The following is a 230,686-nucleotide window of genomic DNA, read 5'->3' on the forward strand; positions in this document are numbered from 1 at the left end:
ATACCCCTGCGGGAATCACATAGGAATGAAGACGACGTCTGGCAACATGTTGTAGCATCTAAAAAATGACTACGAAGACGACAAAGACCCCATCTGATCCAGATATTGACTGATTAGACGACAAACGTGTCTACCGGATTTACTGTCTTCTCAAACTGAATTTTCGTCGTAAGGGTAAACAACGCCTGCCGGTGCGCAATCCGGCTCCGCTGGCAACGCCGGAAGCACTCAACCAAAGTTGGTCAATTGATTTTATGCACGACGCGCTGACATGTGGCCGACGTTTTCGGACTTTCAATGTTGTCGATGATTTTAACCGTGAAGCTCTGGCGATAGAAATTGACCTGAATATCCCAGCGCAGCGTGTCGTCCGGGTGCTGGACAGAATAGTAGCAAACCGTGGATATCCGCTGAAGATGCGGATGGATAATGGGCCGGAACTAATATCACTGGCGCTGGCGCAATGGGCTGAAGACCATGGAGTGATGCTGGAATTTATCAAGCCGGGTAAGCCAACACAGAACGCGTTTATAGAACGGTTTAACCGAACATACCGGACAGAAATACTGGATTTTTACCTGTTCAGAACACTGAATGAAGTACGAGAAATAACGGAGCGCTGGCTGAATGAGTACAACAGTGAGCGTCCTCATGAATCCCTTAAAAACCTGACGCCGGAAGAGTACCGGCTGATGGCTGAGAAACCGGAAATCTCAAAAAGTGCCTGGAACTAAAGCTGGGATACTTACAATAACATCTGCAGCTCTCTCTCAACTCCACGCTGCTTATCTTCATTTATTTCGGTCGCGACCAGATAGCCAAAATGGGCCCAACTTGAATTACTCACCGCCTGGAAGAAACATTCTCGAACATTGCTACGGTTAAGCTGGCGTTTTACTTCAAACGACCACAGACGGGTTAAACGCCCTTCGCTATACCGTACACAGTTTTGCACGACGCTATCCCAGCCTTTATCGAGAGGCTGCAATGCAACAATATCAGGATAAAGCCAATGGTTTGCCCCAAGACCTTTATTGTTGCTTGAACGCTTTTCATCGATACGGCGACAAAGCAATTCTTCTTCTTCAGAAAGGTACTCAATCAAAAGCGGGTAAAGAGCATGCTCAGAAAAACTTACCGTCTCAGCAGATGGAGTCGGAGCGAAATCAAAAGATGACTCTTGTTGCACACCATTATCAATTTCCTTACCCCAGTAAAATAGTCTAGGCCGAGGCTTGTCACGCGTCATAACCTGGGGGCACATTGCTTTTGCCTGAACGGTTCTGCTCCCACCGACTTCAGCTGCTATTTGACTCAAGAAATCTTCATCGCTGGCAAAACGAGGGTTTTGACGCTTGTCGGCAAGCTCTGCACCATAGTGATCAATGATCTTTTGAGCAAGCTGGCGAGCTGTGAATTGTTCATCAGGATTAGCCTGAAGAACATTAATAATCATCTGCGGGCGACTAGTCATGGTTCCTGCCTTCGATATAACAGTAAGAACGCTTCTTTCTCACAGGCTACATTTTTGGATGCTGCTTTTAAGATGACACATTGTAAAACTCCCTCTCGCTAGAACCAAGCTCACAATACGAGTTTTTTGGCATTGAACAACAGATGATATTTTATTGTCTGTCAGGGTTTCGGTTCGGTAGAAGCCAGAATTTAAAAAAAAGGTATGTCAGATACATACCTTATATATTTTTTATATCAGCCCGTCTTTAATTTGGCAAAATCAAACGGGCTAACCCCCTTCTCCCGATTTGCATCCAGAAAATCAGCCCACCACTGCAGCATCAATTTGCGCTCATCCAGATGCTCGGCCTTATGAATATACGCCGCACGCACAGAGTTACGCTCCATATGGCTCATCTGCCGTTCCACCGCATCCCTCGACCACAATCCCGATTCAATCAGCGAACTACAAGCCATTGTCCTGAAACCATGGCCGCAGACTTCAACCTGTGTGTCATATCCCATAACTCGCAAAGATTTGTTCACCGTGTTCTCACTCATCGGTTTGCGAGGATTGTGATCGCCAATAAAGATCAGTTCATGATCGCCACTGAAAGTCTTAATCTGCTCGAGAATAGCCAGAGCCTGTCGGGAAAGCGGCACCAGATGAGGCGTACGCATTTTTGAGCCACGCTGCGAGTGCTTTACTCCTTCGATAGCTTCTCGCTCGGCTGGAATCGTCCACATAGCTGTTTCAAAATCGATCTCGGACCAACGAGCAAAACGCAGTTCACTTGAGCGGATAAAGACCAAGAGAGTTAGCTCAACGGCAAGGCGAGTCAGTAGCCTGCCTGTATAACTGCCAATGCGCTGAAGCAGTTCGGGAGTACGCTTCAACTCTAGCGCCGGTCGATGCTGTCGGTTACCTGAAGCAACGGCACCGACCATCTCCTGCGCAGGATTGTAGTCAAGCAAACCGCTCTGAACGGCATAGCGCATAATTGCGGTGGTTCGCTGTTGTAATCGTGAAGCAACCTCAAGCCGTCCCGATAGTTCAACAGCTTTGATAGGCGCTAACAGGTCCCGAGTTTTAAGCTCAGTAATATTTCGCTTACCAATGGCAGGAAAGAGGTTGTCTTCCAGGCTTTTCAGCACTCGTCGACTATGTTCTTCCGACCACTTTTTATTTGTGGCATGCCACTCAACGGCGAGCTGTTCAAAAGTGCGCGCTTCTTCCAGCTCAACTTTATCATTTTTCTTTTTGTCTCCCGGAGCGATACTGTTTGCCAAAAGCTTACGTGCTTCATCGCGACGAGCTCTGGCATCTGCAAGAGACACTTCAGGATAAACACCTAAAGCCAGCATCTTTTGCTTTCCGCCAAAGCGGTACTGCAGACGCCAGTATCTTGAACCATTTGGGTGGACGAGAAGATGCATACCGTTGCCATCGGTCAGCTTATATTGCTTATCCGTTGACTTGGCTGTTCTGACTTTGATATCTGTTAACGCCATGCTTATCCCCTCCCTGTTGGTACAAGCATTATCGAACCGGAAATACCATCATCTATACCAACAAGTGTTGGTAGATGTACGTTGATGTCGGTTGACCTTGAGAGAATAAAATAGCGAGAAAGGTAGTTAAATGCTGAATTTCACCCATAAAAAAAGCCACCCGCAGGTGACTTAATTTACATACTAATGGTGCCGAAGGCCGGACTCGAACCGGCACACCTTGCGGCGGTTGATTTTGAATCAACTGCGTCTACCGATTTCGCCACTTCGGCACTGTAAGTAGTATGCGGAAAACGTGGGCATTATACCCAGACCAGCCGGGCACGCAATAGTTATCCCGCCTTGTTCGGTTTAAGTGTTGAAAAAACAGACATACTCCGCAACACAGGGAGGATTTGCTGACAAAAATCTTCTGTCTGGCCACGTTTTTCCAATGCCGTTTCTCAAACTTCGCATTAGTATACAAATCACGAATAGATCTTGCCCTGTTGATGGATACCAGCTTGTTGAAAAAACTCTCACTTTCGCTCCTCGCGCTGGCCTTCGCCAGTACGCCTTTATGGAGCCACGCGCAGCAGAATGCGCGTCTGGCGTCGCAGGTCGTGGATGACCATGCAGAACACATCTTTTACGGCAGCGGCGCGATGGGAATGGCGCTGGTGGTGGTCGATAATAATCAGCAGGTCTTCCGCAGTTTCGGGGAAACCCGTCCCGGCTCCGATTTGCGCCCTCGTGAAGACTCCGTGGTGCGTATCGCCTCGCTGACCAAGCTGATTACCAGTGAAGTGCTGGTGAAAATGGCGCAGCAGGGCAAAGTCAGTATTAATGATCCGCTGCGTAAATATGCCCCGGCCGGTGCCCGCGTTCCTGCTTACAGCGGTACAAATCCGATCACATTGCTCAATCTCGCTACGCACACCAGCGGCCTGCCGCGTGAGCAGCCGGGTGGTGCGGCGAACCGGGCAGTCTTTACCTGGCCGACCAAGAGTGATCGCTGGAGCTGGCTGAGTGTCGCTAAACTCACCGTGCCGCCGGGTGCGCGTGCCTCTTATTCAAATCTGGCGTTTGACCTGCTTTCCGATGCGTTATCGAAGGCCGCGAATCAGCCTTATACCCAGTTGCTGCGCGATCAAATCACTCAGCCGCTGGGCATGGTGGATACCACGCTGACGCCAAACGCCAGCCAGTGTTCACGCCTGATGGAAGGTCTGCGTCCGAGCCCGTGTATTAACACGATAGCAGCAGCGGGCAGCGGTGGTCTTTATTCCACGCCTGCCGATATGGGCCGCTGGATGCGTCAGTTCCTCGGCCAGCGCACCGCGACCGCCGACATGGCGCAGAAGATGTATTACAAGCGCACGGACCTGGTCTCGCTCAAAGGGATGGATGTGCCGGGAATGGCGGACTCGCTGGGAATGGGTTGGGTAACCATGGCGCCGACGCCGTTGCTGCCACGCATCATTCAGAAAACCGGCGGCGGCGGTGGCTTTATCACCTATGTCGCGATGGTGCCGCAGCGCGGTGTGGGCGTGTTCGTGGTGGTGACCCGCAGCGAACTGACCAAGTTTAAGAATATGAGTGATGGCGTGAACGATCTGGTGGCTGATCTGGTGCGCAATAACGAGATCTGATTGCTCATCTCTGCAGACAGACGTAAAAAAAGCAGGCCCCGGTAAAGGGCCTGCTTTTTGTTTACCGGTATCCGTGCACTGCCGGATTTAGCGTTTTTTCAGCAGCAGGAACATACTGATGACGAAGAACAGTCCGCTCGGCAGCAAGGCGCCCAGAATCGGCGGAATGTTATAAACCAGGCTTAACGGACCGAAGATCTGGTCAAGCACGTAGAACAGAAAACCGAAGCAAATACCGGTCACCACACGTACGCCCATCGGGACGCTGCGCAAAGGCCCGAAGATGAATGACAGCGCCATCAGCATCATCACTGCAACCGAAAGTGGCGAGAAGATTTTACTCCACATATTCAGCTGGTAACGTTTTGCTTCCTGTCCGCTCTGCTTCAGGTATTTCACGTAGTTGTGCAGGCCACTGATCGACAACGCATCAGGGTCGAGTGCCACAACACCCAGTTTGTCCGGCGTCAGGTTGGTTTTCCATACCCCGGTCAGTGTCTGGGAACCGGTGATTTGCAGCTTATCCGTCAGGTCAGACTCATCCACCTGCGAGAGTTTCCACTCGCCATTATCAAAGGTCGCGGAGGACGCATAACGGACCGACTGCAGTTTATTCTCTTCATCGAAATGGTAGATGTTGACGCCGGTCAGCTCTTTTTCACCGGCCACGCGTTCGATATAGATAAAATCGTGACCATCTTTTGCCCACAATCCGTTCTGGGTAGAAAGCAGTGAACCGCCGTACATGGCCTGTGCACGGTAGTTACGGGCCATCTGTTCGCCCTGCGGCGCCACCCATTCACCAATCGCCATGGTCAGCAGCACCAGCGGGATAGCGGTTTTCATCACAGAAGCCGCAATCTGCATACGGGTGAAGCCGGAAGCCTGCATCACCACCAGCTCGCTGCGTGTTGCCAGCGTGCCGAGGCCCAGCAATGCGCCCAGCAATGCCGCCATCGGGAAGAAGATTTCGATATCCTTCGGTACGCTCAGCAGAGTATATAAACCTGCCCCTGCGGCAGAATATCCGCCCTGCCCGACTTTACGCAGCTGATCGACAAACTTGATGATGCCGGAGAGTGACACCAGCATGAACAGCGTCATCATGATGGTGTTGAAAATAGTGCGACCAATGTAACGGTCTAATACGCCAAACATCAGGCAGCTCCTCTCAGACGCGCACGGATTTTGCGAACCGGCAAGGTATCCCATGCATTAAGCACCAGCGCCAGTGCCAGATAGAGCAGGTTGGTTCCCCACATCCAGAGCATCGGATCCAGCTTACCTTTGGCTCCGTTGGAGCGCAGCGAGGTTTGCAGCAGGAAGAAAATCAGATACAGCAGGATAGCCGGCAGCATGCTGAGTACACGCCCCTGACGGGGGTTCACCACACTGAGCGGAACCACCAGCAAAGCCATGATAAACACTGAAACGATCAGCGTTAAACGCCAGTTCATCTCTGCACGCGCTTCCGGCTCAGAAGAGTGCCAGAGCTGCGTCATGGTCATCTGATCAGACTGATTAGGGTCAAGCTGCACTGTCTGATGGCCGATGACCGCCAGATAATCGGTGAAGTCTGTCACGCGGAAATCACGCAGCAGCGCCGTGCCTTCATAACGGGTGCCTTTATCCAGCATCACCTGCTGGGAACCGTCCGCACGCTGCAGCATATGGCCTTTATCAGCCACCACGACGGAAGGCCGCTGGTTGCCGTTCGGTCGCAGCTGTGCCAGGAACACATTATGGAACTCTTTCCCTTTAACACTGCCAACGAACAGAACCGCATTGCCGTTCTGGGCTTGCTGGAACTGACCTTCCACCATTGCGGCCATGCTCGGGTTGGCTTTCGCCTCCGCCAGCACTTCGTCCTGATGTTTGGACGACCACGGGCTGAGCCAGATCGCGTTCACACCGGCAAAGAATGAGGTAAACAGCGCCAGAATGAGTGCGGCGATGACCAGTGAGCGTTTTCCCAGGCCACAGGCATGCATGACCGTGATTTCACTGTCGGTATAAAGTTTACCGAGCGTCATCAGCAGGCCGAGGAACAGACTGAGCGGCAGAATAAGCTGCGCCATTTCCGGAACGCCAAGGCCCAGAAGTGAGAGAACTAAATTTGTTGGGATATCGCCATCGACCGCTGCTCCGAGCACTCTGACCAGCTTCTGACAGAAGAAGATGAGAAGCAAAATGAACAGAATGGCAAATTGGCTCTTGAAGGTTTCCCTAACCAGATATCTAATGATGATCACGCTTAATACGCCTGTGAAAACTTGTCTTTTTGAAGGAAAATCGCTAGTTTCATCGCTAATCCGTCATTTATTCTCATCATATGGCAACCTTCGCAGCTAAAATAGTATTACAACACCGAGAATTGGGGTGTCCTATAGGAACTTGCTTATAGCCGCCAAAATAAAAACTAACGCCGTTTAAGGTTAACACAGGTCGTTAACACAATGACGGGAGAGTGTCTCCGGCGACTCATTCTAGCCGTACCTCCCGCCCTTGTCTTTAAGATTCAGGAGAGTGCATGGAGTTCAGCGTAAAAAGCGGTAGCCCGGAAAAACAACGCAGTGCCTGTATTGTAGTCGGCGTTTTCGAACCTCGCCGTCTGTCACCGATTGCCGAACAACTCGACAAAATCAGTGATGGCTACATCAGCGCCCTGCTTCGCCGTGGCGAACTTGAAGGCAAAGTGGGCCAGACCCTCTTACTGCATCATGTACCGAATATTCTTTCAGAACGCATTTTGCTGATTGGTTGCGGCAAAGAACGCGAACTGGATGAGCGCCAGTACAAGCAGGTGATCCAGAAAACCATTAACACCCTGAACGACACCGGTTCTATGGAAGCCGTTTGCTTCCTCACCGAGCTGCACGTTAAAGGGCGTAATACTTACTGGAAAGTGCGTCAGGCGGTCGAAACCTCCAAAGAATCGCTTTACACCTTCGATCAACTGAAAAGCAATAAAACCGAACCCCGCCGTCCGCTGCGTAAAATGGTATTCAACGTGCCGACCCGCCGTGAACTGACCAGTGGTGAGCGCGCTATTCAACACGGTCTGGCGGTGGCTGCCGGTATTAAAGCCGCGAAAGATCTCGGCAACATGCCACCCAACATCTGTAACGCCGCTTACCTGGCGTCACAGGCCCGTCAGCTGGCAGATGCGTTCAGCACCAACATCACAACCCGCGTTATCGGCGAGCAGCAGATGAAAGAGCTGGGTATGAATGCGTATCTGGCGGTGGGTCAGGGTTCGAAAAACGAATCACTGATGTCGGTGATGGAATATAAAGGAAATCCTAATCCGGACGCTAAGCCTATCGTGCTTGTCGGTAAAGGTCTGACCTTCGATTCCGGCGGTATTTCCATTAAGCCCGCCGCGGATATGGACGAAATGAAGTACGACATGTGTGGCGCCGCAGCGGTTTATGGCGCGATGCGTGTGGTGGCTGAACTGAATCTGCCGCTGAACGTCATTGGCGTGCTGGCTGGCTGTGAAAACATGCCAGGCGGTCAGGCATTCCGTCCGGGCGATATTCTGACCACCATGTCCGGCCAGACTGTCGAAGTGCTGAATACCGATGCCGAAGGCCGTCTGGTGCTGTGCGATGCGCTGACTTATGTTGAGCGTTTCGATCCTGAGCTGGTGATTGACGTCGCCACGCTGACCGGTGCCTGCGTGATTGCCCTTGGCCATCACATCACCGGTTTGCTGTCGAATCACAATCCGCTGGCTCATGAACTGATCGGTGCATCCGAACAGTCGGGTGACCGCGCATGGCGTCTGCCGCTGGCTGATGAATATCAGGAACAGCTGGATTCTAATTTTGCGGATATGGCAAACATCGGCGGCCGTCCGGGCGGGGCTATCACCGCCGGATGTTTCCTGTCACGGTTCACCCGTAAATACAGTTGGGCGCACCTGGATATCGCCGGTACCGCATGGCGTTCAGGTAAGAACAAAGGTGCGACCGGTCGTCCGGTGGCACTGCTGTCACAGTTCCTGCTCAACCGTGCAGGCCTGGATGGCGATGAGTGATTCCTACGCTAAATAAGATATAATCTTCACTATCAGGGTCTGGTTCGCCAGACCTGTCACAGGCGGGCGCACCAGTTGCGCCCCTGTTTTTTTCTCAGCAGCACAGTGAACTCATCATGAAACAGGCAACCTTCTTTCTTCTCGATGCGCCGGACGCCAGTGGCGAGCTCAGCTCACACGAAGCCCTGGCCTGCGTGGTCGCCGCTGAACGTTACCGGATGGGCAAACGTGTTCTGCTGGCCTGTGAAGACCAAAAACAGGCTGAACGCCTGGATGAGGCGCTTTGGCAACGCGAACCGGGCCATTTTGTCCCGCATAACCTGGCTGGCGAAGGGCCGCGTTTTGGCGCGCCGGTTGAATTATGCTGGCCGGGAAAACGCGGTAATGCCCCGCGCGACTTGCTCATCAGCCTGATGCCTGAGTTTGCAGATTTTGCTACTGCTTTCCATGAAGTGGTAGACTTCGTTCCTTACGAAGATTCCCTTAAACAACTTGCGCGCGAACGCTACAAAGCCTATCGCAGCGTGGGTTTCTCTTTGACGACGGCCCCGACGCCCTCAGTCACCACATCGACCGACGAAAATACGAAGCGAAATGGATAAGACATATAACCCGCAAGACATCGAGCAGCCGCTTTACGAGCACTGGGAACAACAGGGCTATTTCAAGCCACATGGTGACACCAGTAAAGAAAGCTTTGCCATCATGATCCCGCCGCCGAATGTTACCGGCAGCTTGCACATGGGTCATGCTTTCCAGCAAACCATCATGGACGCCATGATCCGCTATCAGCGCATGCAAGGGAAAAACACCTTGTGGCAGGCGGGGACTGACCATGCGGGTATCGCAACGCAAATGGTGGTTGAGCGTAAAATCGCCGCAGAAGAAGGCAAAACCCGTCACGACTATGGCCGCGAAGCCTTCATCAACAAAATCTGGGACTGGAAAGCAGAATCCGGCGGCACCATTACCCGCCAGATGCGCCGTCTGGGCGATTCCGTAGACTGGGAGCGCGAGCGCTTCACGATGGATGAAGGCCTGTCTGACGCCGTGCGCGAAGTGTTTGTTCGCCTGTATAAAGAAGATCTGATTTATCGTGGCAAACGCCTGGTGAACTGGGATCCGAAACTGCGCACCGCGATTTCCGATCTGGAAGTGGAAAACCGCGAATCAAAAGGTTCCATGTGGCACCTGCGTTATCCGCTGGCTGACGGCGCGAAAACCGCTGAAGGCAAAGATTACCTGGTGGTCGCGACGACGCGCCCGGAAACCGTGCTCGGTGATACCGGCGTGGCCGTTAACCCGGAAGATCCGCGTTACCGGGATCTGATCGGCAAAGAGATCATTTTGCCGCTGGTAGGTCGTCGTATCCCGATTGTTGCCGATGAACACGCCGATATGCAAAAAGGCACCGGCTGCGTGAAGATCACCCCGGCGCATGACTTTAACGACTATGAAGTCGGTAAACGTCACGGCCTGCCAATGATCAACATTCTGACTTTTGATGGCGATATCCGCCAGGCCGCTGAAATTTTCGATACCAACGGCGAAGAAACGGATGCCTGCAGCAATGAGATCCCTGAACAGTTCCGTGGGCTTGAGCGTTTTGCTGCGCGTAAAGCCGTGGTCGCTGCCTTCGACGAAGCCGGTCTGCTGGAAGAAATCAAACCTCATGATCTGACTGTGCCTTACGGTGACCGTGGCGGCGTCGTTATCGAGCCCATGCTGACTGACCAGTGGTATGTGCGGACTGCGCCGCTGGCGAAAGTGGCGGTGGAAGCCGTTGAGCAAGGCGACATTCAGTTCGTGCCAAAGCAATACGAGAATATGTATTTCAGCTGGATGCGTGACATTCAGGACTGGTGTATTTCCCGTCAGCTGTGGTGGGGACACCGTATCCCGGCGTGGTATGACGCCGAAGGCAACGTATTTGTTGGCCGCGACGAAGCGGAAGTACGCAGCGAAAATAACCTGGGCGCAGACGTTGTACTGACTCAGGACGAAGACGTGCTCGATACCTGGTTCTCTTCCGGTCTGTGGACTTTCTCCACGCTGGGCTGGCCAGAACAGACACCTGACCTCAAAGCCTTCCACCCTTCAAGCGTGGTCGTCAGCGGCTTCGACATCATCTTCTTCTGGATCGCGCGCATGATCATGATGACCATGCACTTTGTGAAAGACGAGAACGGCAAGCCGCAGGTTCCGTTCCACACTGTTTATATGACGGGGCTTATCCGCGACGATGAAGGGCAGAAAATGTCCAAGTCCAAAGGTAACGTTATCGATCCGCTGGATATGATCGACGGTATCTCGCTGGAAGATCTGCTGGAAAAACGTACCGGCAACATGATGCAGCCGCAGCTGGCAGAGAAAATCCGCAAGCGCACCGAGAAGCAATTCCCGAACGGTATCGAACCGCACGGTACTGATGCCCTGCGCTTCACGCTGGCGGCACTGGCGTCTACCGGTCGTGACATCAACTGGGACATGAAGCGTCTTGAAGGCTACCGTAACTTCTGTAATAAGCTGTGGAATGCCAGCCGCTTTGTACTGATGAACACCGAAGATCAGGATTGCGGCCTGAACGGCGGCAAACTTGAGCTGTCACTGGCTGACCGCTGGATCCTCGCGGAATATAACCGCACGGTAAAAACTTACCGTGAAGCGATGGATAACTATCGCTTCGATCTGGCTGCCAGCATTCTGTATGAATTCACCTGGAACCAGTTCTGTGACTGGTATCTGGAACTGACCAAGCCGGTGATGAACGGGGGCAACGAAGCCCAGCTACGCGGCACCCGTCATACACTGGTAGAAGTGCTGGAAGGTTTGCTGCGTCTTGCGCATCCGATCATCCCGTTCATCACAGAAACCATCTGGCAGCGCGTGAAATCGCTGAAAGGCATCACGGCAGAAACTATTATGCTGCAGCCTTTCCCTGAGTTTGACGTAGCAAAAGCAGACGAACTGGCGCTGGCTGATCTGGAGTGGATTAAGCAGGCGATCATTGCTATCCGTAACGTGCGTGCTGAAATGAACCTGTCCCCGGCTAAACCGCTGGAACTGCTGCTGCGCGGCGCAAGTGCAGATGCACAACGTCGTGTGGAACAGAACCTGAGCTTTATTAAATCGCTGGCACGTCTGGAATCCATCACCATTCTGCCTGCTGGCGACAAAGGCCCGGTCTCTGTCACCAAACTGGTGGAAGGTGCGGAACTGCTGATCCCAATGGCCGGTCTGATTGATAAAGATGCCGAACTGGCGCGTCTGGACAAAGAGATGGCAAAACTGGATGGCGAGATTGCCTCCATCGAAGGCAAGTTGTCTAACGAAGGGTTCGTGGCGCGTGCGCCGGAAGCCGTCGTCGCCAAAGAACGTGAACGTCTGACGGCCTGTGGCGAAGCAAAAGTGAAACTGGCAGAACAGAAAGCCACGATTGCCGCGCTGTAACTCCGGTTATCCGTAAGCGTTAAAACACAATAAAAACGAAGGCCAGTCAGCGTAATCTGACTGGCCTTTTTTATTTAATCTGCTTCAGGGCTGAGAATCGTTGTTATGCGCGTCCACAAAAAGCTCGGTCATTTTTTTTACCAGCGTGGCAAAAAATTGGTTATTAAGAGCCGCTTTGTTATAAATCATATATATCGGCTGAGAAGGTAAATCGAACTCCATTTCCAGCTTCTGGACATCGAACGAATTTTTTACTTTTTCATAGAAACGTTCGGCAACAAACGCCAGCAGGTCAGAAACCTCAACCATTGAAATAATAGAGAGTAATGAAGGGCTGATGTATCTGACTTTTCTTTCGTGCTGCAGCATCTTATTCACGTTCAGCCGGTTAGATAAAGCGCTGGCACTTTCCGAATCCACAAAAATATACTCTTCAGCAATTGCCTGTTCGCGTGTCACCGTTCCTTTGATGCGCGGATGTGAACCGCGGCAAATCAGGACCGGCATTTCGTCGGCAATATGCTGGCTTACCCGGGAGTGACTAATGTGCGGATGAATATCAAAAACAATGTCTGCTTTACGGAAAATCAGCGACTCTTCGATATCAGTCAGGGAGTTATTGCTGACGTGATGAATTATCTCGCAATCAGGTGCCACTTCATCCAGCACCTTGCGCATCACATTCATGGTAAACATAGATAAGTAAGGTGAACAGTTAACAACAAGGCGGGTGGGTACAGAATCAAATGAGATATTCTGCAATTTCGCAATCAGATTGTCATAAGCCTCTGCCAGCCCTTCATGTATACCCACTGCAACGGTTGTGGGTGCCAGCGCCTTACCATCCCTGATGAACAACGCATCATTATAATGAACCCGCAAACGCCCAAGAGCCTGACTGACAGCGGAAGGTGTGATGCCAAGAGCATCCGCCGCTTTGGTTCCGCTACGATGAATGAAAACAGCCTCAAACGTAGTTAATAAATTGAGATCAAAATTTTTCACCATTTTAAAACGATCGGTGAGTATGTTCTCTTTCATGCTTTCCAGCCCTCTGATCTCAGGTGTGTTACGAAAATTCGTATTCTCACCCTCAATCATAGTCAAGTTACTCATTGTTGGTCTCCTTACCTGTAAGTAAATTTGATGTATTTTATTAATACAAATGATCTGATTTTATTCATTAAAATCAATTTAAAAGAAAAGCAGACAGTGATATAAAACGCCAGCTTTACACATTCTGTCTATGAGGAAATAAACTTTACTGAACTATACCTTTAACAAATTAGAATGAAAATCTGTCCGTTTTTTAGAAAAATAGAAAATTCATATAAATTTCCGATCATTCATACAGATACACCAGCATTTAAGATTACTAAATAGTACATTCAGCGTTCGAAAAGTTGTTTACCCGATAACGAGGAATAATACGCGTCAGCGATAAGTGATAGCGATTCTTAAACACTCTCCGCCTTTGCGCTGAACCTGAACCTGAACCTGAACCTGGCGCAGGTTAACGTGGTATTAATTATTAACTGATATTTTATCTGGCCTTCTGAAAGGCTGGCAGAATGCCTTTCTTAAAAGAAGAAAGGGGCATCGCAACGGGTGTAACGAGGAAGGTTTGATCATGTCCCTGTACTGGAGGCAAAGAATAGTTGCCTTCAGTACAGGGGAAAAATGCTCATCTGAGATAAGTAAAACCACCGGGAAACGCCTGCGGCGTTGCATCAGCAGGCCCTAAGGTGGTATTAAAACGGTCTGTTTGATTACCTGTTATTGAAACTGAGTGAGTAACATGACGACCTCCCTTCCTGTCAGCGTGCGGGTGCGACCGATACGCCATGAAGATAATGCAGCCATCGCCAACGTGATCCGCCACGTTTCTGCCGAATTTGGCCTGACCGCCGATAAAGGCTATACCGTCGCGGATCCGAATCTGGATCATTTGTTTGAAACCTACAGTCAGCCGCGCTGCGCCTACTGGGTCGTAGAACTTGACGGGGTGGTTGCGGGCGGCGGCGGCGTCGCGCCATTATCCGGTGCAGAGAGTGATCTGTGTGAATTGCAGAAGATGTATTTTATGCCGGCACTGCGCGGTCAGGGGCTGGCAAAACGACTGGCCTTACAGGCTATTGAACATGCGCGCCAGCAGGGTTTTGCCCGCTGCTATCTGGAAACCACCGCCAGTCTGACCCAGGCCATTGCACTGTATGAGCGTCTGGGTTTTCACCACATTGATTGCGCACTTGGCAATACCGGCCATGTTGATTGTGAAGTGACGATGTTAAAATATCTCTGACACCGTGTTCATCCTTTATCCGCTCTTTGCAAACAGGCATCTGAATGTTCACACATAAAGCCATTTCCGCGTTAAATGAACTGGAGCTGACGGTCTACAACTACATCGTCAAAAACGGCGATAAGGCGATGTACATGACCATTCGTGAACTGGCAGATGCCGCAGGCGTCTCGACCACGACCGTTTTGCGTTTCTGCAAGAAAATGGACTGCGAGGGGTATTCTGAATTCCGCATCCGCTTTAAGCTGTTTTTAGAACATGAAGAAAAGCCACCGGTATCATTTGGTATCAGTGAGATCATCAGTTATTTCAAAAGCATTAATAACAGTGAGTTTGATGAATTATTAGAAAACGCAGCCCGCCAGATTGCCAATGCGCAACGTATTATATTTGTGGGCGTGGGAACATCAGGTTCATTAGGCAAGTATAGCGCACGCTTTTTCTCTAATGTCGGAAAATTCAGTACCTTTATTGACGACCCTTATTTCCCGATCAACAGCGATATGTATAAAGATGCCATCGCCATTATTCTTTCTGTCTCGGGTGAAACGGAAGAAGTGCTGCGTTTCGCTACGCAGTTCAGCCAGCATAATTGCCAGATCATCAGCCTGACTAACAGCGAGAATTCAACACTGGCGCGGATGGCAGACCTCAACATCTCTTACCACATGCCGCAAATAGTCCTCGAAGGGCAATATAATATTACCACGCAGATCCCGGTACTTTATATTATCGAGACTATCGGGAAGAAATTACCTTTAATAAAACGTGACTCAGCGCAATGAAAAAACAGGGTGTTTTAAAGAAGTAACAAATCACCCGATTCGATTTTTGTTATATCGTGACAATATACTTTCTTTTGCTACACTCCTGCCAACGAGTAAAAAAACAAAAAAGCTCACCTCTGTATACCCGCAGGAGAATAATAAATAATGGCTATTGATTACGCTCAGACAGCTCAGGAGATCGTTAAATATATTGGCGGCGATAATAATGTGATTAGTATCACACATTGCGCCACACGTTTACGCTTTGTTCTGAAAGATAATAAAGCGGTCGATAAAGAAGAATTAAAACGTGTGAAAGGCGTTATCACCGTTATCGAAGCCGGCGGACAAATGCAGGTGGTGATCGGCAACCACGTGAGCGATGCTTACAAACAGGTGCTGAAACTGATCCGGATTGATGAAAACGCGCCGGTTTCAGCGCCAAATGTCGGTATTGTCAGCCGTGTCATGGACGTTATTTCCAGCATCTTTACGCCTTTCCTTTATCAGCTTGCCGCCTGCGGTATCTTACAGGGGATTATCTCCTTCCTGGCCGCCGTCGGGATTATGGACGCCAGCAGCGGCACTTACCGTATCCTGAATTTTGTCTCCTGGACGGCCTTTACCTTCCTGCCGGTGATGATTGCATTCACCGCCGCGAAAAAATTCAACGTCAACCCTTTCACCGCCGTCATTACCGCCTGTGCACTGATCAGCCCCGATTACATGAATATGCTGACGGCGTTCAAAATCACGTCGGTCAACTCCGCTGACCCGGCCATGCAACAACTGATGCGCGAAGCAGTCAGTAATCCTGATATCGCCAACATTTTACAGAATGTTGTCGGCATTCCGGTTTCGGCACCCACTCTGGATTTCCTGGGGATTCCGGTGAAATACCTGAGCTATACCGCGTCCGTTATCCCGATCATTCTGATGGTCTGGGCGATGTCTTATATCGAGCATTTCTTTAATAAATTCCTGCCGGTGGTGATCCGTAACCTGTTCACGCCAATGTTCTGTATCGCGATTATGGTGCCCATGACGCTGCTGGTGTTCGGGCCGGTGGGTAATCTGATTGGCGGTGCTATTGGCGGCGTTTACAACACGCTCTATCACCTCAGCCCGACGATTGCCGGTTTTGTGGTGGGAGCTTTCTGGCAGCCACTGGTCACCCTGGGGGTTCACTGGGGCATTACACCCGTCACCGTCGGCAACTACGCCACGCTGGGTTATGACACCTTTACCGGTCTGCAGGCGTCTGCCGTCTTCGCCATGACCGGCAGCATGTTTGGCGTATACCTGAAAACCCGCAGTCGCGAAATGAAAGGTATCTCACTGTCTGCTGGCGTCACCGGTCTGTTCGGTATCACGGAACCGGCAATTTACGGTGTGGCGCTGCGCCTGAAAAAACCGTTCCTGTGCAGTTGCGTAGCAGGTGGTATCGGCGGCGCGATTGCCGGTTCCTTTAATGCGGTGTCGTGGAGCTATTGCCTGCCGGGTATCGCCGTACTGCCGGTGTTCTTCAAAGAAGGCCATATGCCGCAGTTCCTCGGTTTCCTGTTGTCGATTACTGTCGCGTTTGTCCTCGGCGCGCTGTTCACCTGGCTGGTCGGCTTCAAAGATGAGCCGGATGTCGCCGCAACCCAAAAACCGCAGGCAGAAACACCACGCGCCACCCAGGCTGAAATGAATTAAGTCACAGATTACGTTCTACAGGGCAGAAGCACTCTGCCCTCACCTGGTATCGAGGAGAAACAAATGAGCCATCAGTTACAAAAGGATTTCTTATGGGGCGGCGCGGTTGCGGCGCATCAGGTTGAAGGCGGCTGGAACAAAGGCGGTAAAGGCATCAGTATCTGCGATGTGCTTTCCGGCGGCGCACACGGCGTTGACCGCGTGATGACCGACGGCGTGCTTGAAGGTTACAGCTATCCAAACCATGAAGCCGTCGATTTCTACTCGCATTACAAAGAAGACATCGCTTTATTCGCTGAAATGGGTTTCAAATGCTTCCGCACTTCGATTGCCTGGACGCGTATATTTCCGAACGGTGACGAATTACAGCCAAACGAAGCCGGACTGCAATTCTATGATGATATGTTCGATGAGTTGCTCAAATACAATATCGAGCCGGTCATCACCCTTTCCCACTTCGAAATGCCGTGGCATCTGGTGAAAGAATACGGCGGATGGAAAAACCGTCAGGTGGTGGATTTCTTTGTACGCTTCAGCCAGGTGGTGATGGAACGCTACAAAGGCAAAGTGAAATACTGGATGACCTTCAACGAGATCAATAACCAGCGTAACTGGAAATATCCGCTGTTCGGTTATTGCTGCTCCGGTGTGGTATTCACCGAACAGGAAAATCCGGAAGAAACAATGTATCAGGTGCTGCATCATCAGTTTGTGGCCAGCGCCAAAGTGGTCAAACTCGGCCATGACATCAACCCGGATTTCCAGATTGGCTGCATGATCGCCATGGTGCCGCTGTATCCGTTTTCCTGCCACCCGGACGATGTGATGTATGCCGTCGAAGCGATGCACGAACGCTTCCTGTTCAGCGACGTTCATATGCGCGGTTATTACCCGGCCTATACGCTGAAAGAATGGGAACGACGCGGCTTTAACATCAACATGGAAGACGGCGATTTACAGGCGCTGCGCGACGGCTGCGCAGATTATATCGGCCTGAGCTATTACATGAGTAACGCCATATCGGCACACAATCCCAGTGATGATAACGGCTTGTCCGGTTTTGCGGGCAGCGTACCGAATCCGCACGTGAAAGCTTCTGACTGGGGCTGGCAGATTGATCCGGTGGGTCTGCGCTACACACTGAATATCTTGTACGAACGTTATCAGAAGCCGCTGTTTATTGTCGAAAATGGCTTTGGCGCTATCGACAAAGCGGGGGAGGACGGCATCATTCATGATGATTACCGCATCGCCTACCTGAAAGCCCATATTGAGCAGATGAAAAAAGCCGTACTGGAAGATGGTGTGGATCTGATGGGCTACACGCCGTGGGGCTGCATCGACTGCGTGTCGTTTACCACGGGCCAGTACAGCAAACGTTACGGCTTTATTCACGTCGATAAGAACGATGACGGCACCGGCACCATGGCGCGCTCTAAAAAAGAGAGCTTCGGCTGGTATCAGAAAGTGATTGAGAGTAACGGAGAGGTGCTTTAAATCGCAGACAGCCAGCTCCTGACGGAGCTGGCTTTTATGACTAGTGACGTTTTACCTCGAAATACGAGAACTCGCTGTATCCTGCATCTGAGTCCAGTCCGGACGCGGCAGAGTAAATACCGATTTTTGCCCCTACCCATTTCCCCGCTGAAATTGCTAGTTGTGGCTCAACGGTTTTCCACTCTTCGGTTTCGATCTGTCTGAAAGAGAAATGACAGACACCACGTTGCAATATCTCCGCTCTGATGAACACCGCTTCGTTGCGGATGAGCGTCGACAGCACGGTTCTTTTCTGACTCAGAACACCTTTATCGCTCATCCAGCCGAAATCAAACACCAGCGCCCATCCGCCTTCCTGCCGGCACACCGAAACCGCTCCATATCTCTCGCCATAGACAATCAAGCCGCTCTGTTCCCCGTCGTGGTTAAAATGCGGAGTCAGACGCGTAGTTACCGTAAATTGAGGTGCGGATAATTTCTGCAAAAGGAGTTGGGGTGTGTCGTACAAAGACCGCGCACCAAAAGGCCGGCAGACCAGTTTCAGCCCCTCCGGTGACGGAATAATCCAGTCACGTTGCGGATTCGCCTGCCACTGCCATTGCAGGCCAAAACGGCCGTCAGCAAAGCGGTCAGTTGTTTGCGGTTTGCAGGATTTACCCTCTTTGCCTGTCATGGGTTTTGGGTAAACCGACACGGGTTGCCCGGGCCCTGCGTCATCAACCTTCTCACCGATTTCCGGCCAGTCATCATGCTTCCAGCGCATGGGCTGTAAGTGCACTATCCGGCCATTATGTGCAGCATCCTGAAAATGCATAAACCAGCATTCCCCGTTTTTCAGCTCGACCCATCCGCCCTGATGCGGGCCATTCACTTTCGAGGTGCCCTGATGCAACACATCCCGGGACTCAAACGGGCCGTTAATCTGTCGCGAACGTAATACAGTTTGCCAGCCACTTTCGACGCCCCCGGCAGGAGCGAAGATGTAATACCAGCCATTACGCCAATACATTTTTGGCCCTTCAATGGTCGGATGGGAAACCGCGCCATCAAAAATGATGCTTCCCTCATCAAGAAGAGATGTCGCATCGGGCGCCATTTCACAAAGCTGTAGCTGATGTTTAATCCCGGAACGGCTGTAAGCAAACGCATGAACCAGCCATGCGCGCCCGTCGTCATCCCAGAACGGGCAAGGATCGATCCAGCCCTTCACCGCTTTAATACAATGCGGCTCGCTCCAGTCTTTGGCCGGGTCTGCGGTGTAAGACATAAAAATGCCTTCATCAGGCATGCTGTAAAACACCCAGAACAGCCCGTTGTGATAACGAATACTCGGTGCCCAGATCCCTTTGCCGGGCTGCATATTGTCGTAGGCGGGATAGTTAATCCGCTGCACAACATGGTTAATAATTTTCCAGTTCACCAGATCTGTTGAGTGAAGAACAGGCAGGCCCGGAATATGGTTAAAACTTGAAGCCACCATGTAAATATTGTCGCCCACACAGACAATATCCGGGTCTGAATAATCCGCATACAAGACAGGGTTCTGATAATGCCCGTCACCCAAATCGGGTTGCCAGCCTGAATTTAATACATCATCCATTGAGGTTATCTCCATTATTTCGCCACCAGACCCGCCGGGATCAGGTCAGGTTTATTTTCCTGCCTGTCGGCGATCTCAGTGCTGCGTTTTGCCAGATCATTCTGGATTTTGTTCATGGTGGCATCGTCGAGTTTGTAGAAACGGGCAAGGAAATAAAGAATGAGATAGGACACCGACGGCCCCACGGTCAGGAGACCAATAATACCCGTGGTCGCCAGAGCGGTTTGTGTTTCTGCTCCCGCATGATAACCAAACCAGCCAAGTGAGAACCCGACGAAAGCGCCCGCAAAGGCCATTCCCAGTTTTAACGCGAACAGATTGCCGGAGAAAGAAAGGCCCGTAATACGACGTCCTGTTTTCCATTCTCCATAATCCGCCGCATTGGCCATCATGTTCCATTTAAACGGCTGATACATCTGGTGTAAAAAACCGATAATGAAATAAAGCGGAAAAATTACTGGCAGGAGTTTCGGCGGTACAAAAAACATCACGACGCCCGCCAGAACCAACAGCAAATTGATATTTTTAAACATCGTCAGTGTACTAAAACGCCGGGCAAAATATCCCGCTGCTATTGCCCCAAATATCGTGCCGACCACGCTGGTCGTGATAAACGTACTTTTCATCGCCGTGCCACTGATCAGACTCTGTCCCTTATCCAGCATCAGATACGTCGCGTAATACAACGTTGCGGAACTGCGCATCACCCCGGCCATACTGGAGAAAAAGGTAATGATGGCGACAATACGCCACTGATCATTGGACAGCAGCTTTTTCAAATCACTGAGAACCGACACCTCACGGGTATCCTCCGCCGTGATCCGTTCTTTAGTGAAACAAAAACAAAACACCAGCATACAAATAGCAATTGCGCCCATTACCGCCATCGTCGCCTGATATCCTGCCTGCAGATTTTCTTTACCGAAATAATCCACCAGCCACAGGGTGCCGACAGAAACCAGTAAACCGGCCAGAGAGGAGATGGTAAAACGATAAGATTGTGCAGAGAGCCGGTCTTTATCATCCGTCGTAATTACGCCTCCCAGGGCGCAGTAAGGAATATTGATAAAGGTGTAACACAGCATCAGCAATGAGTAAGTGATGTAGGCGTAAAGCAGTTTGCCTGAATGACCGAAATCAGGCGTTGTGAAGGTCATTACGGCCAGCACTGCATAAGGAATGGCAAACCATATCAGCCACGGGCGAAAATGCCCCCAGCGGGTTTTTACACGGTCAGCGATAATGCCGGTAAGCGGATCACTCACGGCATCCAGAATGCGCGTAACCAGAAACATCACCCCGACAGCGGCGGCGGAGAGCCCGTAAATATCAGTATAAAAGTAGGTCAGAAACATCGTGACCGAGGAATAAACGATCCCGCAAGCGGCGTCACCCATACCAAAACCGAGTTTTTCTATAACAGACAATTTCTTTACGGCTGCCATAATCTGACTCCAAACCATGAGGTAGAATATCTTTCAGAATTGGTATGTTAACTTTTGGCAGCTGTGTTGAATTTAACCATATTTTGCTTATGGTTTATGAAATTTACCAAACGAGAGGCGTCTCACAAAGAGAAGGGGGTTATGCAGAAATAAAAAAAGCTGCTTAATTCAGCAGCCTTTTGTTTCAAATTCAGAAAAAATCAATGACGCTTTCCGTCATCATCTTCGTCGACAAAATCTTCATCTTCGCCGTCTTCACCTTCTTCGTCGTCATCGCCTTCGAAGTAAGTGCCCCAGCCGTCATAACTGACGCCGTTGGCTTCGGCCAGATTCATCAGTTGCTCAACCTGGGTGTCGATCAGCTCCGCTTTCAGCGCGATTTCGCTGATTACATCACAGCACATCACGACTGAACCGTCTTCCACTTCCAGCTCTTCAGCATCAGTAACTTCATAACCCAGTTTGAAAGCTTCAACGGCCGCTTTCTCCAGAACGTCAAATTTCTCTGAAGATAAGTGGTGTTCGATAGTGTAAAGCGCGTCAGGATCACTGCCATCATCCAGCAGTTCTTCGATGATTAAGCGAGTCTCTTCACGTTGTTCTTCCAGCAATTCACGGTTTGCCATATCTCTGTCCTCAATCAATGTGACGTTTGTACGCTATTTTCACACACCGCAGGGCGCGTCTCCACTATAAACGACAAAGTTTTTACTGCGGGGTTGTATTTGCATATTCATACAGTTAAATTGAATTTAAATTCAATCCGAAATGCTTACGCGCTATGGAGCGACATCATGAGTTTGTTGAGTAAACGTCATTTTCTCAGGTTACTGGATTTTACCCCGTCAGAGATTTCGTCACTGCTGAAACTCTCCGCAGAATTAAAGGCCGCTAAGAAGAACGGCACCGAAAAAGCCAGTCTGCAAGGCAAAAACATCGCGCTCATCTTCGAAAAAGACTCAACCCGCACCCGGTGCTCTTTCGAAGTTGCCGCATACGATCAGGGCGCAAAAGTCACCTATCTCGGCCCAAGTGGCAGCCAGATCGGCCATAAAGAATCGATGAAAGATACCGCCCGCGTCCTCGGGCGCATGTACGACGGTATTCAGTATCGCGGTTACGGGCAGGATAAAGTGGAAATTCTGGCCCACTATGCCGGTGTACCGGTATGGAATGGCCTGACCAACGAATTTCACCCGACACAACTGCTGGCTGATCTGCTGACCATGCAGGAACATCTGCCGGGCCAGCCGCTGAAAGGCATGCGTCTGGCCTATCTGGGAGATACCCGTAACAACATGGGCAATTCCCTGCTGGAGGCTGCGGCGTTATGCGGACTGGATTTGCGCCTTGTTGCGCCTTCGGCCTGCTGGCCGGAAGCCGAACTGGTCGCCACCTGTGAACATCTGGCGAAAGAAAACGGCGGCAGCATCACCCTGACCGAAGATATCGCAACCGGCGTGAAAGATGCTGATTTCCTTTACACCGACGTCTGGGTTTCCATGGGGGAGCCGAAAGAAGTGTGGAAAGAACGCATTAATCTGCTGCGTCCTTATCAGGTGAACAGCGCGATGCTGGCGCTGACCGGCAATCCGCAGGTGAAATTCCTGCACTGCCTGCCGGCATTTCATGACGACCAGACCACACTTGGCAAACAAATGGCAGAAGAGTATGGCCTGCACGGGGGGATGGAAGTCACCGATGACGTCTTTGAATCCCGCCACAGCGTAGTGTTTGATCAGGCGGAAAATCGTCTGCACACGATCAAAGCGGTAATGGTTGCCACGCTCGCTAACCACTGATTTTTCCCGGCGTGCAGCAAGGCTAACTTTCCTGCACGCCGTAATCTTTACATCATTTTGCACTTTATCCCGCCCGTTCCCGTCAGAAGACCGCATTTTCAACTAACCTTTTTAAAGCGTTTCATCAAAAAAACAAAAATGCAGAAGAAGGAACCGATATGAGCTCAGTGAATCTTGAGTATGTTCTGCGGCTGGAAAGCCTGCTAAGCAGGATTTACCCCCGGGAACACATCGCCGACCTGCTGAAAAAAATCCTGCATCTCGCCGACAAATGGAATTACGGCAAACACCGCACCACCGGCTGGGTGGATGGCACCAACGTTTATCTGATTACTTATGGCGATAATATCCGTCACGGCGAGCAACCACCGCTGGCGACGCTCAATCACTTCGCCAACACCTATCTGCGCGACATCATCAGTGATATCCATATACTGCCGATGTATCCCTACAGTTCGGACGATGGATTCAGCGTCATTGACTACCGGCGGATCGATGAACATCTCGGCGGCTGGTCAGATATTCATCACCTTTCGGCCAATTTCAACCTGATGTTTGACTGCGTGATCAATCATATTTCACGCTCAAGCGAGTGGATGAAAGGCTATCTGCATGACGATCCGTATTACAAAGATTACTTTATTGCCGCTAATCCTGAGCTGGATTACAGCCGCGTCGTACGCCCGCGCGCTTCACCGCTGCTCTCACCATTTATCAAAACCGACGGCACCGAGTTATATCTGTGGACGACGTTCAGTGAAGATCAGGTGGATATTAATTTCAAAAATCCTCAGGTTTTACTGGAAAGTATTGATGTGCTGTTGCAGTACGCCGCCAGCGGCGGGCAGTCGATCCGCCTTGATGCGATTGGCTATATCTGGAAGGAAGCCGGGACGCGCTGCATTCATATGCCTCAGGCGCACAATATTATTAAAGTCTGGCGCACCATTCTCGATGAAGTGATCCCCGGCACGCGGATCATTACGGAAACCAACGTCCCGCATCACGAAAATATCAGTTATTTCGGCGAAGGTGACGAGGCACATATGGTGTATCAGTTCCCGCTGCCGCCGCTGACCTTGTACGCTTTTCTGCGTCAGGACACCACCACACTGACCCAGTGGGCGAAGAGCCTGAATGCAGAAGCGCGTTACCCGGACACCACCTATTTCAACTTCCTTGCCAGCCACGACGGCATCGGTTTACGCCCGACCGAAACCTTCCTGACCGATGACGAACGTAAATACATGGCGCAGGAGACACTGCGTAAGGAAGGCCGCGTATCCTATAAAGACAACGGTGACGGCACGCATTCCCCTTACGAACTGAACATTAATTACCTGAGCGCGCTGACCGAGCCGGAAGACAGTACCGAAATGAAAGCCCGCAAGTTTCTGGCAGCCCAGGCGCTGTTGCTGTCGTTTATCGGCGTCCCGGCGATTTATATTCACAGCCTGCTGGGCAGTGAGAACGATCTCGACGGCATGCACCAGTCCGGGATCAACCGCCGTATCAACCGTAAAAAGTTGGATCTGACGACCCTTGAAGCTGAACTGGAAAAAAAAGACGGCTTGCGTGCCCGCATTTTTTACGGGTTACAGACACTCATCAGGCACCGCCGCGAACATCCAGCGTTTTCACCACAGGCTGGCCAGCGCGTGTTTGATCTGGGCAAATCCCTGTTTGCAATGGAACGCTATGATCCAAAAACTGAAGACCGGATCAGCTGCATATTCAATATCAGCGATCATTCTCAGATGTTGAAGCTGGCAGTCGAGGGGAAGGATCTGATTGGCGGAGAAGTCTTTAACGGCCAGATGCGTCTCCGGCCGTGGCAGGTAGTATGGATCAAACACAAACTCAAAGCGCCGGAACGTCTCGGCAGGCTGCGTCGCTGGCGGATGAAGCTGATCAAGCGCACAAAGCGCTACACAATAGGCATTAAGCGGACAATGCGCTGACGTTCATTTTCACCACGGCTTTACGTACGTTGGCCGGTTCGCCGACGGCGCACAGGGGTTTATGCACTTCGCCCGGATAAAACACCACGAAGTCACCGGTCTGCATGATCATGGTTTTTTCCTGCTCGCCAGCAGCCAGGAACGCAATGTCTTTATCTTCCAGCCAGTCGGTATCGACATACCCTGCCGGTAAATTGCTGAATGTCATGCCTTCGGTGCCGTTCAGCACAATCTGAATATCCAGATTACGCGCGTGGAATTCAGCACGGCGTTCAGCCTGCGGTGCCGTCGAATCATTGGAAATCAGCACAAAGACGTCGTCACCACGGATATCGTGTTTGCCCAGCGGCGTCTGTGGTGTGATGTGTTGTTTAACGTATTCAATGGCCTCGCGCAGTTCAGCGGGCAGATAAGGGACAAGATGCAGTTGGTTAATATTGCCGGTTATCATGGTATTCCCTTCGCTAATGTGAAAATGAAATAGTGTTTCAATGCCTGCACATGATAATGCACGCAAAGGCTACACCCTTTGATCCAGTTAACAGTTTTTGTCTCCGTTTTCCGTCATACCAATCGATTGCCTGCAAGGTATTTTTCTGCTTGATGTCGTCAATGACCCGCGTATAATGCGCCACAATTTGTCGGGAGAACCCATGAAAAATCGCCATGTTTTGTGCTCAGATCATCGACCAAACACTGTGCCGTCAGGCAGTCCGCTGCCGTTGTTCTCCCGTGGTATTACCGTTTTACTGAAAGCCCCTCATTGAGGGGCTTTTTTTTGTCCGGAATTTGAGCGCCATACTTTTATACGTAAAGCACAGGAGAATGACTATGGCTAATCCGCTGTATCAGAAAGACATCATTTCTATCAACGATCTCAGCCGCGAAGAGCTGGAACTGGTACTCGATACCGCTGCCAGCCTGAAAGCCAACCCGCAGCCTGAATTGCTGAAACACAAAGTGATCGCCAGTTGTTTCTTCGAAGCCTCAACCCGTACGCGCCTGTCATTTGAAACCTCAATGCATCGTCTGGGGGCCTCAGTGGTCGGTTTCTCCGACAGCAGCAACACATCGCTCGGTAAAAAAGGTGAAACACTGGCCGATACCATTTCGGTTATCAGCACCTACGTCGATGCGATTGTGATGCGTCATCCGCAGGAAGGCGCGGCACGTCTGGCAACCGAATTCTCCGGCGGTATTCCGGTACTCAACGCCGGTGACGGTGCGAACCAGCATCCGACACAAACCCTGCTGGATTTGTTCACCATCCAGGAAACGCAGGGGCGTCTCGATAACATCAAGATCGCCATGGTCGGTGACCTGAAATATGGCCGCACGGTGCATTCACTGGCGCAGGCGCTGGCAAAATTTAACGGCAACCGATTCTACTTTATCGCGCCGGATGCGCTGGCGATGCCGGGGTATATCCTGACGTTACTGGAAGAGAAAGGCATCGAATACAGCCTGCACAGCAGCATTGATGAAGTGGTCTCTGAAATCGACATTCTGTACATGACCCGCGTGCAAAAAGAGCGTCTTGATCCGTCGGAATACGCCAACGTGAAAGCGCAGTTTGTCCTGCGGGCGGCTGACCTGACGGATGCTCAGCCGCACCTGAAAGTGCTTCACCCGCTGCCGCGTATCGACGAAATCACGCCGGATGTCGATAAAACGCCGTATGCCTGGTATTTCCAGCAGGCCGGTAACGGAATTTTTGCGCGTCAGGCTTTGCTGGCGCTGGTTCTGAACGCAGACACTGCACAGTAAACTTGAGGAGAAAACGATTATGACACACGACAATAAACTTCAGGTTGAAGCGATCAAATGCGGTACGGTCATCGACCATATTCCGGCGCAGGTCGGATTTAAGCTCCTGTCTCTGTTCAAGTTTACCCAAACGGAGCAGCGTGTCACCGTTGGCCTGAATCTGCCTTCCGGTGAGCTGGGCCGTAAAGACATCATTAAAATCGAAAACACCTTCCTGACCGATGAACAGGTCAATCAGCTGGCGGTGTATGCGCCGCGTGCGACGGTGAACCGCATCGATAATTACGACGTGGTGAAAAAGCTGATGCCAACGCTGCCGGACCGTATCGTTGGTGTTCTGCGCTGCCCGAACGGCAACTGTATCAGCCGTTTTGAACCGGTGGATTCCAGCTTTGCGGTGAAACAACGTGCAGACGGCGTGCACCTGAAATGCAAATACTGCGAGAAAGAGTTTGAGCATCAGGTGGTGCTCAATAACGACTGAGCCTTTATACTGGGGGATAACTTCCCGTTCCCCTTAACTCAAATCAGGAGACATTATGTCCCGCGAAATCAGCACTGAAAACGCCCCGGCCGCTATCGGTCCTTATGTTCAGGGTGTGGATCTGGGCAGCATGATCATCACTTCCGGTCAGATCCCTGTGGATCCTAAAACCGGTGCAGTCGCTGACGACATTGCTGCACAGGCGCGTCAGTCACTGGAAAACGTTCAGGCGATCGTTGAAGCCGCTGGCCTGAAAGTGTCAGATATCGTGAAAACGACCGTTTTCGTAAAAGATCTGAACGACTTTGCCACCGTTAACGCCACTTACGAAGCCTTCTTCACTGAGCATAATGCGCCATTCCCGGCCCGTTCTTGCGTAGAGGTGGCCCGTCTGCCAAAAGATGTGAAAATCGAAATCGAAGCCATCGCCGTCCGCCGTTAAACCGCGTCAGTGATGCACCAGACCAGCCTGCGGGCTGGTTTTTTTTGCCCTGTTTTCAGGCAAACAAACTTCACCTCGCCCTATAATTAAGCAGACCGGCCTCATTTCCCCCATTTTTCAGCCCGTTTTGCACGCTGGCACACTTTATGCCTGATCTTCATTGTTATTGAACGATTCAATTGCAGCCTGTCCAGTTTGTGAGGTGATGATGATCAAGATTGACCTTTCCGATTCACCCTTTTTTGATGAGATGTTAATGGCTGAAGGCAAACACCGCAGCCATTATCAGGCCTACTGGCAATGGTTGCAGCAAGCCGATCAACAGGCAGTCCAGCGCAAAAAAGAGGAAGCCGCGCTGTTGTTTCACCGGGTGGGGATTACCTTTAATGTTTATGGCGAAGATGATGGCGCGGAACGGCTGATCCCGTTCGACAGCGTGCCGCGCATTATTCCGGCCAGTGAATGGCAAATGCTCGATCGCGGGATCCGTCAGCGGGTTCAGGCGCTGAATGCCTTTTTGCATGATATTTATCATGACCAGAAGATCCTCAAAGCGGGGATCGTGCCCGCTGAACAGGTACTGGCCAACGATCAGTATCAGCCGTGCATGCAGGGTATTGATCTTCACCGGGACACTTACGCGCACATTGCCGGCACCGACATGGTACGTGGAGGCGATGGCGAATACTACGTGCTGGAAGACAACCTGCGTACGCCGTCCGGCGTGTCTTACATGATGGAAAACCGCAAAATGATGATGCGGCTATATCCTGAATTGTTTGCCGAGCAGCGTATCGCACCGGTTTCCCGCTACCCTTCCCATTTACTGCAAACCCTGCGCGAAAGCACGACCGTCAACGATCCGACCGTCGTGGTGCTCACGCCGGGGCGTTTTAACAGTGCGTATTTTGAGCACAGCTTCCTCGCCCAGCAAATGGGCGTTGAGTTGGTGGAAAGCGTCGATCTGTTCGTGAAAGACGGCGCGGTGTTTATGCGTACCACCGCCGGACCGTGCAAAATTGACGTGATTTACCGGCGTATCGATGACGCGTTCCTTGATCCGCTGGCGTTCCGCGCCGACTCGATGCTCGGCGTACCCGGTTTGCTTTCCGTGTATCGCTCTGGCGGCGTGGTGCTGGCCAATGCGATCGGCACCGGCGTGGCGGACGACAAATCGATCTACCCGTATGTACCGGATATGATCCGCTACTATCTGGCCGAAGATCCGATCCTCAATAATGTGCCGACCTGGCAATGCCGCAAGGAAAGCGATCTGTCTTTCGTGCTGGCGAATCTGGAAAAAATGGTGGTGAAGGAGGTTCATGGTGCAGGCGGTTACGGCATGCTGATTGGCCCGACGGCCAGTAAAGCGGAAATTGAACGCTTCCGCGAATTACTGCGCACCCGCCCGGAAAACTACATCGCACAGGAAACGCTGGCGCTTTCCACCTGCCCGACTTTCGTGGGTGACGGGCTGGCTCCGCGTCATATCGACCTGCGGCCTTTTGCCCTGAGCGGTGCGGAAATCCGGCTGGTACCGGGCGGATTAACCCGCGTGGCGCTGGCTGAAGGCTCGCTGGTCGTGAACTCATCTCAGGGCGGCGGCACCAAAGACACCTGGGTACTGGAAGAGAATCCGACGGAGGATGACGCATGCTAAGCAGAACAGCCAGCGAACTGTACTGGATGGCGCGTTATCTGGAACGCGCCGAGAATATTGCACGCCTGCTGGACGTGACCAATAAGCTGTCGCTGATGTCGATTCGTGACGTCAACGCACGCGATGAAAACAATGATTTGCTGGTGCCGCTGACCATGACCGGCACACGGACATTATTCAACGAACATTATCCGCAAGAATCCATGGGCAATCTGCTCAACTTCTTCGCGCTGGACAGTTCCAACCACAGCAGCATTTTCAGTTGTCTGCAAATGGCCTGGAACAATGCACATGCGGTGCGCGGCAGCCTCTCTTCTGAAGTCTGGGAAAGCATTAATGCCACCTGGATCGAGATGAAACTGATCCGCCGTCAGGGCGTGGGTTCTGCCGGTGCGGACGCTTTCTTCGACTGGGTTAAAGAGCGCTCACACCTGTTCCGCGGTGCCATGTTCGGTACATTACTGCGCAGTGATGCCCTGAACTTTATCCGTCTCGGCACCATGCTTGAGCGTGCAGACAGTACCGCCCGTTTGCTGGATGCCAAAAATCAGTTGCTGAATGCTGATGAAGATCCGGTGCGCGAATATTACCGGATGGATACCCTGCTGCGTGCGGTCAGCGCCCGCGAGGCATTCCACACACTTTACAAGCAGCAACTCAGCCAGAAACATATTGCAGAGCTGCTGATACTGCGCCGCGAATTACCGCGATCCTTACTTTCCTGTGTCGAAATCATGGCTGAACAACTTGAAGAAATCGGGGGTAGCGCAGGCAATCTGCCACGCCGCCGTGTCCACACCCTGCACGCTCAGCTTCGTTTCACTGAAATGGACGAGATCGTTGAAATGGGTCTCAGCCCGTGGTTAATGCAGTTTCTGGATCAGACCAATGCCATCGCTGAGAGCATTCATCAAACCTATCTGGAGGCTCAATAATGAAACTGAATGTCACGCATCAGACGCATTACAGCTATGCACAACAAGTTAAACACAGCACGCAATATCTGCGCCTCACGCCGCAGGATTCCAGCCATCAGAAGATTTTGTCATGGGATCTGACTTTGCCGGAATACGCTACCCGCACGCTGGATGCCTACGGCAACGTATTGCATGTCCTGACGCTCGATCAGCCTCATCAGGCGATCACCATTGAAGCCAACGGTGTGGTCGAGATAGAAGACAATACCGAGGACGACCATTGCGGACATCTCTCGCCACTGGTGTTTTTGCGCACCAGCCCGCTGACATTGGCCGACGGCGCAATCCGCGATTTCGCCAGCCGTTATTACCGGCCACAGGCGCAGCACGAAAGTCTGTGCAACCTGATGGGCGAGTTATTGCTGAAAATGCCTTACAACCCCGGCAGCACCACGGTAAAAGACAGCGCCTCACAAGCCTTTTCCGCACAAACGGGCGTATGTCAGGATCACACGCACGTTTTCCTCGCCTGTTGCCGCAGCCTGGGCATTCCGGCGCGCTACGTCAGCGGCTATCTTTACTCGGAAGATTCAACGCATGTGGCGATGCACGCCTGGGCGGAAGCCTGGCTGGATGACCGCTGGCAGAGCTTTGATGTCACCAACAACACCTGCAAACCGAATCAGCATTTGAAACTGGCTATCGGCATAGATTATCTTGATGCATGCCCGGTCCGCGGTATCCGGTTGGGCGGAGGAAGCGAAGATATGCGTACTGTCGCGGCCGTTGCTATGCTTGACGTTCCGCAATGACCCTGAATCCCTGAGGAAACATTTTTATGACTTACTGTGTGGCCATGCGCTTGTCCTCTGGCCTGGTGTTTGTTTCAGATTCACGCACCAATGCCGGAGTGGACCATATTTCCACCTTCCGTAAGCTGCATGTTTTTCATCAAAGCGATGAACGCGTGCTGGTGATTCAGAGCGCCGGAAATCTGGCGACCACACAGAGTATTATTAGTCTGCTGCATCGCCGCTGTGTAGATGATGAGCGGGAAAACCTGCTGAACGTGAAATCGCTCTACGATGCCGCCAGCCTGCTGGGTGAAACGGTGCGTGAAGTGATTGCGCGTGACAGCGGCGCAAATCAGGGCGGCAACACGGATTTCAGCTGCAACCTGTTGCTCGGTGGCCAGATTAAGGGGGAGGGCCAGCGGCTGTTCCACATTTATCCGCAGGGGAATTTCATCGAAGCCACGCACGACACGCCGTATTTCCAGATTGGTGAAAGTAAGTACGGCAAACCGATTATCGATCGCGTACTGAGTTACGACACCGCGCTGGATCAGGCCATGCAATGTGCGCTGATTTCGATGGATTCCACATTACGCAGCAATCTTTCCGTCGGCCTGCCACTGGATGTGATGACCTATCCGACAGACAGTTTCAACGCTGCGCAACAGCACCGGATCACCGAAACACATCCGTATTTCGACATGATCCGCAAAGGCTGGGGCGAAGGCCTGCTGAGTATTTTTGCGCAGTTGCCGCCGCTGAAATTAGACGAGTAACAAACCGCCACATCGGGTCTGGGGAAAATGGACAACCTCAGACCTGCCCCGTATTATCCCTATCCCGTCCTTAATACGGATATTTGAGGTGCATATATTGTGGCAGTCACTATTTATGATATTGCCCGTCTGGCAAAAGTGTCCAAGTCTACCGTTTCCAGAGTTATCACCAACCAGACCAATATTTCGCCAGATGCCCGGGAGCGCGTGCTGGATGCCATCCGCACACTGAATTATCAGCCAAGTAAACTTGCGCGGGCGCTGACGTCCAAAGGTTTTGATGCGATTCTGGTGATTTCCACCCGTTCGACCAAAACCACCGCCGGTAACCCTTTCTTCTCCGAAATATTGCAATCCATTGCCCTGAGAGCTGAAGAAGAGGGTTTTGATGTTATTTTGCAAACATCCAAAAATAGCGAAGAAGATTTGCAAAAGTGTGTCGCGAAAATAACTGAAAAAATGGTGAAAGGCGTGATAATGCTCAGTTCGCCTGCCGATGAATATATCCTGGAGCAACTGGATAATTGTCAGGTGCCGGTGATGGTGATTGGCAATATTGAAGGAACGTATCAGCACGTTTTCTCCGTCGATACCGATAATTTTCAGGACAGCTACCGGCTGACAGAACATCTTATTTCGCTCGGTCACCAGGATATTGCCTGCCTGCACGCGCCGCTGGATTACCACGTATCCATTGATCGTCTTGCGGGATATAAGCGCGCCATGCAGGATGCCGGTCTGCCCGTGCAACCCGACCTGATGATTGACGGCGGTTATACCACAGAAAGTGCCTATCTGGCGGCGACAACATTATTGCAATGTGCCCGTCCGCCGACAGCCGTTTTCGCCACCGATGCCGTGAAAGTCATGAGCATTTACCGTGCGGCCCATGAACAGAAAAAGATCATCCCCGACGAAATTTCCATCACCGGTTACAGCAGTGACAATATTTCCCCCCTCCTTTCCCCGGGGCTGACTGGCATTGAAATTCCTATCCGCGAGTTAGGCTGTCAGGGTTGCGGTTTATTATTCGATAAAATTTTTAACCGCCCCGGCACTCACTCCCGCACGCTGGTGCCGACCCAATTGGTGGTGAATCATTCCGCCATACCGCTCGCGGCCAGAAAATAAAAAAACCGACCGGAAAAACAGCTTCCGGTCGGGTGATGAGGTGCATCAGAAAGAATAGGTGATCCCGACACCAGTATAATGGAATTTGGTCTTCGCATTGGCGCTGGCATCGGTATTATCGTGCAGCTGCAATTCGTAGGCATATTCCAGTGAGATGGCAAAACCGTTAGGTAAAGGCTGATTGATTAACAGCCCGAATCGCGTATCAGTTTCTCCTTCCCGCTCTGCGCGTTCATCATTGTAATAATAGGTATCCAGCGTCCGGCGGACATAAGGTGTGAGCACGGTTTTTCCGCCGGAGAACAGATCGACACTCACCGGCAAATAGATACGCGCTTCCTGTTTGGCGAATTCCCCGCGCTGGCTGTCACCGGTATTCCATCCGCGATCTAAATAATAACTGACCTGCATTGCGATATCGTCGGTGAAGCTGTATTTCAGGCCAGTTTCACCTTCAAACTCTTTATTCAGATAGCCGTTATCATCCATACTATTATAATAATTATACAACGCCATCCAGCCGTTATATTTCAACGCAGGACTGAGTGAAACCGACCAGTCTGGCTGAATGGTATAACGCTGGGTATTATAAGAACTGCCCTCTTTCTTCTTATCTTCATTATATTGCCACTGGTAGTTCCTGAAACCGAGCATCAGCCCCAGTGCATAATCTGCATTATCGGCAAACTGATAATGCGCATCGAATTCAACCTGATTAAACCAGTCGCTGCGCGTGTTTTGCGAATAATCAACATTATGATCTTCCTGATAAAACGCGCCGTATAAGTTCCACTTTCCTTTGCTGAAGTTAACAAATACCGTGGGTTCATAAGCGCCGTCTTTATCGCCCTGACCTTCTGTGTTCTCAGTTTCCTGCATGGCACCGATCTGCACCTGCCAGGGTTCGGCAGGTAACGCTGCGTTGCCGATCGGTACCGGTGTCAGCATTTCCGGTGAGTTATGATCTTCATTTTTATTCACGCTTTCGCTCTCAGCGGAAAAAGCCGACGAGCAGACCGCGCCGCATAATAATGCGGCAGCCACTTTTATTTTCATTATAATAATTCCTTTTACAGTAGGGACGGATGGATATTAAAAAACAGCTAACCTCTTTTAAAATTCGTATTATTTATACATGTTAGTGAAATGGATTATTAATCTGCGGTAATCACTTGCTCTGTTTCACCATCAAAGAAATGACATTTATTTATATCAAAGCGCAGGGGTAATAATTGCCCGGCCTGATAATCGGTATTCGCGTTTGAACGGCAAACAAACTCATGACCGCCAACCGAGCAATACAACATAAATTCTGCACCGGTCAGTTCAGCCACTGTAATTCGCGCATCAAAATGTGCACTCTGCTGCTCCGCACCGGCAATATTCTCAGGTCGGATACCGAGTACCAGCGGTTTACGCTGATAACCCTGCGTATTCAGTATCGCCAGTTTGTCTTCAGACACCGGAATACGCAGGCTTTCCGTTACGAAAAAGTCACCATCCAGCGCGCCGCGGATAAAGTTCATCGCCGGAGAACCAATAAAACCGGCCACAAACATATTTTGCGGATGGTTATAGACCGTCTTAGGCGCGCCAACCTGCTGGATAACGCCGTCTTTTATGACCACAATCCGCGTTGCCATGGTCATGGCTTCGGTCTGATCATGAGTGACATAAATCATTGTCGTATTGAGTTTATGATGCAGCTTGCTGATTTCAGCACGCATCTGTACCCGCAGCTTGGCATCAAGATTCGACAGCGGTTCGTCCATTAAAAAGACTTTGGCATCCCGCACAATGGCACGCCCGAGCGCAACCCGCTGACGCTGGCCGCCGGATAATGCCCCCGGACGTCGCGCCAGGTACTCATTCAGCCCGAGGATCTGCGCCGCATATTTCACCCGCTGGCTGATTTCCTCCGGCGCAATTTTTCTCAGCTTCAGGCCAAACGCCATGTTGTCGTACACCGACATATGCGGATACAGCGCATAGTTCTGAAATACCATGGCGATCTCGCGATCTTTCGGTGCGACGTCGTTCATCCGCACGCCGTCGATCAGCAGATCGCCGGAAGATATTTCCTCCAGCCCGGCGATCATGCGCAGGGTCGTGGATTTTCCGCAGCCGGAGGGGCCGACAAACACGATAAATTCTTTATCCGCGATCTCCAGATTAAAATCCTTCACCACGTGAACCTGCTTGTCGTAAATTTTCTGAATGTGTTGCAGTGTAATCTGAGCCATAATTTTCCCTTAAATGTCAGCGTGATGACGCAACCATTGCTGCCGGATAACTGCCCAAGACAGCCCCTCAGTAGAAGCCAGACGGTAATTTGCCCCTTCCAGCGTCGCACCAATGCCTATGGCGAAAATACCGCCGGCACGCAGGGCATCAATGCCCGCCTGCGCATCCTCAATCCCAACGGCATGTTGCGGCGAGATATTCAGCGCCTCGCAAACGTTGAGAAAAATTTCCGGATGGGGTTTGGAATGCGTGATACGGCGGGTGTCCGCGACATAATCGAAAGCCTGCTCCAGTCCCAGCGCCCTCAGCACCCGCGGGGCATTTTGTGAAACGGAAGCCAGACCGGTAAGCACACCCTGCTCGTGCAGCGTATGCAGCAATTCCCCCATCCCCGGCAAAATATCCGTCGTGGTCAGTCCGGCAAGTAAGCCGACATAATCAGCATTTTTCTCAGCAGCCATTGCGTCACATTCGGCCTGCGTAAAACTCCCGGTTTTTCCGCCCGAGGCGAGGATCCTCAGCAGTGATCCCTGACGACTGACGCCTTTGAGCTGCTCATTAAACCCAGTATCAATGTGGATCCCGATGCGCTGCGCCAGCCGTTGCCAGGCCATAAAGTGCAGATGGGCGGTATCCACCACCACACCGTCGAGGTCAAAAATGACGGCACGCGGCAGCAGGGGTTTAGTTTTCATCATGAGATCCTTCCAGAACGAGGCTTTCCGTAAACATATGAGAGATGCCGTTGATCCAGACCTTCAGCGGCCGGGCATCCGTTTTGCTGAGAGTAAGTTGCTGTGGTTCGAGGGTGACCATCAGGCGCGTTCCGCGCCAGTTCAGGGGGAACTGCAACCGCGTCCAGCCCTGCGGCAGTGAGGGCCAAAAATGCAGTTCACCCGACTGATAATCCAGCCCCGCAAACCCCATCAGTGCCCCTGTCCAGATAGCCGCAGCGGCTGCCGCATGAATGCCGTCATCCGAAGAATGAGGTTCCTCGCCCAGATCGATGCGGCACGCCTCGCGGTAAAACTGCAATGCCAGCGCTGTTTGCCCGGTCCGGGCGGCAACAATCGCATGCACCGATTTGCTCAGCGAAGAATCATGAATCGTACGCGGTTCATAAAAACGGAGATTGGCAGCCTGGCATTGTGGCGTGAACTGCGCGGGCAGCAGTTGCATGAGCATGACCACATCGGCCTGTTTGAGGATCTGCATCTCGTTGATTTCTGCACGGGAATAGTCCAGCAAAATGGCCTGTGTACCCTGCCGGGATTTATAGGGAGTCAGGTCGCACTGAGGTTTGCTGAGAAAGGAATCATCCTGCGCGATCACGCCCTGCGCATCGGGCTGCGGCAGGTACAGGTGCGTCAGGAAATCTTCCGCCTGTGTGAAAAATGCAGCATCCTGGTGATTAAATGCCTGCAAATACCGGCAGGCTTCCCGGACGTTGTACTGCGCCATATAATTGGTAAACGCATTATTATCAATATGTTCAGTATATTCATCCGGCCCGATGACGTTGAGAATTACCCACCGGTCCCCACGCCGTTCAGTGCGGCTCATCCAGAACAGGGCTGTCTCTTTCAGCAACGCCAGCCCCATTTGTTGCATAAATTCAGCGTCGCGCGTGGCCTGAAAATAGCCCACCGTGGCATAGGCGATATCCGCCACCAGATGATGCTCAGCTAACGCTGATGCCACCCGTTGCCGCTGACCGGTACGGATATTGATCGCCGCGAATTCCGGCGTTTCCTCTTTCCCGCTGAACGCACTTTCCCACGGGAACAGCGCCCCCTGATAGCCGTTACACCTGGCTTTCTCCTGCGCCTGCACCAGATTCCGATAGCGGTATTCCAGCAGTTTTCGCGCCTGTCCGGGCGCATTCAGCAGCGCAAAAGGCAGGATAAATATTTCGGTATCCCAGAATACATGCCCTTTATAGCCTTCGCCGGTCAGTCCTTTCGCCGCCACACTGGCACGCGCATCATGCGCCGGGATCATCAGCTTCAGGTGATAAAGCGCAAAATCCAGTGCACGCTGATCCTGTGGATGATCTGACGCCACGCAGACCCGCGATGCCTGCCAGTAATGCTGCCAGTGACGGGTATTTTCCATCAGCAGTTGTCCGTAACCTTGCTGTGCATGCACCGTTAAGGCTTCCAGGCAGCGTGCAGCGAAGGTGTTTTCAGGCAGGAAGTCCGCATCGAGCGATGTGGCAATCCAGCTGAATTTCTCCAGCGTGACCGCTTCACCGGCAGATAACGGCAGGCCGATATGTTGTAATAACTGACGGTTTTTCGCCGAAAAACTGCTGCTGGCGCGGGCGGGAAACAGGCACTGGCTGGTGATGACCGCCTGCTGCTGGCCGTCTGTGGTCTCATACCAACCCTGTAAAACGTTTTGATCGAAAACCCGCACTGAGCGCTCGTTCAGATGCTGTCTGCCGCTGTTGGTCTGCGTGGCATCCATGCCGGTACTGACGCACAGATGCGCGTCAGTATCCAGTGCGGTGACCGTTAAACGGCTCGCCACCAGCATCAGCGGAGAAAGCGCCACAAAACGACGGGTTTCGATTTTGAACCGCTGCCCGGCGGGCGACTGCCACACCAGTTCGCGGTAAAGCTCGCCGTTCATGGTGCGCAGTTCGCGCTGACAGGCAATCAGGGTGCCGGAAAGCAACGATAAACTTTCGCCGTTCAGCTCAATACGCATGCCGGTAATATCCGGCAGATTGACCAGTTCGGTGACTTCCGTCGCATTCGCGCGGTGATAAAAACCCGCGACAAACATGCCCCGCTGCTGGTCGGTATAGGCTTCCTCGTGACAGCCACGGATGCCAATCCGGCCATTGCCACAGGCATGCAGGCTCGCGTACTTATTCAGGCGATGGGGTGAAAACGGTGCTTCGGGCAGGATCTGAGGCTGGATCATAAATACACACTCTCCCCCGACTCTGCCGACGCATAGATTGCCGCCACCAGTTGCTGGACCCGGTATCCCTGTTCAGCATTTGCAACATCTGCCCTGTCTCCGCGCACTGCCCCGACAAATGCCTGAACGCTGCGTGCATGGCGTTGATCGTCAGCAACGTCCCGGTGGAATAACCTCACCAGTTCGCCCTTTTCATCGGTATATACCTGTGCAGGAAACAGCGTGGCACCGGCTTTATCACCGCAAAACTCAACGTTCATGACCGATTGCGGCTGTATGTTCAGTGCAAACGCCGTTTCCAGACGCAGCAACCCGCCGTTGCAGAACTCAATAGCGGCAAACACCGAATCTTCCACGCTGTATTTCTGCGGATCCCAGCGTCCGAACTGTCCTTCACTTTTACGGTTGCCGATTTTCTGAAACATCTGTGCGGTCACCTTGCGTACCGCCGGAAAACCGAGCACGTACAGGGCGGCATCCAGCATATGAATGCCGATGTCGATCAGCGGTCCGCCGCCGGACTGCGTTTTATCCGTAAAATTTCCCCAGCCGGGCACACCGCAGCGGCGTAGTGCCCGTGCGGTGGTGACATAGACCTCACCCAGTTCACCGGCTGTGACTTTTGCGCGTAAAATGCGTGCATCTTCGGCGAAACGGTGGTGAAAATCATAGGACAGTAACCGTCCGGCCTGTTCTGCTGCCTGCCACATTTCCAGCGCCTGTGCGGCGCTCATAGCCGGCGGTTTTTCACAGAACACATGACAGCCGTGCCGCAATGCCGTGATCACCTGCTGATGATGGAAAAGGTTGGGCGTACAAATGCTGACGATATCGGGATGTTCAGCCTCCAGCATTTCTTCCAGCGAGGTACAGGCGCGGGCGATACCGTTACGCTCTGCAAATGCCTGGGCGCGCGCCCTATCGCAGTCCACGACAGCCACCAGCTCAAGCCCCGGAAGCTGGCGGTAACAGGCCGCATGGACCTTTTCCGCCACCTGACCGGCACCGACCAGCGCCACTTTCAGCGTTCCTGCCGTACTCGTTATAAATTCCATTTTGCGGCCTGTCCGTCAGAGTAAATTGCGAAGATAGGTCAGGGAATCCTGATAAGCCTGTGCCGGATTTTCTGCCCGCACACGGCATTCGTAGACGATATAGCCGTCGTAACCATCTTCTTTCAGTTGCTGAAATGCGCGACCAAAATCAATACTGCCGCTGCCAGGCTGGTAACGGTGATTGTCAGCAATGTGGACGTGGCCGAGCAGATCACGTTGCTGATGGAATGCAGCGCTGAGGCAGTCCTCCTCAATGTTCATATGGTAAAAGTCGCCGATGATTTTGACGTGCTCAAGCGCGCCTTCTTCGATATAACGGCGTGCCTCTGCCAGCGTGTTTATCATGTGATCCTGATAGCGGTTCAGCGGCTCCAGATACACCGTAGTGCCGGTGCGTCTGGCCACATTTTCCAGCTCCCGCAGGGATGAGCTGACTGCCAGACGGTCGCCCGCCTGACTGCGCGGCGAGGTCATCGGCGGCAGGCGGTAGGTAAACATGCCCCAGGCGGCGGGCACGATGATCCCTTTACCGCCGACCTGCGAAAGCGCTTCCAGAATCGCCGTGATTTGCTGCACCCCGTTCAGACGACGCTCTTCAATGAAATCTCCGATCCAACCCTCATAGCCGCCGCAGGCAGTGATCACCGGCAGGCCGGTTTCGGCAATGGCGGCTTTCACGTCGTCAAGATGGTTCACCAGCAATTTGCCGTCGATTTCAAAGCCGTCGAAACCCATTGCCTTGATAAATTTGAATTTCTCCAGAATGTTTTCCGGGAAAAACGCCTGATTTTGTGTACCGATTTTCATGTCTAAGTCCTTTTAGAAAGTGATGCCGAGTTTGATGCTCTGATCAGGATGTTGATCGACGTATTTCATGTAGCTTTCCGCGCTGTTGCTGAACGTGACCACCGGGTCGATCAGATCATCGCAGTTCAGGTAGCCGTTCATCAGCAGTTCCCAGCAGGCGTCTTCGATGCGTTTACGGCTCCAGCGGGGATAGTCAGGATTGGGTTCGCTACATGCGCGGGAAAAGATGATTTTGGCGTTATTGAAGTGGGCTTCCCGCCCGAGGTTAAAGCCTTCGGCGAAAGGTTTGGCAAAGGCGACATAAGATATAGTGCCGCCGTAAGCGATGCCGCGCAGCGCCGCCTGCAACGCCTGGGCGTTGCCGCTGGTTTCGATAATGACGTCAGCACCCAGCTTGCCGGTGAGCTTTTTAATCTCCAGTCCGATGTCAGTGCCGATCGGATTAAACACCGCATCCGCGCCGTTTTTCAGTGCAATCTCCCCGCGTTTTTCCAGCGGATCAACGCCAATCACGATGCTCGCACCGGCCTTTTTCGCCAGTTGCACCGCAATTTGCCCGATGGCACCCAGCCCGACAATCACCACGAAATCCCCTACGCGGACATTGCCGTCGCGCACACCGCTCATGGCAAACTGTGCCGGGTCATAACAGACAGCGTTTTTCCATGAGGCACCGGCGGGCATTTTGCGTAATTTGTAATTGTTCACGGCGTTGACGATCACCGTTTCGCTCAGCGGTCCGTAGGTACAGACATCATCACCCAACGCGTAATCCGTCACCTCGTCGCCCCTTTCGCAGACGGTGCCCACCACCATGTTGCCGAGCTGGAAGTCGCCGAACACAATACCCCGCGGCGCATCTGCCGGACGCGGCACAAACATGCCCCATTCAGCAGAAAATTCTTCGTCGATAAACGGGCTGACGCCGCGAAAATCTACCACTTCGGTGCCGTGTTTCGGTGCGCCAAATTTCACGCGAATTTTGACTTCATGCGCCGCGACCGGGCGGTCCGCATAATCCATCAGTTCAGCCACGCGCGGCTGGGTTGCGACCAGTTTTTTCATCGGATATTCCTTCATCTTTCATCAGTCAATTTAAGGGGTTACGTCAGCCTTTTACGCCGCCATCGGTAAGATTGCCTTTGATAAAGCGCTCAGACAGTGCATACATCAGCACCACCGGCAGCGCGGTCACCAGCGAGGCGGCCATCATTCTTCCCCAGACATAATCCGGTGTACTGAACAGCGTGTTCAGTCCAACAGGCAGGGTGAAATTGGCCGAGCTGGAGAGGAAAATCGAGGCAAAGAGATAGTCATTCCACGCCACCATAAAGCAGTACACAAATACCGAAATGATGCCCGAGATCGCCAGCGGCACGGTGATGTAGAAAATGATTTGCAGCCGGTTGAGGCCGTCCATCATTGCCGCTTCTTCAATATCGTGAGGAATGGTGTCGAAGTAACTTTTCAGCATAAACACCGCAGTCGGTAACGTCTGGACCACCATGGTGATCACCAGTGCAGTCGTGGTGTCGTAGAGTCCCAGTGCCGATATGATTTTAAACAGCGGTACCACCAGCAAAATGCCGGAAAACATGTAGACGGTATAAAAGCTGGCATTGATGGTGACGCGCCCTTTAAAACGCAGCCGCGACAACGCATAAGCGCCAAGGATGCCGAAAAACACGGCGATCACAGAGGCCAGCACCGACACGGTCAGGCTGTTTTTAAAATAACTGAGGAACGGGAAAATTTGCGGGTTGAAAATATCCACGTAATGGTGGAAATCCCACACCTGCGGGAACAGCGTCGGATGGCGGGAAATCGCCTCTTTGCTGCTTTTGAACGAGGTCATCAGCATGATGAAAAACGGAAATAACATCACACCCAGAAAAATCAGCAGGCTGACATAAAAGCCCGCTTTGCGCAGGATCTTGCGGTTAGTTGCTGCCATTGATATTCACCCGTTTTCTGGCAAGAAGAATCACGATAAAGATCAGGGCAAACAGCACCATGGATATGGCAGCGGCTTTGCCTAAATCATTAAAAGCAAAGGCGGTTTTATAGAGATACACACCCAGAATATTGACCTTGTTGGTCAGCAGATAGACGTCAGCAAACATGTAGAACATCCAGATCGCGCGCAGCGTGACCACCGTTGCCAGTACCGGCATGATGGCGGGCAGCGTGACGATGCGGAATTTCTGCCAGGCATTGGCACCGTCCATACCTGCGGCTTCGTACAAGGATTTATCGACGGTCTGCAAAATCGCCAGAAATGAGATAAAGGCATAGGGGAAGTAGCGCCAGATGGCGAACAACACCACCAGAATAAAACTACTGACCGGGTTGTCGAACCACAGCGGGGCATCTCTGAACAGGTGCAACATGTCAGCCCCGATCACATTCACAATGCCGTAGCCATTGTTGAACATGTATTTCCAGGCGAATACCAGCGAAATGGAAGGCGTGACGTAGGACAATATCACCAGCGAACGCGCCGTTTTGCGAAAGCGGAACTGACGGTTAAAAAACAGCGCGACGCCCAGCCCCAGCCCGGTGCTGCCCGCGACGACCAGCGCGGTGTACCAGAATGTCACCCACAGCGAATGATAAAAGCCCGGGTCACTGAGAATGCTGAGGTAGTTATCCAGCCCGACAAACCGGTTATCGAGACGCGGATTCAGCGGGATTTGCAGAAAACTGATCTGAATATTCGACAGCATCGGATACGCCACCAGCAGCCCCAGCAAAAGGATGCTGGGGGCGAGCAGGAGCAGCGCAAACCGACCGTCAGAATGGTTAAATTTACGTAATTTCATCAACTTCCCTGAGAGTTCAGGCTCCTGCGTTTAGCGTTTTTGCATCAGTGTTTCGATACGCTTTTGCCCTTCCGCCAGCGACTGCTGCGGATCCTTCTTCCCGACGGTCACGCTATTGAGCATTTCGCTGAGTACTGCGGAGCCTGTGATATCGCCCATTGCCGCGAAGTTTTTCTCCCCAACGGAACCGAAGACCTGCACGTTAGCAAACTCGTTCACCAGCATTTGTGGCAGCGTGCCAAATGCCTTAATCACCGGGTTGTTTTGCCAGGTGGCGTTACCGGTCACGCCTTTGGTCACCGGTAACGCGGCACCCGGCGACATCAGCACCCACGCCGTGGCGTTATCCGGTTTTTCGAGGAAGCTCACCCACTGTTTGGCAGCTTCACGCTCAGGCGTATCCAGCCCGTTAGAAATGGTCAGTGAGGTGATGGTGCCGTAAACAGCTTTGGATTTTTCGGTCGGCACGGCAAAGCCGAGATCGTCAGCTTTACCTTCGCTGTACACCGCCGGAAGAATATAAGTGGAGTAAATTGCCATTGGCACCGTGCCGTTCATAAAGGCATCTTTGATTTCCATGACATCATTGGAGCCGGGCATGGAGAAGGTGGCAAGCTGACGGTAATAGGCCAGCGCCTGTTGCATTTCCGGCGTATTCACCGTGATTTGCCCCTGAGCATCAAAGACGTTGGCATTATTGGAAAGCGCAAACTGCGAGAAAGCCTGTTCGGTCAGGACACTTTCAGCAGTCGGTAACGCGATGCCGTATTTTTTCCGGGCGGGCTGATTAAATGCCGTGGCAATGCGGGTGATATCCTGCCAGTTTTGCGGCGCGGAAAATCCGGCCTCGGACAGTTGTGATTTGTTGTACCAGATCCCCTGTATCCAGCCGTGGATCGGAACGCCGGTATAGTGCTGGCCCTCTTCCGTGCGCACGATGCGTAATACGCCGGGATAAAACTGGTCTGCACCGATGCCGTCGATCACCTGCCTGATGGCATCACGGTCAATCAGTTGTTCCTGATCCATCACTTTGGCGTAATCGTGACTGACTTCGATAACGGCCGGCAGTGCGCCGGTACGGGCCAGCGTAATCACTTTAGTGTTGTAGGCGTCTTCTTCTACCGGCACCGGTTTAATGGTGATCTGCGGATTTTCCTGTTCAAATTGCGCGATCAGCTGATTAATCACCACCTGACGTTCCTGCTCGACCGAAGAATGCATAAACTCAATGGTAACTTGTTGCTCTTTAACATCCTCACAGGCCGATAAACATAATACGGATAAGACTAACGGGGCTATAAGGATATATTTTCTTTTCATTTTTATATTCATGAAGATTTCCTTTTCTAATTTATAGCCAGCCGAAATCACTGGCCTGTGGAATATCAAACCCTTACGCTATTAAGCATTTAAATAACGACTTCTTTAATGACACAACCAGATATATTGGTAAGCCTTTAATGTTATTTCTCCGTGGCATTCCAAAGAGAGATGGCCAGGTAAAACCTGATAACTCCCCGAAGGGAAATTTATCTGAACAGGTGTTGCGGAAAGGTTGAACAGGCAAACTATTTCTTCCTTACCCTGCCCCCGGGTAAAAGCAAACACACTTTCATGGCATTCAATGACACGCATCGGCGCGCAAGGATGAAATGCCGTTTGTTCAGTCCGGCAGGCGATTAATTTTTTCAGTTCGCAAAATACCCGTGCACGTAATGAATCAGGTTTCGACAATATCTTTTCAATTTCCGTGACACCATATTTTTGCCGGTTAATTGCCCGGTTATGCCCCGCGATTTTTGTGCCCTGAATATCGTTACGTGAACCGAGAATACTTTGAATATACACCGCAGGAACACCGGGGAACGCCAGCAAAATGGCGTGCGCCAGCATGAAGCGCTGCAAACGGATATCATCACCGTCCGCCTGCCGGTTCAGCGCATCCATATAGGTGACGTTGATTTCATACGGACTGGTGCTGCCATCCGGATTATTTTTATACGACACCCGTGCGCCTTCCTGTTGCAGCGCCTCCACCAGCCTGAGGATTTCCGGTTCCGGCAGTAATCCCCGCAACGGATTGAGGCCAATGCCATCATGTGAAGCAAGAAAATTAAAGAAGGTAGTGGCGGGAGTACAGGCATCCAGACCGGCGGCCCAGCGTTTCAGCGTTTCGCCATTTTCACAGTGTATGGCATGCAGAACCAGTGGTGGCAGCGGGAACTGATAGACCATCTGCGCTTCATCACACCCGTTACCGAAGTAACTGATGTTGTCCTGATGCGGCACGTTAGTTTCGGTAATAATCACGGTGCCGGGGGAAACATAATCCACCACAGCGCGGAATAACTTCACCAGTAAGTGCGTTTTGTGCAGATGAATACAGGAGGTGCCGGGTTCTTTCCACATGTAGCCGACCGCATCGAGACGCACATACTCAGCGCCTTCTGCGAGGTATTTCAGCAACACGTCCAGCATATCGCGCAACACGTCAGGATGCGCAAAATTCAGGTCGATCTGATCCGCGCTGAAGGTGGTCCAGACATGGCGGGTTTCGCCATTTTCACAACGGAACGCGGTTAACAGCGGCGACTGTCGGGGGCGGGTCACGCCAGATAAATCACTATCCCCGTTCAGGCTAATAAAATAGTTTTCGTATTTCGGATTACCCGCCAGAAATTGTCTAAACCATTCACTGCTGGCGGAAATATGATTGCACACATAATCAAACATCAGCCGTGAAGATAATCCAAGCTTGCGAACATCTTGCCAGTCCCCCGCCACCGGACTGACTTGCTGATAATCAATTACGGAGAAACCATCATCCGACGAATAAGGATAAAATGGCAGAAGATGCACAATATTAAAAATATCCGCCAGATGACGCTGATAAAAATAATCAAATACGGAGAGTGTTTTTTCTTGTTTGTTTGTGAACTGATCTGCGTAGGTGATCAATACCACATCTTTTTCATCCCATCCCTGTTTGGCAGTATAGGCCATTTCATTTCTGGCAACTTCAATACGTGTAAACAGATCATCTAAAAATACCGGTGACAGTTTCCCGGCATATATGTCTTTCAGTAATCCCTTAATAGCGTCCATGATTCTTCCTTTTCCGTGGGACCGCTCCCACGGAAAAGGAAACTACTCCTGCGTCCGGAAGTTGTCAACGAGGCAAACAGGCCGGAAGAATCAATACAGGGAGAAAAAGAGAATTATTATTGCAATCTGTGAGCAGATTCAAAATAAAGAGGATAAACAAATAAAGGATAAAAAAGCAGGGATTATCCCTGCTTATCCATCTTCTCAACAATCTTCTTCTCGACCTCAAACGGGTCGATACCACGCAGTTGCAGGCGACGGAAACGGATGATGTTAAATCCGTTCATCAACAGAAAACTGCCTTCAATCAGTGAGCCACCAATCGAGCCAAGCCAGATGTTATGCGCTACCCAGCAACACGTAGAGCACCACATAATGCAGCGGGTTGTCAGTCCGCTGGTGCGGAACAGTGCCCAGGTACTGACCACGGTCGCGCCGACGGGCAAGAGTTCCACCCAGTGGTGGGCACGGCTTAGCCCGAGCACCAGCGTCAAAACGATGAAAATCACCATAATCCACTGATTACGGGTACGCAGGGAAATCAGTGTGCGCAGGGAATTGAGTAAGGCGCTCATGCCTGCAGGGGCAGCCCCCATCATCAGAAAATGCACGCCAATAATCGCGCTGTAGGCAGAAAGTTGTTGTTTAAAGCGGCGGTCGCTGCGGTTGAAAAACATTGTGATGCCAACCATAAAGGCCACAACACCCACTGACTGGGCAAACCAGTAATACGTCATTTGTCAGGCGTCTCATACGTGAAATGCTTACGCTGCAAAAGCAAACGGCGCTTCATAATTGAAACGCCGTTTCATTCTAACGAGAAAACTGAACTGTTACAATGTGACACCGCTTTTAAAGATGGCTAATTCGCGGAAATCATTAAGTTCGTTTTTGGCTTTGCGGCCATCAGCGATCGCAACGATCAGATCCACAAATTCACCCAGCAACTGATCCATACTGACATCGTGGATCAGGCGTCCGGCATCAAAATCGATCCAGTGCGGTTTTTTTGCTGCCAGTTCACTGTTGGTGGCCAGTTTCACTGTCGGCACAAAGCCGCCGTAAGGCGTGCCGCGTCCGGTACTGAACAGCACCATATGACAGCCTGCACCGGCCAGCGCACTGGTGGCGACGGCGTCGTTGCCCGGCGCACTTAGCAGATTCAGCCCAGGCATAGTCAGGCGTTCGCCGTATTTGAGTACGTCCACCACCGGGCTTTGGCCCGCTTTTTGGGTACAACCCAGCGATTTTTCTTCCAGCGTGGTGATACCCCCGGCTTTGTTACCCGGAGACGGGTTCTCATAAATCGGCTGATTATGTTCGATGAAGTATTGTTTGAAATCGTTCACCATGTGAACGGTTTTCTCAAACGTACTTTCATCGCGGCAACGGCTCATCAGGATCCGTTCTGCGCCAAACATTTCAGGCACTTCTGTCAGCACGGAAGTACCACCGTTGGCGATCACATAATCAGAGAAACGCCCCAGCAGCGGGTTAGCCGTGATACCCGACAAGCCATCAGAGCCGCCACATTCCAGCCCGAATTTCAGTTCGCTGAGTTTACCGGGCACACGTTTGTCGTCACGCATTACGGCATACAGTTCGCGCAGACGTTCCAGACCCGCTTCCACTTCGTCGTCAAATTTTTGCAGCGTCATGAAACGCACGCGCTCTTCATCGACTTCGCCCAGCGTTTCACGGAATACGTCCACCTGATTGTTTTCACAACCGAGGCCGATCACCAGCACCGCACCGGCGTTCGGATGGCGTACCATGTTTTGCAGCATCGTACGGGTGTTCACATGGTCATCGCCCAGTTGCGAACAACCAAACGGATGCGTGAACAGGTAAACACCATCGGTGCCTTCCGCATCATTGGTCTCTTTAAGGAAACGTGACTGGATCTGACGCGCGATACCGTTGACGCAACCGACGGTCGGGATCAGCCACAGTTCGTTACGGATCCCCACCTGTCCGTTTTTGCGGCGAAAGATCTGCACATCGCGATCCGCCATTTGTTCCGGCAGGCTGGCGAAGTCCGGCTGATACTGATATTCGTCCAGATCGCTCAGGTTAGTTTTGCCGTTTTGCGAATGGATATGCACACCTGGCTCAATCGCCGTCAGCGCATGCCCGATCGGCAGACCGTATTTCACGATGTTTTCCCCCGCCGCAATCGGGCGCAGAGCAAACTTATGACCACGTGCAACAGGCTGAGGCAACACCACGGTGTAACCGCCTGCTTCGACCTGCTCACCCGCGTCGATATCGCGCAAAGCAACGGCGACGTTATCAGCGGTATGGATTTGAATGATACTTTGCATAGTTGCTCTCTTAGCTGTAAGCCGCCAACGCATCGCGCATGCCACGGTCTTCAATTGACTGCAATTGTTCGGTCACTTTTGCCGTCAGACCCGGCACGGTATTCAGATCACGTCCCCAGTGTTCTTCATCCGCCAGCACGGTCTCGACCAGCCCGGCCAGCGGCAGGCTGCCGTTGCGCACGTTGCCCCAAAGTTCGGAGAAACGGCTCAGCCAGTGTGCATCGTCCTGCAGCGGATAAATTTCACCGTTACGTTCGCCACGATAAAACGCCAGCAATGCTGCCAGCGCAAACGTCAGGCGCGGCGGCAGGAGCTGATTCTTTTCCTGGCTCGCCAGCAGTTGCGGCAGAATGCGGGTGCGGTATTTGGTCATACCGTTCAGGGCAATCGACAGCAACTGATGCTGGATGAACGGGTTGCGGAAACGGCTGAGTACCGCCTGGGCAAAGGACGTCAGTTCATCCTGCGGCAAATCCAGCACCGGAGAGATTTCCTCGGCGATCGCCAGTTCGACAAAGCGGCTGATTTGCGCATCATTCATCGATTCGCCCACGGTATTCAGCCCTGACAGGAAGGCCACAGGCACCAGTGCGGTGTGCGCGCCGTTAAGGATCGCCACTTTGCGTTCTTTATACGGTTTGATGTCGTCAACCAGGCGGATATTCAGCGGCAGTTTGTCCAGACGCAGTTCCTGAGCGAGACTTTTTGGCCCCTGGATCACGAACAGATAGAAGTGTTCGGCGCTGTCGAAGAAACTGTCCTGATAGCCCAGTTCTTCCTGCAGGCTGTCAACTTCACTGCGCGGATAACCGGTGACGATGCGGTCAACCAGCGTTGAACAGAAGGTGTTGCTGCTTTCCAGCCACTGAGTAAATGCCGCTGGCAACGCCCACTGTTGTGCGTAACGCAGCACCAGTTCCTGCAATGCTTCACCGTTGTAGTCGATCAGTTCACAGGGCAGCAGAACCCAGCCTTTATCAGCCGCACCGGAGAAATGTGTGAAACGTTCGAACAGTAACCGGGTCAGTTTGGCCGGGAAGCTGGCCGGAGGCGTATCGTCCAGACGGTCACTTTCCACATAGCTGATACCCGCTTCAGTGGTGTTAGAGAACACGAAGCGGATATTCGGATCGTGGGCCAGCGCCAGATACTCATCAAACTGATGGTAGATATTAATTTCACGGTTAACGGAGCGGATGATCCGGGTATCACGCACCGTTTGCCCTTGTTCGTTCAGGCCGCTGATGATGGTGGTATACAGGCCATCCTGCGTGCTGAGTGAAGGCGGGAAGTCGGTGTCAATCGGACGAACCACTACGATCCCGGCATCCAGATCGGTATGTTCGTTCAGCAGGTCGATTTGCCAGTCGACAAACGCCCGCAGGAAATTACCTTCACCGAACTGAATAATTTTGTCCGGATGTTGACGGCCAGGGAAGTCACGGCGATTTAACCTTTGCATCTCACATTCACCTTAATTTGCTCAGACTCCGGTCTTTGAGGGCGGGAAAATTGCCCCGTGGCCGTCGTTGTCTATTGGGATAGTTGTTTGTTATTTAAGTATTTATTTTCAGGAGCGCAGGAACCTGCGCTCCGTCGTACTGCTCAGTTCCTGCAGATCAATTCAGTTCAATCTGGAAATACTGTTTCGCATTATCGAAGCAGATGTTTTTTACCATGCTGCCCAGCAGTTCGATGTCTGCCGGTGCTTCGCCATCTTCCACCCAGCGACCGATCATCTGGCACAGAATGCGGCGGAAGTACTCATGACGCGTATAAGACAGAAAACTGCGGCTATCGGTCAGCATGCCAACGAAACGGCTGAGTAAGCCCAGGTTAGCAAGCTGCGTCATCTGACGTTGCATACCGTCTTTCTGGTCGTTAAACCACCAGCCGGAACCGAACTGCATTTTGCCCGGCATCCCTTCCCCCTGGAAGTTACCGACCATGGTGCCGATCACTTCGTTATCACGCGGGTTCAGGCAATACAGGATAGTTTTTGGCAGGCCACCGGCCAGACCTTGTGCGCCCAGTAATTTAGACAACGGTTCAGCCAGCGGCTGGTCGTTAATCGAGTCAAAACCGACGTCTGCGCCAATCAGCTGGAACATACGGGTATTGTTATTACGCAGCGCGCCAATGTGATATTGCTGTACCCATTCACGACGTTGATATTCAGACGCCAGGTACAGAAGAACGCCGGTTTTGAACTGAGCAATTTCTTGTGCAGTTGGCGTTTCACCACTCAGACGACGGGCCAGAATGCCATCCAGCGTTGCGTCATCCGCTTCACCATAAACCACCACATCCAGCGCATGGTCTGACACTTTGCAACCGTGGGCCGCGAAGTGATCCATACGTTTTTTCAGGGCATCGCGGAGATCGCTGAAACGGGTAATGGACACATCTGCGGCAGCTTCCAGTTTCTTCATGTAATCCACAAAGGTTGCCGCTTCGATGTTGAAAGCTTTGTCCGGGCGCCAGCTTGGCAGCACTTTGATATCAAAAGCGGAATCCAGGGCGACAGCTTTATGATGTTCCAGTGAATCGATAGGATCATCCGTGGTACCGACCATTTTCACGTTCATCTGTTTCATAATGCCGCGGGCAGAAAATGCATCCTGCGCCAGCAATTCATTACCACGTTCCCAGATTTCGCCTGCGGTAGACGGCGAAAGCAGTTTACCGGTGATACCAAACGGACGGCGCAGCTCAAGGTGAGTCCAGTGATAAAGCGGGTTACCGATAGTGTGAGGAACGGTTGCCGCCCAGGCGTCAAATTTTTCGCGGTCGCTGGCATCACCCGTACACATACGTTCAGGCACACCGTTGGTACGCATTGCGCGCCATTTGTAGTGATCGCCTTTCAGCCAAATGTCATACAGGTTTTTGAATTTGTAGTCCTGCGCAATCAGCTCAGGCGGCAAATGGCAGTGGTAGTCAAAAATGGGCTCATCTTTCGCGTAGTCATGATACAGGCGACGTGCGAATTCAGTGTCGAGAAGGAAGTCTTCCGTTAAAAACTGCGCCATCTTAAGTTCCTCATCATCAATTCTGTAGAGTTATCACTCAATGGTGCGAAGTTATCACACCAATTTAAGCTATCGTCCAGTACTTTTTAACGGACAAAAGCCGCTAAACCGCCTGATTTCATTCCAAAAAAACAAACTAATTCTCTGTAAAACAATGGCTTTATCGCCATCAGGTACTGGTGCTTATTATCCTCACAATCAGAGTGTCATTTTGTGATGTCACTCAAACTTTAAATCTGTATGACAAGTTAATTGATGCCCAATGTAATAAAAGTTCGGTGATTCTTTAATTACACCTTTCCCTTCAGCCTGCCCCCGCCCGTGCCACAGCGGAGCACCATCACGTAAGGCTCCGGCGACCGGATGCTCATTTGTCGTACGGATTATCTCTCATAAATGAACAAATAAGGTCGTTCATTAACTGTGCGTTTTAAATGTGATCGTTTCGTAAAGTTGTTACACCAATTACGTTTCGATAATCAGATTGTCATTGTTACTGATGGTTCTAAAAGTGTGAAGCTGATCATGCCAAAGGCCACTTTCATTGTAAAATCAAGTAAATAAGTCTGTAGTTAAAAAACTTACGTAACCACACAATATAAATGTGGTTTTGTGATGTCATTCAAATTTTAAATCTGTATGACAAGTTATCTTTGCATCGCCCGGACAAGAGCGTCAGAGATTACCTGCCACGTCCCTTCGCTGTTGCCCGGGCAAAACACTTCCCGGGTGCAGTCATCCCTGGCGAAGCAGTAATTCTGGTGTTCAGGACGTTCATCGGACACTTACGCACAGATAACAATAACGCAGTGCGTAATAACACGGGCAGCTCCCAGTGAAATCATCTGGCGGCCACGTTCCCGAAAATACTTTAAGGAAGCCAGAACCCCACGCTTGTTCAGGTGGTGCGAAATGCGCCCTGACAGCCTGATGTTGTCATCGCCGGATTATTTACTGGGAGAGAGTTAAATGGGTAAGATTAAAGGGTTACGCTGGTACATGATCGCCCTGGTGACATGCGGCACTGTATTAGGTTATTTGACACGTAACGCCATTGCAGCCGCAGCGCCAACGCTGATGAGCCAGTTAAACATCACCACACAGCAATATTCATACATCATCGCCGCCTATTCTGCCTGCTATACCCTGATGCAGCCGGTCGCCGGTTACGTTCTCGACGTCATGGGCACCAAAGTAGGCTATGCCATGTTCGCCATCATGTGGGCAGTCTTCTGTATGGCGACCGCGCTGGCGAGCAGTTGGGGTGGCCTGGCTATCGCCCGCGGTGCCGTCGGTATGGCTGAAGCCGCGATGATCCCTGCCGGCCTGAAAGCCAGCAGTGAATGGTTCCCGGCCAAAGAGCGTTCTATCGCCGTAGGTTACTTCAACGTCGGTTCATCAATCGGCGGGATGATTGCGCCGCCACTGGTCGTCTGGTGTATCGTGATGCACAGCTGGCAACTGGCCTTCATCATTACCGGTGCACTGAGCCTGATCTGGGCGCTGAGCTGGCTGGTCTTCTACAAGCATCCTAAAGATCAGAAGAAACTCAGCACTGAGGAACGTAATTACATTCTGGAAGGTCAGGAAGCACAGCATCAGACCAACAACGGCAAGAAAATGTCTGCCTGGCAGATCCTGCGTAACCGCCAGTTCTGGGGCATCGCGCTGCCACGTTTCCTGGCGGAACCTGCCTGGGGGACGTTCAATGCCTGGATCCCGCTGTTTATGTTCAAAGTGTATGGCTTTAACCTGAAAGAAATCGCGATGTTTGCCTGGATGCCGATGCTGTTTGCAGACCTCGGTTGTATCCTGGGCGGCTATCTGCCACCGTTATTCCAGAAGTACTTCAAAGTTAACCTGATCGTTTCCCGTAAGCTGGTCGTGACCATGGGGGCGGTTCTGATGATTGGCCCTGGCATGATTGGCCTATTCACCAGCCCTTACGCCGCTATCGCTTTATTGTGTGTAGGTGGTTTTGCTCACCAGTCACTGTCCGGTGCGCTGATCACTCTGTCTTCTGACGTGTTCGGTCGTAACGAAGTGGCTACCGCCAACGGTCTGACCGGGATGGCAGCCTGGATGGCAAGCACCATGTTTGCTCTGGTGGTCGGTGCGCTGGCCGATACCATCGGTTTCAGCCCGCTGTTTGCGGCCCTTGCTGTCTTCGACCTGCTTGGTGCCATCATCATCTGGACAGTCTTGCAGAACCGTTCTGCTGTAGAACCTGTCCCGGCTCCGCTGAAAACCGCGAAAGCCTGAGTTCTTGTTTGTCGGCCCGGTAAGTATCTTTACCGGGCTTTGCTTTTTCTGCCCTTTCTGCGGTGCCTTTCTGTCCAATGTACGGTGCATCAACCTTTCGTAAAACGTATACTGGCACTGGTATAATAAATTTACAGGTCTGTCCGACACTCACTTCTTACAGGTTTCACTACTTTAAAGAGCACTCATATGGAATCCACAGACACCAGACGCCTCTATCAACAACTGGCTGCCACGCTCAAGGAACGCATCGAAACAGGCTTATATCCGGTTGGCGAGAAGCTGCCCGCCGAACGTCTGATTTCCGATGAAATGGATGTCAGCCGCACGGTCGTGCGTGAAGCGATTATCATGCTGGAAGTTGAAGGTTATGTAGAAGTCCGTAAAGGGTCGGGAATTCATGTGATGTCCAATCAACAGCGCCACCTTGTGGTGACCGATTGTGGCAGCGAGTTTGGTACCGCCGGTCCGTTTGAGCTGTTACAGGCACGTCAGTTGATTGAAAGTAACATCGCTGAATTCGCCGCCACGCAGGTCACAAAGCAAGACATCATGCGTTTGATGGAGATTCAGGAGCATGCGCGCCAGGAAGACCGCTTCCGCGATTCCGAATGGGATTTAAAATTCCACGTGCAGGTGGCACAGGCCACGCAGAATAATGCCCTGGCGACTATCGTGGAAAAGATGTGGAGCCAGCGTTTGCATAACCCGTACTGGCGCAAACTGCATGAGCACATCGATGAGAAGTCTATTGAGAGCTGGTGTGAAGAACATGATCTGATTTTGAAAGCCTTGATCCGCCGTGATCCGCACGCCGCCAAACTGGCGATGTGGCAGCATCTGGAAAATACCAAACAAATGCTTTTCCGCGCCACCAGCGATGATTTCGAGTTCAACGTAGACCGTTATCTTTATTCAGAAAACCCGGTTGTTCATCTCGATCCGCCGCTACTGAATACTAAATAAATTCCCCTTAAGGCAGGTTAATTCCCCCAACCTGCCTTTTTCCAGCTTCTGCTTTCTCCCCGTCAATCCTGTCAGGCACTGTCGAGTAGTGTCAGTCAATGTAAAACCCTTTTCCATAATGTGCTTCAGACTTAAATGATCGGTCTCAACACGCTATATTTACCTGTCTGAGTTATTGTTATTTTGTTACAGTTAGACCACTTTTTTTACCCGTTCAGGCCCGGTTAAACAGGCGCCGGGACGCGTAAATCCCCGAAGAACTCATGACCAGAAGCCCGCCAGGGAAAAGGCGACCTTATCAGTAAAACAGGCAGCGTCGAGACGAATTCTCCGCTGATGTCTTTCGCTGACCCACTGAAAATGATGGAGTTTTACTACACCGATGGAAATTATCAGTTCACTTATCGATGCCCTCTGGCAGCAAGATTATAAAACTCTGGCTAATCCGCAATTAGTCTGGGCGTTGTACCTGATTTTATTCATGATTATTTTTCTGGAAAACGGTTTGTTGCCTGCGGCTTTTTTGCCGGGCGACAGCCTGCTGATCCTGGTGGGCGTGTTGATCGCCAAAGATGCCATGAATTTCCCCCTCACCATTTTCCTGCTGACCAGTGCGGCCAGCCTCGGTTGCTGGCTGAGTTACGCTCAGGGAAAATGGCTGGGCAACACCCGAATAGTACAAAGCTGGCTGGCCCATTTACCTGTGCATTATCATGAACGTGCGCACGCACTTTTCCATAAACACGGTCTTTCCGCCTTGTTAGTCGGGCGTTTTCTGGCCTTTGTACGTACACTGCTGCCAACCATTGCCGGGCTGTCAGGCCTGAGCAACAGCCGTTTCCAGTTTTTCAACTGGGCCAGCGGGTTGTTGTGGATCCTGATCCTGACCTCGCTGGGGTATTTCCTCGGTAAAACCCCGCTGTTCCTGAAGTACGAAGATCAGGTGATGAACTGCCTGATGCTGCTCCCTGTCCTGCTGCTGGTCGGTGGCCTGGTCGGTTCGATTGTCGTGTTGTGGCGCAAAAAACACGCAGACCGACAGAACAAAGGCAAGAACGCATAATGAAGCGCAGATTGCTCAAACGTTCATTTATCTGGCCTGTGCTGCTCATACTGCTGGCCGCCGCCGCTATGATCGGGCTGGCAGTATCACGTCTGCCGGCACCGGCCGGCGCGCTGCAAATCCGCCCCGCCAGAGCGGGCATCTCCTTACCTGATGGTTTTTATGTATACCAGGGGCTGAGCCAGCACGGTATCCATATTAAAAGCATTACGCCACTGGATGATGCTTTGGTGGTGCAACTGGACACCGCCTCACAACGCAAAATGGCCGAAACCGTATTACAGGACATTTTGCCAGCCGGATTCATCATCCGGTACTACGAACCTCCGCATGATAAAACCTGGATGGCTAAACGGGATCTTGACCGCATCAAATTTGGATAAGAAAACGCGCAGGATTTGTCTCATATCACCGCCTGTTCAGCGGTGATATGATTTAGACGCTACACATTCAGAAAAAAATCATTAATGGAATTAAGTGCCACACTCACTTAAACGTCAAAAGGAAACCTGACGATGAAAATCACGCTATCTGCCCTCACGCTTGTTCCTGCATTGCTGTTCACCACAGCCGCTTTTGCCGCACCTCAGCCGGAAAGTTGTGTAACCAAACAACAGGAAATCCAGAAACAAATCGGCGAAGCCCGTGCGCATAACAACCAGAACCGCATTGACGGTCTGGAGAAAGCATTACGTGAAAATAAAGCGCATTGCACCGATGCAGGTCTGAAAGCTGAAAACCAAAAACGTGTTGATGAAAAACGTGAAAAAGTTGCCGAACGTGAGCAGGAGCTGAAAGAGGCTCTGGCCAAAGGCGATCACGAAAAAATCCTCAGGAAACAGCAAAAACTGGAAGAAGCGACGTCAGAACTCAAAGAAGCGGAAGGCCATTAATCGCTTTTCAGCCTGACAGATTTTATCTCATGCCACAGCGGATTTTCAGTGATCTTGCCTTTTGAAACAGATGATTCGCATTTGCGATCACCCGAATATCCGCTATGTTAAAAGTTCGAATCAGTTAACGTATGGAGTGACTTACACATGGCTAGTAATACATCAGAACAACTGCGCGCTGAACTCAAGTCATTGGCGGACACCCTGGAAGAAGTTCTCCAGACCTCTACCGACAAGCCGAAAGCTGAACTCGATAAACTGCGTGGTAAAGCAGAATCCCTGCTCAAAGATACCCGTGAGCGTCTGAGTGACACAGGTGATAAAATTGCCTATCAGACCAAAGAAATTGCCGGCAAAGCTGACGATTATGTGCGTGAAAAACCCTGGACGGGCGTCGGTATTGGTGCCGCGGTCGGTGTTGTGATTGGCGTTCTGTTAGCCCGCCGCTGATTATGGCTGAACCAATCAAACCTGCGCCACAAGGGCCGGGAAAAGGGTTATTTGACATCGTTTCACGCATTGCTACCGTGGTGGTAAGCATTGTTGAAACACGTGTCCGGCTGGCCGTGGTTGAGCTGGAAGAGGAAAAGGCCAATATTTTCCAATTGCTGCTCATGGCTGGCATTACCCTGATATTTACCGCCTTTGGTCTGATGAGTTTGCTGGTGGTTTTATTCTGGGCCATTGACCCGGCCTATCGTCTTACGGCGATAGCAACGACGACCGGCGTGTTGCTGCTTCTGGCGGTGATCCTGGGTGCGATGACGCTGGCGAAAGCCAAACGTTCAACCCTGCTTAGCCTCACCCGTAAACAACTGGACATCGATCGTGCACTGCTGGAAAAGGATGACGAGCTATGAGTATCCCGAACCGTGCTATCGAAAAAGTCAGGTTGATGCGCAAAATTGAGCGTCAGCGCAGCGAGCTTTCTCAGGCCGGTTCAGACTGGCTGGATGCCACCGCGAAAGTGGATCACTATTGGGTAAAACTCGTGGATATGCGTAAATATCTGGTTGTCGGCTCCAGTCTGCTGGCCGTTTACGGTATTCGCCATCCCAGCGCAGTGGTTCGCTGGTCACGGCGCGCTTTCGGCATCTGGGGCACCGTAAAATTGTTCCGTAAAACCCTCGGCAACAAATAGTCTCAACCTCCGCAATCAAAAAGGGCTGATGGGCAAACCATCAGCCCTTTTCTTTTTGAATAACAACCCCGTGGCTGTTCAATTTATTTGAATCATTCAGACAGATTTACTTGCTAACATAACTTATTCATCCGACTTATTATCTCGTCATCAACTGATGCGGTAACGGCAGGAAACATTTTCCGACCGGGCCGGTAACACTTTTAACCCAATTTGGGTATATCACTCTCGGAGTCGAAGATGAACAAGTTACAAGACACTGCTTTGCTGGTTGCGCGTATTTTGATGCCAGTGCTTTTTATCGTTGCAGGCTGGGGCAAAATTAACGGTTACACCGCGACTGCGGGCTATATGACGTCTATGGGCGTGCCAAGCTTCTTCCTGCCACTGACTATCTTGTTAGAGTTTGGCGGTGGTCTGGCTATCTTGTTCGGCTTCTTTACCCGCACCACAGCGCTGATCACGGCAATTTTCACTATCCTGACGGCTCTGATCTTCCACACTGATTTTGCACAGGGCGTGAACCAGATGATGTTTATGAAAAACCTGTCTATCGCTGGAGGATTCTTCGTCCTGTTTGCTTCCGGTCCTGGTGCATTCAGCATCGACCGTCTGATCAAGAAAAACTGGTAATTGCTCCGACACCAGGGAGTGACAGCTCAGCTATAATTAAATAAGACACTATGTCAGACCTGCAGGGCGATGTGATTTATCACCTCGCCCTTTTTTATTACTTATCGGTAAATCTCCCCTAAATCATTCGAGTTGCATCAAGGCGGCAACTGAGTAAATCCCCGGGAGCATACAATAGTATGTGACTGGAGTTTGAGAAGACAGCCAACGCAGAGGCAGCTCGAAGGATGATGGGGAAGGAGGAAAAATGGGGCAACTAGTCAATGGCGTTTGGCAGGACACCTGGTACGACACCAAGTCAACCGGCGGTCATTTCAAACGTTCAGCAGCGCAGTTTCGCAACTGGATAACGCCTGACGGTGAACCGGGCGAGCATGGCGTTGGCGGCTTTACCGCAGAACGTGACCGTTATCATCTGTATGTTTCACTGGCCTGCCCGTGGGCGCACCGCACCTTACTGATGCGAACCCTCAAAGGACTGGAGGAGATTATTCCGGTATCTGTGGTACATCCGCTGATGCTGGAACACGGCTGGACGTTCGGCACCGATTTTCCGGCAGCCACCGGCGACGATTTGTATCATCTCAATTATGCCTATGAAATCTATCTGCGGGCGCAGAATGATTACACCGGCCGCGTCACCGTGCCGATCCTGTGGGATAAAAAGCAGCAAACCATCGTCAGCAATGAATCCGCTGATATCATCCGCATGTTCAACAGCGCATTTGATGCCGTGGGTGCCAAAGCCGGAGATTACTATCCGCAGGCATTACGCTCAGAGATTGATGAGATCAATGAGTGGGTGTATCCGCAAATTAACAATGGTGTCTATAAGGCGGGTTTTGCAACGTCTCAGGATGCCTACGACGAAGCGGTTGAGGGTGTGTTTAACGCGCTGTCCCGTGCTGAGGAATTGCTGAGCAAGCACCGCTATCTGACCGGCAATCAGCTGACCGAAGCGGATTTGCGTTTGTGGACCACGCTGGTGCGTTTTGATCCGGTGTATGTCACTCATTTCAAATGTGACCGCTACCGCATCAGTGATTACCCGAATCTGTATGGTTTTCTGCGTGATATCTACCAGATGCCGGGCATTCGTGAAACGGTGGACTTCGCGCACATTCGTAATCACTACTTCCGCAGCCATGCAACCATCAACCCGTATGGCATTATTTCCACCGGACCGGCGCAGGATTTAGACTCTGAGCACGGCCGCGATACCCGTTTTTGATTTCGTTCTGCTCCTTCCCCTTTCACCAGGGGAAGGTTGGCATCGGGTATGGGTTTACTGAATAAAAACGCTATGACTTCACTTCCCGCGTAGCCAGTAGCTTTGGAATTTCACGCAGGAACCAGGCTTTCGCCTCACCCATGCTGTCGCGACGCCACGCCATGATAATATCGATTTCACGGTTATATTCCGCACTCACCACCCGCAAACGCCCTTCCTCGATATCTTTCTCGACCATCGGATAAGGCATTGTCGCCACCCCTAATCCCGCCAGTAACGCTTTACGCTTCTCTTCAATGGTGCTGACCGTCAGACGCTGCTGTTTATCCAACAACTGAACGGTTAATACCGGACGCTCACGGGCAGTATCCGCCACGGCGATCCCGCGATATTTAACCCGGCTGACTTCCGACAGCGGCTCGGCTTCAAGGTGGATCGGGTGATCCGGCGCGGCCACATAGATACTGGCCAGCTTATACAGTTTACGGCTGTTAATTTCGGTAGAAGATCGGAAATGCATATCCGGCGCGATCACGATATCCGCGCGGCCTTGCTCAAGACGTTCCCACGCGCCGGCCAGCACTTCGGTGATCAGAGAAACCTGCGTATTGGCTTTCAGCGCCAGCTTTTCAATCAGCGGGAACAGTTGCGCGGCCGGCGATAAGGCTTCACAGACAATGGTGATATGGGTTTCCCAACCGCGGGCCAGCGCTTCGGCATCCACCGTTAGCTTGTCTGCAGCTTCCAGCAACACCCGTCCGCGCTCAAGCAACATCCGGCCAACATTGGTGAATTTTGTCCGATGACCTGAACGGTCAAATAACACCACATCCAGTTCTTCTTCCAGTTTCTGCATGGTGTAGCTCAGTGCAGACGGGACGCGGCCCAGCTCATCAGCAGCTGCGGCGAAACTCCCCCTGCGGTCAATCGCATCCATGACCCGTAATGCTTCCAGTGTGAGTGCGCGATCCTTAGCCATTCTTTTCTCTTTCAGGAAATTTGAATATAGCGACCAGATTAACTGGCTAACAATCACACGTCCAGACGCTTACCATTTATACATCGAAATTTTTAAGAGAGGCGACCGCCATGATTACCAGCAGAACGGCAAAAGAGTGCGGTACCGCTGACTTTGGCTGGCTCCAGGCACGGTATACATTCTCCTTTGGCCATTACTTTGACCCCAAACTGATGGGATATGCGTCTCTGCGCGTCCTGAATCAGGAAGTGCTGGCACCCGGCGCCAGTTTCCAGCCACGCACCTATCCTCGCGTGGATGTGCTGAATCTGGTGTTACAGGGTTCAGCGGAATACCGTGACAGTGAAGGCAACAGTACCGGGGTCAGTGCCGGTGAAGCCGCATTGCTGTCGACGCAGGCGAATGTCAGTTACAGCGAACTGAATACCAGCACCACCCGGCCACTGACACGGATGCAACTGTGGCTGGATGCCTGCCCTGAGCATGAGAATCCGCTGACGCAGAAAATGACGCTGCCGGAGGTCACGCATTTCCTGCTGGCCTCACCGGACGGTGAAAACGGGAGCCTGCAACTGCGGCAAAAGGTGTGGATCCATCATCTGGATTTAGCGGCAGGTGAAAAAATTACGCTGCCGGTACGCGGGCCACGCGCATATTTGCAATCGATTCATGGCCAGGTGGATGCTCTGGGATCAGCCAGCCGTGAACTGCAAAAACTGGCCTGCGGTGATGGCGCATTTATCCATCAGGAAAACAGCCTGACGGTTTGTGCCTGCACCCCGTTACGGGCGCTACTGATTGATATGCCACTCTGATTCTCCGGCCCTTGTTATAAAAACCACACCGCACAAATTCTTTTGTGCGGTTTTTTGTACACCTGTTTATCAGTTTCCCTCAGGGAAATGCTATCCGGTCCTGCTTTTTTCGTCCTGTCATCGTGCAATTTGCGGGACAGACTAACCTTTTACCGTGATTCGATGGGACAGACCCCATATCCTTTCAACTGTCTGAAAAACAAATAAATAACCTCAAAACAGTCAGTTATTAAAAGTCATGAATGATCATTAATATTGATACTTAAATCTTTATATTGATGTTTGTATTTATAATATTCATTTAAATGATCTTACAGGTTGTATTTTGATAATTAAATTATAATTTATTTTTTGTCTTCTTTATTGCCCCATTATCTATACGAACGCTTTATTTTGATTTATGCTTTTCAACGCTGGTCAGGAAAATGGGGGTTTATAATAAGGAGTGAGATGCACTAATAGCTTTAAAACGTTAGACATAACATTAAGACTTTAGTCTTACATTCTATTTTTATATTACTCCCACTGTATTTCAGCGGGATCGTATTACTATGTCATTTTATAAATATATTTCAAGCCTAAGGATTAAGGTATGAAAAACGCAATTAATGCGCTAAAGCGCAAAGCAAATCAATATCAGGAACTTAAGAAACAACGCGGTGTGACCTTACTGGAAATCATCATCGTGCTGGGCATTATCGGTATTATTGCTGCAGGTGTTGTAATCCTGGCAAACCGTGCCTTTACTGCGCAGGATATCAGTGATTTAGCCGATAATACCAACTCAGTGCGGGTAGGGACGACTGAAGCTTATAAAGACAGTGCAGAATACCCTGCGATGGTGAGTGCTGTTGATCTAACTAAGTCGACAATTGGTACTGCAACCGACACGACTGGCTCAATAATTTCTACGTTAGTTAAAATGGGGAAAATTTCTGCGGCTGAAGCCTTTAATGGCATGTCAAATGATGCGTTTGAAATTGGTGGGGTTAAATACGTCTCTGAAGATGCAAAAGCGAAAGGCTTCTATCTGGTGATAAACGGGCTGGAAACAGAAGACTGCCGTAACATTGCTTCCCAGCTGGGCGGACAATGGGATTATGTGGCTTCTGGTACTGCCGCAGCCGGCGCACTCGTAACACCACAACCCGCAGAGTTATCCGGCGAACCTACCACGTCTATTCTCAAAACCCTGACTGCCGATACCCTGAGTCCGACAACCATCGTGGCTGCAGGATTCTGCGATGCATCGACAGGTTCAGATAATGCGCTGATTTTAGGCAGTAAATAATTGTTTTTATGAGTACAGGAGCCTGCGGCCGTTATCGTTGCAGGCTCATTTTCGATGACTTCCATAACGATGGGAATTTTTATGCCAAAGGTAAGCAACAGCAAAGGTTTTACCTTACTGGAAATGATCGTTGTAATGGGAATCATGGGTCTCATTTTTACTTCATTCGCTCTCTTTAAAAAGAAACAAATAGAATCAGTGGCCAGAGAAAACCTGACCAATATTATTGCGAACGAAGTGCATGGCATGTTGCAATTTATTAACAGGGATGAAATTCAGATTACTGAGGACAGCGACGCTGATGGTGAAATGGATTTCATAGTGAACCCGCTTTTCGACAGAACGATTTCTACAGCTAATGAAAAAGGTAAAACTTATGGCTGGCGTGTAGAGGATCAGGCTTTCAGCACTGACCCGAAAGACACTGACCATTTTATTCAGTGGGATAACACATTGTCTCGTGGTTATTTCACCAGCCATCGCTGTTACAGCACGGGCAACAAGAAAGTCGCTGATAAGGAATTCAAGGTAGAAGATTTAGCCTGCAATCAACCGGCAAACAACCAGGATAAATCTCTGGTATTAGAACGTGTGGATCTGGTGGGTGACGAAGAGACACGGACTATTGATCGCGTTGATTTCTACGTGAGTTTTCATCCGGGAATTAACGGTAAAAATGATATGGATAAATTTACTATCGAAAATTATGCGACAGCGTTTAGTAAAGCATTCACTCATTACGACCTGGCATATCAACACGCTGATTATATCTATCGGCGGGAAGCAAAGGGCACCGATGTAGCAAATTTCGGCACCGGCTGGAAACTGCTGAAAACCCATGACGCGAAGACAAATGACGAAGCGGTACCTTTCGGCAGCATGGTGTCCTACCTCGATAAGATTGACCAAACTGCCGCTCAGCTGGGGGTTAGGTTTAGTTTTAAGGCAGGTATGGGGAAAGTGATAAAACCCGATGGTTTAGTCGGCGTGGATAAGCTCTGCTGGAATCTTAAAGAAAATATGATGACGCATTGCCTGGAAGTTGAAGACGGTACAGGCCGGAACAATGAGGAAGGCGTCATGCATCTGACAGCCAAAGATGCCAACAACCAAACTGTAACGGGAACATTAATGGCGAATGTTATTTTTGAAGGTGAAGCTTTCGATCCTGAAAAAGGAAATATCATTGCGCTCATGACCAGTCCGGTTGTTTCCTATCACTCCTTTGGCAATAAAAAAGACAGGGGCACCAATGATGTCATTATTGATGACCCAGATAACTATGATAAAAGCGTCACCGATGAGCCGGGGTATATTAAAATTCCGGTGCAAAAATGCCCCTTAGCGCCTCCGGCCCCGGGTAATCCCCAAAATGCGCCGCGAGTACTTTATCCACGGCTGGCTGCTGCAATCTCATCCATTGTCGCTGATGTAGGCAAACAGGGAAATGCAGGCAGCGAAAGTGAAGGCGGGGAGGATTTTTCTGATTTCTCCAACAGCGAAAATAACCGGACAACGACAAAAGGCGTTTTAGATCATTTAAGCGGTGTTGCCGTACAGGTGAATCTCATCCAGGAGAATGACAAAAAAATATCTCCTGACGATTACTGGGTCATCAGCGCCACCAGTGGCGTGTTTGATAATATTTCAGGGAAAGGTGTCAGTGTCATTAATCCAAGTTCGCTTTCAGTTGTGCTGACTTCATGGTGTAGCTCGATCAAACAACCCGCTGCTGGGGCTGATGTCCCCATGCCGCCCTATTAGCGCAACGTAAATGAAGGTACGGCACTGTATTTTTATGAAAATTTCAGGATGAAATAAGATGAAAATTAATATGATTGGATGCGTTATTATACTGTCCGTGGCTATGGGGCAATATGCACATGCAATGGTCAATGCCGATGGCACTATTTCAGCAACATCTCAACCCCCTTCAGTGAGTACATCCTCACAAACAGGCCGCAACCCCTTCTCCGGCGGGAATTCTCCCGCGTTGCCCATTCCTGCTGAACCTAAGGGCGTCTTATCAACTCCTTTACAAGTGACTTTGTTATTGAATAGCGGTGATCTGCTGAGCCAGGGTTTACAGAAATGGGCCAGGGACTTCGGATATAAATTACTTTGGCAAAGTAAAAGTGATTATTTAATTTTTAGCCCCATCACCCTGACAGGCAAAAATGAAGACGAGGTGCTGACAGGTTTAGGGGATCTTTTTGCTTCTGAAAATTATGGATTAATCATCAAAAACTATCAGAAGAACCGCGTTTTACTTGTTGATGATATGTAACGACTGATTTTCAGGATAAGGATATATGAAAACTAGAATTGGATTAATTACATTGGTATTGCTTATTCAGGGGTGTACCCATGAATTCAATCAGACATTTGCACGTGAAAATGTTAAGGATACATTACCGGGAGCGACTTCTGCAGGAGAAATGAAAGTTAAACCTTATGTGAAATATGATGCTGCTTATTTAGGTAAAAAAGTGGATTACAGTTCTACGCGGCAAACACTGCTCGCTAAGAAAGTTACTGTGAACTCCTATGAACCCACTGATCTGAATACCGTGCTCGATGCTTTACTCGCGCAAACAGGTGTCAGCCATAAAGTAAATTTGGCTTTCCCCGACCAGAAAGGCCTTGAAGGCGGTAAAGTAAACATTGAAGCACACAGCATTAATTTCACAGGGACTTTTGAAGAATTCATGCGCTATGTTTCAGCCCTTTACGATGTGAATACTACCCTTGATGAGAATAATATTCTTAAAGTGGATGCTTATAGCGTCTATGCCATAAAACTGGATTTTTATGGAGAAAATAATAAATTTGAAGCCAGTCTCGATCTTTCGAATGATGCGGTTAGCAATGGGGGACTTAAAGGTAAATCAGAAACTAAATTCGAATCTACATTTTGGGATGACGTTGAAGACATGGCAGAAAAGTATGTCTCAAGCGGCATGTATACCGTATTTAAAGATGCTTCCATCGTAACGCTAACCGGACGGCCGTCAGAATATAAAGCGTTGAATGATGTGTTGCAAAAATACCAGGCTGACAATAATCGCCAATTCATTGTCACCTACAAAATTTTCACACTCAATAAAGAGAAAATGGAAGAGTATGGTGCAGGTCTGAACATGTCCTATATAGACAGCGGTGAAAGCATTGTTATTAATACTGCCATGATGAATACAATGGATAGTGGAATGACGCTCGGTGCGGGTGCTGATCATGCACTCAGTGTATCGGCCAAATTGAACGCACTCTATTCCCTGACGGGCAGTAAAGTTCTGCAGAGCGGGACATTTGTCACCCGTAATAACACGCCGGTACCGCTCAATATGACAAATTCTCAATACTATGTTTCCGGGCGAACACGCACCATTAATAATGATAATGGTCAGGAAGATGTAGAGATCGAAACCTCTGAAATCATCACCGGCACCAGTTTTATTATTACCCCACGGATCAATAAAGACGGTCGGGTAGAAGTCACCAGCGGTTTTACCAAGAGTCAGTTAAATTCTATTGATGTTTTCGACACCGTACAGTTGCCCAATGTGACTACCACCGAGATGTTTAACTCTACAGCGGTTACGCCGGGCAGTTTACTCATGGTCGCGAAGTATGAAATGAATGACCTGAGTAAAAATAAAGAATATCAGTTGTTAGGTTATGGTGAAAATACGGCTGACGATGAGAATACCGTCGTGATGGTTGTGGGTATTGACTATTATCGTGCACCTCTGAATCATTAATTATTGGATGTGACAGTCATGTTAAATACACTATCGCGCAATAACATATTGACCGGTTTAATCTGGGACTTACCCATACACGATAATATGGCGCCGGGATATCTAAAATGGATGGCAAACATACGGCGTAGTCACCGGAGATATATTTATAGTGTTCAGGGGGATGCTGAAGTCAGTGAGCTTATCGGTTATTCTGAAAGAACATCTCCGGGTTGTGAACCTTTTGCTGTCCATCTTAGAAATCTCTATGGTGACGGATTCTATTATTTTTCTGCAGGTAAAGGACAGATTTACTTGCTGATGATCATGGACGGTATCATTATCAGCGGCAGTGACTGTGTTATTACTGAAAATTTCTTTCAGGAAATGGTGGCTTCGTTGCCTGAGTCAAAATACGCCAGACTTCAGGTAACTGAAATTTCATTGGCGCAATTAGACACTATTGCTGAATCTTGTAAATCAAATCAGAAAATTTTCAAAAAGAAACAACGTATGTTTTGGAGCGCAGTAGGATTTGGCATATTTTTGTTACTTATTGCGTCATCTGTTTTTCTATATACTATTATTTCCGGATAAAAAATGATCAAAAAATTAAAATTACGGAAAAATACGCTACCGGTTTCTAAGAATACTAAATTAGGTATTGCCGCCGCCACTCTGGTATTGTTGATTGCGGCAGGTTTTGCCGGTTGGTATTACTTAGTGTATGAACCTGGTCAGGAACTGAAAGCAAAAAAAGTTCGTGAACAAACACAACTGGCCGCAGATGTTAAAGCTGTTGACGCCTTCTATTTGAAAGCGCTCACGGGAGGAAGTATTTCGGCCTTCACTAAACTGGCCGTTGAGATAACCAATAGTTATAGTAAATTGTATAACATGAATTATACGAATGAAACATTCTCTTGTGATGCACAAAAGTGCGCATTCAGTTATCAGTTAAGCAAGGGAGCGATATTTAGCGTTGCCCAAAAAATTTTCTGGGGAAAAACCTATAACGCCAACTTTTCTGAAAACACTTTTTATTTTACAGAGGTAAAATCGGGTCTCAGCGAAAATCCCCTCCTGAATGCCTATAAAAGGAAGCAGGAAATTTCGCCTCCTGCCTGTAGCAATGCATTGAATTATATTTACTCCTATAACTCTGCGACGGGAAGCGAACAGGCGCTGAAAATAACCGCCCTGCCAGGCGCTGCTGTAATAGCAACTGAAAAGAAAATCTCACAGAGAGGTAAGGCGAAATATTACGGTTTAAACGTTATTTCGTGGGAAATGTCACTTCCCAAACCACTTCATTATCTGGATATATTGAATATCGCCAGCGTACTGGAACGTCATGCCTTTAAGGACGCTTTTATCATTCAAAAAGTTGATAGTAGCAAGGAAAATAAAATTACAGGAGTAATGGTATGCAGAAGCGGAAAATAATCCTCACTACCCTGGTCGCTTTATTTTCGACCAGCAACTTTGCCGACGAGATCAGCACAACCGGTCAGAATATCTCTCCCGTCCCTGCGCCTGTACAGGAACATATTTCCAAGCTGATGGAAGAAGACATGCAGTTTAATCAGTCTCAGCGACTACTTTCCCAGCAACTTGCCTTGGCGAAATTACGGCTTGAGATGGCGAAAATCAAAAATGAAGCGGCTGAACTGAATCCGGTATCCGCGATGCCAATCATGAATGACGGGCCTTCAGGCGAAGAGCCGAAAACCGAATCAGCGCCGGTGGATGAGCCCCGGGTGATGATGTTGTCGCAAATTGCAGGCATTACCAAAGCGGCTGTTTCCGTGGGCACGAAAACAGTATTCGTGCGTATAGGTGAAGTCTTTTCTGCTAACGGAAAGCGCTATACGGTACATCAGGATAAAAACGGGCAGCACTCGTATGTTCAGGAAATTTCCCGGTGATCCTCGATTTTGTCCGGCTTACCGAAGAATCCCTTCACAATGGTGAATGGACTTTCTCTGAAATAGAAGATCATATGCTTCTGGCCCGCTCGCAGGGGCAGGAGTTTCTGGTCTCCCAACGCTCTGTAGTAGAAGAGTTGCATATTATTCAATATGAAATTCGCAAACTCAATGATGTTCATCGTCATCAGGTACTCGGGGTAGCCGGGGTCAGCGAAAGCGTTTATTTCAAAATTTTCGAGCTGGTTTCATTACAGAAGCTCAGCAGTGTGGCCCTGGATATCAGTGAAACGCAGAAAGAGCTCGAGGCGATATTAATTGAAGCGGTAAATATGGGAGCCAGTGACCTGCATATAACCCGCAACGATATCCTGGCTCAGCTGGAAGTGCGTGTAAACGGTATGTTGGTGCCCATGATGCAGATGGCATCCAGCAAATGTGATGAACTGGTTTTCGTGCTGTATAACGTCCAGGCCAGTACACGTGACACCACGTGGAACCGCACCATTCCGCAAAGCGCCAATATCCTCTACACACTTAATAAACTCAGTTTCCGCTTCCGCTATGCGCATTTCCCCATTTTTGGTGAGACGAACGATTGCTATCACGCCGTGTTGCGTATTATTCCTTCCGGATTATCGAAAAGTGCCGTCGCAAATCTTAGCAGGCTGGGTATTTCAGATGATGAGTTGGAAGATTTAAAAAAAATCCTCAGTAATCCTTATGGTGCTTACATCATTGCCGGTACGACCGGTTCGGGTAAATCTACAACGCTGAAGAATTTAATGGAATGGCTGCAAATAAACCGCTACAGCAGCAGAGGGTGTTTCCTGACGGTCGAAGACCCGGTTGAGTATCAGATCTTCGGTGCCAAACAAAGCTCTGTCGTCAGTGTAGAAGGCGGGGGTTTTCATTCTGCGATTAAATCTGCACTGCGCCGGGATCCGGACGTTCTGATGGTGGGAGAAATACGTGACAATATTTCGGCCAATGCGCTTGCCGGTGCCGTAGAGAGCGGGCACTACTGTTTCACGACCGTGCATGCCGGGAATATCGTCTCATTACTTCAGCGTTTATCTGCGATGGGTATCACCAGCGATAAACTTTCTACACCCGGTTTTATTGCCGGATTGCAGTGCCAGAAGCTGGTTCCGGTTATTTGTCCCCATTGTCATCGTTCCGTTGAAATGACATTCGGTGGAAAAATAATGTCGCTATATGAACAAAATGAATCTGGTTGCGTTCATTGTAAATATACCGGCATCAGCGGCAGACAGCTGGTGATGGAGTATATGCTTCCCACTTACGATGAACTTGCCGCGATTTCAAAACAGGAATGGTTGCAGGTTTATACCCTATGGCGGAAAAAAAGGCTGTCAGCACCTGGCCTGAGCGAAGGGTTTGAAATAAAAGAAAAGGTCTTCGCTGAGATACTTCGCGGTCGGGTTTGTGCAGCCTGGTTTAGCATGGAATTTGGTGATGTCGAACAGGAAAACATGGCGGTGATCCTTGGCAAAATTCAATAAAAAACAACGATTATTTCTCTATAAATTCTGTGCTGACATGATCAGCACAGAATTACCACTTTACGATTCTTTGTTAAAACTTCAGGTTGAAGGGAAAAGCCTGTTGGGATCTGGCTTTGCCAAAAACATTGGCATATTAACCAATAACATGAAAGCAGGTCTGACGGGTGCGTCTATTGCGGTTATGTTTGATGGCCTTGTTCCACAAAGTGAGCTGAGTGTTATCAATGCAGCCGAACAGAGCGGCAGTCTCGCTGACGGGTTTATAACCTTAGTTAATGTCATTACTTATAATAGTGAGTTAAAGAAAAAACTGACGTCTGCCGTCCTCTTTCCTTTCATTATGCTGATTCTTTCATTAACAGTGATCGCAGGCTACTCTGTCAAAGTATTTCCTGCCTTTGAAAGTGTTGTCCCGGTGACTAAATGGCCAGGTATCACCCAGTCACTTTATTCTTTTGGTCTATCCCTGGTCGCAGGGTTATGGATCTACATGTTAATTGCTATTCTTTTGACCGTCTTTATTATCCGGTTTGTCATGATTAATCTTTGCGGCTCATTCAGGAATAAATTTCTTGACCGTATTTTACCCTTTTCCACTTACAAGCAAATTGCGGCCTCTATCTTCCTCAACAATCTGGCGCTAATGCTTAAGAATGGGATCCCACTGAATGATGGCCTGGCGATCATTTTATTGAACTCCAACCGATGGCTGAAAAATCATATCAACACTATGCGGGAGAAAATGGCGATAGGGTTAGGATACGGTGATGCGCTGAACACCGGATTATTTGGCCCTGAAACTTTGCTAAACATTAGCCTCTATGCGGGCTTATCGTCATTCAATGAAGTATTAACCTCTGTATCGCATAAATCAAGAGAGCATATCAGAGAATATATTCAGAAATTATCCGGTTTACTCAAGTCATTATCTACCCTCGTTTTAGGTGGCTGTGTTATATGGGTTTTCGCAGCACTATTCGCCCTTTCAGATACATTAGGGAAAATGGGCGCAAGCGGTTCTTTTTAAAAGGATGTATGATGAAAAAAATAATTATGCTTTTCATTATCTTGAATATAGTATCGGTTAATAGCTTTTCGGCCAAGATACCTAAAGGAGGCGCGTTCAAATTTGCTGAACCTGATAGCGGTGGCGGTACAGCACAACCGCTGGATATGCCCCTCGCGTTACCTATTGCTAATTTTTTTGGATATACCCGAAGTGGTAACAAATATTCCTATGAGGAGAAAAACTCCCTGCCAATTGCAATAAATATTATGTATATAGAATCCTCTTCCGGACACGTTCCTGCCCAGCGTTTACCGGAGATAACAGATGACAATTTTGATTTCTCAGAACACTACCTTCACTATGATACACAAGCCAATTACAGCTGGGTGAGTGGCGGTAAAGAAGGAGACTGGGGCCTCCCCATTATTAATGCAAAACCCTATCAGAAAGGCGACCCCTTCCCGGCAATCACGGCATGTTCAGGTACGCCTGTCACCCTGAAAGAGCAACGTTATAAATGTAAGCCAGCAATGACCAGCTCGACGCGAAACCTCTCTTTATATGATGAACTGATTGAACTGGCCGCCAGCAAAAATCAAAAATTATGGGTTGGCACGGTTATTTTCCCCCGGGCTTCAGACGGCCCTGAAGGTAATACCAGTAATAACAGCACGGGAGGGGAAGGACATGAACTGGTTGTTTATCTTCCTCATCGCCATATGGAAGTCATACACTTAGAAGCCTTGTTGCTCGGCGATGCTGATGGAAGTGAGCAACGGCTTGCAGCATGGACACTCCAAAGTGATGACGGAGAATATTTCGTACCCTATACAAGTTTCAGGATCAACAATGATTATCCTGCCAATTATGCTTTCGTTTCAAACGGGAAAGATACGCTCAATCATCGTAAAACGGAGAGTATGTATCTTATTCCCTACTACCTGGATAACGAGAGGATAGCCATAACAGATGTTGCTGCAATTCATACTCGTCTTGCCGGAGGTGTGCATTGGTCGGGGCTCTGGCAAGGAGAGGGGGCTATTAACGAGCAAGGTATACGGGGTAGTGATATATTTACATGCCTGAATGGTGCTAAAGGATCGGTGGATGATTATACCGACTTAGCCCATTTCCAGGATCCGGCTGTCGATTCGTTTAGGGAAGTGCCCGGTTTCAATATTATCCATGTTCCGGAAGGGCAGAAAGGATTTACCTTTGCACAAATGATGGAAAAGCAACCGACATCAGACAATGCTTATATTTGCGACACCAAAGGCACTCAGTTATTTTCGCAGCGATTAGAAATTGCAACGGAAGAACGACCAAATATATTCATTGATTTTATGGAAGTAAAAAAAGGTATCACAGAGAAATAATGCTCCCACTGAAAATACCGTATTCTTCCGTTCATTCTCGCAGGGAATTTTTTAATGACGCTTTTCTATTTTTGGTTTTATCCTATCATGGCACTGATATTCGGATTGTTTATTGGCAGCTTTATTAATGTAATGATTTACCGGCTTCCGTTAATGATTTTTTCTGAATTAAGCCCGGAACCGGATGCGGTAAAAGTAAACCTCTGGTGGCCCCCCTCCCATTGTCCGGCATGTGGGGCGCCGGTCTGGAAACGTGACAATATTCCTGTTCTGAGCTGGTTGTGGCTGAAAGGCAAGTGTCGTCATTGTCAGAGCACTATCTCTCCACAGTATCTGATATCCGAAATACTGTGCGGTAGTGTTTTTACCTTGCTGACCCTGGTGGCGCTGCCGCAGTTTACTGAAATTCAGGTCTGTTGCTTTTTCCTCTATTTCTGCCTGCTCTACAGCTTGTCAGTGATTGATTTTCAGCATTTGATTTTGCCTGACGGTTTAGTATCGCTGCTGCTATGGAGCGGCTTACTGGGTTCGGTTTTGGGTACGACTGATATTGCGCCTCGCTCAGCGATTTGTGGCGCAGCGCTTGCCTGGCTTTTGCTTTATACCCTCATGGCAGCCTATGAAAAATTACGTGGCCGCGAAGGATTAGGTTATGGCGACGTTAAACTGATGGCTGCCATCACCGCCTGGCTGGGCATGGAAAAACTCCCTGAACTGATTCTCTGGTCTGCAGGGTCCGGTATTATTGTTTACCTGCTCTGTACAGTACTCAACAAACGCCGGTCGCTGGATGAAGACCATCCTGAATCCGCCAAACATTACATCCCCTTCGGACCTTCAATCGCCATGGCCGGGCTGGTGATGTTTTTTATTGAGCGACTTTAATCCATGCGCCGGGTATTACTTTTCCTGCTGCTCATTCCGCTTTTAACTCAGGCGACGGACGATGTGGCGGTAACGCTGGCTCTGATTCAGGCTACGCGTCCCGATGTTGAAGTTATTGAGGATCATTTTTCTTCAGCAATGTTACTGACTGCCCCAGGAGACAAAGTATCAGAGGGGAATACCGAGACATCAAAAACATCGTCAATTCGCTATCCCCACTTCCTTTCGCCATTAAATATTCCGTTGCGGATCACGTCCCCGTTCAGCCTGCGGTGGCACCCCCTCATGCAACGTTTTTCCCCGCATGAGGGGACTGATTTTGCCGCGCCACGGTTAACGCCGGTGCTGGCTACGGAGAAGGGGATCGTCGTGGAAGCCATGTCTCATCCGACTGCGGGAAATTACGTGGTAATACGTCATCCGCTCGGGTGGCGTAGCCGCTATCTGCATCTTGACAGGATCACTGTGGCCACCGGGCAAGAAATTGAACGGGGCAAAGTGATTGGCTACTCCGGGAATACCGGACGCAGCACCGGGCCACATTTGCATTTTGAGCTGATGTATCACGGGCAGACAATGGATTCAGCAAAACTCCTGTCGGCTTCAGAGACAAATACTGTTCTGCCTGCCGCAGCCGTCAGTCCGCCGAAACCTGCGGTTCCGAAAATTATATTGGTCACGGAAATAGGCGGTCAGGAAAAAGTGATGGTGAAATATAAAGGGAAAACGATCTACGCCGGTGCAAACCAGACAGTGTTTGGACATTACAAAGTTCTGTTGCAGAACGGACGTTATCGTTTGTACAAGCTGTCCTGAAGGGAACAAAAGCGGGTGTATCCCTGAGGGGAACACCCGCTTTTGTTTTCAATGGAGTGGAGTTGACCGTTAAGCCGGGTTCTGTCGTGGACAGTCATTCGTCTAGGCCAGCAATCGCTCACTGGCTCAAGCAGCCTACCCGGGTTCAGTACGGGCCGTACCATGTGAACCCCTATTTGGCCTTGCTCCGGGTGGAGTTTACCATGCCACGAACTGTTGCCAGCCGCGCGGTGCGCTCTTACCGCACCCTTTCACCCTTACCTGATCCCGCTTGCGCGGGCCATCGGCGGTTTGCTCTCTGTTGCACTTGTCGTAAGCTCGCGCTTCCCAGGCGTTACCTGGCACCCTGCCCTATGGAGCCCGGACTTTCCTCCCCTCCTTCTGTCTCCCCCGAAAGGGACGGCAAAGAAGCGGCGACTGTCTGGTCAACTCCGCGGCGGATAATAGGGTATTACGCCCTATTTGTCACCCTCTTGCTCATCAAGCGCGTATTTATACAACGCATTCTTCTTCACACCGTGGATTTCAGCGGCCAGCGCGGCAGCTTTTTTCAGTGGCAGTTCTTTTTGCAAAAGCGCCAGAGTACGCAGGGCTTCTGCCGGTAACGCTTCGGTATCCACTTTATGGCCTTCAACAATCAGCACCATTTCGCCGCGCCGGCGCGTTTCGACCTCCTGCACCCAGGCCAGCAGCTCGCCGACAGGCGCACCGTGAATATTTTCCCAGGTTTTGGTCAGTTCACGCGCCAGCACCACATACCGCTCAGGCCCCCACACTTCGACCATATCCTGCAGACTGTCGAGTAAACGATGCGTTGATTCATAGAAAATCAACGTGCGCGGTTCTTCAATCAGTGACTGCAACGTATCTTTACGGGATTTGGTTTTAGCGGGCAGAAACCCTTCGTAACAGAAACGATCAGAAGGCAAACCCGCCGCACAAAGGGCGGTGATCGCCGCACAGGCACCGGGTAACGGCACCACGCGGATACCGGCTTCGCGGCAGCGACGCACCAGATGATAACCGGGGTCATTAATCAGCGGCGTACCGGCATCCGAGACCAGCGCAATGGTCTGGCCTTCCTGCAATTTCGCCAGTAAATGCTCGGCTTTCTGCTGTTCGTTATGGTCATGCAGCGGGTACATTTTTGCGGTGATCGCGAAATGTTGCAGCAGCAATCCGGTATGGCGGGTATCTTCTGCAGCAATCAAATCGACACTGTTCAGTACGGCCAGCGCGCGTTGGGTAATATCCCCTAAATTGCCAATTGGCGTCGGTACGATATACAGCGTTGAGGCAGAAATATCTGCTTGATCGTCTTGATTCATTGTTTCATCCGGATTGCCGATTTAATATTGAGCATCTTAAAAAAACATCACTGGAAACTGAATGCCTTCCTCAATGACCTTTCGTACCCGTTCGGGACGTTTACTCCCTGCCATCATCGTGGCGATGCTTCTCGCCAGCTGTTCTGGCCAGGCGCCGCAGGCACCGACAGAAAGTGTCCAGGGTGCAGCGTCCGGCAGCTCTGACTATTATTTGCAGCAGGCGCAGCAAAGCAGTGATGATAACAAGGCTGACTGGCAATTGCTTGCAGTGCGTGCCCTGATACGCGAAGGCAAAGCGCCTCAGGCGGCGGAGCAACTGGCTAAAGTACCGCAAAATCTGACCGCCGCTCAAACCGTCGAGCAGCAACTGACCAGTGCAGAAGTGCAGGTTGCGCTGAAAAATTATCCGGCAGCCGCCACCAGCCTGAGCCAGCTCGACCCTCACAGTCTGACCAACGATCAGAAAGCCCGTTATTATCAGGCGCAAATCGATGCCAGCCAGGGACGCACCAGCCTCGGCGTGATCCGCGCCTATATCGCACAGGAATCGCTGTTACAAGGACAGCCACATCAGGACAATATTGACCACACCTGGATGGCGTTGACGCAGCTGTCCCCGCAGGACGTCAGCAGCATCGTGATCAATGCTGATGAAAATACGTTGCAGGGATGGCTGGATTTACTCAGCGTATGGCAAAGCAACAAGCAGGATCCTGATTTGCTGAAAGCCGGGATTAAAGACTGGCAACGTCGTTATCCGGTGAATCCGGCAGCGAAAAGTCTGCCAACTCAGCTTAATAATGTGCTGACCTTCCAGCCTGCCTCAACCGGCAAAATTGCACTGTTCCTGCCGATGAGCGGCCCGGCACAAGTTTACGGGAATGCCATTCAGCAGGGCTTTAATGCGGCCATGAACGGTCAGATCAGCCTGCCGGCGCCGCAGGCAGCAACGGCGGATGCTAACGCACAACCGCAGGCACCGGCTGACCCGAACGCGGCCGTCAGTACCTCCGCACCGGATGCCGGCGCACAAAACACCCCGGCGCAGACCGATCCTTCACCGGCCCAGCCGGCCGCAACGCCGGCGGCGGCCCCCGTTGCCAGCAGTAATGCGCAGGTGAAAGTGTATGACACTAATGGTCAGCCGCTGGCCGCACTTCTGACGCAGGCTCAGCAGGATGGCGCAACGCTGGTTGTCGGTCCGCTGCTGAAAGATCAGGTGAATGAACTCTCTTCTGATCAGACCCCGCTGAATGTTTTAGCGCTCAATCAGCCAGAAACTGAGAAAAACAGCCCGAATATCTGTTACTTTGCGCTCTCGCCGGAAGACGAGGCACAGGATGCTGCGCGCCACATGTGGTCTGAGCAGAAACGTACGCCGCTGTTACTGGTGCCGCGTGGCAACTTCGGCGACCGTATCGCACAGGCTTTTGCTAATGAATGGCAGAAACTGGGCGGCCAAACCGTGCTGAAACAAGGTCTCGGTTCAGCCGGTGAATTACGTTCTTCTATCGGCAGCGGTATCCGCCTGACGGGTACGCCGGTCATCGCCAGTGATGCCGCCGCGCCAGCACAAGCGCAGGGCGTGACTATTGGTGGCATTACTATCCCGGCACCGCCAACAGATGCACAGATTACGCAAGGCAGTACCGGGGGGGCGGTGGATTCCGTCTACGTTGTCGCGACACAAAGTGAACTGACGCTGATCAAACCGATGCTGGATCTTGCCGTAAATGGCCGTTCACATCCGGCAGTCTATGCCAGTTCACGTAGCTACCAGGCAGGTGCCGGGCCGGACTACCGTCTGGAAATGGAAGGCGTACAGTTTAGCGATATTCCGTTGCTGGCAGGCGGTAACCCGGCGCTGATGCAGCAGGCAGCCGCGAAATTTGGTAACGATTATTCGCTGGTTCGTCTCTATGCGATGGGTATCGATGCCTGGAGTCTGGCGAATCACTTCTCCCAGATGCGCACATTGCCTGGCTTCCAGGTTTCCGGCAGCACCGGAGATTTGAGTGCCAATGGCAACTGTGTCATCCACCGTAAATTGCCATGGCTGCAATACCGCCAGGGCTCGCTGGTGCCAGTTTCTTCTTAAGAGAAAACTGAAACAGCATGACTGAGATCGGAATTCTCAACGATTACAGGTACAAGGACGTACTGATGAAGCCTTTTTTGTCAAAGACACGGGCGTGCGGCGATAAATACGAAGCCTTTGCACGGCGCTATCTCGAAAAAGCCGGGTTAACCTTTGTGGCGGCCAATGTGGCCTGCCGTGCCGGTGAAATTGACCTGATTATGCATGACCAGCAAACCTGGGTGTTTGTTGAAGTTCGTTACCGGCGCAACGCCAGTTTTGGTGGCGCAGCGGCCAGCGTAACGGTTCAAAAACAGCAGCGCCTGTTACGCGCTGCGTCTTTCTGGCTTGCAGGAAAGAATGCAAGCTTTGACACATCATCTTGCCGTTTTGATGTTTTTGCCATCACCGGCAGCCAGGTAGAATGGCTGCGTGATGCCTTCAATGCGGAATAAATATTACGACGACTGACTGGACGACAACCCGTGCTGGATAGAATCAAAGTCTGCTTTACAGAAAGTATTCAAACTCAGATTGCGGCGGCAGAAGCTTTGCCTGACGCGATTTCCCGCGCCGCGATGACGCTGGTGCAATCGCTGCTCAACGGCAATAAAATTCTGTGCTGCGGCAACGGCACCTCTGCGGCAAACGCACAGCATTTTTCCGCCAGTCTGATTAATCGTTTTGAAACTGAACGACCGAGCCTTCCTGCAATCTCATTATGTGCAGATAACATTGTGCTGACTGCGATTGCCAACGATCGTCTGCATGAAGAAATTTATGCTAAACAGGTGCGCGCCTTAGGTCAGGCGGGTGATGTTCTGCTGGCCATTTCTACCCGCGGCAACAGCCGTGATATTGTCAAAGCCGTTGAAGCAGCGGTAACCCGTGATATGACTATTGTCGCATTAACAGGTTATGACGGCGGCGAACTGGCGGGTTTACTGGGGCCTCATGATGTTGAGATCCGTATTCCGTCTCATCGCAGCGCCCGCATTCAGGAAATGCATATGCTCACAGTTAACTGTCTCTGTGACCTGATAGATAACACGCTGTTCCCACACCAGGACGATTAAGGAGATCACATGAAGGCGAGTCCTCTCTTTGCAGTATTGTTAAGCGCCCTTCTGTTACAAGGCTGTGTCGCCGCTGCGGTAGTTGGTGCAGCTGGCGTCGCAACAAAAACAACGACTGACCCACGTACGGTCGGTACGCAGGTTGATGACAGCACGCTGGAAGCCCGTGTTTCTAACGCGGTGAGCAAAGATAAACAACTGAAAGACGAAGCCCGTATCGTGGCGACAGCGTATCAGGGTAAAGTCCTGTTAACCGGTCAGGCACCGACGGCGGATATGGCCTCACGCGCCAAACAAATTGCGATGGGTGTTGAAGGCGCAACGGAAGTGTATAACGAAATCCGTACCGGTAAACCGGTCAGCATGGGCACAGCGTCTATGGACACGTGGATCACCACCAAAGTCCGTTCTCAGCTGCTGACCAGTGATTCGGTTAAATCCTCTAACGTCAAAGTCACTACCGAAAACGGCGAAGTGTTCCTGCTGGGTCTGGTGACGCAGGAAGAAGGTAAATCTGCGGCGGGGATTGCTGCTGGCGTGAGCGGCGTTAAACACGTCACTACGGCATTTACCTACGTCAAATAATTCAGTGCGTGATAACAAAAAGGACAGCCTGCGTGCTGTCCTTTTTTGCGTTAATGACCCGTACTAATGAAGTTTATGTTCTTGCAGAAAAGACTCCCCGCCGAGCTGGCTCATCTGGCGCAGTATCCATTGCTGACGGCGAATGACATACGCGGAAGGCGCGTTGACTTTGAACAGGTGCGGATTCGGCAACACGGCCGCCAGTAACGCAGCCTGAGAAGCGGTCAGGCGACTGGCTGGCTTATGAAAGAAATGCTGCGCAGCCTGCTCGACGCCAAAGACGCCGTCGCCAAACTCCACAATATTCAGATACACCGTCAGAATGCGACGTTTTGTCCATACGGTTTCAATGCCCACCGTCAGGCCGGCCTCCAGCCCTTTACGCACCCAGCTGCGCCCGTCCCACAAAAACAGGTTTTTAGCGGTCTGCTGGGACAGTGTGGAAGCCCCCCGCATTTTTCCGCCGTCTTTATCCAGCACCGACTGAATAGCATCGACATCAAATCCCCAATGGGTCGGGAATTTTTGATCTTCTGCTGCCATTACCGCGAGCGCCATGGGTGAGGAAATCTCACGCATTGGCACCCAGTCCGAATGAGCAACATAGCCAAAATCACCGGTCAACCATGCGGAAATCTGCCGTTCCACCATCACGGCAGAAAAAGGCACGGGTATAAAAGAAAAAAGAAGGATGCCCGTTATCCATAAGCTGAGTAAGAGCAGGATTGCGCGTTTCATCCATAACAGCGGCAACCGCAACCCGCTCTTTCGAGTCATTTTATTCATTTGGCGCTTTCCACAACACATCCGACCATCTAATCAATCTCAATAATAACCTGCAAGATCAGGCTAGCGAAATGGTGAACAATATTGCTAACAACTCAGCAATAACAATGAAACTTTTACTTACATTCAGCCCAGGTAATTCCGATTAAACTACTGCCATCAAGGAGTTCCGGCAAATAGCCTGAAATGCTTACTTTTTTCACGATGGATAATTTTTAAGCAAAAAAGTAAAATACTTGTAACCTAATCCGCGAAAAATACATTAGCAAAAATTATGATTAAGATCGGCAAAAGTGAATCAATTCTCATCGATTATTCATGGGCGAACGGATGCACTAAGTCAAATAAATTACCCGTGATGTATAAAAATCAGCATCCCGCATGACTTTTTATCAGATAAAAAACACATCAACCTAAGTGAAATTTTTTCATTTAACATAAATTTCAGGTCGCTTGGGGTTTCCGAAAAGCCAGTTCGTTAAAATTCAGCATAAAAACAGATATTACAAAGAGTTATACATTGTTTTAGATTTTATAGAACCGGTTTCAGAAACGAGCATATCGCAAATCCGCCGGTAAAACAGTCTGCTCGTGTTCAGTTCCATAAGCAAAATTGCATGTCGCCGATACAACATCAACAGGCTTCATTTGTATTCTGTGAAAAATCCTGCGATAAAGGCTTGATGTTTTGTATAGACAAAGACTAATCTACATCACAGTTTTTAATGAATGTTGTAACAGCCTTGCTTATATTTGTTATGTTGATTGCTACAGGATGTATTAGACTTTAAAACTGAATTCCAAGACCTGCGAAAACCAAACCCTAAAAACTATCGTGGGTTACCTCTTTCCCTGGTGTTGGCGCAGTATTCGCGCACCCCGGCCTCGGCTGGGGTTATTTTTTTTCAGCGTTTGCCGTCCAGTCACGCAATACTTTGATGTCATTGCGCCATTCAGCCTTCAGCTCATCAACCCATTCCTGAACATTATCCCACCAGGCAGGCAGCGTCGGGGTCTGGATCTGTTGTGCCAGTTGCTGTAAATGTTTCAGGCCAACGGAACCGGCCGCCCCTTTGATTTTGTGGCCTTCCTCGGCAATCCCTTTCTGATCTCGCGCGGTCATGTTGGAATCCAGCACAGCCAGATAGCCCGGCATCATTTTTTCAAACATATCCGCACTCTGATAAATCAGTTTCGCCCCGACCAGGTCGATGTACTGCTCGAGCATGGCGGTATCAAGCAACGATTCGCTGTCTTTCATCACTACAGGCTCCTTTTCCAATACGCAAACGTCAGGCTGATGATCCCAGAACTGCTGAATCATCGTGGTCAGTGCGGAAACAGACAGCGGCTTGCTCAGCACATCATCCATTCCCGCATCAAGATACTCTTTTTTGTCTTTCAGCACGTTTGCTGTCAGGGCAATCAGCGGCGGCAGAGATTGCCCGGCGTAATCGGTACGTAGCTTACGGGCGATATCCAGTCCGGTCATGTCCGGTAGCTGAATATCCAGCAGCACCAGATCGAATTCGTCGGGATCAAACATCTCCAGCGCATCATGGCCGTTCATCGCCACTTCAACGCTGTTGCCTAACTTCTCCAGCACCGAACGCGCCACAATCACGTTCAGCTCGATATCTTCGACCAGCAGCACATGCAGCGCCGGTAACGGCATGTCTTCTTCGTCACCGGCCAGATCAGCCGGTGCATCCAGCATCGGTGCGCGGACAGTCAGCGTAAAGCAGGAGCCCTGCCCCGGCACACTGCTGACGGTGATATCGCCGCCCATCGCCTGCGCCAGACGTTTTGACACCGCCAGTCCGATACCCGTACCGGTTGCCGGTTTACCGCCGTTGCGATCTTTTACCTGATAATACATGGCGAAGATTTTGTCCTGCTCATCCTGCGGGATCCCCAGACCGGAATCGCGCACAACAAAGCGCAGCATATCGTTCGGCTCATAATGCACGCTCAGTACAATCTGACCTTCGCGGGTAAATTTGACGGCGTTGCCAATCAGGTTCCATAAAATCTGGCGCAGACGCGTGCCGTCCGTCGTAATGCTGCGCGGCAACGGCAGATCAGGCTCCATGATAAATTTCAGCCCTTTCGGCTGAGCCAGCAGGCCGGAAAGATTTTCAAGATCAGTCAGGAATTCGGTAAAATCGACCGGCTGGTTATCAAGCTGCACTTTGCGGCGTTCGATCTTATCCATTTCGATAATATCGTTGAAGATATTACCGAGGGTGATGGCGCTGACATGGATAGTTTTCAGGTAGCTGTGCTGTTCTTTATCCAGTTCAGTATCGAGCAGTATGCGGCTTAGCCCGACGATGCCATTAAGCGGTGTACGCAGCTCGTGGCTGATCGTTGAGATAAAGGTGGTCTTCTCACGGCTGGCATTCTCTAACGCGTCCTGATAGCGCTTACGCTCGGTAATATCGCGTCCGAAGCCCATCAACCCGTGCCGCTTGCCGATGCGGTCATAAAACGGCACTTTGCGCAATTCAAAGCAGGCTTTACGTCCGTCCGGATAGACCAGCCATTGTTCGTAAGTCAGGGAAACATTGTGACGGAAAACCTTCTCGTCAGTCTCAACCACTTTCTCAGCGATATCCGGCGTGTAAACATCGTTGGGCGTCAGGCCGATCAATTGCTTCTCACTTTTGCCGGTCAGCAGTTCCATCGCACGGTTACAGCCGGAGAATTCTTTGTCTTCGTTACGGTAATACACCAGGTCCGGCGAGGCATCGAGGAAAGAGCGTAATAATGCAGATTGCTGACTCAGTTCGATTTGCGCCTGTTCGCGGTGCTGCATTTCAAGTTTCAGCTTATCGACCACCGCCAGACGTGCTTCTTCCGCTTTCACACGGTCGGCGATTTCCTGATTCAGCTGGGTGATATTGTCTTTGAGTTGCTGATTCAGTTCGAGGTCGCGGTGGCGCATTTCCTCCAGTTTATCGACCAGACGCGCTAAACGCTGACGTGACTCTTCAAGCTGTTCAACCACCACCGACAGGAAATAAACCGCCCAGGGCGTAATCAGCAAACCAAAGAAGATGGAACGAACGACGTCGATACTCTCAACCTGCCCGCGCAGGAGCATAGTGACCGCCATCTGGACAATCATTGCCAGCACCACCAGCGCAGATGCCAGCAACAGTGAAAATCTCACCAGCCCCAGCTTGACCATCAGATCGACATAATACTGCGCTAAAACCCGGATTTGCTTCATAACGTTTCCCTTAAAACGAAGTCCTCTGAATCATACCGCAAAACCTCCCCGGCGTGATGGCAGGGCATAAATTGAACGTGAAGTTTGCGAGATGCACCTTGCAGGGGCTTGTCATGGTGCAATGCAGGTAAGGGGGGCAGAGTATTGACTATTATCTGCGGTGATATTATTAATATCGGCCGGCTTTATCAGGCCGCAAGCATCGCCAACTGCCGTCCGGCTAACATTTTTTCCTTTTATCCTCCGAATATCTTCCCTGCCGGCGTATTTCGCACAGGCATAACTATTCATTATTACTGCAAATAAAGTCACTCCTGGCAGTATGAATAATTCTTATTACAAACCCGCGACTAACACATTATTACTGTCAGGTTAAAAACAGTGACAAACCGCATGTGCACAGCATTTTCCAGTATAAAATACTGGTAATTACGCCCCTGCCAGCATGGTGCGGAGATCTTACGCTTTCCCCATAGTGAGTCAGCTCACACTTTACGGGCATGACCCTATCGAAAATACGCCAATAAAAACACCATAAATTAAATATATTTCAATAAGTTAAATCGCTTTATATCACTTTTAATATAACTTAAATCGCCATTTGACCTGTCTGTGCTTTCTCGCTAAGTTGGGAGTCCGCTGGAAGCAATCTCGACGGGTGAGCAACTCGTCATATTTATGCAGTAATTGAAGACTCCCTCATTAAAACAAGTCAACCACCACTTGTGAGAACCATCACGAGAGGACTTTGACGGAGATGTCCGGGCAATCAACGCACCGCAAGAGTGCGCGAAATTGCGGATAAACCTCTGTGTATAAGCCCGCTCGTGATTGGTGTGAGAGTCTCGCAGAGCCTGGGGAGGTTCACGTAATGTTGTACGATAAATCCCAAGAGAGGGACAACTGTGGTTTCGGCCTGATCGCCCATATAGAAGGCGAACCTAGCCATAAGGTCGTGCGTACTGCGATCCACGCACTGGCCCGTATGCAACACCGTGGTGCGATCCTTGCTGACGGCAAGACCGGCGACGGCTGTGGCCTTCATTTACAGAAACCTGACCGCTTCTTCCGCATGATTGCCGAAGAACGTGGCTGGCGTCTGGCGAAAAACTATGCCGTTGGCATGCTGTTCCTCAGCAAAGATGAAAAAGAAGCGGAGGCAAGCCGCCGCATTGTTGAAGAAGAGTTGCAAAACGAGACGCTGTCCGTGGTGGGCTGGCGTGACGTTCCGACTAATCCGGACGTACTTGGTGAAATCGCGCTTTCCTCCCTGCCCCGCATCGAACAAATTTTTGTCAACGCGCCCGCCGGCTGGCGTCCGCGTGACATGGAGCGTCGCCTGTATATGGCGCGCCGCCGCATTGAGAAACGCATTCAGGATAAAGACTTCTATGTCTGCAGTTTCTCCAACGTGGTCACGATCTATAAAGGCCTGTGTATGCCGGCGGATCTGCCACGCTTCTATTTAGATCTGGCCGACCTGCGCCTGGAATCGGCCATCTGCCTGTTCCATCAGCGTTTCTCGACCAACACCGTACCGCGCTGGCAGCTGGCTCAGCCTTTCCGCTATCTGGCGCACAACGGTGAAATCAACACCATCACCGGTAACCGCCAGTGGGCACGTGCCCGTGCGTATAAATTCAAAACGCCGCTGATCCCTGATCTGCAAGATGCTTCACCTTTCGTGAATGAAACCGGTTCGGATTCCAGCTCGCTGGATAATATGCTCGAACTGTTCCTGGCAGGCGGGATGGATTTGCTGCGCGCCATGCGCTTGCTGGTGCCGCCAGCCTGGCAACAAAACCCGGACATGGACGACGACCTGCGCGCGTTCTTCGATTTTAACTCCATGCACATGGAGCCGTGGGACGGTCCTGCCGGCATCGTAATGTCAGATGGTCGTTATGCCGCCTGTAACCTTGACCGTAACGGGCTGCGCCCTGCGCGCTATGTCATCACCAAAGACAAGCTGATCACCTGTGCCTCTGAAGTTGGCATCTGGGATTACCAGCCTGATGAAGTGGTCGAAAAAGGCCGCGTCGGACCGGGCGAGCTGATGGTGATCGACACCCGCAGTGGCAAAATTCATCACTCCGCTGAAACCGATAACGACCTGAAAGGCCGTCACCCTTACAAACAATGGATGGAGAAAAACGTCCAGCGTCTGGTGCCGTTCGAAGACCTGCCGGAAGATCAGGTGGGCAGCCGCGAGCTGGAAGATTCGTTACTCGAAACCTTCCAGAAGCAGTTCGGCTACAGCAGTGAAGAACTCGATCAGATCATCCGCGTGCTGGGTGAAAACGGTCAGGAAGCCGTCGGTTCCATGGGCGATGATACACCATTTGCCGTGCTCTCCAGCCGTCCGCGTATCGTGTATGACTACTTCCGCCAGCAGTTTGCGCAGGTCACCAACCCGCCAATCGATCCGCTGCGTGAAGCCCACGTGATGTCTCTGGCGACCAGCATTGGCCGTGAGATGAATGTGTTCTGCGAAGCCGAAGGTCAGGCCCACCGCCTGAGCTTCAAATCGCCAATCCTGCTGTGGTCTGACTTTAAACAGCTGACCACGCTCGACAGCAAGCATTATCGCGCTGAAACACTGGATATCACGTACGATCCGACCGAACAAAATATGGAGCAGTTCGTCCAGAAACTCTGTGACGAAGGCGAACAGAAAGTGCGTAACGGCGCGGTTCTGCTGGTGCTGTCTGACCGCAACATCGCCCCGAACCGTCTGCCGCTGCCTGCGCCCATGGCCGTCGGTGCGCTACAGTTGCGTCTGGTTGAGAAAAGCCTGCGCTGCGATGCCAACATCATTGTTGAAACGGCCAGCGCCCGTGACCCGCACCATTTCGCCGTGCTGATTGGTTTCGGTGCCACAGCGGTTTATCCGTATCTGGCCTACGAAACGCTGGCAAAACTGGTTGACTCGCAGGTCATCGAGAAGAAATACCGTGAAGTGATGCTGAATTACCGTAACGGCATCAATAAAGGCCTGTACAAGATCATGTCCAAAATGGGCATCTCAACCGTTGCCTCTTACCGTTGCTCTAAACTGTTTGAAGCGGTCGGTCTGGCGAAAGATCTGTGCAACACCTGCTTCAACGGCGTCGTCAGCCGTATAGGCGGTGCCGGTTACAGCGACTTCGAACAGGACTTGCTGAACCTGTCCAAACGCGCATGGCTGAAACGCAAAACGTTGGATCAGGGCGGTCTGCTGAAGTTTGTCCACGGTGGCGAATACCATTCCTATAACCCGGACGTGGTCACTACCCTGCAAACTGCCGTCAACAGCGGTGATTACGACGATTATAAGAAATACGCCAAACTGGTTAACGAACGTCCGGTGGCCACGCTGCGCGACTTGCTGAAAGTCACGCCTAAAGGCCAGCCGATCCCTGTTGATCAGGTTGAACCGGCGGAAGGTTTATTTACCCGTTTCGATACGGCTGCAATGTCTATCGGCGCACTGAGCCCGGAAGCGCATGAATCTCTGGCCGAGGCGATGAACAGCATCGGCGGACGTTCTAACTCCGGGGAAGGCGGCGAAGATCCGGCGCGTTACGGCACCAATAAAGTGTCCCGTATCAAGCAAGTTGCATCGGGTCGTTTCGGGGTAACACCGGCGTATCTGGTGAATGCCGATGTTATTCAGATCAAAGTGGCGCAGGGTGCAAAACCAGGCGAAGGCGGCCAGTTGCCGGGGGACAAAGTGACGCCGTACATCGCGAAACTGCGTTATTCCGTGCCGGGCGTAACCCTGATTTCTCCACCGCCGCACCACGATATTTATTCCATTGAAGATCTGGCGCAGCTGATTTTCGACCTGAAACAGGTCAACCCGAAAGCAATGATTTCGGTGAAGCTGGTTTCTGAACCGGGCGTCGGCACTATCGCCGTCGGCGTGGCAAAAGCCTACGCCGATCTCATCACGATCGCTGGCTACGATGGCGGCACCGGCGCAAGCCCGCTGTCTTCCGTGAAATACGCCGGCTGTCCGTGGGAACTGGGGCTGGTGGAAACACAACAGGCGCTGGTGGCGAACGGGCTGCGTCACAAAATTCGTCTGCAAGTGGATGGTGGCCTGAAAACCGGCCTCGACATCATCAAGGCAGCGATTTTGGGGGCAGAAAGCTTTGGTTTCGGGACCGGCCCGATGGTGGCGCTGGGTTGTAAATACCTGCGTATTTGCCACCTGAACAACTGTGCAACGGGCGTGGCAACTCAGGATGAAAAACTGCGTCGCAACCATTATCACGGACTGCCGGAACGTGTGACGAACTACTTCCGCTTCATTACCCAGGAAACCCGTGAAATCATGGCCGCGCTGGGCATCAGCCAGCTGGTGGATCTGATTGGCCGTACCGACCTGCTGACCGAGCTGGACGGCTTCACCGCCAAGCAAAACAATCTCGACCTTTCTGCGATACTGGCAACGGCCACACCGCATGAAGGTAAATCTGTGTACTGCACAGAAAGCAACCCGGCGTTCGATAAGGGTCAGCTGAATAAAGACATTCTGGAACAGGCATCACCCCATATCGATTCGAAGCAGAGCAAAGCGTTCTACTTTGATATCCGCAACACTGACCGTTCAGTGGGTGCCATGTTGTCCGGGGCGATTGCGGAGAAACACGGTGATCAGGGCATGGCCGCTGATCCGGTGCGCATTAACTTCAATGGCACCGCGGGCCAGAGTTTCGGCGTCTGGAACGCTGGCGGCGTAGATTTAATGCTGACCGGCGATGCAAACGACTATGTGGGCAAAGGCATGGCCGGTGGCCGTATTGCCATTCGTCCGCCAATCGGTTCTGCATTCCGCAGCCACGAAGCCAGCATCATCGGCAACACCTGTTTGTATGGTGCAACCGGTGGCAAAATGTTTGCGGCAGGCCGTGCGGGTGAGCGTTTCGCTGTCCGTAACTCCGGTGCTATCACTGTGGTAGAAGGCATCGGTGATAACGGCTGTGAATATATGACCGGTGGTATTGTGTGTGTGCTCGGCCGTACCGGCGTCAACTTCGGCGCAGGCATGACCGGTGGTTTCGCTTATGTCCTTGATGAAGATGGCGAATTCCGCAAACGTGTTAACCCGGAACTGGTTGAAGTCCTGGAAGTGGCCGATCTGGCTATCCATGAAGAGCATCTGCGCGGTTTGATCATCGAACACGTACAGTTGACCGCATCGACCCGTGGTGAAGAGATTTTGGCGAACTGGCCGGAGTGGGCGCCTAAATTTGCCCTGGTAAAACCGAAGTCCAGTGATGTCAAAGCATTGTTGGGTCACCGTAGTCGTTCCGCAGCTGAGCTGCGGGTACAAGCGCAGTAAGAGGTTAAGATGAGTCAAAACGTTTATCAATTTGTCGACTTACAGCGTGTTGATCCGCCTAAGAAAGCGCTGAAGATCCGCAAAATTGAGTTTGTGGAAATTTATGAGCCGTTCTCAGCGACGCAAGCCGCCTCACAGGCAGACCGCTGTCTGTCGTGCGGTAACCCTTACTGTGAATGGAAATGTCCGGTACATAACTATATTCCGAACTGGCTGAAGCTGGCGAACGAAGGCCGCATCATGGAAGCGGCAGATCTCGCGCACCAGACCAACAGCCTGCCGGAAGTCTGCGGGCGCGTTTGCCCGCAGGACAGACTCTGCGAAGGTTCCTGCACCCTGAACGATGAGTTCGGTGCAGTGACCATCGGTAACATCGAACGCTATATTAACGATAAAGCCATTGAGATGGGCTGGCGTCCGGATATGTCTCACGTACAGCCAACCGGCAAACGCGTGGCGATTATCGGCGCAGGGCCGGCGGGTCTGGCCTGTGCTGATGTCCTGACCCGCAACGGTGTGAAAGCGGTGGTTTACGATCGCCATCCGGAAATCGGCGGCTTGCTGACTTTCGGCATCCCGGCCTTTAAGCTGGAAAAATCGGTGATGACCAAACGTCGTGAAATCTTCACTGAGATGGGTATCGAGTTCCAGCTCAATACTGAAGTCGGCAAAGACGTCACCATTGATGCACTGCTGGCGGAATACGATTCTGTGTTCCTCGGCGTCGGGACTTATCAGTCAATGCGCGGTGGTCTGGCGAATGAAGATGCACCGGGCGTTTACGATGCCCTGCCGTTCCTGATCGCCAATACCAAGCAACTGATGGGTTATGCCGACAGTCAGGATGAGCCTTACGTCACCATGGATAAAAAACGTGTGGTGGTGCTGGGCGGGGGTGATACTGCGATGGACTGCGTGCGTACCTCAATCCGTCAGGGTGCTACTCACGTGACCTGTGCATACCGTCGTGATGAAGAGAACATGCCGGGCTCACGTCGTGAAGTGAAGAATGCGCGCGAAGAAGGGGTTGATTTCAAATTCAACCTGCAACCGCTGAGCATCGAACTGAACGATTCTGGCCGCGTATGTGGTGTACGCATGGCGCGTACTGAACTGGGCGCACCGGATGCTCATGGTCGTCGTCGTGCTGAAATCGTGGCGGGTTCCGAACATGTAATGGAAGCCGATGCCGTGGTGATGGCGTTTGGTTTCCGTCCTCATAAAATGGAATGGCTGGCAGCCCACGACGTTGAGCTGGATACCCAGGGGCGTATCGTGGCACCGGAAGGCAGCGATAATGCCTTCCAGACCAGCAACCCGAAAATCTTCGCCGGTGGCGATGCGGTTCGCGGTTCCGATCTGGTGGTGACCGCTATTGCTGAAGGCCGTAAAGCAGCAGAAGGCATCATGAACTTCCTCGAAGTCTGATCCATCGCCTCATAAAAAGGTCTGCTAACAATGGTTGGCAGACCTTTTTTACGCATAACTCAAAAGAATTCCTCATGACATCCCCTTTTCTGCCGGTTATTCGTCGAATATCCTCATAGCGTCAGGCTCAGCTTCGGTTCAAGCGAATAACGTGTTCAATGATGACACAGCAAATCTGCACTGCCGGAAGGAGAAGTCAGCGGACTGAAGGCAATAAAAAACCCCGCGTAACAACGCAGGGTTTAAGCACGGAACCGGACTGAGTGGGTTGTTACTTCACTACGCGCAGTGCCGGACGACCACCGCGTGGCGGCGTTGGCGGCTCATCGTTCGGATCTTCTTCAGCCACATCGGGCAAATCGCCATCAATGACTGACATCGTCGGTTCTGCCGGCTCATCAGCGCTCAGATCCCCCTCAAAGGCACCTTCGGCTTCATAAGCTGGTTCCGGTTCGAACATGGTACCGGCACCGTTTTCGCGGGCATAAATCGCCAGAACAGCGGCAATTGGTACAAACACGTTACGCGGTACGCCACCAAAACGGGCATTAAAGCGTACGTCATCGTTACCCAGTTCGAGATTGCCGACAGCACGCGGCGCAACGTTCAGGACAATTTGTCCGTCACGCGCAAACTCCATCGGCACCATCACGCCTGGCATCGTTACGTCAACCACCAGATGCGGGGTTAACTGGTTGTCGAGCAACCAGTCATAAAAAGCCCGCAGCAGATAGGGGCGACGCGGAGACATGTCGGTCATCTCCATACCTTAACCTCGGGTATGCAAACGCATTTCGCGCTCTGCTTCGGTCAGGGAAGCCAGGAAAGCATCTCGTTCGAAGACGCGAGTCATATAACCTTTCAGCTCTTTAGAACCGGCACCTGCCAGTTCAATACCCAGTTCCGGCAAACGCCACAGCAGCGGAGCCAGGTAACAATCGACCAGGCTGAACTCTTCGCTCTTGAAGTAAGGCATGTATGAGAAGATTGGCGCAATAGCCAGCAGCTCTTCACGCAATTGCTTACGCGCGGCATCGGCTTCGCTTGCCGAACCTTGCTCGATCTGACGCATCAGCGAATACCAGTCATTTTCGATGCGGTGCATCATCAGACGGCTCTCACCACGGGCAACCGGATAAACCGGCATTAGCGGCGGATGCGGGAAGCGCTCATCAAGATATTCCATGATGATGCGGGATTCGAACAGGGTCAGTTCACGATCAACCAGCGTCGGTACAGTGCGGTAAGGGTTGAGGTCAATAAGATCCTGCGGCAGGTGATCCATCTCAACCTGCTCGATCTCGACACTGACACCTTTCTCCGCCAGTACGATACGTACCTGATGGCTAAAAATGTCGGTCGGGCCGGAAAACAGCGTCATTACCGAACGTTTGTTGGCAGCGACAGCCATGAAAACCTCCAAGTTTATCTAGAATATTACAGCGAGTTATCGCCAGCCTGCAGTTTTTGTCCCGTAGTTTCATAGACAACCATCGGCAAGGCGAACCCAGCCAGGAAGCGCGGCAACGTCAACTGCTCGGCGAACAGGTACAAAAGTGTGTGATAGTTTACCAGATTTTACGCAGGCTGTGGGGCACGGTGAAACGATTTCATGGCGAATTGTGTGTCAGGAGATCATTTTCTTCCGCAATTACCGAAAAAAAGACATAAAAAAACCCGGTGAAACACCGGGTTTTTGACGCTGATTTTCGTGCCGAAGCACTGAGCTGCAAAAGCAGCAGAAAATTAACGTTTGGAGAACTGAGGACGACGACGTGCTTTACGCAGACCGACTTTCTTACGTTCAACCTGACGAGCATCACGGGTAACGAAGCCTGCTTTACGCAGTTCGCCACGAAGATTTTCGTCATATTCCATCAGTGCACGGGTGATACCGTGACGGATAGCACCAGCTTGACCGGAGATACCACCACCTTTAACGGTGATGTACAGGTCGAATTTCTCAACCATGTCGACCAGTTCCAGTGGTTGACGAACTACCATGCGGGCAGTTTCACGACCAAAGTACTGTTCCAGGCTACGCTGGTTAATTACGATGTTACCACTACCCGGTTTGATGAAAACACGAGCGGCGGAGCTTTTGCGGCGACCAGTGCCGTAGTATTGATTTTCAGCCATTGCCTATAATCCCGAATTAAATGTCAAGAACTTGCGGTTGTTGCGCCGCATGAGTGTGCTCGTTACCCGCGTAAACTTTCATTTTACGGTACATTGCACGACCCAACGGGCCCTTTGGCAACATGCCTTTAACCGCGAGCTCGATCACGCGTTCAGGACGGCGAGCGATCATCTCTTCAAAGGTCGCTTGCTTGATACCACCGATGTGGCCGGTGTGATGGTAATAAATCTTGTCGTTACGCTTGTTGCCAGTGACAGCAACTTTTTCTGCGTTCAGAACGATGATGTAATCACCAGTATCAACGTGCGGAGTGTATTCCGCTTTATGTTTGCCACGCAGACGGCGGGCCAGTTCAGTGGCCAGGCGACCTAAGGTCTTGCCGGTAGCGTCAACTACGAACCAGTCACGTTGTACGGTTTCCGGTTTAGCTGTAAAAGTTTTCATTAAAAGCTTACCCAATTAAAGTTACACGTTGGCGAACACCCGAACGCTTACTTGTTTATAAAATAAGTATTTGAGGTTCACACGACCATCGTCCAGCAAACCTACCCCTTCGAATAGCCAATGCTGGCACTTATAAAGTTTCGGGAAAAAAACTTTGTAGTAACGTGGGGTCGCAAGATTATAGAGAAGTCTCCTGCAAAGATCGAACCCTTTTTCGACAAAAAGGAAGATTTCCCTCCCCGCCTTCTGAGGGTTCACCCTGCAGGCTTTACTGACGCTTTTTATACCACGAACTGATCAAAAAATAACCATACAAAAAATCACGGCAGATGCGGCCGTCTGAGGTACTCCTCGCTCTGCATCTCCTGCAGACGTGACAGACAACGCTGATATTCGAATTTCAGCCGTTCGCCCTGATAAATGTCAAACATCGGGACGGCGGCGGAAATGACCAGTTTTACATGGCGCTCGTAGAATTCATCGACCAGCGCCAGAAAACGCCGGGCTGCGTTCTCACTGTCTGCGCCCATCACCGGCACATTGTGCAGCAGTACGCTGTGATAGATTTTCGACAGCGCAATATAATCGAGCTGGCTGCGCGCCTCTTCACATAAGGTATGAAATTCCACCGCCAGCACGCCATCAACGGCGGCAATAGCCTGCAGCGGACGATGATTCACTTCCAGCAGCGGTCTTTCGCCCGTCTGCGCACCGCTGTGATTGCCGGTCAGTTTCCCTAACATTGAATGCATCGCGTCAGCAGTTTCCGGCCCCGCAGGTGTCAGCCATAAATTGGCCTGCGTCAGCGTGCGCAAACGGTAATCGATACCTGCATCCACATTGAGCACATCGCAGTATTCTTTAATCAGATCAATCGCAGGCAGGAACCGTGCCCGTTGCAGGCCGTTGCGGTACAGCAAATCAGGCGGAATATTTGATGTCGCAATCAGCGTGATACCCCGGGCAAACAGGGCCTGCAATAACGTCGCCAGCAGCATCGCATCGGTAATATCCGAAACAAAAAACTCATCAAAACAGAGCACATCGGTTTCTGCTTTAAAGCGGTCCGCGATCACTTCCAGCGGATCTTCCTGCCCCTGAAGTTGCGTCAGTTCCTCATGGACGCGCAACATAAAACGGTGGAAATGCAGGCGAAGCTTGCGATCACCGGGCAGGCTGTGGAAAAACAAATCCATCAGCCAGGTTTTGCCGCGCCCCACTCCGCCCCACATATACAGCCCCTGTACCGGTCGCGAAGGGGTTTTCTGCGGACTTTTGGTAAACAAACGACTCAGCAACCCGCCACGGCTGGCAGACCGGGGACGTGTCAGGGGCTGCGCGGACAATGCCTGGTAAATCGTATCGAGCTGTGCGACAGCTTGTTTCTGAACGGCATCCGCCTGGAACTCACCGGCATCCACAGCGTTCTGATAAAGAAAAAGGGGTGATTGAGATTGCATCTTCGTTAACGTCCCTGAGAAAAAAATTTTATGTTTTTCACGTCGTTTAGCCGCTTTTTTGCCGTGGATTCGCCGCTTTTCCCGGCTGTCTGTGTATGAAAAAACCAACAGATGGCAGTGATTTTCCCCGCAGGATTCCACTCTGACAAGGTTAACGGTTATAGTGGAGCTATTGCATGACGCATGCGTGTAACAATTACGTTAAAACCATTGTGTAAAAAAGTTAAGTCATAAAAGTTACGTGAAAAAGCCCTGCGGGACAACGAAGTCAAAATAGGAGTCATTATGACCTGGGAGTATGCACTCATTGGATTAGTGGTCGGTATCGCAATTGGTGCGGTGGCGATGCGCTTTGGTAATCGTAAATTACGTGATCAACAAGTCATGAAAAACGAACTGGAGAAAAGTAAAGCCGAACTCGACGAATACCGTCAGGAGCTGGTGGGCCATTTTGCCCGCAGCGCAGAGTTGCTCGATAACATGGCGACGGATTACCGTCAGCTGTATCAGCACATGGCTAAAAGCTCCAACAATTTACTGCCCGATATGCCTGAGCAGGATAATCCGTTTAATTATCGTCTGACCGGTTCTGAAGCCGATAATGATCAGGTGCCGGTGCAAATGCCACGCGATTATTCTGACGGCGCGTCCGGTTTGCTGCGTGGCGAGCGTCCGGTTCGTAAATAACAGACGCCCCTGACCTGCACAACAATCGTTATGCAGTTACGGCACATGTCCCGTGCGTGTGCCGTTCTCAAGACCCTTCCCGTGTTGTGAATCACCGTTCTGTTATCCATAACTGACGTCCATTACAGAAAGCGAGAGTGTTATCGTGATGAAGAAAAAGTTATTTTTGCTCAGTGTGTTAGCTGTTAGCCTTGGATTAACTTTCGCTTCTGCGCCTATGGCGAATGCGGCTTTACCAACGGAAGTTCAGGGACAACCTTTGCCAAGTCTGGCACCGATGCTGGAAAAAGTATTACCCGCCGTCGTGGGCGTTCAGGTTTCCGGCACCCAGCCGCCAAGTGCGGATGTACCACCAGAATACAAGTTCTTCTTCGGTCAGCAGGATCCGGAACCCAATCAGGGGCCGCAGCCTTTTGAAGGGCTGGGTTCCGGTGTCATTATTGATGCCGCCAAAGGCTACGTGCTCACCAATAATCATGTGGTGAACAACGCGGATAAAATCAACGTTCAGCTCAACGATGGCCGCGAATACAAAGCCAAACTCATCGGCAAAGACGATCAGTCCGATATCGCGGTGATCCAGCTGATTGATGCTAAAAATCTGACACAAATTACGATGGCGGATTCCGATAACCTGCGTGTAGGCGATTTTGCCGTTGCCGTGGGTAATCCGTTTGGGCTCGGCCAGACCGTGACATCCGGCATTGTTTCTGCCCTTGGCCGCAGCGGCCTGAACCTTGAAGGGCTGGAAAACTTTATTCAGACTGATGCGTCGATTAACCGCGGTAACTCCGGTGGCGCGCTGCTCGACCTGAAAGGTGAACTGATTGGTATCAACACCGCCATCATTTCCTCGCAGGGTGGCAGTGTCGGTATCGGTTTTGCTATTCCGGTGAACATGGCGAAGAATCTCAGCCATCAGCTGATTGAATTTGGCGAAGTGAAACGCGGCCTGCTGGGGATCCGCGGCAGCGAAATGACACCGGAACTGGCACAGGCATTCAAACTCGACAGCCAGCGCGGCGCTTTCGTCAACGAGGTGTTGCCGGATTCGGCAGCGGCAAAAGCCGGTATTAAACCGGGTGACGTGCTGATTACCCTGCAGGGTAAAACGCTGAGCAGCTTTGCTGAGTTACGCGCGAAAGTGAGCACTGCCGGCCCGGGAGTCACGATGCAGATTGGTTTGCTGCGCGATGGCAAACCGATGACTGTCAGTGTCACGCTGGATAAAAGCCCTGCCGTGGAAGTCAGCATTGAGAAACTCAATCCGGCATTACAGGGGGTGACGCTCAGTGATACCACCGATAAAAAGACCCAAGGTGTGCATGTTGATGACGTGAAGAAAGGCACGCCGGCGGACCAGATCGGCCTTGAAAAAGGTGATGTGATTATTGGTGTCAACCGCGAGCCGCTCGAAAATCTGGCAGCCTTCCGCAAAATTCTGGAAAGCAAACCGGACCTGATCGCACTGAGCATCTTGCGTAAAGGACAAAATATCTACTTATTCATGCCGTAAAGCGTTGAAAATCGGACGCAGGTGCTGCTGCGTCCGATTAAGTCATGCTATTCTTCCCTCACTTTTATCTCGCATCCCATACACCCATGTTTGTTAAGCTCTTGAGATCCGCTGTTATCGGCCTGATTGTTGCTGGCATTTTGCTGGCGGCGGTACCTATGTTGCGTAAAAACATCACAGAACCGCTGTTTGACAAAAACTTCGCCCAGAACAGCGAAGAACCCGTCAGTTATAACTCAGGCGTCCGCCATGCTGCTCCGGCCGTGGTGAATGTCTATAACCGCAACATGGGTAACAGTACACAGAACGAACTGGCCATCCGCACACTGGGTTCCGGTGTGATCATGAATGACAACGGCTATATCCTCACCAATAAACACGTGATCAATAATGCCGATCAAATTATCGTCGCCTTGCAGGATGGCCGCGTATTCGAAGCGTTGCTGGTCGGCTCTGACAGCCTGACTGACCTGGCTGTGCTGAAAATCAACGCCGGAAATCTGCCGGTCATCCCGATTAATCCACATCGTACCCCGCATGTCGGTGATGTCGTGATGGCAATCGGTAACCCCTATAACCTCGGTCAGACAGTCACACAGGGCATTATCAGCGCCACCGGTCGTATTGGCCTCAGCCCGTCCGGCCGCCAGAACTTTCTGCAAACCGATGCCTCGATCAATCAGGGGAACTCCGGCGGTGCGCTGGTGAATTCGCTCGGGGAACTGATGGGGATTAATACGCTGTCCTTTGACCAAAGTAATGACGGCGCCACGCCGGAAGGCATCGGCTTTGCTATCCCGACCGCACTGGCGACAAAAGTCATGGGCAAGCTGATTCGTGATGGCCGTGTTATTCGGGGTTATATCGGGATCAGCGGGCGTGAAGTTTCCCCTCTGCACGGGCCGAACAGCGGGCTGGATCATATTCAGGGAATTGTGGTGAACGAAGTCACGCCAAATGGCCCGGCGGCAAATGCGGGTATGCAGGTCAGAGACGTGATTATTAACGTCAACAACAAACCGGCCGTTTCCGCTATCGAGACCATGGATCAGGTAGCAGAAATTCGTCCGGGAACCGTCATTCCGGTAGAAATTATGCGTGATGGTCAGAAACTGACATTGCAGGTTACCGTGCAGGAATACCCTGACCACTGACAACCATTCATTGCAGAAACGAAAAAGCCGGAAAGGTTTCCCCTTCCGGCTTTTTTATTGCGCAGGCGTTATGAATCACTCGCCTTTAAAGCGCTCGATTTTTGCACCCAGCTGACGCAGTTTATCTTCGATACGCTCGTAGCCACGATCGATGTGATAAATACGGTCAACCACGGTCACACCTTCGGCAATACAACCCGCCAGAACCAGACTTGCAGAGGCCCGTAAATCGGTCGCCATCACCTGAGCGCCAGACAGTTTTTCAACGCCATGGCAAATGAGGGTGCTGCCTTCGATTTCAGCGTGTGCGCCCATACGGATCAGTTCAGGTATGTGCATGAAACGGTTTTCAAAGATGGTTTCGGTGATCACACCTGTACCTTCTGCTACCAGGTTCAGCAAGCTGAACTGCGCCTGCATGTCAGTCGGGAAGCCCGGATGCGGCGCGGTGCGGAAGGTCACTGCTTTGGCGCGTTTGCCATGCATATCGAGACTGATCCAGTCTTCGCCCACTTCAATATCGGCACCGGCTTCACGCAATTTTGCCAGTACGGCATCCAGCGTATCAGGTCGGGCTTCGCGACAGGTAATCTTGCCACCGGAAATCGCCGCCGCCACCAGGAAGGTGCCGGTTTCGATACGGTCAGGCACCACGCGGTAAACCCCGCCGCCCAGACGGGCAACACCTTCGATGGTAATTTTATCGGTACCCGCACCGGTAATTTGCGCACCCAGTGTATTGAGGAAATTCGCGGTATCGACGATTTCCGGCTCACGCGCGGCATTTTCAATAATGGTGGTGCCTTCAGCCAAGGTCGCCGCGCTCATGATAGTGACCGTTGCGCCCACGCTGACTTTATCCATCACAATGTGCGCGCCTTTCAGGCGGCCATCGACAGAGGCTTTCACATAGCCTTCTTCCAGAACAATGGTCGCGCCCAACTGTTCCAGACCCGTAATATGCAGATCAACAGGACGTGCACCGATAGCACAGCCGCCCGGTAAAGAAACTTCGCCGCGGCCGAAACGCGCCACCAGCGGGCCAAGCGCCCAGATGGAAGCACGCATGGTTTTTACCAGGTCATACGGCGCACAAAACTCATTCACCGCACTGGCGTCAACGAAAACAGAACCGTTACGTTCGATTTTGGTGCCCAGCTGGCTCAGCAGCTTGATGGTGGTATCGATATCTTTCAGGTGAGGAACGTTCTGGAGTTCAACAGGTTCTTCAGCAAGCAGTGCGGCAAACAAAATAGGAAGTGCTGCATTTTTTGCACCAGAGATAGTGACTTCACCACTCAGGCGAGTCCCACCCTGTACACGAAATTTATCCATTATGACTGCTCTCTATTTATTAAAACGACAGGTCAGATAGGAGGAAGCTGCCGGAACGCCGGCAGTCTTATAAACCGCTCAGTTTACGGTCACGCGCCCATTCTTCAGGGGTATAAGCCTTGATAGACAGAGCGTGGATTCGATTGTCGGCGATGTATTCCATCAGCGGCGCGTAAACGGTCTGTTGTTTTTTCACGCGGCTCATGCCATCAAACATCGCACCAACGACAATGGCCTGAAAATGACTGCCATCGCCAGTAATGTGGGCTTCGTCCAGTGCCAATGCCTTCATCAGCACGTCTTTAATTTCACTCGTTTCCATAGGGATCTATTCTTCTGAAGAATCATAACAGCCCGATATCTTATAGGGATTGGCGCAATTCTTAAACCACGAAAAAGCCCCTGACGAAGAGTTTCGCACAGGGGCTTTATGGACATACCGATAACGCTTCATATCCCACAGCCTAACCCACGGGAACTGCTCAACTATTTATTCAACAGAACAAGTCGTGGTCTCCGACGGAATAATGTCCTGAAGGTTATACAAAGCAATCAGTGTTCTCAGCCTGTCAGTGATACCCGCAATCGTCAGCGTGATCCCCTGCTGACTGGCTTCCTCGCGTAAATGCACCAGCAAAGCCAGGCCAGAAGAGTCAACACGCGCCAGCCCGGAGACGTCCAGACAGGTCACGCCGGGCATCAGCTTTTTGCGTACATCCCAGAATGCCACCAGCGTTTCGCGATCTAACTCACCGTGCAACGACAGTCGCGGCGGCTGCGATTCCCAGCGCAGGGCTTCACTCATTGTTGTTTATCCAGCGTGATCGGCTGAGCAGCGGCTTGTTTCAGGCGCTCAGTCAGGCCATCAATACCTTTCTGGCGCAAAATATCTGCCCATTCGTTCTGTTTGGTCGAAATCATGCTGACGCCTTCGGCGATCATGTCATAAGCCTGCCAGTCGCCGGTGCGGCTGTTTTTACGCCACTGGAAATCCAGACGAACCGGAGGACGGCCGTTCGGATCGGTAATCGTGACACGGATAGCAATGATGTCTTTACCTGCGTAGGACTGCTCAGGCTGCACCGTATAGTTCTGGCCGTTGTACATCGCCAGAGCCTGGCCGTAAGCCTGTTGCAGGTAGTCTGAGAACGCCGCGAAGTAAGCGTCGCGCTGTGCAGGTGTCGCCTGTTGGTAATAGCGGCCTAACACCAGCGCGCCGGCGTATTTGATTTGCACATACGGCAACAATTCTTCACGAACAATCTGGCGCAGATAGTTAGGATCCTGCTTGATTTTCGGTTGTTCGGTTTTGAGGCGGGTGAAGGTTTTGCTCGCCGCTTCATTCATCACGCTGTAAGGATTGGTCTTGTCCACGGCGGCATTCGCCAGCGGAGCCATAACCACCAGCAGTGCAGCGATCACTAAACGTTTAAACATACTTATTTCCTCTTTTATGGAGAATCCGTGATGGCAAATTGTTAATGGGCAGCCGGTTGCGGCGCCGTATTGGCGTCAGGTGCAGCATTCCCTGCAGGTGCCGCCGTTGCGTCAGGATCAGCCTTACCATCGCCACTCTTATACAAGAACTGACCAATCAGGTCTTCGAGAACCAGCGCTGATTTAGTGTCCTGAATAACGCCACCGTTTTTAAGGATAGTCGTTCCCATTTCAGGGTCTTCAAAACCAATATTCAACGCCAGGAATTGCTCGCCCAGCAGACCAGACGTGCGGATCGCCAGCGTACTGGTGCTCGGGATCTGGTTGTATTTCTGGTCGATATCCATTTCTACACGTGGAGAATAATTTTTATCGAGCGTGATGCTGCTGACGCGGCCGATCACCACGCCACCGACTTTGACCGGTGAACCGCTTTTCAGGCCACCGATATTGTCGAAGTCAGCAGAAATACGGTAAGTCGGGTCGGAGCCGATTGAACGGATGTCGGCCACTTTAAGACACAGGAAGATCACAGCAATCAAAGCGATGATTAAAAATGCGCCTACCCAGATTTCACTCTTTTTCGTTTGCATGGTTTAATTTCCAAACATCAGTGCTGTCAGCACAAAATCCAATCCCAGCACCGCCAGTGACGAATGCACCACAGTACGTGTCGTTGCCCGGCTAATCCCTTCGGACGTCGGTATCGCATCATAGCCATTGAACAATGCAATCCAGGTCACGGTGATAGCGAAAACAAGGCTTTTAATCAGACAGTTAAGCAGGTCGGTCCGCCAGTCTACGGCAGTTTGCATCGCTGACCAGAAGAAACCACTGTCGATGCCTTTCCAGTCCACTCCCACCAGCGATCCCCCCCAGATCCCCACGGCAACAAAAATCGCCGTCAGCAAAGGCATGGAAATCAGACCGGCCCAGAAACGCGGTGCCACAACGCGGCGCAGCGGATCAATGGCCATCATCTCCAGGCTGGAGATTTGCTCGGTGGCTTTCATCAATCCCAGTTCAGCGGTCAGCGCAGAACCCGCGCGCCCGGCGAAAAGCAGTGCAGTGACCACCGGTCCAAGCTCGCGCAGTAAAGAGAGCGCCACCATCATACCGAGGCTGGCCTCAGCGCTGTAGGTGGTTAAAATCAGATACCCCTGCAAGCCAAGCACCATGCCGATAAACAAACCGGAAACCAGGATAATCAACAGGGAAAGTACGCCAACGCTGTAAAGCTGCTTGATCAGCAGCGGCCATTGTTTGGCAAATTGCGGCTTACCGACCAATGCCCGAAAGAGCATCAGTCCGGCACGACCAAAAGACGCACAGGTGTTTATCCCGCGACGTCCGACTGAGGCGAGTGCCTTAGTTAACATAAGCAGAGAACTCCATCATCCGAGCAACTCGGTTTTGTAATCACCGGCCGGGAAACGGAAAGGCACCGGTCCGTCGGCAATACCATCCAGGAACTGACGAACGCGCGGATCAGGATTATTTTGCAACTCCTCTGGCGTACCTTCTGCGATGACATGCTGTGCGGCCACGATATAGGCATAATCAGCAATGCTCAGGACTTCAGGCACGTCGTGGGAAACCACAATGCACGTCACGCCCAGCGCATGGTTCAGCTCATCAATCAGTTTGACCAGAACGCCCATGGTGATCGGATCCTGCCCCACAAAAGGCTCATCGAACATAATCAGCTCAGGGTCCAGCGCAATGGCACGCGCCAGTGCGACGCGCCGCGCCATACCACCGGACAATTCGGCAGGCATCAGATTACCGGCACCGCGCAACCCTACCGCTTCCAGTTTCATGGTCACCGTACTGCGCAGTAATTCCTCCGGTAATTTGCTGTGTTCACGCAACGGGAACGCCACATTCTCGAACACAGTCAGGTCAGTAAACAATGCACCGGACTGAAACAACATGCTCATTTTCTTGCGCGACTCGTACAGCTTGCGACGGGACAATGTCGGAATGTTGTCGCCGTCGAACCAGATTTCGCCGTTGTTGGGCGTAAGTTGACCGCCGATCAGACGCAGCAAGGTGGTTTTACCGATCCCCGAAGGCCCCATGATTGCGGTGACTTTGCCACGCGGCACTGTCATATTTATCTCTTCGAAAATGGGACGATCGCCACGCACGAAACTCATGCCTTTGATCTCAACCAGATTCGATTCGCTTTGACTCATTCAGTTTTTCCCTTCGGAATGCTTTCGCTAAGAATACGTCTGACACGCACAGGGTATCGTATAACTTTGGTATTTTTACAAAAACTTACCCCGGTTTCGTTACCAAAGTTGCCATCGATTTACTTTTCAGCCACAGATGGTCAAAATCAACCAATTACCATTTTAAATTAAAAGCCTTCATCGTCTAACATACAGGAACCTGGTGGCATTGTTTTCAGACAAAATGTCGCCTTAGCTCATGTTGACGAAGGAATCGCCTGCCCGTAAAGGCAACGAACCTCGCATTATACCCAATAAAGGATGTTTCATGCTTCTCGCTATCGTACTGATGATTGTCGGCTTGTTACTGTTAGTGTATGCCGCTGATCGTCTGGTGTACGGAGCCGCAGTGCTGGCACGCTCGATAGGCATCTCCCCGCTGGTAATTGGTATGACTGTCGTCGGCGTCGGAATATCTCTTCCTGAACTGGTCGTTTCCACCACCGCGGCTATCAACGATCAGATGGATTTGGCCATCGGAAACGCCATTGGTTCGAATATCATTAATATTCTTCTGATTTTGGGCGGTGCCGCCCTGATTCATCCACTTTCCGTTCGTTCTGATATATTACGCCGCGAACTCCCATTATTGTTACTGGTCACGGCTCTGTGTGGTTTTCTGTTAAGCGACGGAGAACTCAGCCGGCTTGATGGTGTTTTGTTGCTGGCCAGTGCAGGCGTGTTCATGATGCTGGTGATAAAAATCGCCCGTGCTGCCGAAAAAGAAGGCCTGGATACGCTGACCTATGAGCAAATGTCCGAACTTCCACAAGACAGCAGCAATACGGTCGCATTTTTATGGCTGGCGCTGGGCTTTATCATCATGCCCCTGGCATCGGGCATGATCGTTGATAACAGCACCGTCATCGCGCGTTATCTGGGTGTCAGCGAACTGGTGATCGGCCTGACGGTCATCGCCATCGGTACCAGTCTGCCGGAACTGGCGACCTTTATCGCCGGTGCTATCAAAGGCGAAGATGACATTGCGCTGGGTAACATCATTGGCGCAAACATTTTTAATACCTGTCTGGTGCTGGGATTACCCGCGCTGGTGGCACCAGGTTCGTTCAACCCGGACGCATTTCATCGCGATTATTGGGTCATGCTGGCGGTCAGCGTGGTGCTTTCCGGGCTATGCCTGATGCGTAAACACCGTATCGGCCATTTAGCCGGTGCATTATTGCTGTGTGGATTTATCGCCTATATGGCAGTGCTGTTCCTGTTACCAGACAGCATTGCCTTCTGAACTCTGTCAGGAACCGACTATGGCTAACGATACCTTCGCCCCCGGTTTTGATTTTCAGGCCGTCGGACGTGATGTACTGAAAACAGAACGTGAAGGACTTGAGCAGTTAGATCAATACATTAACGGTGATTTTACCCGCGCCTGCGAAAAAATTTTCGCCTGCAATGGCAAAGTCGTTGTCATGGGCATGGGCAAATCCGGTCATATTGGCCGTAAGATGGCCGCCACCTTTGCCAGTACAGGCACGCCGGCCTTCTTTGTGCATCCCGGTGAAGCCAGCCACGGTGACCTGGGCATGGTGTCAAAGCAGGATGTCGTCATTCTGATTTCCAACTCCGGTGAAGCCCATGAAATTCTGGGGCTGATTCCGGTACTCAAACGCCTGGGCATTACGCTTATCTGCATGACGTCTAACCCTGAAAGCACGATGGGAAAAGCGGCGGATGTCCATCTTTGTGTAAAAGTGCCCAAAGAAGCCTGCCCGCTGGGGCTGGCACCGACCAGCAGCACCACAGCGGTGCTGGTGATGGGCGATGCTCTGGCTGTCGCACTGCTGGAAGCTCGCGGGTTCACACCGGAAGATTTCGCCCTGTCACACCCTGGCGGAGCACTGGGTCGCAAGCTGTTGCTTCGCGTCAGCGATATCATGCACACCGGAGATGAGATCCCGCACGTCAGCCGCGAGGCGTCGTTACGGGATGCGTTGCTGGAAATCACCCGTAAAAATCTGGGCATGACGGTTATCTGCAACGATTTGATGAAAATCGAAGGGATTTTTACCGATGGGGATTTGCGACGCATCTTTGATATGGGTGTCAACATCAATACGGCATCAATTGCGGATGTGATGACGACAGGCGGCATTCGCGTACGTCCGTCACTGCTGGCAGTTGATGCGCTGAATTTAATGCAGGACAAACACATCACGTGTGTGATGGTTGCTGATGGTGACCAGTTGCTGGGTGTGTTACATATGCACGATATGCTGCGCGCTGGCGTAGTTTAATTGAGGAATTCCCTAAATGAGTAATAGCGCAGCCCTGGCGGAAACCTGCTACGGTCCGGTCAGTACGCAAGTGCTTGAACGGGCGAAAGCGGTCCGCCTGCTGATTTGCGATGTCGATGGCGTCATGTCTGATGGCCTGATCTATATGGGAAATCAGGGAGAAGAGCTGAAAAGTTTCAACGTTCGCGATGGTTACGGTATCCGCTGCCTGCTGACATCCGGCATCGAAGTCGCGATTATTACAGGCCGCAATGCAAAATTACTGGAAGATCGCGCTAAAACTCTGGGTATTCGCCACTTGTATCAGGGCCAGTCGGATAAGCTTTTGGCCTTCCGCGAACTGTTAGATACACTGTCTCTTCGGGCCGAAGAAGTGGCATACATTGGTGATGACCTGATTGACTGGCCGGTGATGGCCGAAGTGGGTCTTTCTGTGGCGGTTCAGGATGCACATCCTGTTTTGTTACCAAAAGCGCATTATGTTACCCGTATCGCTGGCGGGCGTGGTGCAGTTCGCGAACTGTGTGATTTGATTCTGCTGGCGCAGGGCAAGCTGGAGGACGCCAAAGGGCTGTCGATATGAGTAAAGCAAAACTTTGGGTTATTCTGGCGCTTACCGCCATTGTCCTGGTGCTGATTGGCTGGTCATTGTCTGACAACAGCGATGATGTTCCGCAGGTGGTTAACGATCAGGATCCGACTTATCAGACTTCCCACACCGTTACGATGGTATATGACCCGATGGGCAGCCTGACGTATAAACTGGTGTCAGACGAGGTAAAATATTACACCACGGATCAGGTGTCGTGGTTTACTCATCCGGTCGCGACCATGTATGACAAGAACAAAGTAGCCACCTGGGTATTACGTTCCGATAAAGCGAAACTGACTCAGGATAAGATGCTTTATCTCTATGGGCATGTGCAGGCCGATAGCCTGACGCCTGAGACATCACAGCTGCAAAGAATCAAAACGGACAATGCACAGGTTAACCTGACGACACAGGACGTTGCCTCAGACGATGAAGTGACGCTTTATGGTACAGGTTTTACATCTAACGGCATGAAAATGCGTGGTAATCTGCGTGATAAAACAGCAGAGCTGATCGAAAAGGTATCGACTTCCTATGAAATTCAAAGCAAAAAATAAAATCCGTGATCTTCTGATCGTCAGCTCATTGTTAGCCGTCAGCGTTCCGGCATTTGCCTTAAAAGACGACACAACGAAACCGATCACCATTGACTCGGCAAATCAGGCACTTGACGTCAACACCAATACCGCGACGTTTACCGGCAATGTGGTGGTGAATCAGGGCACGATCCAGGTTAAAGCCGATAAAGTGGTGGTGATACGTCCGCAGGGTGTGTCCGGTAAAGAAGTGGTAGAAGGTTACGGTAACCCGGTGACGTTCTATCAGATGCAGGACAACGGTAAGCCGGTAAAAGGCCATGCCCAGAAAGTCCGCTACGAAGTGGAAAATGACCTCGTCACGCTGACCGGCAATGCTTACCTTGAGCAACTGGACAGCAATGTGAAAGGCGACCGCATTACTTATCTGGTACAGAAACAGCAAATGGAAGCTTTTAGTGATAAGGGTAACCGTGTGACGACCGTTCTGGTCCCTTCGCAGCTGCAACAAAAAACGCCTGCAGCGGGCGGCCAGCCGACCAAAAAGAGTAACTGATATTTTATGGCTAAATTAATCGCAGAGAATCTCGCCAAGGCATACAAAGGCCGTAAGGTCGTTGAAGATGTCAGCCTGATGGTCAACTCGGGTGAAATCGTCGGGTTATTGGGCCCAAATGGTGCGGGTAAAACCACCACCTTTTACATGGTCGTGGGCATTGTCCAGCGCGATGCGGGCCGTATCATCGTTGATGATGAAGACATCAGCCTGCTGCCGCTGCATACCCGCGCCCGTCGCGGTATTGGTTATCTTCCGCAGGAAGCCTCCATATTCCGTCGTCTCAGTGTATTTGATAACCTGATGGCGGTGCTGCAGATCCGTGATGATCTGACCAAAGAACAGCGTAATGACCGCGCGAATGAATTAATGGAAGAGTTCCATATTTCTCATTTGCGCGATAACCTCGGTCAGTCACTGTCCGGTGGTGAACGACGTCGTGTGGAAATTGCCCGTGCGCTGGCAGCAAACCCTAAATTCATCCTGCTGGATGAACCGTTCGCCGGGGTTGACCCGATTTCCGTTATCGACATTAAAAAAATCATTGAGCATTTACGTGACAGCGGCCTCGGCGTACTGATCACTGACCATAACGTGCGCGAAACACTCGACGTTTGTGAACGCGCGTATATTGTCAGTCAGGGGAAATTGATTGCCCACGGCACGCCAGCCGACATTCTTGCTGATGAACAAGTTAAACGTGTTTATCTTGGTGAAGAATTCCGTCTGTGATCTGTGCCGCCGGAACCGTGCCTGTTTCCACCTACACTGAAACAGGCCGTCTCTGACAGAAGTGTTGCCGTTTTCACTCATCAACGGAATTAAGCCAAGATATGAAGCAAGGTTTGCAACTCAGACTCAGCCAACAACTGGCTATGACTCCCCAGTTACAACAGGCCATCCGCTTGTTGCAACTGTCCACGCTTGAGCTCCAGCAGGAGATCCAACTCGCGCTGGAGAGCAACCCTCTGTTGGAACAAACTGACCTTCATGAAGAAATCGACTCGGTAGAAGCCACCGACAGCGAGGGGTTAGACACCCGCGAGGCGCTCGAGCAAAAAGATATGCCGGAAGAATTGCCGCTCGACGCGACCTGGGATGAGATTTACACCGCAGGCACGCCGTCCGGTACCGGTAATGATTACAGCGACGACGAGCTGCCCATTTATCAGGGTGAAACCACCCAGACCCTTCAGGATTACCTGATGTGGCAGGTTGAGCTGACGCCGTTTTCTGATACTGATGCCGCGATTGCCACATCAATTGTCGATGCGGTGGATGACACCGGTTACCTGACCGTCTCCCTTGAAGACATCCTCGAAAGCGTCGGTGATGAAAACATCACGATGGACGAAGTTGAGGCCGTGCTTAAACGCGTTCAGCGTTTTGATCCGGTGGGGGTGGCAGCACGTGACCTGCGCGATTGTCTGCTGATCCAGCTGTCTCAATATGCCACTGACACGCCTTTCATCACTGAAGCCCGTCTTATCATCAGCGAACATCTCGATTTGCTGGCGAACCATGATTTCCGCGCACTTATGCGATCAACCCGGTTAAAAGAAGATACACTCAAAGGAGCGATGCTTCTGATCCAGTCTCTGGATCCGCGTCCGGGTCAGTCGATCAATACCGGCGAATCCGAATACGTGATCCCGGATGTGCTGGTGCGTAAAGTGTCAGGGGTCTGGACGGTAGAACTCAATTCCGACAGCATTCCGCGTCTGAAGATTAACCAGCAGTACGCCGCGATGGGTAACTCCACACGCAGCGACAGCGACGGGCAATTTATCCGCAGCAATCTGCAGGAAGCCAAGTGGTTAATTAAAAGCCTGGAAAGCCGTAACGACACGCTGTTGAAAGTGACGCGCTGCATCGTTGAGCAGCAGCAGGCGTTCTTTGAACTGGGTGAAGAATTTATGAAACCTATGGTGCTGGCCGATATTGCCAGTGCCGTGGAAATGCACGAATCGACGATTTCACGCGTGACGACACAAAAGTTCCTGCACAGTCCGCGTGGTATTTTCGAACTGAAGTATTTCTTCTCCAGCCATGTCAGTACAGACAGCGGCGGCGAGGCATCGTCAACCGCGATCCGGGCGCTGGTGAAGAAATTAATCGCAGCGGAGAATCCTGTAAAACCGCTCAGTGACAGCAAGTTAGCAACCCTGCTTTCCGATCAGGGAATTATGGTTGCGCGCCGGACTGTCGCCAAATACCGAGAGTCTTTGTCCATCCCGCCCTCAAACCAACGTAAACAGTTAGTTTGACCTCAACAGAGAAGGAAGACATTATGCAGCTCAACATTACCGGACATCACATTGAGATCACGGATCCCCTGAGAGAGTTCATCACGTCGAAACTGGCTAAGCTCGAGCAGTATTTCGACAGGATTAATCAGGTGTATGTGGTGTTGAGCGTGGAAAAGGTGCAGAAAGTAGCGGAAGCCACTTTGCATGTGAACGGAGGCGAATTACATGCCACCTCGGAACATCAGGATATGTACGCAGCGATTGACGGGCTGGTTGATAAACTGGCCCGACAGCTGAATAAACATAAAGACAAACTGAAACAGCACTGACATTCATGTAGCCAACCCTGTGCTACAAACCTTCGGGCATCGGCTTGTGACCTTCGGGAAACGAGCCGATATAGCTTTAAGGGTGAAACAGCGCAAAAGTGAAAGATGACATGATTAACGATACTGCAATGCAATTAACGTCGGTGCTTAATGCCGAATGCACCAAAAGCGGCGTTCATTGCGCCAGCAAAAAACGCGCACTGGAAATCATCAGCGAGCTGGCCGCCAAACAATTAAATTTGTCGCCACAGGTGATTTTCGACGCTATTTTGACCCGCGAACGTATGGGGAGCACCGGGATCGGTGCCGGGATCGCCATCCCGCACGGTAAGCTGGAAGAAGACACTTTACGTGCCGTTGGCGTGTTCATTCAGCTTGAACAGCCGATTGCTTTTGACGCCATCGATAATCAGCCGGTAGATTTGCTTTTTGCCTTGCTGGTACCGGCAGATCAATGTAAAACCCATTTACATACATTATCTTTAGTCGCGAAGAAATTAGCTGATAAAACAGTATGTCGCCGTCTGCGTGGTGCGCAAAGCGACGAAGAACTGTTCCAGATAATGACTGAAAACGAATAAATTGCTGATTCCCGGTACGGTGCCGGGAAAATGAATTCTGAACACTGAATGCCAGGGGAGTGTCACCATGGTGCTGATGATTGTCAGCGGCCGTTCCGGTTCCGGGAAGTCGGTTGCCCTACGGGCATTAGAAGACATGGGTTTTTACTGTGTGGACAATTTACCGGTGGTGTTATTGCCGCAGCTTGCCCAGACACTCGTTGAACGTAATACGTCAGCGGCCGTGAGCATTGACGTCCGTAACATGCCGGAAACACCCGAAGTTTATGAGCATGCGATGTCACAACTGCCGGAGAGTTTTTCGCCGCAGCTGTTATTCCTTGATGCCGACCGTAATACTTTGATCCGCCGTTACAGCGACACCCGTCGTCTGCACCCGCTTTCCAGCAAAAATTTGTCCCTCGAAAGTGCCATTGATGAAGAAGCCGATCTGCTCGAACCGCTGCGTTCGTCGGCGGATCTGATCATCGATACCTCCGAAATGTCCGTTCATGAACTGGCAGAAATGCTGCGTACCCGTCTGCTGGGTAAACGCGAGCGCGAACTGACCATGGTATTCGAATCCTTCGGCTTCAAACACGGCATACCGATTGATGCGGATTACGTCTTCGACGTCCGTTTTCTGCCAAACCCGCACTGGGATCCGAAACTGCGTCCGATGACCGGCCTTGATAAGCCGGTGGCAGCGTTCCTCGACCGTCATACTGAAGTGCATAACTTTATCTACCAGACCCGCAGCTACCTCGAACAGTGGCTGCCAATGCTGGAAACCAACAACCGCAGCTATCTGACCGTCGCCATTGGCTGTACCGGCGGTAAACACCGTTCGGTGTACATCGCAGAGCAACTGGCCGACTATTTCCGTTCCCGCGGGAAGAATGTGCAGTCCCGCCATCGCACGCTGGAAAAACGCAAATCATGACGGTGAAACAAACGGTAGAAATCAAAAACCGGTTAGGCATGCACGCCCGACCGGCAATGAAATTGTTTGAACTGGTGCAGAGCTTTGAATCAGAAGTTATGCTGCGCAACGGCACGGGCATAGAAGCGGAAGCCAGCAGTGTTATCGCGCTGCTGATGCTCGACTCCCCGAAAGGCCAGAAAATCGAAATCGAAGCCACGGGGCCCGACGAAGAACAGGCGCTCACCGCTGTCGTAAATCTGATCAACTCCGGTTTTGACGAGGACTAATCCCCGTCATATTTCAAGTTGCAGGTGCGTTGGCTGCGCTCAGTTACCCGAATCACTTACCCGTGTAAGCTCATCGGGACTCCTTCGTTTGCCACCTTCCTCAACTCGAACTATTTTGGGGATAAGTAAGATTTTAAATGCGTGAAAGGCAATCTATTGCAATTGCCTTGAAGCTTTCAAAATTCTCACTGCTCAGCAAACGGCTCATTGAGCGTTCCCGCACAAACGTCACGAATAAATCGTAAATCGCCATCGCCTCTTCATAATCTGCTTTGCTGATCGCCAGCAGGAAAATTACGTGTGCGGTCTCCCCTTCACCCCATGCAATGCCCTGGGGAGAGAGCAACGTGATTACCACGGTTTTCTTTGCCAGCAACCCCAGCGAGTGCGGCAGCGCAATGCCTTCACCCAGCATGGTCGAGACAATCTCTTCACGCTCTACCACCGACGGATAAAACGCCTGATCGACATAACCTTCCGCTTCCAGCTGCGAGCACACATGGCGGAATAACTCCGCCTGCGTCATCGGTTCATTGATGATCATAAAATGTTTTTCGTCGAAGAATTTTTCCAGCATATAAGGCCGCGTGCGGTCTACCAGAACCAGTTTACCGAGCTGCTCCATTTGGTATTCGGTCGGGAATGGCGACAGCACCACCACCGGCTTATTTTTCTCACTGATGCGGGCATTGGAAATAATAAAATCTTCGTCGATGTGTTCCAGTTGCTCATAATCACGCAACGTCACAACCTGCTTCATCACCAGTTGCGGATACTTGCGATTAATCTGCGCCTGAATCATGCGGATTGTCGAATTGCCGGTATCACATACCAGCATCACCTGCGGGTGTCGCTGGTAGCCGATATTGTAATGCCGCTCCAGCCCGACGCCGATGTGCAGCACCAGAAAACCAATCTCGTTTTCGCTGAGTGTATACGGCGTGTATTTCCCCCAGCTTGAAACCGCCGCCAGCGTGACGTCATAGGCCATCGGATAATGCTGTTTGATGTTGTTTAGCAGCGGATTGGGAATATTAATCTGATACTTCACCCGCGTAATCATGGTCTTAATGTGCGTCAGCAGATCAGCACGCAGCTGCTTATCGCCTTGCAAATCATAGTTATAGTGCGAGTTGATATACGAAAGGATGTAATCGACCAGCGATTCATCATCATCTGCATTGATGTCTGTCGGCAGAATTTGCTGTACGCGACGCGCGGCGATATTCACCCGCAGATACGCCTCTTCAGAGGCAGGAATTTCCTTGCCGACCAGCGCTTTCAGCTCTGCCGCCAGCCTTACAGAAACCTGTTTCACCGCCGGGTCGCCATCTTCGGCATCAAAATCAGTCAGCGGATAGCCCCTGGCGATACGCTTAATGGCCACCGCACAATAAAGGATCAGATAGTGCTCGCCCTCATCAGTTAGCTGAATAGAAGACTGACTCAGAAGCTGATGCATAAAGCGCGTCAGTGGCACCAGCGCTTCCGGTTCCAGGCTTTCCGATTTGAGCAGCGGATTGGTTTGTTCTTCAGCATCGAGCTGAAACAGCAGGTCAGTCAGGCAGGCACGGATTGCCAGCTCAGCGCCAAACAGCTTCATGCCATAGCGCGGCTTGGTTTCGATATTCAGGTGATAGCGGGCCAGATGCTCCCTTACCTCAGCCATATCATTTTGCAGAGTTCCGCGGCTGACAAACCATTCATCGGCCAGATCTTCCAGCTTTAATGAAAAGGCAGAAGTCAAAAAGCGGATCAACAACGTCTTCACCCGCCCGGCGGCGGTGCGGGGTGTCGGATTCGGTTTAGGTTGTGTCGATTGCTGCAACGACGAGAACAGGCCATGGTCATCAATCCGCAGCTGATATCCGCTGCCACGACTGTGTATAAAAGTCGCGCCATAGTCTGCGATGATTTCATTAAGCGCAGTGATATCCGCACGAACCGTTCGCGTCGACACCGACAGACGTTTTGCCAGTTCGTCCTGAGGCAGCGTTTCGGTTTGCAGCGCATCAAACAGTTGCGCCAGACGTTGATTGGGAAATCTCACCATAGTTCTTCCAGTTCGTTTCAACGGGCCCCCGTTCACAGCAAATGCGTGTCGCGAACGGGGGTGTCACTGTTGCCGCGCCATTTAAGGCACCATCACCCTCGGTGAGGGGCTGCCCACCGTCACATAACTATCGGAAAAGACAGCGTGCCGCTTTCGGCTGATACCTTGAATCTGGTGATGTTATCGCTTCGTTGATTCATTGCGTAAATATATTTGTCCTCCGGCAGCAAGTGTCAGAACCTTAACCCACCAGTTTTCTGACGCTGGCCAGCAGGGTTTTCACATCCTCAGGACGCGTATTACCCGATGCACTGTCGATGATCGAGCTGTAAATATGCGGGATGATTTTGGTGACACCTGCCGCCAGCGCGATTTCCATAATCGGCTCGAAGTTTTCCAGGTCGATACCGCCGGTCGGCTCCAGCCAGAAATCCTGTTCCGCACAGGCACGGGCCACAGCCGCGAATTCCTCGCGGGTTTTCAGGCCGCCCATCGGGAAATATTTCACCGAGCTGCCGCCCATATCTTTCAGCAGCGCAATGGCGGTTTCCACCGGCACGATGGCATCCGCAGAAGCTGAACTCAGTGGTCCGGTATTGATCTTCACAAAGCCGGGTTTACCGGTTGGCGAAATCAGACCGTTCACCACGCTGTCGTTCTGCCCCAGCAAGGCACGGCTGGTGCCGACACCGGTAAAGACCTGGTTGACGTGTTGCGGCTGAACCTGTGCAGAAATCTGGCTGACCATCAGCGACTGACGCGGATCGCCTGCGCCTAACCCGACGGACAAAGCGTTTTCAATCAGCGCCGCATATTCCTTCATATCCGCTACCGCGCTGGCCACATCCGCGTAATTTTTTGACAGCACGCCGACCAGCACGTGGCCTTCTGCGGCTTCATAGATATCACGCGCATTGTTTTTTGAGCCGGCCAGAACGTTCAGACACACACGGTCACGGTAGAAGTTCGGAGTCAGCTTCATGCGTTGTCTCCCTTGAAAAGTTGTTTAAAACGTTGTGCGACGATGGCAAGCTGAGGCGGCGTTACGCTGCGTACGTCGACTTCAATCTTGCCTTCATTGGCCCGGTAACCACGAAAATAAATCGCGATATCGCCGCTCTTCATGGCGTCCACAATGGCTTTGGTTTTCCAGCCGAGTACGGCTTCATCGAAAGTAATTTCCGTGCGGGCGATATCACGTCCGGCGCTGTCCCAGACCACGCGGCCAGTCACACCCTTAATTTCGTTCAGGCTGGCAATGAATGGCGTCATCTTGTCGACCATTTCCTGTCCGGTGGTTTTCGGCAGGGTGAGATAGCTTTCGATCGCCTGCGTCAGGCCGAGAATGCCTTCTTTGCCGACTTTCATCGCACGGCCAATGCCGCCGGATTGCAGTTTTACCCATTCGACATACTGTTTTTTACCGAGCACCAGGCCACTGGTCGGCCCTTCGATGGCTTTAGCACCGCTGTAAATCACCAGATCCGCACCCGTTTCGTAATAACACGTCAGATCTTCTTCAGCGGCAGCATCGACGATCAGCGGCACGTTATGTGCACGCGCCACTTCGGCGGCTTCGGCGACTGATAAAATACTTTTCTGCACCGAGTGGTGTGATTTGATGTACATGATTGCGGCCGTGCGCGGCGTAATGCAGGCGGCAAGTTGCGCGGCAGAACATTCGTTGGCATAACCGGCTTCCACTACCTTGCCGCCGCCCATCGTCACCATCGTTGCGACCGGCGCACCGAAATTCACGTTGTGGCCTTTTGGCAGCACGATGTCGTGCGGAATGTCCAGCGGCGCGGCATGCAGGTTTTCCAGCAGCCAGGCATCATCTTTCACAATCACCGCCGCGACAGATTGCGCGATCCCGGCCGAGGCGCAGGAGACAACCACCGCGCTTTCGACGTGAAGCAATTTCGCGATGTAAGCGCCGGTTTTGTTCACCAGGTCTTTCATTTCAAAGTAATGATTCAGACCGGTATTCACTACCGCTGCCACTTCCTCGCGCGGAGTAGAAACACCCAGTGCCGTCATGCGACCTGATGCGTTAATAACCTGTTTTAAATCATATTTTTCATATAAAGATTGTTCAGAAGACATGAGCAGATTTCCCTTCTTCGGTTAACAGGATGACACCCGCGACCACGGCGGCCAGGGGCACCAGCACACTTTCGCCCTTCGCGGACTTTCCTTCGGAATCAATAAATACCTGCGGTGCCTGACGTAACTCGAACAGTGTCAGATCGGCATCTGCGCCTGCGTCCAGACGGCCTTTGGCAGGCAGACAGAGTGCACCGGCGGCGTGAGTGGTCACGCAATCAATGACCTGTGGCAATGTCATGCCGACGCTGAAGAACTTCGACATTACGGTCGCCAGACTATGAACCGGCCCGTTCAGGCGGTTGCGGCAATAAATATCGGAGCTGATGGTGTGCGGCAAAATGCCCTGCTTAATAGCCAGTTCTGCCACTTCAAAGCTGAAACTCGCAGTGCCATGACCGACATCCAGCAACACGCCACGGCTGAGCGCACGCTTAACGGAGTCGCGCAGTACGCCTTCCGGCGAGAGAATGCGGTTCGGCTTGCCGTTATAACAGTGAGTAATGATGTCACCTGAGGTCAGCAAATCAGCGATTTCATCGAGGTTCGGCGGGTTATTGCCGATATGCACCATCAGCGGCAGAGGAGCATTTTCCTGCTGTATTTCTTTGGCGCGCACCAGCGGTTTCAGGCCGTTCTGCCCGACCACGCTGCTGCTCATGCGTGCTTTGATACCAATGATAAAACCGGGATTTCGCGCGATGGCATCACGCACGCCGATCTTGTCAATCTGCGTCATATCCGCCAGTTCGTTTTGCGTCACAATGCCGGTGCGGGCGATATTCAGGAAAGCATAAACATTGGTTTTCGCCTTACGGGTGATCTGATAGAAATCGTCGATATCATTTGCACCGGTGCTGCCGGCATCCGCCACGGTGGTGACACCGCAGGCGACCCCGATCAGATCAGCTTCATCATGATAAATCGGCGATTTCGGGTAACAGTGAACATGGGAATCGATCCAGCCAGCGCTGGCGTAAACCTTACCCTGCAGATCGAGAGTCTGGCGGGCAGTGGCACCGGGGGCCAGTGTGCCAATGGCGGCAAATTTGCCGTCGTGAATTGCAATATCAGTCAGGCTACCGTCTGCGCGTAATGCCTGCCGGATGATTAAGTCATACATACGACATTCTCCATAACCTCGGGCATCAGGAGTGCTCCTGACGCCCGTTTACCGCTGATCCGCTGCTGTTGCTACAGTGAAACAGGGAAGATAGCGCCCAGCACCATTGCACCGAGAATGGCACCACCGGTAATCGGCTTCTGCCACAAATAGAAACCCAGCGCACCCATCAGCGAGCCCAGACCGATAGGAATCGATGCCGCCATGGCTGACAGGATAATCAGCGGCCCGAGGAAGCGGCCCGAGGCGTTACCCGCGCCCATCATGACGTCAGCACCGTAGGTTGAATTGCTCTGATTGATGGTAAATTTACGCGCCAGAATGATGATGTATCCCACGGCTAACCCGAGGATCAGGCCGGTCACCAGTGAGGCCGCGAAGTTCGCCACCGGAAAGATGATCCCGGCGCCGAGCAACAGTGCCGGAACGCCCAGGCCGATACCGGTCTGGATCGCGCCGCCGATATCGAGAATACCGACCAGCGAGCCTTCGATGATGCGGGCAAACAGGAAACTGGCACCGAAAGCCGCCACTGCGCCGTACACGCCGGTGTCCATGCCGGAACGTAGCATCGACACAAAGGCCACTTCGTTAAACGCGCCGATGCCGTACAGGTAATACATATGTGTCCCGGCGAAAACGCCGGAAGACAGCAGTCCGACAAAGATCGGGAACGACCACTCGGCGTACCAGAAACCACGTTTGGCTTGTTCTTCCATTGTCATGCTCCCTTACTTACCGCTGAGTGAATTGTGAATGCCGTTCAGCCATGTCGGGACGTCCAGCATGAATGACTGCAACAGCTTGACGTCGAACCCGCGGAAGAAGCCGCTGAGGACAAACAGCGCGATAATCGCCGCCATCATCACTTTGGTGACGTGGTTCCAGCCGCTTTCTTCAACACCTTTACCAATCAGAATACCCAGCACCAGACCCGGCACGGCGTTACCCATGATCATCTGCGCCATACCGCCAAAAATGGTGGCCCAGAAACCGGAACGACGCCCTGCATCGATTGCCGCCAGCCAGAAAATTACCGGCATCACGGTGTTTACCAACAGGTTAGCCGCAGGTACCAGCACTTTAATTGCCGTAACCTGTAACGCTGCAGGTACCGCAGAGGCGGTAGTGTTGAGGAAGGCGACCACAATCATGCCGATGATGCCGCCCGCAATTGCCATCTTGCGCGGGTCGTGCAGGGTTTCAGCCACATTGCGGTTTTTGAACATCAGGGCGGCGGTTGCCCAGTGAGGAATAATGCGGTGGTCAACGTCCTGAGTGAAAGAACCTGCCGCCACGGAAGAAGCCCAGGCGTTGAAGAAGAAGCCGAGACCAAAGGAGAAATGTGAAGCCGGATCGCCTTCACAAGAGTTTAATTCCCCAAGCGTACGAAAAGCCCCCATTCCCTGCACGGTGGGTGCATGAAACATACGTGCGGCACCCGCACCTACGCCCACACCGACCAGTCCGCCGATAATAAGCGACTTAAATAAAATAATTAAAAACATCAGTATATCCTTGTCATTTATAGCTAACGTTTTTATTTCGTGACAAAAACTACCTGTTCCGTATTAATAACAGTCAGGTTGACGGTAATGTCTAACGCCACGTAATAACTCTTTCTTTCCCTGGCCAGAAAAAAGAACAGAAACTTTTCCCTTTTGACTGATTCTTCTGCCTTTATTATCTTGACGTCCTGCGGTTCAATGCGTAGCAAGACATTATTGGCAGATGACTTGAGAACCGTTCTCTGAACCTGACTCAGTGCGGAAGAAAAGGCGGCAGCCTTATTTTCGCCTTTTCCTTCAACCCGGACCGTCGTGGTTAATTGTTGCTTCATTACGCCTGACCATACTTCTTGTTATAAGCTTCAACCAGACGCTGCCCCAGTTCTTCTTTATCCATAAAGCCGAACCCTAATACCAGACAGCCTTCGTTAATTGCCGTAACTCCTTCATCCACGGAGCGCATCCCATATTTAGCTTTATATCCGTATTTGTTTTGTGCGGTAATCGCACCCGCACCGCCACTGCCGCAGAAAGAAATACCTAAGCTGGCACCCTCTGCTTTCATCACATCGCCGAGTTTCATATCTGCTGCCATGCCAGGGACAACAATGGCTTTGCCACCCGCTGCTTCCACGCCTGCTGCCACTTTCTGGCCCTTCCCTAAACGGTCGCCGATCACCACTAATACTTGTCCCATGTTTCACATCTCCGGATTAATTAATTCACTAAATTTTCAGTAAAATTTATTCAGGCTCATTATCTCTTGCGACTTCGAAATGCACCGAGAGTAAATACGCCTCCTCAATCGGTAAATTTCCAAACCAGCTGACCACTTCCTCTGCCATTTGCATGGACTCGGCAGAAATTTCATCAAATAAATCTTTCTCGACATCAGGTAACGGCTCGCCGGTAATAGAGCGTAATACCATGGCTTTAACGTGTGACGTTAACATCTGCAACTGAACATCTGTGGTGTAGATATTCTTTGCACTTTGCATCGCCTGAATATCCTTTAATACTTGCTCTGTTATCGCCGCCGCATCATTCAATTCAATCCGCCCGACCCCGTTCACAGATGCGCTTGCGTTATTCACTCGCGATTACCTCTCTCCTTGTCTGACTCACTATTTCCAGCCGTTTATTTTGTCTGTCTTTACCCTAACCCCGCGTACATTTCCTGTGTAGAGGGTCTTTTTCCAGTTCGAAGTGGAAATACGATGCGCTGAGCAGATCTCATTCGCAAAACGAAAAGTTAAGTCGCCATATCACTGAATATTGCGGCATGTAGCAGCGTATTTCGCTGGTAATCGGAATTTTCGCAATACGGATTAATTCCCACACAATGCTTTCATTTCCGCCTGAGAATGCCTAGTATCAAAGAACCCATGCAAATTACCGACACCCCCGCGCTCACCCGCGGGGGTGTTATTTTTTGCCGACCGGCACCCCACCCGCATGAGGCGGGTGATGCAAAAGGAACCACGGAGAATGTTATGAGTAAACCGACACTGATCATCAACGAACTTGACGCAGAACGCCTGGATACACTGCTGGCACAACCGGCCTTTGCCAACAGCCCGGTGGCCAATGCACTGAACGAAGAGTTAGATCGCGCAGAGATTTTGCCGCCTGAGCAAATTCCGGCCGATGTGGTCACGATGAACAGCAAGGTGCGCTTTACAGAAGGTAAAGACGGCGAAGAACACATCCGCACGCTGGTGTATCCGGCAGCATTGCAGGACAGCAACGAGCAATTATCGGTGATGGCTCCGCTCGGTGCTGCGCTGCTGGGGCTGCGCGTGGGCGAAAGCATTACGTGGGAAATGCCCAATGGTACTGAGAGTGATATTACCGTGCTGGAGTTGTTGTTTCAGCCGGAGGCAGCGGGAGAGCTGAGACGTTAAGGGTTTTCTTTTGCAGAAGCCGCTGCAATGGCGGCTTTACTTAAGAATGAGAAAATTTCGGTTTCTCATATGCAGAAGCCGCTGCACAGCTTTACTAAAGACCGAGAACATTTCGGTTTCTCACCTGCGGTGATCGCTTAACGCGCAGCGCCGAAACCGCCCAAGAGGGAGAAGTGCTTACTCCCTCTTGGATCTCCCTCCGCTTTTTTACTGCGCGCTGTCGCTGGCGGCTATGTTTCAGGTAACGCGGAGACAGGCTGGAAATCTGAAACATAGCCAGCGAGCGGAGCGCGCAGTTTAAGACGTGGAAATTCCAAAGAGGGCTCGTCTTAGCCCTCTTTGGTCGGTTTCGGCGCGAAAGACCGAGCGATCACCGCGATTAAAAAACCGAAACTTTCACCGCCCTCAGCATTGAGAATGCCGCTCAGACACCGGCCATCTGCTTACTTAAACTTCTTGTGGTTCTCATTCCTTGTGGCTTTAAACCCTTCCGCTTCTTTCTTCGCTTCATCAATCTTTCCGGCTTTCGCCAGTTCTGACGCCTTATCAATCTGTCCGATCAACGTATCCAGCCCTTTGTGATAATCCTGTATTTCAGGGCTGTCAGGGGCTTTACCTTTCAGTTTTGGTGGCGTCGCTTTTTTCGCGTCTTCGGCAGCCGCTTTCATGTTTGCCAGACCCGTCGTCAGCTCGGCCTGATCGTTGGTTTTCAAAACCTTGCCGTAGTTATCAGCAATGGTGTCCATGTCCGTTTCTAAATCTGCTGCCAGTGCTGCCGTGCTGCTTCCGAGCAGGGCTATCACCGCTAACGCCATCAGTTGTTTACGCATGATTTTCTCTCTGTTGTTATTTATTTGTTAGATAAAACGACATTACTTGTAAGGCTTTATAAAAATAAGCTGAGAGAGAGAAAAACGGCATGAATTTTTTGTAAAGAATTAAAGCAGCGATCGGGCGACCGCTGCTTCAGGAAGGGTTATTCGCCAGCGATTTTCATTGCGGGTAACAGCACGGAACCACACTGGATATTGCTGCGAGTCTCGATATCGCTACCAATCGCGACCATGTTGCGCCACATATCTTTCAGATTACCGGCAATGGTGATTTCGCTAACCGGATATTGAATTTCACCATTCTCGACCCAGAAACCGGCCGCGCCACGTGAGTAATCACCGGTGACGCCACTGACGCCCTGTCCCATCAGCTCAGTGACGACCAGGCCTTTATCCAGTTTACGCAGCATGCCTGCGAAATCATCCCCCTGACCCGCGATGCGCCAGTTGTGGATGCCGCCCGCGTGACCGGTGGTTTGCAGACCCAGTTTACGGGCGGAATAACAGGTCATCAGCCAGTTTTGCAGCACGCCGTCTTTGACGATATCACGACGCTCGGTGCGCACACCTTCGCTGTCGAAGGGCGTGGAAGCCAGTCCCTGCAACAGGTGCGGATGCTCTTCAATAGTCAGCCAGTCCGGCAGAATTTGCTTGCCGAGGCTGTCGAGCAGGAAAGACGACTTACGGTAAATGCTGCCGCCGCTGATCGCGCCCACCAGATGCCCGAACAGACCGGTCGCCACTTCGGAAGCAAACAATACCGGTGCCTGCATGGTGGGTAATTTGCGCGGAGCCAGACGTGACAAGGTGCGGCGGGCGCACTCGTTGCCAACCCACTCAGGGTCTTTCAGATCACTCATTTTGCGGGCGATGGAATACGCATAGTCGCGCTCCATGTCACCTTCGTGTTCAGCAATCACTGAGGCGGAAATGGAATGACGCGTTGAGCAATAGCTCTGCAACATGCCGTGGCTGTTGCCAAAAACGCGGATACCGTAATGGCTGTTGAAACTGCCACCTTCGGTATTGGTGATGCGCTTATCAGCCTGCAAAGCCGCCTGTTCAGCACGGGCGGCCAGCTCGATACAGCGATCCGGATCCAACTCTTCCGGGTGGAATAAATCCAAATCCGGCGCATCAAATGCCAGCATCTCTTTGTCCGCCACACCCGCGAACGGATCCGGCGAAGTATAACGGGCAATATCCAGCGCTGCCTGCACGGTGCGGGAAATGGCATCCGGGCTTAAATCAGTAGAAGACGCGCTGCCTTTACGGTTCTGATAATAAACGGTAATCCCCAGTGCGCCGTCGCTGTTGAATTCAACATTTTCGACCTCGCCAAAACGGGTGCTGACGCCGATACCGGTGGTTTTGCTGACCGCAACTTCGGCGGCATCTGAACCCGCTTTCGCCAGTTCCAGCGCCTGAGATACGGCCTGTTCCAGGGTTTTACGCTGCTGCGCAACTTGATTGACTACATTCATCGGCATGCCATCGCTTATGAGATTAAGAGGTTGTTCTACACGGGTATTCAGAAACTAATATCTTTGAGTCTAACAGAGACTCGCCATAATTTCGCATTCACACCGGCGTTGTTATGCCCAAAGTTGCAACAGAACATGGATGTATGCGGCATAACCCTGCATAATGCCGCCGAAGCAATAAAGCACAATCAAACTGACAGGATTACCTCGTTAAGAGGAAGCGCCCATGACAAAGAAAATTGACGACTGGCACGATGACGTTCCCGAAACCAACGAGAACGACGATGATGATGAAATCATCTGGGTCAGTAAAAGTGAAATCAAACGTGACGCCGAGGCGCTGAAAGATCTCGGTGCGGAAATGGTTGAGCTGGGTAAAAACTCGCTGGACAAACTGCCGCTGGACGACGATCTGCGTGCAGCCATCGACTTAGCGCAGAAGATCAAGAAAGAAGGCCGTCGCCGCCAGTTACAACTGATCGGTAAAATGCTGCGTTCACGTGATGTTGAACCGATCCAGACGGCGCTGGATAAGCTGAAAAACCGCCATAACCAGCAGGTGTCACTGTTCCATAAACTGGAAATGCTGCGAGATCGTCTGGTCGAAGAAGGTGATGATGCGATCCCGCCGGTTTTGGAATTGTATCCGGAAGCCGACCGCCAGCAACTGCGTGCGCTGATCCGTAACGCGCAGAAAGAAAAAGCCGCAAACAAGCCGCCGAAATCTTACCGCCAGATTTTCCAGTATCTGCGCGAACTGGCTGAAGGTCAGGAATAAAAAAACAAAAGCCCGCCTTTTTACTTAACCGAAAATGGCGGGTTTTTTCTTTTCAGCCTTTGGCCTTTGCGACCGGTTTCTCCAGTAAGTTCAGCCGCAGCTCGCCTTCCAGTTCTTCTTCCGCTTCTTCAAACAACAGAATCAATGCGCCGAAACGACGTTTACGGCTGGCATTCAGATTAATGAAATCTATCTCAACCGGCAGTGTTATTCCGCCCGTCACCTCATCCCAGAGTGCATCCAGATTCGCACCAAAGCTGTCGGTCAGTTCAAGCTGACGGACGAACTCACGGTAGAATGCGGGTAAATCCGGGATGTGATTAAAATCGAAGCTCATTTTATTCATCGACATTACTCCACCCGAACGAAGTTCTGATAATGGTCTTTACTGACATAAATCAGCCCGTCGCTGGCAAACAACACCCGGTCTGCCCCGCGACGCCCGCAGCGATAGTTAATATCCGCTTCATGCCACACCCTTTTATACGCCGAAGGCAAACGCCCTTCCCGGTTTGAGAACCGGTCACCGCCAATCGCTTTACCGGGTAATACCTCACATAAATTCCCGGCACGGGCATCCCAGCCCGCTTCGCGTGCCTTTTTCTTGGTGATGTAATTTTCAGGCAATTGATGATTCTGGCGCAAATAGCTGATCACTGTTTGCTCATCGGTACCCGGGACTATTGTGCCCTGATTATATGTCGATTTAGCGACAACCTGCCCCGCGATACCGCACAGCGCAAAAACCACGGCGGCTGCCATCACCAGAGTGCGCGAACGCAGCCCGTTAAATGCCTTCATTGACGTCCTTTGTATTAAGCCGAATGAATATGTTCCTGTTTATTGTTTCTTAAAAAACAGCTTCTGGAAAGCTGACTTAAAGGTTCCCTAAATGCAGCGTTTTCACCTGCAAATATTCTTCCAGTCCCAGCACCGAACCTTCACGTCCCAGGCCGGATTCTTTTACGCCACCAAAAGGCGCGGCTTCGTTGGAAATCGCGCATTCGTTAATGCCGATCATCCCGCTTTCTATGGCATCCGCGACACGGAAAATACGTTGCAGATTCTGGCTGTAGAAATACGCCGCCAGCCCGAAAGGTGTATCGTTGGCGCGCTTAATCACTTCTTCTTCCGTTTTGAAACGGAAACAGGCCGCCAGCGGGCCGAAGGTTTCTTCATGCGCCACTTTCATGTCATCGGTAACATCAATAATCACTGTCGGCTGGAAGAAGTTGCCACCGAGTTTATGCCGCTGACCGCCCTCCATCAGGCGTGCGCCTTTCTCCAGCGCGTCCCTGACGTGTTCTTCGACTTTCTCCAGCCCCTTGATATTGATCAGTGGCCCGACAATCACACCTTCGTCCATGCCGTTGCCGACTTTCAGTTTGCGCACTTCTTCCACCAGCCGTGAGGTAAATGCCTCGTACACCCCGTCCTGCACGTAAATGCGGTTGATACATACACAGACCTGACCGGAATTGCGGAATTTACAGGTGATCGCGCCCTGCACGGCCGCCTCAATGTCGGCATCGTCAAACACGATATAGGGGGCATTACCGCCCAGTTCCATTGACACTTTCTTCATGGTGTCGGCGCTGTTGCGTACTAATGTTTTGCCGATTTCCGTCGAGCCGGTAAAGGAGACTTTACGTACCGCGTCGCTGGTCATAATCACTTCACTGATAGCACCGGTGTCACCGGCCACGCCGTTGATCACACCGTCCGGTACGCCCGCATCCTGTGCCAGTTGCAACAAAGCAAATGCAGACAGCGGAGTGTTACTGGCCGGTTTGATGAGGCCGGTACAACCTGCCGCCAGCGCCGGTCCCAGTTTGCGGGTCAGCATCGCCAGCGGGAAATTCCATGGCGTGATTGCCGCCACCACGCCGACCGGTTCGCGTGTCGCCAGGATGCGTGAGCCGGATTTGGCCGGAGGAATGATTTCGCCGTTGGCACGTTTGGCCTCTTCGCTGAACCATTGCAGATAGCTTGCAGCGTAATCGACTTCACCCAATGCCTCTTTCAGCGGCTTGCCCTGCTCGGCAACCATCAGTTCACCCAGGAATTGTTTATTTTCCAGCATCAGTTCATACCAGCGATGCAAGATTTCAGAACGCGCTTTCGCCGTGGTTTTACGCCATTGTGGAAAAGCGTCGCTGGCCGCCTTCACTGCAGCTTCCGTTTCCGCCTTTCCGGCCTTTGCCACTTTGGCGACCACCTCGCCGGTTGCCGGATCCAGCACATCGAAGGTGTCTTTGGCCTCAAGCCATTTACCGCCAGCAAAATAGCCGGTCTTAAATAAAGGATGTGCGGAGAGTTTTTCAATCTGGGCAGACATAAGGGATCCTCCTGATTTATGCCATTCAAAACGGAATATGGCAGTAAGTATAGACGCTAAAAACCGGGACGAGGTCACAAGGCGTTTAGCGTTCTGTGCTTGTAACATTCAGTTACACCGGGCTTTTCTGCTGAGATTGTGGAAAATATCCGCATAACCCTGATGTTTTTCCTGCCCCACACAGGTGCACCGCGTGACCTCTGTGCGATCTTTTTGCGCCATCAGATAGCATGCAAACCATAAGCACTGTGTATTTACGCCCGCCACGGTGCTGTGTGGCGAAAATCACATTACTGGCATGGTTCATGCTCAATACCCTCTGACCGCGCAATCCCGGCGCGGGTGCTAATTCCCTTTTTTGGCAGTGAAGATTTCTGCCGTCTTCCCAACTCTTCAACCCTAAAGAGGATCCTATGACTCAGGGGACTTTGAAAAAAAAATTAGGCCTGGTGGATCTGACCTTGCTTGGTGTCGGATCCATGATCGGTTCAGGATGGCTCTATGCGGCACTCACCAGTTCCGGCTATGCGGGTGGTTTAACCGGCTGGGCCTGGTTGCTGGGTGCCGTGATGGTGCTGTTGATCGGGCTGGTATTCGCCGAGCTTTCAGCGGCTATTCCGCGGGCGGGTGGCTTTGTACGCTATCCGAATTACACCCATGGGAATGTGGTCGGTTTTGTGATCGGTGTAAGTTCCTTACTGGCGTATACCAGCACGGCGGGCGTGGAGGTGGAAGCTGTGCGGCAATATGCCATGTACTGGTGGCCCGCGTTAGGTCAGTCCGACGGCAGCCCGACCCGCCTCGGCTTTGTGATGCAAATCGTTCTCCTGGTGTGTTTCTTCCTGCTTAACTACTGGAGCGTCAGTTTCTTCGGGCGCATCAACACCATCATCACGACGTTCAAATTCATTGTGCCGCTGATGGTGATCGTCACCTTATTTGGCTATTTCCATGGCGGCAACCTGAGCGTGCCAGGTACCGCACCGGGGGGGATCCACGGTATATTCTCCTCCCTGACCGGCGCAGGAATTGTGTTTGCGTATCTCGGATTCCGCCAGGCGGTGGATTTCGCCAGTGAGGCGAAAAACCCGCAGCGCAATATCCCGATCGCCATCATGCTGGCTATCGGCATCAGTTTTGTTATCTACATTCTGTTGCAGTTCGCCTTTATGGGTGCGGTACCAACCGACATTCTCAGCGCACACGGCTGGGTGGGGCTGAAAACTATCTTCCAGTCTCCGTATGCCGATCTGGCCCGCAGCCTGGGCATAACGTGGCTGATCAACCTGATCCTGATTGATGCAGTGATTTCACCGGCAGGTACCGGAAATATCTATCTCGCCGGGGCTTCCCGCGTGCTGTTTGCCTGGGCAAAGAATGGTCATCTGTTTTCGATTTTCGCCAAGGTCGATCCGAAATCTGGCGTACCACGCGGCGCCCTCTGGCTGTCGCTGATACTGGCGATTGCGTGGACGCTGCCGTCTGAGTTTCAGGTCTGGGGCGGGCTGATTGGTGCCGTCACTTCCGCCACCGTGTTTACCTATATGCCCGGCCCGGTCAATGCCGGTGTTATGCGCTCACGGTTGCCCGATTTGCCGCGTCCGTTCCGACTGCCGGTTTTCGCCCTGCTCAGCCCGCTGGCATTTGTCGCCAGTACCCTGCTGATTTACTGGAGCGGCTGGTCAGTGAATGAGCTGCTGATCCCGATACTGGTGATTGCCTGGATGGCGTATGTGTTGTTTGGTAAGAAAGATCAGCATTTCAAACGTGATGTCCGGAGCGCATGGTGGTTGCTGGCGTATTACATCGCCATTTTCATTCTCTCTTATTTCGGGACTTACGGTGGCACCGGCACCATTTCAAGCCCGCTGGATATGGTGCTGGTGGTTATCGCGACGCTGGTTTGCTATTACTGGGGTGTGGCTTCCGGACATGAAAAACTGGAAATCCCGCCGGATATGGAGGAAGAAGACCCGCCCGTCAGCCCGCGACGCGAGACCCGTGTCGCATAGTTGACTCAATGAAATTGTCGCACGTTCACATTTCTTTTTCCGGTCAGTAGACTGCGGTTTTACCCCGTAAATTTCTGATGAGGGAACAGGATATGTCAACGCGCGAAAAGATGAATATGGGCGAGCTGTATACAGACATGGGCGAAGGATTGCCGGAGGAACGTCGCGCCGGAAAAGAGCGCGTGTATGATTTTAACCTCACGCGACCGTCCGAAGAGGCAAAGCGCCTGGATTTGCTCAAAAGCATTATGGGCAGTCTGGGCAAATCCTGCTGGATAGAGCCGCCCTTGCATGTCGCGTATGGCTCGCATATTCATATCGGCAATCACTTTTACGCCAACTTCAATCTCACGGTGGTGGATGACGCCACGGTGACGATTGGCGATAACGTGATGATCGCGCCAAATGTGACCCTCGCCACGGCAGGTCATCCTATCGACCCTGAAATCCGCATCACCGGACAGCAATTCTCCCTGCCCATCATCATCGAAGATAACGTCTGGCTGGGCACTGGCGTGATGGTGAATCCGGGTGTGACCATTGGTCGGAACAGCGTGATTGGCGCGGGCAGCGTGGTCACGAAGTCCATTCCAGCCGATGTGGTTGCAGCAGGTGTGCCGTGCCGGGTGATACGCCCGATCACCGCAGCAGATCGCGAAACGTTTTTAAGATAATGAGGCCCGAAAGTAGAAAAGGCCGGTGCATTCATTTATGCACCGGCCTTTTATTTTCACTGTCCTGGTGAGTTATCAGGCCAGGAAAGCATGCTGATAACGTTGCAGCATGTCAGTGAGACGCCTTACCGGCTCGGTCACTTTCAGCGGTGCGTCGTACTCGACCAGCTTTTCCTGATACTCACCCAGCTCTTTCAGTAACCGCTGGTAATAATAGGTGCGCTTGCCTTCACCTGATGCAGAGACCACGTGATCGGCCGTATTACGGATTTTTTTGTGGAACGCAGACAGTTCGTCATTCACCGGCACTTCTGCCAGTTTCATGCGCTGGTGCGCGATAATCAGCATCAGCGCCAGACGGTATTTGTCGATATCGTTCGGGAACATCACCAGCAACTGATTAAGCTGGTGATAAAGCGCAGGAAGGTGGTTTTCACGACGCCGGTACGCTTTGGTGGTCAGCGCCGACACTGCGCTGCTCATGAAACGGTTAAGCAGCGTACGGCCGGTTTTCTCACGGGATTTATCCCGCACAATCAGTAACACCGCCATCGCGATCACCGTACCTATCGCCTGCCCCATCGCGTTATCCAGAAACGACGTGACGTTAAATACCATCGGATTGCTGAGCACCAGAATATTAATGGTACCCGCCAGCAATCCGAGCATACCGAGACGACGCTTGGTCACTTCGATACCGATAAAGAAAGTGAAGATCCCCAGCATCAGACACAGCAGGAACAGACTCTGCTGCGTCGCGGGCATAATCAGCATAAACATCATCGAACCGACCGGGATCGCCAGCAACATGCCGATGATGAAATCCATAGCCATGCCTTTCGGATTTGGCGTACGCATCGCCAGCGAGGTCACCACAGCAATGATAATCACGCAGCCGCTGGCCGATGTCCAGCCGGTCCACAGCCACATCAGGCAGCCGATAGCTGTTGCAGTGAAGGTTCGCAGGCCGTTGACCAGCGCATGGTGACGTTCTGCCGAAACAGGCCGCACCACCACTTCGCCGTCAAGCACACCGTTTTCTGTGGCGCTGATACTGCTGTTGGTCTGGATGCCTTTCATCAGCAACAGCGCACGGGTGCCGGCACCGGTCCAGGCGCTGACCGTCATGAGCACGTTATCACTGTGCATGCCGGTAATTATCTGGCGCAACTGCTTCAGCCTGCGGTGTACATCCGCCACGTTTTCAGCGGGTTCAGCAAACAACGCCTTCAGTTCAGGCGAAATCCGATCCGGTGAGTTTTGTAAAATCAGATAGGTTTCACAAGCCTGCGTGATCATGCTCAGGGAGGTGCTGTGCAGCGCTTTCAGGCGACGATTGCATCGCTGCCAGCGCGAAGATTCCATCATCAGGCTGCCACGCATACCGTTCAGCGCAGTCGTGCTTTTTACCAGATTATTCCAGGACTTATCGATATCTTCCTTCGTCCCGCTGTTCACGCAAATCCGCATCAGCGCAAACTGATCCAACATCAGCTGGCTGACGGCACGGTCGATATCTTTTTTAATAGAACGGGGAGAGAACAGCAGGTCAGCGACGATGGCGCAACAAATCCCGATCACGATTTCACTGCAACGCTCAACCGCAAACTGCGGCGTTTGCAGGGGTGAACTGGCGGACGTCACCACAATAATCAGCGCGGTATACCCGGCCAGCCCCAGCGCATACGAGTTCTCAATACGCACCAGCGATGACCACCAGGTGCACACGCCCGCCCAGATGCAGCACAGCAACAGCATAACAACCGGCGCGCGGGCGGTGGCAATCACGATCACCAGCGCCGCGATACAGCCGATAAAAGTGCCGATAACACGCAGAAAACCACGATGACGAATAGCACCGGCAAAGGGTTCTCCCCCCGCGGCCAGCGCAGGGCCGGATGTCACTATGGCGGCGGTCATGGCCGACCAGCGCGGGGTTTCGAGTTGCAGATAAAAGCCGAGAACCAGTGCGCCCAGGATCGCGAACGTCAGCTTGCAGGCAAAACGCACACGCGGGATAAGTACGCTATTCATCTTTCCGGCCTTAACCAAACTCTCTCAGACGATGCAGGAGGCGAAGGAACGGGGATCCTTCATCTTGTTTACGGTCATGGCTGCCGGTAATCACCACCGTCGCCGTGGTACCTGCCGGATAAGGATGTTGCTGATCTTCGGCATCAAGCAGGATTTTCACCGGCACACGCTGCGCCAGGCGCACCCATTCGAGGTTGCTGTCGATAGTCGCCAGACCGTTGGTCGCCGCAGAAGAAGAACTGTTTGTCACCGCGGCCGCTACGCTGTCGACTGTACCGTGCATGATGCGGTTGCTGCCGAGCGGCGTGATTTCCGCACGGTCACCTTTTTTCAGCCCGGACAGTTTGGTTTCTTCAAGATAGGCAAGAATATAGAAGGAATTTTTCTTCACCAGCGCCACGGCAGTCGAGCCACGGTTGATGTAGTTACCCGGATGGACGGTCAGGTTAGTGACCCAGCCGTCGGCAGGTGCCACCACCACCGTACGTTCCAGATCCAGCACCGCCAGATCCCGTGCAGCCTGCGCTTTCGCCATCTGATGTTGAGCGGTTTGCAACACGTTATTTGCCTGATCGATTTCTTCCTGCGACATGGCCTGAACGCCCAGTTTCACACGGCGTCCGGCTTCGCGCTTTTTCTCAGAAACCAGCGCCTGGTAATACGCGACGTCAGCGCTCGCTTCGTCCAGCGCCTGCTGGTAGCGCGGCTGGTCGATTTTGAACAGCACCTGGCCTTTCTTCACCAGTTGGTTATCAACCACCGGCACATCGGTAATCAGACCGGTGACATCGGGCGCGATAGACACCACGTCAGCGGTAAATTTGGCATCACGGGTCCATGGAGATTCTGTATAGAACGCCCAGGCTTTGAAGATTGCGATGACAGCCAGCACGACAAGAATCAACGTTATTGTGTAACGTATTATTTTTATGGAGAAATTTTTCACAACGCCCTCAGACGAACATGCAGGAGATCAGGTAGAAAAGACAGCAGTACAAAGCTGTGTTGAACAACGCCGGGTGCCAGACAAAGTCGTAAATTCCGGTGGGTTGCAATACACGCCGCAGCAGAAAAAATACCACCAGCGCCAACAGTATTTCAAAAAACACCGGAGGAAACGACAATCCGAAAATCACCATTACCGGAAGCAAACTCATCAAAAATTCCTTACATTATTACGACGGACAAACGCATAACGTCCCGCGCACGCATTATTTATTATTTTAGGCAACGGCACGCGACCCCGATGAAAAATAATTCAACGGGAGCAGAGCAATGAAGCTGCAAAGTTGCCAGGGAAGTGTGCGAAGGTAAGCATGATGTCAGGAAAACTGAAACCTGAGCTTTATCGCCCGGAAGGGTATATTAGCGTGCTTATTATCAACTAATCAACGTTCTGTGATCTAAATCACTTTTAAGCCAGAGTTAACAATGGACCGATTAAAACGCATGTCGATCTTTGCTCAGGTAGTGGAAAGCGGCTCCTTTACTGCGGCCGCACGACGCCTCGACATGAGCGTTTCCGCCATCAGTCAGACGATCTCAAAGCTGGAAAATGATTTACAAATCAAACTGCTAAACCGCAGCACCCGCAGTCTTGGCCTGACGGAAGCCGGTAAGCTTTACTATCAGGGTTGCCGGAAAATGTTGCACGATGTGCGCGAAGTACATGAACAATTGTATGCCTTCAACAACACCCCGACCGGCACATTACGCATCGGCAGCTCATCGACAATGGCACAAAATGTTCTTGCTGCGATGACCGCCGAAATGCTCACTGAATACCCCGGCCTGACGGTGAATCTGGTGACCGGCATTCCGGCACCGGATCTTATCGCCGACGGGCTGGACATGGTCATCCGCGTGGGTGCGTTGCAAGACTCCAGTCTGTTCTGCACCCGCCTGGGCTCAATGCCGATGGTGGTATGCGCGGCACACAGTTATCTGGCGCAGCACGGGACGCCGGAGAAACCGGCAGATATGGTGAATTTCTCATGGCTGGAGTACAGCGTCCGCCCGGACAGCGAATTTGAACTGATCGCCCCCGAAGGTATTTCGACCCGCATTACTCCGCAGGGCCGCTTCGTCACCAACGATTCGCAGACCATGATCCGCTGGCTGAAAGCCGGTGTCGGTATCGCGTATGTGCCGCTGATGTGGGTCATTGAAGAGATCAATGCCGGTGAAGTGGAAATTCTGTTCAGGAGCTATCAGTCTGATCCGCGGCCGGTTTACGCGCTGTATACCCAAAAGGACAAACTGCCGCTGAAGGTCCAGGTCTGTATTGATTATCTGACGGATTATTTCAAACGGGTGAGCAAGGTGTATCAGGGATACCGGCAGGGGATAAAAGTCACACAGTGGAATTAAACCTCCCCGTGTGAAAGGGGAGGGATAACACCGAAATAATCTTCTACTACGCAGTGCCGCCGACGGTCAGATTATCCAGCTTCAGGGTGGGCTGACCGACCCCGACCGGCAGGCTCTGACCTTCTTTACCGCACACGCCAACCCCTTTATCGATCGCCAGATCGTTGCCGACCATGGAAATCTGTTGCATTGCTTCAATGCCCGAGCCGATCAGCGTCGCGCCTTTCACCGGTTTGGTGATGCGGCCTTTTTCGATCAGATACGCTTCGGACGTCGAGAACACGAATTTACCCGAGGTGATATCCACCTGCCCCCCGCCGAAGTTGGGCGCATACAGGCCATATTCCACGCTACTGATGATATCTTCCGGCGTTGATTTCCCGGCCAGCATATAGGTATTGGTCATACGCGGCATCGGCAGATGTGCGTAGGATTCGCGACGGCCGTTACCGGTCGGCGAAACCCCCATCAGACGCGCATTCAGCTTGTCCTGCATATAGCCTTTCAACACACCATTTTCGATCAGCACATTGTACTGACCCGGCACACCCTCATCATCAATCGCCAGTGAACCACGCAGACCCGGCAGCGTACCATCATCCACCACGGTACACAGTTCAGAGGCCACACGCTTGCCCATCTGACCGCTAAATACCGAGGTCCCGCGACGGTTAAAGTCACCTTCCAGACCGTGACCTACCGCCTCATGCAACAGCACACCCGGCCAGCCGGAACCCAGCACAACAGGCATGCCGCCAGCCGGTGCGGCGACTGCCGTCAGGTTCAGCAATGCCATACGTACAGCATCACGGGCAAAGGCTTCCGCGCGCACTTCACCGTTCACGGTTTCGAGGAAGTAATCATAACCGACACGACCGCCGCCGCCACTGGAGCCACGCTCACGACGTCCGTCCTGTTCAACCAGAACGCTTACGGACAGGCGCACCAGCGGGCGAATATCTGCCGCCAGCGTACCGTCAGTGGCAGCCACCAGCACATGTTCATACACGCCGGTGATGCTGGCACTGACTTCCTGCACGCGCTTATCGGCCGCACGGGCAATCTTGTCGACGCGGTGCAGCAGTTCGATTTTTGCTTCACGCGGCAGGCTTTGCAGCGGATCCAGCGGAGAATAAAGAGATTTGTAGGCAATTTCACCCAGCATATGCGCTTTGCCATTGCCCTGTTCGCGGACAATACTGCGGGCCGCTGTTGCGCTGAGATTCAGGGCATTGAGCGTGATTTGGTCAGCATAGGCAAAACCGGTTTTTTCACCGCTTACCGCACGGACACCGACACCCTGATCGATATTGTAAGAACCGTCTTTGATGATGCTGTCTTCGATCACCCAGGCTTCGTGGAAGCTGGACTGGAAAAAGAGATCGGCATAATCGAGACGACGTTCAGACAACTGGCCCAAAATGGAAAACAGATCCTGATGACTCAGATTATTAGCAGTTAGTAACTGCTCACTGACTAAGGCCAGACTCATAGATGTTCACTCTCTTTTAGACGAAAGTCCGGCAGGCAGACTGAGGTTTACACAGTCTGCCCGCAAGACAATCCATTGTTACAAGGTTATTAACAGCCTAACACAGCACGAAAGAGGTTTCCTGCCACCTTCACCCGAAGCATTACTGCGCAGCGGCCACTTTTGGATGTTCAACGGGTTTACGCAGAATTTCGTTAATACGAGGTTCGGCGATGGTGCCGTCAATCTGATAGCGGATAAGCGAGATTTTATTCCACAACGGTGCCAGCACTTTACTGGCAGCGAAAACGGCAACCCCGACCACCGGATTGATAACAAATGCCGTCGCGACGCCCACTGTGGCGGAAATTTCCGGCGCAATGACCGCTTCGAGATCCAGTTGCTGATTGACGAAATTGACTTTCCCGGTGATAGCGATATCCGCTTCCAGACCATCAATCAGCAGGTCATCGGTATGAAGTACACCATCTTTAATCCAGGCGGTGGATTTGATCGAGTCAAAATAGAAGCCCTGGCCAAAGGTATCGCTGAAATCGAGACGCAGTTTGCGCAGCAACGCATCGAAGCTGATCAGACGCAGTAACTGTCCGGCGCGACCCGCGCCGATATCCGCAATCTCGCCTTTACCCAGCGTGTTTTTCAACGTGCCGTTCAGGGTGCTGACATCAGGTTTCCACGGCACCGATTTCCAGTGCAGATCAAAGTTAATATCAAACGGCGCACCTTTCAGGGGGGTGGTCACACCAAAGAATGACATTGCCTGCTCAATATTTTTACCGGTCAGTTTGCCTTTGAGACCGGTGTTCTCGCCCTGCCCGTTCTGCGTCCAGTCGCCCTGCACATCAAGCCGCGCGACGCCGGTATCAATCAGACCGTTACGCAACATCAGCTGATCGCCCTGTGGTGTCAGGTCAGCATTCACCTTGCGGAAATTCTGACCGAGGAACCAACAGGCTTCGCAACGCAGCTGTAATGACGGCCAGCTGGCAAACGAAATCTTATTGGTAGCAAACGGATTACCGCCCGGCTGTGCGCTGCCGGCCACATCTTCCGGCGTCCATTGCGGATTGAAATAAACATATTTCAGCTTTGCCAGCCACGGACCGTTGTCATTCATATTCAGCCTGCCATCGATTTCCTTACCTTTGGCGCTGACTTCCATGCCCTGATGCCCCTGAACCGAGGTGAGAATCAGATCGTTCCAGACCTGCCCGCCTAGCGTAAGCGCAGGTGTTGTCAGGATGATCTGGTGCGGGAAGCTGAAACCCGCCAGTTTAGTATTGGTATCCTGCGTCGCTTTATCCGGCGACAGCAAACCCAGCCAGCTTTCACCGTCAAGCGCGGGCAGATGAAGTGTCAGGCTGCTGTCATCCGGCAAGGGGGGTGTCTTTTTACTGTTTTCCTGCCAGGAGGCGCGATCCAGTTGGAGTTGTTTGCCCAGCAGCCAGCGGCTGTTGAACTGGTCTTTACCCGCCAGCACCCCTTGCAGATTAAAGCTGTGAAGGTCACCTTTAACGTTCACTACCAGCGGCATCGCATGCCCGGCTTTCTTATCCAGGGGATCGGGTAAGTGACTGCTCACATCTTTCAGATCGGCGTTCACATTGACGGTGTACGTCGGCGTACCTTTATGCGGCAGCGTGATATTAACATCGCCTTTCCACGGCGTTCCGCCAGAGATTTTACTGGCCGCCGCCGCAGGCAAGCCGGGGATTTTGGACAACTGCCAGTTCGCATCCAGCCCGACCTGTACGTTGAAATTATCTTGCAGTTCCTGCGTGCTGAACATCACGTTGACCGGTTGACCGAACCAGTTACCGGTGAGCCGGTTACTTTGCAGATTGCCGTTGTCATAACTGAACTGGCCGCTGAGCTGGCTGATTTTGCTGTTCAGCGGTTTGATAAACAGGCTGTTGTTATTGAGCGTGACGCCACCGGATGCGTGCACCACTTCGCCATCCAGTGGAATATCAAGATGTAAGCGACCATTCACTTCGCCGCCAATCTGCAATTCCTGTAACGCCGAACCCAGCGAATCATGCAACGGCGTATCCATGAAATAGTCGCCGATATCTTTACCCTGCCCGCGAAGGTCAGCATCAATAAACAGTTTTTCTTTCAGGTAGTCAGGGATATTGGCAACGACGTTATTACCGTCAACGTTGCCCAGTTTGGTGTGCGCGGCTTTCATAAAGAGGCCGTCATTAAGGAAATCAAGATCGATATCCAGATCGGTCAGCGCTGGCCAACCAGGCTGGAATTCAAAGGTCGAGTGGCGTAGCGGAACCCAGACCTCAAACTGCCCTTCGTTCTTTTTGAACGGGAAATGTTGAGGATTGCCGTTAAAAGTCAGCGTGGCGTTATCCACCTGACCAGCCCGGATCGCATCGCTCAGATAATTCACCAGATGTTTACCCATCAGCGGCTCAGGGAAGTAGCGCCAGGCCTGACCGGCGTCATATAAGCGAATACCGGCCAGAATATTCAGCCACGGCTCGCCTTCGGCTGGCTGGTTGTAGCGGAAATCGCCTTTCGCCCACAGTGCGCTCGCTTTGACATCCACGTCTTTACCCGACAACGACCAGCCTTCTTTACCGTTGGTCCAGTTAAAGGTTCCGGTCGCTGTGCTGACGTCCAGCGGTGCACGGAACATTTCGCCGAACGGCAGCAGACTGTCTTGTAATTTCACCGTCATCTGCCCGTCCGCGACGCTGCCTTTCAGACCACCGCTGAAATGGTTAACGCCTGGCAACAGTTCCCAACGCTGCCAGCTGACATCGCGCCAGTTCACATCAAAACGGGTCTGTTCCGGCTGCTTAAGCGGAATATCCAGCGCGAGGCGAGCCACATTACCGGCAGGTTTTAAATCCTGCCAACGCTCCAGCAAGGCCGGGGTCAGAAATGAGAAAGTCGGGATCACCGGTCCTAAGCGTTCGAGTTGCAGATTTGTGCCGCGGATACGCAATTCTTCGCCCTGCGAGGGGCCGAGGAAATTATTATTTTCGGGCAGATAAAGCGCTTCAAGACGCCCTTTTGGCCACGCCACGCCGTCAGTTTTCAGATTCAGTTGCTGCGTACCCATCTGCCAGCCGTTACCCTGGCGGCTGCCGTGCAAAGTCAGGTTATCAACATCGAGGCGGTGCGCATCGTCACCGTTTTTCCAGGTGGCAGAGCCATTTTTCAACAGCGCGTCACCGGCATAAACATCGCCATTACGTACGGTCAGCCAGGCGGCCAGACTGAAGTTAGCACTTTCCAGCCCCGTATTGTTGCGCAACCACCGACTGAACCACGGTTTCATGTCGATATCGTCGGCCTGAAGATAAATTTTACCGTTATTGAGCAGACCGTTGGTATCGTTCAGATCCATACGCAACTGCACAATGCCATGCTGCCCGTTAAAGCTCGACAGGCTAAGCTGCCCTTCGGCGCGATGGCGGTTGTGACTGTTCAGCCAGGTCAGCTGAGGAATATCAAATTCCGCACGCGGGCCGGAAGGCGTCAGGAAGGAAATGCGGCTGTTGCGCAGATCGAAATGGTCGACCTGTCTGAGGAAGATATCACTGACTCGGTTTGGCTGGATGCCATTGCCTTTGTTGTTATCGCCCCCCAGCGTGCTGTTTAAATCCAGCTGTAAATTGTAGAAAGTGAGGTCGCGGAACTGCCAGCGGAAATGCAGCAAGGATTGCCAGACGTCCAGCGCCAGCGTAATGCGCTGAACCTGCCACGTTGAGTCCGGCAAGGTGACCTGAAGGCCACGGATCTCCATGATCGGACCAAAGGTTTTCCAGCTGGCGCTCACTTGCGATAATTCGATCGGTACGCCCGTGACCGCCTCAACTTTCCCGACCAGTTGATCCTGAAAACGGGTCAGTTGAGGCAATGCCAGCCGTAAGCCACTGATCACCAAAGCCACTATCACGACAAGGGTTGCGCTGGTGGTTAATAAAATACCGGGCAGTCGCCTCAAACCTCTCTCCTTGTTTTCCATTCCATGCTGGCTTTCACCTGCACAGACGGCAATGGAAACCTTTAACTTCTTGATGCTTCAGACGATTAGCCATCGGATCACATCATGACGACATCGAACTGTTCCTGACTGTAGAGCGGCTCAATCTGCACTTTCACCTGCTTGCCGACGAAGATTTCCACCTCGGCCAGTGCATGGGATTCTTCCCCCTTGAGCGCTTCCCCTACTGCGGCAGACGCGTAAACCAGGAAACGATCGGAATCGTAGGCATGATGCACACGTACGATTTCACGCAGAATTTCATAACAGACAGTTTCAACAGTTTTCACCGTGCCGCGGGCATGGCAGGTCGGACAATCGCTGCACAGCACATGTTCGACGCTTTCGCGGGTACGTTTACGGGTCATCTCCACCAAACCGAGCGCGGAGAAACCGTGAATACCGGTTTTCACGCGGTCTTTAGACAGCGCCTGCTCAAGGCTGTGCAGCACACGGCGACGATGATCTTCATTGGACATATCAATAAAGTCGATAATGATAATGCCGCCAAGATTGCGCAAACGCAGCTGACGGGCAATGGCCTGCGTCGCTTCGGTGTTAGTGTTAAATATCGTGTCTTCCAGATTACGATGACCGACAAACGCCCCCGTGTTGATATCCACAGTGGTCATGGCTTCGGTCTGATCAATAATCAGATAGCCACCGGACTTGAGTTCCACCTTACGCTCAAGCGCACGCTGGATTTCGTTCTCCACATCGAACAAGTCGAAAATGGGTTGCTTACCGCTGTAATGCTCCAGTTTACTGGTCATTTCCGGCATGTATTCGCTGGTGAATTCGACCAGCAATTCATACGTCAGGCGGGAGTCTACACGGATGCGGTCCAGTGCCTCACCGGCAAAATCACGCAACACGCGGTGCGCAAGCGCCAGTTCTCCATACAGCTTGCACTTGGTTTTATTGCGACGCTTGCGTTCCATTACCTTGGTCCACAGACGTTTCAGGTAGGCCGCATCTTGTTTGAGTTCTTCTTCGCCCACGCCTTCGGCTGCGGTACGAATAATATAGCCGCCGTGCTCATCACAATATTCCGAGACAATACGTTTGAGACGGTCGCGCTCGGCTTCACTTTCAATACGCTGCGAAACGCCAACATGGGACGCGCCGGGCATGAATACCAGATAGCGGGAAGGCAAAGTAATGTCTGTCGTCAGGCGTGCGCCCTTGGTGCCAAGCGGATCTTTCACCACCTGCACCATCAGATCCTGGCCCTGATGAACCAGCTCAGCGATGTCACGCACATGGAAATTTTTCTGCTCGTCACGCGCCACACATTCAGTATGCGGCATAATGTCTGACGCATGTAAAAAGGCGGCCTTTTCAAGACCGATATCAACAAATGCCGCCTGCATACCTGGCAGAACACGACTGATACGCCCTTTATAAATATTGCCGGCAATCCCGCGCTTGGTCTCGCGCTCAATATGGATTTCCTGCAGAATGCCACCGTCAATGTAAGCCACGCGGGTTTCAGACGGGGTGACATTGACCAGTAATTCAGCTGTCATGTTTTCTCCTAAGCTCGCGTAAGGCAGAAAATTCATTCAGCAGTTCCTGGGTTTCCACCAGAGGAAGCCCCACAACTGCATAGTAACTGCCGCGAATTTCACGGACGAAACAACCGCCCTTTCCCTGAATACCATAAGCGCCCGCTTTATCCATGGGCTCACCGCTCAGAATATAATGTGCAATATCGTCGGAGGATAGTGAACGGAAGGTGACATCGGTCACAACCACCGTATTGAGGCAATCCCGCCTGTCGGCAAACGCAATGGCGGTCATCACCTGATGTTGTTTCCCGGACAATGCGTTAAGCATAATAGCGGCTTGGGCTTCGTCACGTGGTTTTTCCAGGACGTTACCATCAAGAACCACAATCGTATCTGCGCCAAGCACCGGCAAATCTTCTGCCGCGACCGCCACACCGGCCTGCGCTTTATCTTTCGCCAGTCGTAAAACATAATCTTGCGGGGCTTCGCCAGGCTGACGCTCTTCTGCAACGTCAGTCATCAGACGCTCAAAAGGCAGTTCCAGCAGGGCCAGTAATTCACGGCGACGTGGTGATCCGGAAGCCAGATAAAGTGCGGTCATAACATCCTCATTGCACAGCAAACTGACGACGGATTTTACGCATCAGCAGGAACAGCCATGGCCACAGCACACCGTCGACCACACTGCTCCAGAAAACTTCAGGCCGGAATGACACGTTGACGACCAGGAATTCCCCCCAGAACACCATGACATCCACAGCCAGTGAAAGCACCATGACAATCAGCGCTTGTTGCCACAGCGCCAGGTTACGGAATAGCTGGAATTTGAACGCGACCAGGTAGGCGGTAATGGCAAAGGCCAGTGCGCGAATACCCAGCGTCGATCCCAGGATCAAATCCATGATAAAGCCGACAACAAAACCGGTACCCACGTTGACGCGATGCGGTAATGCCATCACCCAGTAAATCAGGATCAGCAACAGCCACGACGGCCTGAACATATAGATCTGTTCAGGCCATGGCATCACCTGCAATAGCATGGCTATTAAGAAGGATAGCCAAATAATCCAGCGTCCGTGGCTCCGGTAGCTGTTCATTCTGCCGCTCCCTGAACAGCAGACGTACTGGCAGGCGCAGTGACTGTTCCGGTTACCGGTGGAGGAACAGGTGCCGGCGGCCCCATATCTCCCGGAGGCGGCAATACTTGTGGCATCATTTGCATCAGGCGCTCATTGGCAACGCGATGCACTTCATCCGGTGGTAAAGGGTGCTCGCCATTGCGGTCAGACCCCCACAACAATAGCAGGTAACGCAAACGTTGCAGACCGGCGGTCGGACGTGCCTGTATCACGGTATAGGCACGCTGATTATCGACCTTAACCGAAGATACCACGCCGACCGGATAACCTTCAGGGAAACGCCCCCCCAGACCGGACGTCACCAGCACATCACCGACACGAATATCGGTATTGCTTGGCAGATGCTCAAGTTGCAAGTCATCAGCACAACCGCTACCGGCAGCGATAACGCGGATATCATTACGCAGTACCTGAATCGGCAACGCATGTGAAGCATCACAAATCAGCAGTACACGGCTGGTCAGTGCGGCAACAGCAACAACCTGGCCGACGACGCCTTTATCACTGATAACAGGTTGCCCGATATACACACCGTTGTTGCTGCCTTTATCGATGACGATCTGATCGCTGTAAGGATCATTGCTGGTGGAGAGCACCTGCGTCACCATTTTATGCTCGTCCTGACGCAACGGTGATCCCAGCAACTCGCGCAAACGGGCATTTTCTTGTTTGTATTGGCCAAGCAACATCAGGTCGCTGTTTTTCAGCAACAATTCCTGACGCAAAGCGCGGTTTTCAAGTTCCAGCTGACCACGGGTGGCAAAAGTAGAGGAAACCTGATCTAAGAATTCACGCGGGGCATTGGACAAAAAATAGAAGGGACTGACGGCCGTATCCATATAGGTGCGGATTTTAACAAACGTACCTATTTTACTGTCGGCAACAATCAGGACAATGGCCGTGAGAATAGCCAAAAAAAGTCGCAGTTGCAGGGAAGGCCCCCTGCTAAAAATTGGCTTCATAAAATATGCGAGTTCCTCGGCAACAGAAGATTTCAGCCAGTCGAAGTAAAGACTTCCCCTGACAGAAAGGCGGCAATCTCATGGGATAGCCAAAACACTGGCAGAGCTTTATCGCTCAGCCAGTGTTTGCGCGGATCCACATTGAACACTGCACACTTCACGTTGCAGGTTTTACCTGACGGACAACCACCTTCCCGGGCAGACTATTCTTGTTTGCAACAAGACTTGCTTAAATCAGCCAGTCTTGGCTGAGATTACTCTTCGCTGAATAAGTCGCCGCCGTGCATGTCGATCATTTCTAATGCTTTACCACCGCCACGGGCGACGCAGGTCAGTGGATCTTCTGCGACAACAACAGGGATACCTGTTTCTTCCATCAGCAGACGATCAAGGTTACGCAGTAATGCGCCACCGCCGGTCAGCACCATGCCGCGCTCGGAGATGTCGGAAGCCAGTTCTGGCGGACATTGTTCCAGCGCAACCATTACCGCGCTGACGATACCGGTCAGCGGCTCTTGTAAGGCTTCCAGAATTTCGTTGGAGTTCAGCGTGAAACCACGTGGAACACCCTCAGCCAGGTTACGGCCGCGCACTTCGATTTCATGCACTTCATCACCTGGATAGGCAGAACCGATGCTGTGCTTGATACGCTCAGCCGTTGCTTCACCGATCAGTGAACCGTAATTACGGCGTACGTAATTAATGATAGCTTCGTCGAAACGATCGCCGCCGATACGCACAGAAGAGGAATACACCACGCCGTTCAGGGAGATGACGGCAACTTCTGTGGTACCACCACCGATATCCACCACCATTGAACCGGTCGCTTCAGATACCGGCAGGCCGGCACCAATTGCCGCCGCCATCGGCTCTTCAATCAGGAACACTTCACGCGCGCCTGCACCTTGTGCAGATTCACGGATAGCACGGCGTTCAACCTGAGTTGCACCCACTGGTACACACACCAGCACGCGCGGGCTTGGGCGCATGAAACTGTTGCTGTGAACTTGCTTGATGAAGTGTTGCAGCATTTTCTCCGTCACGAAGAAGTCAGCGATAACGCCGTCTTTCATTGGACGAATAGCGGCGATATTGCCAGGAGTACGACCCAGCATCTGTTTTGCGTCGTGACCAACAGCAGCAACGCTTTTAGGTGAACCAGCACGATCCTGACGAATAGCCACAACTGATGGCTCATTCAGCACGATGCCTTGTCCTTTTACATAAATGAGGGTATTGGCGGTACCCAGGTCGATGGACAAGTCGTTGGAAAACATGCCACGAAATTTCTTAAACATAACGAAGGGATAATCCTGCTAGCTGGGGGCGGAAAATAAAATCCGCCTACTTTACCAACCACGCGAAGCAGCGACAAGGCGCAAAAACGTCCTGCTTCCGTGAAAATTGTCCGCGATGTCGCCATTCACTTGCTGTGACTTTTTGAGGCTGATGGCACTGCGAAATAATTCTGTCTCGCAGGCTCGGTTTACCTCGGGCAGGCACCCAGGCGAAGTAGCAACACCGCACATAAATTCTTACACTTTTACCAACATCTTCCCTCCATCTGCGGCCTGAGCACAAGCACCGGCTAGCAGACAAGGGCGTAGGTCAAAAGCTGGCTCATTCTACGTTAAATAATGCATTAACGGTCACTTAAACATCGCGGTTGTGTGAATATTTTTTACCGACCGGTTCAACAGGCTCCGGACCGGCAAAAAAATCCCCCTGCCCGCCGTGGATCCCGCTTTTCAGCAGGACAGCCCATTCCTCTTTTGTCCGCACGCCGGAGGCAAATACCCGCGCCTGAGTCCCTTCGCATGCACTGAGTAAGCTTTGTACAAAGAGCTGATTTTCAACCCTTTTATCAATGTCACGCACTAATCCAGGATGAAGCTTGACTCTTTCCACGGGAAAAGTTTTCAGATAAGAGGTACTGACCACCGTCAGTCCGGCCTGGGAAACAGCCAGACGACAGCCTAAACCCTGTAATAATCTGATCGAAGGACGTAGCCGGTCGGTATGTTGACAGAGATCGGCCTCAGCAAGTTCAATCAAAATTCGATTTCGTTGCGATCTTTCGCACTGCAACAAGGTATCGCGCAGCCAGCGCACAAATGAGCGCTGCAATAATGAATCAACCGTCAGGTGAAATGCTAACGTTTCGTCCGGCCAACGGTTAAGTAACGGAATAATCTGACTTAACATCACCCGGTCAAAGCTTTGCGAGAGTCCGAACTGCACCACCAGCGGAATAAACTCCGCCGCCAGCAATTCCTGCTCACCATCGAAGACCCGGCGCTGTAATTCACGGTGATCGGGTTTGTTGTCCCGGGTGAACGCGGGTTTCTGATAAAGACGCGGGCCGCCGCGCGCCAGTGTATTTTCAAGCAGTGTCCGCCAGCGCACACTGCCACGGCCTTTTTCCGGCACATTTTTATCGTAAATAAACCAGCTGTTACTTCCCTGGAACGCCGCATGCCGCGTCGCCTGCTCAGCCATATCCATCACCTGATCCGGTGTCTGGCCGAAACGGTAAGCACTGATGCCGATATACATCAGCGCGTCACGGTCAATCAGCGACGAGGTCGGCAGAACGCCAAGCGCATTGACGAGCTGGGAGGCCATCACTTCCGCTTCCTTTAAGGTACGGTGTGGCAACAGCACGGCAAAATCACTGTGAAAATAACGTGCCAGCAGCGCATCGACATGACGCATCACGAATGTCGATAACAGATTCACCATCGCCGAACGCAGTTCTTCGACCACGGCCTGACCGTGCGTTTCGCGCATAGTGTCGAAATCTGGCAAGCGCAATAACATCAGCACACCGTGCGCGCCCTTTTCTTCCAGTTGTGTCGCAAGCTGATTGTCAAAGAACAGGCGGTTACTGAGGCCGGTTTGCGCATCCTGCTGAGCATAAGCGCGGATCAGGGTATCCACGCGGCTGCGCTGCTCGCGTGCTTCATTCAGATCCGTCAGCAGACGATCTATTGCGCTGCTGGCAGCATGCGGCCATTCGCCCACATCACCGGACAATCCTTCACGTTCGCCGCGTAATATTCTGACCGCGCGGTCTTCCAGTTTTTCCACGCCGTCCGTTTCCTGACGTAACCAGCGAAAACTCAGCAGCAGCATAGCCAGCATGAGCAGAATGGCGATCCCAATCGTGAATGTAGAACGCAGGGAGCGGATATAGCTGCTGACAGGATCAACATAGGAAATATGCAGCGACATGGCGTGATTTTGCATCAGCGGGATAATGGCAGTGTCATATTCCGGCATCACGCTGTCCCACGAGCGATGCACATCCGGACGCTCATGGTATTCAAAAACAGTGGTGTCATTAAGTTTGACTTCGATATCAGTCACATCGAGCATGCGCATAGCCTGTGGCATCCAGCGCTGGGCTTCTGCGGGAGTGTGCGTCAGCAACGCCTGATCATAGGTTGTTGCAAGCGCCTGAAGGTGTTGCTCAGTGTCTTGTTTATTCAGATAGATAAAGCTGAAAGTGACGCCAAGCAACATCAGTAACATTGCCAGCGCGACTAACATCGTCATCAGTGCCGATAGTCTGGTAGTAAATCGCATCCCTGTGCCTTACTCGCTACGGTGAGGAGGAAACAAACCCTTTCTCTGAGCCTGCTACGAAAAAACGCCGCTACTATAAAACAGAAAAACGCGATGAAAGGAGAAATTTACCAAAGAGTCGTGTGTATACATTCATAGCATAGCAATACAAAAACCAATCAATTCGGAATTCTTATATAAACAGTAAACGCTGACTCAATATCTGCCGGCAGGATGCGGTTTTTTAGCGCGATATCTCGCAAAGCCGCCGTTTTCACGCCATGCTCTGTCTATAACCATAAAAAAATGAATCGCAACAATGAGAATGCCGGAGAATGCTATGTCCACACCCCGCAAACTGACCGAAGCAGACATCACACCCGAAAGTATTTTTTATGACCGACGCAAAGTTTTGCAGGCGCTGGGGATCAGTGCCGCGGCACTCGCAGTCCCTCAAAACGCACGTGCGGATATCCTTTCCTGGTTCAAAGGTCATGACCGCCCGGCCGCCCCAGCCGGTAAACCGCTGGATTTCACCAAGCCCGCTGCTTATCAAAATGACCTGACACTCACCCCCGAGGACAAAGTTTCCGGCTACAACAACTTCTATGAGTTCGGGCTGGATAAAGCCGATCCTGCCGCCAATGCCGGGCAACTGATCACGTCACCGTGGACGTTAAAAATAGAAGGCGAAGTCGCTAAACCGATCACGCTGGATATGGATGACATCATGAAGCGTTTCCCGCTCGAGCAGCGTATCTACCGGATGCGTTGTGTTGAAGCCTGGTCGATGGTGGTGCCGTGGGTGGGTTTCCAGCTGAGTGAAATTCTCAAACTGGCAGAGCCGACCAGCAAAGCGCGTTATGTCGCCTTCACTACCTTATATGATCCGGAACATATGCCAGGGCAGAAAGACCGTTTTATCGGCGGCGGGCTGAATTATCCCTATGTTGAAGGGCTGCGTATAGATGAAGCGATGAATCCGCTGGCGATGCTGACCGTGGGTGTTTATGGCAAAGCACTGCCGCCACAAAACGGCGCACCCATCCGTCTGACCATTCCATGGAAGTACGGCTTCAAGGGGATTAAATCCATCGTGAACATCAAATTTACTCAGGATGAACCGCCGACCACCTGGAACCAGATTGCCTCCAACGAATACGGATTTTATGCCAACGTGAACCCGCATGTGGATCACCCGCGCTGGTCGCAGGCGACGGAACGTTTTATCGGTTCCGGCGGGTTGCTGGACGTTCAGCGCCAGCCGACGTTGCTGTTCAATGGCTATGCCGATCAGGTGGCGTCGCTGTATCACGGTATGGATTTGCGTAAGTTCTATTAAGGAAGAGGCCGTTCAGCTATGCGTCGTTTAAGCCCTGCCAGTATTACCGGATTGAAAGTCATTATTTATCTTGCTGCCATTCTGCCCTTTCTCTGGCTCCTGCTGTCCATCAACCAGGGCTGGTTCAGCGCCGATCCGGCAAAAGATATTCAGCATTTTACCGGTAGGATGACTCTGAAATTTTTGCTGGTGACACTGCTGGTGACGCCTGTCGCGCGCTATGGCAAACAACCGTTGCTGATCCGCACCCGTCGTTTGCTGGGATTATGGTGTTTCGCGTGGGGAACCCTGCATCTTCTGAGCTATTCATTCCTCGAACTGGGGATTAACAATATCCGCCTGCTGGGCAGCGAGCTGATTTCCCGCCCGTACCTCACACTGGGTATCATCTGCTGGATCCTCCTGCTGGCGCTGGCCTGTACGTCGACACTGTGGGCCCAGCGTAAAATGGGCGCTGGCTGGCAAAAGCTACATAATCTCATCTATCTGATCGCCATACTGGCGCCGATCCATTACCTTTGGTCAGTCAAAGTGTTGTCACCACAACCGATCATCTATGCAACACTTGCCGCCATCGTGCTGGCCTTGCGCTATAAAAAATTCCGTCAGTGGCTGCGATAAACCGGGGAAAGCGCGTAGGCACAGCCTCTCAGAATTTCGCCAATTGCGCGCACATTCACCCGTCGAGGGTTGATTATCTTCGCTGATAAGACCAGTATTTAGCTGCGAATTGCCACGATATCATTATAATGCCCGACCTCATGCCGAAGATACGGGCTGATTTGCCGCGAAAAAGGTGACAAACCGGTGACATCAGGGTATTTTCTACAATCTTTGTCTAATTGCCGGAGATAGGCTCACAATGGCGCATAAGTTTGACATTTTGCTACTGAACGGACCTAACCTGAATTTGTTAGGGACCCGTGAGCCTGAAACGTACGGACACACCACGCTCAACGATATTGTTAAAGGTTTGGAAGTTCAGGCTGCTGCTGCCGGTGTGGCACTGAGCCATCTGCAATCCAACGCAGAACATGTCCTGATTGAACGTATTCATCAGGCACGCGGAAACGTCGATTTTATCTTGATCAATCCCGCGGCCTTTACCCATACCAGCGTGGCGCTGCGCGATGCATTACTGGGGGTATCGATTCCGTTTATCGAGATCCATCTGTCGAATGTACATGCCCGTGAGGCGTTCCGGCACCATTCCTATCTTTCCGACATCGCAGTGGGCGTTATTTGCGGACTTGGCGCAGATGGCTACCACTTTGCATTACAGGCAGCGGTTAACCGCTTGTCAAAAACCCACTAATTTCTACGCAAAAAGAGTCCGGAATCACACCCATGGATATTCGTAAAATTAAAAAACTGATCGAACTGGTTGAAGAATCAGGCATTTCTGAACTGGAAATTTCTGAAGGCGAAGAGTCAGTTCGTATCAGCCGTGCTGCACCTGCGCAGGCTTATCCTATGATGCAACAGGCTTATGCCATGCCTGTACAACAACAGCCAGGCCTGGCTGCTGCGGTTGCCCCTGCGGCTGCACCAGCAGAAGCGGCTCCGGCAGCAATCAGTGGCCATATCGTTCGCTCACCGATGGTAGGGACGTTCTACCGTACGCCAAGCCCGGACGCTAAAGCCTTCATCGAAGTGGGTCAGAAAGTGAACGCGGGTGATACCTTGTGTATCGTTGAAGCGATGAAAATGATGAACCAAATCGAAGCAGACAAATCCGGTGTTGTTAAAGCAATTCTGGTAGAAAGCGGCCAACCGGTTGAATTCGACGAGCCGCTGGTCGTCATCGAATAACGAGGCGTACCATGGTAGATAAAATTGTTATCGCGAACCGCGGCGAAATCGCCCTGCGTATTTTGCGTGCCTGTAAAGAAATGGGCATCAAAACCGTTGCTGTGCACTCCACCGCTGACCGTGACCTGAAACATGTGCTGCTGGCAGACGAAACCGTCTGTATCGGCCCTGCAGCTTCAGTAAAAAGCTATCTGAACATCCCTGCCATTATCGCGGCGGCGGAAATCACTGGCGCGGTGGCTATCCACCCGGGCTACGGTTTCCTGTCCGAGAATGCCGATTTTGCAGAGCAGGTTGAGCGTTCTGGTTTTATTTTCATCGGCCCGAAAGCTGAAACTATCCGCCTGATGGGTGATAAAGTTTCTGCGATCCATGCGATGAAAGCAGCCGGCGTACCTTGTGTACCAGGCTCTGACGGCCCGCTGGGCGATGATATGGACCAAAACCGTGCCTTCGCAAAACGCATCGGCTATCCGGTCATCATCAAAGCGTCTGGCGGCGGCGGCGGTCGTGGTATGCGTGTTGTCCGCAGCGACAAAGACCTCGAGCAATCCATCTCCATGACCCGTGCGGAAGCCAAAGCGGCTTTCAACAATGACATGGTTTACATGGAAAAATACCTGGAAAACCCACGTCATGTGGAAATTCAGGTACTGGCTGATGGTCAGGGCAACGCCGTTTATCTGGCTGAACGTGACTGCTCCATGCAGCGTCGTCACCAGAAAGTCGTCGAAGAAGCGCCAGCACCAGGCATTACGGAAGATCTTCGTCGTTTCATCGGCGAACGTTGCGCCAAAGCCTGTGTGGATATTGGCTACCGTGGCGCAGGTACTTTCGAATTCCTGTACGAAAACGGCGAGTTCTTCTTCATCGAAATGAACACCCGTATCCAGGTTGAGCATCCGGTTACCGAGATGATCACCGGTGTGGATTTGATCAAAGAACAGCTGCGTATTGCATCCGGCCAGCCGCTGTCGATCAAACAAAGCGAAGTGAAGGTCAAAGGCCATGCGGTGGAATGCCGTATTAACGCGGAAGACCCTAATACCTTCCTGCCAAGCCCGGGCAAAATCACCCGCTTCCACGCACCTGGCGGCTTTGGTGTTCGTTGGGAATCCCATATTTACGCAGGCTACACTGTGCCTCCGTACTACGATTCCATGATCGGTAAACTGATCACTTACGGCGAAACCCGTGAAGTGGCCATTGCCCGCATGAAAAATGCACTGGCAGAGCTGATCATCGACGGCATCAAAACCAACATTGAACTGCAAATGCGCATTATGGACGACGAGAATTTCCAGCATGGTGGCACCAACATCCACTATCTTGAGAAAAAACTCGGTTTGCAGGAAAAATAAAAAGACCGTACCGTTGCGTACTCTCTTATCAAGGCCGGATATTCCGGCCTTTTTTACGTTTTGAGGGGAGACAAATAAATGGCATTGGATAAACGTTTTTTGCAAGCCAACCGCGAAGCCCGCTGGGCATTCGGGCTAACGATTGCCTATCTGCTGGCATGGTGTTTTGCTGCGTATATTCCTGACGACAAACAGGGTATCACCGGTCTGCCGCACTGGTTTGAAATGGCCTGCCTGCTGGTACCGCTGATTTTCGTTCTTTTAAGCTGGTTGATGGTTCGCGTGATTTATCGCGATATTCCGCTGGAGGACATTAATGCAGACTGAAGTCTTATTGCCACTGATTGCCTACTTACTGCTGGTTTTCGGGTTGTCTGTCTATGCCTATACCCGCCGCGAACAGGGCAACTTTCTGACCGAATATTTCCTCGGTAACCGTTCAATGGGTGGTTTCGTACTGGCCATGACCCTGACCGCCACCTACATCAGTGCCAGTTCCTTTATCGGCGGCCCCGGTGCGGCCTACAAATTTGGTCTTGGCTGGGTATTACTGGCGATGATTCAACTGCCTGCCGTCTGGCTTTCACTCGGCGTACTGGGTAAAAAATTTGCCATTCTGGCGCGTCGTTATAATGCGGTCACGCTGAACGACATGCTTTTTGCGCGCTACCAGAGCCGCTTACTGGTCTGGCTGGCAAGCCTGAGCTTGCTGGTGGCGTTTCTGGGTGCGATGACCGTCCAGTTCATCGGTGGCGCACGCTTGCTGGAAACGGCGGCGGGTATTCCTTATGACACCGGTCTGCTGATCTTCGGCATCAGTATTGCGCTGTACACCGCCTTTGGCGGCTTCCGTGCCAGCGTCCTCAATGATGCCATGCAGGGGCTGGTGATGCTGCTCGGCACTATTTTGCTGTTGATCGCCGTCATTCACGCCGCAGGGGGTCTGCACAGCGCGGTAGATAAGCTCCGGCAAATCGACCCGAAACTGGTGTCCGTGCATGGCGGAGATGACGTCCTTTCACTGCCCTTTATGGCGTCTTTCTGGATTTTGGTGTGCTTTGGTGTGATCGGCCTGCCGCATACCGCTGTGCGCTGTATTTCCTACAAAGACAGCAAAGCGGTACACCGTGGCATTGTGCTCGGCACGATTGTGGTCGCCGTTTTGATGTTCGGTATGCATCTGGCCGGCGCGCTGGGACGTGCGGTATTGCCTGATCTGAAAATCCCAGACCAGGTTATCCCGACATTGATGATCACCGTACTCCCCCCTTACGCCGCCGGTATCTTTCTTGCCGCGCCGATGGCTGCCATTATGTCGACCATCAATGCGCAACTTTTGCAGTCATCAGCGACTATCGTTAAAGACTTGTACCTCGGTATTAAACCGGAGCAACTGACTAACGAGCGTAAGTTAAAACGCTTATCAAGCTGGGCCACCTTTATACTGGGATTATTGGTGTTGCTGGCCGCATGGCGTCCGCCGGAAATGATTATCTGGCTGAACCTGCTGGCATTCGGCGGGCTGGAAGCGGTGTTCCTGTGGCCGCTGGTGCTCGGTTTGTACTGGGAACGGGCAAACGCTGCGGGCGCGCTGAGCGCAATGATTGTTGGCGCAGTTTGTTATACCCTGCTCGCCAGTCTTGACCTGCATATTGCCGGTCTGCATCCGATTGTGCCGTCGCTGTTGCTGAGCCTGCTGGCGTTTTATGCCGGCAATAAATTTGGCAAACAGCCACGCGAAACCGTACTCAGGCCGTCCTGAACGGACGGTAGTGCTATTACAGATTGTTAAGAAGAGAATGGCTATGCCTTGGATCCAACTGAAGATTAATACCACCGGTAACGACGCGGAAACGCTGAGTGATGCGCTTATCGAAAGTGGCGCGGTATCCGTGACTTTCCAGGATACTCACGATAACCCGGTTTTCGAACCGCTGCCCGGCGAAACCCTGTTGTGGGGGGATACTGACGCTATTGGCCTTTACGACGCGGAAACCGATATGGACGAAGTGATCGCTATACTGGAAAACGCACCGCTGCTGGGCAAAGGTTTTGCGCATAAAATCGAACAACTGGAAGACAAAGACTGGGAACGCGAATGGATGGATAACTTCCATCCCATGCGTTTTGGCGAGCGTCTGTGGATTTGCCCGAGCTGGCGCGATGTGCCGGATCCGAATGCCGTGAACGTCATGCTGGATCCGGGGCTGGCGTTTGGTACGGGTACTCACCCGACCACGGCCATGTGTTTGCAATGGCTAGACAGTCTGGATCTGAACGGTAAAACCGTGATCGACTTCGGTTGCGGCTCCGGCATTCTGGCGATCGCCGCGCTGAAGCTGGGCGCAAAGCATGTGGTCGGGATCGACATCGATCCGCAGGCCATACAGGCCAGCCGTGATAATGCCGAACGTAACGGTGTTTCAGAGGGTCTGTCGCTGTATCTGCCGCAAGACCAGCCTGAGGATCTGTCGGCCGACGTGGTAGTCGCCAACATTCTGGCAGGCCCTTTGCGCGAACTGGCTCCCCTTATCAGTGTACTGCCGGTCGCAGGCGGCCATCTGGGACTGTCCGGCGTACTGGCCAGCCAGGCACAAAGCGTGGCGGATGCCTATAAAGACAAGTTTGACCTGGATCCGGTGGCCGAGAAAGAAGAGTGGTGCCGCATCACCGGCATTAAAAAAGCCTGATTTATGTTCCCCGCTCTTTCTGTTTGTGCAGAAAGAGCGGATTTTCTTCTAAAACTCTTTTACGACCTGTTCTCATATTTCTCCTGCCGCACAAAACCCTTACACTTTGCGAGGTTTTATTACTCAACACATGAAAGGGATATCTCTTGAAAGGAAAATTATTCTCTGCCGCGCTGGCCGCACTGACCTTGTCAGTTTCTGCACAACCCGCCTGCGCAAACGAAGCGTCGCACTGGTCATATGATGGCGACACTGCCCCGCAAAACTGGTCGAAACTCAGCCCTGATTTTTATCTGTGTGAACAGGGTAAAGCACAGTCGCCTATCGATATCAAAGATGCATTACAGGTGCACCCCCGCCCGCTTAAGCTCAGCTATCAGTTGCCACCGGTCAGTGTCATTAATAACGGTCACAGCGTGCAGGTAAATGTTCAGCAGGGGGACTTCGTTACACTGGACGGCGAAAAATTCGTTCTGCAACAATTCCATTTCCATTCCCCGAGCGAAAATACCCTCAACGGTAAATCCTTCCCGATGGAGGCGCATTTTGTTCATATGAATGCTGAAGGGGAGATTGCGGTGATTGCGGTGATGTTTGAAACCGGCAAGGCTAATGCCGGACTGGAAAAAATATGGCAACAAATGCCTGATAAAGCCGGAGAACCTGTCGCACTGAAGACGAAAGTTGATCTTCTTAGCCTGATGCCAAAAGACCTGACGCATTACCGCTTCAGCGGCTCACTGACCACTCCACCGTGCACAGAAGGGGTACGCTGGCTGGTGGTTAAAGAGCCTCAGACATTGTCTGAAACCCAGTTGGAGAAATTCCAGCATGCGATGCATCATGCGAATAATCGCCCGGTGCAAGGGCTGCATGGCCGGGTCATCGTCGCGCAATAATTGCGCTTCCCCTTCAAGGCAGCAGAGCGGGCCCGCTGCCTTATATTTAAAACCTGATGCCCTTCCTCTATTCCATGTATTCTCTGCGATATTTCATACACAGAAATATACCGGCTGAAATATGACTCCCTGTTATTTTCCGTAGCCGGTATATCACTCAATACTGTCTGATAAATTACAGTCTCGTGATCTCGTCTTCCTTATTAACATAATCATTAAGATTGTTAAAGCATACTGACAGCTCCTGGCACTCCTGATTAATTCCAGGATATTCTGAGCGAGGCAGGTACCGGGAAAATATGGATGAAATAGGCTCGCATTCCCAGGGCGGCATAACTTTAACGCCACCCAGCCAGTAAACCACATTATTGGCGACCTGAGGATTACCCCGGTTACGGTAAAGCCATCTTATTTCAGCGCTGGTAATATCGCCCGGTCTCTTTTCAATAACCCGCTCAAACGCGATTTCATCAAGGATAAAATGCACCCTTTTATTTCTGGTTTTGGTTTGAAACTCCAGCCCGGCTTTACTGGCCCGAATCCATGCTTCTTTAGCAATATCGAGGTTTGTATTAGAATTTTTGGGGGATAGTTGCCGTATCCTCGCATTTTTCAAACGAGAAATATCCACTTCAACTGTTTTTCCCCAGTGTATGTATTGTGCCTGATGAACTGATTTTATCTGGTGCGGAGATATTCCGTTTTCCAGGTTCCATTTTTGATGGTTACGTAAAAAATGCTTAAATTGGATCGCCCTTTTCGGATCCGCGGTCGCTTCTCCTCTTGAGCGGATTTGTCTATCAGGCGAGTAAAACTTTCCGGGCGCATGCAGCCGGTGGCTTATTTTTGAAACATTGACCACACTGTTGGTCAGTTGATTTTGAATAATAATATCCTGTCGCTTTCTCCCGTGGCGTAATATTTTAATAAATATACCGTTGTCTCTCATCGTGCTTCTAATCGCCCGGCACACCGCATCCCGGGGAGCATCCAGACCATAAATAATGTCCCCGTTTTGAAATTCTTCAATAATTTGTTCAAACATGACCCGTCTCCAAAATAAGGGGCGATCATAATTCAACCAAATAGTAATAAAAATCCTGTTTCTCTACATGATACATTTAGCATGCTTATTATTAGGGTTTATCCCATACGCTGGGAGCGGAGAAAAAGGGGAACAGCGCAGCCTTTAGGCCAGACAAGTCTGAACTCATCCTGCGGCAGTCGGTGAGACGTATTTTTGACCAAAGAGTGATCTACATCACGGAATTTTGTGGTTGTTGCTGCTTAAAAGGGCAAATCTACCCTTAGAATCAACTGTTATATGAGGGGGATTCAGAGAGATATTAGGAATTTGCACAAGCGCACAATTTAACCACATCATGATAACGCCATGTAAAACAAAGATAAAAAATCAAAATGCAGTGACTTACATCGCAAGCAAGGCATTTTCTTATCCAATTGCTCAAAGTTTGGCCTTTCATATCGCAACGAAAATGCGTAATATACGCGCCCTTGCGGACATCAGTATGGTCATTCCTAGTTCATGCGCATCGGACACCACCAGCTTACAAATTGCCTGATTGCGGCCCCGATGGCCGGTATCACTGACCGACCATTTCGTGCCTTATGTCATGCGATGGGGGCTGGGATGGCAGTATCTGAAATGCTCTCCTCCAATCCGGAGGTGTGGCGGACGGATAAGTCACGTTTGCGTATGGTACATAACGATGAACCGGGGATCCGCGCCGTGCAAATTGCCGGTTGTGACCCCGAAGATATGGCGGCCGCTGCACGAATTAACGTGGAAAGCGGTGCGCAAATCATTGATATCAATATGGGCTGCCCGGCCAAGAAAGTGAACCGCAAACTGGCAGGTTCTGCATTACTGCAGTATCCGGATTTGGTTAAACAAATCCTGACGACCGTTGTGAATGCAGTAGATGTGCCAGTCACGTTGAAAATCCGTACTGGATGGGCACCGGAACACCGTAACTGTGTACAAATTGCCCAATTGGCTGAAGACTGTGGAATTCAGGCCCTGACAATTCATGGCCGAACCCGTGCCTGTCTCTTCAATGGAGAAGCAGAGTACGACAGTATTCGGACAGTTAAGCAGAATGTTTCCATTCCGATTATCGCGAATGGCGACATAACTGACCCGCATAAAGCCAGGGCGGTACTCGACTACACCGGAGCTGATGCTCTGATGATAGGACGTGCCGCTCAGGGGAGACCCTGGATCTTCCGGGAAATCCAGCATTATCTGGACACAGGGGAGTTGTTACCTCCACCTTCTATGGGTGAGGTTCAGCGCTTGTTAATAGGGCACGTACGGGAATTGCACGACTTTTACGGTCAAGGCAAGGGATTCCGTATCGCCCGTAAGCACGTTTCCTGGTATCTCCAGGAGCATGCCCCAAATGACCAGTTTCGGCGCTCCTTCAACGCCATAGAGGATGCCAGCGAACAGCTGGAGGCGTTGGAAGCATATTTCGAAAATCTTGCGTAACAAAAAAGAGCTGACAGAACTATGTTCGAACAACGCGTGAATTCTGACGTACTGACCGTTTCTACCGTAAACTCACAAGATCAGGTGACTCAAAAGCCTCTGCGTGACTCGGTAAAACAAGCACTTAAGGGCTATTTTGCTCAATTGAATGGTCAGGACGTGAATGACCTGTATGAGTTGGTATTGGCTGAAGTTGAACAGCCACTGTTAGACATGGTGATGCAGTATACCCGTGGCAACCAGACTCGTGCGGCCCTGATGATGGGTATCAACCGCGGTACGCTGCGTAAGAAATTGAAAAAATACGGCATGAACTGATATTCATCAGTTAATGTCTTAAAAAGGCGCTTTTCCGTAAGGGGAGCGCCTTTTTGTTTTCTGCTTTATCGAAAAAACCTTTAGTCCAAAATCTGCGCAAAACCTAATCCAGATCAACCCAAATGAGAATAATTATCCCCTGCATTCAGTGATTAAGAATTACTTTATAGAGACAATAAAATGTCTCCAGGAGTGATACTGATGAAGCAACTTTATCTCCGTTTTACCGCTGCACTGAACAAACCGGATCTGGCGATTTTGCTGTTGCGGATCACCTATGGCCTGCTGATTTTTCACGGCTGGCATAAGCTGCACGACGGACTGGGCGGCATTCAGGGCATGCTGGCAGGATATGGTATTCCGGCATTTGTCGCCTACGGCGTGATCATTGGTGAGGTGATCGCTCCTGTTATGATGATACTGGGGATTTTCACCCGCCTCGCGGCGCTCTCTGCGGCTGCGACCATGGTCGTCGCCTGGCTGATGGTTGGTGTCCACCACACCTTCGCGCTCTCTCCGGTCGGCGCATGGGCAATTGAAGATATCGTTTATTATTTCATGGCTGCTGTAGTGATCGCACTGTATGGCAGTGGCCGATATTCTGTGATGAGTAATCCGTTATATCGCTGATACTCCCCTTTTCAGCATGCTTCGCCAAAGGAGCGTGCTGAAATATCCTGCGGGTGTAACTGCGACGTCTGAAGGAAAACTCCCTTCTTTCGGTAGCGTTTTCATTTTGTTGTGTAAACCCTTCCGTAAAGAAACAGTAAATAGTGCGTTTATCGGACGATTCCCCTCTGCGGTTAGATCACGCGGCATGTTATACTTGCTTCAAGAGTCGTATTCGCCCCGCTCAACGCCTACGGACAGCCCTTCAGCTTCGCGATCCCGCCTTTTAAAATTATGTCTTGATTAAGTAAAAGTGAGTCAATTTGTGTACTTTCGAAAACGTTTACACCTTGATGTTGTCCCACTCTTTAACAGACAATCCGTATCGCGACTGAGCAAACCCCTGACGCGTTACCCCCGGTTTTTTATGCATATGATTGGGCTTTTATGACATCTCCTCGTTTTCGCGCATCTTTTTTACGTCCACGTTACTGGCTGACCTGGTTTGGTCTTGGCGTTCTGTTCCTGCTGGTTCAACTCCCTTATCCGGTGTTAAATCGCCTCGGCATCTGGTTGGGCCGAACGTCCATGCGCTTCCTGAAACGCCGTGTATCAATAACGCGCCGTAACCTGCAATTGTGCTTCCCGGATATCCCTTCTGATCAGGTCGAAGCGCGCATCATCAGCAACTTTGAATCCCTCGGCATGGGTCTGCTGGAAACCGGCATGGCCTGGTTCTGGTCGGACGCCCGTGTAAAACGCTGGTTTGACGTCAGCGGCCTGCATAACCTGAAAAAGGCGCAGGAAAATAAACAGGGTGTGCTGGTGATTGGCGTACACTTTATGTCGCTGGAATTAGGCGGCCGTGCGATGGGCTTATGTCAGCCGATGATGGCGATGTACCGACCGCACAACAATAAAGCGATGGAATTTGTGCAGACCTGGGGCCGTATGCGGTCTAACAAGGCGATGCTCGATCGCAAAGATTTACGCGGTATGGTTCACGCGCTGAAAAAAGGCGAAGCCGTCTGGTTTGCACCGGATCAGGATTACGGCCCGCGCGGCAGCGTATTTGCCCCTCTGTTTGCGGTCGATCAGGCCGCAACCACCAGCGGAACCTTTATGCTGGCACGTCTGGCAAAACCTGCGCTGGTGACTGTCGTGCTGGTACGTAAAGCTGGCGGTACCGGTTATGAACTGGTGATCCAGCCTCAATTACAGGATTACCCGCTCGATGATGAAATGGCAGCCGCCGCCTACATGAACCGGGTAATCGAAAAAGAAATTATGCGTGCACCCGATCAGTATCTCTGGCTGCACCGCCGCTTTAAAACCCGCCCGGCGGGTGCACCTTCGCTTTATTGATAAGCGCAAGAGTGGATAAACCCTCAGCCCGATGCCACCGCGTCGGGCTTTTTTCATTCATCGCATCCCATTAAGAGATCTGTAACTTTCATGGCTAAAAAAAACGACGCAACACCGTCTATCTTCGACCATCTCAAAGATGATGACAGCTTTGACCTCTGGGGACGTTCAGGCCTCAGCACCGCGCTCAATAAAGCCAAACCCAAAGCACCGGATAGCGACCAGATCGCGGCTGCACGCAAACTGATCACAGGCAGTAAAGATCAGGCCAAATAAGACGTCCCGTTTTTCTCCGCTGCACTGCCCCGGTTTTACACCCCGTTATGCCAATTTATCTCTCAGCTCATCCGAACTGAGAGATTTGCTCATGGTTTTGCCTCATTTTTTTTCCAAATATGAGGGCATATTTCACTTCGCTGCAAACATCGCGATCTGCACTCCAATATTGAAATATTCCGCACTCATTTAAGGCAGTCACATTGACCACGCACTGAAAGAGAGCAATAAATTTTATACACCTCGTCAATGTTACTGTGCAATTCCTCTATGCAACTTGATTGATGGGGCATTTTTCATGTTGGCACTCCCTTTGCAAAGACAGGTGCAGAGGGCGTTGCCCCATAACAGACAGGGTGCTCCGGCACTCACACAATAATAATTTTCAGTTTTGTCTCACAGGACGCTTTATGAAAAAAATATTGCTCTCAACACTGATTGCCGCAGCAAGCTTCGTGACACTGGCTGGTCAGGCTCATGCAGGTACCACTCTGGATGCAGTAAAAAAGAAAGGCTTTATTCAGTGCGGTATTAGCGATGGCTTGCCAGGCTTCTCTTACGCTGACTCCAAAGGCAAATTTACCGGTATCGACGTTGATGTGTGCCGCGCGGTGGCTGCTGCGGTGTTTGGTGATTCTGAGAAAGTGAAATATACCCCGCTGACCGCGAAAGAGCGCTTCACCGCCCTGCAGTCTGGCGAAGTGGATATCCTGTCCCGTAATACCACCTGGACCTCTTCCCGCGATGCGGGCATGGGCATGATTTTCGCCGGCGTAAACTACTACGACGGTATCGGCTTCCTGACCCACCAGAAAGCGGGTCTGAAAAGCGCCAAAGAACTCGATGGCGCAACGGTCTGTCTGCAGGCCGGTACAGATACCGAGCTGAACGTGGCTGATTACTTCAAAGCCAACAAAATGACTTACACCCCGGTGACCTTTGACCGTTCAGATGAAAGCGCCAAAGCGCTGGACTCCGGTCGTTGTGACACCCTGGCTTCTGACCAGTCTCAGCTGTATGCACTGCGTATCAAACTGGGCAAACCGGATGATTTCATTGTGCTGCCGGAAGTTATCTCTAAAGAACCGCTGGGACCTGTTGTGCGCCGTGGTGATGAAGACTGGCTGGCGATCGTTCGCTGGTCACTGTTCGCGATGCTCAATGCTGAAGAAATGGGCGTGACTTCTCAGAACGTTGTTCAACTGGCGGCTAACCCGACGACACCTGATATGAGCAACCTGCTGGGCAAAACCGGGACTTACGGTGCTGACCTGAAAGTGCCTAACGACTGGGTCGTGAAAATCGTTAAGCAAGTGGGTAACTACGGCGAAAGCTTCGAGCGCAACGTCGGTCAGGGCAGCGAGTTGAAAATTAAACGTGGCCAGAACGCCCTCTGGAATAAAGGCGGCATCCAGTACGCTCCCCCTGTCCGTTGATTTTATCCTTCGTACTTGACGTTGCAGCGGCGTTAGCGGCATTCGGTCACCCGAATCACTGACCCGTGTCAGCTCATCGGGATTCCCTCCCTTGCCGCCTTGCTGCAACGCCAGTTACTTTGGATAAACAAAAGTTCAGTCTGATAAAGGAAGCTGATGGACCGGTCGTTCCCCGGTGCATCACTTCCACTGTTTTACCTGCAGGTCGAGGTTCTTATGTCGCAACGCCCAACCGGAAAAGTCTCGTTCTCGCTGGCAAACCCAGCCGTACGAGCCTGGATTTACCAAATTTTCGCGGTGGTGTTGCTGGTGGCCTGTCTGGGTTACCTGCTCCACAACACCATTACCAATCTGACAACACGAGGGATCACCTCGGGATTTGCGTTTCTTGAAAAAGGTGCCGGTTTCGGCATTGTTCAGCATCTGATTGACTATCAGGAAGGCGACACCTATGCGCGCGTATTTGTTATCGGTCTGCTGAATACCCTGCTGGTTTCTGCGTTGTGTATCGTTTTTGCCTCGATTCTCGGGTTCATTATCGGCTTAGGGCGCCTTTCCGATAACTGGCTGATTCGTAAAGTCTCGACGGTGTATATCGAAACGTTCCGCAACATTCCACCGCTGCTGCAAATCTTCTTCTGGTATTTCGCCGTACTGCGTAACCTGCCGGGGCCGCGTCAAAGCCTGAATGCTTTTGACCTGGCTTTTGTCAGTAACCGCGGTCTGTACCTGCCGTCACCGGAACTGGCACCGGGAAGTCTGGCGGGTTTTATCGCCGTGCTGCTGGCTATTTTTGGCATCATTGCACTGCAACGCTACAACCATTTCCGACAGATACACACCGGCCGGATCTGGCATATCTGGCCTTGGGCGATTGTCATGATCGTTGTATTTCCGGCGCTGGCACACCTGTTTTTCGGGCCTGCATTGCACTGGGACGAGCCTGCACTGCGCGGTTTCAACTTCCGTGGCGGCATGGTGTTGATCCCGGAACTGGCAGCGTTAACGCTGGCGTTATCGGTCTATACCTCAACCTTTATCGCCGAAGTAATCCGCTCCGGTATCCAGTCTGTTTCGCACGGTCAGCATGAGGCCGCCCGTTCGTTAGGTCTGCCGAATCCGGTCACTCTGCGTCAGGTCATTTTGCCGCAGGCGATGCGGGTGATTATTCCACCACTGACCAGTCAGTATCTGAACATCGTGAAAAACTCTTCTCTGGCGGCAGCAATTGGCTATCCGGATATGGTATCGCTGTTCGCCGGTACCGTGCTCAACCAGACCGGTCAGGCGATTGAAACCATTGCTATTACGATGTCAGTCTACCTGATCATCAGCCTGGTAATTTCCTTCCTGATGAACATTTACAACCGCCGTATCGCACTGGTCGAGCGTTAAGGGAATCCCATGACAATGACAACACTTCCTCCGGGAGTCAGAGCCGTGAAGCCCGGTACGCCACTTGGTATCGCCGTGCTCTGGGCGCGTAAAAATCTCTTCTCCAGCTGGTTTAACAGCCTGCTGACTTTGTTCTGTATATGGCTGATGTGGCTGGTGATCCCCCCGTTGTTGAACTGGGTGATTTTCCAGGCCAACTGGGTCGGCACCGCGCGCACTGACTGCACCAAAGCTGGCGCGTGCTGGGTCTTTGTCCATGCACGTTTCGGGCAATTCATGTACGGGCTGTATCCGTTCGATCAACGCTGGCGTATCAACGTCACACTGATCGTCGGTCTGCTGACTCTTGCGCCGATCTTCTTTAAAGCCATGCCCCGGCGCGGACGTTATATCGCGTGCTGGATGGTGCTCTTCCCGATTTTCACCTGGATCATGCTGTACGGCGGTTTCCTGGGGCTGAGTCGCGTCGAAACCCGCCAATGGGGCGGCCTGACGCTGACGCTGATCATTGCCGCAGTCGGTATTGCCGGTGCGTTACCGCTGGGCATTATGCTGGCGCTGGCACGGCGTTCAAGCCTGCCTGTCGTGCGCATTCTCTCAGTGATTTTCATCGAATTCTGGCGCGGCGTGCCGCTTATCACCGTGCTGTTTATGTCCTCGGTGATGCTGCCGCTGTTTATGACCGAAGGGACAAATATCGACAAACTGGTGCGTGCACTGGTGGGGGTTGTGTTGTTCCAGTCCGCGTACGTCGCGGAAGTGGTACGCGGCGGGTTACAGGCGCTGCCGAAAGGTCAGACCGAGGCCGCCGAGTCACTGGCGCTCGGCTACTGGAAAACGCAAGGCTTAGTCATTCTGCCGCAAGCGCTGAAAATGGTGATACCGGGTCTGGTCAATACCATTATCGCGCTGTTCAAGGACACCAGTCTGGTGATCATTATCGGCCTGTTCGACTTGTTTAGCAGCGTTCAGCAAGCCACCGTCGATCCCGAATGGCTCGGCATGTCGACCGAAGGCTATGTCTTCGCCGCCGCCGTCTACTGGATTTTCTGTTTTAGCATGTCGCGTTATAGCCAGCATTTGGAAAGACGCTTTCACACCGGACGTTCCGCACACTGAGGTAAACCATGAGCGACCATCAAGTCACTGAAAACCAAAATATGATGATCACGCTGGAAAACGTGAACAAGTGGTACGGACAGTTCCACGTATTGAAAGATATCAACCTGAGCGTGAAACCGCGTGAACGTATCGTGTTATGCGGCCCTTCCGGCTCCGGGAAGTCAACGACCATTCGTTGCATTAACCATCTGGAAGAGCACCAGCAAGGGCGCATCGTAGTGGACGGCACTGAACTGAACGATGACTTGCGCAATATCGAACGCGTACGCACCGAAGTCGGTATGGTATTTCAGCACTTCAACCTGTTCCCGCATCTGACCGTGTTGCAGAACTGTACCCTGGCACCGTGCTGGGTGCGTAAGATGCCGAAGAAGGAAGCCGAAGAACTGGCGATGCATTACCTGAAACGTGTGCGCATCGCCGAACATGCGCATAAATTCCCCGGTCAGCTTTCCGGTGGTCAGCAGCAGCGCGTAGCCATCGCCCGTTCGCTGTGTATGAAGCCTAAAATCATGCTGTTTGATGAACCCACGTCTGCACTCGACCCTGAAATGGTGAAAGAGGTACTGGACACCATGATTACGCTGGCAGAAGAAGGCATGACTATGTTGTGCGTGACGCATGAAATGGGCTTTGCCAGAACCGTCGCCGACCGGGTGATCTTTATGGATCGCGGGGAGATCGTCGAACAGGCACCACCACTGGAGTTCTTCGCCAATCCGAAATCAGCGAGGACGCGGGAGTTCTTATCGCAGGTGATCCATTAAGCTGAGGCCGCAGCTTGACCGGCATATGAACGGAATGGTGAAGGTTTCGGTTTCTCAATAGCGGTGCTCGCTTAGCGGCTGCCGCCGAAACCGCCCAAAAGGGGAAAGTGCTTTTCCCCTTTTGGATTTCCCCTCGCTTTTTCAACACGCGCTATCGCTCGCTGGCTATGTTTCAGCCACCACAGTGACAGGCTGGAAATCTTGCCGCTGCGCGGTTCCTTCCCTCGGTCCTGGAGCCTCTGGTCTCCAGGCCGCTCCGTTCAGCAAGCTTTCTGAATCGCCCGCAGGCTTTTTTAAAAGAAGATGGTGAGGTTGTGAGGTTAACGTTGAGGCCGGTTCCAAAATATCGCCGGACGAGAGGTGGAAAACCGCGCGGTAGTTTGCGCGGGTTGTAACCCGACGGGAGGGCACCGCGCAGCGGCGGGATTTTGCGGCTGTCGCTGCCGCACCTGAAACATGGCCAGCGAGCGAAGCACGCAGTTAAAAAAGCGCGGAGTCCAGAGGCCCGCGCGTTACCGGGTCTCTGTTCGGTGTGGGCCGACGCCCACAACCTTGAATTTGAACTTAAAGTTTCAGATCTTTTTCAAAAGATCATCACCACATCAGCCCCCCGATCACCGGCGCAATCACGACCGTGACAACCCCCGCCAGCATCATCACCAGGCTCGACACCACACCTTCTTCCGCACCCAGTTCATAAGCTCTCGCCGTGCCCGCACCGTGTGACGCCGCACCGAAACCGGCACCTTTTGCGAGACCGCTTTTTACCGCCAGGCGCAGAAACAGCATATCGCCGACCGCCATACCAAAGACGCCCGTGATCACCACAAACAGCGCCACCAGATCCGGCTGGCCACCCATTTGTTTAGCGGCGGCCAGCGCAAAAGGCGTAGTGATGGAGCGAACCGCCAGGCTGCGCTGGATTTCTTCCGGCAGCGTCAGCATGCGTGCCAACCAGACCGAACTGCTGACGGCAACCACTATCGCCGTCAGCACGCCTGCACTGAGTGACATCCAGTGACGACGGATCACTGCCATATTTTCGTAAACCGGTACCGCAAACGCGATGGTTGACGGCCCGAGCAACCACAGCAACCAGTGCGTTTCACCGATGTAATCCTGATACGACGTATGCGTCACCACCAGCAAAATCACCAGCACGATGGGTGTGAACACCAGCGGCATCAGGAGCAATGTGCGTTTCTGGCGGTACAGTTTTTTGTTGCCGTAATACAGCCCGAGGGTGACCACGAAACACAACATGCTGATCAGTAAATCAGTCACGGTTTGCCTTCCTCGCCGCCAGACGTTGCTCCAGACGATACACTTTATCAACGACCACTGCGGTCGCCCCGAGCGTCAGCATCGTGCTGATACCAATCACCAGAAAGATTTTCCAGCCTTCGATCATCAGCAACTGGGCGTAATTCACCACAGCCACCACGGCCGGCACAAAGAACAACAGCATCTCTGCCAGTAGCCAGCGGGAACCGGCTTTCACCCATTTCACCGGTAAAATACGGAACATAATCAGCAGCAAAAGCATCAGCATCCCGACAATATTGGCAGGCAAAGGCAGATGGAGCGCAGTGACAAGGCGATCGGCTATAACGAATAACACCGCATACAGCACCACCTGAACAGGAATCTGGCAACGGGTCAGCAGGGACGGCGCTTTAGTGCGCAACGCCAACAACATGGGAATAACCTCGAAAGAGGAAAGAGTGAAAAAGAAGTATACGCTGGCAGGAAACCGGTAAAGAAATGAATTAAAATTATAAAAATGATTCCAGTTTGGAATACTTCGTGACTCGCCGATCTGACCGGGAGAATATCCGCCCATGGACGTTCGTACCTTACGCTATTTTGTCGAAGTGGTTCGCCAGCAGAGCTTTACCCGCGCAGCGGAAAAGTTATTTGTCACCCAGCCGACAATCAGCAAAATGCTGCGTCATCTGGAAGAAGAACTGGCATGCACGCTGATTGTCCGCGAAGGACGCCGCTTACGGCTGACCGACAGTGGTCAGGCGTTGTATCAGCGCGGCCTGAATATTCTTGAAGAGTTTCGCCAGCTGGAAGCAGAACTGGAAGACATTAACTCGCTGAAATCCGGTCATTTACGGCTGGGCATCCCCCCGATGGTCGGTACGCAAATCGCGCCGCTTATCGGCAGTTTTCGCCAGCAATATCCCGGCATCGAACTGATTATTTCCGAGTTTGGCGGCCTGACGGTGCAACAGGCGGTGATATCCGGCGAACTGGATCTGGCCCTCACCGCCCTGCCGGCGGACGCTGTGCCTTCTATTGCCTCTCTGCCGCTTTTCAGCCATCCGATGTGTGTGGTGATGCCCCGCACCCCGCACTGGCTGAACAGGACGCGTATGTCGATAAGCGAACTGGCTGAAGAAAGCATCCTGATTTATAACGAAGATTTTGCCCTGTACCGCCAGCTGATGGATGCCTTCGCCTCACACGGTTTTACGCCAAAAATTGCGGCACGCAGCGGGCAATGGGATTTCCTGGCAGCGATGGTACAAACCGGTATGGGTGTGGCGATTTTGCCGGAACCGGTCTGCCAGCGGCTGGATAAAAATGCGCTGATGTGGCTACCGCTGGATCCGCTGATGCCGTGGCAGCTCGGGCTTATCTGGCATCAGGGCAGTTATCTCTCGCACAGTGCGCAGGCCTGGATCACTCTGTGCAGGGATTACTGGAAATAGCGGGAAGTTAGTGGGAAATAAAAACCGCGTGAACGTTGCAGCACACGCGGTTCCTGATATTGCTTGTAACTTTTACACTTCTTTTTCGACTAACAATGCTTCGAGTAAGTCCAGATCATGCAGCAGTTTTTGCAGGGTCTCGTTACTGATTTTCTGCGTGGCGCGCAGATGATAAAGCTCACCACGTTCCGCACGCAATGCAGTCAGACGGAAGCGGCGCTCCAGATTTTCCAGCTTCAGCGCGGTTTCCATATCATCACGGTTTGCCGTGCGTCGTCGTAACGTCCCGATCACCCGCGAACTGATCTCCTTCAGCGTCTGTTCATCGATATTTTCTTCGGTATCTGCCGCCAGACGTTCTTCCATTTTATGCAGGCTTTCGATCGCCACTTCTGCAGCGATCGATTTCGCCATGCGTTCTTCTTCACGGTAGGTCGTGCCGTCAGCCACCACCACACCTCTGAGCAGGAACGGCAAGGCAATCACGCCCGCGATCAGTGAAAAAAGAATGACGCCGGTCGCCAGAAAGACCAGTTGATAACGCGACGGGAACGCCGAACCATCAGCCAGGAATAACGGAATCGACAACACACCGGCCAGCGTAATGGCCCCTCGCACACCCGCAAAAGAGGCCACCCATAGCTCACGCGTGCTGTAGTTGCCAAACAGCAGCGGTTTCTTTTTCAGAAAACGGTTGCTGAAACTCTTCATTACCCACAGCCAGACGAAACGCAGGATCAGCAGCGCAAAATAGATAATCCCGACGTCGGCAAACAGATGCCATGTCACAATAGACGGGTCGTGTGTGGCCTGATCGATAGAGTTCTCAAGGATCCCCGGTAATTGCAGGCCCAGCATGATAAACACCATGCCGTTGAACACAAACTCAAGCATCGCCCACACGCTGTTCGCGCGCAGGCGCATCGCCAGTGGCGCGTTACGTATAATGCCGGACTGGCTGATGGTCATCCCCGCCGCCACTGCGGCCAGAATGCCCGACACACCGATATGTTCGGCAATCAGATACGAGGCGAACGGCAGCAGCAGCAGGAAGACAATTTGTGTCGCCGGATCATCACCGCTCCAGCGGCTCATGATGCGCAGCGATTTACTGTATAACCACGTCACCGCCACACCGGCCATCAGGCCGCCGATCGCCACTTTAAGAAATTCGACCGTTGCACCGCCGACGGTAAAAATCATCGTGCCCATCGCCACAGCAATAGCAAATTTCAGGGAGACCAAGCCGGATGCGTCATTCATCAGCGCCTCACCTTCCAGCACGCCCATGATCGACTTCGGAATACGCCCCTTACCGACAATCCCGCCCAACGCCACGGCATCGGTTGGTGAAAGCACGGCTGCCAGCGCGAACGCGGCCACCAGCGGGATATTCGGCACCATCATATAAATCAGATAGCCAATACCAACGACGGTGAGTAACACCAGCACCAGTGCCAGCCCGAGAATTTCGCGCCCGTGGTGGAGGAATTCGCGGGTCGGGGTTTTCCAGCCATCAGCAAACAGTAACGGCGGGATAAAAAGGACGAGAAACAGCTCAGGATCGAAATCCACATGCAAACCAAAATTTGGCCAGGCCAGCAAGGCACCGACAGCAATCTGCATTAACGGAAGAGGAACCTGAAACGGCAACATTCTGGTGACGACGCCGGAGAGCGACACCACCAGAATCAAAATCAGAATGGTAAAGAAGATTTCCATGCTTTCCTTAGACTCTTGTTTTTATAAATTTCAGCCAGACGCAGGTGAGTGAGTCCGGAGCGAACTAAGGAATAGTAGATCAAAAGGAGATGTGATTTAAATCAGTGCGTGCGGTTACATCAGAGAGGATTTGCTCCTCCCCCTGCGAAGAGGGAGGAGCAAACAGATCAGATCGCCCATCCGCCCGCATAAAACGCCACCAGCGCCACAGCGATAATCACCGTCCCAGCGTTAAGTTTACGCCATTCGCCGGAGAAAATACGGCCAATCACCAGTGCGCTGAAACCGAGCATAATGCCGGTGACAATGTTACAGGTCAGAACAATAAAGACCGCGCAAAGTAACCCTGACATCGCGTCAACAAAATCGCTGAAATCCAGTTTGGTGACGTTGCTGAGCATCAGCAGACCAACGTACATCAGCGCAGGTGCGGTGGCGTAAGCAGGAACCAGATAAGACAGCGGAGACAGGAACAACATCAGCAGGAATAGCACACCGACCACGGTGGCTGTCAGGCCGGTTTTACCGCCAGCCGCCGTGCCGGCTGCCGATTCGATATAAACCGCAGCCGGAGAAGCGCCAACCAGGGAAGCGAAAATACTGCTCACGGAGTCAGCCGTCAGGGCTTTGCCGCCGCTGATGATCTGCCCGTTTTCATCCAGTAGATTGGCCTGACCGGCGACCGCGCGAATGGTGCCGGTGGCATCAAACACCGCCGTCATCACCAGGGCCAGTACACTGGGTAATACCGCAGCTTTCAGCGCGCCCATGATATCCAGATCGAAAATCACCGATTTGCCGTCAGCGCCAGCCAGAGAAGGCATCGCAAACAAACCCTGATATTTCACGGCAGGATCGAAGATCAGGCCGATAATCGAAATCGCGATAATCACCAGCAAGATGCCACCCGGAACACGCAGTTTCTCCAGGCCAAAAATCACCGCCAGACCGAGTAATGTCATCACTACCGGGAAAGAGGTGAACGCGCCAAGTGCCACCGGTAAGCCGTCCAGCGGGTTTTTCACCACCAGGCCAACACCGTTGGCGGCGATCAGTAACAGGAATAAACCAATACCGATACCGGTGCCATGCGCAACGCCTGTTGGCAGATTGCGCAAAATCCACGAACGGATGCCCGTCACCGAGATAATAGTGAACAAGACGCCCATCAGAAATACCGCGCCGAGTGCCACCGGTACGCTGATATGCTGGCCCAAAACCAGACTAAAAGCGGTAAAGGCAGTCAGAGAAATGGCGCAACCAATCGCCAGCGGCAGGTTTGCCCACAGGCCCATCAGCAAGGAACCAAAACCGGCAACCAGACAGGTCGCAACAAATACTGCACTTGGCGAGAAGCCTGCTTTGCCGAGCATGGATGGCACGACAATGACCGAATATACCATCGCCAGGAAAGTCGTTAAGCCCGCTATCACTTCCTGACGGACATTACTGCCACGCGCACTCATTTTGAAAAAAGCATCAAGCGGGCTTTTTGGCGCAACGGCGCTGCCCGCCTGAGGTTGTTGACTCGACATGGAAAATCCTCTGAATGTCTTTACTGATTAGCCGGCGTGGTCATTATGAAACCGTTTCTGCACGTTCCTTTCCTTATTTGTCGTCCTGAATCGCCGGAAACAGCGTCAGTACGGCAAAGCAAACGTTTAACTCGCAGCGCGTATGGCGGGGACTCATTAAAAAAACGCCCCAAATAATTCATGTTGCAGGAAGGCGGCAAGGAAGGGAATCCCGATGAGCTTACTCAGGTAAGTGATTCGGGTGACCGACCGTAGCCAACACGTCTGCAACGTGAAGTATGAAGGGGAGGTACGCAAACGATTATCTCGCCTTTAACCGGCGCACATCAACTGTGAATGGCAATAATTTACCGTTGTCCGGTCAATAAAAACGCGATTGTGGTGGAAATTTATCCGGTGGCAAAAAAGGAAGAAAAAGAGGCGAAATAAATAGCAGGGTATTTATTGTGGTTTATTTTTATCAGGCGCTGATTGCGTACCCCATCACGCGCAATCAATGCCTGAATAATATAAAAGCGCGTAATGGATTAACGTAAAATATTAAATGGTCCGCCGTTTTCCAGCGCCTTCTGATAGGCCGGACGTGCAGTCACATTTGATAGCCAGGCATTCAGTTGCGGGTATTTCCCAAGTCCGGACCGGGCATTGATCGCTTCTATCGGGAAACTCATCTGAATATCTGCTGCGCTGAACTGATAACCGGCAAAATAAGGATGAGTTACCAGGTGCTGTTCAAGATAATCCAGATGAGTATGGATCTGTTTATCCAGATAATTTTTCTGCACGCCCTGCCCGATCGCGCCGGCAATCGGGCGGATCAGCCATGGCATTGGCGGTTGACCCAGACGGCTGAAAATCAGCTTCATGACCAGCAAAGGCATCAGCGATCCTTCAGCGTAGTGCATCCAGTAGCGATATTGCTGACGCTCAGCAAACGCCGTGGGTTTCAGCGTGCCCGCATCGTCATACACCTCCTGCAGGTATTCAATAATGGCGCCGGATTCCGCGAGGATCAGTCCGTTATCTTCCACTACGGGTGACTTGCCCAGAGGATGAATTTTTTTGAGTGATGCCGGTGCCAGCATGGATTTTTTATCCCGCTGATAACGTTTGATTTCGTAAGGAATGTCCAGTTCTTCGAGCATCCATAAGATTCGCTGCGAACGGGAATTATCCAAATGATGCACTGTTAACATAAATGTCTGTCGTCCTGTTTCATTTAATTATTTGTTAACTATAGACAACGCTTTCAAAACGCGTATCTGTTTCGTTTTAAAACCCTCCCTTTCTTCAGGATTAATTTATCAAAAAACTTTTTATTTGATTAAAATCACTTACGGATTAATCTTAATTACACGAAAAAAATATCGTAAGTTCATTCGCCTTTAATAATTCTTAATGCCATTATCGCCGGATAAAAATCAGCCCGTCGCTATCGACTCTCTCTTTGTGGAGCCTCACATGTTTTCCAGTAATTACAACAATGTGCTTGTGATGTTTTCGTTCATTGTTGCAATGCTTGCCTCTTATACCGCGCTAGATATGGCGGGCCGGGTCGCCACCACGGAAAGAAGGGCTTCCCGACTTTGGTTAACAGGTGGCGCCATTGCAATGGGCATCGGCATCTGGTCGATGCATTTTATCGGCATGCTGGCTTTTAATTCCCCGATGCCGATGGGTTATGACCCTTTCATCACCCTGCTTTCTATGGTGATCGCCATCATTTCCTCAGCCTTCGCGCTGTGGCTGGTCTGTCTGCAGGAATTACCGACCAGACGATTATTTGCCGGTGCCTTACTGATGGGCGGCGGTATTGCCGCTATGCATTACACCGGTATGGCCGCCATGCAGATGATGCCGCCCATTACCTACGATTACCGCTGGGTGGTGCTCTCTGTTGTTGTTGCGATTGTCGCTTCCGGCGCGGCGCTGTGGATGGCATTCAATTTGCGCCAGCAGTCGCCTAATGTCCGCCTGCTGCGCATCAGCGCTGCGGTGATAATGGGCACCGCGATTGTCGGTATGCATTACATCGGCATGGAGGCAGCCCGATTCCCGACGGACAGTCACAGTATGGCAGCGTTCAGCGGCGTGGATAATAACTGGCTGGCGTTACTGGTGATTGTGGTCACGCTGGCGATTCTGGCCATCACCTTGATCATCTCTATTCTCGATGGCCGGATGCAGGCACGCACCTCAATTCTGGCGTCTTCGCTGGCACAGGCAAACCGCGAGCTGACCCAACTGGCGCTGCACGACAATCTGACCCGTTTACCTAATCGTTTGTTGCTGGAAGACCGCATGAGTCAGGCACTTCAGAAAGCGTTGCGTGGTGAATCGCAATTTGCGGTACTGTTTCTGGATCTCGACGGGTTTAAAGCGGTTAACGATGCCTTCGGCCATCACATCGGCGATCAGCTGTTAATTTCCGTCACTGAACGTCTGCAATCACAGCTCCGGGCGGCGGATACGCTGGCGCGTCTCGGCGGCGATGAATTTGTACTGCTGGTTGAAATCACCGAACCGACCGATGCGTCACAACTGGCCGATAAGCTGGTACATCTGATTGCACGTCCGTTTTATGTTTCCCGCTATGAACTGCTGGTCTCTGCCAGCGTGGGGATTGCAGTATATCCGGGCGATGGAGAGAATGAGCGCGAGCTGATGCTCAATGCCGACGCCGCGATGTATCACACCAAAAATTCCGGTCGCAACGGCCACAGTTTCTTCCAGCCGTCGATGAACGCCAACGCGCAGAACCAGTTGCAGATGCTCAATGATTTGCGTCTGGCGATTGAACACCATGAGCTGCGCCTGCACTATCAGCCAAAATTTATTGCGCCTTACGGGCCGGTGAGCGGCTTCGAAGCACTGCTGCGCTGGGAGCGCGGGGGTAACATCCTCAGCCCTGATGTGTTTTTGCCGCTGGCAGAAAAAACTGGCCTGATTATTCCGATCGGCGAATGGGTGCTGAACGAAGCCTGTCGCCAGTTGCGGGAATGGCATATGGCCGGGCATACGCAATGGACGGTGGCGGTGAATCTTTCCACATTGCAATTTGAACAGACGAATCTGGTCGAAATGGTGATAGAAACCATTGAACGCCATCAGATCCCGCCTGAAATGCTCACGCTGGAAGTCACCGAAACCACCGCCATGCGCAACCCGGATAGCAGCGTAGAAATTCTGGAGCGCCTGACACAGTACGGCGTAAAAGCCTCGATTGATGATTTCGGTACCGGCTATTCCAGCCTGCTCTATCTGAAACGTCTGCCCGCCAGTGAGCTGAAAATCGACGGCGCATTTATTAACGACCTGATTGCAGGCAGCGAAGATGCCAGTATTGTTTCTGCGATCATCGCCCTCGGCCAGACGCTGAATCTCAAAGTGGTGGCCGAAGGCGTTGAAACTACCCAACAGCAGGAATTCCTGACGCAACTGGGCTGCGATACCTTGCAGGGTTATCTTCTGGGACGTCCGATGACGCCCCAACAAATTGCCCAACACCCCGATACGGACTGGGAGTCAAAACTCCCCCTGACGCATAAAGGCTGATGCGCGCGGCTCAGGCTGTCGCCGTGCGGAAAAACCGCACGGCGTTGCGCAAATCAATGCTTTGTTCCGTGAGGGATTGCGCCGCTGCCGCCGCCTGCTCCACCAGTGCGGCATTCTGCTGGGTAACCCGATCCATCTGATCAACGGCAATCCCCACTTCGTGAATACCGGTGTGCTGCTCAGAACTTGCCGTCGAGATTTCCCGGACAATTTCTGCCACTTTATTCACCGAGCTGACGATCTCACTCATGGCTTTACTGGCGCGATCGGCCTGCTGTGACCCTTCGGCAATTTTGCTGACGGTGCCCTGGATCAGATCTTTAATTTCTTTTGCCGCCTGCCCGCTTTTTTGCGCCAGCACCCGCACTTCACTCGCTACCACCGCAAACCCTTTGCCCTGCGTACCGGCACGCGCCGCCTCCACAGCAGCGTTCAGCGCCAGCAGGTTGGTCTGGAAGGCAATGCCTTCAATCACGCTGATGATATTGATGATTTCATTCGAACTGCCCGAAACATCACGCATATGCGCCTGCATCCCCGTCACAATTACGCCGCCCTGAGACGCCGTTTTCGAGGTTTCCAGCGCCAGCTGACTCGCCTGCCGGGCATTCTCGGCATTCTGGCTGACAGTCATGGTCAGGTTTTGCATATTGGAACTGGTCTGCACCAGCGAGGCCGCCTGTTCTTCGGTGCGCTGTGATAAGTCCACGTTGCCTTGTTCAATTTCACTGGCGGCATGATTGATGGATTCACTGCCTTCCATAATCTGATGAATGGTTTTATTCAGTTGCTGATTCATGCCGTTCAGCGAAGCCAGCAAACTGCCACTATCACCCGGTTTCAGCGTGATTTTTGCCGCCAGATTACCGGCGGCAATTTCACGCATGATAGATGCGGCATATGCCGGCTCCCCGCCGAGCTGCTTCACCAGCGTGCGCGCCAGCAGCAGCGCCATGGCCAGTGAAAGAATAAAAGCCACACAGACCAGCACTAAAAACATCGCGCTGGCCGTATGGTAACTGCTGCGGGCATCCGCTGCCGCCGTTTCACTGTTGGTCAGCTCGTTTTTGACCAGCGTTGCCAGATCCGCCATCAGTTGTGTACGGTATTTACGTGAGTTATCGCCACTGATTTGTGTGGCCTGCGCAATATCATTGCGCTCAACTGCCGCAATAACCTGATTATTCGCCAGCGAAAACTGCTCAAAATTAGCGACGATCTGCTTAAACAGATCTGACTGACTGCCGCCGCTGTTGAGCTTCAGATACGCATTTTCCGCGTTTTTAAAGGTGGCCACTGCCTGAAGGATTTCGCCCCGGTGCCCGTCACGCGGAGCACCCTCCGGCGAGGCGATATATTGCACCTGCTGCAGGCGTAACTCTGCCAGCGTGCCACGCATCACCAGCGGATACTGCACACCGGGAAGCCGGTAAGCGCGGTAGTTTTCAATCTGCTGATTGCTGCTGTTAAGCAGCCAGGCTGACATCGCCGCCAAAATTAACAGCAAACTCAGGACGAGTGCAAATGCACCCAGCAAACGGGCAAGTATGGAAAGGTTGATGATCTTTTTCATCTGGGCACATCGGAAAGTCAGTGACAGGAAACACTCATAACGGCCGGAACAGAGGGAACTTTAGTGAAAATGAAACTATATTTCATTTTGTTAAATGCTGACTTTCGAAATGTAATTTTAGGGTTACCGGACGAATTTTTCATGTTACCGGCCAGCGTTAAAAATAGGATCTGACAGACGTTTCGACAATTTGCTCTCTCATAAAGAGAGAGCGATTACCGCCACTTACTTCGGTTCAAATCCGGGCCATAGCGGAATGACTGCCGATAGCAGATCCGCCGTGCCGGCGGCTACTGACATATGGCGATAATCCTCAATGCCGTCTGCGGTGCTGGCAAATTTGACCACAGTGTCCAGTCCGGCTTCCTGGCACAGCACCGTGCCACCTGCAATGTCCCACAGCGTCGTGCGGCGTTGCAAATGCCCGCCGATAATACCTTTTGCCGCAAACACCATGCCGACGGTCGTGCAGCGATAGCAATGCACCGACCAGTCTGCTGCACGCAGGCCCTGATAAAATGCCGAGGCTTCGTCGAGTTTGTCGTCCGAGCTGTCACCCAGCGACACAATCTGCACATCTTCAAAACGATCATCACGACGAAACAGCTTGCCGTTGAGGAAAATCCCCTTGCCGGATTCTGCCGCAAACAGATCGTTTAATACCGGCAGCGCCACAATACCGATCAGCGGCTTTTTATTCTCTACCAGTCCGAGTGATACGCCCCACAGCGGCGAACCACGCAGGAAATTCGACGTTCCGTCGATCGGGTCGATCACCCAGCAGGGGGCATCCGTCAGTACGCCCCCCATCTCTTCACCGATCACCGCGTCCTGCGGGAAATGCTGCGCCAGCTGGCTGCGGATAAACTGCTCGACCGCCACATCAGCTTCAGAAACGAAATCCTGGGTGCGTTTACTGCTGACCTCGATGGCGTCCCGGCGGTTAAAAAAACCCAGCGCCAGTTCAGCGGCCTGTGCCGCAATCTGACCGGCAATCGCCAGACGCGCCGACATCGTTGTGTTCGTCATCATAAATCCTGATTTTTCAGTCTGAAGGAAGTAAGTCACCTTTATAGAATGCACCGGAATCGATGAATAAAAAATGACAAGCTGTCACTTGCCAAACCAGTGCTAAACATTCTATATCTGTGGGCTGCCACTTTCTGAAGCCTGCCGGAGGCTGTCATGCCAGATGCCGCTCATTGGTTCCCCTTTCTGTTAATTTGCCTCGGGCTGGTGTTAACGCCTGGCCCGAATATGATTTACCTGATTTCGCGCTCGCTGTGTCAGGGGCCGAAAGCCGGTCTGATTTCCCTGGGGGGCGTTGTGCTGGGCTTCCTGTTTTACATGCTGTTTGCTGCGCTCGGTATTACCGCGCTGGTGATGGCGGTGCCATTTGCCTATGACGCCCTGCGTATCGGCGGTGCAGCGTATCTGCTGTATATGGCGTGGCAGGCGGTCAGACCCGGTGGCCGCTCACCGTTTCAGGTCAGGGAGTTACCACGTGACAGCAATAAAAAGCTGTTCACCATGGGGCTGGTCACGAACCTGCTGAATCCGAAAGCGGCGGTATTATATCTGACACTGTTGCCGCAATTCATCGTGCCGGAACAGGGGCATGTGCTGGCACAGTCACTGATTCTTGGTGGCTCGCAAATTCTGATCAGTGCGTCAGTTAACGCACTCATTGCGCTTTCGGCCGGTTACATCGCCGTTTTCCTGGCAGGACGGCCTGTGTGGATGATCATCCAGCGCTGGTTTATGGGTGCAGTGCTGGGCGGACTGGCAGTGCGTATGTTGCTGGACGGACGTAAATAACCGGCCATTTGTCACCGGTTATATTCAGTTTCGCACCAACGCTATATAATCCTCTGCATAACGAAATCAGAGGATTTTTCCGTGCACCCATTTTCATTGCGTTTTTTGCCCTCGGTTACCCTGCTCGGGCTGGCCCTGAGCCTGTCTTCCCCTTCCGTTTTTGCCACCCGCCAGATAACCGATCAGCTCGGCCGTCAGGTCACGCTTCCTGATCAGGTTAACCGTGTCGTCGTATTGCAGCATCAGACCCTCAACTTGCTGGTTCAATTGGATGCCACTAAAGATATTGTCGGCGTACTGAATAACTGGCAGCGGCAACTGGGCAACGGTTATGTACGCCTCGCGCCGGAACTGGCGAAAACACCGGTGGTCGGCGACCTGACCAGCGTGAATCTGGAAAGTCTGGTGGCACTGCATCCGCAAGTGGTATTCGTCACCCACTATGCACCGCAGGAAATGATCGACCAGATCAGCCAGACCGGGATCGCCGTCGTGGCGGTTTCACTGCGTGATGATCCGAAAGGCGAAGAACACATGATGAACCCGGTCCTGCCTGATGAAGATAAGGCGTATACCGAAGGACTGAAGAAAGGTATTGCGCTGATTGGCGAAGTCGTCAATCACCAGAAACAGGCACAGGCGTTGATCGACTATACTTTTTCTCAGCGCCAGTTAACCGCCGGGCGGCTGAAAGGTGTTCCGGCCAATCAGCGGATCCGCACATATATGGCAAATCCCGATCTGACCACTTACGGTTCCGGCAAATATACCGGCCTGATGATGGCCCATGCCGGTGCGATGAACGTTGCTGCCGCGACGGTAAAAGGGTTTAAGCAGGTCGCGCTGGAACAGGTGATCGCCTGGAACCCGCAGGTGATCTTCGTACAGGATCGTTATCCGGAAGTGGTCGGGCAGATCACCGGTGATCCCAAATGGCAGAGTATTGATGCGGTCAAAAATCACCGTGTTTATCTGATGCCGGAATATGCCAAAGCCTGGGGCTATCCGATGCCTGAAGCGCTGGCGATTGGCGAACTGTGGATGGCGAAGAAACTCTACCCGCAAAAATTTGCTGACATTGATATGCACAAACAGGCTGATGCTTATTATCAGCGCTTCTACCGCACAGATTTTAAATCGGCGGCAGATGCGGCGCGCGCGGAGAAATAGCCTCGTCTCCGGCGCTTTACGCGGAGGCAATGTGATAAGGAGACCTGATGACAAAGACGATTAAAGTGCTGGCGGCAGGGAGTTTGCGCCGCGCATGGGCACCGTTGTGCGATGCCTTTACGGAAGAGACGGGCAACAAAATCGACGTAGAATTCGGCCCCGCCGGGCTGTTGCGCGAACGGATCGAACAGGGCGAAAAGGTCGATCTGTTTGCTTCCGCCAACACCGCGCATCCGCTGACGTTGCAGCAGCACGGTAAGGCGCTGGAAGTGGAGGCCTTTTGCGGTAACAGCCTGTGTGTCGCCGCCCGAAAAGGGCCGGAACTGGAGAAACTCAACTGGCTGAGCGTGTTGCTGGATCCCCGTTTTCGTCTGGCGACGTCCACACCGCAAAGCGATCCTTCCGGTGATTACACCTGGCAGATGTTCGAACTGATTGAAAGGCGGCATCCTGATGCCGGGGCGATTTTACGCAACAAAGCACTGCGTCTGGTGGGCGGTGAAAAATCGGCAAAAATCCCGGCAGGTAAACTGGCGGCAGAATGGCTGATCTGCAGCGGTCAGGCCGATGTTTTCATCGGCTACACCAGTTATGCCACGCTGTTACGGGAAAACGACGCGCTGGAAGTCTTCAATATTCCGGCAGATTATAACGTGCGGGCCCGTTATGCGCTGGCGACCTGCACGGAGAAAGGGAAACCGCTGGCAGACTTTATTCTTTCAGAAACCGGCCAGCGTATTTTGCAGAACGCAGGTTTTTGCGGAAAACATGCGGTAATGCCGGAATAGAGGACCTACAACCATGCCTTAGTGATCGAGGTCTCTTTCCTTCATTGCCCGCTGACGGTCGTAATACTCATCTTCAGCGGCAGTGATTTCATCGAGCAGCGAATCCACATCGGCTTTATGCGTATCTTCGGTGAACAGCCCGGTCAGAATAGTTTCCGGCGTCAGTTTGCCGTCTTCGTACAATGCCCAGATTTCTTTGGCGAAGCGCGTTTCCAGCAGCTGCGGTGCGAACCGGCCGTAGTACTCCGTCATGTTATTCACATCGCGTTCGAACATCGATTCGGCGTGATTATTGGCAGCGGCATCGACGGCCTGCGGCAGGTCGATAATCACCGGCCCTTCGGCATCCATCAGCACGTTAAACTCCGATAAGTCACCGTGAACGATACCGGCGCACAGCATGCGCACGATGTTGCGGATCATGGTCTCAAAATCGGCTATCGCTTCTTCTTCCGTCAGGATGACGTCACTGAGGCGCGGCGCGACCACGCCGTCAGCATCGGTGATAAGCTCCATCAGCAGCACACCGTCCAGACAAATGTAAGGTTGCGGCACGCGCACACCGGCATTCGCCAGACGGAACAGCGCATCCACTTCGGCTGTCTGCCAGGATTCTTCCTGCTGTTTACGCCCGAACTTTGACCCTTTTTGCATCGCACGCGCGTTGCGGGTGTTACGGACTTTACGGCCTTCCTGATACTGCACGGCCTGTTTGAAGCTACGTTGTGTCGCTTCTTTATACACTTTGGCGCAACGGATCTCTTCACCGCATAACACGGTGTAAACGTCGGCCTCTTTGCCACTTTTCAGTCGACGGACCACATCATCAATCAGGCCGTCATCCACCAGAGGTTGGATTCTATTTGGGATTTTCATGCAGCCTTGTACCTTATTTCAGCGCATGAGGGAATGACCTGCGCAATATTCCCTGCATTACACACCAGACACGCCGTTCGCGTCATCCTTTCTGATCCTTATCGCTCACTGTTCTCAGGGGTACAGTTTAACGTAGTGGCGATGGAGTGGATACTTTATGCACATACGTTATCACTTTTTAGCCGTTCTTTTCACCGGTAAAACCCCTCAGAATTTTATTGCAACAGCATTAAATTTGGCTTAAATAATTAATTCACGCCCGATAATTATTTCCTTCTGTAAGTAAAATCTGCGGTGAGAAAATTTTTATGCTTCCGGAACTTTTTATCAATTTTAAGCTTTTCGTGCTGTTTACCCTTCGTTTATTTAAGCCCAAAAATGGTATACGTTCCGTTTACAATAGAGGTGGTACTGTGCCGGTAATTTCCCGTTGCAGGTCTTTCTGATATGAATACTATTTTAATAACCGGTGCCACTGGTTTTGTTGGCGGAGCTGTCGTCGAATATTTTCTGCGCCAGCAACTTACCACCAATAATGCATTATTACTCTTAGTCAGGGCTGACGATAAAGCGACGGGACTCGCCAGAATTATTGATAACCTGAAGAAATTTGAATTAAATGATGCCCATTTTTCTGCACTGAATGAGCAATCTATATTGACCGGTGACCTGGCCGAACCGGAAAGTTTTATTCATGACTCACGTTTAGATAATGTCACGCACGTTATTAACTGCGCTGCGATCGCCTCTTTTGGCAATAATCCGGCTATGTGGCGCGTAAATGTCGAAGGTTCACTGACCTTCGCCAAACGCATGGCACAGGTCAAAGGTTTGCAGCGATTTGTGCATGTCGGCACGGCAATGGCATCAATGCCGGATAAAGACAGCGTTTTCTACGAAGGTATGCCGGACAACGAACAGAACGAAGATCTGGTGCAGTACACGGCTTCCAAGCGCGCGATTGAGAATCTCGTCCGCGCCGAATGCCCGTCGCTGCCGTTCGTGGTTGCCCGACCGTCAATTATCGTCGGCCACACTCAGCATGGTTGCCAGCCTTCAAGCAGCATCTTCTGGGTGTTCATGATGGCAATTAAACTGAAGAAATTCACCTGCACGCTCGACGATCAGGTGGATGTCATTCCGGTAGACTATTGCGCGATGGTGCTGGTAAAACTGTGTCTCGCCAAAAGCCTCAGCCATAATTTCTATCATATTTCTTCCGGCGAAGAGATGTGTACACCATTTCATGAAATAGATACTTCGGTGGCAAAAGCCAATAATGCCCCGCGGATTATCAGTGAATATGAACAAATCAGTTATCAGGAATTTACCGGCATCCGTAAACAATTTAAAGATGTACTCGGCCCGTGCAATGATAAAATCATTCTACGCGCAATTAAACTTTACGGCGGGTTTGCGCAGTTAAACGTGAAATTTGATAATTCCCGGCTACTGGACATGGGTATTCCAAAACCCGCCGCCTTCAATAGCTATATTGATAAATGTGTTTCCTCAACCCGCGGTCAGTCTATTAGTGAACTGATGCAGGTGGATTTTAAATAAACCCGGCGTCTGTTAAATAATTAATATTTCCTGACATCATTCTCGTGGCATTCAGGCGGCAACTGAATGAGACCCCGGGAGCTTACATAAGTAAGTGACCGGGGTGAATGAAGGCAGCGTGAAGCATGACGGGGATCAGACTAAGCCATTGCGGCCATAGAGACGATATCCCTCGCGCTGATTGAGCCGGTCATAATAGGCTGTCACTGCCGGTAAGGCCGGACGCGACATGGGTGTCATCGACCAGCGGTTCACCGACAGCCCGATGGGAATATCCGCCAGCGTAAAATTATCGCCCAGAATATAATCGCCGCTACGCTGAAGTTGTTCTTCGAGCATTTGCATGTGACGGTTCCATTCACTGACACCGGCGTCAATCAGTGCCGGATCCTGATGCTGCGGGCTGTTGCGCGCCAGCGCCGGAAACGCATAACGCCAGGAATTATTCAGTTCACCGGCTTGCCAGTCCATCCACTGCTCGGCCAGGGCACGACGTTTCGGGTCGGATGACAGCAAATCTTCACGTCCTTCACGCGCCGCCAGATACCGGCAAATCACGTTGGATTCCCACAGGACAAACTCGCCATCGATCATCACCGGCACCATCGCATTCGGGTTCAGCGCCTTAAATTCCGCTGTCTGGACAGACTGAAAACCCGAACCATACTGCTCCTGTTCAAAGTCCAGCCCCAGTTCATGACAGGTCCACAACACTTTACGTACATTGATCGACGGTGATTTACCCAGAATCTTTAGCATGGTTGCTCCTGTTAATGTGATGCATGAATAGCCGGTCACGACGGACGAACGAAGATCCGCGTGGCTGAGCCATGATAAGTGGTATCGGTTTGAGCCACGAAACCGCACTTTTCCGCCAGACGAACGGAGGCCTGATGTTCCGGCGCAATAATGCAGCATAGCTGGCGATCGACATGTGCACCGGCCCAGTTCAGCACCGCCTTTGCCGCTTCAAAGGCGTAACCTTTGCCGTGAAATGCCGGCGAAATCACCCACCCCATTTCTGCCATGCCATTGAGCGATGGCGTGATGTCACGCTGATAATCCGCCAGACCCATTTCGCCGACAAACGCACCTTCTGTACCCTGCAATTTTTCGAACACAATCCAGTAACCAAAACCGAGCATCTGCCAGTGACCCGGATAACGCAACAGGCGGCTCCAGCTGGCTTCGCGACCTGACGGTGTACCACCGATATATTTCACGACGGCCGGATTGGCCCATTGCGCGGCAATGTATTCAAAATCATCAATATGATGACCCCGTAAAATCAGACGTTCGGTTTCGATAACGGGAGCGGAGGTCTGCATGGTTTTTCCTGAATAAGGTGAAGAACCATTACGTTAGCACCGTAATTGCCCAGACAGGAAGAGAGGTTTTAGCAGGAAATAAAAATCAGGTAATAATGCCGCCACGCAGCGCCGTCGGCGTTATGCCGCGCACAGATTTGAAGCGGTTACTGAAATGACTGGCAGAGCTGAAACCGCATTCGAGCGCGATTGTGGTGATGTCCATCCGGCTGGTTTTTAGCAAATTTTCCGCGCGGATCAGGCGGGCATTCATCACGTACTGGTGCGGCGCCATCCCCATGCTTTGTTTAAACATGCGGGCAAAGTGGAATTCGCTGAGTTCTGCCAGCGCGGCAAGCTCCGGCAGTAATAAAGGCTCCGCGAGATGGGTATGAATATAATCTTTCAGGCGGTTGAGAATATGCGGTGCCAGACCGCCGCGTACCGTTGGCAGCGCCCATTGCAGACGGGTGTAATGTTTCACCAGATGCGCCATCAGCAGATTGGCGGCGCTGCTCAGCATCAGCTGATTACTGTTTTCCTGCCACTGACTGCTGAGCAAAAAGTGGCGATATAATAACGTAATTTGCGGATCTTCTTCGAATGTGCGTTCTTCCAGCTCAATCGCTGCCGGGCTGCGATCCCAGGTCTGCTCCACCAGATGCCGCAGATGTTCGTCGGAGCAATACAGATGCACAAACGATAAATCGTCGCGCACATCCCAGCTCGACATACTGCCTTTGGGCATCAGACAAAAACGATCCGGCCCGCCGCCGTTACGCCAGCCACTGCGGGTTTTGTGATAACACTCGTAGCCATCGGCCACGTACAGGCTCAGCGTATGGTGATCGGCGCTTTCCTGATTCACGATGTCATTTTTATTCGACCACGCCGCCAGCTGAATGCCGGAACCCAGCGCCACACTGTCATGCAGAACCGCTTTATGCTGACGCAGCGTTTCGAAAGCCTGATAAACCTTAGTCATGACATGCCCGTGTGGAAGAAAGATGACGCTCATTTTACGGTTTTTCCCCGCCGCAGAGCCAGATCTTGCTGAGCTGGTGACCGGAAAAATGCGCAAGAATATGCAACTCAGCGCAAATCGCTGAAAGCCAGACGCCTGCCGTTACCGCAGAATTCCCTCAGTCATTACTTTTCGGGTGAGAGAATTCTATGAACGCACTGCTTTATATTTCGGTGATCCTGATCTGGGGCACCACCTGGTTTGCGATTTATCTGCAACAGGGGGACGTACCGGTGACGGTGTCCGTTTTCTACCGTTTCCTGCTGGCTGCGGTGATCATGCTGCTGGCATTGCTGGCAACACGCCGGTTGCGCCGCCTGGCGCTGAAAGATCACCTGTTCTGCGTGGTTCAGGGTTGCTGCGTTTTTTGCTTCAATTTTTACTGCTTCTATCACGCCGCAGCCTACATCACCAGCGGGCTGGAATCGGTGATTTTCTCGATGGCTGTACTGTTTAACGCCTTCAATGGCATGCTGTTTTTCCGCCAGAAACTGGCTCCGGCAGTGATCCCGGCGTCGGTTCTCGGGCTGGCAGGCATTATCACATTGTTCTGGCATGATCTGAGTGCGGCACACATTGCACCGGAACTGCTAAAAGGCATCGGCCTCAGCCTGCTCGGCACCTACGGCTTCTCGCTGGGGAATATGATCAGTTCACGCCATCAGCGTCACGGGCTGGATGTGCTTTCCACAAACACCTACGCAATGTTTTACGGCACGGCAGTCATGGGCGCGCTGAGTCTGGTGCAGGGCGCTTCCTTTGCCATCGACCTGACACCGCAATATCTCGGCTCACTGGTTTATCTTTCCGTGTTTGGTTCGGTACTGGCCTTCGGTATTTACTTCACACTGGTTGGCCGTATCGGTGCCAGTCAGGCGGCCTACAGCACACTGCTGTTCCCGCTGGTCGCGCTGACGGTTTCAACATTTTATGAAGGTTATCAGTGGCACACTAATGCGGTTATCGGGCTGGCGCTGATACTGCTGGGGAATCTTGTGATGTTCTGTCGCCCAGGCTGGCGGGGGATGTTCAGGAGGAAGGCTGTTGTGGTTTAAGTAAATCCAGTAACGTCACACAATTGGCAAGGTCGCCGCAAACCGGCAGCCTTAGCCTTCATTGATATATGACACAGCTTCACTGACTGTAAAAATAGTCCAACCGGGCAAAAAAACGGGCTCCAGATTTACAGCAATTTTTTCCGATACCCAGGCAGCATCCAGAGTTATTTCTCTACCCTGCCCCGCATTTTCTATCTGATAACCCAGCTTGGGTAATGGATATTTCTTCATTTCTAATATATTAATATCGCCATGAATAGAAGTATCAGTAAGGGAATAAACGTCACTCCAGGTATTGACGTTATTAACGCCTTGTTGTAGTCGGCAAGCCTTTATAACTTGCATATCCGATGATGAAAGGAACATCCATCCATGCTGCGGTTTTTTCCGGTGACAATCGCGACAAACGACTTCTAGATTTTCTTCCGTATTATTATATTTCACACCATCTTTGTGGTGTACGTCGCACAAATTACGGTGTGAACTCATATCAACACCACAGTCACTGCATACAAAACCACTTCTCTTTCTTATCCTGTTAGATATTTCTTTCCAGTCTTCAGTATAGCCGCTATTTGTGGCGTTATATAAACCTTTAGGCATATAGCTAAAACAAGTACTGTAATGAGAAAAGAAATCTTTGAGCACAAAAGAAGCAAACACAATATGTCTAACGGCCTTATTAGCGCTTTCACGATAATTCAATTTCTCCAGACAATTTTTACAGACTTTAAGTTCGATATCCTGATGTTTTCCATGGCCATCGTCGATTTCGAAAAATCCATCAAGTCGGTTTGTTGCATGATAGCGACCAAAACGACCGTCCTGCCGCATAGTATCCAGCGTTTTACACCATGCAATATGAAATTTATTGCCTCTACCAGGATCAGCTATTGCAGAATCATATATTTGACTATGATCTCGTATATAAAGTAGAACCTGACGTCCCTTAAATGAAATCAACCCTGTGCCGGCATCCAACTCACTAATGTTGATTTTTATACCGCTTTCCAATTCAACATCTAAAGGTTCAAAACTCACTGACTTTTCGCCCAAAATAAAACCCGATCCTTCTGGTAGCATGCGTTTTCCCAGCCGGATTAATTCAGATAAGTTAATATTAAGTTTCATTATATTACTCCTGAATTATCCGTCGAATCTGCAACTCAGCATTAGTGACGACTTTAAAGGTGACTCGTCTTGAGCGGCTCGGGTCTTCTCTGCCAGAAGCGTTAAGCACGGGGTGTGATGATGAGTAACCTACTGCTGAAAAATGAGATTTTATCCAAGGCCGCTGGCTTTTAATTTCATCCATTTCATAGACATATTCCAGTACTGTTCGGGTTCTACCTTGCGACAATTCCATATTGTTAAAATAAGCAACATCACGGTCAGATGTCCCGGTCCAGTCACTACTGGTATGGCCTTCAATTCTGACTTCAGTAATATGTTCTTTAAATTTATCAAGTACGGTAAGATACCGGGGAAAGAAGTTATCGAGAGTAGACTTAAATCCTAATTGAAGATCCGAGCTACCTGTTCTGAACAATACATCTGGGGATTTGAAACGAAATTCTAATGTTTGCTTATCAATTTCAGCATCCCAGTCAGGCAGATCTTTGGCAAACTCCATTTCAAGCGCATTATAAAGTTCTATTTGTGCATTCTGATAAGCAACGGCGACTTCTTTGATCTTATTTTTTTCTACCTGAACATAGTGCATATAAGCAACAGAAATAAAAAGGAACACCATCATTAACCCCGCCATCAGATCTGACATGGATATCCAGTGTTCATTGTCCTGTTTTTTAACTTCCACAGGTTTACCTAAGAATTTCTCCATTTTTTACCTGCGCTCATTGCTGTTAATCATCGACTTAAGTTGCCCCATAACAACCTGATATTCTTTAATTAACTGGTCATAGTTATTTATGAAGCCTTTACTGATCGAAATAAGTGAATCAGCCAGGATTTGTAATTCACGATTCATTTCACGATCGGTTGCCTCTCCGAAGGCTTTGAGCTGACTATTGATTGCCTCTCCAAAACGACCTAGGGAATCATTAACATGTTCGGTAAGTCCGGAGTTTGCCTTATCAAACGAACTCTGCAGAGTATCCAGCATATTGCTCGAATTACTTTTCAACGCGCCAGAAAGTTCATCAGACTGAGTTTTCATCATTGCGGAAAGGTCCGCAGAATGATCTTTCAGTTTTCCTCCCATGTCGGATACAGAGATTTGCATCGAAGTAAGAAGTTCAATGGCGCTGGACTTCATTTCCTCCACAGTTTCTCCAAGAGAGGATGTCAGGACTTCTGAGGAGTTCGCTACGTCATGTGCCATAGAAGCAAAAGATTGCTGGGTTTGCGTTACGGAGTTTCTGAAACCTTCTGCACCTTCATCCAGAGCAACACGCATAGAGTTAGCATTGACCAACAACTGTCCGCCAGTCTGTTCCAGCGAAGCACTGACACTTAAAGCACCGGCTTTTAATTGTTCCCCAACTTCATCCAGTTTCATTTGAATTGCAGGGACAGCTTCGGTGGCTTTATCTCTTAAGGTCGCGAAAGCGTCTAAATGCCTTGAAAGTTCATCAATCTGATGCTGATTGACCTTCAATACATTTTGCAGTTCTGCCATTGCGAGAGGGATTTCTTTGCACTCTTCCCAAATACCCGCGACAGAATTTTTTGTCTCCATAAGCGAATCAACACTTTGCTTATATTGCTCACTCATCACTTCGACTTGGTCTTTATAAGCACCTTGCCATTCAACGAGTTTTTTAACAGAACTGTCTAAGGCCTTAAAATTCTCACCAAATTGTTCCGTAAGGTTATTATTAAAATCGACAATGACTTTTCTCAGGGCATCGATGATTTGCTCTGTTGCGCCTTTTGCCATCAAATCGCCAAAGTGAGTCAGTTCAGCCCATAATTTCTGACTGAACTCTTCATGATGATTTCTTTGCAATTTAGAAATATCACCCATGTCAGTGCGCAACAATTTCAATTGCCCCACTAAAGAGACCTCATCATTTCCATCAAAACCGAACGCAATTCGTTCTAAAAGCTTGTGCTGCGACTGGAGAACCTGGTGAATATGATCAGGCGTCACCGCTTCTGGCTGGGCTACATTCATACCGTTTGGCCGGGGGGAGGAGAGCATCGTATCTAAAATATTAAATGCTAGAGCACCTAACATACCGACAATACTTGTAATAAATGCTGTTTTTAATCCCCCCAATAAGACAGGAATGCTGCGTTCTATATTGGTTGTATCGAAATGCAAAAGTCCAATCACGACCCCTACGAAGGTCCCCAAGATCCCAAGCGCAGTCATTAAAGTCGGTGCGTATTCCAAAAAACGGGGTGATTTACTCTTATACCTGGCATATAAAGCACCAAAAAAAACGAGTACAACAGCCCAAATAAAACAATCGGTTATCGTTGATGAATCCATTGCACTTAACAAAGATTCCAGCACTTTTGACAGCATTGTGATCCTTTTGGAACATGAAAGAAGCAAACGCCGAAAGGCTATGCTTGAATTAACTATTGCTGTGAATTCTGAAAACAATCGTTATCAGAAAAAGGGGACATAAAATACCAAGAAAGTTGCAATAAAGGCATGATAAATATCATTTACAACGGATTATTACTTTTACTGAAAACGAACTATTTTACCTTAGTTATTATTATACTTTTAAGTATCATGAGATAAGCAAGGGCTAATGAGGAAGTGTACGTAGAATACCGGTACGTACAAAAAATCGCTCGACAACTCTACTCCTCGTGTTGCATACCTTAACGACCGCATCCTCAGAGATGCACGCCCTACAGAAAATAATGAGGAGAATAAAATGCCTTTTGTACGTATTGATATGGTTGAAGGAAAACCTGAAACCTACCGCAAAACCGTCGGCGAAGTGGTCTATGACGCGCTGCGCTCAGCTCTTAATGCGCCGGAAAACGACAAGTTTATTGTCATCTCCGAGCACTCTCCGGCAGAAATGATGATTTCTCCTGATTATCTGAATATCCAGCGCAGCCCGAACTGCATTGTGATTCAGGTAACGCTCAACGCCGGCCGTACACTGGAAATGAAAAAGGCGTTCTATCACGCCGTAGCTTACGGGCTGCATGAAAAAGTCGGATTACGTCTGGAAGATGTGTTCATCAGCCTGGTCGAAGTGCCGAAAGAAAACTGGTCCTTCGGCAACGGCGAAGCGCAATACGCATGATACGTGGCCTGAAGATTAACTTCAGGCCAGTAAGTTCTCACCGCCAATCAGCGGAATAATCCGGGCAAGTACATCGTTAAACACACCATCTTCGGCAACAGCGATAAACTTAGCCTGCCGGTGCCGCCAGTCCATTGTATGTATCAACGTGGTGGCAACCACATAAGGTGCGCTCAGATTGTTGAGCGGCACTTCGGTCGGCGCGCCCCGGATACTGCTGCTCACCGGCATACAAATCACCAGCCCGGTAACCTGATTATAAGTTTCATGAGACAGGATCAGCGCTGGTCGATATTTGCCTATTTCCTTTCCTTTGGTGGGTTCAAAATCCAGCCAGCAAATATCCCCGCGCTTTGGTAAATACATTAATAATCAAGCTCCCTGTCAGTCGGTTCTGCCAATTCATCAGCGTGAGCATTATACGCGCTCAGCCCCGATAACAAGCTGGCCTCAGTGACCTTCTGCTTTTCGGCTTTACGAATTTGCAGCCCGTCTTCAGAAATCTCGATATCAACGACATCACCTTCCTCGAATTGTGGAATTGACTTCAAATTTCCGGACAGCCTTAACGCGATGCTGTTACCCCATTTCTGTAATGTGGCCCGAGTACGCATGTTCATTTCCCCACCGTTGTATCTACAAAGAGTATACAACCAAAAACCCGTCACAGTATTCCTGGTACGGGTTTTTGCGAGCTGCATTCAGACTATTTATCTTCCTGGCTTAAACAGGCGTGTTAAATAATCCCGCCATTCACCTTCAGCGTCTGGCCGTTGACCCAGGCACCGTCGGGTCCGGCGAGGAAGGCGACCACGGAGGCGATATCCTCCGGCTGACCGAGGCGTTCGAGCGGCGAGGTTTTGGCGATGGTTTCCACCAGTTGTTCGGATTTACCGTTGAGGAATAAATCCGTTGCCGTCGGACCGGGCGCCACAGTATTGACGGTTATCTGGCGGCCGCGCATTTCCTTGGTGAGCACGCGGCTCAGCGCCTCGACAGCGGCTTTGGTCGCGGCATACACGCCATAAGTCGGCTGATATAACCCGACAACCGTTGATGAGAAATTGATAATACGTCCGCCGTCGTGCAGGTTTTTCGCCGCTTCACGCAGCGTGTTGAAAGTGCCTTTCAGGTTGATATCGATAAGGCGGTCGAATGTTGCATCGTCGGTATCGGCGATAGCGGAAAGCGTCATAATACCCGCATTATTCACCAGCACATCCACGCCGCCAAACGCCTGTTCCGCGCTGGCAAACATCCGGCTGACCGCCGCCGCGTCGCTGACATCCGCCTGCGCGCTGATGGCTTTTCCGCCTGCCTGTTCAATTTTTCTGACCACCTCGTCGGCTTCTGACGCACCGCGTGAGTAGTTCACAATCACGGTAAAACCGTCGCGCGCCAGACGCTCTGCGATGGCGGCGCCGATACCGCGTGATGCGCCGGTGACCAGCGCGACTTTCGGTTTGGATGAAGTCATGATGCGTTCCCTTTTTTCAGTGATTCGGATCTGTTGTCGGTGAGGAAAGCGTAGCCGATTGACGCTGCCGGATAATTACCTGATATTCGTTATCACTATCCGGAAAAGGTGAACAATTATCATGGATAAGCTCGACAGCATGCAGTTATTCACCCGCGTGGTGGAACTGCGCAGTTTTACCCAGGCTGCACAGGCGCTGAACCTGAAACGCTCGACGGTGACCGATGCCATTAAGCAACTGGAGTGGCGGCTGAACATCCGGCTTCTGCAACGCACCACCCGCCACGTCAGCCCGACGCTGGATGGCGAAGCCTATTATCAGCGCTGTCTGCGTATCCTGGCGGATGTGGAAGATGCCGAGATGGCCTTTGCCGGTGCGCAGCCAAAAGGGCTGTTGCGGGTGGATGTGCACGGGTCGATGGCGCGGCATTTTCTGCTGCCCGGCCTGCCGGATTTTCTGGCGCAGTATCCCGACATTGAGTTTTACATGAGTGAAGGTGACCGGCTGGTGGATCTGGTGCGGGAAGGCATCGATTGCGTGATCCGCGCCGGAGAGCTGAAAGACAGCGATATGGTGGCGCGGCCACTTGGTACGTTGCCGGAAATTACCTGCGCCAGTCCGGACTATCTGCAACGTTGTGGAACGCCAGAAACACCTGACGATCTGGCCGGTCACCGGATGATTGGTTTTCGTTCCAGTGCGACCGGCGGGCTGCTGCCGCTGGTTTTTCAGCAGCAAGGCAAAACACGCGAAATCCTGCTGCCAACCAGTTTGTCGGTCAACGGCGCGGAAAGCATGAAAGAAGCCGCACGGCGCGGGATGGGAATTATTCAGGTGCCGCATTACGGTCTGCTGGAGGATCTGGCACAGGGAAGCCTGGTGCAAATTCTGGCGGATTTCCCGGCCGGTTCGCTGCCGGTTTCCCTGCTTTACCCGCGTAACCGCCAGCTTTCGCCCCGTGTGCGGGTGTTTATCGACTGGATGGTGAAAGAGTTTGCGCGGCGTGATTCGCATCTGACATGATAGTTTTTCTGCTCAGAAGGCATGACGTCACAACGTTAACGATTGGGAGAAGCCGATGATCACACCTGCTGTATTGCTGCATATCGGCAGCGAAGAAACGCAAGTTATCGTCCGTAATGATGATAGCGAAGATAAAAGTTTGCTCCTGACACTGGGCTCTCAACTCACCTCCGTCGGCTATTTCCGCCATTCACCGCCGACGCCGGATGAAATGGAAACCGCCATTATGGTGGTCGAAGATGAAGTGACGCGCATCCGGCACGACATTCCACCGGGCGCTAAATTATTCAGCACAGACAACGACATCCGCGTGCTGGCCCGCATTGCCGGTGAGGCGGAAAACGAAGTTATGACGTTGTCGCGGGATGCAGTGGAACGCACGTTTGACCGGCTGGCGCTGGTGATTAATGGCCGTCCTGCGCATTTCGAAGGCATTCCTGACGGCAATGATTTCGCTGCCACGCTGCTGATTTTGCGCGAGTTTATGCATCATCTGCAATTTGATGAAATTGTGGTGAAAGGGACGAAGTTTGAGATATCCAGGTAAGCATTAAAGAGAAAAGAACAGCCCCGGACGGGGCCGCTAATACGTTAGCCCTGGATCAGGATTTACTTTTTCCCTGCCCGTGGGTGTCGTAATAATTGAGCACGAATTCGAGATCGAAGGTTTTCGAGTGGAATGTCTGTTTAAGTTTTTCCTGTAAAGGTGCTGGTAAAGCTAAAAACCGACCTTCTGTTTTTATCACAGAGGGATTTGCACCTGGCGAAAGGACAATCAAAGATTCGATCACTGTTTGATAATCTTGCCCGCTATGTGCGCTTTCAGGAAAACTGCCCGCATAGGCAATCATGCTCAGCATATATTCATATTCCTGCTGCTGAATACAGGCTTTCATTGATTCATTTTTGAAATACATCAGCGCAGTCGATATTGTTTCCTGATCAAAAGGCTTCAGATCTTCTGCGGTGATTTTCGGCTTTTGTTGCTCTTTTTTGTCACATAGCGTGGTTTGTCTGCCCAGGCTGTCCATCGCAGATTGCATTGCCTGCTTTAGTCTTAATGGCTCCGGCGAGATATCCTGACTGGCACATACGCTCAGAGGAAAAAAGAGTAATAGTGCGGTTAATGGTAAGAGCTTCACATTCATTCCTTAAATGTTTAACGAAGGATTTCCATTATATTTCCTGTCTCCAATTTTAAATTAATAAACATCACATCCCCGATAAATAAAAAGCCTCCCTGAAATATTCAGAGAGGCTTATATTTTCCGTTTATTTAATTACGTTACTGCAATGGATTAATGATTTTTTAATACCGCAGGATCCGATTCCATCAGTACCATCCCGCTGAGATCTGGCAGGGTCTGGTGATCCAGATAATCCCGGAACAACATCCGCGGAGCGTTATTTTCCCAGGCGGATTGCAGCTTGCCGAGCAGGTCAGTAGTTTTCGACATGATTTCCGGCGTGGTGATGTCGGATTCCAGCGCACCTTTCACATATTTCTGAATATGTGTTGAGTTGGTGGCGGACTGATCCACCGACGCACTCACCAGCGCACCTTTGTGATATTGCACGGACGTCGTGCTTTCTGCCGTGTCATCAATCTGGTAGTAAAGGTAATTCTGCGAGTTACGGTCGCTGGTCAGATTCAGTTTCAGCCCCGGTGTCAGCGACTCATGGTAGCTGGCGACCAGATGTGACTGCTGTTTCTGCGTGATATTGCGATCCTGCGTACTGGTGCCGGTGATGGTGCTGGCCTGCGACACCTGATAAGAGAATGTATCCGTTTCATCCGGGCGCATCGGATTGGTAGAACTGACCGGCGTCTGCGTCACCGAGGCCGTGAAATCCGCCAGTCCGGTCATCATGTTTTTATCGGTTTTGGTCAGCGAGAAATACACCGGCTCAGAACCCCGGCTTTTATAGGTTGTCGCCGTATCGCCATAATTGCTGTTCAGCGCGGTAAAAGCCTCTTTGAACATGGTCATCAGCGAATCATCAGCATTGCCACGATTACCCGCACTGTTGATCTGTTTGAGATAGCTGTTCAGCGCCTGCTTTTGCTGGTTTTCTGTGCCGAGCAGTGCGCGCTTACTCATGTCGACGCTGATATCCACCGTACCGGCAATACCGGTCGATTTCACTGAGCGGGTATTGGCATCAGCGTGAAAATCCAGCGTCTGAGTATGGGTGGTGCCCAGCGTAGCGTGTAAATCCACCGATGACAGTACCGAGGAATCAAACTTCGTCAGACCGCTCAGATCCAGCTTCGGCGGCTGCGCCGTCAGACCATCAATCGCTTTCTGGAAACCTTCCGCCAGCCCCGCCAGCGCTTTGCGATCGGCATCACTGAGCGTGCCTTTGCTGACATTCACCTGCACGCCAAGACCGTCATCACCACTGCCCAGCGTAATATCCACCCGTGCACCGCTGGCGGTTTTAATACTCAGGCTTATCTGATTATCGGCTTTGGTATGGAGTTGGGACTGGGCAGCCACATTGGCCGCCGCAGTGGCCTGCGAAGCCGAAGTTTGCTTTATTACCGATTGCGAATAACTGCTGCCGTCAGTGGTAAAACGCTCAAGCAGCGCCGCGCCGAGCCCGGCAAAACGCGACGCATTGCCGGCGTTGCTGAAATTCGATGCGAGTTTGGAAGACATCAGGTCGCTGGAAGAGCGTTCCCAGACTAATACCGGTTTGGTAATGGTATAGACCGGCGACGTGGTGTCCGTCTGGCCGATAATCACCGCTGCTGATTGCGCCGTTGAAGCCTGCTGCTGACTGGCGGCGGAGGATACCGCCGTCAGTGATTTTGTCGTCGTAACCAGTGTATTAAGCGCCTGATTACCTGCCGAGGAGATAACTGTCATCCCGATAAGTCCCTATGTTTTTCGCCGTAGCGCCAGTGGATACCCTAATCCTTCTGATGTTATTTTCGGCAAAAACGCAGGGAACTTTAAGGATGTGTAAAAATTTATTTCTTTTAAAAACCTCCCCGGATTTATTCCAGCGGCCCACCCAGAATGGTTTCACACATACCGGAAAGAATGCGCTCGCCGGTTTCACTTTTCAGATCTTCGTACCATTGTTCGGTCACGGCCATTTCTTTGCCGTGAGTGACATCGCAGCGTTTACGCGCTTTCAGCACCAGATCCTTCACGCGACAGGCGCGTTTCTCCTGATAACGCAACAGCGCATCTTCGATGCCTAACGAATTGGTTTGCAACATATTCGCCAGTACGATCGCATCTTCCATTGCCGCACAGCCGCCCTGCCCGATATCCGGCGTGGTGCTGTGGCCGGAGTCGCCGAGCAACGCAATACGGCCTTTGACCAGTTGCATAAAGGGTTCGATGTCGTGGATTTCAACGCGGTTAGTGGTCTCCGGGTTGATCTGACTGATCAGTTTTTGCACCGGTTCTGCCCAGCCCGCAAAGTAACCCTGCAAATCATCGCGCACGGTGGTGCGATCCTGCGGCAAGCCTTTCGGCAGCGGCACGTCAAAGAAAAAGTAGAAACGGTTGCCGCTTACCGGCATCAGTGAAACGCGTTTACCCTCGCCGACAAATGTCGTCCATTGATCGGCAGGCGCAATACTTTCATCGATTTCTACCAGACCGTTCCAGTTGACGTAACCGGCGTAGCGGCGCTCCGTCGCATAGCCCAGCACATGCTGGCGGATAATAGAATGGGTGCCGTCGGCCGCAATCAGTAAATCGCCGGTCGCGGAGGTGCCGTCGTCAAACCAGGCGGTGACGCTGTCGTCAGATTCCTCAACATGCGTCACGCGCTTGCCGAACTGCACCTTATCGCGGCCATAGGTATCAAGCAGCATTGATTGCAGTTCAGCACGCGCCACCGGATAGGGTTGTTCGCCAACGCTCTGGATCAGCGGTTCCATACTGAACCGCGTCATGGTCTGCCCCTGCTGATAGTCTTTGTAGGCCATGAAGCGCATATTGCCGCCGAGTTCACGAAGCGCCTCTTTCATGCCGAGATAATTCAGGCATTTGACGCCGTTAGGCCAGATAGAAATCGCCGCGCCTACCGGTTTGATCTCCTTCACCGCCTCGTATACCGCCGTTTCGATACCAAAACGCTTCAGCGCAATCGCCGCACATGCACCGCCAATCCCGCCACCAATCACGATCGCTTTCATATTTTTCTCCCCTGAGTCTCTCTGGAGAAAAGCAATTTCTGTACCACAAAAGCGATTTGCCGCCGGAGCCTTGTATACAATCTTAAGTACAATCCGCCGCAGCCCTGAACGGGAAAAAAATGCGCTAAAACGAGGCGCTGTTTTGACGCAATGGCGGCGCAATGAGCCAGCCTGGTGCGTCGGCAAAAGATTGAGAGCGGTAAAAGCCAGAAAAACAAAAAGCCCCTTTCGGGGCTTTTTGTTTTTCTGACAGAGGAGCCCGAAGGCAACAAATCAGAACGGGATATCGTCGTCGAAATCCATTGGTGGTTCGTTGTTCTGTGCTGGCGCGTTGTGTTGCGCAGCCGGACGTGCCTGCTGGCCGCCGCTGAACTGGTTGCCGCCTTGTGGTTGCTGAGGCTGACCCCAACCGCCCTGCTGGCCGCCTGCGGATGGCTGACCGCCACCTGCTGGTGCGCCGCCGCCGGCACGGCCGCCGAGCATCTGCATGGTCCCACCCACGTTAACCACGACTTCGGTGGTGTATTTTTCAACGCCAGCCTGATCGGTCCATTTACGGGTTTGCAGTGCGCCTTCGATGTAAACCTGGGAACCTTTCTTCAGGTATTCGCCCGCAACTTCAGCTAATTTACCGAACAGCACAACACGGTGCCATTCCGTTTTTTCTTTCTGCTCGCCGGTCGCTTTGTCACGCCAGCTTTCAGACGTTGCCAGTGTAATGTTGGCGACTGCACCGCCGTTAGGCATGTAGCGGACTTCCGGGTCTTGCCCCAGATTACCGACGAGAATAACTTTGTTTACGCCTCTGCTGGCCATGTGGATTCTCCTGATGATGTATGTCGTGGCTGAAACCACAGTTTGGGGTGTGAGGAACTCACTTCGCGACATTATAACCACAAAACGTTGCCTTCGTACCATGGATGTAAAACGTTGGGATTTTCTTTCCAGATTGTTCAGCAAACATTCCATCGTTACATCGAGTACTGGATATACATTCAGGTTTTGGGGTGGCACAGGCTGTGATTTGTGTCATAATTGCGCGTTACGTTCTTCTCTGTGCCCGATTCGATGACTGGCGCGAAACAGGTTTTCACGGCGGTCACCGGCACGGTGAGCTATCAAGTTAATCCGGGAATGATGAATGGATAAGATCGAAGTTCGGGGCGCACGCACCCATAATCTCAAGAATATCAACCTGATTATCCCGCGCGACAAACTGATTGTTGTCACCGGCTTATCTGGTTCAGGCAAGTCTTCTCTGGCGTTTGATACACTGTACGCCGAAGGCCAGCGCCGCTACGTCGAGTCGCTGTCAGCCTACGCACGCCAATTTTTATCCTTAATGGAAAAACCGGACGTCGACCATATTGAAGGTCTGTCTCCGGCGATTTCGATTGAGCAAAAATCAACATCACACAACCCGCGCTCTACCGTCGGGACCATCACGGAAATCCACGATTATCTGCGCCTGCTGTTTGCCCGCGTGGGCGAGCCGCGCTGCCCGGATCATAATATTCCGCTGTCAGCCCAGACTGTCAGCCAGATGGTGGATAACGTACTCGCGCAGCCGGAAGGCCAGCGCCTGATGTTACTGGCGACCATCATCAAAGACCGCAAAGGCGAGCATACCAAGACGCTGGAAAACCTGGCGTCGCAGGGCTACATCCGTGCGCGTATTGATGGCGAAGTCTGTGACCTGTCGGATCCGCCGAAATTAGAACTGCAGAAAAAACACACCATTGAAGTGGTCGTCGACCGCTTTAAAGTACGTGACGATCTGGCCCAGCGTCTGGCGGAATCGTTTGAAACCGCGCTCGAGCTTTCCGGCGGTACCGCCGTGGTCGCCGATATGGATGACCCGAAAGCGGAAGAAATGCTGTTTTCGGCTAACTTTGCCTGTCCGGTGTGTGGCTACAGCATGCGTGAGCTTGAACCGCGTATGTTCTCGTTCAACAACCCGGCCGGTGCCTGTCCGACCTGTGACGGACTGGGCGTACAGCAGTTTTTCGATCCTGATCGTGTGGTGCAGAATCCTGAGCTTTCACTGGCAGGTGGCGCGATCCGTGGCTGGGATCGCCGTAACTTCTATTACTTCCAGATGTTGCGCTCGCTGGGCGAGCACTATGATTTCGACGTGGAAGCGCCGTTTAATGCACTGAGCAGCGACGTACAACATGCCATCCTGCACGGTTCCGGCAAAACTACGATTGAATTTAAATACATCAACGATCGCGGTGATACCTCGATTCGTCGCCATCCGTTTGAAGGCGTGCTGCACAATATGGAACGCCGTTATAAAGAAACGGAATCCAGCGCGGTACGTGAAGAACTGTCGAAATACATCAGCAACCGTCCGTGTACGTCCTGCCGTGGCACCCGTCTGCGTGAAGAAGCCCGTAACGTGTTTGTCGAAGAAACCACGCTGCCGGAAATCTCCGATTTCAGCATCGGTCATGCGATGGATTTCTTCCGCAATATGAAACTCAGCGGCCAGCGCGCCAAAATTGCTGAGAAAGTGCTGAAAGAGATCGGCGATCGCCTGAAATTCCTGGTGAATGTCGGATTGAATTACCTCTCGCTGTCTCGTTCTGCGGAAACACTGTCCGGCGGCGAAGCCCAGCGTATCCGTCTGGCAAGCCAGATTGGTGCCGGTCTGGTGGGCGTGATGTACGTACTTGATGAACCTTCCATTGGCCTGCATCAGCGCGATAACGAACGTCTGCTGGAAACACTGATCCACCTGCGCGACCTCGGTAACACGGTGATTGTGGTTGAGCATGACGAAGACGCCATCCGCGCCGCTGACCATATTATTGATATCGGACCGGGCGCGGGCGTGCATGGCGGCGAAGTGGTGGCTGAAGGTACGGCTGAAGACATTATGGCGACCGAGAATTCACTGACCGGGCAGTTCCTGAGCGGCAAACGTGAAATCTCTGTACCGGCACAGCGCGTCCCTGCGGATGCGGCAAAAGTGCTGAAACTGTCGGGCGCTAAAGGCAATAACCTGAAAGACGTCACGCTGACGCTGCCGGTTGGCTTGTTTACCTGTATCACCGGCGTGTCCGGCTCCGGTAAATCGACGCTTATCAACGACACGCTGTTCCCGCTGGCACAGCGCGAACTGAATGGTGCGACGATTGCTGAAGCCGCGCCGTACCGTGAAATCGAAGGCCTGGGACATTTCGATAAAGTCATAGACATCGACCAGAGCCCGATTGGCCGTACGCCGCGCTCCAACCCGGCGACCTATACCGGTATTTTCACGCCGGTGCGCGAGCTGTTTGCCGGTGTGCCGGAATCACGTTCACGCGGCTACACGCCGGGGCGTTTCAGTTTCAACGTCAAAGGCGGCCGCTGCGAAGCCTGTCAGGGCGATGGCGTGATCAAAGTCGAGATGCACTTCCTGCCGGATATTTATGTGCCGTGTGACCAGTGCAAAGGCAAACGCTATAACCGCGAAACGCTGGAAATTAAATACAAAGGCAAGAGCATCCACGAAGTGCTGGAGATGACCATTGAAGAAGCGCGTGATTTCTTTGATGCCGTCCCTGCGCTTGCGCGTAAATTGCAGACGCTGATCGACGTCGGTCTGACCTACATCAGCCTTGGCCAGTCCGCGACCACGCTGTCCGGCGGTGAAGCACAGCGTGTGAAACTGGCGCGTGAGCTGTCCAAACGCGGCACCGGTCAGACGTTGTATATTCTCGACGAGCCGACCACCGGCCTGCACTTTGCCGATATCCAGCAACTGCTGGAAGTGCTGCATCAGCTTCGTGATCAGGGCAATACTATCGTGGTGATTGAACACAATCTGGACGTGATTAAAACCGCGGACTGGATTGTCGATCTCGGGCCGGAAGGTGGCGCGGGCGGTGGACAGATTCTGGTCGCCGGTACACCGGAAACCGTCGCGGAATGCAAAGAATCGCATACCGCGCGCTTCCTGAAACCGCTGCTGGAACGCCACAGCCAGCAGGCGAAGAAAACAGCGTAATCTTTAAGCGCCGATCAGCGCCCTCCCCTGCGAAGGGGAGGGCGCTGAGATCACTTAAATATCTTCTGCACAAACTCCGCATAGGCCGGGCGCCAGACGTCCATTTCGTGGCCAAGCTTCGGGTATTCGTGGTAATCGAATTTAATCTTTTTCTCTTCCAGCTCGGTTTTCAGTCCGGCGATATCCTTGCCCGTTACCACATCTTTTTCGCCGACAACGACCGTAAAGTTTTTCAGCTGCGCGTTGATTTTATCCGGTTCGGCGAAGCGTTTCTCAACGTCGGCATTCGGCACCGTCGTGGTACTGACACCGCTGAAGGTCGCCAGCCAGCCGAACTGGTCGAGGTGCGTCATGCCGCTGACCAGCGTCTGATAACCCCCTTGTGACAGCCCGGCCAGCGCGCGTCCGGCGGCATCATCACGTACGCGGAAAGTTTTGGAAATCAGCGGGATAATGTCACCGGTCAGTTCTTTATCGGCAGCGGCAGCATTGCGCGGATAGAATTCCTTGCGACGATCTTTGGTGACGTAATCTTCCGGCACCACCCCTTTGGCATCGGTTTCTGTATCCGGGATCACCACCAGCATCGGCACGATTTTTTTCTCCGCCAGCAGGTTATCCATGATTTGCGGAATGCGACCCTGATCCAGCGCCGAGCGGCCGGTGTCGCCAAAACCGTGGTAGAAATAGAGCACCGGCAGCGGCTGTGAGGCATCGCTGTAACCCGGTGGCGTCCACACCGCGACCTGACGTTCAGAATTCAGCGCGACGGAATGATAGGTCAGCGTGCGCACTTCTCCGTGCGGCACCTTGTTCACATCCAGAATACTGCCCGGCACCAGAATCAGGCTGGTATTCACCTGACGCTGTGGCTTGGGCATTGCACTGCCCGGATCGGCAATCCGCAAGCCATCGACGTTGAAGAAATATTCATAGAGATCAGGTTTTTGTACATCTGACGTCCAGCTCCAGATACCTTTATCGTCCTTGGTCATCTGATGCGGAATGTACGTCACCGGCGTGGCACCGGTCACCACATCGACATGTTCAGCCGTCGGCGCATACAACCGGTAAGTGATGGTTAAATCAGGATTCACCGCCGTGATGTAATTCTTCGCAGGCACCGACGTATCAGGATCCTGCGGCAGGCTTTGCGCACTGACGGTCAGGGGAAACGGCGCACTGAGCGCCAGAATCAAAAGCGTGGCAAGATTCAGCCGGTTACGGGTCATCATCCTTTCCTTTTGGGTTGGCGTGAGCAAATGGACAACGTGCCCTTAAGTAACTCACTGTTTTTGCACAACTCTCAGAGTAGATTATTTTTGCCGTCAGCGGTCGTGATCGGCGTCACTGTTCAGAAGATGCGTCTAACGCATGAAGCTGAGGCAATGCACTCAGTCGCTGATAAGCAAAATCCCAGAATATCCGCACCTTGCGTGGCATCTGCTGGACCTGCTGCGCCACCAGTTGTACCGGCAAAGGCAAAGGTTCGAAATCCGCCAGAAGCCGTACCATACGGCCCGCCTGCACATCATCCTTCACCTGATACGACAGTAACCGTGCTATCCCCTGCCCGCTGCGCACCGCCAGCAACTGCGATTCCACATCATTGGAGAGCAGACGCGGCGACAACCGGACGCGCAAATCATCCTCATGCGGCCCGAAACGCCATTCGCAGATTTGCGTGCGCAGCGTGCCCGTCACCGTCTGATGCACCGCCAGTTCAGACGGATGCTTCGGTTCGCCATGCTGCGCCAGATACGCCGGGCTGGCGACCAGCACGCGGGTGACTTCGGCGACCTTGCGCGCGACTTTGCCTGAATCTTCCTGATGACCGATGCGTACCGCCAGATCTAACCCTTCGTCGATCAGATCCAGATTGCGGTCATTGAGTATCATTTCGATTTGCATATCAGGGTGTTGCGTCAGAAACTCCATCACCAGGGGCGCAACGTGTTTACGCCCGAACTGCACCGGCGCGGTGATGCGCAGCAGGCCGCTGAGCTGAGTTTCAGCGGTATCTTCTACCGCATTCTGATACTGGCTGAGCAGCAGCCGGGCTTTTTCCGCCAGCCGTGCGCCCGCTTCTGTCGGCGCCAGACTGCGCGTGGTGCGCTCGACCAGCCTTGCGCCGAACCGGTGTTCCAGCGAGGCGATGGCGCGGGTGATGGCCGGTGGAGAACGGTGAAGTTTACGGGCAGCTTCCGCCAGGCTGCCATACTGAAGTACAGCGACAAAAATCGCCATTTCATCCAAACGGTCCATAGATTCTTCCACAAAGTGAAACGCTCAATTTCAATCTTCGTGGATCACAATCATCTGGCGCAAGAGTAATCTTTGATTCATACCTCAAAAGGAGACAACCCATGCCCGCCATTCAACTTTACAGTACGCCGCTTTCCGGTCACTGCCACCGCGTCATCCTGCTGCTGAACATGCTCAGTCTGCCCTTTGAAACTAAAGACGGCGGCAAAGAGGTTCGCCAGACCGCAGAATTCGCGCAGTTAAACCCGCTGCGACAAGTGCCGGTGCTGACCGACGGCGAACACATTGTCACCGACAGTCATGCGATTCTGGTGTATCTGGTGAAACGCTACGCACCCGACAGTCACTGGTTACCGGAAGATCCGTTCCAGGCGGCGGAAGTCCAAAAGTGGTTGTCCCGCGCTGCCGGTGAAGTGCGCTACGGCCCGGCATCTGCCCGTATGGTGAAACAATTCTCAGCACCGGAAGTGTATGAAAGTGCGCTGAAAGTGTCGGCAAAATTCCTGCCGCAGCTTGAACAGCATCTGGAAAACCACGAGTTTCTGGCGACGGAGCGGGCCACGATTGCCGATCTGGCCTGTTACAGCTATGTAGCGGCGGCACCGGAAGGCGGCGTTTCGCTGGCGGATTATCCGGCGATTCACCGCTGGCTGAAACGGATCGAAAGCCTGCCGGGCTTTACGCCACTTCCGGCGTTGCCACTGCCTGAGAACGCGGGGTAAAAGACGATGAATAACCCCTTCCATGCAGACGAAATCCTGGCGCAGGACATGGCAGGGTTTGACGTTTCCGCACACGGCATCCGCGATGCGATGCCGGAACAGCACCGGCTGTTTTTCGCCGCGCTACCGTATTTGTTTATCTCGACGCTGGATGACCACGGCTGGCCGGTGGCGACTCTGCTGACCGGCCCCGCAGGGTTTATCCGTACGCCGGACGCGTCGCATTTGCGGATCAATACACCGCGGCGGGATGACGATCCGGCGCTGGCCGCCTTACAACCGGGGAAACAGATCGGCGGGCTGGGGATCGATTTTTCCAACCGGCGGCGTAACCGTGTGAACGGCAGGATCGGGCGCATGGATAAAAACCGCATTGAGATCGTCGTCGATCAGAGTTTTGGCAATTGTCCGCAGTATATTCAGGTTCGCAAACTGGCCGATGTACCCGTCAGTTTGCCGCTGCCTGCGCGGGAGGATATGTCCGAACCGGATGCTGATGCCCGCGCACTGATTGCGCGTGCCGATACGTTTTTTATCGCCAGCCACGCACACGGCGGTGCCGATATGTCACATCGCGGCGGTCAGCCGGGGTTTGCGCATCTGGTGGGAAACCGTTTGTGGGTGCCTGATTTTCGCGGTAACCGTTATATGAATACGCTGGGGAATTTACTGGCAGAACCGCGTGCGGCACTGCTGTTTATCGATTTTGAGAACGGTGATGTGCTGCATCTTCAGGGACACACGCAGATCCACTGGCACCCGGAAGATATTCCAGGGCCTGCGGGCGCAGAACGTTACTGGAGTCTGGACATCATACGCGCGTGGCGTTTTCGTGGCGCACTGCCGTGGCGGGCTGAGGCGGCAGACTTCTCCCCCTCAACACTTAACAGCGGCAACTGGCCGGACAATCAGCGGCCGATTTCCTGACGTATCGCTTCCGGCAGACCGGATACCACCAACGCATAAGAGCCGTCGATCAGATAATAAAACTGGGAATCGGGCAGCGAACCGTCGAGGAATACCGTATTCCAGTGTGCTTTGTTGAGATGATCTCCCGGCACGATATCCGGATGTGTTGCACGTAATTGCTCTGCCAGCTCCGGGCTGGCTTTCAGCGAAATGGCCTCGCGACCGTCGATTTCACACACCATGGCGAACATCGCATCGCCCACTTTTACCTGATTTGCGCCGCGCTGATTTTCAACACTTTGCTCCGCACCGGGTTTCCCCATGCAGTAGGTCAGCAATTCTGAACTGGTCATGCCTGGATTTCTCCTTGTAACGTGATGACGATCCGGCGTTGTCCGCCGTCGATCCGATGTTCGCCCATCCAGATCCCCTGCCAGGTGCCAAGCAGCAACCTCCCCCGGGAAACGGGCAGCACTAATGATGCACCTAACAGCGATGACTTAATGTGACCCGGCATATCATCGCGGCCTTCATAGTCATGCTCGTAGGGCGCGTTTTCCGGCACGGTACGCATGAAATGTTGTTCCATGTCGTAGCGCACGGTCGGGTCACAGTTCTCGTTCAGCGTCAGCGACGCTGAAGTGTGCTGAATAAATAAATGCATCAGCCCGGTTTGTACTTCATGCAGACGCTCAATTTGGCTGACCACTTCATCGGTGATCAGATGGAAACCCCGCGCTTTCGCGCCGAGCGTAATAGTTTGCTGATGCCACATATACTTTCCACATCCTTTCAGCCGTAAATTCAACTGTAGTAAGTGTGCAACAACATGGCTAAAAATAAAGGCGGGAGACGTAAAGAGCCGTAAAGATGAAAAAGGCCGCCCCATTATCCGTTCATCGTGGCGACCTGCTTTTTTATTGTATGACGGCGGAAAGATTGCTTTTTTCAGCCGGTGTTTCAGGCTCGTTATCTTTTTTGCGCTGAGCGATTTCCTCAATTATTTTCGCGAAGCGTGCTTCGTTCAGTTTATAAAAGAGGCCCATGATGATGGCGGCGGTAATGGCAAGTAAGCAGGGCCAGACAAAGATCAACTGGCGTAAACCGAGTAAGGTCGCGCTGCCCTGCACCGCATTCGGGATATAACCGATTTGCGTCAGCATAATTCCCGGCAGGAAACCGGCAAGCGCGGCAGATATTTTCCGTGAAAAGGTATAACCGGTATACACCGAGCCTTCGGCACGAATACCGGTTTTCCATTCGCCGTAATCCACGGTATCCGGTACCAGTGCCCAGTTCAGGCTGTTGACAAATGCGGTGCCAAAGAATGCCATGCAGGAAAACAGCACAAAGCTTAACGAGCTGTTTCCCCAAAAGAAGTTAAGTATATCGCCGGTTGCCCACAGCAATAATCCTCCCAGGTATACCTGCTTTTTGCCGAAGCGTTTCACACAACCCGGTACCAGAAACACGCCAATCAATATGCAGCCCATGCTGAAAAAACCCATCCATGACAGCAGATGAATATCGTGGAGAACGTACTGCGTGTAATACACCTGGATCGCCAGTTTGATATTAAACGCCGCCAGCGTACACAGGTTGGCGAGGCACAGTACCAGTAACGGCGGATTACGGAATATGGCGCGAAATGACCGCAGGATACCGGATTTATGTTCCGCAGGCGTAATCCCGACGTAACGCTCCCTGACGCCGCGATAACACCAGCCCATACACAGAATACCGCAGGTGGCAAAAATCAGCGCGGCACAGAAATATCCCACCGAAGGGGAATTGCCCAGCAACGCCTGGACAGGCATAAACCCGACCGTACACAGCAGCAACCCGAGTGTGGCACCGCCCTGACGCCAGGCGGCAAGCTGCGCCCGCTCATGCGGATTTTTGGTGATAGCCGGCACCATCGCGCCGTAAGAACAATTCATCAGGCTGTAGAACAAGCCGAACAACATAAACAGGACAGTGGCGAGTGCCGTTTTTACCGGCAGACCGAAATCATTCGCCATAAACTGCGCCGTCGCAACCAGCCCGACCGGCACGGAGGCATATAAAATGAACGGCCTGAACTTACCCCGGGCTCCAATATGACGACGGGAATCAAGTAACACGCCGGTCAGCATATCGGTAAACGCGGTGAAAAACTTCGCCACCAGAAAGATGATGCCGCCATAAAACGCCGGCATGCCCAGCTCATCAGTATAAAATTTCAGGAGATACAGCGTCCCGATACACAACATCAGGTTCGAGCCAAAATCGCCCATTCCATAGGCACACTTCTCCCGCAATGTCAGCGGATCAGGGTGATGAAAATCCTTCATGGCAATCCTCAAAGCGCCCCGCAGGGCGCTGTTACAGTGAATGCACTATGCCGTCTGCTTACGCTGTTCAATTTCCGCAACGATGCGCACGTACATTTTCTCGTTGAGGTTATAGAAACAGCCCATCGCCACGATGGTGATTGCCGCCAGCACACAGGGATAAATGAAGATCAACTGACGCAACCCTTCCTGCGTGTGCGCCGACTGCACAACATTGGGCACATAGCCGATTTGCGTCAGCATCAGGCCGGGGAAAAATCCTGCCAGTGCCTGTGAGACTTTGCGAAAGAAGGTGAAGCCGGTGTAAACCGTACCTTCCGAACGAACGCCGGTACGCCACTCGCCGTATTCCACCGTATCGGACACCAGTGCCCAGTTCAGGCTATTGACGAACGCCGAACCGAAGAACGCCAGACAGGAGAATGCGACGAAGCTGACGGAGCCGCTGCCATAGAAGTAGTTGAGGATATCGCCGACGATCCACAGCGCCAGACCGCCGATATAGACTTTTTTCTTGCCGAATCGTCTGACGGCGGCAGGCATCAGGAATACGCCGATGAAAATGCATCCCATGCTGAAAAAGCCCATATAGGAGAGCAGAATAGGGTCGTTCAGCACGTACTGCGTGTAATACACCTGAATCGCCAGCTTGACGTTAAACGCCCCCAGCGTACAGAGATTGGCGATACACAGGATGAACAAAGGACGGTTACCGGCGATGGCGCGAAATGACGGCAAAAGCCCCGGTTTTTGCGTCTGATTTGCAGGCTGCGCCTCGCCATAACGCTCTTTCACTCCGGCATAACACAGCCACATAAACAGCAAACCCACCAGCGAGAACAGCGTCGCGGCAAAGATATAACTGCGCTGCGCATTACCTTCGAGCAGATTCATTACCGGCACAAAACCGACAGTGCACAGTAGCAGTCCCAGTGTGGCACCGCCCTGCCGCCAGGCCGCAAGCGACGCACGCTCGTCCGGATTTTTGGTGATGGCAGGCACCATCGCGCCATAGGAGCAGTTCATCATGCTGAAAAACAACCCGTACAACATAAACAGCAGTGTTGCCACGACGGTCTTACCGGTTATCTCAAACGGTGTGCCGACAAAGTTGGCGACCGCCAGCAGGGTGACCGGAAACGCGGCATACAATACGAAGGGACGGAATTTGCCTTTTGGGCCGATCTTACGCCGTGAATCCAGCATGATGCCGGTGCCCATATCGGTGAAGGCGGTAAAGAATTTGGCGATCAGAAAAATGATGCCACCGTAAGTGCCCGGCAAACCGAGCACGTCCGTGTAAAACTTCAGCAGGTACAGCGTGCCAATATCGAGCAGGATATTGGAGCCTAAATCCCCCATGCCGTACGCCAGTTTTTCCCTGAAAGGCAGGCGCAGGGTCGCGGGATTTTCCGGTGTTGTCTGACTCATTATGATTCTCCTTCATACGCCGGGGCGTGGTCGCCAACCCCGGCGGCTGAGTCTTATCAGATATGACGTAATGCACCGAACAGCGCTGCCCACTCGCTGTCTGCACGATAAAAGACCGGTGGCTGACCCAACGGTGCGGCCACCGTTACATCGCCGCCGTGATGCGTTTCGCCGGTCCAGATGTTGATCCAGGTATCCTGCGGCAGATACAGAGACCCGTCGCTGCGCCCTTCCTCATACACCGGTGCCACCAGCAGATCACGACCGAACAGATACTGGTATTTCAGGGTATACGTGCGGGCATCCTCTTCGTAATGCAGAAACAGCGGACGCATCACCGGTAAACCGCTTTGGCTGTTTTGCTGTACGGCCTGACGGATATAGGGTTTGAGATGAGTGAATACGCCGGTCATGCGGGCAAAATGCGCAATGGTTTCGGCGTCGCCGTCAAACTGCCAGTTATCGCCCGGACGGTTGCCTTCGTGGGTGCGCATCATCGGCGTGAAGGCGCTGAAATCGCACCAGCGCAGCAGCAATTCCTTGCTACGTTTCATCCCGAACAGTGTGGTGTAACCGCCGATGTCGCTGTGATGTAAACCGTGACCGCTCATCGCCAGAGACAATGCCGCCGGAATAACCGAGGCCAGTCCGTCGTCCAGACACCAGTCCACGTTCTGGTCGCCCGCCCACATCATCGTCGAATATTTCTGGCTGCCGGTGTAACCGGCACGCATAAAGAACAGCACCTCGCCGAGTTTGCCGGTTTCCTGCAGGGCTTCGTAGTTACATTTCGCCCACAGTGCAGGCCAGGCGTTATGCATGATTTCCGCGCTGATGCCGTTGTGCAGGAAAGTGTCGGTCGGCAGATATTCGCCAAAATCTGCCATCCATCCGCCGCAACCCAGTTCAATCAGGTTCTTTTTGATAACGTTTTTGAACCACTCATAGGCCTCCGGATGAGTCAGGTCCACCACGCCTGCATAGAACTCGCCAAACTCGACGTGATAATCACCGCCGCTGGCATCCCGCGTCAGGTAGCCTTTTTTTGCGGCTTCGGTGCATAAATCCCGGTCGCTGGCAACGTAGGGATTGATGTAAGAAAGGAACTGCACGCCCTCTTCTTTCCACTGCGGAATACGTGCGTCAAGCTGCGGATACAGTTCACTGTTCCATTTCCAGTTCCACATCACACGTTTACCGAACGAGGTCATGCGAATGCCGGACCAGTCCTGTGCCCAGATACCGTTAACCTTCACACCCGCTTCGCGCATCACGTCCAGTTTTTGCTGGCAGACTTCCGTACCGCCCTGAATGCCCAGCGTCACGCCGTCATACACCCAGTCCGGCAACTCAGGCTGGCGGCCTAACAGCGCGGTGAGTTTTTCCAGCAGGCTGATATAGTCGCTGGCGCATTCAAAACGCAGGGTGGCGTTATCTTCCCAAAAGGCCAGTTCATGGTATTCCGGCGCGCTGAAATCGAAATTCATATAGCCGCTGTTTTCCACATGGCAGTAATACTTTTGTGTGCTGACAAAGGTCGGCTGTGGGAAAAATGTCCAGTAATAGTCGCCGCCTGCGTTCTCTTTGCAGTCGGCCTGCCAGGTAACATAGGTTTGTTTGTTGCGCCCGACGCCCTGTTCGCTGGTCCACAGCGGGAAGGGTTTGCCGCGTAAATCGAAGTAAGAGAACTGTTCACCGCAGCCGTAAATATGATCTTCCGCCTGCGCCGACAGCCGCAACCAGATGCGGTTATGCCTGCTGTCGTCGTTTTGCAGGTTGAGCTGTAAACGCCCGGTATCATCGGTGGTGATAATCAGCGTTGCGCTGAGCGTACCACCACGGCTGAAACGCACTTGCCACCCCGCAGCCTGAGCGGTGATGGTGATATCCGTCAGCGCAACCTTTTCATTCAGGCGATCTTTAATACTGAAATTGCCACGAAACATAGCGATATCCGCTTCGCCGCCGCCAATCCATAAACAGGGTGCTTGCGCGGTATGACGTAAAATCAGGCGCTGCTGATAAATCAGCGAAAATTCATTATTACCGGCGGTAAATTCAATCTGAGTATTTTTATTTTGTAGGGTACTCATGATGGTCTCCGTGATTTTTATTTTGCATTGATGTCCAGCAGTCCGGCGGCCACGGCAGGTGCCAGCCCCGGCGCCAGCGGCAGACGCGGGATCACCAGACAATGCAGGAGATGATAAATATCCTGTTTGCCATCCCAGACTTTGGTAGTGACTTTATTGTCGGTATCGAGCTCCTGCCACCATGAACCATTTTCGTAATCCATCAGGTACTTAACGCAATAGTCCCACCAGGTCTGATACCAGGTTTCGTATTGCGCTTCGCCGGTAACACAATGCAGGGCATACGCGGTGCCCATCGCCTCAACAACCGGCCAGCGCACACGTTCACGCACAATGGGTTTCCCGTCCCAGCCGACGGAATAGACAAAACCGTCTGCGCCGTCCGGCGCCCAGGCATCGCGGATTGTGGCGTGGAACAACCCTTTTGCATCCTCCAGCAGCCAGGCCGGAGGCGTTTCAAAACGGGCTTCCAGCGCAGCATGAAGATGCAACATCAGGCGGCCCCATTCGATCCAATGCCCTGGCGTGCCGCCGTAAGCACGGAAACGGTGCGCCGGATTATCTTTGTTGTAATCGCGGATCGGGTTCCACTGCGTATCAAAATGCTCATTGACCCGGTATTCGCCGCGACGGGCGACGTCATGAATAATCACCGAGGCAATTCTCAGTGCGCGATCCAGCCATTTCCGCTCGTGCGTAACGTCGTAGACAATCAGGAAAGCTTCGACGGCGTGCATATTTGCATTGCCGCCGCGATAAGCTTCGGTTTGGCTGAACGCTTCATCCCACGACTCGAGGCACATCTGTTCATCTTCACTCCAGAAGTATTTTTCGATCACACCGATAGCCTGATCGAGTAACGTTCTGGCTTCCGGATGGCCGGTGGTGACGGCGCTGGCCGCGCCCAGTAAAACGAAGAAATGCTGATAACCTTGCTTCGAGGCATCCACCACGCCCTCATCGTTTACACAGGCGTACCAGCCGCCGTACTGTTTATCCGCCAGTGCGCCGTTAAGGGCGCGGATCCCGTGATCCACCAGCGCATACGCTCCGGGACGCCCCATGTCTGCGGCAACCGAATACACGTGCAACATGCGGGCGGTGATCCACAAATGGGTCCCCATATCCGCCCTGACTTGTCCGTTATTACCCAGCCAGCCGAAGCCGGTGGCGACGGCGGCATTTTTGCCGAATTCGAAGATCCGGTCGGTTTCCTGTGCAAGCCAGCGGTGGTGGCTCATCGTGTTAAACCATTTCATTTTCCACTCCTTTCGTTAGCGGCGGCGGGCCATCATGTCGTCGACAATCTCGCCCAGACGCTGCAATTTCGGCGCGGAAATATCCCTGAGCATAAGTTCGGTATCCGGTAAACCGACCACGGATGACCAGACTGCGCGGCCTGCGAGGAAACCGGAGGCGCCTGCCGTCATGGCGACGCTGACTGCGCGCGGAAAGAGTTTTTCATCAACACCTGAGGAGAGGATCACCCACGGCATATGAATGTGTTCATTGAGGTGTTGTGATGCGCGCAGCAGTTCGGCCTGTGTACCGCGCCCGCAAAGGGGCATTTCGACTTTATAAAGGTCAGCGCCGCTGTCACCGAGTTCTTTCGCGGCATCAATAATCGCCTGTTCGCGGTCAAATTTCTCGCCACGGCGAGGCGGCCTGACCACCGGTTCGATAATGCTCAGCAGACCGTGCGCATGGCAGCGTTGATTAAATGTTTTCACCATCTCCAGACGTTGTTGCGGATCTTCATCGCTGCGCCACAACACCAGTAATTTCAGCGCCTTGCCGCCGTTTTCCCGGACCGCCTGTGGATCTACACTTTTGTCGATCACCACGCTGTCCACCGGCAAGCCGTTGCCCGGAATAAATTCGTCAGCCGCCACAATCATGGCGCAGTTTTGCGCGATGGCATTCTGCTCAACAATCTGGCGGTAACAGAACGGCTGATCGACCAAAATTGCAGAAGCGTACGGCGATAAAATCCGCGCGGCATTGACTTTAAAATCGGTCAGCACCTGATCGGTAACCGGAGCTTTCGCGCCGGCGGCCACGAACATTAAACGCATGGCTTCACGCTGGTCGACCGCCAGCATGGCGAATCCGCCGGACGGACGGGTGATATCGTTAAGGCTGTAGTGAGTCATTCAACTTTCCTTGGTTAAGGCGTTACGGATGTATTTTTTGTGTCAGACCGGCGCTGGTGCGCACCTGCTCAAGAATGGCCGTCCAGTCCTGACGTCCGCGTCCTGCGGCGCGTGCCTGGTTGTATACTTCACGGGAAGCCGCACCGAGCGGCATCGGCACATGCAGCTGATTAGCGACATCCAGCGCAATACCCAGATCTTTATGGGCGAGGTCAATCATGAAAGCGGGTGACACATCCCCTTTCAGCACTTTGTTCGGCCATGACGTGGTGAAGTGGCCTTTTCCGGCCGGTGTTCCGCTCATCACCTGCAGCGCCACATCGAAAGACAGATCCAGTGCCTCGCACAGCACGGCGGCTTCAGCGGAGAGCGCATTCAGGGCAATGCTCATGTAGTTGTTGATCAGCTTGACGCGGATCCCTTTGCCCGGCCCGCCCGCATTGATCAGTTCAGACCCCATCGCCATCAGCACCGGCGTTGCGCGTTCAACCTGTTCAGGCGTACCGCCCGCCAGCAGCAGTAAAGTCCCGGCCACTGCATGATCAGAGGTTCTGCCCACCGGCACATCCATCATGCTGAAGCCCTTTTCATGCATCTGAGCAATCAGCTTGTCGGTCTGTAACGGGTGAATTGTCGACATATCGATAACCAGTGCCGACGGGTTCAGGGTTTCGCAGACCCCCTCAGGGCCAAACAGAACCTCGCGTACCAGATCACCATTGGGCAGCATGGTGATAACAAAATCCGCACCCTGCGCCGCCTCTGCCGCGCTCTTAACGCCCGATGCGCCCTGATGTACCAGCTTCTGTACCGCCTGCGGGTTGAGATCGAACACCGCTAACCGGTGCCCCTGTTTAACCAGATTGGCCGCCATCGGAGCGCCCATTTGCCCCAGACCAATAAATGCCACATTTGCCATGCGTCTCTCCTTTGTGCTGATCAGACATGTCACTTTTTGATAATCAGCGGTGTCTTTGTTTGTCGTTTTTTGATCGTATTTGTAATTTAAAGTCAAAAAATTGACAGCCATCACTTTTTTAACAATTGGCTAAATTAAAATAACCTCATCAAAATACGCTTAAGGAATAGCCATGATTCGCATTGCCTGTGTCGGGATTACCGTAATGGACCGGATCTATTACGTTGAAGAATTGCCTGCGGGAGGGGGAAAATATGTCGCTGAAAAATATCATGAAGTGGGCGGCGGTCCCGCCGCTACGGCAGCCGTTGCGGCAGCCCGGCTGGGGGCGCAGGTGGATTTTATTGGCCGTGTGGGTGATGACGATACCGGAAACCGGCTGCTCACGGAGCTGGACTCCCTGGGGGTAAATACCCGGTACGTCCGCCGCGTGGAAGGCGCCAGCTCATCGCAATCCGCCGTTCTGGTGGACAACAACGGTGAGCGGATCATTATCAATTATCCCGGCCCGGATTTGCCCGCTTGTGCCACATGGTTACAGGCTATCGATTTTTCACAGTGGGATGTGGTGCTGGCAGATGTACGCTGGCATGAGGGGGCAAAACAGGCATTTACTCTGGCGCGTCAGGCGGGTGTAATGACGGTGCTGGATGCCGATGTGACGCCGCAGGATATCGCCGATTTAGTCGCTTTAAGCGATCACGCCGCGTTTTCCGCTCCGGGTTTACAACGGCTGACCGGAAAATCTGACGCCGGTTCTGCATTAGCCAAAGCCAAAACGCTCACAAAGGGTCATGTCTATGTCACACAGGGCGGGCAAGGTTGTCTGTGGCTGGAAAATGACAGGCTGCATCATCAGCCGGGCTTCGCCGTTAATGTCGTAGACACAACCGGCGCAGGCGATGTTTTTCATGGCGCACTGGCGGTCAGTCTGTCTCAGAACGCCTTGCCTGCCGAAGCGGTTCGCTTTGCCAGCGGGGTCGCGGCACTGAAATGTACACAGCCTGGTGGCCGCGCGGGGATACCTGACTGTGATCAGACCCGGTCTTTTTTGTCACTTTCTGTATAGAATACGACTCAGACGCTCATTTTGAAGGATGTATCCATGAGTCTTACTGAACTGACCGGCAATCCGCGCCACGATCAACTGCTCGCACTGATTGCCGAGCGCGGTTACATGAACATTGAAGAGCTGGCGGCGCTGCTGGATGTCTCGACCCAAACTGCCCGCCGCGATATCCGCAAACTCAGCGATCAGGGGCTGATCACGCGCCATCACGGCGGTGCGGGGCGTGCGTCAAGTGTGGTTAATACCGCCTTCGAACAGCGCGAGATTTCCTGGACGGAAGAGAAAAAAGCCATTGCGGAAGCCATCGCTGATTACATTCCTGACGGCTCGACAGTGTTTATCACCATCGGTACCACGGTCGAGCAGGTCGCCCATTCGCTGCTCAATCATAACCGCCTGCGGATTATCACCAACTGTCTGCGTGTCGCACATATCTTGTATAAGAATCCGCGCTTTGAAGTGATGGTGCCGGGCGGAACACTGCGTCCGCACAATGGCGGAATTATCGGCCCTGCCGCCACGGCTTTTGTTGCAGGATTCCGTGCCGACTATCTGGTGACCAGTGTCGGCGCTATTGAAAGCGACGGTGCCCTGCTGGAGTTCGACGTCAACGAAGCCAGCGTGGTGAAAACCATGATGGCGCATTCACGTCATATTCTGCTGGCCGCTGACCATACCAAATATCATGCCTCTGCAGCGGTCGAAATCGGCAATATCTCGCAAGCCACAGCGCTGTTCACTGACGAACTTCCGGCCGCCGGGTTGCTCAAGGTGCTGAAAAACCATCAGGTAGAAGTCATCAAAGTCAGCACGGCGGAATAAAAAAGCCGACATTTCTGTCGGCCTTTAAGCGTACCCTGTGACCGGGGTGAATGAGCGCAACCAACGCATCCGCAGCCCGAAATATGACGGGAATTTACTGGACCGCGGCGAAAGCTTCAGCCACTTGCCTGACGTTATGGTGATTCAGACCGGCCATGCAGACGCGGCCGCTGAGGATCAGGTAAACGCCAAACTCTTCACGCAGACGGATAACCTGCGCTTCGCTGAAACCGGTGTAGCTGAACATACCGCGCTGTTGCAGCAGGTAGCCAAAATCACGCCCCGGTAAGGCCGTTTTCAGGCTGTCGACCAGGGTGTGGCGCATTTCCAGAATACGGATGCGCATTCTCTCGACTTCCGCTTTCCACTGGGCGTTCAGGGCGCTGTCGCTCAGAACTTCTGCAACGACTTTTGCACCGAAGCTTGGCGGGCTGGAGTAGTTACGGCGCACGGTTGCTTTCAGCTGACCCAGCACACGTCCCGCCGCATCGCTGTCTTCGCAGACCACAGACAGGCCGCCGACACGTTCACCGTACAGGGAGAAAATTTTCGAGAAGGAGTTACTGACAAAGCAGTTAACGCCAGCAGAGGCCATCGCGCGGATAGCGTAGGCGTCGTCGTCAATGCCCGCGCCAAAGCCCTGATAAGCGATGTCGAGGAACGGGATCAGCTCACGCTGTTTGGTGATTTCAATCACCTGATCCCACTGTGCTGGCGTCAGGTCAGAACCGGTCGGGTTGTGACAGCACGGATGCAGGAGAACGATGCTTTGCGCTGGTAAACTTTTCAGGCGGTCAATCATCGCCGGGAAATTTACTCCCAAGGTTTCAGGATCAAAGTAAGGATAAGTATGCACTTTGAAACCTGCGCCACTGAAGATAGCCACGTGGTTTTCCCAGGTCGGATCGCTCACATAAACTTCAGAATTCGGGAAATAAGACTTCAGGAAATCAGCGCCAACTTTCAGTGCACCGGAACCGCCGACGGTCTGAATAGTCGCGATACGCTGTTGTTTCAGCGCCGGATGTCCGGCACCAAACAGCAGCGCCTGGATACCTGCACGATACGCAGGTAACCCTTCCATTGGCAGATAGACTGACGCGGCCTGCGGCCCGGCATTCAGTTGTTGCTCGGCTTTTTCCACCGCCGCCAGTTGCGGAATAATACCCTGCCCGTCGTAATAAAGACCGATACTCAGGTTTACCTTATCTTGTCTCGGATCGGTCTTGAAGCTTTCCATCAGCGACAAAATCGGGTCACCGGCATAGGCATCGACATGTTGGAACACGGTATACATCTCCTGGGTTGGGTTGAGTGGCGCTGCGATCCACGTCCGGTAAGCCGGCGTATCACAACTGTTTCACAGACTATCAAAGTTCGTTAAAAAAGATGACAACTATGTTGGCAATTTTCGGGCACGTATTGCATATCAAACCGGCCGTTCACCTGAGATTCTGATTTGCTGCTATGAGCTACGATCAAACCATCACCTCATCCATCCGGAGTACCGTAATATGACGACTCAATACGCATTGCAAAGTAAAGCCGCATTTGTTCAGGGCGGTTCACGCGGCATCGGTGCCGCTATCGTTCAGCGTCTGGCCAGCGAAGGTGCCAGCGTGGCTTTCACCTATGTCTCATCTGAAGATAAAGCGCAGGCGCTGGTGAAAACTATCGAAGCCAGCGGTGGCAAAGCGCTGGCGATTAAAGCCGACAGCGCCGATGAAAGTAGCGTCCGCTCCGCCATCGACAGCGCGGCGAAAGCATTCGGTAAAATCGATATTCTGGTCAATAACGCAGGTGTGCTGGCGTTCGGCGAAATCGATGCGCTGACGATGGATGATTTCGACCGTACCATCGCCATCAATGTGCGCAGCGTTTTTGTCGCCAGCCAACAGGCTGCGCGCCATATGCCTGACGGCGGACGCATCATCACCATCGGCAGCGTCAATGCCGATCGCATGCCATTCCAGGGTGGTGCTGTTTATGCCATGAGCAAATCAGCTATCGTCGGCCTGACCAAAGGTCTGGCACGGGATTTAGGACCGCGTGGCATTACCGTGAACAACGTCCAACCCGGCCCGGTCGATACCGATATGAACCCGGCTGACGGCGAAATGGCTGATGGCATGCGTTCTTATATGGCGCTCAACCGCTACGGCAAAGACAGTGAAATCGCCAGCTTTGTGGCTTATCTTTCCGGCCCTGAAGCGGGTTATATCACCGGTGCAAACCTGACGATTGACGGCGGCTTCGGCGCATAATTTATGCCGATATACTGACAAAAATGGCGCAGGTCCCTGAACCCTGCGTCATTTTCATCCATGTCGTCAGACGCTGTAGCGCCCCGGACGGTGATTCATCGCGATAATCAGATTCACAATCACCGCACCCAGCACCGAGGCAATCAGCATTTCGTAACTCACCACGAACAGCGATGCCAGCACGATGCAGCAGTCCACACCCATTTGCAGTTTACCGGCACGGATACCGTATTTGTCCTGCAGAAACAGCGCCAGAATGTTCACGCCGCCCAGACTGGCTTTATGACGGAACAGCACAATAAAGCCGATGCCCATAATCACGTTAGCAAACAACGTCGCGTAGAATGGCTGAAGATGATCAAAGTGCACGAAAAGCGGATGCAGATCGGAGAAGACGGAAACCAGTGCAACAGCGGCAAACGTTTTCAGCGTGAACGGCAAACCCATACGACGAAAAGAGAGATAATAGAAAGGTAAGTTGATGATAAAAAAGGCCGTACCGAACGAAACCTGCGTGACGTAATGTGCCAGAAATGCCATTCCTGCCGTGCCGCCGGTCAGTGCGCCGACCTGCCGCAACATCACCACGCCAAAAGAGACCATCAGTGTACCGATAATGATCGCCAGCGCATCTTCAATCAGCGTATGCCCGATGCGCGGCTGTTCAACCGGCTGTTTGATGTCATCAAGAGTTGCCATAATTCCCCATACCCCAAAATAATAATTCTAACGTCTGATTTTGAGATAATTATTGAGACAGAGAATTAAGGCAATATTCACGCGCGCAATTTGCATCAAAAATCGAAAATAAGATTTTATGACGCGTTAATTATTCTTTACATGCACAAAACACGCATATTAATTCAAAATAATGCACCATAAAAGTGATATTGCACCAAAACAAATCACCTTAATAGTGCACGCAAAATAAGGGGGGGATTTTTTCAGGCAATCGTCAATAAGCCGTTTTCTTTTAGACGGTTAAGCACTACCGATGTTTTTACATGGGAGACACTTTTATGCGCTGACAGGATTTGGCTGATCAACGTACTTAAACCGGCTAAATCTTTCACCGCAACTTTCAGCAGATAATCCGCATCCCCGGTAGTTTTATAGGCATCAATAATCGCATCAACTTCACCCAGCATGCTGTGAAATGCATCGACCTGTGCAGGTAAATGGTTTATAAGCCTGACTTCAATCAGTCCAATCATCCCCAAGCCCAGTGCTTCCGGTGCCAGACGCGCGTGATAGCCGAGGATCATCTGAGCCTGTTCAAGGCCAATCCGCCGACGTGAACACTGTGATGCTGACAGCCCCACCAGTTCGCTTAATTCCTGATTGGTCAGCCTTCCGTTCGTTTGTAATAAGGTCAGAATTTTAAGATCGTAATCATCAATGCTGTACATGGCAGTGTTCCTGTCGTTTTAATTTTTATGTGTCGGATTCTTATTGCAAAAAACATTCCCACTCTGGCCAGTTATAAATACTTCCCGGCGATTTTTTCTTATACTTGCGCATGATTTAAACGCAAGGAAAAAATAATGAAAAAAGTACTCTGCTCTCTCGCTTTGCTGTCTGCCTTGCCCGGTCTGGCAAAAGCTGACACCCCATCTTCACACCTTGAGCGCGTATTACAGAAAGGCTCGCTGAATGTCTGTACCACCGGTGACTATAAACCGTATACGTTTTTGAAAGAAAACGGAGAGTACGAAGGTATTGATATTGCGATGGCGGGATCACTGGCGGCAAGTCTGGATGTAAAAGTGAACTGGGTGCCGGTCACCTGGAAATCACTGCCGGACGAAATGAGCGCCGGGCATTGTGATATCGCGATGGGCGGAATTTCAGTGACGCTTAAACGCCAGCAAAAAGCCTGGTTCGCTAATGTATTGGATCAGGACGGGAAAATCCCGCTGGTGCGCTGTGAAAATGTGCGTCAGTACCAGACGATTGCGCAGTTAAATCGTCCGTCCGTGCGCCTGATTGAACCGGCGGGCGGTACCAATGAAGCCTTCGTGCACAGCCATCTGCCGCAAGGCACGCTGGCACTGAGCGATAACGTGACCATCTTCCAGAAGCTGGTGGATAAGAAAGCGGACGTGATGATCACTGATGCGTCGGAAGCGCTGTATCAGCAGAAACATTATCCGAAACTGTGTGCGGTGAACCCGAAGAAGCCGCTGCAGTATGGCGAAAAGGCCTACATGCTGCCGCGTGATGACATAAGCTGGAAGATGTATGTCGACCAGTGGCTGCACCTGAGTAAAGCCACCGGCGAATATCAGAAAATTGTCAGCCAGTGGCTGGCGGTGAAAAAGTAAGGTTTAGTCGCCAATATAAACGCGGGCGACCCGCTCGCTGAGTTGGGTAATCAGCTCATAAGCACTGATACCGGTTGCCTGCGCAATGCGCTCAACCGGTAATTTCTCGCCCCAGAAAATCACCTCATCCCCTACGTTGTCTGTGGCTTCCGGCCCCAGATCGACGGTGATCATGTCCATCGACACGCGCCCGGCAACCGGCACCTCACGGCCATTAACCCACACAGGTGTACCATTTGGCGCACTGCGCGGATAACCGTCGCCGTATCCCATTGCCACCACACCCAGGCGGGTATCGCGGTCGCTGACCCAGGTACTGCCGTAACCGACAGGTTCACCGGCGGCATGTTCACGTATGGCAATCAGGCTGGAAGTTAGGGTCATTGCCGGTTGAAGCCCAAAATCGCTGGCCGTTCCGGTTTCCATCGGCGACACACCGTACAAAATAATCCCCGGGCGAACCAGATTCATATGCGATTCCGGCCACAGTAAAATACCGCCGGAAGCCGCAATGGATTTTTGCCCCGGCTTGCCTTTGGCAAATTCATTAAAGCAGCTCAGCTGTTTCGGTGTGGCATCGCTTTCCGGTTCATCCGCGCGGCAGAAATGGCTCATCATATTGACTGGCTGAACCACGTTTTTGCAGGCACTCAGACGCTGATAGAATGCATCAGCCTGTGCCGGATGGACACCTAAACGGTGCATACCGGTGTCGATTTTCAACCAGACATTCAGCGGACGCGCGAGATCAGCACTTTCCAGCGCCTCAAGTTGTTCGATGCTGTGAACGGCGGTATCCAGCTGATGGCCGACCAGCAGCGGTAATTCGCTGGCAGAGAAAAAACCTTCGAGCAGGAGGACGGGTTTTACCACACCGGCTTTACGCAGCATCAGTGCCTCACTGAGCCGCGAAACACCGTAATAATCGGCATCCTGCAGGCTGTGCACCGTCTCCAGCAGACCGTGCCCATAAGCGTTTGCTTTCACCACCGCAACCAGACGACTTTGTGTCGCCAGATGACGAACCCGTTGCAGATTGTGTCGCAGAGCGCGGCGATCAATGACAGCCGTAGCCGCTTTCATTTTAAGTCCTTTGCATGAAATTATTGAGGTTTTAGCAGCCTAAAGGGGCGTTATTGGCGCAGCCAGTTTGCGTTCGGCCAGCGCGGAAAAACCGGAGCGTACACGTAGTACACGAGCCAATCTTTCCAAAAAAAGTGAGCACTGCCCGGCCACAAAATGGCAAGCAAAATAGCCCCACACTAATCTTCGTCGTATTGCGGGCCGCCATAGTTATCAAACCGCGACCACTGACCGTTGAAGGTCAGGCGGACGGTACCGATCGGGCCGTTACGCTGTTTGCCGAGAATAATTTGCGCGATGCCTTTTTCTTCACTGTTGTCGTGATAGACCTCGTCACGATAGATAAACATGATTAAGTCGGCATCCTGCTCGATTGAGCCGGACTCACGTAAGTCGGAGTTGACCGGGCGTTTATCCGCACGTTGTTCCAGGCTTCGGTTCAGCTGCGACAGCGCTACCACCGGCACCTGCAATTCTTTCGCCAGCGCTTTCAGCGAGCGGGAGATTTCGGCGATTTCCAGCGTACGGTTGTCGGACAACGCCGGAACGCGCATCAGTTGCAAATAGTCGATCATGATCAGGCTCAGGCCCCCGTGCTCACGGAAGATGCGTCGCGCACGCGAACGAACTTCGGTTGGCGTCAGGCCGGAGGAGTCATCGATATACATGTTACGTTTTTCGAGCAAAATCCCCATGGTGCTGGAAATACGCGCCCAGTCTTCATCATCAAGCTGACCGGTACGGATTTTGGTCTGATCGACGCGGGAAAGCGACGCCAGCATACGCATCATGAGCTGATCGCCGGGCATCTCAAGGCTGAAGATTAAGACCGGTTTATCCTGCATCATCGCGGCATTTTCGGCGAGGTTCATCGCAAAAGTGGTTTTACCCATCGACGGACGCGCCGCCACGATGATCAGGTCAGATTTTTGCAGACCTGCCGTTTTCTTGTCGAGGTCAGCATAACCGGTTGAAACGCCGGTTACACCGTCGTGCGGACGCTGGAACAGCTCTTCGATACGGGAAACCGTGCTTTCCAGAATACGGTCGATGCTTTTCGGACCTTCGTCTTTACTGGCGCGGCTTTCGGCAATCTGGAATACCCGGGATTCGGCTAAGTCCAGCAGGTCTTCGCTGCTGCGGCCTTGCGGATCATAGCCTGCGTCGGCAATTTCATTAGCGACGGAGATCATTTCCCGGACCACAGCACGTTCACGTACAATGTCCGCGTAAGCACCGATGTTCGCCGCACTTGGTGTGTTTTTAGAAAGTTCTGCCAGGTAAGCAAAACCGCCGACAGAATCCAGATCGCCTTTCTGTTCCAGAGATTCAGAAAGCGTGATCAGGTCGATCGGCTTGCTCATTTCCAGCAAACGCTGCATTTCGGTAAAAATCAGGCGGTGCGGGCGACTGAAGAAATCATTGCTGACCACCCGCTCGGCCACGTTATCCCATCGTTCATTGTCCAGCATCAGCCCGCCCAGAACGGATTGTTCAGCTTCCAGCGAATGCGGCGGAAGTTTCAAGCCTTCCATCTGGCGATCGCGGTTTTCGTTCTGTTGATTGGTCGGTTTTTTTGCTGCCATCTGTGGATTATTTCCTGCTCTAAGCGCCTGTTTTATGAGCGTCAGGTTTCCAAAAATCGGAGCCTGACTCGCGCGACAGTATAAACCATTTCAAAAGGGTATTAACCCTTAGTGCCGAAAATCTGGATTGTCCGGGACATTTAGCCTAGGGTTGAAATCAGTCTCCATCACGAGGAAAAAACATGGCAAAGCGCATCCAGTTTTCTGAAACAGGTTCCCCGGACGTCCTGCAATACGTTGATTATCAGCCCCGGGATCCGCAGGCAGGTGAAGTCCAGGTCGAGAATAAAGCCATCGGCATCAACTATATTGATACTTACGTGCGCAGCGGTCTTTATGCACCAGCCAGTTTTCCGGCGGGTTTAGGCACGGAAGCGGCAGGCGTAGTCAGCAAAGTTGGCAGCGGTGTCACTGACATCAAACCGGGCGATCGTGTGGTATATGCACAATCCGCGCCTGGCGCTTACAGCGAATTCCATAACGTGCCGCAGGAAAAAATTGCTCTTTTGCCGGAGGCGATCAGCTTTGAACAGGCCGCAGCCTCTTTCCTTAAAGGGCTGACAGTTTATTATTTACTGCGCAAAACCCATGAAGTTCAGGCCGGTGAAACCATTCTCTTCCATGCCGCAGCAGGTGGCGTAGGCCTGATTGCCTGCCAGTGGGCGAAAGCACTGGGTGTAAAACTGATTGGCACCGTGGGCTCCGATGAAAAAGCTGAACGTGCCAGACAAGCCGGTGCGTGGGAAACCATTAATTACCGGACAGAAGATATCGCAACCCGCGTGGCAGAACTGACCAACGGCGAAAAAGTCGGTGTGGTTTATGACTCCGTCGGCAAAGATACCTTTGAAAAATCGTTAAACAGCCTGAAACGCCGCGGTTTGCTGGTCAGTTTCGGCAATGCGTCCGGCCCGGTAAAAGGCGTAGATCTGGCGATACTTAATCAGAAAGGTTCGCTGTTTGTGACGCGTCCTTCCCTGAATGGCTACGTGACTAACCGGGAAGAACTGCTGGAAGCAAGCAGTGAGTTGTTCTCACTGATCGCCAGTGGCGCGATAAAAGTGGAGGTCAGCGATGCCCAGAAATTCCCGCTTTCCGAGGCAAAACGCGCACATGAAACGCTGGAAAGCCGCGTGACGCAAGGCTCGAGTTTGCTCCTCCCATAACAGTTTCCTTAAGCCATTGACGTTACAGCAAGGCAGCAAACGAATGCGTTCCGATGAGCTTACTCAGGTAAGTGATTCGGGTGAGTGAGTGCAGCTAATACAGCTGTGGTGGCAAGGGCGACGGGGAAAAATGCAAAAAAGGCTTTCACGGATGTGAAAGCCTTTTTTACTGCCTGACTCAGACGACCTCTGATATCAGACGGGTACTGCTGTAGGGTACTGCCGGGTAAATCCGCAGGGCGATGTCACTTAAGCGACTATTGTGTGCCTCAGCGGACTTGATGAATTCGTTTTACAGCCTGCTGGCTGCCAATGAATTCCATCCTAACAGTCACCCATGTTAAAAAATATGATTTATGTATTTCGACCGCACATTCTGATTCAGCTTGTGATCGCTAGCACATAAGCAAAAGTTATCGCTGCAACGGTTACATTTTTTTGCGCTCAAAACACAGCCAGCAATCACCATGATTTCATGCGGTTACGTAAATCTATAAATTGAAGCTGTTATTACGGCAGGCGACGGCGGCGGTATTTCGGCTCATCAGGCCGGAAATATGTCCGATAAATCCAGACCGTAATCACGGCCAGAACCAGCCATGGTAACATTTTTATAACAATAGCCAGGAAGCCGCCCAACATCATCAGAGCAAATGCTACGATCAGAGCCGCAACCATACCCAGCAGAGAAATGCCGGTCAGCATCAGCATAAAGAAAAAACCAAGCACGAAGAGAATTTCCAGCATCGGGTGCTCCTTAATAAGCCATGTGCAATAAGACGTAGCGTCCAAACACGTATTAGCCATTACAAGAAACGTGCCAGTATGAGAGGGTAAATAATGTGTTGAATAATAACGGAAAAAATCTTCACAGGCACGTACAGCCTGCGAAAATATAGTAAATTTGACTAATAAATAGTGATTTTACTCACCTGTTTTCAGGCCTGCGCTGTCACTTGCTGCTGAGCAACCATTTGCAGCGCCTGTTCGACCACATCGATGCCCGCACCCGCTTTATGTGCATTCTCGCTAAGATGGCGACGGAACTGACGCGCTCCCGGCACCCCCTGAAACAGGCCGAGAATATGACGGGTGATGTGGCCGAGGTAAGTGCCTTTGCTCAGTTCCGCTTCGATATACGGATACAGCGCGCGGATAATATCCGGCCCGGTTTTTAGCGGTGCATCAGAGCCGAATAATTCACGATCAACGTTCAGCAACATACCCGGATTCTGGTAAGCCTCGCGACCGACCATCACGCCATCCATATGTTGCAGATGCGTTTTAGCTTCTTCGAGGGTTTTGATGCCGCCGTTAATGGCCATGGTCAGGTGCGGGAAATCACGCTTGAGCTGATACACGCGCGGATAATCCAGCGGCGGAATTTCACGGTTTTCTTTCGGACTGAGGCCGGAAAGCCAGGCTTTACGCGCATGAATAATGAAAGTATCGCAACCGCCGTTTTCAGAGACCTGACGGATAAAATCACACAAGAATTCGTAGCTGTCCTGATCGTCAATGCCGATACGGGTTTTGACCGTAACCGGAACCGAGACGACATCGCGCATCGCTTTAATGCAGTCGGCGACCAGCGATGCCTGCCCCATCAGACAGGCCCCAAACATGCCGTTCTGCACACGATCAGACGGGCAGCCAACATTCAGGTTAATTTCATCATAACCACGCTCTTGCGCCCGCTTCGCGCAATACGCCAGATCGGCCGGGTTGCTGCCGCCAAGCTGCAATGAAACCGGATGTTCTTCTTCACCAAACCCCAGATAATCCCCTTTGCCGTGAATAATGGCACCGGTGGTCACCATTTCGGTATACAGCAACGTCTGACCGGTTAACAGCCTGTGAAAATGGCGACAGTGGCGATCGGTCCAGTCGAGCATCGGCGCAACGGAAAAACGCTGGGCGGAAAAAGAGGTGGGCTGGGGCATTGCGTGTTGAGTTTCTGACATCGGCCTGACATTCGCTGAAGGGGTTCGTGGTGCTCCCTCCGGCGCAACGCCAGAGGGAAGTTAATCGCTGATTATACCACAGAACAAAGATTCGGCATCGTATGGGGTTTAGTGGCTTTCGGACATCGCCGCTTTTTCAGCTTTTCGCTCGGCGTCGGTACGGCTGAGACGCTGCTCCAGTGCTTCGAGCGTCACCCCGCGCGTTTCCGGCACGTTGCACTGGATGAAAATCCAACCCGCCAGACAGATAACAGCGTAGATGAAGAAACTGCCCGCCGCACCCAGCGCTGCGTTCATCAGCGGGAAGGTGTAAGTCAGCAGGAAACAGGCGATCCACAATGCCAGCGTGCCCACCGCCATCGCGTTACCACGCACCCGGTTAGGGAAAATTTCAGACAGCAATACCCAGGTCACCGGTGCCAGCGTCATGGCATAAATGGCGATAGCCACCAGCACCAGCAGTAACACCGGTAACCCCGTGACACCAAACGAATAAGACAGTCCGATCAAAATATAAATGACGGTCAGCCCCGCAGAACCCAGCTGCATCAGGCGACGGCGGCCGATTCTGTCCACCAGCGGCAGTGCCAGTAAAGTGAAAATAAGGTTGATGAGGCCGGTGGCGACAATCGATTTCAGCGTATCGTTGATGTCAAATCCCGCCGAGGCAAAAATTTCCTGTGCATAGTTGAATATCACGTTGATGCCGCACCATTGCTGGAAAATTGCCAGCACAATCCCCATCAGAATGACCGGCCTGACGCGCGGTTCCCACAGCGTGGAAAACGGCACTTTCTGGTTTTCCGAGCCCAGTGACCGGCGGATATCCGCCAGCGTAACGCGGGCATATTCCACGGAACCGATCCGTTGCAGAACTTTTTCGGCCTGCGGATAACGGTTAGCTTTCGCCAGCCAGCGCGGGGATTCCGGTACCACAAACATCAGGATCAGGAAGATGGCGGCCGGGATAGCTTCAGCACCAAACATATAACGCCAGCCGGTCTGACCGTTCCAGCTCTGTAAAATGTCCGCCTGCACAGCGGCAGAGGCGACCGGTTCGGCTATCATCAGATTAATAAGCTGTGCGGCCAGCACCCCCAGCACAATTGTCAGCTGATTCACGGCCACAAAACGCCCGCGCTTTTCTGCCGGACTGATTTCTGCGATGTAAACCGGGGCCAGCGCGGAAGCCAGGCCAATCCCAACACCGCCCACAATTCGCCAGAACACAAAGCTGTTAAAGCTGAATGCCAGTGCCGTACCGACACCTGATGCAGTGAACAGAACGGCAGCGATAATCAGAGGCAGGCGACGTCCGTACCGGTCCGAAAGTGAGCCCGAACCCGCCGCGCCCAGAACACAACCCAGCAGCGCGGAGCTCATGGCCCAGCCAGACATTGCCGCATCGGTGATGCCGAAATACGCCTCGTAGAAAGGTTTTGCGCCGCCGATCACCACCCAGTCATAGCCAAACAATAAGCCGCCGCAGGCAGCCACCAGACAAATCATCCACACGTAGGGCATATTCAAAGCTTTTGAGTCAGACATAAGCATTCCTCATTCCGGGATGTTAATCGTCGCGCTATGCAGCGACATTTGCTGTGTCAGAGATTCGCCGGGAGATAACACCCGCAGCGAGCCCCCGTGCGGCAAATGATGATCGTTTGCCGCATGGGTCATGGGTTCAAAACAGAAGAAATCATGCTGACAACCGGGGTCAAAACGGCTGTCGGATATAAACAGGAAGAACACCGGGCAGTCCGGAGACGTGGTCAGCCGCAGCGTATGGCCGGATTCTGGCCAGACAATCTCTGCCTTGCCATCCCAGCCGGAAAAACCGTTATTCACCCAGTGGCGGGGAAGGGGCTGAGGCGTGCAGAAATCCAGACCGGCAGGCAGCTTGTTATGATGTTTGCCCGCCAGCCACTGCGCGTCTTCCTGCCAGTAACCGGACGCTGTTGCCTGAAGACGGGTGGTTTCGCTGAGCGGGAAAAACGGGTGCCATCCCAGCCCGAAAGGCAGAGGATCAGCCCCCTGATTGGTGATACATAAGCTGATATCCAGCCGGTTATCATGCAAAGAAAAATGCTGCTCCGCCCGATAGCAGTAACTGTCGCTGCGATGCGTAAACGCCAGCGTCAGCGCGACCTCACTCTGGAAAACGCATTGCCAGTTTCCCAGCCAGCCATCGCCATGCAGATAATGCGCGTCCCCGGTGTTGGGCGGCAGAGTGTAATGGCGGCCTTCAAAATCAAAAGCGTTGCCTTTCAGACGGTTACCAAAGGGAAGAAGAGGAAAACAGGCCGACTCTGCGGCTGGGGTATCCTCACTCAGTACTGACGGGCGCAGCAGAGGGACATTGTCATCCGCCCGCTTTGCCAGCAGTTGCAGGATAGTGCCGCCGCATGGCGACACAGTCAATGCAAGCCGATGATTTTCCAGAGAATACAGAGCCATTTTTCTCTTCTCCTTCACTCAGCAATCCGGTAATTGTGAAAAGAGATGTGCTTTGGCACAGGAAGGATCCAGCGCAAAGATTTGCTGCAACACATCAGCGTAAGCCTCGTTTTCCAGACCACGCAGGGCCAGCGCTTTCACCAGCAGACAATGAATGCGATGCTCTTTCTGACGATCGCTGGTAAGCACGACTAAATCCGGCAATGACACCGCGAAGAAATCAGCCTGAACAGGCTGGTCCGCTGTGCTCTCCGCCCATTCCAGCATGTGCCTGAAGACCTGACGGCTTTGCTCTATATCATTAAGTTTGCGCAGTGCCATACCCTGATAGAACAAATAATCTACCGGCTGATCATTGTAATAGCGCCGCTCGCCAATCCCTTTGTCGCCCGCCGCCGCACGCTCAAACCAAGTCTGCGCCTGTTTATGCTGCTGAAGTTTTTGCGCACAAATACCCAGCCAGAAGCAGATATCGTTATCCGTTTGCCCGACCAGCCGTCCTTCGCTGAGGTTTTGCGGATATTCCAGCGCGGATAACAGCTGCGCCTGCGCGGCAATCACATCTCCTGCACTGAGATATTCAAACGCCAGCAACTGTTTATTCAGCAGATACTGACCGGTGATGCGCCCTTCACCGCCTTCCCATGGATGGAATTTCCGGTCAGCCAGCAGTGCCCGTGCTGCCTGTAACTGTCCGCACTGGTTATATAAACTGAGAAGTTCAGCGATCAGATCGTCACGCTGTGTGGCGACGGACAACACTTTTTCCAACCGCGCCAGACGGATTTGCGGCGCAACGCCGGTCAGGCGATTAAGCAGATCAGATTCAAATAACAGCCGCGCATCCTGTGGCTGTAAACGGCACGCCTCTTCCAGACAGTGGTGCGCTTTTGCACTATCTTGCTGACGGTTCCACGCATCAATTCCCAGTCCGCGCCATGCATCCGCAAAGTCCGGTTCCAGCACCAGACAACGCTGCCAGCAGGCCACCGCCGTTTGTGTATTACCTTTGCTGTAATGGAAAGACGCCAGTAAATGCAAGGCAAATGCGTCATCAGGGAAAGCCTCAAGCATGCGAACTTCCGCCAGCCATTGCGGGAAACGAACATGCTGCGGGAAAGCATTTCGCGCTGCCAGACACAATGCCTCGCGCCCTTCTTTTTGCAGGGACGCTTGCAAATACAGCGGTAACGTTTCCTGACTTTTCAGCACGTCCAGCGCTTCGAGTGCCAGTGCATCCAGTCCGCAACCGGTCAGCTGAATGGCGATATTCATGGCGTTTTCGCCACGCCGGCCGGTGACATCGCGCAATTGCGCTGCCGATTTCGCATCAGGCGAAAGGTGATAACGCAGGAAGTGCAGAAGGTAATGCAGCGGGTAACGTGTTAAATGTGCTTCGATATACGTCTCGGCGTCCTGACCTAGCAGACACAGCAGCGTGGCTTTCAGTCCGATCAGGCCGTAATGATTCGCCTGCGTCGCCAACCCCTGCTCACAGAAACTCAGCGCCTGCGGATACTGCTCACGGCGGATGGCTATCCGTGTCAGCCCGAAGTAGCCCCCGGATTTAGCGTTGCCGCTCCAGACGGCGCGGTAATAGCTGTCAAAAGCCGCGTCAAAATCACCGGTCTCCTCAAGCGCGTTCGCACGAACGAGACTCGCCAGCCCGCATTGCGGATTCTTATTCAGTCTGTGTGCCCGGCTCAGCGCCACATCAGCAAAAGCCAGGGCCTGAGTAAAATTAGCCTGATTGTAGCTGAGTGTTGCCAGCGCCAGATTGCAGCGATAATCCAGCGCATCCAGTTCCACACCACGCCGGTAATAATTCACAGCCTCCTGACTGGCATGGTTGTATTGCTCAAGATGCTGACCGATAAACCAGGCCTCATCTGCCGAAGTGATGTCCTGCGCGGGCAAGGGCGCGCTGGCAGGCGACGGTAACGGCGTCTCACTGGCCTGATGCTCCAGATAGGACAACAGCTCTTGCCCCTGTTCATTCAGCAAGCGCAGCTGAAGGCGCGATGGGAATTCGCCACTCAGTTCGCCCTGAACCACGTCTCCAGGCTGCAAAGTCATGTCCTTTTCCAGCAGAATTTGCGTGCCATCTTCAGAACTGATCCTGATTTTCGCGCCTTGCAACGGACTGACCGCATAAATGCCCCACGCCAGTTTTGGCCCGTGACGCTCAAGTTTAATCACCGCCTGCCCGGAGGCATTCTGCACCGTACCCAGGGCACTGTAAGGCAGGAAGTTCTGAACGAAACACTTCTCCTCAAATGCATCCAGCCAGGTGAAATCCGGCTGATTATCGGTGAATACGCCGGTCATCAGCTCAATATAAGGCCCGTTGTTATCGGTCAGATTACGATCCCACGCACGACCGAAATCGCAGTTTCCCCACGTCCACTGCTTTTTACCCGGCGATACATGATGGTCAGCGATGTGCAGTAATCCGCCCTGCTGTTCGTGGTCATACGCGCCCACGAAGTCATAGTCAGATTTGTCGGCCATGTAGGACGTCGGAACGGGAATGTTTTTATAGCGCGAGATATCCACGCCCGCCGAGTAGTCCACCTTATAATAGGTGCCGGTGGCTATCGGGAAGGAAGAAACGTCCCGTTTACCGTGATCGAAAACGGCGGTGACATCCGGCGGAAATACGCTCTGATGGCCATCACCGCCGGTAACTGCCGGATTAGCCCACCACAGGAAATGGCGCGGCGTCGGATTGCCGTTGTAAATTTTGGCGCTGATTTCCAGCAGCGCTTTATCGGGATAAAGGGTGAAACCGGTCATTACCTGCAAGCCGCGCATCGGTTCCACTTCGCCCATCCACACAGTTTGAGCACCGTTATCGTGTGCCTGAAGAGTGAAATCCACCGGCATAAAAGTGGTCGGACGGTGATGCTGCGGCCAGTTAAATTCGATACCCCCGGAAATCCACGGCCCCAGTAAACCGACCAGCGCGGGTTTCACCACTTCGTTGTAATAGACAAAATCACGCTGTTTTATTTTGTCCCAGGCACGGTGGACACGACCACCCAGCTCCGGTAGCAGCATGATTTTAAGAAAATCATTTTCCAGATACAGCGCCTGATAGGTTTTCATAACCTTCTCACCGGTCAGCGTATCCGTCACGCCGTACGGATATACCGCACCGGAAGACCCCTGATAAACCCGGTGTGCCAGAAACATCGGGTGCGTGTCCTGTTTTCCTGTCAGCCAGGTCGGGAGCTCGATCGCTTCCTGCCAGACTTTTACCGCTGTGCTCATGATTTCCCCTCAGTGCGCTGGATCGAAATATCAATTTCGAGATTCTACGCAGCGTACTGACAGGGAGGATTTGCTACGGTCACGCAATTCAGTAAACGGGGTTTAGTAAATGTCGGTAACCGGATTGAATAATCTGCGGCTGCGTCAGTTCAATAAGCAGGTGCTGATGACGTTGCTATATCGCGAGAAAAATGCCAGTAAATCCACGCTGGCCAGGCTTTCCCGTCTGTCGATCCCGGCCGTCAGTAAGATCCTCGACGATCTGCAAAATGATGGCTTAATCATCCACAGTCCGGTCAATTTACACTCGCGCGGGCTGGGCGGCGGAAGTTACCAGATAGCCACCGACGGCAGCGCCGTGCTGTGCCTGAATATCACGCCTTACCGCATCGAAAGTATTCTGGTCAGCAGACTCGTTTTACCGCTGAGTGACTATCAAATGACGGAGATTTCGGTCAGAACGCCGGATGCACTGCTGACGCAAATCGAAGCCTGCTTTCATCAGTACAAAAAAAGCTATCCCGGACTGAAAATCCGGCTGGCACTGGCGATCCACGGGCAGGTTAATCCGACTACCGGCGTATCACAGCGGATGCCGCAGGCACCCTGGACCGGTGAAATTGAGATTAAGTATCTTCTGGAAGAAAAGTTGCAAACTGACATCCTGATGGACAATGACTGCATCATGCTGGCGCTGGCGGAGAAATGGCAAGGCATTAATTATCATCAGGATTTTTGTGTAATTAATGTCGATTACGGCATCGGTTCTTCCTTCGTGATTAACCAGCAAATTTATCGCGGTAATCTGTTTGGCAGCGGACAAATCGGCCATACCATCATTGATCCCCAAGGCGACCGGTGCGCCTGCGGACGATATGGTTGCCTCGAAACGCTGGCCTCATTGTCAGCATTAAAGAAAAAGGCCCGTCAGCTTGAGCCTGCGGATCCGGCAAGGAGAACGCCTTCAACACAGGAACTGATCGACCGCTATCATCGGGGTGAAAGTGCCATTTGCGAGCAGGTTATGGAAGGTGCCCGCGCGCTGGGGCTGAGTCTGTATAACTTTCTTAACATTCTGAATATCAATCACATTTATCTTTATGGCCGCAGTTGTGGTTTTGGCGATGCCTGGCTGAAAACCGTCTGCGGACAAAGCGGCCTCAATCCCTTTGATCGTATCGATCACGTCAAAATTCAGGCTACGCATATTGCACCGGGAATACTGAGCCGGGAGCAGCAGATTATGGGTATCGGATATCTGTATGTGGAAAAGGCGCTGGATGCGATGGCAGGTTGAATGGCGCATAATTCGTCGTTTTGGTGCAAGCATGGTAAAATCATCACGGGTCGCATGATGTGGCCTCTTTATTCCAATCTGCGCTCAGAGACCGTTGCCATGACCCTGAATAACCCGGAAAAATTACTTTCACAAGCTGAAGAGCTTTGCCAGCAGCGCAATGTTCGCCTGACCCCGCAGCGGCTGGAAGTACTGCGTCTGATGACGCAACAACCCGGTGCGATCAGCGCCTATGATTTGCTGGATCTGTTGCGTGTGAGCGAACCTCAGGCGAAACCGCCAACGGTTTACCGGGCGCTGGATTTTCTGCTGGAACAGGGGTTTATTCACCGCGTTGAATCTGCAAATAGTTATGTTCTCTGCCATCATTTTGAAGAGCCAAGCCATACTTCTGCGCTGTTTATCTGTGACCGCTGTGGGCTGGTCACCGAAAAAACCACCGATGGCATCGAAGAACGCCTGGCAAAACTGGCAATGGAATCCGGCTTTGATCTTCGCCATTCTGTGGTGGAAGCGCATGGATTATGTGCAGAATGTAAAGTAGTGGAAACCTGTGACAGCCATGACCGGTGTGATCACGACCACAGTATAG

Annotated in this window: 211 protein-coding genes, 1 tRNA gene, 1 other RNA gene and 2 pseudogenes (1 of these 215 cut by a window edge); 105 read left to right on the top strand and 110 right to left on the bottom strand. The window is 51.9% G+C overall.

What is annotated here, in order from left to right:
* Positions 1–122: 122 nt before the first annotated feature.
* Positions 123–734, top strand: a pseudogene (locus ACOZIO_RS17150) (IS3 family transposase); the annotation flags it as partial.
* 11 nt (positions 735–745) lie between these two features.
* Here ACOZIO_RS17150 and ACOZIO_RS17155 read toward each other — a convergent pair.
* From ACOZIO_RS17155 to ACOZIO_RS17165, 3 genes are all read right to left on the bottom strand, one after another.
* Positions 746–1,474 (bottom strand): HrgA protein, encoded by a 729-nt coding sequence (locus ACOZIO_RS17155; RefSeq protein ID WP_421595534.1) that lies wholly within the window; start codon positions 1,472–1,474, stop codon positions 746–748.
* Between the two features lie 236 nt (positions 1,475–1,710).
* Positions 1,711–2,967 carry a tyrosine-type recombinase/integrase gene (locus tag ACOZIO_RS17160; RefSeq protein ID WP_421595535.1) on the bottom strand — a complete coding sequence of 419 codons (1,257 nt, stop codon included), beginning with the start codon at positions 2,965–2,967 and terminating at the stop codon, positions 1,711–1,713.
* A 187-nt stretch (positions 2,968–3,154) separates the two neighbouring features.
* Positions 3,155–3,239, bottom strand: a tRNA-Leu gene (locus ACOZIO_RS17165).
* A 219-nt stretch (positions 3,240–3,458) separates the two neighbouring features.
* Here ACOZIO_RS17165 and ampH point away from each other — a divergent pair.
* On the top strand, positions 3,459–4,598 hold the full coding sequence (gene ampH / locus ACOZIO_RS17170) for a D-alanyl-D-alanine-carboxypeptidase/endopeptidase AmpH (protein WP_129992005.1): 1,140 nt from the start codon (positions 3,459–3,461) through the stop codon (positions 4,596–4,598).
* Between the two features lie 87 nt (positions 4,599–4,685).
* Here ampH and lptG read toward each other — a convergent pair whose 3' ends face one another.
* Positions 4,686–5,756, bottom strand: a complete 1,071-nt coding sequence (gene lptG, locus ACOZIO_RS17175; RefSeq protein WP_129954651.1) for an LPS export ABC transporter permease LptG — start codon at positions 5,754–5,756, stop codon at positions 4,686–4,688.
* Positions 5,756–6,850, bottom strand: coding sequence for an LPS export ABC transporter permease LptF (lptF, locus tag ACOZIO_RS17180; RefSeq protein ID WP_129954652.1), 1,095 nt, complete (start codon positions 6,848–6,850; stop codon positions 5,756–5,758). The genes lptG and lptF overlap by 1 nt, the downstream gene beginning before the upstream one ends.
* Before the next feature lie 278 nt (positions 6,851–7,128).
* Between lptF and pepA the strand changes: the two genes are divergently transcribed.
* The 3 genes from pepA to ACOZIO_RS17195 all read left to right on the top strand — a co-directional run bounded on the left by pepA (position 7,129) and on the right by ACOZIO_RS17195 (position 12,090).
* Entirely contained in the window at positions 7,129–8,640 is a 1,512-nt protein-coding gene (gene pepA / locus ACOZIO_RS17185) for a leucyl aminopeptidase (RefSeq protein ID WP_129954653.1), read from the top strand.
* A 116-nt stretch (positions 8,641–8,756) separates the two neighbouring features.
* Entirely contained in the window at positions 8,757–9,242 is a 486-nt protein-coding gene (locus ACOZIO_RS17190; protein ID WP_129954654.1) for a DNA polymerase III subunit chi, read from the top strand.
* Entirely contained in the window at positions 9,235–12,090 is a 2,856-nt protein-coding gene (locus ACOZIO_RS17195; RefSeq protein WP_421595536.1) for a valine--tRNA ligase, read from the top strand. The genes ACOZIO_RS17190 and ACOZIO_RS17195 overlap by 8 nt, the downstream gene beginning before the upstream one ends.
* An 84-nt stretch (positions 12,091–12,174) precedes the next feature.
* Here ACOZIO_RS17195 and ACOZIO_RS17200 read toward each other — a convergent pair whose 3' ends face one another.
* Positions 12,175–13,206, bottom strand: a complete 1,032-nt coding sequence (locus ACOZIO_RS17200) for a LysR family transcriptional regulator (RefSeq protein ID WP_235173385.1) — start codon at positions 13,204–13,206, stop codon at positions 12,175–12,177.
* A gap of 682 nt (positions 13,207–13,888) precedes the next feature.
* On the opposite strand from ACOZIO_RS17200, the gene ACOZIO_RS17205 reads away from it, so the two are divergent.
* From ACOZIO_RS17205 to ACOZIO_RS17220, 4 genes are all read left to right on the top strand, one after another.
* Complete coding sequence (locus ACOZIO_RS17205; protein WP_129954657.1) at positions 13,889–14,392, top strand: GNAT family N-acetyltransferase; 504 nt, start codon at positions 13,889–13,891, stop codon at positions 14,390–14,392.
* Positions 14,393–14,436: 44 nt separating this feature from the next.
* Positions 14,437–15,177: a MurR/RpiR family transcriptional regulator gene (locus ACOZIO_RS17210; protein WP_129954658.1), complete on the top strand. Its 741-nt coding sequence runs from the start codon at positions 14,437–14,439 to the stop codon at positions 15,175–15,177.
* A gap of 147 nt (positions 15,178–15,324) precedes the next feature.
* Positions 15,325–16,857, top strand: coding sequence for a PTS transporter subunit EIIC (locus tag ACOZIO_RS17215; RefSeq protein WP_129954659.1), 1,533 nt, complete (start codon positions 15,325–15,327; stop codon positions 16,855–16,857).
* Between the two features lie 63 nt (positions 16,858–16,920).
* Positions 16,921–18,354 (top strand): 6-phospho-beta-glucosidase, encoded by a 1,434-nt coding sequence (locus ACOZIO_RS17220; RefSeq protein ID WP_129992004.1) that lies wholly within the window; start codon positions 16,921–16,923, stop codon positions 18,352–18,354.
* Positions 18,355–18,394: 40 nt separating this feature from the next.
* Here ACOZIO_RS17220 and ACOZIO_RS17225 read toward each other — a convergent pair whose 3' ends face one another.
* The 3 genes from ACOZIO_RS17225 to rraB form a co-directional block, all read right to left on the bottom strand.
* A complete protein-coding gene (locus ACOZIO_RS17225) occupies positions 18,395–19,954 on the bottom strand; it encodes a glycoside hydrolase 43 family protein (RefSeq protein WP_240783491.1) in 1,560 nt (519 codons plus the stop codon).
* A gap of 14 nt (positions 19,955–19,968) precedes the next feature.
* Positions 19,969–21,399, bottom strand: coding sequence for a glycoside-pentoside-hexuronide (GPH):cation symporter (locus ACOZIO_RS17230; RefSeq protein ID WP_129954662.1), 1,431 nt, complete (start codon positions 21,397–21,399; stop codon positions 19,969–19,971).
* A 200-nt stretch (positions 21,400–21,599) separates the two neighbouring features.
* Positions 21,600–22,025 carry a ribonuclease E inhibitor RraB gene (rraB, locus tag ACOZIO_RS17235; protein ID WP_129954663.1) on the bottom strand — a complete coding sequence of 142 codons (426 nt, stop codon included), beginning with the start codon at positions 22,023–22,025 and terminating at the stop codon, positions 21,600–21,602.
* A 168-nt stretch (positions 22,026–22,193) separates the two neighbouring features.
* Between rraB and argF the strand changes: the two genes are divergently transcribed.
* Positions 22,194–23,201, top strand: a complete 1,008-nt coding sequence (gene argF, locus ACOZIO_RS17240; protein WP_129954664.1) for an ornithine carbamoyltransferase — start codon at positions 22,194–22,196, stop codon at positions 23,199–23,201.
* A gap of 158 nt (positions 23,202–23,359) precedes the next feature.
* Positions 23,360–25,162, top strand: coding sequence for a sugar phosphorylase (locus tag ACOZIO_RS17245; protein ID WP_129954665.1), 1,803 nt, complete (start codon positions 23,360–23,362; stop codon positions 25,160–25,162).
* Here the strand turns inward: ACOZIO_RS17245 and ACOZIO_RS17250 are convergent.
* Positions 25,143–25,613: a YhcH/YjgK/YiaL family protein gene (locus ACOZIO_RS17250; protein ID WP_129954666.1), complete on the bottom strand. Its 471-nt coding sequence runs from the start codon at positions 25,611–25,613 to the stop codon at positions 25,143–25,145. The genes ACOZIO_RS17245 and ACOZIO_RS17250 overlap by 20 nt on opposite strands.
* A 380-nt stretch (positions 25,614–25,993) precedes the next feature.
* Between ACOZIO_RS17250 and pyrB the strand changes: the two genes are divergently transcribed.
* From pyrB to ACOZIO_RS17290, 8 genes are all read left to right on the top strand, one after another.
* Positions 25,994–26,929 carry an aspartate carbamoyltransferase gene (gene pyrB / locus ACOZIO_RS17255; protein ID WP_129954667.1) on the top strand — a complete coding sequence of 312 codons (936 nt, stop codon included), beginning with the start codon at positions 25,994–25,996 and terminating at the stop codon, positions 26,927–26,929.
* A gap of 19 nt (positions 26,930–26,948) precedes the next feature.
* Positions 26,949–27,413 (top strand): aspartate carbamoyltransferase regulatory subunit, encoded by a 465-nt coding sequence (pyrI, locus tag ACOZIO_RS17260; protein WP_013577172.1) that lies wholly within the window; start codon positions 26,949–26,951, stop codon positions 27,411–27,413.
* Positions 27,414–27,468: 55 nt separating this feature from the next.
* Positions 27,469–27,855, top strand: a complete 387-nt coding sequence (gene ridA / locus ACOZIO_RS17265) for a 2-iminobutanoate/2-iminopropanoate deaminase (RefSeq protein WP_056776488.1) — start codon at positions 27,469–27,471, stop codon at positions 27,853–27,855.
* Between the two features lie 208 nt (positions 27,856–28,063).
* Positions 28,064–29,515: a circularly permuted type 2 ATP-grasp protein gene (locus tag ACOZIO_RS17270; protein ID WP_129992016.1), complete on the top strand. Its 1,452-nt coding sequence runs from the start codon at positions 28,064–28,066 to the stop codon at positions 29,513–29,515.
* Entirely contained in the window at positions 29,509–30,450 is a 942-nt protein-coding gene (locus ACOZIO_RS17275) for an alpha-E domain-containing protein (protein WP_129954668.1), read from the top strand. The genes ACOZIO_RS17270 and ACOZIO_RS17275 overlap by 7 nt, the downstream gene beginning before the upstream one ends.
* Entirely contained in the window at positions 30,450–31,244 is a 795-nt protein-coding gene (locus tag ACOZIO_RS17280; protein ID WP_129954669.1) for a transglutaminase family protein, read from the top strand. Before ACOZIO_RS17275 ends, ACOZIO_RS17280 begins: the two co-directional genes overlap by 1 nt.
* A 26-nt stretch (positions 31,245–31,270) precedes the next feature.
* A complete protein-coding gene (locus ACOZIO_RS17285) occupies positions 31,271–32,002 on the top strand; it encodes a proteasome-type protease (RefSeq protein ID WP_129954670.1) in 732 nt (243 codons plus the stop codon).
* 99 nt (positions 32,003–32,101) lie between these two features.
* On the top strand, positions 32,102–33,133 hold the full coding sequence (locus ACOZIO_RS17290; RefSeq protein ID WP_217220002.1) for a LacI family DNA-binding transcriptional regulator: 1,032 nt from the start codon (positions 32,102–32,104) through the stop codon (positions 33,131–33,133).
* Between the two features lie 45 nt (positions 33,134–33,178).
* Here the strand turns inward: ACOZIO_RS17290 and ACOZIO_RS17295 are convergent, their stop codons facing one another.
* The 15 genes from ACOZIO_RS17295 to uxaC form a co-directional block, all read right to left on the bottom strand.
* On the bottom strand, positions 33,179–34,189 hold the full coding sequence (locus ACOZIO_RS17295; protein WP_258452871.1) for an OmpG family monomeric porin: 1,011 nt from the start codon (positions 34,187–34,189) through the stop codon (positions 33,179–33,181).
* A 98-nt stretch (positions 34,190–34,287) separates the two neighbouring features.
* The gene (locus ACOZIO_RS17300; RefSeq protein WP_421595537.1) at positions 34,288–35,376 is read right to left on the bottom strand and encodes an ABC transporter ATP-binding protein; all 1,089 of its coding nucleotides are present in this window, start codon (positions 35,374–35,376) and stop codon (positions 34,288–34,290) included.
* Positions 35,377–35,385: 9 nt separating this feature from the next.
* Positions 35,386–36,072 (bottom strand): beta-phosphoglucomutase, encoded by a 687-nt coding sequence (gene pgmB, locus ACOZIO_RS17305; RefSeq protein WP_129954855.1) that lies wholly within the window; start codon positions 36,070–36,072, stop codon positions 35,386–35,388.
* Positions 36,062–38,308: a glycoside hydrolase family 65 protein gene (locus tag ACOZIO_RS17310; RefSeq protein ID WP_129954674.1), complete on the bottom strand. Its 2,247-nt coding sequence runs from the start codon at positions 38,306–38,308 to the stop codon at positions 36,062–36,064. The genes pgmB and ACOZIO_RS17310 overlap by 11 nt, the downstream gene beginning before the upstream one ends.
* A complete protein-coding gene (locus ACOZIO_RS17315) occupies positions 38,305–39,363 on the bottom strand; it encodes a Gfo/Idh/MocA family protein (protein ID WP_421595538.1) in 1,059 nt (352 codons plus the stop codon). The genes ACOZIO_RS17310 and ACOZIO_RS17315 overlap by 4 nt, the downstream gene beginning before the upstream one ends.
* A 15-nt stretch (positions 39,364–39,378) precedes the next feature.
* A complete protein-coding gene (locus ACOZIO_RS17320; RefSeq protein WP_217157846.1) occupies positions 39,379–40,170 on the bottom strand; it encodes a sugar phosphate isomerase/epimerase family protein in 792 nt (263 codons plus the stop codon).
* A gap of 12 nt (positions 40,171–40,182) precedes the next feature.
* Positions 40,183–41,235: a zinc-dependent alcohol dehydrogenase gene (locus ACOZIO_RS17325; protein WP_421595539.1), complete on the bottom strand. Its 1,053-nt coding sequence runs from the start codon at positions 41,233–41,235 to the stop codon at positions 40,183–40,185.
* Between the two features lie 43 nt (positions 41,236–41,278).
* Positions 41,279–42,124 (bottom strand): carbohydrate ABC transporter permease, encoded by an 846-nt coding sequence (locus tag ACOZIO_RS17330; RefSeq protein ID WP_217138187.1) that lies wholly within the window; start codon positions 42,122–42,124, stop codon positions 41,279–41,281.
* Positions 42,111–42,992: a carbohydrate ABC transporter permease gene (locus ACOZIO_RS17335; protein ID WP_129954679.1), complete on the bottom strand. Its 882-nt coding sequence runs from the start codon at positions 42,990–42,992 to the stop codon at positions 42,111–42,113. The genes ACOZIO_RS17330 and ACOZIO_RS17335 overlap by 14 nt, the downstream gene beginning before the upstream one ends.
* A gap of 30 nt (positions 42,993–43,022) precedes the next feature.
* Positions 43,023–44,315: an ABC transporter substrate-binding protein gene (locus tag ACOZIO_RS17340; RefSeq protein WP_217157861.1), complete on the bottom strand. Its 1,293-nt coding sequence runs from the start codon at positions 44,313–44,315 to the stop codon at positions 43,023–43,025.
* Positions 44,316–44,420: 105 nt separating this feature from the next.
* Positions 44,421–46,100: an alpha-amylase family glycosyl hydrolase gene (locus tag ACOZIO_RS17345; protein WP_421595540.1), complete on the bottom strand. Its 1,680-nt coding sequence runs from the start codon at positions 46,098–46,100 to the stop codon at positions 44,421–44,423.
* Positions 46,101–46,282: 182 nt separating this feature from the next.
* Positions 46,283–46,837 carry a YgjV family protein gene (locus tag ACOZIO_RS17350; RefSeq protein WP_129954682.1) on the bottom strand — a complete coding sequence of 185 codons (555 nt, stop codon included), beginning with the start codon at positions 46,835–46,837 and terminating at the stop codon, positions 46,283–46,285.
* A 96-nt stretch (positions 46,838–46,933) separates the two neighbouring features.
* Positions 46,934–48,424, bottom strand: coding sequence for a UxaA family hydrolase (locus tag ACOZIO_RS17355; protein WP_129954683.1), 1,491 nt, complete (start codon positions 48,422–48,424; stop codon positions 46,934–46,936).
* Between the two features lie 10 nt (positions 48,425–48,434).
* Positions 48,435–49,886 carry a tagaturonate reductase gene (locus tag ACOZIO_RS17360; protein WP_129991994.1) on the bottom strand — a complete coding sequence of 484 codons (1,452 nt, stop codon included), beginning with the start codon at positions 49,884–49,886 and terminating at the stop codon, positions 48,435–48,437.
* A gap of 157 nt (positions 49,887–50,043) precedes the next feature.
* Positions 50,044–51,456, bottom strand: coding sequence for a glucuronate isomerase (uxaC, locus tag ACOZIO_RS17365; RefSeq protein ID WP_129954685.1), 1,413 nt, complete (start codon positions 51,454–51,456; stop codon positions 50,044–50,046).
* A 969-nt stretch (positions 51,457–52,425) separates the two neighbouring features.
* Here uxaC and ACOZIO_RS17370 point away from each other — a divergent pair.
* The 10 genes from ACOZIO_RS17370 to ACOZIO_RS17415 all read left to right on the top strand — a co-directional run bounded on the left by ACOZIO_RS17370 (position 52,426) and on the right by ACOZIO_RS17415 (position 59,645).
* Positions 52,426–53,718, top strand: coding sequence for an MFS transporter (locus tag ACOZIO_RS17370; protein WP_129954686.1), 1,293 nt, complete (start codon positions 52,426–52,428; stop codon positions 53,716–53,718).
* A 189-nt stretch (positions 53,719–53,907) separates the two neighbouring features.
* Positions 53,908–54,684 (top strand): transcriptional regulator ExuR, encoded by a 777-nt coding sequence (gene exuR / locus ACOZIO_RS17375; RefSeq protein ID WP_129954687.1) that lies wholly within the window; start codon positions 53,908–53,910, stop codon positions 54,682–54,684.
* 382 nt (positions 54,685–55,066) lie between these two features.
* Positions 55,067–55,747 (top strand): DedA family protein, encoded by a 681-nt coding sequence (locus ACOZIO_RS17380; protein WP_129954688.1) that lies wholly within the window; start codon positions 55,067–55,069, stop codon positions 55,745–55,747.
* Complete coding sequence (gene mzrA, locus ACOZIO_RS17385) at positions 55,747–56,130, top strand: EnvZ/OmpR regulon moderator MzrA (protein WP_217138183.1); 384 nt, start codon at positions 55,747–55,749, stop codon at positions 56,128–56,130. The genes ACOZIO_RS17380 and mzrA overlap by 1 nt, the downstream gene beginning before the upstream one ends.
* Before the next feature lie 132 nt (positions 56,131–56,262).
* A complete protein-coding gene (locus ACOZIO_RS17390; protein ID WP_129954690.1) occupies positions 56,263–56,640 on the top strand; it encodes a DUF1090 domain-containing protein in 378 nt (125 codons plus the stop codon).
* Positions 56,641–56,787: 147 nt separating this feature from the next.
* A complete protein-coding gene (locus tag ACOZIO_RS17395) occupies positions 56,788–57,090 on the top strand; it encodes a DUF883 family protein (RefSeq protein WP_129954691.1) in 303 nt (100 codons plus the stop codon).
* A gap of 2 nt (positions 57,091–57,092) precedes the next feature.
* The gene (locus tag ACOZIO_RS17400) at positions 57,093–57,500 is read left to right on the top strand and encodes a phage holin family protein (RefSeq protein WP_129954692.1); all 408 of its coding nucleotides are present in this window, start codon (positions 57,093–57,095) and stop codon (positions 57,498–57,500) included.
* On the top strand, positions 57,497–57,781 hold the full coding sequence (locus ACOZIO_RS17405; protein ID WP_129991992.1) for a YqjK-like family protein: 285 nt from the start codon (positions 57,497–57,499) through the stop codon (positions 57,779–57,781). Before ACOZIO_RS17400 ends, ACOZIO_RS17405 begins: the two co-directional genes overlap by 4 nt.
* A 240-nt stretch (positions 57,782–58,021) precedes the next feature.
* Positions 58,022–58,414 carry a DoxX family protein gene (locus tag ACOZIO_RS17410; protein WP_129954694.1) on the top strand — a complete coding sequence of 131 codons (393 nt, stop codon included), beginning with the start codon at positions 58,022–58,024 and terminating at the stop codon, positions 58,412–58,414.
* Positions 58,415–58,661: 247 nt separating this feature from the next.
* Positions 58,662–59,645, top strand: coding sequence for a glutathione S-transferase family protein (locus ACOZIO_RS17415; protein WP_129954695.1), 984 nt, complete (start codon positions 58,662–58,664; stop codon positions 59,643–59,645).
* Between the two features lie 70 nt (positions 59,646–59,715).
* Here ACOZIO_RS17415 and ACOZIO_RS17420 read toward each other — a convergent pair whose 3' ends face one another.
* Positions 59,716–60,624, bottom strand: a complete 909-nt coding sequence (locus tag ACOZIO_RS17420; RefSeq protein WP_129954696.1) for a LysR family transcriptional regulator — start codon at positions 60,622–60,624, stop codon at positions 59,716–59,718.
* 110 nt (positions 60,625–60,734) lie between these two features.
* Here ACOZIO_RS17420 and ACOZIO_RS17425 point away from each other — a divergent pair, with 110 nt between their 5' ends.
* The 13 genes from ACOZIO_RS17425 to ACOZIO_RS17485 all read left to right on the top strand — a co-directional run bounded on the left by ACOZIO_RS17425 (position 60,735) and on the right by ACOZIO_RS17485 (position 74,013).
* Positions 60,735–61,439: a pirin family protein gene (locus ACOZIO_RS17425; protein WP_129954697.1), complete on the top strand. Its 705-nt coding sequence runs from the start codon at positions 60,735–60,737 to the stop codon at positions 61,437–61,439.
* A gap of 592 nt (positions 61,440–62,031) precedes the next feature.
* On the top strand, positions 62,032–62,730 hold the full coding sequence (locus ACOZIO_RS17430; protein WP_217218822.1) for a prepilin-type N-terminal cleavage/methylation domain-containing protein: 699 nt from the start codon (positions 62,032–62,034) through the stop codon (positions 62,728–62,730).
* A gap of 81 nt (positions 62,731–62,811) precedes the next feature.
* Positions 62,812–64,494 carry a type II secretion system protein gene (locus tag ACOZIO_RS17435; RefSeq protein ID WP_129954699.1) on the top strand — a complete coding sequence of 561 codons (1,683 nt, stop codon included), beginning with the start codon at positions 62,812–62,814 and terminating at the stop codon, positions 64,492–64,494.
* A gap of 58 nt (positions 64,495–64,552) precedes the next feature.
* Complete coding sequence (locus ACOZIO_RS17440; protein ID WP_240783490.1) at positions 64,553–65,017, top strand: TcpQ domain-containing protein; 465 nt, start codon at positions 64,553–64,555, stop codon at positions 65,015–65,017.
* Positions 65,018–65,042: 25 nt separating this feature from the next.
* Positions 65,043–66,491: a type II and III secretion system protein gene (locus ACOZIO_RS17445; RefSeq protein WP_129954700.1), complete on the top strand. Its 1,449-nt coding sequence runs from the start codon at positions 65,043–65,045 to the stop codon at positions 66,489–66,491.
* An 18-nt stretch (positions 66,492–66,509) separates the two neighbouring features.
* Positions 66,510–67,067 (top strand): pilus assembly protein, encoded by a 558-nt coding sequence (locus ACOZIO_RS17450; RefSeq protein WP_129954701.1) that lies wholly within the window; start codon positions 66,510–66,512, stop codon positions 67,065–67,067.
* A 3-nt stretch (positions 67,068–67,070) separates the two neighbouring features.
* Positions 67,071–67,916 (top strand): hypothetical protein, encoded by an 846-nt coding sequence (locus ACOZIO_RS17455; RefSeq protein ID WP_421595541.1) that lies wholly within the window; start codon positions 67,071–67,073, stop codon positions 67,914–67,916.
* On the top strand, positions 67,898–68,398 hold the full coding sequence (locus ACOZIO_RS17460) for a hypothetical protein (RefSeq protein WP_421595542.1): 501 nt from the start codon (positions 67,898–67,900) through the stop codon (positions 68,396–68,398). Before ACOZIO_RS17455 ends, ACOZIO_RS17460 begins: the two co-directional genes overlap by 19 nt.
* Positions 68,395–69,924 carry an ATPase, T2SS/T4P/T4SS family gene (locus ACOZIO_RS17465; RefSeq protein ID WP_129954704.1) on the top strand — a complete coding sequence of 510 codons (1,530 nt, stop codon included), beginning with the start codon at positions 68,395–68,397 and terminating at the stop codon, positions 69,922–69,924. Before ACOZIO_RS17460 ends, ACOZIO_RS17465 begins: the two co-directional genes overlap by 4 nt.
* A complete protein-coding gene (locus tag ACOZIO_RS17470; RefSeq protein WP_129954705.1) occupies positions 69,908–70,954 on the top strand; it encodes a type II secretion system F family protein in 1,047 nt (348 codons plus the stop codon). The genes ACOZIO_RS17465 and ACOZIO_RS17470 overlap by 17 nt, the downstream gene beginning before the upstream one ends.
* Positions 70,955–70,965: 11 nt before the next feature.
* Positions 70,966–72,312, top strand: coding sequence for a hypothetical protein (locus ACOZIO_RS17475; RefSeq protein ID WP_421595543.1), 1,347 nt, complete (start codon positions 70,966–70,968; stop codon positions 72,310–72,312).
* A gap of 87 nt (positions 72,313–72,399) precedes the next feature.
* A complete protein-coding gene (locus ACOZIO_RS17480) occupies positions 72,400–73,197 on the top strand; it encodes a prepilin peptidase (RefSeq protein ID WP_269154573.1) in 798 nt (265 codons plus the stop codon).
* A 285-nt stretch (positions 73,198–73,482) separates the two neighbouring features.
* Positions 73,483–74,013 carry a M23 family metallopeptidase gene (locus ACOZIO_RS17485; protein ID WP_238483591.1) on the top strand — a complete coding sequence of 177 codons (531 nt, stop codon included), beginning with the start codon at positions 73,483–73,485 and terminating at the stop codon, positions 74,011–74,013.
* 54 nt (positions 74,014–74,067) lie between these two features.
* On the opposite strand, the gene rnpB is transcribed toward ACOZIO_RS17485, so the two are convergent.
* Together rnpB and rsmI are read right to left on the bottom strand one after the other, a co-directional pair.
* Positions 74,068–74,446, bottom strand: an RNA gene (rnpB, locus tag ACOZIO_RS17490) — RNase P RNA component class A.
* Positions 74,447–74,471: 25 nt separating this feature from the next.
* The gene (rsmI, locus tag ACOZIO_RS17495) at positions 74,472–75,341 is read right to left on the bottom strand and encodes a 16S rRNA (cytidine(1402)-2'-O)-methyltransferase (RefSeq protein WP_129954709.1); all 870 of its coding nucleotides are present in this window, start codon (positions 75,339–75,341) and stop codon (positions 74,472–74,474) included.
* Between the two features lie 61 nt (positions 75,342–75,402).
* Between rsmI and ACOZIO_RS17500 the strand changes: the two genes are divergently transcribed.
* From ACOZIO_RS17500 to dolP, 4 genes are all read left to right on the top strand, one after another.
* On the top strand, positions 75,403–77,439 hold the full coding sequence (locus tag ACOZIO_RS17500; RefSeq protein ID WP_129991983.1) for a penicillin-binding protein activator: 2,037 nt from the start codon (positions 75,403–75,405) through the stop codon (positions 77,437–77,439).
* Positions 77,440–77,504: 65 nt separating this feature from the next.
* Positions 77,505–77,873: a YraN family protein gene (locus ACOZIO_RS17505; protein WP_129954711.1), complete on the top strand. Its 369-nt coding sequence runs from the start codon at positions 77,505–77,507 to the stop codon at positions 77,871–77,873.
* 30 nt (positions 77,874–77,903) lie between these two features.
* Positions 77,904–78,494 (top strand): DnaA initiator-associating protein DiaA, encoded by a 591-nt coding sequence (gene diaA / locus ACOZIO_RS17510; protein WP_013577230.1) that lies wholly within the window; start codon positions 77,904–77,906, stop codon positions 78,492–78,494.
* 9 nt (positions 78,495–78,503) lie between these two features.
* Complete coding sequence (dolP, locus tag ACOZIO_RS17515) at positions 78,504–79,079, top strand: division/outer membrane stress-associated lipid-binding lipoprotein (RefSeq protein WP_013577231.1); 576 nt, start codon at positions 78,504–78,506, stop codon at positions 79,077–79,079.
* Positions 79,080–79,142: 63 nt separating this feature from the next.
* Here the strand turns inward: dolP and mtgA are convergent, their stop codons facing one another.
* Positions 79,143–79,865 (bottom strand): monofunctional biosynthetic peptidoglycan transglycosylase, encoded by a 723-nt coding sequence (gene mtgA, locus ACOZIO_RS17520; RefSeq protein WP_129991982.1) that lies wholly within the window; start codon positions 79,863–79,865, stop codon positions 79,143–79,145.
* An 895-nt stretch (positions 79,866–80,760) separates the two neighbouring features.
* Positions 80,761–83,100 carry an aerobic respiration two-component sensor histidine kinase ArcB gene (gene arcB / locus ACOZIO_RS17525; protein WP_129954713.1) on the bottom strand — a complete coding sequence of 780 codons (2,340 nt, stop codon included), beginning with the start codon at positions 83,098–83,100 and terminating at the stop codon, positions 80,761–80,763.
* 871 nt (positions 83,101–83,971) lie between these two features.
* Between arcB and gltB the strand changes: the two genes are divergently transcribed.
* Positions 83,972–88,429: a glutamate synthase large subunit gene (gltB, locus tag ACOZIO_RS17530; RefSeq protein ID WP_129954714.1), complete on the top strand. Its 4,458-nt coding sequence runs from the start codon at positions 83,972–83,974 to the stop codon at positions 88,427–88,429.
* Positions 88,430–88,438: 9 nt separating this feature from the next.
* On the top strand, positions 88,439–89,857 hold the full coding sequence (locus ACOZIO_RS17535) for a glutamate synthase small subunit (RefSeq protein WP_421595544.1): 1,419 nt from the start codon (positions 88,439–88,441) through the stop codon (positions 89,855–89,857).
* Positions 89,858–90,128: 271 nt separating this feature from the next.
* Here the strand turns inward: ACOZIO_RS17535 and sspB are convergent, their stop codons facing one another.
* From sspB to zapE, 5 genes are all read right to left on the bottom strand, one after another.
* Positions 90,129–90,623, bottom strand: coding sequence for a ClpXP protease specificity-enhancing factor (sspB, locus tag ACOZIO_RS17540; protein WP_129954716.1), 495 nt, complete (start codon positions 90,621–90,623; stop codon positions 90,129–90,131).
* Between the two features lie 3 nt (positions 90,624–90,626).
* Positions 90,627–91,268 carry a stringent starvation protein SspA gene (gene sspA, locus ACOZIO_RS17545; protein ID WP_129954717.1) on the bottom strand — a complete coding sequence of 214 codons (642 nt, stop codon included), beginning with the start codon at positions 91,266–91,268 and terminating at the stop codon, positions 90,627–90,629.
* A gap of 335 nt (positions 91,269–91,603) precedes the next feature.
* Positions 91,604–91,996, bottom strand: coding sequence for a 30S ribosomal protein S9 (rpsI, locus tag ACOZIO_RS17550; RefSeq protein ID WP_013577238.1), 393 nt, complete (start codon positions 91,994–91,996; stop codon positions 91,604–91,606).
* Between the two features lie 16 nt (positions 91,997–92,012).
* Positions 92,013–92,441 (bottom strand): 50S ribosomal protein L13, encoded by a 429-nt coding sequence (rplM, locus tag ACOZIO_RS17555; protein WP_013577239.1) that lies wholly within the window; start codon positions 92,439–92,441, stop codon positions 92,013–92,015.
* 320 nt (positions 92,442–92,761) lie between these two features.
* A complete protein-coding gene (zapE, locus tag ACOZIO_RS17560; protein WP_129991981.1) occupies positions 92,762–93,901 on the bottom strand; it encodes a cell division protein ZapE in 1,140 nt (379 codons plus the stop codon).
* A gap of 285 nt (positions 93,902–94,186) precedes the next feature.
* Between zapE and zapG the strand changes: the two genes are divergently transcribed.
* The 3 genes from zapG (at position 94,187) to degS (ending at position 97,258) form a co-directional block, all read left to right on the top strand.
* Complete coding sequence (zapG, locus tag ACOZIO_RS17565; protein WP_013577242.1) at positions 94,187–94,588, top strand: Z-ring associated protein ZapG; 402 nt, start codon at positions 94,187–94,189, stop codon at positions 94,586–94,588.
* A 148-nt stretch (positions 94,589–94,736) separates the two neighbouring features.
* Positions 94,737–96,104 carry a serine endoprotease DegQ gene (degQ, locus tag ACOZIO_RS17570; protein WP_129954721.1) on the top strand — a complete coding sequence of 456 codons (1,368 nt, stop codon included), beginning with the start codon at positions 94,737–94,739 and terminating at the stop codon, positions 96,102–96,104.
* An 86-nt stretch (positions 96,105–96,190) separates the two neighbouring features.
* Entirely contained in the window at positions 96,191–97,258 is a 1,068-nt protein-coding gene (gene degS, locus ACOZIO_RS17575; RefSeq protein ID WP_129954722.1) for an outer membrane-stress sensor serine endopeptidase DegS, read from the top strand.
* A 75-nt stretch (positions 97,259–97,333) separates the two neighbouring features.
* Here the strand turns inward: degS and murA are convergent, their stop codons facing one another.
* The 7 genes from murA to mlaF form a co-directional block, all read right to left on the bottom strand.
* A complete protein-coding gene (murA, locus tag ACOZIO_RS17580; RefSeq protein WP_129954723.1) occupies positions 97,334–98,593 on the bottom strand; it encodes a UDP-N-acetylglucosamine 1-carboxyvinyltransferase in 1,260 nt (419 codons plus the stop codon).
* A 67-nt stretch (positions 98,594–98,660) separates the two neighbouring features.
* The gene (gene ibaG / locus ACOZIO_RS17585) at positions 98,661–98,915 is read right to left on the bottom strand and encodes a BolA family iron metabolism protein IbaG (protein WP_129954724.1); all 255 of its coding nucleotides are present in this window, start codon (positions 98,913–98,915) and stop codon (positions 98,661–98,663) included.
* 168 nt (positions 98,916–99,083) lie between these two features.
* Entirely contained in the window at positions 99,084–99,398 is a 315-nt protein-coding gene (mlaB, locus tag ACOZIO_RS17590) for a lipid asymmetry maintenance protein MlaB (RefSeq protein WP_129954725.1), read from the bottom strand.
* A complete protein-coding gene (gene mlaC / locus ACOZIO_RS17595) occupies positions 99,395–100,030 on the bottom strand; it encodes a phospholipid-binding protein MlaC (RefSeq protein ID WP_129954726.1) in 636 nt (211 codons plus the stop codon). Before mlaC ends, mlaB begins: the two co-directional genes overlap by 4 nt.
* 41 nt (positions 100,031–100,071) lie before the next feature.
* Positions 100,072–100,623, bottom strand: a complete 552-nt coding sequence (gene mlaD / locus ACOZIO_RS17600; protein ID WP_129954727.1) for an outer membrane lipid asymmetry maintenance protein MlaD — start codon at positions 100,621–100,623, stop codon at positions 100,072–100,074.
* A 3-nt stretch (positions 100,624–100,626) separates the two neighbouring features.
* The gene (mlaE, locus tag ACOZIO_RS17605; RefSeq protein ID WP_015698890.1) at positions 100,627–101,409 is read right to left on the bottom strand and encodes a lipid asymmetry maintenance ABC transporter permease subunit MlaE; all 783 of its coding nucleotides are present in this window, start codon (positions 101,407–101,409) and stop codon (positions 100,627–100,629) included.
* 15 nt (positions 101,410–101,424) lie between these two features.
* Positions 101,425–102,228: a phospholipid ABC transporter ATP-binding protein MlaF gene (gene mlaF, locus ACOZIO_RS17610; protein ID WP_129954728.1), complete on the bottom strand. Its 804-nt coding sequence runs from the start codon at positions 102,226–102,228 to the stop codon at positions 101,425–101,427.
* 307 nt (positions 102,229–102,535) lie between these two features.
* Between mlaF and ACOZIO_RS17615 the strand changes: the two genes are divergently transcribed.
* From ACOZIO_RS17615 to npr, 11 genes are all read left to right on the top strand, one after another.
* Positions 102,536–103,513, top strand: coding sequence for a calcium/sodium antiporter (locus ACOZIO_RS17615; RefSeq protein ID WP_129954729.1), 978 nt, complete (start codon positions 102,536–102,538; stop codon positions 103,511–103,513).
* Positions 103,514–103,532: 19 nt separating this feature from the next.
* Entirely contained in the window at positions 103,533–104,519 is a 987-nt protein-coding gene (gene kdsD / locus ACOZIO_RS17620; protein WP_129954730.1) for an arabinose-5-phosphate isomerase KdsD, read from the top strand.
* 16 nt (positions 104,520–104,535) lie between these two features.
* Positions 104,536–105,102 (top strand): 3-deoxy-manno-octulosonate-8-phosphatase KdsC, encoded by a 567-nt coding sequence (kdsC, locus tag ACOZIO_RS17625; protein WP_129954731.1) that lies wholly within the window; start codon positions 104,536–104,538, stop codon positions 105,100–105,102.
* Positions 105,099–105,668 carry an LPS export ABC transporter periplasmic protein LptC gene (gene lptC, locus ACOZIO_RS17630; RefSeq protein ID WP_129954732.1) on the top strand — a complete coding sequence of 190 codons (570 nt, stop codon included), beginning with the start codon at positions 105,099–105,101 and terminating at the stop codon, positions 105,666–105,668. Before kdsC ends, lptC begins: the two co-directional genes overlap by 4 nt.
* On the top strand, positions 105,646–106,203 hold the full coding sequence (lptA, locus tag ACOZIO_RS17635) for a lipopolysaccharide ABC transporter substrate-binding protein LptA (protein ID WP_015698896.1): 558 nt from the start codon (positions 105,646–105,648) through the stop codon (positions 106,201–106,203). Before lptC ends, lptA begins: the two co-directional genes overlap by 23 nt.
* 6 nt (positions 106,204–106,209) lie before the next feature.
* Positions 106,210–106,935 (top strand): LPS export ABC transporter ATP-binding protein, encoded by a 726-nt coding sequence (gene lptB / locus ACOZIO_RS17640; RefSeq protein ID WP_013577257.1) that lies wholly within the window; start codon positions 106,210–106,212, stop codon positions 106,933–106,935.
* Positions 106,936–107,036: 101 nt separating this feature from the next.
* On the top strand, positions 107,037–108,470 hold the full coding sequence (gene rpoN, locus ACOZIO_RS17645; protein ID WP_129954734.1) for an RNA polymerase factor sigma-54: 1,434 nt from the start codon (positions 107,037–107,039) through the stop codon (positions 108,468–108,470).
* Positions 108,471–108,493: 23 nt separating this feature from the next.
* On the top strand, positions 108,494–108,781 hold the full coding sequence (gene hpf, locus ACOZIO_RS17650) for a ribosome hibernation promoting factor (protein ID WP_013577259.1): 288 nt from the start codon (positions 108,494–108,496) through the stop codon (positions 108,779–108,781).
* Between the two features lie 98 nt (positions 108,782–108,879).
* Positions 108,880–109,362 carry a PTS IIA-like nitrogen regulatory protein PtsN gene (gene ptsN, locus ACOZIO_RS17655; protein ID WP_173362074.1) on the top strand — a complete coding sequence of 161 codons (483 nt, stop codon included), beginning with the start codon at positions 108,880–108,882 and terminating at the stop codon, positions 109,360–109,362.
* A gap of 67 nt (positions 109,363–109,429) precedes the next feature.
* Positions 109,430–110,284, top strand: coding sequence for an RNase adapter RapZ (gene rapZ / locus ACOZIO_RS17660; RefSeq protein WP_129954735.1), 855 nt, complete (start codon positions 109,430–109,432; stop codon positions 110,282–110,284).
* On the top strand, positions 110,281–110,553 hold the full coding sequence (gene npr / locus ACOZIO_RS17665) for a PTS phosphocarrier protein NPr (RefSeq protein WP_120131579.1): 273 nt from the start codon (positions 110,281–110,283) through the stop codon (positions 110,551–110,553). The genes rapZ and npr overlap by 4 nt, the downstream gene beginning before the upstream one ends.
* A gap of 133 nt (positions 110,554–110,686) precedes the next feature.
* Here the strand turns inward: npr and ACOZIO_RS17670 are convergent, their stop codons facing one another.
* From ACOZIO_RS17670 to ACOZIO_RS17715, 10 genes and pseudogenes are all read right to left on the bottom strand, one after another.
* A complete protein-coding gene (locus ACOZIO_RS17670; protein ID WP_129954736.1) occupies positions 110,687–112,606 on the bottom strand; it encodes a BglG family transcription antiterminator in 1,920 nt (639 codons plus the stop codon).
* An 81-nt stretch (positions 112,607–112,687) separates the two neighbouring features.
* Positions 112,688–112,830: pseudogene (locus ACOZIO_RS17675) on the bottom strand (beta-propeller fold lactonase family protein); the annotation flags it as partial.
* Positions 112,831–112,847: 17 nt separating this feature from the next.
* Positions 112,848–113,588 (bottom strand): 2-dehydro-3-deoxy-phosphogluconate aldolase, encoded by a 741-nt coding sequence (gene dagF / locus ACOZIO_RS17680; protein ID WP_421595545.1) that lies wholly within the window; start codon positions 113,586–113,588, stop codon positions 112,848–112,850.
* Positions 113,585–114,712, bottom strand: a complete 1,128-nt coding sequence (locus ACOZIO_RS17685; RefSeq protein ID WP_129991976.1) for a DgaE family pyridoxal phosphate-dependent ammonia lyase — start codon at positions 114,710–114,712, stop codon at positions 113,585–113,587. The genes dagF and ACOZIO_RS17685 overlap by 4 nt, the downstream gene beginning before the upstream one ends.
* Entirely contained in the window at positions 114,702–115,835 is a 1,134-nt protein-coding gene (locus tag ACOZIO_RS17690; RefSeq protein ID WP_217138166.1) for an amidohydrolase/deacetylase family metallohydrolase, read from the bottom strand. Before ACOZIO_RS17690 ends, ACOZIO_RS17685 begins: the two co-directional genes overlap by 11 nt.
* A gap of 71 nt (positions 115,836–115,906) precedes the next feature.
* The gene (locus ACOZIO_RS17695; RefSeq protein ID WP_129954740.1) at positions 115,907–116,554 is read right to left on the bottom strand and encodes a DUF4310 family protein; all 648 of its coding nucleotides are present in this window, start codon (positions 116,552–116,554) and stop codon (positions 115,907–115,909) included.
* A 12-nt stretch (positions 116,555–116,566) separates the two neighbouring features.
* Positions 116,567–117,343: a DUF4311 domain-containing protein gene (locus ACOZIO_RS17700; protein WP_129954741.1), complete on the bottom strand. Its 777-nt coding sequence runs from the start codon at positions 117,341–117,343 to the stop codon at positions 116,567–116,569.
* A gap of 32 nt (positions 117,344–117,375) precedes the next feature.
* Positions 117,376–117,675 (bottom strand): DUF4312 family protein, encoded by a 300-nt coding sequence (locus ACOZIO_RS17705; RefSeq protein WP_129954742.1) that lies wholly within the window; start codon positions 117,673–117,675, stop codon positions 117,376–117,378.
* A complete protein-coding gene (locus ACOZIO_RS17710; protein WP_120508349.1) occupies positions 117,675–118,040 on the bottom strand; it encodes an SFCGS family glycine-rich protein in 366 nt (121 codons plus the stop codon). The genes ACOZIO_RS17705 and ACOZIO_RS17710 overlap by 1 nt, the downstream gene beginning before the upstream one ends.
* 46 nt (positions 118,041–118,086) lie before the next feature.
* Positions 118,087–118,437 carry a PRD domain-containing protein gene (locus tag ACOZIO_RS17715; RefSeq protein ID WP_217138165.1) on the bottom strand — a complete coding sequence of 117 codons (351 nt, stop codon included), beginning with the start codon at positions 118,435–118,437 and terminating at the stop codon, positions 118,087–118,089.
* A 399-nt stretch (positions 118,438–118,836) separates the two neighbouring features.
* Between ACOZIO_RS17715 and rnk the strand changes: the two genes are divergently transcribed.
* A complete protein-coding gene (gene rnk / locus ACOZIO_RS17720; protein ID WP_421595546.1) occupies positions 118,837–119,247 on the top strand; it encodes a nucleoside diphosphate kinase regulator in 411 nt (136 codons plus the stop codon).
* A 443-nt stretch (positions 119,248–119,690) separates the two neighbouring features.
* Here rnk and cybC read toward each other — a convergent pair whose 3' ends face one another.
* Complete coding sequence (cybC, locus tag ACOZIO_RS17725) at positions 119,691–120,077, bottom strand: cytochrome b562 (RefSeq protein WP_129954744.1); 387 nt, start codon at positions 120,075–120,077, stop codon at positions 119,691–119,693.
* Between the two features lie 146 nt (positions 120,078–120,223).
* On the bottom strand, positions 120,224–121,564 hold the full coding sequence (gene pmbA, locus ACOZIO_RS17730; protein ID WP_421595547.1) for a metalloprotease PmbA: 1,341 nt from the start codon (positions 121,562–121,564) through the stop codon (positions 120,224–120,226).
* 226 nt (positions 121,565–121,790) lie between these two features.
* On the opposite strand from pmbA, the gene yjgA reads away from it, so the two are divergent.
* Complete coding sequence (gene yjgA, locus ACOZIO_RS17735; RefSeq protein ID WP_129954746.1) at positions 121,791–122,342, top strand: ribosome biogenesis factor YjgA; 552 nt, start codon at positions 121,791–121,793, stop codon at positions 122,340–122,342.
* Positions 122,343–122,394: 52 nt separating this feature from the next.
* On the opposite strand, the gene ACOZIO_RS17740 is transcribed toward yjgA, so the two are convergent.
* The 3 genes from ACOZIO_RS17740 to ACOZIO_RS17750 form a co-directional block, all read right to left on the bottom strand.
* Entirely contained in the window at positions 122,395–122,688 is a 294-nt protein-coding gene (locus ACOZIO_RS17740) for a barstar family protein (protein WP_129954857.1), read from the bottom strand.
* A gap of 5 nt (positions 122,689–122,693) precedes the next feature.
* A complete protein-coding gene (locus tag ACOZIO_RS17745; RefSeq protein WP_421595548.1) occupies positions 122,694–123,143 on the bottom strand; it encodes a ribonuclease domain-containing protein in 450 nt (149 codons plus the stop codon).
* 76 nt (positions 123,144–123,219) lie between these two features.
* Positions 123,220–124,680, bottom strand: coding sequence for an NAD-dependent succinate-semialdehyde dehydrogenase (locus tag ACOZIO_RS17750; RefSeq protein WP_129954748.1), 1,461 nt, complete (start codon positions 124,678–124,680; stop codon positions 123,220–123,222).
* 413 nt (positions 124,681–125,093) lie between these two features.
* Here ACOZIO_RS17750 and ACOZIO_RS17755 point away from each other — a divergent pair, with 413 nt between their 5' ends.
* Together ACOZIO_RS17755 and ACOZIO_RS17760 are read left to right on the top strand one after the other, a co-directional pair.
* On the top strand, positions 125,094–126,692 hold the full coding sequence (locus ACOZIO_RS17755) for an APC family permease (RefSeq protein ID WP_129991972.1): 1,599 nt from the start codon (positions 125,094–125,096) through the stop codon (positions 126,690–126,692).
* A gap of 92 nt (positions 126,693–126,784) precedes the next feature.
* A complete protein-coding gene (locus ACOZIO_RS17760; RefSeq protein ID WP_129954750.1) occupies positions 126,785–127,366 on the top strand; it encodes a maltose acetyltransferase domain-containing protein in 582 nt (193 codons plus the stop codon).
* A gap of 75 nt (positions 127,367–127,441) precedes the next feature.
* Here the strand turns inward: ACOZIO_RS17760 and aaeB are convergent, their stop codons facing one another.
* Genes aaeB through aaeX form a run of 3 tightly spaced genes read right to left on the bottom strand, consistent with a single transcriptional unit; the run spans position 127,442 to position 130,557 of the window.
* The gene (gene aaeB / locus ACOZIO_RS17765) at positions 127,442–129,400 is read right to left on the bottom strand and encodes a p-hydroxybenzoic acid efflux pump subunit AaeB (protein ID WP_129954751.1); all 1,959 of its coding nucleotides are present in this window, start codon (positions 129,398–129,400) and stop codon (positions 127,442–127,444) included.
* A gap of 10 nt (positions 129,401–129,410) precedes the next feature.
* Positions 129,411–130,346 (bottom strand): p-hydroxybenzoic acid efflux pump subunit AaeA, encoded by a 936-nt coding sequence (gene aaeA / locus ACOZIO_RS17770; RefSeq protein WP_217138159.1) that lies wholly within the window; start codon positions 130,344–130,346, stop codon positions 129,411–129,413.
* A 7-nt stretch (positions 130,347–130,353) separates the two neighbouring features.
* Positions 130,354–130,557: a p-hydroxybenzoic acid efflux pump operon protein AaeX gene (aaeX, locus tag ACOZIO_RS17775; RefSeq protein ID WP_015698919.1), complete on the bottom strand. Its 204-nt coding sequence runs from the start codon at positions 130,555–130,557 to the stop codon at positions 130,354–130,356.
* 274 nt (positions 130,558–130,831) lie between these two features.
* Here aaeX and aaeR point away from each other — a divergent pair, with 274 nt between their 5' ends.
* Entirely contained in the window at positions 130,832–131,770 is a 939-nt protein-coding gene (gene aaeR / locus ACOZIO_RS17780) for an HTH-type transcriptional activator AaeR (RefSeq protein WP_129954753.1), read from the top strand.
* A 46-nt stretch (positions 131,771–131,816) separates the two neighbouring features.
* Here the strand turns inward: aaeR and tldD are convergent, their stop codons facing one another.
* From tldD to csrD, 8 genes are all read right to left on the bottom strand, one after another.
* Complete coding sequence (tldD, locus tag ACOZIO_RS17785; RefSeq protein ID WP_129954754.1) at positions 131,817–133,262, bottom strand: metalloprotease TldD; 1,446 nt, start codon at positions 133,260–133,262, stop codon at positions 131,817–131,819.
* Between the two features lie 142 nt (positions 133,263–133,404).
* A complete protein-coding gene (gene yhdP, locus ACOZIO_RS17790; protein ID WP_421595549.1) occupies positions 133,405–137,232 on the bottom strand; it encodes an AsmA2 domain-containing protein YhdP in 3,828 nt (1,275 codons plus the stop codon).
* Between the two features lie 98 nt (positions 137,233–137,330).
* Positions 137,331–138,800 (bottom strand): ribonuclease G, encoded by a 1,470-nt coding sequence (gene rng / locus ACOZIO_RS17795; protein ID WP_013577287.1) that lies wholly within the window; start codon positions 138,798–138,800, stop codon positions 137,331–137,333.
* Positions 138,790–139,383 (bottom strand): Maf family protein, encoded by a 594-nt coding sequence (locus ACOZIO_RS17800; RefSeq protein ID WP_129954756.1) that lies wholly within the window; start codon positions 139,381–139,383, stop codon positions 138,790–138,792. The genes rng and ACOZIO_RS17800 overlap by 11 nt, the downstream gene beginning before the upstream one ends.
* Positions 139,384–139,390: 7 nt before the next feature.
* Positions 139,391–139,879: a rod shape-determining protein MreD gene (gene mreD / locus ACOZIO_RS17805; protein ID WP_129954757.1), complete on the bottom strand. Its 489-nt coding sequence runs from the start codon at positions 139,877–139,879 to the stop codon at positions 139,391–139,393.
* A complete protein-coding gene (gene mreC, locus ACOZIO_RS17810; protein ID WP_421595550.1) occupies positions 139,876–140,883 on the bottom strand; it encodes a rod shape-determining protein MreC in 1,008 nt (335 codons plus the stop codon). Before mreC ends, mreD begins: the two co-directional genes overlap by 4 nt.
* Before the next feature lie 254 nt (positions 140,884–141,137).
* A complete protein-coding gene (gene mreB / locus ACOZIO_RS17815) occupies positions 141,138–142,181 on the bottom strand; it encodes a rod shape-determining protein MreB (RefSeq protein WP_013577291.1) in 1,044 nt (347 codons plus the stop codon).
* A 355-nt stretch (positions 142,182–142,536) separates the two neighbouring features.
* Complete coding sequence (gene csrD / locus ACOZIO_RS17820; protein WP_266061072.1) at positions 142,537–144,471, bottom strand: RNase E specificity factor CsrD; 1,935 nt, start codon at positions 144,469–144,471, stop codon at positions 142,537–142,539.
* 319 nt (positions 144,472–144,790) lie between these two features.
* Between csrD and msrP the strand changes: the two genes are divergently transcribed.
* The 9 genes from msrP (at position 144,791) to ACOZIO_RS17865 (ending at position 152,554) form a co-directional block, all read left to right on the top strand.
* On the top strand, positions 144,791–145,792 hold the full coding sequence (gene msrP, locus ACOZIO_RS17825) for a protein-methionine-sulfoxide reductase catalytic subunit MsrP (RefSeq protein WP_217138157.1): 1,002 nt from the start codon (positions 144,791–144,793) through the stop codon (positions 145,790–145,792).
* Positions 145,793–145,810: 18 nt separating this feature from the next.
* Positions 145,811–146,413, top strand: a complete 603-nt coding sequence (gene msrQ, locus ACOZIO_RS17830) for a protein-methionine-sulfoxide reductase heme-binding subunit MsrQ (RefSeq protein ID WP_129991966.1) — start codon at positions 145,811–145,813, stop codon at positions 146,411–146,413.
* Between the two features lie 241 nt (positions 146,414–146,654).
* Complete coding sequence (gene aroQ, locus ACOZIO_RS17835) at positions 146,655–147,107, top strand: type II 3-dehydroquinate dehydratase (protein WP_095924388.1); 453 nt, start codon at positions 146,655–146,657, stop codon at positions 147,105–147,107.
* Between the two features lie 32 nt (positions 147,108–147,139).
* Positions 147,140–147,604 (top strand): acetyl-CoA carboxylase biotin carboxyl carrier protein, encoded by a 465-nt coding sequence (accB, locus tag ACOZIO_RS17840; RefSeq protein WP_013577296.1) that lies wholly within the window; start codon positions 147,140–147,142, stop codon positions 147,602–147,604.
* An 11-nt stretch (positions 147,605–147,615) separates the two neighbouring features.
* A complete protein-coding gene (gene accC / locus ACOZIO_RS17845; protein ID WP_129954762.1) occupies positions 147,616–148,965 on the top strand; it encodes an acetyl-CoA carboxylase biotin carboxylase subunit in 1,350 nt (449 codons plus the stop codon).
* Positions 148,966–149,049: 84 nt separating this feature from the next.
* Positions 149,050–149,292 (top strand): YhdT family protein, encoded by a 243-nt coding sequence (locus ACOZIO_RS17850; RefSeq protein WP_165383762.1) that lies wholly within the window; start codon positions 149,050–149,052, stop codon positions 149,290–149,292.
* Positions 149,282–150,727, top strand: coding sequence for a sodium/pantothenate symporter (gene panF, locus ACOZIO_RS17855; RefSeq protein WP_217138156.1), 1,446 nt, complete (start codon positions 149,282–149,284; stop codon positions 150,725–150,727). Before ACOZIO_RS17850 ends, panF begins: the two co-directional genes overlap by 11 nt.
* Positions 150,728–150,770: 43 nt before the next feature.
* Positions 150,771–151,655, top strand: coding sequence for a 50S ribosomal protein L11 methyltransferase (prmA, locus tag ACOZIO_RS17860; RefSeq protein WP_129954765.1), 885 nt, complete (start codon positions 150,771–150,773; stop codon positions 151,653–151,655).
* Positions 151,656–151,801: 146 nt separating this feature from the next.
* The gene (locus tag ACOZIO_RS17865) at positions 151,802–152,554 is read left to right on the top strand and encodes a carbonic anhydrase (RefSeq protein WP_129954766.1); all 753 of its coding nucleotides are present in this window, start codon (positions 151,802–151,804) and stop codon (positions 152,552–152,554) included.
* Positions 152,555–152,729: 175 nt separating this feature from the next.
* Here ACOZIO_RS17865 and ACOZIO_RS17870 read toward each other — a convergent pair whose 3' ends face one another.
* The gene (locus tag ACOZIO_RS17870; RefSeq protein ID WP_421595551.1) at positions 152,730–153,599 is read right to left on the bottom strand and encodes a hypothetical protein; all 870 of its coding nucleotides are present in this window, start codon (positions 153,597–153,599) and stop codon (positions 152,730–152,732) included.
* A gap of 501 nt (positions 153,600–154,100) precedes the next feature.
* Between ACOZIO_RS17870 and dusB the strand changes: the two genes are divergently transcribed.
* The 9 genes from dusB (at position 154,101) to ACOZIO_RS17915 (ending at position 162,354) form a co-directional block, all read left to right on the top strand.
* Positions 154,101–155,066 carry a tRNA dihydrouridine synthase DusB gene (gene dusB / locus ACOZIO_RS17875; protein WP_129954769.1) on the top strand — a complete coding sequence of 322 codons (966 nt, stop codon included), beginning with the start codon at positions 154,101–154,103 and terminating at the stop codon, positions 155,064–155,066.
* A 21-nt stretch (positions 155,067–155,087) separates the two neighbouring features.
* Positions 155,088–155,384 carry a DNA-binding transcriptional regulator Fis gene (gene fis, locus ACOZIO_RS17880; protein WP_004097144.1) on the top strand — a complete coding sequence of 99 codons (297 nt, stop codon included), beginning with the start codon at positions 155,088–155,090 and terminating at the stop codon, positions 155,382–155,384.
* A gap of 201 nt (positions 155,385–155,585) precedes the next feature.
* Positions 155,586–156,014: a DoxX family protein gene (locus tag ACOZIO_RS17885; RefSeq protein WP_129954770.1), complete on the top strand. Its 429-nt coding sequence runs from the start codon at positions 155,586–155,588 to the stop codon at positions 156,012–156,014.
* A 426-nt stretch (positions 156,015–156,440) separates the two neighbouring features.
* Positions 156,441–157,358, top strand: coding sequence for a kdo(2)-lipid IV(A) palmitoleoyltransferase (gene lpxP, locus ACOZIO_RS17890; RefSeq protein ID WP_129954771.1), 918 nt, complete (start codon positions 156,441–156,443; stop codon positions 157,356–157,358).
* Positions 157,359–157,448: 90 nt separating this feature from the next.
* Positions 157,449–157,634 (top strand): hypothetical protein, encoded by a 186-nt coding sequence (locus tag ACOZIO_RS17895; RefSeq protein WP_129954772.1) that lies wholly within the window; start codon positions 157,449–157,451, stop codon positions 157,632–157,634.
* A gap of 410 nt (positions 157,635–158,044) precedes the next feature.
* Positions 158,045–159,070, top strand: a complete 1,026-nt coding sequence (locus tag ACOZIO_RS17900; protein WP_129954773.1) for an amino acid ABC transporter substrate-binding protein — start codon at positions 158,045–158,047, stop codon at positions 159,068–159,070.
* A gap of 216 nt (positions 159,071–159,286) precedes the next feature.
* Positions 159,287–160,465 (top strand): amino acid ABC transporter permease, encoded by a 1,179-nt coding sequence (locus ACOZIO_RS17905; protein ID WP_129991963.1) that lies wholly within the window; start codon positions 159,287–159,289, stop codon positions 160,463–160,465.
* A gap of 9 nt (positions 160,466–160,474) precedes the next feature.
* Entirely contained in the window at positions 160,475–161,584 is a 1,110-nt protein-coding gene (locus ACOZIO_RS17910) for an amino acid ABC transporter permease (RefSeq protein WP_370278360.1), read from the top strand.
* 8 nt (positions 161,585–161,592) lie between these two features.
* The gene (locus ACOZIO_RS17915; protein WP_013577309.1) at positions 161,593–162,354 is read left to right on the top strand and encodes an amino acid ABC transporter ATP-binding protein; all 762 of its coding nucleotides are present in this window, start codon (positions 161,593–161,595) and stop codon (positions 162,352–162,354) included.
* Positions 162,355–162,948: 594 nt separating this feature from the next.
* Here ACOZIO_RS17915 and ACOZIO_RS17920 read toward each other — a convergent pair.
* Together ACOZIO_RS17920 and ACOZIO_RS17925 are read right to left on the bottom strand one after the other, a co-directional pair.
* Entirely contained in the window at positions 162,949–163,638 is a 690-nt protein-coding gene (locus ACOZIO_RS17920; RefSeq protein ID WP_129954775.1) for an LrgB family protein, read from the bottom strand.
* On the bottom strand, positions 163,631–164,053 hold the full coding sequence (locus ACOZIO_RS17925) for a CidA/LrgA family protein (RefSeq protein ID WP_129954776.1): 423 nt from the start codon (positions 164,051–164,053) through the stop codon (positions 163,631–163,633). Before ACOZIO_RS17925 ends, ACOZIO_RS17920 begins: the two co-directional genes overlap by 8 nt.
* A gap of 142 nt (positions 164,054–164,195) precedes the next feature.
* Here ACOZIO_RS17925 and ACOZIO_RS17930 point away from each other — a divergent pair, with 142 nt between their 5' ends.
* A complete protein-coding gene (locus ACOZIO_RS17930) occupies positions 164,196–165,074 on the top strand; it encodes a LysR family transcriptional regulator (RefSeq protein WP_129954777.1) in 879 nt (292 codons plus the stop codon).
* A 72-nt stretch (positions 165,075–165,146) separates the two neighbouring features.
* On the opposite strand, the gene ACOZIO_RS17935 is transcribed toward ACOZIO_RS17930, so the two are convergent.
* From ACOZIO_RS17935 to ACOZIO_RS17945, 3 genes are all read right to left on the bottom strand, one after another.
* Positions 165,147–166,796: a Na+/H+ antiporter gene (locus tag ACOZIO_RS17935; RefSeq protein ID WP_129954778.1), complete on the bottom strand. Its 1,650-nt coding sequence runs from the start codon at positions 166,794–166,796 to the stop codon at positions 165,147–165,149.
* A gap of 167 nt (positions 166,797–166,963) precedes the next feature.
* Positions 166,964–168,331, bottom strand: coding sequence for an NCS2 family permease (locus ACOZIO_RS17940; protein ID WP_129954779.1), 1,368 nt, complete (start codon positions 168,329–168,331; stop codon positions 166,964–166,966).
* Positions 168,332–168,858: 527 nt separating this feature from the next.
* Positions 168,859–169,527, bottom strand: a complete 669-nt coding sequence (locus tag ACOZIO_RS17945) for a glutathione S-transferase family protein (protein ID WP_421595552.1) — start codon at positions 169,525–169,527, stop codon at positions 168,859–168,861.
* Positions 169,528–169,792: 265 nt separating this feature from the next.
* Here ACOZIO_RS17945 and ACOZIO_RS17950 point away from each other — a divergent pair, with 265 nt between their 5' ends.
* Entirely contained in the window at positions 169,793–171,886 is a 2,094-nt protein-coding gene (locus ACOZIO_RS17950) for a putative bifunctional diguanylate cyclase/phosphodiesterase (protein WP_421595553.1), read from the top strand.
* A gap of 10 nt (positions 171,887–171,896) precedes the next feature.
* On the opposite strand, the gene ACOZIO_RS17955 is transcribed toward ACOZIO_RS17950, so the two are convergent.
* Together ACOZIO_RS17955 and ACOZIO_RS17960 are read right to left on the bottom strand one after the other, a co-directional pair.
* A complete protein-coding gene (locus tag ACOZIO_RS17955) occupies positions 171,897–173,459 on the bottom strand; it encodes a methyl-accepting chemotaxis protein (protein ID WP_421595554.1) in 1,563 nt (520 codons plus the stop codon).
* 225 nt (positions 173,460–173,684) lie between these two features.
* Positions 173,685–174,491, bottom strand: a complete 807-nt coding sequence (locus tag ACOZIO_RS17960) for an inositol monophosphatase family protein (protein WP_421595555.1) — start codon at positions 174,489–174,491, stop codon at positions 173,685–173,687.
* 153 nt (positions 174,492–174,644) lie between these two features.
* On the opposite strand from ACOZIO_RS17960, the gene ACOZIO_RS17965 reads away from it, so the two are divergent.
* The 3 genes from ACOZIO_RS17965 (at position 174,645) to ACOZIO_RS17975 (ending at position 177,235) form a co-directional block, all read left to right on the top strand.
* Positions 174,645–175,277 (top strand): LysE family translocator, encoded by a 633-nt coding sequence (locus ACOZIO_RS17965; RefSeq protein ID WP_129954783.1) that lies wholly within the window; start codon positions 174,645–174,647, stop codon positions 175,275–175,277.
* Positions 175,278–175,358: 81 nt separating this feature from the next.
* A complete protein-coding gene (locus tag ACOZIO_RS17970; RefSeq protein WP_129954784.1) occupies positions 175,359–176,447 on the top strand; it encodes an ABC transporter substrate-binding protein in 1,089 nt (362 codons plus the stop codon).
* A gap of 47 nt (positions 176,448–176,494) precedes the next feature.
* The gene (locus tag ACOZIO_RS17975; RefSeq protein ID WP_217219064.1) at positions 176,495–177,235 is read left to right on the top strand and encodes a molybdate ABC transporter substrate-binding protein; all 741 of its coding nucleotides are present in this window, start codon (positions 176,495–176,497) and stop codon (positions 177,233–177,235) included.
* Between the two features lie 18 nt (positions 177,236–177,253).
* On the opposite strand, the gene ACOZIO_RS17980 is transcribed toward ACOZIO_RS17975, so the two are convergent.
* Entirely contained in the window at positions 177,254–178,111 is an 858-nt protein-coding gene (locus tag ACOZIO_RS17980) for a PA4780 family RIO1-like protein kinase (protein ID WP_129954786.1), read from the bottom strand.
* A gap of 447 nt (positions 178,112–178,558) precedes the next feature.
* On the opposite strand from ACOZIO_RS17980, the gene ACOZIO_RS17985 reads away from it, so the two are divergent.
* Positions 178,559–179,674: an SDR family oxidoreductase gene (locus ACOZIO_RS17985; RefSeq protein WP_129954787.1), complete on the top strand. Its 1,116-nt coding sequence runs from the start codon at positions 178,559–178,561 to the stop codon at positions 179,672–179,674.
* A 135-nt stretch (positions 179,675–179,809) separates the two neighbouring features.
* On the opposite strand, the gene ACOZIO_RS17990 is transcribed toward ACOZIO_RS17985, so the two are convergent.
* From ACOZIO_RS17990 to ACOZIO_RS18000, 3 genes are all read right to left on the bottom strand, one after another.
* Positions 179,810–180,433 (bottom strand): glutathione S-transferase family protein, encoded by a 624-nt coding sequence (locus tag ACOZIO_RS17990; protein WP_266059877.1) that lies wholly within the window; start codon positions 180,431–180,433, stop codon positions 179,810–179,812.
* Positions 180,434–180,468: 35 nt separating this feature from the next.
* Complete coding sequence (locus ACOZIO_RS17995; protein ID WP_129954789.1) at positions 180,469–181,002, bottom strand: GNAT family N-acetyltransferase; 534 nt, start codon at positions 181,000–181,002, stop codon at positions 180,469–180,471.
* Positions 181,003–181,087: 85 nt separating this feature from the next.
* Positions 181,088–181,966 (bottom strand): AraC family transcriptional regulator, encoded by an 879-nt coding sequence (locus tag ACOZIO_RS18000; protein ID WP_165383761.1) that lies wholly within the window; start codon positions 181,964–181,966, stop codon positions 181,088–181,090.
* A 188-nt stretch (positions 181,967–182,154) separates the two neighbouring features.
* Here ACOZIO_RS18000 and ACOZIO_RS18005 point away from each other — a divergent pair, with 188 nt between their 5' ends.
* Positions 182,155–183,060 (top strand): DMT family transporter, encoded by a 906-nt coding sequence (locus ACOZIO_RS18005; RefSeq protein WP_129954791.1) that lies wholly within the window; start codon positions 182,155–182,157, stop codon positions 183,058–183,060.
* Between the two features lie 51 nt (positions 183,061–183,111).
* On the opposite strand, the gene zorE is transcribed toward ACOZIO_RS18005, so the two are convergent.
* The 3 genes from zorE to zorA2 form a co-directional block, all read right to left on the bottom strand.
* Positions 183,112–184,194: a type II Zorya anti-phage system protein ZorE gene (gene zorE / locus ACOZIO_RS18010; protein WP_129954792.1), complete on the bottom strand. Its 1,083-nt coding sequence runs from the start codon at positions 184,192–184,194 to the stop codon at positions 183,112–183,114.
* 4 nt (positions 184,195–184,198) lie between these two features.
* A complete protein-coding gene (gene zorB2 / locus ACOZIO_RS18015; protein WP_238483592.1) occupies positions 184,199–184,831 on the bottom strand; it encodes a type II Zorya anti-phage system protein ZorB2 in 633 nt (210 codons plus the stop codon).
* A gap of 78 nt (positions 184,832–184,909) precedes the next feature.
* Entirely contained in the window at positions 184,910–186,559 is a 1,650-nt protein-coding gene (gene zorA2, locus ACOZIO_RS18020) for a type II Zorya anti-phage system protein ZorA2 (protein WP_129954794.1), read from the bottom strand.
* A 364-nt stretch (positions 186,560–186,923) separates the two neighbouring features.
* Here zorA2 and ACOZIO_RS18025 point away from each other — a divergent pair, with 364 nt between their 5' ends.
* Positions 186,924–187,304: a tautomerase family protein gene (locus ACOZIO_RS18025; RefSeq protein ID WP_129954795.1), complete on the top strand. Its 381-nt coding sequence runs from the start codon at positions 186,924–186,926 to the stop codon at positions 187,302–187,304.
* A gap of 21 nt (positions 187,305–187,325) precedes the next feature.
* Here the strand turns inward: ACOZIO_RS18025 and ACOZIO_RS18030 are convergent, their stop codons facing one another.
* The 3 genes from ACOZIO_RS18030 to ACOZIO_RS18040 all read right to left on the bottom strand — a co-directional run bounded on the left by ACOZIO_RS18030 (position 187,326) and on the right by ACOZIO_RS18040 (position 188,781).
* Positions 187,326–187,670: a type II toxin-antitoxin system PemK/MazF family toxin gene (locus ACOZIO_RS18030; protein ID WP_129954796.1), complete on the bottom strand. Its 345-nt coding sequence runs from the start codon at positions 187,668–187,670 to the stop codon at positions 187,326–187,328.
* On the bottom strand, positions 187,670–187,924 hold the full coding sequence (locus ACOZIO_RS18035) for a transcriptional regulator (protein WP_235173420.1): 255 nt from the start codon (positions 187,922–187,924) through the stop codon (positions 187,670–187,672). Before ACOZIO_RS18035 ends, ACOZIO_RS18030 begins: the two co-directional genes overlap by 1 nt.
* Positions 187,925–188,040: 116 nt before the next feature.
* The gene (locus ACOZIO_RS18040; RefSeq protein ID WP_129954797.1) at positions 188,041–188,781 is read right to left on the bottom strand and encodes an SDR family oxidoreductase; all 741 of its coding nucleotides are present in this window, start codon (positions 188,779–188,781) and stop codon (positions 188,041–188,043) included.
* Between the two features lie 121 nt (positions 188,782–188,902).
* On the opposite strand from ACOZIO_RS18040, the gene ACOZIO_RS18045 reads away from it, so the two are divergent.
* Both ACOZIO_RS18045 and ACOZIO_RS18050 read left to right on the top strand, forming a co-directional pair.
* The gene (locus ACOZIO_RS18045; protein WP_421595556.1) at positions 188,903–189,805 is read left to right on the top strand and encodes a LysR family transcriptional regulator; all 903 of its coding nucleotides are present in this window, start codon (positions 188,903–188,905) and stop codon (positions 189,803–189,805) included.
* A 55-nt stretch (positions 189,806–189,860) separates the two neighbouring features.
* The gene (locus tag ACOZIO_RS18050) at positions 189,861–190,352 is read left to right on the top strand and encodes a hypothetical protein (RefSeq protein WP_129954799.1); all 492 of its coding nucleotides are present in this window, start codon (positions 189,861–189,863) and stop codon (positions 190,350–190,352) included.
* 55 nt (positions 190,353–190,407) lie between these two features.
* On the opposite strand, the gene ACOZIO_RS18055 is transcribed toward ACOZIO_RS18050, so the two are convergent.
* The 4 genes from ACOZIO_RS18055 to ACOZIO_RS18070 form a co-directional block, all read right to left on the bottom strand.
* Positions 190,408–190,947 (bottom strand): hypothetical protein, encoded by a 540-nt coding sequence (locus ACOZIO_RS18055; RefSeq protein ID WP_421595557.1) that lies wholly within the window; start codon positions 190,945–190,947, stop codon positions 190,408–190,410.
* A 156-nt stretch (positions 190,948–191,103) separates the two neighbouring features.
* A complete protein-coding gene (locus ACOZIO_RS18060) occupies positions 191,104–192,678 on the bottom strand; it encodes a hypothetical protein (RefSeq protein WP_421595558.1) in 1,575 nt (524 codons plus the stop codon).
* Between the two features lie 131 nt (positions 192,679–192,809).
* Positions 192,810–193,967 carry an FAD-dependent urate hydroxylase HpxO gene (gene hpxO, locus ACOZIO_RS18065; protein ID WP_129954802.1) on the bottom strand — a complete coding sequence of 386 codons (1,158 nt, stop codon included), beginning with the start codon at positions 193,965–193,967 and terminating at the stop codon, positions 192,810–192,812.
* A 273-nt stretch (positions 193,968–194,240) separates the two neighbouring features.
* On the bottom strand, positions 194,241–194,783 hold the full coding sequence (locus tag ACOZIO_RS18070) for a single-stranded DNA-binding protein (RefSeq protein ID WP_421595559.1): 543 nt from the start codon (positions 194,781–194,783) through the stop codon (positions 194,241–194,243).
* A 325-nt stretch (positions 194,784–195,108) separates the two neighbouring features.
* Between ACOZIO_RS18070 and uvrA the strand changes: the two genes are divergently transcribed.
* Positions 195,109–197,964, top strand: coding sequence for an excinuclease ABC subunit UvrA (gene uvrA, locus ACOZIO_RS18075; protein WP_129991950.1), 2,856 nt, complete (start codon positions 195,109–195,111; stop codon positions 197,962–197,964).
* A 50-nt stretch (positions 197,965–198,014) separates the two neighbouring features.
* On the opposite strand, the gene ACOZIO_RS18080 is transcribed toward uvrA, so the two are convergent.
* Complete coding sequence (locus ACOZIO_RS18080; protein ID WP_129992011.1) at positions 198,015–199,196, bottom strand: esterase; 1,182 nt, start codon at positions 199,194–199,196, stop codon at positions 198,015–198,017.
* 115 nt (positions 199,197–199,311) lie between these two features.
* Positions 199,312–200,229: a LysR family transcriptional regulator gene (locus ACOZIO_RS18085; RefSeq protein WP_129991949.1), complete on the bottom strand. Its 918-nt coding sequence runs from the start codon at positions 200,227–200,229 to the stop codon at positions 199,312–199,314.
* Positions 200,230–200,330: 101 nt separating this feature from the next.
* Here ACOZIO_RS18085 and ACOZIO_RS18090 point away from each other — a divergent pair, with 101 nt between their 5' ends.
* Entirely contained in the window at positions 200,331–200,951 is a 621-nt protein-coding gene (locus tag ACOZIO_RS18090) for a glutathione S-transferase (RefSeq protein ID WP_129991948.1), read from the top strand.
* A 6-nt stretch (positions 200,952–200,957) separates the two neighbouring features.
* The gene (locus tag ACOZIO_RS18095; protein WP_129991947.1) at positions 200,958–201,878 is read left to right on the top strand and encodes a pyridoxamine 5'-phosphate oxidase family protein; all 921 of its coding nucleotides are present in this window, start codon (positions 200,958–200,960) and stop codon (positions 201,876–201,878) included.
* Here ACOZIO_RS18095 and ACOZIO_RS18100 read toward each other — a convergent pair.
* From ACOZIO_RS18100 to yihU, 8 genes are all read right to left on the bottom strand, one after another.
* On the bottom strand, positions 201,860–202,213 hold the full coding sequence (locus ACOZIO_RS18100) for an MmcQ/YjbR family DNA-binding protein (RefSeq protein ID WP_129954807.1): 354 nt from the start codon (positions 202,211–202,213) through the stop codon (positions 201,860–201,862). The genes ACOZIO_RS18095 and ACOZIO_RS18100 overlap by 19 nt on opposite strands.
* Complete coding sequence (locus ACOZIO_RS18105; protein WP_129991946.1) at positions 202,210–202,635, bottom strand: secondary thiamine-phosphate synthase enzyme YjbQ; 426 nt, start codon at positions 202,633–202,635, stop codon at positions 202,210–202,212. Before ACOZIO_RS18105 ends, ACOZIO_RS18100 begins: the two co-directional genes overlap by 4 nt.
* Positions 202,636–202,777: 142 nt before the next feature.
* Positions 202,778–204,193, bottom strand: coding sequence for an MFS transporter (locus tag ACOZIO_RS18110; protein WP_129991945.1), 1,416 nt, complete (start codon positions 204,191–204,193; stop codon positions 202,778–202,780).
* A gap of 45 nt (positions 204,194–204,238) precedes the next feature.
* A complete protein-coding gene (locus ACOZIO_RS18115) occupies positions 204,239–205,624 on the bottom strand; it encodes an MFS transporter (protein ID WP_129954810.1) in 1,386 nt (461 codons plus the stop codon).
* A gap of 56 nt (positions 205,625–205,680) precedes the next feature.
* Positions 205,681–207,717, bottom strand: a complete 2,037-nt coding sequence (locus ACOZIO_RS18120; protein ID WP_129991944.1) for an alpha-glucosidase — start codon at positions 207,715–207,717, stop codon at positions 205,681–205,683.
* Between the two features lie 17 nt (positions 207,718–207,734).
* A complete protein-coding gene (gene yihS / locus ACOZIO_RS18125) occupies positions 207,735–208,976 on the bottom strand; it encodes a sulfoquinovose isomerase (RefSeq protein ID WP_129991943.1) in 1,242 nt (413 codons plus the stop codon).
* Between the two features lie 15 nt (positions 208,977–208,991).
* Positions 208,992–209,870 (bottom strand): sulfofructosephosphate aldolase, encoded by an 879-nt coding sequence (yihT, locus tag ACOZIO_RS18130; protein ID WP_421595560.1) that lies wholly within the window; start codon positions 209,868–209,870, stop codon positions 208,992–208,994.
* 22 nt (positions 209,871–209,892) lie between these two features.
* A complete protein-coding gene (gene yihU, locus ACOZIO_RS18135; RefSeq protein ID WP_129954814.1) occupies positions 209,893–210,789 on the bottom strand; it encodes a sulfolactaldehyde 3-reductase in 897 nt (298 codons plus the stop codon).
* A 172-nt stretch (positions 210,790–210,961) separates the two neighbouring features.
* On the opposite strand from yihU, the gene ACOZIO_RS18140 reads away from it, so the two are divergent.
* Together ACOZIO_RS18140 and ACOZIO_RS18145 are read left to right on the top strand one after the other, a co-directional pair.
* Positions 210,962–211,858: a sugar kinase gene (locus tag ACOZIO_RS18140; protein ID WP_258452821.1), complete on the top strand. Its 897-nt coding sequence runs from the start codon at positions 210,962–210,964 to the stop codon at positions 211,856–211,858.
* A gap of 36 nt (positions 211,859–211,894) precedes the next feature.
* Entirely contained in the window at positions 211,895–212,680 is a 786-nt protein-coding gene (locus tag ACOZIO_RS18145) for a DeoR/GlpR family DNA-binding transcription regulator (protein WP_129954816.1), read from the top strand.
* A gap of 94 nt (positions 212,681–212,774) precedes the next feature.
* On the opposite strand, the gene ACOZIO_RS18150 is transcribed toward ACOZIO_RS18145, so the two are convergent.
* The gene (locus tag ACOZIO_RS18150; protein ID WP_421595561.1) at positions 212,775–213,968 is read right to left on the bottom strand and encodes an aromatic amino acid transaminase; all 1,194 of its coding nucleotides are present in this window, start codon (positions 213,966–213,968) and stop codon (positions 212,775–212,777) included.
* Positions 213,969–214,194: 226 nt separating this feature from the next.
* Here ACOZIO_RS18150 and ACOZIO_RS18155 point away from each other — a divergent pair, with 226 nt between their 5' ends.
* On the top strand, positions 214,195–214,944 hold the full coding sequence (locus ACOZIO_RS18155) for a 3-oxoacyl-ACP reductase family protein (protein ID WP_129991939.1): 750 nt from the start codon (positions 214,195–214,197) through the stop codon (positions 214,942–214,944).
* A gap of 66 nt (positions 214,945–215,010) precedes the next feature.
* Here ACOZIO_RS18155 and ACOZIO_RS18160 read toward each other — a convergent pair whose 3' ends face one another.
* Positions 215,011–215,643, bottom strand: coding sequence for a YitT family protein (locus tag ACOZIO_RS18160; protein ID WP_129954819.1), 633 nt, complete (start codon positions 215,641–215,643; stop codon positions 215,011–215,013).
* Positions 215,644–215,888: 245 nt separating this feature from the next.
* A complete protein-coding gene (locus ACOZIO_RS18165) occupies positions 215,889–216,353 on the bottom strand; it encodes an Lrp/AsnC family transcriptional regulator (protein ID WP_129954820.1) in 465 nt (154 codons plus the stop codon).
* 135 nt (positions 216,354–216,488) lie between these two features.
* On the opposite strand from ACOZIO_RS18165, the gene ACOZIO_RS18170 reads away from it, so the two are divergent.
* Positions 216,489–217,268 carry a transporter substrate-binding domain-containing protein gene (locus tag ACOZIO_RS18170; protein WP_129954821.1) on the top strand — a complete coding sequence of 260 codons (780 nt, stop codon included), beginning with the start codon at positions 216,489–216,491 and terminating at the stop codon, positions 217,266–217,268.
* 3 nt (positions 217,269–217,271) lie between these two features.
* Here the strand turns inward: ACOZIO_RS18170 and alr are convergent, their stop codons facing one another.
* Together alr and dnaB are read right to left on the bottom strand one after the other, a co-directional pair.
* A complete protein-coding gene (alr, locus tag ACOZIO_RS18175; RefSeq protein WP_421595562.1) occupies positions 217,272–218,351 on the bottom strand; it encodes an alanine racemase in 1,080 nt (359 codons plus the stop codon).
* Positions 218,352–218,530: 179 nt separating this feature from the next.
* Positions 218,531–219,937: a replicative DNA helicase gene (dnaB, locus tag ACOZIO_RS18180; protein ID WP_129954823.1), complete on the bottom strand. Its 1,407-nt coding sequence runs from the start codon at positions 219,935–219,937 to the stop codon at positions 218,531–218,533.
* A 182-nt stretch (positions 219,938–220,119) separates the two neighbouring features.
* Between dnaB and ACOZIO_RS18185 the strand changes: the two genes are divergently transcribed.
* Positions 220,120–221,103 (top strand): quinone oxidoreductase, encoded by a 984-nt coding sequence (locus ACOZIO_RS18185; RefSeq protein ID WP_129954824.1) that lies wholly within the window; start codon positions 220,120–220,122, stop codon positions 221,101–221,103.
* A 510-nt stretch (positions 221,104–221,613) separates the two neighbouring features.
* On the opposite strand, the gene pspG is transcribed toward ACOZIO_RS18185, so the two are convergent.
* The 5 genes from pspG to ACOZIO_RS18210 all read right to left on the bottom strand — a co-directional run bounded on the left by pspG (position 221,614) and on the right by ACOZIO_RS18210 (position 228,797).
* Positions 221,614–221,850: an envelope stress response protein PspG gene (pspG, locus tag ACOZIO_RS18190; protein WP_129954825.1), complete on the bottom strand. Its 237-nt coding sequence runs from the start codon at positions 221,848–221,850 to the stop codon at positions 221,614–221,616.
* Positions 221,851–222,041: 191 nt separating this feature from the next.
* Positions 222,042–223,046: a tRNA dihydrouridine(20/20a) synthase DusA gene (gene dusA, locus ACOZIO_RS18195; RefSeq protein ID WP_129954826.1), complete on the bottom strand. Its 1,005-nt coding sequence runs from the start codon at positions 223,044–223,046 to the stop codon at positions 222,042–222,044.
* 129 nt (positions 223,047–223,175) lie between these two features.
* Entirely contained in the window at positions 223,176–224,615 is a 1,440-nt protein-coding gene (locus tag ACOZIO_RS18200) for a sugar porter family MFS transporter (protein ID WP_129954827.1), read from the bottom strand.
* A gap of 9 nt (positions 224,616–224,624) precedes the next feature.
* The gene (locus ACOZIO_RS18205; RefSeq protein ID WP_129991936.1) at positions 224,625–225,524 is read right to left on the bottom strand and encodes an aldose 1-epimerase; all 900 of its coding nucleotides are present in this window, start codon (positions 225,522–225,524) and stop codon (positions 224,625–224,627) included.
* An 18-nt stretch (positions 225,525–225,542) separates the two neighbouring features.
* Positions 225,543–228,797, bottom strand: coding sequence for a DUF5107 domain-containing protein (locus ACOZIO_RS18210; RefSeq protein ID WP_421595563.1), 3,255 nt, complete (start codon positions 228,795–228,797; stop codon positions 225,543–225,545).
* Between the two features lie 109 nt (positions 228,798–228,906).
* Here ACOZIO_RS18210 and ACOZIO_RS18215 point away from each other — a divergent pair, with 109 nt between their 5' ends.
* Entirely contained in the window at positions 228,907–230,094 is a 1,188-nt protein-coding gene (locus tag ACOZIO_RS18215; RefSeq protein WP_129954830.1) for an ROK family transcriptional regulator, read from the top strand.
* Between the two features lie 99 nt (positions 230,095–230,193).
* On the top strand, positions 230,194–230,686 hold the 5' portion of the coding sequence (gene zur, locus ACOZIO_RS18220) for a zinc uptake transcriptional repressor Zur (protein WP_129954862.1). 17 nt of this gene lie beyond the right edge of the window; 493 of the gene's 510 nt are visible here — the first part of the coding sequence; the start codon lies at positions 230,194–230,196; its stop codon lies off the right edge, out of view.

The organism is Rahnella sp. PD4 (assembly GCF_049199325.1).
Taxonomy (GTDB): domain Bacteria; phylum Pseudomonadota; class Gammaproteobacteria; order Enterobacterales; family Enterobacteriaceae; genus Rahnella; species Rahnella perminowiae.

Excerpts from the sequence above, each read along its gene's own strand:
- ACOZIO_RS17345 (WP_421595540.1), bottom strand. The coding sequence starts at position 46,100 with ATGGACGCTATTAAGGGATTACTGAAAGACATATATGCCGGGAAACTG.
- ACOZIO_RS17360 (WP_129991994.1), bottom strand. The coding sequence starts at position 49,886 with ATGCAAAGGTTAAATCGCCGTGACTTCCCTGGCCGTCAACATCCGGAC.
- ACOZIO_RS17885 (WP_129954770.1), top strand. The coding sequence starts at position 155,586 with ATGAAGCAACTTTATCTCCGTTTTACCGCTGCACTGAACAAACCGGAT.
- ACOZIO_RS17225 (WP_240783491.1), bottom strand. The coding sequence starts at position 19,954 with ATGGATGATGTATTAAATTCAGGCTGGCAACCCGATTTGGGTGACGGG.
- ACOZIO_RS17330 (WP_217138187.1), bottom strand. The coding sequence starts at position 42,124 with ATGGCAGCAACTAACCGCAAGATCCTGCGCAAAGCGGGCTTTTATGTC.
- ibaG (WP_129954724.1), bottom strand. The coding sequence starts at position 98,915 with ATGGAAACGAGTGAAATTAAAGACGTGCTGATGAAGGCATTGGCACTG.
- ACOZIO_RS17710 (WP_120508349.1), bottom strand. The coding sequence starts at position 118,040 with ATGGGACAAGTATTAGTGGTGATCGGCGACCGTTTAGGGAAGGGCCAG.
- kdsC (WP_129954731.1), top strand. The coding sequence starts at position 104,536 with ATGAGTAATAGCGCAGCCCTGGCGGAAACCTGCTACGGTCCGGTCAGT.
- rng (WP_013577287.1), bottom strand. The coding sequence starts at position 138,800 with ATGACAGCTGAATTACTGGTCAATGTCACCCCGTCTGAAACCCGCGTG.
- tldD (WP_129954754.1), bottom strand. The coding sequence starts at position 133,262 with ATGAGTCTGGCCTTAGTCAGTGAGCAGTTACTAACTGCTAATAATCTG.
- ACOZIO_RS17485 (WP_238483591.1), top strand. The coding sequence starts at position 73,483 with ATGCAACGTTTTTCCCCGCATGAGGGGACTGATTTTGCCGCGCCACGG.
- yihS (WP_129991943.1), bottom strand. The coding sequence starts at position 208,976 with ATGAAATGGTTTAACACGATGAGCCACCACCGCTGGCTTGCACAGGAA.
- dusB (WP_129954769.1), top strand. The coding sequence starts at position 154,101 with ATGCGCATCGGACACCACCAGCTTACAAATTGCCTGATTGCGGCCCCG.
- aaeB (WP_129954751.1), bottom strand. The coding sequence starts at position 129,400 with ATGAATAGCGTACTTATCCCGCGTGTGCGTTTTGCCTGCAAGCTGACG.
- ACOZIO_RS17965 (WP_129954783.1), top strand. The coding sequence starts at position 174,645 with ATGCCAGATGCCGCTCATTGGTTCCCCTTTCTGTTAATTTGCCTCGGG.
- ACOZIO_RS17670 (WP_129954736.1), bottom strand. The coding sequence starts at position 112,606 with ATGGTGAGATTTCCCAATCAACGTCTGGCGCAACTGTTTGATGCGCTG.
- aaeX (WP_015698919.1), bottom strand. The coding sequence starts at position 130,557 with ATGAGTTTGCTTCCGGTAATGGTGATTTTCGGATTGTCGTTTCCTCCG.
- accB (WP_013577296.1), top strand. The coding sequence starts at position 147,140 with ATGGATATTCGTAAAATTAAAAAACTGATCGAACTGGTTGAAGAATCA.
- ACOZIO_RS17870 (WP_421595551.1), bottom strand. The coding sequence starts at position 153,599 with ATGTTTGAACAAATTATTGAAGAATTTCAAAACGGGGACATTATTTAT.
- ACOZIO_RS18170 (WP_129954821.1), top strand. The coding sequence starts at position 216,489 with ATGAAAAAAGTACTCTGCTCTCTCGCTTTGCTGTCTGCCTTGCCCGGT.
- sspA (WP_129954717.1), bottom strand. The coding sequence starts at position 91,268 with ATGGCTGTCGCTGCCAACAAACGTTCGGTAATGACGCTGTTTTCCGGC.
- pgmB (WP_129954855.1), bottom strand. The coding sequence starts at position 36,072 with ATGAAAACTAAACCCCTGCTGCCGCGTGCCGTCATTTTTGACCTCGAC.
- lptA (WP_015698896.1), top strand. The coding sequence starts at position 105,646 with ATGAAATTCAAAGCAAAAAATAAAATCCGTGATCTTCTGATCGTCAGC.
- ACOZIO_RS18030 (WP_129954796.1), bottom strand. The coding sequence starts at position 187,670 with ATGTATTTACCAAAGCGCGGGGATATTTGCTGGCTGGATTTTGAACCC.
- ACOZIO_RS18205 (WP_129991936.1), bottom strand. The coding sequence starts at position 225,524 with ATGGCTCTGTATTCTCTGGAAAATCATCGGCTTGCATTGACTGTGTCG.
- ACOZIO_RS17935 (WP_129954778.1), bottom strand. The coding sequence starts at position 166,796 with ATGGAAATCTTCTTTACCATTCTGATTTTGATTCTGGTGGTGTCGCTC.
- ACOZIO_RS17210 (WP_129954658.1), top strand. The coding sequence starts at position 14,437 with ATGTTCACACATAAAGCCATTTCCGCGTTAAATGAACTGGAGCTGACG.
- ACOZIO_RS17995 (WP_129954789.1), bottom strand. The coding sequence starts at position 181,002 with ATGCAGACCTCCGCTCCCGTTATCGAAACCGAACGTCTGATTTTACGG.
- ACOZIO_RS18070 (WP_421595559.1), bottom strand. The coding sequence starts at position 194,783 with ATGGCCAGCAGAGGCGTAAACAAAGTTATTCTCGTCGGTAATCTGGGG.
- mlaE (WP_015698890.1), bottom strand. The coding sequence starts at position 101,409 with ATGTTAACTAAGGCACTCGCCTCAGTCGGACGTCGCGGGATAAACACC.
- ACOZIO_RS17325 (WP_421595539.1), bottom strand. The coding sequence starts at position 41,235 with ATGAAAAAACTGGTCGCAACCCAGCCGCGCGTGGCTGAACTGATGGAT.
- exuR (WP_129954687.1), top strand. The coding sequence starts at position 53,908 with ATGGAATCCACAGACACCAGACGCCTCTATCAACAACTGGCTGCCACG.
- ACOZIO_RS17505 (WP_129954711.1), top strand. The coding sequence starts at position 77,505 with ATGAAGCCTTTTTTGTCAAAGACACGGGCGTGCGGCGATAAATACGAA.
- ACOZIO_RS17230 (WP_129954662.1), bottom strand. The coding sequence starts at position 21,399 with ATGGCAGCCGTAAAGAAATTGTCTGTTATAGAAAAACTCGGTTTTGGT.
- uxaC (WP_129954685.1), bottom strand. The coding sequence starts at position 51,456 with ATGGCGCAGTTTTTAACGGAAGACTTCCTTCTCGACACTGAATTCGCA.
- ACOZIO_RS17695 (WP_129954740.1), bottom strand. The coding sequence starts at position 116,554 with ATGGAAGAACAAGCCAAACGTGGTTTCTGGTACGCCGAGTGGTCGTTC.
- ACOZIO_RS17300 (WP_421595537.1), bottom strand. The coding sequence starts at position 35,376 with ATGGCTCAGATTACACTGCAACACATTCAGAAAATTTACGACAAGCAG.
- ACOZIO_RS17395 (WP_129954691.1), top strand. The coding sequence starts at position 56,788 with ATGGCTAGTAATACATCAGAACAACTGCGCGCTGAACTCAAGTCATTG.
- ACOZIO_RS17370 (WP_129954686.1), top strand. The coding sequence starts at position 52,426 with ATGGGTAAGATTAAAGGGTTACGCTGGTACATGATCGCCCTGGTGACA.
- ACOZIO_RS17950 (WP_421595553.1), top strand. The coding sequence starts at position 169,793 with ATGTTTTCCAGTAATTACAACAATGTGCTTGTGATGTTTTCGTTCATT.
- ACOZIO_RS17740 (WP_129954857.1), bottom strand. The coding sequence starts at position 122,688 with ATGAATAAAATGAGCTTCGATTTTAATCACATCCCGGATTTACCCGCA.
- ACOZIO_RS18105 (WP_129991946.1), bottom strand. The coding sequence starts at position 202,635 with ATGTGGCATCAGCAAACTATTACGCTCGGCGCGAAAGCGCGGGGTTTC.
- rraB (WP_129954663.1), bottom strand. The coding sequence starts at position 22,025 with ATGGCAAACCGTGAATTGCTGGAAGAACAACGTGAAGAGACTCGCTTA.
- aaeR (WP_129954753.1), top strand. The coding sequence starts at position 130,832 with ATGGACCGATTAAAACGCATGTCGATCTTTGCTCAGGTAGTGGAAAGC.
- ACOZIO_RS17750 (WP_129954748.1), bottom strand. The coding sequence starts at position 124,680 with ATGTCTGCCCAGATTGAAAAACTCTCCGCACATCCTTTATTTAAGACC.
- ACOZIO_RS17390 (WP_129954690.1), top strand. The coding sequence starts at position 56,263 with ATGAAAATCACGCTATCTGCCCTCACGCTTGTTCCTGCATTGCTGTTC.
- rpoN (WP_129954734.1), top strand. The coding sequence starts at position 107,037 with ATGAAGCAAGGTTTGCAACTCAGACTCAGCCAACAACTGGCTATGACT.
- ACOZIO_RS17430 (WP_217218822.1), top strand. The coding sequence starts at position 62,032 with ATGAAAAACGCAATTAATGCGCTAAAGCGCAAAGCAAATCAATATCAG.
- rsmI (WP_129954709.1), bottom strand. The coding sequence starts at position 75,341 with ATGAATCAAGACGATCAAGCAGATATTTCTGCCTCAACGCTGTATATC.
- ACOZIO_RS17930 (WP_129954777.1), top strand. The coding sequence starts at position 164,196 with ATGGACGTTCGTACCTTACGCTATTTTGTCGAAGTGGTTCGCCAGCAG.
- ACOZIO_RS17685 (WP_129991976.1), bottom strand. The coding sequence starts at position 114,712 with ATGTCTTCTGAACAATCTTTATATGAAAAATATGATTTAAAACAGGTT.
- ACOZIO_RS18210 (WP_421595563.1), bottom strand. The coding sequence starts at position 228,797 with ATGAGCACAGCGGTAAAAGTCTGGCAGGAAGCGATCGAGCTCCCGACC.
- ACOZIO_RS17340 (WP_217157861.1), bottom strand. The coding sequence starts at position 44,315 with ATGAAAAGAAAATATATCCTTATAGCCCCGTTAGTCTTATCCGTATTA.
- ACOZIO_RS17310 (WP_129954674.1), bottom strand. The coding sequence starts at position 38,308 with ATGATCCAGCCTCAGATCCTGCCCGAAGCACCGTTTTCACCCCATCGC.
- lpxP (WP_129954771.1), top strand. The coding sequence starts at position 156,441 with ATGACATCTCCTCGTTTTCGCGCATCTTTTTTACGTCCACGTTACTGG.
- argF (WP_129954664.1), top strand. The coding sequence starts at position 22,194 with ATGAGTTTGTTGAGTAAACGTCATTTTCTCAGGTTACTGGATTTTACC.
- fis (WP_004097144.1), top strand. The coding sequence starts at position 155,088 with ATGTTCGAACAACGCGTGAATTCTGACGTACTGACCGTTTCTACCGTA.
- degS (WP_129954722.1), top strand. The coding sequence starts at position 96,191 with ATGTTTGTTAAGCTCTTGAGATCCGCTGTTATCGGCCTGATTGTTGCT.
- csrD (WP_266061072.1), bottom strand. The coding sequence starts at position 144,471 with ATGCGATTTACTACCAGACTATCGGCACTGATGACGATGTTAGTCGCG.
- ACOZIO_RS17275 (WP_129954668.1), top strand. The coding sequence starts at position 29,509 with ATGCTAAGCAGAACAGCCAGCGAACTGTACTGGATGGCGCGTTATCTG.
- ACOZIO_RS18145 (WP_129954816.1), top strand. The coding sequence starts at position 211,895 with ATGAGTCTTACTGAACTGACCGGCAATCCGCGCCACGATCAACTGCTC.
- rnk (WP_421595546.1), top strand. The coding sequence starts at position 118,837 with ATGAGTAAACCGACACTGATCATCAACGAACTTGACGCAGAACGCCTG.
- ridA (WP_056776488.1), top strand. The coding sequence starts at position 27,469 with ATGTCCCGCGAAATCAGCACTGAAAACGCCCCGGCCGCTATCGGTCCT.
- npr (WP_120131579.1), top strand. The coding sequence starts at position 110,281 with ATGACGGTGAAACAAACGGTAGAAATCAAAAACCGGTTAGGCATGCAC.
- yihU (WP_129954814.1), bottom strand. The coding sequence starts at position 210,789 with ATGGCAAATGTGGCATTTATTGGTCTGGGGCAAATGGGCGCTCCGATG.
- mlaD (WP_129954727.1), bottom strand. The coding sequence starts at position 100,623 with ATGCAAACGAAAAAGAGTGAAATCTGGGTAGGCGCATTTTTAATCATC.
- ACOZIO_RS17405 (WP_129991992.1), top strand. The coding sequence starts at position 57,497 with ATGAGTATCCCGAACCGTGCTATCGAAAAAGTCAGGTTGATGCGCAAA.
- dusA (WP_129954826.1), bottom strand. The coding sequence starts at position 223,046 with ATGCCCCAGCCCACCTCTTTTTCCGCCCAGCGTTTTTCCGTTGCGCCG.
- ACOZIO_RS17295 (WP_258452871.1), bottom strand. The coding sequence starts at position 34,189 with ATGAAAATAAAAGTGGCTGCCGCATTATTATGCGGCGCGGTCTGCTCG.
- degQ (WP_129954721.1), top strand. The coding sequence starts at position 94,737 with ATGAAGAAAAAGTTATTTTTGCTCAGTGTGTTAGCTGTTAGCCTTGGA.
- mlaC (WP_129954726.1), bottom strand. The coding sequence starts at position 100,030 with ATGTTTAAACGTTTAGTGATCGCTGCACTGCTGGTGGTTATGGCTCCG.
- rapZ (WP_129954735.1), top strand. The coding sequence starts at position 109,430 with ATGGTGCTGATGATTGTCAGCGGCCGTTCCGGTTCCGGGAAGTCGGTT.
- ACOZIO_RS17410 (WP_129954694.1), top strand. The coding sequence starts at position 58,022 with ATGAACAAGTTACAAGACACTGCTTTGCTGGTTGCGCGTATTTTGATG.
- ACOZIO_RS17905 (WP_129991963.1), top strand. The coding sequence starts at position 159,287 with ATGTCGCAACGCCCAACCGGAAAAGTCTCGTTCTCGCTGGCAAACCCA.
- ACOZIO_RS18005 (WP_129954791.1), top strand. The coding sequence starts at position 182,155 with ATGAACGCACTGCTTTATATTTCGGTGATCCTGATCTGGGGCACCACC.
- aroQ (WP_095924388.1), top strand. The coding sequence starts at position 146,655 with ATGGCGCATAAGTTTGACATTTTGCTACTGAACGGACCTAACCTGAAT.
- ACOZIO_RS18120 (WP_129991944.1), bottom strand. The coding sequence starts at position 207,717 with ATGAGTACCCTACAAAATAAAAATACTCAGATTGAATTTACCGCCGGT.
- zorB2 (WP_238483592.1), bottom strand. The coding sequence starts at position 184,831 with ATGGCGGGGTTAATGATGGTGTTCCTTTTTATTTCTGTTGCTTATATG.
- ACOZIO_RS18200 (WP_129954827.1), bottom strand. The coding sequence starts at position 224,615 with ATGTCTGACTCAAAAGCTTTGAATATGCCCTACGTGTGGATGATTTGT.
- prmA (WP_129954765.1), top strand. The coding sequence starts at position 150,771 with ATGCCTTGGATCCAACTGAAGATTAATACCACCGGTAACGACGCGGAA.
- ACOZIO_RS18045 (WP_421595556.1), top strand. The coding sequence starts at position 188,903 with ATGGATAAGCTCGACAGCATGCAGTTATTCACCCGCGTGGTGGAACTG.
- ACOZIO_RS18215 (WP_129954830.1), top strand. The coding sequence starts at position 228,907 with ATGTCGGTAACCGGATTGAATAATCTGCGGCTGCGTCAGTTCAATAAG.
- hpf (WP_013577259.1), top strand. The coding sequence starts at position 108,494 with ATGCAGCTCAACATTACCGGACATCACATTGAGATCACGGATCCCCTG.
- ACOZIO_RS18185 (WP_129954824.1), top strand. The coding sequence starts at position 220,120 with ATGGCAAAGCGCATCCAGTTTTCTGAAACAGGTTCCCCGGACGTCCTG.
- ACOZIO_RS18035 (WP_235173420.1), bottom strand. The coding sequence starts at position 187,924 with ATGAACATGCGTACTCGGGCCACATTACAGAAATGGGGTAACAGCATC.
- ACOZIO_RS17800 (WP_129954756.1), bottom strand. The coding sequence starts at position 139,383 with ATGACCGCACTTTATCTGGCTTCCGGATCACCACGTCGCCGTGAATTA.
- yjgA (WP_129954746.1), top strand. The coding sequence starts at position 121,791 with ATGACAAAGAAAATTGACGACTGGCACGATGACGTTCCCGAAACCAAC.
- ACOZIO_RS17980 (WP_129954786.1), bottom strand. The coding sequence starts at position 178,111 with ATGAAAATCCCAAATAGAATCCAACCTCTGGTGGATGACGGCCTGATT.
- ACOZIO_RS17355 (WP_129954683.1), bottom strand. The coding sequence starts at position 48,424 with ATGCAAAGTATCATTCAAATCCATACCGCTGATAACGTCGCCGTTGCT.
- ACOZIO_RS17955 (WP_421595554.1), bottom strand. The coding sequence starts at position 173,459 with ATGAAAAAGATCATCAACCTTTCCATACTTGCCCGTTTGCTGGGTGCA.
- zapG (WP_013577242.1), top strand. The coding sequence starts at position 94,187 with ATGACCTGGGAGTATGCACTCATTGGATTAGTGGTCGGTATCGCAATT.
- rplM (WP_013577239.1), bottom strand. The coding sequence starts at position 92,441 with ATGAAAACTTTTACAGCTAAACCGGAAACCGTACAACGTGACTGGTTC.
- ACOZIO_RS17900 (WP_129954773.1), top strand. The coding sequence starts at position 158,045 with ATGAAAAAAATATTGCTCTCAACACTGATTGCCGCAGCAAGCTTCGTG.
- zorA2 (WP_129954794.1), bottom strand. The coding sequence starts at position 186,559 with ATGCTGTCAAAAGTGCTGGAATCTTTGTTAAGTGCAATGGATTCATCA.
- lptG (WP_129954651.1), bottom strand. The coding sequence starts at position 5,756 with ATGTTTGGCGTATTAGACCGTTACATTGGTCGCACTATTTTCAACACC.
- murA (WP_129954723.1), bottom strand. The coding sequence starts at position 98,593 with ATGGATAAATTTCGTGTACAGGGTGGGACTCGCCTGAGTGGTGAAGTC.
- ACOZIO_RS17445 (WP_129954700.1), top strand. The coding sequence starts at position 65,043 with ATGAAAACTAGAATTGGATTAATTACATTGGTATTGCTTATTCAGGGG.
- ACOZIO_RS17320 (WP_217157846.1), bottom strand. The coding sequence starts at position 40,170 with ATGAAAATCGGTACACAAAATCAGGCGTTTTTCCCGGAAAACATTCTG.
- ACOZIO_RS18095 (WP_129991947.1), top strand. The coding sequence starts at position 200,958 with ATGAATAACCCCTTCCATGCAGACGAAATCCTGGCGCAGGACATGGCA.
- yihT (WP_421595560.1), bottom strand. The coding sequence starts at position 209,870 with ATGACTCACTACAGCCTTAACGATATCACCCGTCCGTCCGGCGGATTC.
- panF (WP_217138156.1), top strand. The coding sequence starts at position 149,282 with ATGCAGACTGAAGTCTTATTGCCACTGATTGCCTACTTACTGCTGGTT.
- ACOZIO_RS17380 (WP_129954688.1), top strand. The coding sequence starts at position 55,067 with ATGGAAATTATCAGTTCACTTATCGATGCCCTCTGGCAGCAAGATTAT.
- ACOZIO_RS17455 (WP_421595541.1), top strand. The coding sequence starts at position 67,071 with ATGATCAAAAAATTAAAATTACGGAAAAATACGCTACCGGTTTCTAAG.
- pmbA (WP_421595547.1), bottom strand. The coding sequence starts at position 121,564 with ATGAATGTAGTCAATCAAGTTGCGCAGCAGCGTAAAACCCTGGAACAG.
- mreD (WP_129954757.1), bottom strand. The coding sequence starts at position 139,879 with ATGAACAGCTACCGGAGCCACGGACGCTGGATTATTTGGCTATCCTTC.
- ACOZIO_RS17335 (WP_129954679.1), bottom strand. The coding sequence starts at position 42,992 with ATGAAATTACGTAAATTTAACCATTCTGACGGTCGGTTTGCGCTGCTC.
- arcB (WP_129954713.1), bottom strand. The coding sequence starts at position 83,100 with ATGAAGCAAATCCGGGTTTTAGCGCAGTATTATGTCGATCTGATGGTC.
- ACOZIO_RS17400 (WP_129954692.1), top strand. The coding sequence starts at position 57,093 with ATGGCTGAACCAATCAAACCTGCGCCACAAGGGCCGGGAAAAGGGTTA.
- ACOZIO_RS18140 (WP_258452821.1), top strand. The coding sequence starts at position 210,962 with ATGATTCGCATTGCCTGTGTCGGGATTACCGTAATGGACCGGATCTAT.
- lptC (WP_129954732.1), top strand. The coding sequence starts at position 105,099 with ATGAGTAAAGCAAAACTTTGGGTTATTCTGGCGCTTACCGCCATTGTC.
- ACOZIO_RS17190 (WP_129954654.1), top strand. The coding sequence starts at position 8,757 with ATGAAACAGGCAACCTTCTTTCTTCTCGATGCGCCGGACGCCAGTGGC.
- ACOZIO_RS18050 (WP_129954799.1), top strand. The coding sequence starts at position 189,861 with ATGATCACACCTGCTGTATTGCTGCATATCGGCAGCGAAGAAACGCAA.
- alr (WP_421595562.1), bottom strand. The coding sequence starts at position 218,351 with ATGAAAGCGGCTACGGCTGTCATTGATCGCCGCGCTCTGCGACACAAT.
- ACOZIO_RS18165 (WP_129954820.1), bottom strand. The coding sequence starts at position 216,353 with ATGTACAGCATTGATGATTACGATCTTAAAATTCTGACCTTATTACAA.
- kdsD (WP_129954730.1), top strand. The coding sequence starts at position 103,533 with ATGGCTAACGATACCTTCGCCCCCGGTTTTGATTTTCAGGCCGTCGGA.
- cybC (WP_129954744.1), bottom strand. The coding sequence starts at position 120,077 with ATGCGTAAACAACTGATGGCGTTAGCGGTGATAGCCCTGCTCGGAAGC.
- ACOZIO_RS17220 (WP_129992004.1), top strand. The coding sequence starts at position 16,921 with ATGAGCCATCAGTTACAAAAGGATTTCTTATGGGGCGGCGCGGTTGCG.
- ACOZIO_RS18160 (WP_129954819.1), bottom strand. The coding sequence starts at position 215,643 with ATGGCAACTCTTGATGACATCAAACAGCCGGTTGAACAGCCGCGCATC.
- mreC (WP_421595550.1), bottom strand. The coding sequence starts at position 140,883 with ATGAAGCCAATTTTTAGCAGGGGGCCTTCCCTGCAACTGCGACTTTTT.
- ACOZIO_RS17945 (WP_421595552.1), bottom strand. The coding sequence starts at position 169,527 with ATGTTAACAGTGCATCATTTGGATAATTCCCGTTCGCAGCGAATCTTA.
- uvrA (WP_129991950.1), top strand. The coding sequence starts at position 195,109 with ATGGATAAGATCGAAGTTCGGGGCGCACGCACCCATAATCTCAAGAAT.
- pspG (WP_129954825.1), bottom strand. The coding sequence starts at position 221,850 with ATGCTGGAAATTCTCTTCGTGCTTGGTTTTTTCTTTATGCTGATGCTG.
- ACOZIO_RS17285 (WP_129954670.1), top strand. The coding sequence starts at position 31,271 with ATGACTTACTGTGTGGCCATGCGCTTGTCCTCTGGCCTGGTGTTTGTT.
- ACOZIO_RS18115 (WP_129954810.1), bottom strand. The coding sequence starts at position 205,624 with ATGAGTCAGACAACACCGGAAAATCCCGCGACCCTGCGCCTGCCTTTC.
- mzrA (WP_217138183.1), top strand. The coding sequence starts at position 55,747 with ATGAAGCGCAGATTGCTCAAACGTTCATTTATCTGGCCTGTGCTGCTC.
- ACOZIO_RS17200 (WP_235173385.1), bottom strand. The coding sequence starts at position 13,206 with ATGAGTAACTTGACTATGATTGAGGGTGAGAATACGAATTTTCGTAAC.
- ACOZIO_RS18040 (WP_129954797.1), bottom strand. The coding sequence starts at position 188,781 with ATGACTTCATCCAAACCGAAAGTCGCGCTGGTCACCGGCGCATCACGC.
- ACOZIO_RS17940 (WP_129954779.1), bottom strand. The coding sequence starts at position 168,331 with ATGTCGAGTCAACAACCTCAGGCGGGCAGCGCCGTTGCGCCAAAAAGC.
- pyrI (WP_013577172.1), top strand. The coding sequence starts at position 26,949 with ATGACACACGACAATAAACTTCAGGTTGAAGCGATCAAATGCGGTACG.
- ACOZIO_RS17690 (WP_217138166.1), bottom strand. The coding sequence starts at position 115,835 with ATGTATGACTTAATCATCCGGCAGGCATTACGCGCAGACGGTAGCCTG.
- ACOZIO_RS17475 (WP_421595543.1), top strand. The coding sequence starts at position 70,966 with ATGAAAAAAATAATTATGCTTTTCATTATCTTGAATATAGTATCGGTT.
- ACOZIO_RS17745 (WP_421595548.1), bottom strand. The coding sequence starts at position 123,143 with ATGAAGGCATTTAACGGGCTGCGTTCGCGCACTCTGGTGATGGCAGCC.
- ACOZIO_RS17460 (WP_421595542.1), top strand. The coding sequence starts at position 67,898 with ATGCAGAAGCGGAAAATAATCCTCACTACCCTGGTCGCTTTATTTTCG.
- sspB (WP_129954716.1), bottom strand. The coding sequence starts at position 90,623 with ATGGAGATGACCGACATGTCTCCGCGTCGCCCCTATCTGCTGCGGGCT.
- ACOZIO_RS17985 (WP_129954787.1), top strand. The coding sequence starts at position 178,559 with ATGAATACTATTTTAATAACCGGTGCCACTGGTTTTGTTGGCGGAGCT.
- ACOZIO_RS18100 (WP_129954807.1), bottom strand. The coding sequence starts at position 202,213 with ATGACCAGTTCAGAATTGCTGACCTACTGCATGGGGAAACCCGGTGCG.
- ACOZIO_RS17990 (WP_266059877.1), bottom strand. The coding sequence starts at position 180,433 with ATGCTAAAGATTCTGGGTAAATCACCGTCGATCAATGTACGTAAAGTG.
- ACOZIO_RS18085 (WP_129991949.1), bottom strand. The coding sequence starts at position 200,229 with ATGGACCGTTTGGATGAAATGGCGATTTTTGTCGCTGTACTTCAGTAT.
- ACOZIO_RS17500 (WP_129991983.1), top strand. The coding sequence starts at position 75,403 with ATGCCTTCCTCAATGACCTTTCGTACCCGTTCGGGACGTTTACTCCCT.
- ACOZIO_RS17615 (WP_129954729.1), top strand. The coding sequence starts at position 102,536 with ATGCTTCTCGCTATCGTACTGATGATTGTCGGCTTGTTACTGTTAGTG.
- msrP (WP_217138157.1), top strand. The coding sequence starts at position 144,791 with ATGTCCACACCCCGCAAACTGACCGAAGCAGACATCACACCCGAAAGT.
- ACOZIO_RS18090 (WP_129991948.1), top strand. The coding sequence starts at position 200,331 with ATGCCCGCCATTCAACTTTACAGTACGCCGCTTTCCGGTCACTGCCAC.
- ACOZIO_RS17215 (WP_129954659.1), top strand. The coding sequence starts at position 15,325 with ATGGCTATTGATTACGCTCAGACAGCTCAGGAGATCGTTAAATATATT.
- dnaB (WP_129954823.1), bottom strand. The coding sequence starts at position 219,937 with ATGGCAGCAAAAAAACCGACCAATCAACAGAACGAAAACCGCGATCGC.
- ACOZIO_RS17910 (WP_370278360.1), top strand. The coding sequence starts at position 160,475 with ATGACAATGACAACACTTCCTCCGGGAGTCAGAGCCGTGAAGCCCGGT.
- ACOZIO_RS17160 (WP_421595535.1), bottom strand. The coding sequence starts at position 2,967 with ATGGCGTTAACAGATATCAAAGTCAGAACAGCCAAGTCAACGGATAAG.
- hpxO (WP_129954802.1), bottom strand. The coding sequence starts at position 193,967 with ATGAAAGCGATCGTGATTGGTGGCGGGATTGGCGGTGCATGTGCGGCG.
- ACOZIO_RS17705 (WP_129954742.1), bottom strand. The coding sequence starts at position 117,675 with ATGAAGCAACAATTAACCACGACGGTCCGGGTTGAAGGAAAAGGCGAA.
- pepA (WP_129954653.1), top strand. The coding sequence starts at position 7,129 with ATGGAGTTCAGCGTAAAAAGCGGTAGCCCGGAAAAACAACGCAGTGCC.
- ACOZIO_RS17700 (WP_129954741.1), bottom strand. The coding sequence starts at position 117,343 with ATGTTTTTAATTATTTTATTTAAGTCGCTTATTATCGGCGGACTGGTC.
- ACOZIO_RS17280 (WP_129954669.1), top strand. The coding sequence starts at position 30,450 with ATGAAACTGAATGTCACGCATCAGACGCATTACAGCTATGCACAACAA.
- ACOZIO_RS17195 (WP_421595536.1), top strand. The coding sequence starts at position 9,235 with ATGGATAAGACATATAACCCGCAAGACATCGAGCAGCCGCTTTACGAG.
- ACOZIO_RS17435 (WP_129954699.1), top strand. The coding sequence starts at position 62,812 with ATGCCAAAGGTAAGCAACAGCAAAGGTTTTACCTTACTGGAAATGATC.
- ACOZIO_RS18000 (WP_165383761.1), bottom strand. The coding sequence starts at position 181,966 with ATGACTAAGGTTTATCAGGCTTTCGAAACGCTGCGTCAGCATAAAGCG.
- ACOZIO_RS17535 (WP_421595544.1), top strand. The coding sequence starts at position 88,439 with ATGAGTCAAAACGTTTATCAATTTGTCGACTTACAGCGTGTTGATCCG.
- mlaB (WP_129954725.1), bottom strand. The coding sequence starts at position 99,398 with ATGAGTGAAGCCCTGCGCTGGGAATCGCAGCCGCCGCGACTGTCGTTG.
- ACOZIO_RS17205 (WP_129954657.1), top strand. The coding sequence starts at position 13,889 with ATGACGACCTCCCTTCCTGTCAGCGTGCGGGTGCGACCGATACGCCAT.
- ACOZIO_RS18060 (WP_421595558.1), bottom strand. The coding sequence starts at position 192,678 with ATGACAGTTATCTCCTCGGCAGGTAATCAGGCGCTTAATACACTGGTT.
- zapE (WP_129991981.1), bottom strand. The coding sequence starts at position 93,901 with ATGCAATCTCAATCACCCCTTTTTCTTTATCAGAACGCTGTGGATGCC.
- ACOZIO_RS17895 (WP_129954772.1), top strand. The coding sequence starts at position 157,449 with ATGGCTAAAAAAAACGACGCAACACCGTCTATCTTCGACCATCTCAAA.
- ACOZIO_RS17975 (WP_217219064.1), top strand. The coding sequence starts at position 176,495 with ATGACAAAGACGATTAAAGTGCTGGCGGCAGGGAGTTTGCGCCGCGCA.
- ACOZIO_RS17915 (WP_013577309.1), top strand. The coding sequence starts at position 161,593 with ATGAGCGACCATCAAGTCACTGAAAACCAAAATATGATGATCACGCTG.
- ACOZIO_RS18155 (WP_129991939.1), top strand. The coding sequence starts at position 214,195 with ATGACGACTCAATACGCATTGCAAAGTAAAGCCGCATTTGTTCAGGGC.
- msrQ (WP_129991966.1), top strand. The coding sequence starts at position 145,811 with ATGCGTCGTTTAAGCCCTGCCAGTATTACCGGATTGAAAGTCATTATT.
- zorE (WP_129954792.1), bottom strand. The coding sequence starts at position 184,194 with ATGAAACTTAATATTAACTTATCTGAATTAATCCGGCTGGGAAAACGC.
- mtgA (WP_129991982.1), bottom strand. The coding sequence starts at position 79,865 with ATGAATAAAATGACTCGAAAGAGCGGGTTGCGGTTGCCGCTGTTATGG.
- rpsI (WP_013577238.1), bottom strand. The coding sequence starts at position 91,996 with ATGGCTGAAAATCAATACTACGGCACTGGTCGCCGCAAAAGCTCCGCC.
- ACOZIO_RS17245 (WP_129954665.1), top strand. The coding sequence starts at position 23,360 with ATGAGCTCAGTGAATCTTGAGTATGTTCTGCGGCTGGAAAGCCTGCTA.
- ACOZIO_RS17350 (WP_129954682.1), bottom strand. The coding sequence starts at position 46,837 with ATGACGTATTACTGGTTTGCCCAGTCAGTGGGTGTTGTGGCCTTTATG.
- mlaF (WP_129954728.1), bottom strand. The coding sequence starts at position 102,228 with ATGAGTCAAAGCGAATCGAATCTGGTTGAGATCAAAGGCATGAGTTTC.
- ACOZIO_RS17760 (WP_129954750.1), top strand. The coding sequence starts at position 126,785 with ATGTCAACGCGCGAAAAGATGAATATGGGCGAGCTGTATACAGACATG.
- ACOZIO_RS17415 (WP_129954695.1), top strand. The coding sequence starts at position 58,662 with ATGGGGCAACTAGTCAATGGCGTTTGGCAGGACACCTGGTACGACACC.
- ACOZIO_RS17315 (WP_421595538.1), bottom strand. The coding sequence starts at position 39,363 with ATGGAATTTATAACGAGTACGGCAGGAACGCTGAAAGTGGCGCTGGTC.
- ACOZIO_RS17450 (WP_129954701.1), top strand. The coding sequence starts at position 66,510 with ATGTTAAATACACTATCGCGCAATAACATATTGACCGGTTTAATCTGG.
- ACOZIO_RS17155 (WP_421595534.1), bottom strand. The coding sequence starts at position 1,474 with ATGACTAGTCGCCCGCAGATGATTATTAATGTTCTTCAGGCTAATCCT.
- ACOZIO_RS18110 (WP_129991945.1), bottom strand. The coding sequence starts at position 204,193 with ATGAAGGATTTTCATCACCCTGATCCGCTGACATTGCGGGAGAAGTGT.
- ACOZIO_RS17755 (WP_129991972.1), top strand. The coding sequence starts at position 125,094 with ATGACTCAGGGGACTTTGAAAAAAAAATTAGGCCTGGTGGATCTGACC.
- dolP (WP_013577231.1), top strand. The coding sequence starts at position 78,504 with ATGAAGGCGAGTCCTCTCTTTGCAGTATTGTTAAGCGCCCTTCTGTTA.
- mreB (WP_013577291.1), bottom strand. The coding sequence starts at position 142,181 with ATGTTTAAGAAATTTCGTGGCATGTTTTCCAACGACTTGTCCATCGAC.
- gltB (WP_129954714.1), top strand. The coding sequence starts at position 83,972 with ATGTTGTACGATAAATCCCAAGAGAGGGACAACTGTGGTTTCGGCCTG.
- ACOZIO_RS18080 (WP_129992011.1), bottom strand. The coding sequence starts at position 199,196 with ATGACCCGTAACCGGCTGAATCTTGCCACGCTTTTGATTCTGGCGCTC.
- ACOZIO_RS17270 (WP_129992016.1), top strand. The coding sequence starts at position 28,064 with ATGATCAAGATTGACCTTTCCGATTCACCCTTTTTTGATGAGATGTTA.
- lptB (WP_013577257.1), top strand. The coding sequence starts at position 106,210 with ATGGCTAAATTAATCGCAGAGAATCTCGCCAAGGCATACAAAGGCCGT.
- ACOZIO_RS17480 (WP_269154573.1), top strand. The coding sequence starts at position 72,400 with ATGGCACTGATATTCGGATTGTTTATTGGCAGCTTTATTAATGTAATG.
- ACOZIO_RS18025 (WP_129954795.1), top strand. The coding sequence starts at position 186,924 with ATGCCTTTTGTACGTATTGATATGGTTGAAGGAAAACCTGAAACCTAC.
- ACOZIO_RS17960 (WP_421595555.1), bottom strand. The coding sequence starts at position 174,491 with ATGATGACGAACACAACGATGTCGGCGCGTCTGGCGATTGCCGGTCAG.
- ACOZIO_RS17925 (WP_129954776.1), bottom strand. The coding sequence starts at position 164,053 with ATGTTGTTGGCGTTGCGCACTAAAGCGCCGTCCCTGCTGACCCGTTGC.
- pyrB (WP_129954667.1), top strand. The coding sequence starts at position 25,994 with ATGGCTAATCCGCTGTATCAGAAAGACATCATTTCTATCAACGATCTC.
- ACOZIO_RS17420 (WP_129954696.1), bottom strand. The coding sequence starts at position 60,624 with ATGGCTAAGGATCGCGCACTCACACTGGAAGCATTACGGGTCATGGAT.
- ampH (WP_129992005.1), top strand. The coding sequence starts at position 3,459 with ATGGATACCAGCTTGTTGAAAAAACTCTCACTTTCGCTCCTCGCGCTG.
- ACOZIO_RS17250 (WP_129954666.1), bottom strand. The coding sequence starts at position 25,613 with ATGATAACCGGCAATATTAACCAACTGCATCTTGTCCCTTATCTGCCC.
- dagF (WP_421595545.1), bottom strand. The coding sequence starts at position 113,588 with ATGAAGCTGACTCCGAACTTCTACCGTGACCGTGTGTGTCTGAACGTT.
- ACOZIO_RS17440 (WP_240783490.1), top strand. The coding sequence starts at position 64,553 with ATGAAAATTAATATGATTGGATGCGTTATTATACTGTCCGTGGCTATG.
- accC (WP_129954762.1), top strand. The coding sequence starts at position 147,616 with ATGGTAGATAAAATTGTTATCGCGAACCGCGGCGAAATCGCCCTGCGT.
- ACOZIO_RS17425 (WP_129954697.1), top strand. The coding sequence starts at position 60,735 with ATGATTACCAGCAGAACGGCAAAAGAGTGCGGTACCGCTGACTTTGGC.